The following is a 175271-nucleotide window of genomic DNA, read 5'->3' on the forward strand; positions in this document are numbered from 1 at the left end:
GTGTGGCGGTGTGGCGGTGTGGCGGTGTGGCGGTGTGGCGGTGTGGCGGTGTGGCGGTGTGGCGGTGTGGCGGTGTGGCGGTGTGACGGTGTGACGGTGTGACGGGCGCGGGAGCAGCTCCAGGTGGCCCTGAACCACGGCGTGATAGCGCTGCGGGAGCAGCGGCGCGGGAGCAGCGGGGCGGGCGCGTGCGGGCGTGGTGAGATCAGGGGTGTCGGCTGACCCGTGATCGAAGCGTGCCCGGGCCCGGACGGGACGTCAGGTGTTCTGCTTGATGCGGTTCGTCAGTTCCGCGATCTGGTTGTAGAGCGACCGCCGCTCCGCCATGTGCTGCCGGATCTTGCGGTCCGCGTGCATCACCGTGGTGTGGTCGCGCCCGCCGAAGGCCTGACCGATCCGCGGCAGGGACAGCTCGGTCAGCTCGCGGCACAGATACATCGCCACCTGACGTGCGTTCACCAGCACGCGGGAACGTGAGTGCCCGCGCAGGTCCTCCAGGCTCACGCCGAAGTAGTCCGCCGTGGACACCATGATCTGGTCTGCCGTGATCTCCGGTCCGGCGCCGTCCGGCACGAAGTCGCGCAACACCTCTTCGGCCAGGGAGAGTTGCACCGGCGATCGCGTCAGGCTTGCGAAGGCCGTGACCCGGATGAGCGCGCCTTCCAACTCTCGAATCGAATTGGACACCCGTGAGGCGATGAACTCCAGCACGTCGTCGGGCGCGTACATGCGCTCCTGGGCGGCCTTCTTCTGCAAGATCGCGATCCGCGTCTCAAGGTCCGGCGGCTGGATGTCGGCGAGCAGTCCCCACTCGAACCGGGTGCGCATCCGGTCTTCCAGGGTGGCCAGTTGCCGCGGCGAACGGTCCGACGTGATGACGATCTGCTTGTTCGCGTTGTGCAGGGTGTTGAAGGTGTGGAAGAACTCCTCCTGCGTACGTTCGCGGTTCTCCAGGAACTGGATGTCGTCGATGAGAAGGATGTCGACGTCCCGGTAACGGCGCTGGAACGCCTGCGTCTTGTCGTCACGCAGGCTGTTGATGAAGTCGTTGGTGAACTCCTCGGTCGACACATATCTGACCGAGCGAGCGTGGCCCAGCGTGGTGGCGTAGTGGCCGATGGCGTGCAAGAGATGTGTCTTGCCCAGGCCGGAGCTGCCATAGATGAAGAGCGGGTTGTACGCCTTGGCCGGCGACTCGGCCACGGCGACGGACGCGGCATGGGCGAACCGGTTGGACGAGCCGATGACGAACGTCTCGAACATGTACTTGGGGTTCAGCCGGTTGCCGTCGTTGCTGGTGGACCCACGGTCGTCGCGACCGACGCCGCGCAGATCGACCGGCGCGCGGCCGGGGCCGCTGTCTCCGCCGTGGCCCGCTCGCATCGCGTCGTCGCGGCGGTCGTCGTGGTGCCGCTGGTTCTCCCGCAGGCGTGCCGACTCGGCGGCGATCCGATGACCGCTTTGATCGTTGTGGTCCCGCTTGTCATGGCCGGGCCCGGACTGCACCGGCATCGCGGACGGCGCCTGCGGCGCGGACGTCTGCATCGGCGCGGCGAACAGCGCTTCCTGTCCGTCACGAGCGACCGGAACCTGCCGCGAGTATGCCGTGGTGTGCTGCGCGGAGCCGGTGGGGTAGCCGTCCTGGACGGGGTAGGCGGGCGGCCCGGGCGACACCTGCTGCGGCGGTTGGTAGCGGTTGCCGGCGGCCGGTTCGGCGTAGTGGCCCGGCTGGCCGGGGGCTTCCGGGGGCGGGGGCGGCGTGCCGTAGACGGTTCCGGGCCGGCCGGAGCCGTCCTCCGGCGGTCGCACGGTGACCGCGACCTGAATCGGCCGGTCCAGTCGCCGCGACAACGCGTCGGTTATCGCGGGGCGAAGCCGGGACTCGATCACGTCGCGGGTGAAGGCGTCCGGAACGGACAGCAGCGCGGTGTCCTCGACGATGGCACGTAGGCGGGTAAGCCGAAGGTAGGCACGTTGCTGCGCCGAGACGATCTCGTCCGCGAGCTCGTCCGTCGCCTCCGCCCATACCTGGCTCAGGTCGACCGAATCGGCCACCTCTGCGCCACCCCCATCGCCGCCGGCCATCCGACGCCTTGTTCGGTCTCCACCACTGCCGGTCGTCGTCTTGCGCGGGCGACGACCAGGCCCCCCCAACCCAGAAACCTCCTGCGTGCCGACGTGCACGGTGCCACTACTGTCCACAGGTTATCCACAACCTGTGCACGTGTCGGCGGTCGCTCCCCCGGCCGGATGGTAGGCAGGCTCCGGAAAGCCTGTATGGCGCGGGAAACAGGCTCACCGTGCCGAACGATTAACCGCCTCGTCCGGTTTTGGCCAGCTCGCGGAGGTATGTGAACTGTGCTGGAGACCAGCAAGCGGGCACGCTAACAGCGCTAGGCCCACTGCTTCAACTGCGGTATACCCGGGTGAGCGCTCGGGATGTGTGAAGATTCATGGGACGCGCAGAAAGACGGCCATCCGTGCCGATCTGAGATCATGCCCCGATCGTGAACGACCGTTCCGTCGGTGGGGGTTACGGCGCGTCGCCACCGCATAGTTGACCGGCCCATCGGCCCTGCGTAGGGTCGAGCGGTTGCTCCGGCCCGCTCTGCTAAGGTGGAGCGCGGTGTCGGCTGTCCTGCTGAGCGCATGCACTGCTTGATGTCGTGCACTGCATTCGTGCACCGCTGAGCATGGCTGGACCGGATGCATGCCAACCGCACCACGGACCGCTGTCGGTGCGCGACGGATGACGTTGCGCACCGAATCGCCTTCGAAAACGGAGTTCCTGACGTGAGCAAGCGCACCTATCAGCCGAACAACCGCCGGCGTGCCAAGACCCACGGTTTCCGGCTGCGCATGCGCACCCGCGCCGGCCGAGCGATCCTGGCGTCTCGTCGGTCCAAGGGCCGCGCCAAGCTGTCGGCCTGAGCCGACGGCTGGTCCCGACCCGGATGCTCAGGTAGTCATGCTGGCCGCCGCGCAGCGACTGCGGCGGAGCACCGACTTCGCCGCGGCGATCCGCGGTGGGCGGCGGGTCGGCCGGGGGACCGTCGTCGTGCACCTGTTCGTCCACGAGCCGGCGCAAGCCACCACGGCACGCGCCGGCTTCGTCGTGTCCAAGGCGGTCGGCAACGCCGTGACGCGCAACCGGGTCCGGCGCCGCCTGCGCGAGGTGACGCGCGACCGATTGGCCGGCCTCCCGGCGGAGGCGATGCTTGTGGTGCGCGCGCTGCCCCAGGCCGCCTCGGCGACGTACGACCAGCTCGGCGCGGACCTGGATGCCGCGCTCACCGCCGTCCGCAGACCTCGGCGGCCGCGATGAGCGTCGTTGCCCGAATGCTCCGGGCGGCGGTCGTCGCGTACCGTCGTTATGTGAGCCCGGCATTGCCGGCCCGCTGCCGGTTTTATCCTTCGTGCAGCGCCTACGCCGTCGAGGCGATCGAGCGGCACGGCGCGCTGCGCGGGACCGGATTGGCGGTCTGGCGATTGCTGCGCTGCCATCCTTTCCACCCTGGCGGGTACGACCCGGTGCCTGACCCGATCCGTCACCGTCCTGCCGATGTGACTGGAGCGTGAATTGAGTCTCGACTGGATCTACTCCGCCATTTCGTGGATCCTCCTGCAGTGGCACGGCCTGTGGGATGCCATCGGCGTCCCCGACGGCCGCTTCCTGGGCACCAACTGGGCGTGGGTGCTGGCGATTGTGTGCCTGGTGGTGACGGTTCGCGTCATCCTGTTCCCGGTCTTCGTCAAGCAGATCAAGTCCCAGCGGGCCATGCAGGCACTCCAGCCCAAGGTCAAGGAGCTGCAGGAGAAGCACAAGGGCGACCGGGAAACGCTCCAGAAGGAAATGATGGAGCTGTACCGGACCGAGAAGGCGAACCCGCTGATGGGTTGCCTCCCGATGTTCCTGCAGATCCCGGTCTTCCTGGGTCTGTTCCACGTACTGCGCCGGCTCAGCCCGGACAACGGCGGGAAGACGCTGTACGGATGGACGGTCCAGCAGTTCGAAGACGCCACACACGCGTCGCTGTTCACCGCTCCGCTGCCCGCCAAGTTCGGCTCCACCGCTGAGGAACTGGCCGCCCTCGGGGCGAACGGCACCACGGTGAAGATCATTGCCGGTGTGCTGGTCCTCATCATGATGACCACCACCTACCTGACCAGCCGCCAGATGATCCTCAAGACCGGTTGGGCCGAGGACCCGCAGCAGAAGATGATCCAGCGGCTGATGCTGTACGGCATTCCCCTGTCGCTGCTCGTCTCCGGTTCGCTGTTCCCGATCGGTGTGGTCATCTACTGGGTCACCAACAACCTCTTCACCCTGGGACAGCAGCAGTGGGTGCTGCGTAAGTACCCGCCGCCGCAGATGGCCGGGGCGAAGACCGCCGCCGCTCGTGGTGCGTCGTCCAACGGCAAGGGCGCCCCGGCGAAGCCGTCCGCGAAGGGCGCCCCGGCGAAGCCGGTCAAGGGCGGCCCGGTGCAGCCGTCCCGCACCGGCGGGCTGTTCGGCCGGGGCAAGAGCGCGCCGGAGCCGCAGGGCCCGGTGCTGGACGCCAAGGCCCGCGCGCCCAAGCCGGGTGCCAAGCCGGTGAACCCGAAGAAGGGCGCACGTCCCGCCGGCAAACCCAAGGGTTGATTCCCTGCAGACCTCCCCACGGCCGTGGGACGAGCAATCACTACGGAGATGACACCGTGACCGATACCAGCACTCCTGATTCCTCGGCCGTGGCGGCCGCAGACTCGGCGACGGAGGAGCCGGCAAAGACGGAAACCGCCACCTCGGACGGCGACCTGTTCCGTCAGAGTGAGATTGCCGCGGATTACGTCGAAGGCTTGCTGGACATCCTCGACTACGACGGCGACATCGACGAGCTGGTGTCGGCCGGGCGGCCGATGGTCGAGGTCGTCGGTGGTCGGCTGCAGCCGCTCGTCGGGCAGCGCGGGGCCACCCTGGAAGCGTTGCAGGAGCTGACCCGGCTGGCGATCTTCCGGGCGACCGGGTCGCCGAGCCGGCTCCTGCTCGACATCGGCGGATACCGCGCCAGTCGCCGCAAGGAGCTGGGGGCGGTGGCGCGCAACGCGGTGGAGAAGGTGAAGGAGCACGGTGACGCCGTGCGGCTGGAGCCGATGTCGGCGTTCGAGCGCAAGTGCGTGCACGACGTCGTCAACGCGATCGACGGCGTGGAGAGCGAGTCTGAGGGCGTCGAGCCGAACCGCCGGATCATCGTCCGGCCCGCCGAATGACGCGCGCATGACGGAATCCCGCTCTGGCGGGAGTGGCTGCGGCCCGGACGACCAGTCGTCCGGGCCGCATGCTTCTCCCCCATCCTCGTACGCGTCACCGGATCCGGGTCCGGAACCTCCGGCGGAGTCCGCCGCTGCGGCGTCACGCGTCTTCGGCGACCGTCTCGACCTGGCCGTTCGCTATGCCCGGCTGCTGATGTCCGACGGCGTGGTGCGCGGACTGATCGGGCCGCGGGAGGCTCCGCGGATATGGGAACGCCACCTCATCAACTGCGGCGTCATGTCCGAAATGATCTTTTACGGTGCTTCTGTTATGGATATAGGCTCTGGTGCTGGTTTGCCCGGTATCGTGCTTGCGGTGGCTCGTCCCGATCTCACCATCACTCTGGTCGAGCCGCTAGCACGACGGACCGCGTTCCTGTCCGAAGCGGTGACAGCGCTTGGCCTCGACTCGACCGTGACGGTCGTCCGTGGCCGAGCCGAAGAACTCGTCGGTGGACCCCCCGCCGCCGACGTCGTCACCGCTCGGGCGGTCGCACCACTCGACCGGCTCGCCGGTTGGTGCTTGCCGCTCGCCGCAGTCGGTGGCCGATTGCTCGCCCTCAAGGGTGCCTCGGCCGCGGACGAGGTGCGGGAGCACCGCCAGGCGATCGTGCGGCTCGGTGGTGCGGAACCTGCCGTCGTGCGTTGCGGTCAGGGCGTCATCGAGCCTCCGGCAACGGTCGTGGAGATCGTACGGGAGCGGGCTGTCGCTTCGGCCGTACGGGCATCGGGCCGGTCGCGGTCCGTGTCCGGCTCGGGCTCCGGTGCGCCGGCGTCCGACCGGCGCGGCGGCAAGGGCGGGCGCGGTGGCCGTGGCACAACCGGGCAGAGGAGAACGCGGAGGGGATAGATGGCCAGGCGGAGCGCGCGGAAGCGGACCGGAAGAGTTCCACCGTCGGCGCGCTCCCGCCCGGAGGCCGCCGGTCCCCCACGACGGCCGAGGGCCGCGCCGCCTCCCCGCCCGGCCGCTCCCGTGGAAGCGTCCTGCCCGCCTGCCGGTCTCGACGCCCCGCAGGAATGCGGGACGGGGTGGCCCAGTGAGCAAGCTCCCGTCCATGGGGCTGCCCTTCGGTTGCTGCCGGGATTTATGATCTTTCAAGCGCCGGTGATCGACGGACCGCGGACTCATCAGGCGGACAAGGATGGCAAGGCTCGCCCGGCACCCGTAGGCTGGCCGCGCGTCGATAGTGTGGACCGGTCGGCGGGAGAGTCCGGCGCTTCGCAGCCTCCTGCCAGACCGCACGCATCGCCAGCCGGTGCCACGGTGAGCACTCGCGGTGCCGACCCAATCCGATCAGGCAGGGACGAGACGGTGCATGACTTCGGCAGAGCCCCGGACGATGTTTCACGTGAAACTGACGCCCAACGAGGCGTAGGAGCCGCCGTCGATTTCGACGGCGGAGAGCGCAACGTCCCGCAACCGCGTGCCGGGAGTGGGTACGGCGAGGGGTCACAACCGACCGCCGGACGTGTCTATGGCACGCCCGGCGCGGACGCGTCGGCCACCACGCCTCCGGTGCCACGCACGGAGCAGGCCGTCTCCCCCGCCGCCCCCGATCCGGAGCAGCCGTCGGCGAACTCCGACGAGTATGTTTCACGTGAAACGCCGGGCCGGGATGAGGACGATCCGCCGCTGGCCATGGAAGCGTTGCGTGCTGTGCAGATCCTCAATCCCAGCGGCGAGATCATCATGCCGCGACCCGACCATCCGAGGGTCCTCTGTGTCGCCAACCAGAAGGGTGGCGTCGGCAAGACGACGACGACCGTGAATCTCGCCGTCGCTCTCGCCCTGCACGGCAACCGGGTGCTCGTCGTCGACCTCGACCCGCAGGGCAACGCGTCCACCGGCTTGAACGTGCCGCACCACGCGGGCGTCCCGGACGTCTACGACTGCCTGATCGACAACACGCCCCTCTCCGACATCGCCCAGCCGGTCGAGGGCATACCGAACCTGTTCTGCGTGCCGGCGACCATAGACCTCGCCGGCGCCGAGATCGAACTGGTGTCCGTGGTTGCTCGCGAGTCGCGCCTGGCGCGTGCCATCGCCGCCCACCCCGAGAAGTTCGACTACGTCTTCATCGACTGCCCGCCGTCGCTGGGACTGCTGACGGTCAACGCGTTGTGCGCGGCGCAGGAGGTCCTGATCCCCATCCAGTGCGAGTACTACGCCCTGGAGGGCCTGAACCAGCTCATCAACAACATCAATCTGGTGCGTCAGCACCTGAACCCCACGCTCGACGTGTCGACGATCCTGCTCACCATGTACGACCGGCGGACCCGGCTGGCCGACGCCGTGGAGCAAGACGTGCGGAACCACTTCGGAGGCAAGGTTCTGCAGGCAGTCATTCCGCGAAACGTACGGGTGTCCGAGGCGCCGAGCTACGGCCAATCCGTGATGACCTACGACCCTGGTTCGCGGGGCGCCACGAGCTATTTCGAGGCGGCGCTGGAGATTGCGCTGCGTGGGGTCGATAACGGAGGCGCCGCATGAAAAATCGTCCGCGCGGAGGCCTCGGGCGGGGCCTAGGTGCGCTGATCCCCACCGGGGCCGCGGCGGAGAACGCTGCGGCCGCTTCGGCGTCGGCGCCTCCCGCGCAGTTCTCCGTGGCCACGGAGCCGCCGCTCGGCGCGGCGGCCGAGCCCGAGCAGGCCACCGACTTGAGCCCGGTGCCCGGGGCCAAGTTCGCCGAGCTGTCGGTGACGGACATCGTGCCGAACCCCAAGCAGCCCCGGCAGGTCTTCGACGAGGAGGCCCTGGAGGAGCTGAAGACCTCCATCCAGGAGGTCGGCTTCCTGCAGCCCATCGTCGTCCGTGACCTCGGTGACGGCCACTACGAACTGGTCATGGGCGAACGGCGCTGGCGAGCCGCCCAGGCCGTCGGCAAGGAGACCATCCCGGCCATCGTCCGGGACACCCGCGACGATGACATGCTGCGGGACGCGCTCCTGGAGAACATCCACCGGGCCAACCTGAACCCACTCGAAGAAGCCGCCGCTTACCAGCAGTTGCTGGAGGAGTTCGGGGCCACGCACGAGGAATTGGCGAAGCGCATCGGCCGGAGCCGTCCGCAGATCTCCAATACCATCCGGCTGCTCAATCTGCCGTCGCCGGTGCAGCGACGCGTCGCTGCGGGAGTGCTCTCCGCCGGACACGCACGAGCCCTGCTGTCCCTGGAGGACAACGACTCCCAGGAACAGCTCGCCCTGCGGATCGTCGCCGAGGGGCTTTCCGTACGCGCAACTGAAGAACTCGTCTCGCTCGCGCTCGCCGATGGGCCGGCGAAGAAGGCGGCACCGACCCGGCGTCCTAAGGTGCATGCTCCGGCCCTGAACGATTTGGCGGACCGACTCTCGGACCGATTCGACACGCGGGTGAAGGTCGACATCGGGCGGAACAAGGGAAAGATCACCATCGAGTTCGCGACGGTCGACGACCTGGAACGCATCGTCGGCATGATCGGTGTGGAGGAAGAGGGAGGAGGAGGAGGCTCCTCCTCCTCCGAGGACTGACAGTACCGCCGACGCGTATCGAGGCGCGCGACCCCGTTCCGGGTCGCGCGCCTCGTCTTTGTGGTGGTGCCCGCTCTCGTGGTGGTGCCCGCTTGTGGTGGTGCCCGCGCTTAGTATCGCCGGGCGAGCCCGGCGATCTCGATGGTGGCCGGAAACGCGAGATGATCTTCATTTGATGCGTCAATTACTTCTCTGGAAGCCATTCTCCTGGGATTTCACGTCTCTCCTTTCCGAGCACGTACGACGTTTTGAACGCCCCTTTTCTGGTATTTCCACGGCACCGCAACCCCGCCGGCGTCTCCGTTGGCTTTGCTTCCGTCGGCCTTCCCCGTTCCGAGCCTTCTCGGTCGTAACATGAGCAGGATTCACTTATGAAGGGCGAGCGGCGACCGTCCCTCGGTGGCGTGGCGTATGGACGATGGCGCCTGCGTCCCAAGGTTTGCCGGAACTCGGAACTGACGGTCTCGACGGAGGTCGGCCGTCGTCCGGTCGGCGGTCACCCGGAATTGCCGCAGAGGTCGCCGCCGGTGATACAGCGGATCCCGCCTCGGTGCCTCTCTGCGGCGGGCGATTTTGACGGTCGCTTGAGCGCGATGCTCCGTCGTCTTCACGAGGGATCGGTGACAATCCGGCGCGAGCGTGGCCGGGACGGATGCCGCAGACATCGGCGGTGACGTCGCTGCGTGACCGCTGCGTAGGCATTGGTGTCCTCGCTCTGGTCCAGTCGCGGTGGCGTGCCCGCCCTTCTTCGGTCGCGTTGTCTGCCGCGAACGGCGTTGGCCCGATTCCCCGTTTCACGTGAAACCGGCCGCGATGGATGGCGGCTGGGGCGCACGGCCGAGGACACGGGCGGATTCGCATCCGTTGACCTCGGCGCCGGGCTCTCGTGCGCCGGGGCTGAATCTGCCGAGCTGTGGGACCGCCACGCCGCAGCGGCACCGTGCTGCCGGCCGTGTTCCTCTCGATAGGCGTGGGGCACGGAATGCGGCCGTCTTGGTGGCGAAGGCCATCGGTGCTCCATCTGCAAGCCCCTCGACCGTGCCGCCGATCGTTGGCACGGCAGCATCCCGCTCGGCAAAGTTCTGCGGCCTCGTGACGGCACCGGGTGGCGGTGTCGACCGCGATCTTGATGATCGCAAGGGATGCGGGGACGCGGTTTCACGTGAAACAGCGCCTTGCCCCGCGGCCTCAACCGCGATGATGCGGCGTACCTGGAGTAGCTCGAATCGCGCGATGCGCGGCGAGGTGGGGCTCCCCTACGCGAACGTTCGAGCCGAGTCGTGGTGGCGGTAACGGGCGGCGCACACCGGGCGAAGCCGAGTACCTCGTAGCGCGGTGATGCTTCGCGGCCCAGGGGAATCCCCAGGAGCCTCGGCGGCTGCGAGTCCGTGTCGTCCATAGCGTCGGCTCCGGATGTGGCCGCGTGGCGTCAAGCGGACCGTGCCCGGTCGGCGAATCCACCGTCCTCCGTTTCACGTGAAACGGCGCATGTGGCGGTGCGGTGCGGCAGCGACACCCATGCCCCAGGTGCCGTCGCCACGCTTCATCCTTGGACCCCGCCGCCCTTATCTCCCGCCCTGGGACACCACAGCCGATCCGCCTCAGCACGCGACGGCCAGGCACAAAGGTGGGTCCGGGTGAAGCTGAGCGAAGGGTGGGTTGCCCGGGCGAAGCTGAGTGTGCGAGGCGGCGCCCTTCGCGTGTCATCCCCGTTCGATCGCCGGGCTATGGGCGGTGACCGTCGGCTGGTGGAACCGCCCCGGGGGCAGGCGTCGACCGACCGGACCGGAGCGGATGCCTCGGGCCTGCATGATCGCGGCCTCGCGCATCCTCGCGGCCTCGCGGGCAGCCCTCCCCGCGGACGACGGCCGCGGACGACGGCCGCAGACGAAAGGACGCCGATCGTCCGAGCGACGAGGCGATTGCCGTGCCTGCCCTGGCTGTCGTCGGAAGTTCTGTAGTTCCCGGCAACGCTGAGGGGCGGCCGAGGGATCGTGCGGCCGAGTGGCCGCGGAGCGGGACGGAGGGGCGGGACGGATGGGCGGGATGGAGGGGACGGGACGAGTGGCGGGGACGAGTGGCGGAAGGTCCGGGGGCCGCGGGACGGCGGTCGGTGGGTGAGACCGAGGCATAGGGCAACCGGAACGCGCGAAGCGCGGCGGCGAGGGCGCGTCGAGGCATGGTGAAGCGGGGTCGCTCCCGTTTCACGTGAAACGACGAGGATGGCCCGAGCCGGGTTCTCCGATCGGACGGCGGCCACTCCCCGCCACGGGCAGACGAGCGGATGGCACCAGCCCGACGACGCTTCGGGTCGGATGGCGTAAAGCCCGCGCCGGGGCAGATTGGCCGAAGCGAGTACGCATGTATGCCCAGGCGGCCGAGACGCGTGCGCGAGGGATGAGCGGCGCAGGCCCGGCTGACGGAGGCGGGCCGCCAGCGGAGACCAGCGTCCGTCAGCGGCGGGTCGGCCGTCAGTGGAGGTCCGTCCGTCAGCGGACAGCCGGCTGCCAGTTGAGAGCCGTTGCCGGAGAGGGGTGGACGTCGGAGAAGAAAGAGCCAGAGGGTGAGACCGAGCCGGACGGCCGAAGCGGGAGAGGGTCCGGGATGCCGATCGGAAGGTCGATCGAAACTCAAGCCGAGTGGCGGCATGTTTCACGTGGAACAGCCGTGCCGCCCGGAGACCGTGCCGCCCGGAGACTGCACCGTCTGGGGACTGCACCGCCCCGAAACACCGCCGCCCCGAAACACCGCCGCCCCGAAACACCGCCGCTCCGAAACACCGGCGCCCGGAGACAGCGGCTGTTGGCCGCCATGGGGGATCATCGGGGGCTGCTCGCGGGGCTCATCCACAGGCGCCGAGAACGGTGCGGATCAGTGTCGAGACGGTACGGGTGAGAGTCGTCCGCGCGAGTGGTGACACCGCGTCATGGCCGCCGCGACGCCCTACGGTCCGGGAGCGTGCCGGGCCGAGAGGCCGTTGACCGAGTCGACGAGGGGCACATGCGCGCCCACCTGGGCCCATTACATCGGGGAACCGCGTTATCCACACCCTGTGCGTAAGCCTGTTGAGAACTTTTGTACGGGCCCCGTTTCACGTGAAACGAGCCGTCGTGACGGGGAGTGTCCACGCATATATCCACAGGCTCAGCAGGCCCACGACATGGTGTTTCACGTGAAACTGGGCCGCCTGTGGATAACGCCTGTGGATAACTTCACGCCGTCATGAGCGTCACTGTCCGCAGTACGAGGAGTGTCGTCGCGACTGGCCGATCGGCCGACGTCGGATCACCTGCTTCGCCGGAAATTGACCCGGGACAGTGTGCCGTGACCTCGACTAAGGTCGGTTCGTGCCCGACAACGCCGCCCCCCTGCCGGACTTCACGCGTTGGCCGTCGTTCCCCTTCGAGGGCGACCTTCGCGTCAAGGCGCTCGCCGCGCCGGTCGCCGAGGAGCCCCGCCGCAGCGGTGAAGACGCCACCGACTGCGTTGCCTGCAATACGCCGGACGATGCGTACATCTGGGTCAGTGAGCGGTGGCGCGTACGCGCCATGGACCGACCTACCGGCCTGCCGGTGGTCCTGATCCTTGAGTGTCGATCCCACCTCGACCTCGGAGATCTGCCGAACCTCCTCGCGGCCGAGCTGGGCGTCATGACGGTTCGCCTGGAGCGTGCCATCCGGTCGCTGGACGGTGTCGCGCGCGTCCACGTGAATCGGTGGGGTGACGGGTCGGCGCACATGCACATCTGGTTCCTGGCGCGACCACACGGTCGGCTGCAATTGCGTGGCACGTTCCTCTCCCTGTGGGACGACATTCTGCCGGTCATTCCGGAGCAGCAGTGGCGGGAGAACCTCGCGCTCGTGGCGGCCTGGCTGGCGGACTTCGGCGGGACCGCGAACGCCGAACCGCCGCACATCGCATGGCAGTCGCCGTCCACGATCAGCGACCCGAGCACGGCCGGGGTGCCGGAAACCGACGGGGAGCCGGAAGCCTCCCGGGAGCCGGGCGTCGCCGGGGACACCGGTGCCGGGGAGCCGGCCGTCGTTGCGGAAACCGACGCGACGGAGGTGAGCGGCACCGACAAGACGGCCGGCACCGTCTTCGTGAGTCGCGCGGCTCGGGGAGGAGAGAACGGGACTCCGTCGGACCGGGAAGCCGCCGCCGAGGATCAGGCCGGCACCCAAGCCCTCGCCGAGACCCAAGACCTCAAGGAAGCCGACCCGCCTCAGTCCGACCCGCCTCAGTCCGACCGGCCCCAGTCGGACCCGCCTCAGTCCGACCGGCCCCAGTCGGGTGTGGCCGAGGGGCCGGCACCGGCCGCTGCGATGCCGTCACCGGACGGCGAAACCGCGACCCGTCGATAGAGGAGGCGAACGGCGGCGAGCCCGGACGGCGTACGCGCGGTTTCAGCGACCGGCGGCGTCGGCGCGCGCGGCGGCGCGTTCCGTGAGCGTCGCCCACAGCTTTCCGAACTCCAGCCCGCTCGCCTGCACAGCGAGCGGCAGCAACGACGTCTCGGTCATGCCCGGCGAAACGTTGACCTCCAGGACGTGCGGTGTGCCGTCCTCGTCCACGATGAGATCCACCCGGGACAGGTCGCGCAGGCCCAGCGCCCGATGGGCCGCCACCGCGACCTCGGCGACGTGCGCGGCGACGGCCGGATCCAGCCGTGCCGGCACGTGCCATGTGGTCAGCCCGGCGGTGTATCGAGCGGCATAGTCGTACACGCCGTCCCGTGGCACGATCTCCACCGCCGGCAGCGCCTCCGGGCCGGATCCCTGGTCGACGACCGATACGGCGACGTCCATGCCGTTCACGTACCGCTCGACCAGGGCCGTCGCGTGATAGGCGAAGCAGCCGACCATCGCGGCCGGCAGGTCGGCGGACGACCGCACCACCGTGCCACCCAGGCCGGACCCACCCTGCGCCGGCTTCACCATCAGCGGCAGGTCGAGCCGCGACACGATCCGGTCGAGCACGGCCACCGCGCCCAGCTCGGAGAATCGGTCATGTGGCAGCGCCACCCAATCCGGCGTGGGGATGCCCGACTCGCGCAGCACCGCCTTGGCCGACGGCTTGTCCCATGCCAGCCGTGACGCCCGGGCGTCGCAGCCGACATAGGGAATGCCGCACAGGTCCAGCACACCCCGCAGCGAGCCGTCCTCGCCGGTGGCTCCGTGCAGCGCGATCACTACGGCATCCGGCGGATCCGCCTGCAACAGCGGGAGCAACGCGGCGTCGGCGTCGTGCATCGTCACGTCGATCCCGGAGGCGCGCAGGGCGTCGGCCACCCGGCGCCCGGAGCGCAGCGAGACCTCCCGTTCGTACGACAAGCCGCCGGCCAGCACCAGCACGTGCGGGTCGACGCTCATGCCACATCGGGTCCCGGTGCGTCCGCGGCAGCCGCGCCGCGGCGGTGGTGCGTGCGTCCGGCCGAGCCGAACACCGCCCGCATGGACAGTTCCTGTTCCATCACGCCGGACAATCGCCGTACGCCTTCCCGCAGCCGTTCCGGCGCGGAGAAGGAGAAGTTGAGCCGCATGTGCGCGGTGCCGGACCCGTCCGCGTAGAACCCGGTGCCGGGGACATAGGCCACCCGTGCGGCGATCGCCCGCGGCATCATCGCCTTGGAGTCCAGGCCGTCGGGCAACGTGGCCCAGACGAACAAGCCACCCTCCGGCCGCGTCCAGGTGGTGCCCTCCGGCATCAGGTCGGCCAGCGCGGACAGCAGCGCCTCGCGGCGCTCCCGGTACGTCTCCCGATAAACCTTGATCTGCTCCCGCCACGGCATGGTCGCCAGGTATTGCGTGACGGCGCTCTGTGCGAACGCCGACGGGCACAGGATCGAGGCCTCGGAGGCCATCACCAATTTCTCCCGTACGGCGTGCGGCGCCAGCACCCACCCCACGCGCAGGCCCGGGGCGAACGTCTTGGAGAAGGTGCTCACGTAGAAGACGCCGTCCCGGCGACGCGCTCGCAACGGCCGGGGTGCGCCGCCCTCGAAGCTCAACATCCCGTACGGATCGTCCTCGACGACGAGCAGGCCGTGCGCCGCGCAGATGTCGAGAACCTCCTCGCGGCGGGCGTCGGTGAGCGTGACGCCGGCCGGGTTCTGATAGGTGGGGATGGTGTAGAGGAATTTCGCGCGACGTCCGGACCGGGCGACCGCGTCGAGGGTTTCCGCGAGCGCGGCGGGGATCAGGCCGTCGGAGTCCATCGCCACGTGTGCCACCTGTGCCTGGGCGGCCTGGAACACGCCGAGTGCGCCGACGTAGGTCGGCCCCTCGGCGAGCACCACGTCGCCCGGGTCGAGGAAGACGCGCGCGATGAGGTCCAGCGCCTGCTGGCCGCCCACGGTGACCACCACGTCGTCCGGGGACGCGCCGTCGATGCCGGACATCGACATCACGTCGCAGATGTGTTCCCGCAGCGCGGCCGTGCCCTGCCCGATGCCGTACTGCAGGGTGCTCGTGCCCTGCTCGGCGGCCAGCCGTCCGAGCATCTCGCCCACCGCGTCGAGCGGGAGCGCCGCGATGTACGGCGAGCCACCGGCGAGTGACACCACCTCCGGCCGGTTCGCGACCGAGAACAGCGCGCGGATCTCCGAGGTTGTCATGCCCCGGACCCGCCTCGCATAGCGATCCGTGTAGTCGTCCTGCGTGGTTCCGGACACCTCATCCACCTCATTCGTCACAAGGGTCGGCAACGGAAGGTCATGCTAGCCACCGCGGGCATCCCGCCGCCTGCGGATTGGCGGCCGATCAAGGGGTGAGCGGCGTAGGATGCCTGCGGGGGCGCGGACGAGCACGTGTCAGGACCGTGCTTCGACGTCCGTGAAAGCGCTAGGTGGGGGGGCCGTCGATGTCGCGACGCCTGGTCAACTTGACCCTCGACACCCTCGAGGATCTTCCCCGGCCGTGCCGGGAGTGCGTCTATTGGGAACTCGACCCTGTCTCAGGTGACCGCGCCTGCGCCGCGGGCGACACCGCTTTGGAAAAGGAAGCGTGGGTGTCGCAGACGCTGCTGGAGTGGGGCTCCTGCGGCAAGCTCGTCTACGTCGACGGGATGTCGGCCGGCTTCGTGATGTATGCCCCTCCGGCGTACGTGCCGCGGTCGATGGCCTTCCCGACGTCTCCGGTCTCCCCGGACGCGGTGCTGTTGACGACGGCGCACGTGGTGACCTCATTCGCCGGGGGCGGTCTGGGACGGATGCTCGTGCAGGGCGTCGCCCGCGACCTGACGAAGCGGGGCGTCAAGGCGATCGAGGCGTTCGGCGACGCGAAGTACGGCGAGGCGGACGAGGGCGGCAATATGGCGGGTTGTCTGGTTCCGGTCGACTTTTTCCTGTCGGTCGGTTTCAAGACGGTACGCCCGCATCCGCGCTACCCGAGGCTGCGGCTGGAATTGCGGACGGCGCTGTCCTGGAAGTCCGACGTCGAATACGCGCTGGAAAAGCTGCTCGGGTCGATGACTCCGGAAAACCTGCTGCGTCCGGTACGCCCAGCGGCGGCGACCCGGTCGGCGGACAACTGACCGGGCGCCACCAGAGTGACTGCGGCCTAAGCGTTGCGTGACGCGAGGGCGAGACGGAGTTGGCGCACGTCGATCGAGCCGGTGGGGACGTCGTTCTCCACCGGGTAGTACATGCGCTGCACCGCGGCCAGCACCGCCTCCACCATCTGCTCCCGCACCAGCGGGTCGACCAGGCGTGCCCGGTCCTCCGGCGACGTCAGGTAACCGAGGTCCACCCGTACCGCGGGCATCCGGGTCAGGCGCAGCAGCTCCCACGTCTTGGCATGGATGCGGCAGTCCTGCATGCCGGTGCGCACCACGACCTCGCGTTGCACGAGGTTGGCGAGGCGCTCCCCCACCGTCGAGGTGAGGCCGTTGCCGGTGCCGTAGTGATAGGTCGCGACGCCGGAGGCGGCCTCGTTGGTGTTGCCGTCCAGATGCAATGAGATCAGCAGGTCCGCGTTCAGGCTGTTGGCCAACTGCGCACGCTCGGCGCCGGACATGATCCGCGTCGGCGACGGACCGCGGGTCATGTGGACGCGCATGCCTGCCGCGGCGAGCCGGCCCTCCAGCCGGGCCGCGGTGTCGTAGACCAGGTCCGCCTCGGTCCAGCGCAGCGGACCGTCCGGCACCAGCACGCCGAGATCCTCCGGGCCGCCGTGGCCCGGGTCGATGACGATGGTCTTGCCGACCAGGTTGGGCCCGGACTGGCGGAAGGCCTCGGCCTCGCGCAGCCACTGCGGCCGGCCGCCGACCACCTTGCGGCCGAGTCGGCGCAACGCGTTCATGGTCTGCGGGCCGCACGACCCGTCCGGGGACAGTCCGACCTCCCGCTGGAACTGGGCGACGGCGCGGGCCGTCCGCGGACCGTACATGCCGTCCGCACGCCCGCTGTCGAAGCCCATCTCCAGCAGGCGTTCCTGCAGGGTCCGCACGTCCTCGCCGACGATCAGCGACGGGATGGAGTGGAACAGAGTGCGGGCGCCGAGCTTCCAGCGTGCCCCGTCGAGCGCCTGCCACGTCTCGTCGTCCACCACGCCACCGACGCCGATGCCACGACTTTGTTGGAAGGCCCGCACGGCCGTTTCGCAGGCCTCGTCGAAGTCACCCTCGGGCGACTCGAGAAGTTCGAGACCGACCAGGATCGTCCGGATCTCCAAGACGGCAGGTCCGGTTTCTCCACGGCGGATCGCACGCACGCGCGGCTCCTTGGCATTCGGGGGAAGGGGAACGACTCCCGGAGCGTACTCCTCGACGCACGAGGCGGCCGGACATCGATGGCCGCACCGTGCGTCGCGTCACCGGTACGCCGACGCCCCGCATTCACGTGAATGCGGGGCGTCGGCGGTCGGCGTCAGAAGGCCGATTCGATCAAGTTGATCAAAGCGCCCTTGGGCTTGGCGCCGGCGACGGAGCTGACTGCCTCGCCGCCCTTGAACATCGTCAGCGTCGGCACCGACATGACCCGGTACGCGCGGGCGGTCTCCGGGTTCTCGTCGATGTTGAGTTTCACGATCTGCACCTTGTCGCCCATCTCGTTGGCGATCTCGGCGAGGAGCGGCTCGACCTTGCGGCACGGCGCGCACCATTCCGCCCAGAAGTCCACCAGAACCGGCTTGTCCGACTGCAGGACATCGCTCGCGAACGTGGCGTCCGTGACCGCCTTGGTTGCTCCCACTATGACCCTCCTGGTCTTACAGCTCGACGAATGAGGCGATGAAGCGTTCGGCGTCCAGCGCGGCCGCGCAGCCGGTGCCGGATGCGGTGATGGCCTGGCGGTAGGTGTGGTCCACCAGGTCGCCGGCCGCGAAGACGCCCGGCAGGTTGGTGCGCGTGCTGGGGTGGTCGACCTTGACATACCCGTCCTCGTCCAGATCGACCTGCCCTCGGAGCAGTTCGCTGCGCGGATCGTGGCCGATCGCCACGAAGACGCCGGTGACGTCGAGCACGCGGGTCTCGCCGGTCTGCGTGTCGCGCAACCGGGCGCCCACCACCTTGCCGTCCTCGCCGAGGATCTCGTCGATCACCGAGTTCCAGGCGACCTTGATCTTCGGGTTCGCCAACGCGCGGGCGGCCATGACCTTGCTCGCCCGGAACGAGTCGCGACGGTGCACGATCGTCACCGAGGCGGCGAACCGGGTCAGGAAGGTGGCCTCCTCCATCGCGGAGTCGCCACCGCCGACGACCACGATGTCCTGGTCGCGGAAGAAGAAGCCGTCGCAGGTCGCACAGGACGACACACCGTGGCCGAGCAGTTCCTGCTCGCCGGGCACGCCCAGCGGTCGCCACGCGGACCCGGTGGCCAGAATGACCGCCCGGGCGAAGTATTCCGTCTCGCCGACGAAGACCGTCTTCAGGCCCTCGGTGCCCGGCTCCGTGGGACGCTCGCCCAACTCCACGCGGGTCACGTCGTCGGTGATGAACTCGGCGCCGAAGCGCTCGGCCTGCTTGCGCATGCTGTCCATCAGCTCGGGGCCCATGATCCCGTCCGGGTGGCCCGGGAAGTTCTCCACTTCGGTGGTGGTCATCAGCGCGCCGCCGGACTGCACGCCTTCGATGACGAGCGGCTTGAGGTTCGCCCGGGCGGCGTACAGCGCCGCGGTATAACCGGACGGCCCCGAGCCGATGATGATCAGGTTCCGGACCTCGTCCACTGCCGACTCCTCCATCTGCTCGCGCCGGGGCTACCGGCGACTTTCGCACGCTAGAACCCAGGATAGGAAGTCGCCATTCCCCCACGACACTGTGCCTTCCGACTCACCGGGCCTTCCGACTCACCGGGCCTTCCGACTCACCGGGGGCGGCTCGGCGCCGTGCGGGCGCGGATCAGCGCACCGGCACTTTGGCGAGTTCGGCCGAGCCGGCACCGGGCGCGCCGCAGGTCGGGCTGCTGGCCTGCGCCCAGGTGCCGTTCGCCGCGACGAACCGAACGATCACCGCCGGCGCGCCGCGATAGCGGGCATAGTCCACGGTTCGCACCGTGATCGGCCCGGCGGCGTTGTCCCGCGCGACGGCGTCCAGGCAGGCGAGCAGGGCGGCGCGGGGCCGCAGCGGGTCGAGCGCGGCACTTGTCGCACCCGGCGATGACCGGTCCAGACCGGGCGCGCCCTGGATGCCGGGGTCGGCGGGAGCGGTGAACGGCTGCACCACACCCGTGGCGAGCGTCGTCTCGTCGTAGTCGGTGCCGCTGGTGGTGACCAGATCGGGGGCGGGAACTGCGGCGGCTCCCCCGGCCGCCTCCGCCGATTCCGCCGGCGCGAACATCGGCTCGGCGTGGTCGCTGGCCGCGGTCGACGACGCGGTGCCGGAGGATCGGACGAGCTGACCGACCGCGAAGCCGGCCACTGCGATCACCCCGGCCGCGACGGCAGCAGGCGCGGCCCAGCGCAGGCGGCGCCGCCGGGCCGCGGTGACATCGTTCCCGGCCCCGCTTCCCGGTACGGCGGAGAGGTGGCGCTGTGCGGGCGCGGTCGACGTGGCGGTGGGTACCGGGCGCGGTGCCGGATCCTCGGCGACCGCTCGCGCCGTAGGGGCGAACGCGGCGTCGATCCGGGCGGCGACGTCGTCCGGCATGGGTTCGGGAATCTCGGACAGGGCGCGCAATTGCTCGCCCACGGAAGCCATGCCGGCGGCCAGCGAATCACGCGCGGCACGCCACGCGGCGTCGTCGGCGACCAGCCGCGCGACGACCGGCTCGTCCGGGGTGCCGTCCAGCGCGCCGCCGAGGTAATCGGCCAGCAGGTCGAGATCGACCTCGCGGTGCTCGTGCCCGGTCACCGGCCTCCCCTCCCCTCGCGTGCGGACGTCGTTGGTGAGACGGCACCGGATGGCGTGTGGTTCCCGGAGGAATCGTGATCACCGTCTCCGCCCCGCAGATGTCCGAGCGCGGCGGCCATCCGGGCCCGCCCGCGGGCACAGCGGCTCTTGATCGTTCCCTCGGCGACGTCCAGGATCTCCGCCGCCTCGGCCACGGCGTAGCCCTGCACGTCCACCAGCACGAGGGCGGCACGCTGCTCGGGTGGCAGGGCGGCGAGCGCGGACCGGACGTCCATCGCCGCATCGTGGTCGGGCGCGGGCGCGGCGGGTTCCGGGGCCGCGGGCCGCGACTCCGCGGGCCGGGTGCCGTCGGGCAGCGGCACGGTCGGATGGCTGCGCCGTCGCCGGAGTCGATCCAGGCAGGCGTTCACCACGATGCGGTGCAACCAGGTGGTGACCATGGATTCGCCACGGAAGCGTGGCGCCGCGCGGTGCGCGGACAGCAGCGCGTCCTGCACCGCGTCGGCCGCATCCTCGCGATCGCCGATCGTGCGCACCGCGACCGCCCACAGCCGGTCCCGGTGGCGCCGGACCAGCTCCGCGAACGCCTCCGGATCGCCGTCGACATGGGCGCGCAGAAGCTCGGCATCGGTCGGCCCCGACTCGTCCATGCCGGAGCGATCCGCGGCGAAGCCTTCCGCGCGGGAGTCGTGGGATGCCGGGTCGGCGGAGTTCACGCCAGCAATCTACCGATTCGCGCGGCCGGTCGGCCGAGGCCGTCGCCGCTCGGTCAGTAACCCTCGACGGAGATCTTGTTGATGTCCACCCGGTAGCCGCCCCGACCATCGTCGGCCTCGGGCAGGTCGGTGAGGAAGACCAGAACGTACTGATACTTCTGCGCGTCGTCGAAGACGGTGAAGACCTTCTGCGTGCCGTCCGTCGTCACCGGGTCGCCGAGCTTCTTGTACGTCTTGACGATCTGGTCGTCGCCCTCGGTGTTGTCACCGGGGTCGTCCGGACCCCACATGATCTGCATCGTCACGCCGGGCGCCGACGTCTCCACGCTGAGGTCGGCGATGGTGCGCGGGGTGCCGAGGTTGATCAGCACGCCCATGCCGGCCTTCTGGTTGCCGAAGTTCGACTGCTTGAACCGCTGGGTCTTCCACGCGGTGTCGCCGTCGCCGTCGACGGTGTTCGTCGCCTCGCCGGTGTCGGCACGCGTGCCCTGCGGCGGGTCGACGATGCGCACCATGTCGCCGGTCAGCGGGATGTTCTTGGGTGTGGGCGAGTCGGTGGGCCCGCCGTCCTTCTGCTGCTGCGAGTCACCGGATGTGCCCGCACCAGCCGGTGCGGTGTTGGCCTGCGTGGTCTCGGTCGGCGAGGCCTGGCCCGAGTTGGTGATCGCCCGGATGCCGAACACCAGGCCGACGACCGCGATCACGACGAGCGCACCGACACCCAGCACGATCTTGCGCGTGCTGCGCACCGGCTCGACCGCGTTGCTTTCGGTGAACCGCAGCGGGCCGACGTCTTCGTAGTCGTCCGCCGCGTCCAGGCGGGCCAGCTCGGCCGCGAGCGCGTCCGCCTCCGGCGCCGCCACTCGCTGGTCCAGCAGGTCCATGGTCAGGTCGTCCAGGTAGGCAGGCACGCCGGCGCGCATCTGCCGTGGCGTGGTGAGGTTGCCCGCCGCGTCGCGGTTGGCGTCCGGCAGCGCGGACCGCCCGGCCTCCTGGTGCGGCCAGCGCCCGGTCAGCGCGTAGTAGAGGACACCGCCGACCTTGCGCACGTCGGTCTCGGTGCTGTCCGCCGAGTCGGCGCGGGCGTCGGCCAGCACCACGCGGCCGTCGTCGCCGATCAGCGTGGTGCCCGGATGCACGTTGCCGTGCACCATGCCGGTGGCGTGCACCGCGGCCAGCGCATCGGCCAGCGCCCGCGCGATCGCGGTGGCCCGGGCTGCGTCCATCGGCCCGTCCGTGCCGACCATCTCGCGCAGCGCCACCCCGTCGACCCACTCGCGGACCACGTAGGCCCGGCCGCCCTCGTCGATCGCGTCATAGACGCCGACCAGGTTGGGGTGGATGACGCGGCTCGCGTCGACTGCGGCCTGCAGCATCTCGGTGGCGGAGTCGCCACCGGGACGCCGGAGCACCACGGCCACCGGACGCCGGAGGATGACGTCGGAACCGCGCCAGACCTGACGGCCGGCGCTGTCGTCGTTGACGTGCTCCTCGAGCTGGTAACGCTCGGCCAGGATCTCGCCGACGGTGGGTGTACCGAAGGTCATGACCGGACCGGCCTCATCAGCCTCGGTCTCCCGGCCTTCGCCGACCTGCGTCACCCGTCCTCCCTCGATGCTGCGCCACGGATCCGTGGCTGGCGTCTGCGTCGGCCACGGGTCCGTGGCCGACGTCCACCGTGGGGCTGCCCGCCCGTGGTGGTTCACCGCGGGTCGCGGACCCCCGGCACGATACGGTCGATGGTGCTGGTGCGGTCGTGTCCATAGCGACCATACCCGCCCGCGGCTACGAGGCCACAGGTCATCCCCTGGCGCGGCCTCGCCCCGCGCCTGCCTGCGCACGCACGGATGAGCGGGAAGTCGCAGCTCATCGAGTTTTCCACAGCTTGTGCACAGGGCTCAACGGCCGAGCTTGCGGCGGACCGTCCCGACAACCTGTCCGACCTCACGGACCCGCAACATGGTCGCGGCGACGAGGTAGGTGATCATGATCGCGGCGCCGCCGACCGCGAGTCGCACGAAGGCCTCCGTCCGGTCCGGGGTGTCGCCACCCGGCAGCAGACCCACGATCAGCCAGCCCACCAGCGCGGCGGCCAGCGCGGCGGCGAGCACCTTCGCCAGACCGGCCACCATCGAGCCGAGGTCGAGGCGGCCGATCCGGCGGCGCAACACGGCCAGCGAGATCAGCGCGGACAGCACGTAGGACAAGGCGTTGCCGAAGGTCATTCCGGCGGCCGCGAGGCTCTGCGGCAGCACCACGAAGAACACCAGGTACGCCGCGATCCGCAAGCCCACCACCGGCAGGTTGATCAGGGCGACGGTCTTGTTGCCCTTGAGCGAGTAGAACGCGTACGTGCAGAGATAGCTGATGGACAACGGCATGACCGCGAACGCGGCCACCGCCAGGACGTCGCCCGTCGCGTACGCCGTACGCGGCAGATAGGCGCCGCCCTGGAAGAGGAAGACGGCAATCGGGGTGCCCAGCACGCCGTAGACCACCGCGATCGGGGCGAGCGCCGCCGCGGTGAGCCGGATGCCCCGGCTGAGGTCGGCGCTCACGTCGGCGAATCGGCCCTCGGCCGCCGCCGCGCTCATCTTGGGCAGCAGGGCGGTCATCACCGACACCCCGATGATGCCGTGCGCCATCATGGTCAGCAGGTAGACGTTGTTGAAGGCGAGCACGCTGGCGCCGGTCTTACCGGACACCCGGCTGAGCAGGTTCACCACCACGAAGACGGCGATCTGGTTGGCCGTCACGTAACAGAGCATCCATCCGGCCAGCCGCCCGATCTCGCCAAGGCCGAGGCCGCGCGGATCCCACCACCACTTCCATCGGAATCCCACCCGACGCAGGGCCGGCAGCAGCCCCGCGGCCTGGGTGATCATGCCCAGCAGGGTGCCGCCGCCGATCAGCGCGATCCGGCCGGGTGTCATGTCGGCCGGGTCCAGGCCCTTGGCCGTACCGAAGGTGACGATGAAGATCCCGCAGGTCGCGATGACGACGAGGTTGTTCAGGATCGGTGCCCACATCGGCGCGGCGAAGTGTCCCCGCACGTTGAGCACTGCCGCGATCAGACCGGACAGGCCGGTGAAGAAGATGATCGGCAGCATCAGGTACGCCAGCGCGGTGACCAGGTCCCGATAGTCGCCGGGCGCGTTGCCCGACTGGATCAACGTGATCACCGGGGCGGCGAGCACCACCAGGGCGGTGGCCACGCCCAGGCTGACCACGGCGAAGGTGAGCAGCTTCTGGGTGTACGCCTGGCCGCGGTCCGGCTCCACCTGCCGCCGCCGGACCAGCAACGGGATCAGCACGCTGGACAGGATGCCGCCGAGCAACAGCTCGTAGAGCTGGGACGGAAGGAAATAGGCGCTGGTGTACGCGTCGCCGATGCCGGCGCCCAGGGTCATGCCGATCAGCATGTTGCGGACGAAGCCGATCAACCGGCTGACCATGGTGCCGATCGCCATGATCGCGCTCTGTCCGGTGGTGCCGGAACCCTCGTCCGAGCCGCCCGGCTCGGACGGCGCCGGCGGATCCTGCGGCGGCAACGCCTGGTCCTGTGCGGCGCCGGCGCCGGGCACCGGTTCGTCGTCGATCGAGATCAGCGTCGCGCCGTCACCCGGCGGCGGATCACCGTCGGCCGCGTGCGCGCTCCGGTACAACCCACCGGTCACACCAGCCTCCTGTCGTCCGGCACCGAACGCTCACGATAGTGGCCGCGCCTCACACGTGGCGGCGCAGGAGGGTGCCGGGGACGGCGCCGGCCAGGGTCTCCACCATCCAGCACGCCTCCAGCGGCACCAACGGCTCGCTCAACGCGTCCAGCACCGTCGGATGATCACAGCCCGCTTCGGTCAGCGCGCCCAGCAGGTCTGTGACCGGGCGCAGATCGCCGGTGTCCGCGATGTGCCGGGCCAGCGGACGGGTGCCGGAGTACATCCCGTCATGCGGCACGCGGGACAGTTTGCCGGCGGCCAGGCGCATCAGGTCGGCCAGGCCCTCGTGCGGGAAACGGGAATCCGCACGGACCTCCGGGCCGCCGGAGGCCGGAGCCGCGTACGCCGCGATGGTCGCCTCGTCCAGCACATGGGGTGACGGCACCGGTGGTTGCGGCCACCAGCTCTCCGCGGCGAACAGCGGCAGCGGGGTCTGCTCGGGCAGGCACGGTGGCGGCGGCGTGACGTCGCGCCGCAGCGACCGGTACGCCACCTCGCGCATCGCCGCGATCGCCTGTTCGTCATCCTCGGCACGGGCCGGCGCGTACGCCGAGAGCAACGCCACCACCAGGCCGGGGTGCGGCAGCGTCGGATCCTCCAACGCGATCAGCCGGGCGCACAGATCGAGTTCGTGCCAGCGCAGCGCCGCCGGGTGCGGGCGTCCGGGCACCGTCCAGCCGAGTTGCACCGGCTCGCTGGACGCCGGCTGACGCAGGCCCAGGGACTGTTCGCCGGTGACCGGATCGACGTCCAGCACCAGCGCGTACCCGCCGGTGACCGGAAAGACGGCACGCAGCGGGGCGTGGTCGAGCGCGTCAGCGTCGTCGCTGCGCAGCCGCGCCCAGAATCGCGGGTCCTCGCTGAGGCGGATCAGTGACTCGGTGACGGGCACGCGGTCCATCCTGCCCGCTGCGTTCTCCCGCTGCCACGACCGATATCCTGGTCATCCCATGTCTGTGTTGAATTCCGCTCAGCGCAACGCCGTCGCGGAGCTGTTGCGGGTCTCCCCTGTCTCGGATGAACTCGGGCGGCGATTCGCCGCGGCCGGCCACGAGTTGCACCTGGTCGGCGGCTCCGTGCGCGACGCGTTGCTCGGCCGCCTCGGCGATGATCTGGACTTCTGCACGGACGCGCGGCCGGAGCAGACGCTCGCCGTGGTGAAGGGGTGGGCGGAGGCGATCTGGGAGACCGGCCGCGAGTTCGGCACCATCGGCGTGCAGAAGGCCGGCTTGCGGATCGAGATCACCACGTTCCGGGCGGAGGCGTACGACGGGATCAGCCGCAACCCGGTGGTGGCCTACGGCGACAACCTGCTGGACGATCTGCGGCGCCGCGACTTCACCATCAACGCGATGGCCGTGTCGGTGCCCGGACACGAGTTCACCGACCCGTACGGGGGTCTGCAGGATCTCGCCGCACGAGTGATCCGGACACCGGATTCGCCCGAAATGTCCTTTGGCGACGATCCACTGCGGATGCTGCGCGCCGCACGCTTCGCGGCAAAGCTCCGGTTCGCCCCCGATCCCGCGGTGGTCGCCGCGATGACCGCGATGGCGGCGGACCTCGACCGGATCACCGCCGAGCGGATCCGTGACGAGTTCACCAAGCTGCTCTGCGGCGCCGACCCGGTCACCGGGTTGCGGATGCTCGTGGACACCGGGCTCGCCGACCGGTTCCTGCCCGAGCTGTCCGGCCTGAAACTGGAGATCGACGAGCACGCCCAGCACAAGGACGTCTACGAGCACACGTTGATCGTGGTCGCCAACGCCGTGCGCCTGGAGAACGGCGGCGCGCCGGACTTCACGCTCCGGATGGCCGCGCTGATGCACGACGTGGGGAAGCCGGCCACCAAGGAGGTCGGCCGCGACGGGCGGGTCAGCTTCCACCACCACGAGGTGGTCGGTGCGCGGCTCACCAAGCAGCGCATGAAGGCGCTGCGATACCCCAAGGACGTCACGTCCGATGTGGTCCAGCTTGTCGCGCTGCACCTGCGCTTCTACGGGTACGGGCGCGGCGAGTGGACCGATTCGGCGGTGCGCCGGTACGTGACCGACGCCGGTGACCTGCTTCCCCGCCTGCATAAGCTCACCCGGTCCGACTGCACCACCCGCAACCGGCGCAAGGCGGCGGCGTTGTCGGCGGACTACGACGCGCTGGAGGCGCGGATCGCGCGGCTGCAGGCCGACGAGGATCTCGCCCGGGTACGCCCGGACCTGGACGGCAACGCGATCATGGAGCTTCTCGGCGTACCGCCCGGACCGGTCGTGGGCCGGGCGTGGAAGCACCTGAAGGAGCTGCGGCTGGAGCGCGGCCCGCTGGCCCGTGAGGAGGCCGAGGCGGAGCTGTTGACGTGGGCGCGCGAGCAGGGACACCTGTCCTGAGTTCGGCGGCGCGGTTCTGTCACACCCTCGGGGCATGATGGGCACATGCGGTTGCTGGTGAGCTCCCCGGTCGGCGCTCTCGGCGTGCACGTCGAGGCGGGCACGGTGGTGGGGGTGCGTTTCGGCGCCACCGCCGGGACGTCCGAGCCGCATCCGGTCCGCGACGAGCTGAATGCCTACTTCGCCGGCGCGCTGACGTCGTTCACGACCCCGATGGAGTTTCGCGGCGGGTCCGCATTCGAGCGCGCGGTCTGGGCCGAGATCGCGCAGATCCCCTACGGCGAGACGGTGACCTACGGCCAGATCGCCACGGCGCTCGGCGACCCCGGTGCCGCACGTGCCGTCGGCACCGCCTGCAATCACAATCCGTTGCCGGTGGTCGTCGCCTGTCATCGCGTGGTGGGCGCGGGCGGCAAGATGGTCGGCTTCGGTGGTGGACTGGACCGCAAACGCCGGCTGCTGGAGCTGGAGGCGCGGGTCACCTTCCAGCGCTCCTGGGGATAGTCAGCCGATCTCACGGGCCGCGTCATTCCAGGTGGCAGGGCCCCTCCGGCGGAAGCGGCGCGACGCTCAACACCGGTTTGCCGCCCGCCATGGTGCCCAGCACACAGGCCCCGCCGGTGGACGCCGCGAAATCGCCGCGGGCGCTGATGTCCGGCTTGAACAGCCCGGCCCGCGCCAGCACCGCCCGGACCGCATCGCGGTCCATCGGTTGCCCGGCGGCCTGGCGCAGCGTCAGCTCGGCCTGCAGCGCGATGACGCAGTCGATCGCGCCGTCCGCCGCCTCGTCGGCGATGTCGCCTCGCCGGGGAATGCCGGACCGCTGGGCCTCGATGACGAGCCGGGCGCGCTCGGCCGGATCACCGAGATCGACGACGCCCGTGCCGGCCGACGACGGGCCGATGGGAGCCGGGGCTGGGCGGTTCGGCGCCGGGCGTGCCGGAGCTGGGCGTGCCGGAGCTGGGCGGGTCATACCGGCGCTCGGCCGACGGATGCTGGTGTTCTGCTGCACGCAGCTCGCCACGCCGGGTCTCGGACGAGACGACAGATAGCCCGGCACCGCCCGCAGCGGTGGGGCGACCGAGGCGTCGGGCACGACACGGGCGAAGGCTGAGACGCGGGCCATCGGGCTCGCCGAAAGATGAACCGTCACCGTCCGGCGGCCCGCCGGCTGTCCGGCCGGATCGGTGCCCGGCCGCGCGCACGATCCCACCACGGCGACGGTAAGCACGAGCGCCGTGGCTGCGGATGCCCTGCGGTGCCTCACCCGCGAGAGCCTAGCGTCCACCCTGGCATCGTCCAAGGTCGATGGAGTGGCCGATTGTCGCTCCGCACACGACGCAGGGGTCGAGCCTGCAGGCTCGACCCCTGTGCGTCCGACCGTCGCGTCGTGGTGCGGAACCTCAGCGCTCGACGTCGCCCTTGATGAAGGCCTCCACGGCCGCCTTCGCGTCGTGGTCGCTGTACTGCTCCGGCGGGCTCTTCATGAAGTAGGAGCTGGCGGACAGGATCGGGCCGCCGATCCCCCGGTCCTTGGCGATCTTGGCGGCACGGAGTGCGTCGATGATCACACCCGCGGAGTTCGGCGAGTCCCACACCTCGAGCTTGAGCTCGGCGTTCAGCGGGGTGTCGCCGAACGAGCGGCCCTCCAGCCGGATGTACGCCCACTTGCGGTCGTCCAGCCACGGCACGTGGTCCGACGGACCGATGTGGACGTCGCTCTTCACCATCTCGTGCGGGATCTGGCTGGTCACCGACTGGGTCTTGGAGATCTTCTTGGACACCAGGCGGTTGCGCTCCAGCATGTTCATGAAGTCCATGTTGCCGCCGAAGTTGAGCTGGTAAGTGCGCAGCAACTCGACACCGCGGTCCTCGAACAGCTTGGCCAGGGCGCGGTGCACGATGGTGGCGCCCACCTGGCTCTTGATGTCGTCGCCGACGATCGGCAGGCCGGCGTCGGTGAACTTCTGCGCCCACTCCGGGTCGGAGGCGATGAACACGGGCAGGGCGTTGACGAACGCGCAGCCGGCGTCGATCGCGGCCTGCGCGTAGAACTTGTCGGCCTCGTCGGATCCGACCGGCAGGTAGGACACCACCACGTCGACCTCGGCGTCGCGCAACGCCTGAGCCACGTCGACCGGCTCCTCACCCGACTCCTCGATGATCTCCCGGTAGTACTGGCCGAGACCGTCGAACGTCGGTCCGCGCTGGACGGTGACGCCGGTCGGCGGCACGTCGCAGAGCTTGATGGTGTTGTTCTCGCTGGCGATGATCGCCTCGGTGAGGTCCATGCCGACCTTCTTGGCGTCCACGTCGAACGCCGCGACGAACTTCACATCGTTGACGTGGTAGTCGCCGAAGGTCACGTGCATGAGACCCGGAACCCGGTCGGTCGGGTCGGCATTGCGGTAGTACTCGACGCCCTGGATCAGGGACGAGGCGCAGTTGCCCACACCAACGACGGCGACGCGGATGGAGCCCATCGCGTTTCCTCCTTGTTCATCACGGCCGGTCCTTCGAGGTGGAGCCGGTGTTACGGGGGTCTCCCGTGGCCGGGTCGGCCGGGGAGCAGGGGGTGCGGCCGGATCGCTCATTGGTGATGAGCTCTTCCAGCCATCGAACCTCGCGCTCGCAGGCGTCCAGTCCATGGCGCTGCAGTTCGAGGGTGTACGCGTCGAGCCGGTCACTGGCCCGCGCGATCACGTCGCGCAGCCCTTCCCGGCGTTCTTCCACACGGCGTCGTCGTCCCTCGAGAATCCGCAGCCGCGTCGCCTGGTCAGTCCGGGCAAAAAAGGCGAAGTGCACACCGAAGCCGGCATCGTCGTACGTTTCCGGGCCCGCTTGAGCGAGCAACTCGGCGAACCGTTCCTTGCCTTCGGCGGTGATTTTGTAGACAACGCGCCCGCGCCGACTGGTGAGGGGCGGCACGATCTCTCCGTCGGCGGTGCCCGCCTCGCCGATCAGTCCGCTCGTCTGCAGGCGCTTGAGCGTGGGGTAGAGCGTGCCGTAGCTGATGGCCGCCCGCAGCGTGCCGAGCTTGGTGGCCAGCTCCTTGCGCAGTTCATAGCCGTGCATCGGGGCCTCTTGGAGGAGGCCGAGAATGGCGAGCTCTAACATGGCCACCTCCTCGATGTATCGGCTCGATACATCGCAACAGTAGATCGCTGGTGAACTTGGTGCAAGGTCGGACTGAAGTGCAATCGCCGCGCCACGCTGCGTGATGGCTGTCGCCGTTGCCGAGTGGACCGCGTACTCTCTTCGCCATGCGAACGCAGCGGCAGATCGTCGACTACTCGCTTCAGAAGCGAGCGCTGTTGCGTGACCTGCACAATGGGCGGATCGGGACACTTGAGGTCTGCGATGCGAGTCCCTACCTGCGAAATGCCGCGAGGTTTCACGGGGAGCCCACCGAGCAACGATGCCCGGTCTGCCGTCGTGACAATCTCACCCTGGTGCACTACATCTACGGCGACGAGCTCAAGCAGTCCGCCGGGCAGGCCCGCAAACTCGCGGAGCTGCCGGTCCTGGCGATGACGTTGCGTGAGTTCCAGGTGTTCGTCGTGGAAGTGTGCCAGTCATGCGCCTGGAATCACCTGGCCGAGCAGTACCGTCTCGGCCGGGACGCCCTGCATGCCGACGAACTGGAACGGGGCGAAGCAGTCAATTCGTCCCCCTCGGGCCGCCACCGCGAGACAGGGTCGTCGTCACATCACCGGGAGGGCCGACGGTGACCGCGCGGCCCCTCGCTAACGTGAATACGACCCCGACCGACACGGGCATCCAGCGCCGCACTCGGTCATCGAAGACATCCGACAGGACGGCTGCGCGGAGGCAGCCCACAACGTCCGCTCGTGGCACTGCCCCGGGAAGCCCCTCCAGGGCTCTCCGGACGGGCCACCGCGACCGGTAGGTGTGACCGCATGAACTCGTACGGCGATCAGCAGTCCCCGCGCGCCCGGGCCCGTGTGCCCGGACCGCCCGCTGCCGCGCCCGACGACGAACCGTCCAGTCCCCGCTTCTCGGACGAGGGCCGTCCCGCACCCGACGCGTACCGCCGCCCGGCCGGCGGCCGAGCCACGGTCGGTGGCTCGGCGCCGCGTGGCTCGGCCTCGGTGGGCTCGGCCTCGGTCGGCGGGCGCGCATCCGTGGGCAACGGGCCCGGCCCAGGAGGCGCCGGCCGGGCTCCGGTCGGCGCCGGCAACGCCTCCGTCGGTGGTCGTGCCGCCGTGGGTGGTCGTGCCGCGGTGGGTGCCCCGCCCGCACCACCCGGTTATCCGGGACACGGCGGCACCGGCGGCCGTGCGTCGGTCGCGCGTGCGGCGGTGCGTCCGGTGTCCCCGGCGGTCGGCGGCGGCCCCGGCCTCGACGGCCCCGACGGTCCGGGCAAGCGCGGCAGCGCTGCCAAGATCCTCAACAAGGCGGCCAAGAAGCGCCGCCGGGCGAACATCCTCACCGCGGCCGCCGCTGTCCTGGTGATCCTGCTGGGCGCCGGCGTGGTCGGCGGCACCTATTTCTTCGACGATGTGGCGCTGCCGTCCCCGAAGACCGAGGACCAGTCCAACGTCATCCTCGACGCCAAGGGCAACACGCTCGCCAAGCTCGGTGACCAGAACCGCACCGTGGTGCCGCAGGCGAAGATCAACATGGTCGTACAGCACGCCGTCGCGGCGGCCGAGGACAAGAACTTCTACACCCACAACGGCATCGACATGAAGGGCATCATCCGTGCCGCGTGGAACAACTTCTCCGGTGGTGACACCCAGGGTGCCTCCACGATCACTCAGCAGTACGCCCGGCATGCGGCCGACCTGAAGGACATCAGCTACAACCGGAAGCTGCGCGAGGCGGTCATCGCCCGCAAGCTCGAATCGACGTACTCCAAAAACCAGATCATGGGGTTCTACCTCAACTACATCTATCTGGGTGAGGGGCGTTACGGCATCGAGGCGGCGGCGCAGGGCTACTTCGGCAAGTCCGTGCTCACTCCGGCGGGTAGCAAGAACGCGATCACGCCGTACGAAGCGGCGGTGCTCGCCTCGATCATCAAGCAGCCCGAACCGACCGCGACGCACGGCGGCTTCGACCCCAACTACAACCTGCCGGACGCCAAGGACCGGTGGGAGTACACGCTGTCGAACATGCTGGAGATGAACTGGATCTCCCAGGCGGAATACGATGCACGCAAGTACCCCGAGGTCAAGAAGCCGAGCACGGGCAAGTGCACGACGTGCGCCGCGGGCAAGCCGGTCGGCATGATCATGCGGCATGTCACCGCCGAACTCCGCTCCATGGGCATCACCGAGCAGGAACAGCAGCGTGGCGGCCTGACCATCACCACGACCATCGACCCCGAGGTGCAGAAGGCCGCGGAAGAGGCGGGTTCGCGCAACAGCAAGAAGTCGGCGATGCACGGCCGGCCGAAGACCTACCAGGCTGCGGTGATCGGTATCGATCCGTCGAACGGCCGAGTTCTCGGCTACTACGGCGGGGACGACCCGGACGGGATCGACTACGGCGGTTACCTCAACGGCGAGGGCTCCGGGTTCAGCGGCTCCGGGCAGTCCCCCGGTTCGACGTTCAAGCTCTATACCCTTGCCGCCGGCTTGAAAGAGGACATCTCCTTCAAGACCACGTGGGACGGCACCAAGAAACGTCCGGACGGCACGAAGATCAATAACGCCGGCGCGGATGACAACTCCGTCTGTGATGGGAAGATCAAGTACTGCGACCTGGAGACGGCGACGATCCGGTCGTACAACTTCCCGTTCTTCTGGATCACCCACGAGATCGGCATGCAGAAGGTGATCCAGGCGGCAAAGGACGCGGGCATCGAGCATCTGGTCAACAACGACGGCAAGATGATCAACCTGGACGACACCGACGACGCCACCTGGGAGAAGAACTTCTCCGACGAGGTCGGGTTCGGCCAGTTCCGGATCATCCCGCTGGAGCACGCCGAGGGTGTCGCGACGATCGTCAACGGCGGGGTGCGGCATGAGGCGCACTTCGTCAAGACCGTGAAGCGCGTCGACGAGAAGACCGGCAAGCTTGTCGCCTACAAGAGCGAGAAGCTGGACGGCAAGCGGGTCTTCCCGGCCGACGAGATGTCCAACCTGGACGGTGTGCTGGCGAAATACCCCGCGCACGCCAAGAACACGCTTCGCAACGGACGCCAGGCGATCGCCAAGTCCGGCACCTGGGAGTACGACGACGGCAAGGACAAGCACGTCGGCAGCGGTGACACCTGGTTCGTGGGTGGCATCCCGCAACTCGCTGCCACGGTCTGGGTCGGCGGTGCGAAGAACAAGGTCGAGTTGCGCGAGGCCGGCGGCGGAGACATGTTCGGTTCGGGCACGCCGGCGCAGATCTGGGAAGACTTCCTCAACGCCGTGACCAAGGCGCTGAACATGAAGCAGGAAAGCTTCCCGGACCGCGTGGAGACCGGCGATCCGAACAGCAAGTACGCCAACGGGCAGCCCCCGCCTCCGCCGCCTGCGGATCCGCAGCCGGACCAGCAGAATCCGGGTTGTCAGTTGTTCCCGCGGCTGTGCCAGAACAACGACGGCGGCAACAACAACGGGAATAACAACGGCAACAATAACGGCAATGACAACGGCAACAACAATGGCAACGGTAATAACAACGGCAACAACAATGGCAACGGCAACAACAACGGTGGGGACAACGGCAACAACAACGGTGGGGACAACGGCGGCGACAACAACGGCGGCGTGACGACGTTCCCGACGTTGCCCAACAACCGGGGCAGCGACAGCGGAGGCGGCGGCGGCGAAGCCGTCCAGAGCCCCGGCGGCTGACCGGACCGCGACGACGGCGGCGGTGCGTGCACATCCCGGATTGGGTGTGCACGCGCCGCCGCCGTCGTCATGTCGGGTATCCGAGACGAGGGCCAGCCGCACGGATCGCTGCCGGGACGGTCGCGGTGCCCCGCCGATGCGGCATGATGCCAAGACATGAGCACCGATTCGCCCCCCGAACCAGACCGCCCCGCCACTTCGGACGGATTCGTGCGCGGCCTCTCCGAGGCCATCGGCGGCCCGTTGGGCGGGCACGCCGCCCGTCCGAGGTCCGGCAAGTTCTGGACGGCGGCGCGGATAGTTCTGGCTCTCTGCTGCCTCACGCTCGCCCTGCACTGGGTGCAGAAGTCGCCGTGCCAGACCGGCGACTGGCAGCAGAACATCCAATACACGCGGTTCTGCTACACCGACGTGCTGGCGCTGTACTACGCCGAGGGCCTCAGCGACGGCGACGTGCCCTACCGCGACCACCCGGTCGAATACCCGGTGGTGACCGGATACTTCATGGGTGCCCTGGGCCTTCCGGTGCACGCGCTCGGCGAGCGGTTCCCGGACATCAACCAGGGGCAATGGTTCTACAACGCCAACGCGGTGGTGCTCTGCGCGCTCGCGGTGGCGACCGCGGCGGTGATCCTCGCCCTGCGACGACGACGGCCCTGGGACGCCGCCATCTTCGCGGTGTCCCCCATCCTGTTCATCACCGCCACGGTCAACTGGGACTTCCTCGCCATCGGGCTGGCCGCCTTCGGATTGCTCGCCTGGGCGAGACGACGTCCGGTAGCGGCGGGGGTTCTCCTCGGCCTGGGCGGTGCGGCAAAGCTGTGGCCGTTGTTCGTGCTGGGTCCGCTGCTGGTGCTGGCGTTGCGGTCGGGACGCCTGCGGGCCTGGGCGTACGCGGTCGTCGGGGCGGTGGCGGCATGGGTGGTGGCCAACGCCCCGGTGTTCCTGCTCTACAGGGATAGCTGGAACCGCTTCTTCGAGCTGAACACCACGAGGCCCATCGACTGGGGCACGTTCTGGTACATCGGGCGCTATGTGGACGGCAAATGGAACAGCGGAGCGGCTGGCGATCGCGGCCCGTTCCAATGGCTCAGCGACCACATCCCCACCCTCAACACCCTCACGTACGCGATCTTCCTGCTCTGCTGCGTCGGCATCGCCGCGCTGTGCCTGTTGGCGCCGCGCCGGCCTCGGCTCGCGCAGGTGGCCTTCCTTGTGGTGGCCGCCTTCCTGCTGTTCAGCAAGGTGTGGTCCCAGCAGTACGTGCTCTGGCTGTTGCCGTTGATCGTGCTGGCCCGTCCGCGGTGGGGGGCCATCCTCGCGTGGACCGTCGCCGAGTTCGGATACTTCACCGCGTTCTATGCGGAGTTGCTCGGCGCCGGCGGCAAATCCGTCGTCCCCGAGGGCACCTTCGTGCTGGCCTCCACCCTGCGCCTGATCACCGTCGCCGTGCTGTGTGGTCTGGTGATCCGGGAGATCTGGAGGCCGGAACTGGACGTGGTGCGGCAGTCCTATGCGGACGATCCCGACGGTGGGGTGCTGGACGACGCACCCGACGCGGACTGGGTCGGCCGGCTGCGCGCGAAGTTCTGGCCGGCCGATGCGGCGGGCGGGACCGCCGGGATGGAGCCGGTCCCGGAGTCCTCGGCGACGACCTAGCAAAGCCAGGGGCCAACCCCGACCGGCCGGGGTGCCGACCGGCCGGGGCCGTCACCTCAGGCGGAACAGCACTCCATCGTCGAGATCTTCGCGGCGGATCCCCAGGGCATCCACCGAGACATCGCCCGCGCGTTCCCACGGCGTACCGACCGCGTCGGAGCGCAGCAGCAGAACCGTGCCGATGCCCCGGCCGCGCAGGTAATCGATGCTGGCGCGGTCCGGGAAGGTAGCCACGGCCGCGCGCAGCCGGGCCTGCTGGGCACCGGCGAACCCGCCACCGCCGTTGGCCACTTGCGGGAACGTCGACGTGGTCCACAACTGAACGGTCTGGTCGCTCAACGCGGCGGTGGGCAGCACGAGCAGCGGGCCGGACGCCGTTCGCATGGCGGCTGGCTGGTCCGGAACGGCGGGATGGGGGGTGGCGTTCCAACCCTCCGCGAGCAGGATCAGCATCGGCACCAGCGTGGCCAGGCGCAGCCACGGGCTGGGCCACGGTGGGATGCGGTGCGCCGTCAGGTGTTCCGCCCGTCGCGTCACTTCGGCGACCGCGCCGGCGGCGAGGATCGCCAGCAGGAGCGTCACCCACAGCATGAGCCGGCCGGGTATGCGTTGCTGGAGCGAGGCCGGAAGGTGGCCGAAGACCGGCAGGTAGGTCCATCGGCCGCCGACGAAGCTGGTGCCCATGGTGAAGATCAGCGAGGCGCCGAGGCCGAGCGCCAGGAAGAGCCGCTGGCGCCACGTCCAGATGGAGAAGACCAATCCGGCCAGCGCGAGGGCGTAGAGCACGAAGCCGGGAAGGAGGGTCATCTCGGCCGGCCAGTCCAGCGCGGAACGCGGCACGGCGTGCGGCAGGCCCCAGAGCCGGGATTCGGCCGGCCCGATGAGCAGGCTGCGCCACGGCGGCGAAAAGAAGGAGATCTCCTCGGTGGCGTGGCCGTCGCCCGGAACACGGAAGTAAGGCACCGCGATCAATGCCGCGACGCCGACCAGGATGAGTGCGCCCAGTCCATCGGCGACGATCAGGCCCCAGCCCAGCACCGGACGCCGAGCGGGTCGCCGGAAGCGCCGGATCGTCGCCGACGTCGCGATGGCGAGCAGGACGCCAGCGAGCACGCCGGCGAAGGGGAGCCCGAGGGCGAATCCGAGGCTGATCTGCCACGTGGCGACCAACCATCCGGCCGCCGCCCAGCCGGCCTGCCGTCGGCGGGGACGGAAGCCGCGCCGCATCGACCAGCCGTGACCGCGTGCCAGCATCGCGAGCGCGAGCGGGATGGCGCCTGCCGAGACGATGTCGAGATGCCCGGCCTGGGCCAGGCGCCAGGGTGCGAAGGCGAAGGCGACCGCGGCTGCCCCGGAGCCGGTGCGTCCCACGCCGAGTTGCCGGACCAGCGCGTATGCCCCGAACACCAGGAGCGCGTGCGCCAGGACGAACAAGATGTTGTAACGCAGCACGGCGGCGACCGGTCCGGTGCCGAGCATGCCGGCCGGCGCGTATCCCAGCAGGCTGTCGCCCCAGGCCAGGCTGTGCGGCGTGGGAAAGTAGGCGTTCGCCTGCCAGAGCCGCACGGGATCGCTCGGCAAGATGTGCCCGATCCAGGCGATCTGCCAGGCCTGCCGCGCCGGATCGTAGATGTCCTGCGGAAGCGTGTGCAACGGGTAACGCAGTGTCGGCCAGGTCATCAGCACGGCCAGGACCAGGGACGCGTACGCCGCAAGCGCCCACTCGTGCACCAGCGCGCGGTGGACCCGGCCCAGCACACGGCGGGCCCGCCCAGGTGCGCGATCGGCGATGGTGGCGAACGCGGTCCACGGATCCGGTGGCGCGCCCTCGGGGCGATCGCTGGGCAGTCGCCGTCGGGGGGCAGGTGCGGTCCGCGCGGCTGGCTGCTCCGCGCCGCCGACGGCCGTGCCGGCCGACGGCGACGCGGACGGCGGCTGCTCGCTCGTCATGCTGCTCCCCATACGACTGCTGAAGGTGTGGACGTCTCAGCTTCCGGCCCGGCCGCGCAGCAGGGCGATGTCCGCTGCCTGTCCGTCGGCGCCGCCCGGAGTCTCCACAATGACCGGTGCGCCGGCCGCACGGATGACGGCGATCACCAACTCCGGATCGATCTTGCCACTGCCGATGTTGTCATGCCGGTCGCGACCGGAGTCGAAGCCGTCCTTCGAGTCGTTGGCGTGGATCAGGTCGATCCGTCCGGTGATGGACTTGACCCGGTCGACGATGCCGAGCAGCTCCTCACCGCCGGCGTGCGCGTGACAGGTGTCCAGACAGAACCCGGCTCCGAACTCGCCCACCGCGTCCCACAGCCGGGCCAGATGGTCGAAGGTGCGGGCCATCGCGTTGTCCCCGCCGGCCGTGTTCTCGATCAGGATGGGCAGGGGCAGGCCACCGTCGGACTCGGCGTATTGAAAGGCCTTGCGCCAGTTGGCGAAACCCGCGTCCAGATCGGCTCCCCCGCCGACGTGCCCACCATGCACGATCAGGCCCTGCGCGCCCAGGTCCGCAGCCGCCTTCGCATGCGCCATCATCAGCTTGCGGCTGGGGATGCGGATCCGGTTGTTCAGCGTCGCCACGTTCACGATGTAGGGCGCGTGGATGTAGACCTCCACGTCCGACGCGCGCAGCGCCTCCGCGTCCGGCCGGGGCTGCGGGGTCTTATAACCCTGCGGATCGGTCAGGAAGAACTGCACCGCGTCCGCTTGGCGTGCGGCGGCGCCGGCGAGGGGGTCGACGGGATCGACATGAGCTCCGATGCGCATGGGAACGAGCCTACGACCCGGCTACGACACATCGATCTCGCGTCACCGCGCGGTCACGGATCTCGTTGACCCGTTGATCACACGGACCCGATCGGGGAGACCTCACATGGCGCGGCAAGTCCGGCACCGGCTGACGGCGGTGGCGCTCGGCGGCCTTCTGATGGGCGCTCCGTTGCTCACCAGCGGCACGGCGAACGCGGCCCAGGGCGGCGGCGCGACGGTGGCGTTCACCGGTGACGCGCTCCTTCCTTTCACCTGCAACAGCCAACCGACCGTCGGAGCCATGACGGTGGCCGCCGACTCCACCGTCCGGGTGCTCAACCGGACCGGGCAGGACGCGGAACTGCGTCTGGCCGGCGCGTGGGCCGGCACCGTGCCGGAGGGCGGAACCGCCGCGGTGATCTTTCACCGCACCACCACGCTGCAGCTGAACCCGAGCTGCCCGAGCGCGAAGCAGTCGCCTCCGGTGCTGGTCACCACCACGGATCCGTCGGTCACTCCGCCGCCGTCGGGCACGACCGACGCGCCTACCGGTGCGGCGGGTTCGAGTCCGCCGTCCCAGTCGGGCGGTTCCCCGTCCTCGGACGGACGGCCGAGCGGTTCGCAGCAGCCGTCGTCGAGCCGCCCGGCGACCGGCGGCGTGAACACCGGCACCGGGGGCGCGCGTGGCGGAGTGTCGAGCGGCGGCCACTCCACCACCCGGCGGACACCGGCCGCGCCCGATTCCCGGGTCCCGACTCCGACGGCGGCTGGGTCGAGCGTCGCTGGGGCGACCGGCGGGTCCGCCACGACGCGGAACTCCACCATGAGCGCCACGGGTGGCGGCGCACCGGTCGAAGTTCCCGCCGCTGCGGAAACTTCGACGCCGACCGATGCCGCATCGGCGTCCGCGGGTGGTGCGAATTCCACCGGCCCCGGCTCCCCCGCTCCGGTGGACGCGGGGCCGGAAGGTGCGTCCCTGGCGGAGCCGGTGGCCACCGCGGGTTCGGTCGCGGACAACCGAGCGGGCGGCTTGCTGGCCGCCGTGGCGCTGGTGTGCGTCTTCGGCGTGGCGACAGGGTTGATACGGTCATTCGTGTCGCTTCGCTCTAGAAGCACCTTTAGCCACTAAAATAGGTCATACAAGACTCCGCGGGGTGGTCGTCGCCGTGCTCATCGGTGTGGTCGTTCCTCCCCAGGTCCCACCCAACGAATGCGGACCGACTGCCCCGCGGCCTTACCGGGCCCCGTCCTGCGACGGGACCCTTTTTGCTGCTCCGAGTGTCCGCGGGTATGCTTCATCGGTTCGCAACGGGTGAGCCGCGGCCGTCTTTGACCGCGGCTTCGTTGCGGGAGACACAAGACCTCCTGCCGCGGAGAGACCGCGGCCGTTCAGCCCACAGGAGGTGAGAACGTCTTGCGTCATTACGAACTCATGGTGATCCTCGACCCCAGTCTCGAGGAGCGCACCGTCGGCCCGTCCCTCGACGCGTACATGAACGTGATCCGGACCGCGGGTGGTTCCGTCGAGAAGCTCGACGTGTGGGGCCGTCGCCGGCTCTCTTACGAGATCAACAAGAAGGCCGAAGGCATCTACGCCGTGGTGGACCTGCAGGCCACCCCCGAGGCCGTGGCCGAGCTGGACCGTCAGCTCCGGCTCAACGAGTCCATCCTGCGTACCAAGGTCATCCGGCCCGAGACCCGCTGACCGTCGTTTTTCGTCAGGGGGCTCTGGAAGTCTCCGACACCAACGACGCCAAGCGGCGAGGAGAAGATCATGGCAGGAGAAACCACCATCACCGTCGTCGGCAACCTGACCGACGACCCCGAGCTGCGCTTCACCCCGTCAGGTGCCGCCGTCGCCAAATTCCGTATCGCCTCGACGCCGCGGACTCTGGACCGGCAGTCGGGTGAATGGAAGGACGGCGAGCCGCTCTTCCTGTCCTGCAACATCTGGCGGGATGCGGCCGAGCACGTCGCGGAGTCGCTGCAGCGCGGTGCTCGCGTGATCGTGCAGGGCCGGCTGCGCCAGAGGTCCTACGAGACTCGTGAGGGCGAGAAGCGCACCGTCTACGAGCTCGAGGTCGACGAGATCGGTCCGTCGCTGCGCTACGCCACGGCGAAGGTGCAGAAGATGAGCAGGTCCGGCGGTGGGGGCTTCGGCTCCGGCGGCGGTAGTCGGCAGTCCGGCGGAGGCGGAGGCGGGGGCGGAGGCGGCAACAACTCGTCCTCCTTCGACGACCCCTGGGCGACCGCTGCCCCGGCCGGCGGCGGTGGCCGCTCCAACTCCTCTTTCGACGACGAGCCTCCCTTCTAGGTCTTTCAGTTCAGGAGTAAGCAATGGCGAAGGCTGCGGCACTGCGCAAGCCCAAGAAGAAGGTGAACCCGCTCGACAAGGACGGGATCACCTACATCGACTACAAGGACACCGCGCTGCTGCGGAAGTTCATCTCGGACCGCGGCAAGATCCGTGCGCGCCGGGTCACCGGCGTTACCTCCCAGCAGCAGCGGCAGATCGCCCGCGCGGTGAAGAACGCTCGCGAGATGGCGCTCCTGCCGTACACGGCGACGGCGCGCTGACGGGGGCCACCGATATGAAGATCATCCTCACGCACGAGGTCACCGGCCTCGGCACCCCCGGCGACATCGTCGAGGTCAAGGACGGCTACGGCCGTAACTACCTGCTGCCCCAGGGATTCGCGATCCGTTGGAGCAAGGGCGCGGAGAAGCAGGTCACGGTGATCCGGCGGGCCCGCGAGGCCCGGGAGATCCGCGACCTCGGCCAGGCCAACGAGGTCAAGGAGCAGCTCGCCGGGCTCAAGGTCACACTGTCGGCCCGGTCCGGCAACGGCGGGCGCCTGTTCGGCTCGATCACGTCCGCGGAGATCGTGGACGCCGTGAAGGCCGCAGGAGGGCCGTCGCTGGACCGTCGGCGCCTTGAGCTTCCCGGTCACATCAAGAGCACGGGCTCCTACACGGTGCAGATCAAGCTGCACCCGGAGGTGACCGCCTCGTTCCCGGTGAACGTGGTCGGCGCCAAGTAGTTCAGTTCGCTCCTCCTGCGAGGGCGTGCCGGGCATTCGCCTCGGCGCGCCCTCGCGGCGCATCGGGCGATTGCCGCGCCCACCGCGTGGTCAGACGATCGCCATGTCGACGAAGCGGGACAAATGTAGCTGAGCCGCCACCGTCACGGTGTCGGTCGGGCCGTTACGGTGCTTGGCGATGATGAAGTCGGCCTCACCGGCCCGCGGCGATTCCTTGTCGTAGTAGTCGTCGCGGTGCAACAGCAACACCACGTCGGCGTCCTGCTCGATCGACCCCGACTCACGCAGGTCGGACAACTGCGGGCGCTTGTCGGTGCGCTGTTCGGGTCCGCGGTTTAGTTGGCTGACCGCGATCACCGGGCACTCGATCTCCTTCGCCAGCAGCTTGAGACCACGCGACAGGTCGGCGACCTCTTGCTGACGGCTTTCCGTGCGCTTCGGTGACGTCATGAGCTGCAGGTAGTCGACCACCAGCAGCTTCAGGTTGTGCCGTTGCTTGAGTCGCCGCGCCTTCGCGCGGATCTCCATGAGGTTCATGCTGGGCGTGTCGTCCACGAAGATCGGCGCCTCGCTGATCTCGCCCATCCGGCGTGCCAGCTTGGTCCAGTCGTCATCGGACAGTTGCCCCGAACGCAGCACGTGCAGCGGCACCCGAGCCTCGGCGGACAGAAGGCGCATGACCATCTCGATCTTGCTCATTTCGAGCGAGAAGATGGCACTGGCGCAATTGGACCGGATGGCGGCATTGCGGGCGAAGTCCATCGAGACCGTGGAGTTGTGCGTGGGCACCAGGGTGCGGCCGGCCAGATAGAGCTTGTCGGCGTTGTCCACCGACACGCACTTGACCAGGACTGACGGCACCGGACGCACGTCGACCACAAGGCGGGCCGACGGCACCGCCGATGCGTCGCGGCGCGCTTCCTTGTGCCGCAGGGCCTTGTCAGTCACCCGGAACACGTCGTCGGGGGCGGTGATGTCGACCTGGTGAGCGCCGTCCGGCGTGGCCGTCCGCACACCGCCGTAGCCGAGGCCGGTGGCGAGCTCGTCGAGATGCTCCGCCAGCAGCGGCGATTCGGTGACGAACCGGCACGCACCGTCCACGGTGACCGAACCGGCGGCATCGAGCAGCCCGGCCAGCAGTGCCAGCCGCTGCTCGTGGGAACCGCGCCGGTAGGGCAACGGAATGTGTCGCACGTCGAGCACGCCGAGCCTCGGCAACGCGTCGAGCATGTCGGTCGCCGAGGCGGGTGTCCCGGCCGTCTCCGCGGCTTCGGCCTCCATCTGCAGAAGGATCTCGGGGTCGCCCGAGACACGCGTCGCGTCACCGGCGGCCAGCCAGGCTCCCAGAGCGTACGGCCCCACGGGCAACTGCCGCGGCGGCAGATGCAGCGCGCGGGGGTGCGCCACGGCGTGGTTGAACCGCCCGTCCGGCGCACGCAGCGTCGTGGCCATCTCCCGCGTCGTGTGGACGTGCGGTGCCCGATCCTGACGCGATTGTCCGGGCGTGTGGGTGGCCCACTGGTGTGCGCCGTCGGCGACGATGACCGTGCCGTCGTCGAACTCCACCTCGAAGCACGGCCGACCGACCATCACGTCGCTGGTGGCGATCACCGTCGTCGGGTGCCCATCCGCCCCGATCAGACGGTCGCCGACGGTCACCTCGGCCATCGTGGTCCACCCCAGTGGCGTCGCGAGCACCGTGTCCAGCGCCAGCGCCTTGCCCAGACCGGGACGACCGGCCACCACGATGAGCTGGCCCGCGTGCAAACCGTTGAGCAGGCGATCGAGGTCGGAGAACCCGGTCGGCACCCCGGTCATCACGCCGCCCTGCGCACCGACCGCCTCGATCTCGTCGAGCGTCGGCTGCAGCATGTCGCCGAGGGCGGCGAAATCCTCGCTCACCCGCTTTTCGGTGACGTCGTAGACCGCCTGCTGGGCGAGATCGACGATGTCGTCGACATCTCGGCCGCCGTTGCCGCCGGTGCCGTAGCCGAGCTGCACGATCTTCGTCCCGGCCTCGACCAGGCGGCGCAGCACGGCACGCTCGGAGACGATGCGCGCGTAATAGGACGCGTTCGCGGCGGTCGGCACGCTCTCCATGAGCGTGTGCAGGTAGGGCACGCCGCCCACGCGTTGCAGGCTGCCGGAATCGGCGAGAGCCGCGGCCACCGTGACACCGTCCGCCGGCTCCCCACGCCCGTAGAGATCCAGGATGGTGTCGAAGATGGTGGCGTGCATCGGACGGTAGAAGTCCGGCGTCTTAAGGATCTCCACCACGTCGGCGATGGCGTCCTTGGACAGCAGCATGCCACCGAGCACGCTCTGCTCGGCGGCGATGTCCTGGGGCGGCGACTTGTCGAACTGCGCGTCGCGGGGCGGTCCACCGTCGTCGTGCGGACGGGGACCCGGCCGTGCGTCGTCCGTGATCGACACCACGACCTCCTCCACTCATTCGACGACCGTTGCCGTCGCGGCGAGTCCTGCGACCGTGCCGCCACGACGGTGTGATCAAACCGGTGGGGTACGACACTTTCGGCGGAATAGGTCGTCGCAGCTCACCACCGGAGGCAAAGCCGACGCACACGATACGAACTCGCACGTCGAGGCCCCAACCGGCACGGTGGATGAGCCTTGGGACAACCTGTGGACATCTGGCCCCAAGCTGTGCACAGCCCTGTGCACAGCCTGTGTACAACTCGGACATGTGGTGCGCGATGATGCCCTCTGAGCAGGAAATTCGTGGTCCCCACGGTGTGGAGCAAGAATTTTTCGGCGGTTCACCCCGAACGCGCTACGGCGTGTCGTGCCGGGGCAGCGTGACCAAGCCGTCGCTGGGAGGCGTTGCGGTTCAGTCTCGGAGCGGTCACGCTTTTCGGGTGGACCAACGGGAGTGGGACTACGGTGCCCGCCTGCCGCGAGACAGGCGCGCGTCGGCCGCTCCGGCTAACCCGACAGATCCCGATAATTCCGAAACGCGCCCTGCGTGGGAGTCGATCACCGACACCGGGAGTATGCAACCCAGCCCCGAGGCCATCGCTTGGGCGCGACGTGCCGACGCCTGGGCGGAGCAGTCGGAGGGCGGCGACGGCCAGCGCAGCCGTTGGTCGGAGGTGGCCACCACCGGCCGCCCGGCCTTCCCGCCGGATGGGGTGGGCTGGCGCACCGAGACCGCCGAGTGGCGTGCGACGGAGCAGACGGCGCGCTGGCGGCAGACGACCGAGTGGCGTTCCGCGTCGGGCACCCACGGGTGGCGATCCACCACCGAGGCGTGGCAGACCGGGAACGGCGCCGAGGGCTTCCTGCCCGCCGTCGACGGCGGGCAGGAAGGGCAACAGCTCGCCATCTCCGGCACGGCCTGGCCGACGCCCGACGGTGCCGAGGAGGGGCGGGACGCCTCGGGCGGGACATGGCGCCGGTTCACCGAGCGCGTACCTCCGTGGGAGCAGCCCCCGCAGAGTGCCCCGCCGTGGCAGCAATTCAACGGATCGGCACCCTCCGCGCCGCCGTGGCAGTCATCGGCGATGCCGAACGTGCCGCCGGCGTCCGGTGCTCCCCCGACGTCCAGCGCGCAGGCCTGGCAGCAGTCGGCGCCGGCCTGGCAGCAGTCGATCGAATCGGCGCCGACGACGCCGTACGACGAGCCGCCGCCTGCGGCCGGTGCCGGGTTGTGGCAGAGCCCCGGCTACCGAGAACCCGGCTACGGGGATGCGGGGCGTGCGGACTACGGGCGTGCGGACTACGCGGATCATGGGCGCCGGGAGGCCGCCGGATCCGGACCGTCCTGGCAGCAGACGCCACAGTCCTGGCAGCAGCCAGCCGCACCGGAGGCTTACGGCGCGCCGGCATGGCCGTACGGCGACGACGGCCGGCACCTGGTCCGGGCCGACGATCGCGAACGGTGGCGTCAGGAATCCGCCGCTGGTTCGGCCGGCATCGGGGAACGTACCCGGCCGATCGGACGGCGCCGCGCCCCGGAACCAGACCAGCGTCCACCCGGTGACACCGGGTGGAGCACACGTTCGGAATCCGACGACTGGGCCGGTCATGCCGACACCGGCAGCATTCAACTGTTTCGGGAACCGCCGGGCGGGGACGGGCGAACCTGGGACCGCGACGACCGGACGGACCGGCGGCGGGGGACCGATCCGGCACCCACGTCGGGTGCGTGGGGCCGATCGCCGGAGGACTCCGGCGTCTGGAGCCGCGAGGACGAGTCGTACCGCGGTCGTGACGACGGGCGCGAGGCGTCACCCGGCTGGCGGCGCGACGACGTCGGCCGTACCGGCCGGACCGCCGGCTACGACCGGGACCCGGCCGCGTACCGGCGTGAAATCGAGGCTCCGCCCACGGATCCGTGGGCGGCGGAGGTCTCCGACACCGGCATCATTTCGACGTCCTGGCAGGGTTCCGGAACGGTTGGTGGCGACTGGCGCACCGAGATGCGTCCGCGACCGCATAACCCGAACCGGGTGGGCCGCCGACGTGCTCCCGACCCGGAGGAAGACCGCCGAGGATATGAGGCGGGGCCCCCCGGATACGAGGGCGATCCGGCGGCATACGACGACGGCCGCGGGTATCGGGAACCGCGGGACTACGACAGCCGGGGGTTTGCGGCTCCCGGGTACGAGGCTCCCGGGTACGCGGCTCCCGGATACGCGGCCCAGGCATACGGGAGCCAGGGGTACGAGACTCGCGGATACGCAGACCCCCAGGGATACGCAGACCCGCAGGGACACGCAGACCCGCAGGGATACGACGACCGGTCGACCTACGACGACCGCTCGGGCTACGCCGCGCCGGTGGATCCGCAACTGTGGCGGCGGGAGCCCGGCGACGGCGCCGTGGACGGCGCGAATTGGCCGGTCGACCCCGCTGCGGAACGCAACCGTGAAGCAGGAGATCACGCCGACCTCGGGTGGGACACCGGGGCGGCCCCGTCGGCACCCGTCCGGGGCACCGCCAGCTATCGCGGGAACAGCACCGGCGACTGGCGCCGGGAGCTGGCCGCGGAAACCAGCAGCAACCTGGCGGATGGCGAATCCCGCCGGTTCAGCACCGAAGAGTTCGTGCCGTTCCGCCCGTCCGGCAGCGCGGCGCCGGTGTCGTCGCGTCCCGCACCGGCGGACGCACCCGCCGAGCCGCCCGCGCCGGCTCCCGAGGACCGGGGCTACGCCGCCGACCGAGATCATGCCGCCGACCGGGAGTATGCCGCCGACCGGGAGTATGCCGGGGCCCGGGAGGACGTTGCCGGCCGGGAACAGTTGCTCATGGCCGGCGCGCCCGCCGACCGCTGGCAAGAGGCGGCGGACACGCGATGGCCGCCCCGCGCATCGACCGGATCGTACGAGCGCCGCCCGGTCGGCAGCCTGGCCACCGCCACCGGGCCGGCGGCCGATGATCTCCTCGACGCCGACCAGGACGAGATCGAAGAGAACACCGGCGGTCCACTTGCCGCGGTCGGTTACACCGTCATCTGGTACGGCGTGCCGGTGGTCCTCTTCGTCCTCTACATGCTCGTGCTGAATGGCAGCCAGCAGGCGCACGCGCTCAGCACGCTGGCCGGCGCGGCACCGCAGTTCGGCCTGTCACTGCTGCTCAGCATGCTCGTCGCGGTGGGGCTGCGATGGGCCAGCGGCTCGTGGAAGGCGGCCAGCGTCGGACTCGCCGCCGCCGTCATGGGCGGTGGCCTGGCGACCGTGCTGACGTCCGCGATCACCGGAAACTCGCTGAGCTGAGTGCGTTCCCCGGCCGGGCCGGCCGTCAGTCGAACAACTCGTGCAGGAAGCTCCGGCGGCGCCGGTAGTGGCCGTGGTAGCCGTGCCGGTAGTGGCCGTGGTGCCGGTAGTGGCCGTGGTGGCCGTACCGCGCACCGTGCATGCCGTGCGCGGTCGTCGGGTAGCCGGTCGTCGGGTAGCCGGGTGCGGAATGCCCCGGGGCGGGCGCGCCGTACGCCGGAGGCGGCGGAGGTGTGTAACCGCCCTGATGGCCGGGAGGCGGAGGCGGCGGAGGGGCGTACCCACCGGGCGGCGGGGACGCCGGCCGGGTCGGCGGCGCGGACGCCGGCCGGTTGTCCCAGGTGGCCTCGGCCTCGAAGAGCTTCTCCAATTCTCCGCGGTCCAGAAAGATGCCGCGGCATTCCTTGCATTGATCCACCGTGACGCCGCTGCGCTCGTACACCCGCATGTCGCCGTGGCACTTCGGACAGGTCATCTGCATCTCACAAACGGTACACAGCGGGGTCATCCCGCGGTGTGATCGTGTCCGTGACGCGCGGCGTAAGCGCCCCCGCCCACACCAGCAGGACGGCGGGATAGAGCAGGTAGCCGAACCGGGTGGTGGGCATCAGCAGGATGGCGGCGAGCAGGCCGAGCCCGGCGTAGCGAGCGGCAGACGCGGCCGTGCGCGGCGGACGCCGTACGAGCATCGCCGCGACGACGGCACCGGCCGCCACCAGCAGTCCCGCGGCGACGTACCGGCCGCCCGGCAGCCCGGTGGCGATGAGGTATCCGGGAAAGGGTGATTGGGCGGGACTGGTCACCACGCCGTGCCCGAGGGGAAAGCGGATCACGTTCTCCAGCACCGCGTCCGCGTCCACCAGCAGGGCCGGGATCAGCACCGCGACCGGCAGGCCGAGCGCCCAGGGCAGGTACCGGCGACCCTGGCCGGTGACCACCGCATGCACCGCCAGCACGACGACCATCGGCAGCGCGAACAGCTTCAGCGCGGCGGCGGCGCCGACCGCGACGCCGCAGGCCGCGAACCAGCCCCGCGCGCTCAGCGCCAAGGCCAGCACGCACAGCGCCACCACCGGCAGGTCGTCACCGCCGGTGGCCAAGGTGAGCGCGCAGATCGGCAGCACGGTGACCACCTGCACACCGCGGACCGGGTCCGCGACCGGGCGTGGTGCGGCGACGTTACGTCCGAGCAGCGCCGCGGCGCCGCCCACCGCGGCGACGGTGACGACGGCGAACCAGATCCGCGCATCCGTCCACCACAGATCGCCGAACCAAGCGCGTGGCAGCCCGAAGACCGCCATGCCGGGCTGGTAGGGGTGGTACGCGAGAAGCCGCTCGCCGGGCGGTAGCGCGCGGATCGCATCCGCCCCGAGATACGGCGTGCCGGTGCCGGCCAACCGTTCTCCCATCTGCTCGACGACCAGCACCTCTTCCTGCGCGCGACCGGCGTGACCGGCGGCACGTTGCACCGCCTGGATCACCAGCGGCAGCGCGGTCACCAGCGCCCACACCGCCCATGTCTGCGCGGCGCGTGCCGCCGGCCGGCGCAGCAGGAGCCCGAGGGACACCACGATCAGGGCGATGAGATAACCCCAGAACGCCACGGCGCCCCACGCCCGGTGCGGAAGGAGCGTCGAGGTGATCGCGGTGAGCAGCGCGAAGGCGGCGGAGACCGCGTAGAGCCCGGCGTCGAGGGCGAGTCCTCCGGCGGCCCGGTCGAGCCGCGAGAGCCAGGTCACGCGTGCAAGTGTGGCAGAGACCTGCCGTGCCCGGACGGGCGGCGACGGGACATCCGCACCACGGAGCCCGCCTCGTGCATGGGTTCGGCGAGCGCACCGGACCGTCCGGCGGTGCCGCGTTGCAGGGTTGCGGTGACCCGGTCAGCCCGCATCGGCCGGGCGAACAGATGTCCCTGCCCGGCCACACATCCCAGCTCGAACAACGCCCGCCGTTGGGGTTCGCTCTCCACCCCTTCGGCGACCACGACCAGGCGCAGGCTGCGGGCCAGGTCGACGGTCGACTGGATCAGCGCCGCCGCCTCCGGCGACGTCTCGACGGTCTGCACGAAACCACGGTCGATCTTGAGCTGGTGCACCGGTATCCGGGACAGCACGGACAGCGACGAGACTCCGCTGCCGAAGTAGTCCAGGGCCAGCCCCACCCCGGCGCTTCGGAGATCGTCGAGGGCCCGCCCCACCACGTCGAGCTGGCTGATGGTGAGGGTTTCGGCGAGTTCCAGGGTGAGCCGGTCCGGCGCGACGGCGTGCCGGCTCAGTCGTTCCAGGACGGCGTCCGGGAAGCCGGGATCGAGCAGGCTGCGGGGCGACACGTTGACCGCCACCGGCAGGTCGAATCCCGCCTCGCGCCAGATGCTCACGGCGGACAGGGATTGTTCGAGCACCGCGTCGGCGAACGCGGGTAGTTGGTCGGAGCGTTCCACCGTTTCCAGGAACCGCATGGGCGTGAGACAGCCGTGGTCCGGGTGCTCCCATCGGGCCAGGGCCTCGGCCGACACCACATCGCCGGTGCCCAGGTCGACGATGGGCTGGAAGTCCACCACGAACTCGCCTTCGGCGATCGCCCGGCGCAGTTCCCCGCCCAGCACCAGCCGGTTGACGTCGGCCGGGTCGCGGGAATGCGCGTACGTGGTGATCCGCCGACCGGACCGTTTGGCCTGGTACATCGCCACGTCGGCGCGCCGGAGCACCTCGGTGACGCCGCCGCTGCCGGGAAACAGCGCGATCCCGCCGCACGCCTCCACGGTCAGGCGCATGCCCTCCACCTCGACGCTGCTTTCCAGCTCGCGGAACAGCGTTTCCGCCCGGTGCGTGGCCATCGCGGGGGTCGGCAGGCCGGTGAACAGCACCGCGAACTCGTCGCCGCCGAGGCGGGCCACCAGATCCTGCGGCTGGGCGGCACGCTGCATCCGCGACGCGACCTCGCACAGCACCAGATCGCCGGCTTGATGACCGAGCGTGTCGTTGACCTCCTTGAAGTGATTCAGGTCGATCAGCAGGAGGGCGAGGACACCCTCGTCGCCGCGGCCGGCGTACGCGTCGCCGGCGCGGTCCAGCAGCTCGCGGCGGTTGGCCAGCCCGGTGAGCGGGTCATGCGTGGCGTGGTAGGCATGCTCGTCGGAGACTCGTTCCAGTTCCGCGTACGCGATGGCGTTGCGGATGCTGGTGGCCAGCGCGGACGCGAAGGTCCGCAGCTTGTACTTCTCCGACTGCTCCAGGCTGACCGAGGTGCGGAAACGCAGCCGCAACTCGCCCACCGGACCGGACCCCTCGTGCCCGCCGAGGACGGTGGTGATGGTGCAGCCGCCCCATTCCGGTGCCTGGCCCGGCGGACCGTCGTATGCCGCGCGGATCAGTCGGCCACCGGTGGCGTCGCGCAGTTCGATCTCCGCGTCGTCGGCGGAGAACAACTCCGGCGCCTGGACGACCGCGGATCGCAGCACCGTGGTCAGGTCGGTGTGGTTGAGACGATCGGTGGCTCCGGCGAGGCGCCGCCACGCCTCGTCGTCGGCGCGCCGTCGGATCCTGCTCTTGGTGGCCTGCTGCAGGGCCAGCACGGTCAGCGGCATGGCGACGATGAGCCACAGATCCTTGCGCACCACCAGGGCGATGGTCACCGCCAGGGCGAGGTTGGCCACGCGCACCGCGGCGACGATGTCCCAGTTGCGGCGGGCGGACTGCAGCCACGAGACGCCACTGGCCAACGCGAGGACGGTGTGCCCGAGCAGGTCGTCCACGATGGCGTAACACAGCGCGGCGGCGGCGAGGGCCAGAGAGAGCTGCGCGGGAGACGGGAGACCGGCCGGAGAGGACACCGCGGGCGTCACGCCGAACAGGGGCAGCGCGAGCGACGCGGCGGTGACCGCGAGCACTTCCTTGGCGACGTTGAAGGTGAGCTTCAGGAGGGTGCGCTGGGTCAGAAGCTGGGATGTCAGCATGCCGGCTGCGGCGGCGAGCACCGCCCACGGCCCAGGCAGGATGGCGAGCGATATCAGGACCGCGCCGGAGGTGATGGGGATCAGTCGCAGTTCCGCGCGGAAGCGGATCTGAATGACCGGTCCCGCGGCGGCGGCGGTGATGATCGCGCAGGCCAGCGGATAAATAGCGGTGCTGGCGGCGAGGCTGTCGAGCTCGAACACCGTCCACCCGAGGCACAAAAGGGCCCCAAACGCGACGAGACCGACATACGGCCGAAGCCGCCTGTCGGTCCTCGCGTCGTTCACAGCCGCTGCCTCACGCCTCTATGGTGCCGCGTGACGCCGGGCGAGTGTCAATGCCGAGCTTTCGCGCGGCGCGCCGTCGACGGCGTCTCCGATCTCATCCCCAGCCGGTCTCGCGCATGGCCGTCACCCCTTTGCCGAATGGATTCTTCGTGCTCCGTTGCGAACAACGATAGGAATCCGACGACAAGGATGGAAGCTGCATTTGTCGTTCGTTTCAGGAAATGCGAAGTAAGCCCGCTTCGTACCGAAATTGTGACCGTTCGACGACGCTGCGCACGGTTCTGCGATACGTTTAGGGGATAGCAGGTATGAGGCGGGCCAACCGCACAAAATGCCCGGTGGGCAGCCTCGTTGAACAGGTTTGTAATGTACGTCCGCGTGTGTGCGGACGCCCTTCGCATAACGTTTCTTATGGATCAATTAACGTTTGCGGTCCGTTCGGCCCGAATTTCGCTACGGAAGGCGGACGAGTGCTGACATTGCGTCGCCACATCCGGATTGCAAGCCAGTGTGCGAAGCGTTTTCTGGCCGTTTCACCGCGTTATTCAAACGTACGTTCTATAGGGTGGGCGCTGTGACCGACACGCACAAGCTGACCCATGTCGACGAGACCGGCGCGGCGCGCATGGTGGACGTCAGCGCCAAGACCCCGACCGTGCGCCGTGCCGTCGCCGCCGGCCGCCTCGCCACGACCGCCGATGTGGTCGCGTTGTTACGTGACGGCGAGCTGCCGAAGGGTGACGCGCTGGCGACCGCACGCATCGCCGGCATCATGGGCGCCAAACGCACGCCCGACCTGATTCCGCTGTGCCATCCGATCGCCGTCACCGGGGTGACCGTCGACCTGGAGGTCACCGACACCGGAGTGGAGATCACCGCCACCACGAAGACCACCGATCGCACCGGTGTGGAGATGGAAGCATTGACCGCGGTGGCCGTGGCGGGGCTGACCCTGGTCGACATGGTCAAGGCGGTCGACCCGGCGGCGAGCGTGGAGGCGGTGCGGGTGCTGCACAAGGAAGGCGGCAAGACCGGAGAGTGGGTGCGGCCGTGAAGGCTCGGGTGATCGTGGCGTCCAACCGGGCGGCCAAGGGCGTCTACCGCGACGAGAGCGGGCCGCTGCTGGTGGCGGTGCTCCGTGAGCTCGGGTGCGAGGTGACGGAGCCGCTCGTGGTGCCGGACGGTCCGCCGGTCGCCGAGGCGCTGCGCGCGGCGATCGCGGAAGCGGTCGACGTGGCGGTGACCAGCGGCGGCACCGGCCTCACGCCGACCGACCGGACTCCCGAGATGACTCGTGAGCTGCTCGACTTCGAGATCCCGGGCATCGCCGAGGCGATTCGCGCGTACAGCCGGGAGAAGGTGCCGACCTCCGCGCTGTCCCGCGGGGTGGCCGGGGTCTCCGGGCGCACGCTGATCATCAACCTGCCCGGCTCCACCGGAGGGGCGCGCGACGGGATGGCGGTGCTCGGTCCGATCCTGGCGCACACGGTGGATCAGATCCGCGGTGGCGACCATCCGAAGGCATAGGCTTCGCCGGTGAGCATCGAATGGACCGCGGCGCGGGAGGCCGCCTGGCAAGCGGGGCGTTCGACGGCATGTGCGGCGGAAGTGGTGCCGCTGGCTGAGGCGGACGGCCGCACTCTGGCCGAACCCCTCCTCGCCCTGACCGACCTGCCCGCCTTTCCCACGTCGAGCATCGACGGCTGGGCGGTGCGCGGTGCCGGGCCGTGGCGTCCGGTGGGTCGGGTGCTGGCCGGCGGGACGGCGGAACCACTGTCGGCGGACAACACGTGCGTGGAGATCGCCACCGGCGCGATGGTGCCGGACGGCGCGGACGCGCTGATCCGGGTCGAGGATTCCACCCGCGACGCGTCGGGGCTGGTCAGCGGGCAACCGCGACCGGTGCCCGACTGGCGCATGCCGGGCGAGGAGGCGACCAAGGGCGAGGAACTGCTGCCGGTCGGCACGCCGGTCGACCCGGCGGTTGTCGGGATGGCCGCCACCTGCGGCTACGACGCGGTGCGTGTGACGCCCGCGGTGCGCGCGGCGCTGTTGGTCTTCGGCGACGAGCTGCTCACCTCGGGGGCGCCGGGCGACGGCCGGGTGCGCGATTCGCTGGGCCCCCAGGTGCCGGCCTGGCTGCGCCGGTGCGGCGCGCGGATCACACCGGACGCCGCGGTCGGACCGGTCGAGGACACCCTCGACGCGCACGTGGACGCGATCCGGCAGGCGATGCGCACGGCAGATCTGGTCTGCACCACCGGCGGCACCATGCGCGGACCGGTCGACCACCTGCACCCGGCCATCGCGGCCCTGGGCGGCGAATACGTGATCGACACCGTCGCCGTGCGCCCCGGCTTTCCCATGCTGCTGGCCCGGTTGCCCGGCCCGGACGGGCGGGCGCGTCTGCTGGCCGGCCTGCCGGGCAATCCGCAGTCCGCGGTGATCGCCCTGGTGACGCTGGTGCAGCCGTTCCTGGCCGGGCGGCACGGCCGGAGCCTGCCCCGGCCGGCTCGGGTGACCACCACCGCGGCGGTGCACGGACGGCGTGGCGACACCCATCTGGCGCTGGCCGCGCTGGACCCCGACCGCGGCACGGCCACGCCGGTCGGCCACGTCGGCTCGGCGATGCTGCGCGGATTGGCGAACGCGGACGGCTTCCTTGTCGTGGCGCCACACACCGAGGCGGCGGCCGGTGACGCCCTGCCGTTCCTGCCCCTGCCGCTGCTCGCCGGAGAGCGGCCGGCCCGGCCCGCCGGAGGCGAATGATGACCCTCGTCCAGACTGAGATCTCCGACCAGCCGCTGGACCCGGCCGTGCAGGAGAAGGCGGTGACCGATCACCGGGCCGGGGCGGTCGTCACCTTCCAGGGCGTGGTCCGCGACCACGACCACGGTCGCGGCGTGACCCTGCTGGAATACGAGGGGCACCCCAGCGCCGCGGCGATCCTGCGCACGGTCGCCGACGAGATCGCCGCAGACCCGGACGTGTACGCCGTTGCGGTGGTGCATCGGATCGGCACACTGGCGATCGGCGACGTGGCCCTGGTCGCCGCGGTCTGTACCGCACATCGGTCGGCCGCCTTCGCCGCCTGCGCCAAGCTGGTCGACGAAGCGAAGGCGCGTCTGCCCATCTGGAAACGTCAGGTCTTCTCCGACGGCACCGACGAGTGGGTCAACTGTCCGTAGTGCGGCGCGCCGCCGGAACCATCGGCAGGCGGTTGGGCTTGCTCCACCGGTCGACCGGGAACGCCGGTGCCGCACCCGGGCGATGCGGCAGCGCGTTCACCAGGAGGATCAGGGCCAGCGCGTACGCGTTGACGGTGATCGGTCCGGTGCTGGTCCACATCTCAGCGGTCGCGAACAACAGGAGGGTCGCGACGGCGGCGGCGGACACTCCCCCGCCCGGGAGGCGTCGCCCCCGCACCGGGCGGCGTGTCGCGGTCCGGTGGCGGGCCGCGACGTCGATGAGGATCAACAGTGCCGGGAAGACCCAGATCAACTCATGTATGCCGGTCACCGGGCCGACGATCGCCCCGGTCAAGCCGACCACCGTGAACGCGGCCACCTCGTCGCCCTCGGCGTGCGCCGACCGGGCCCGGATCAGTCCGACCGCGAGCAGCAACATCGCGAACGACGACCACAGCAGCACCGGCGTGGTGGCCGAGTCGTACAGCCGGGCGAGGACCCCGGCGAGCGATTGATTGTCCGGCCGGGCAATGCCACCGGTGCGGTCCAGCCGCCAGAAGACCTCGGCGAACCACGCCGCGGTCTCGTGCGGCGCGGCGACCAGCGCCCCGGCCGCCAGCGTGACGCTGGTGATCAGGGCGGTGATCATCGGTCGCCACTGCCTGGTCAGTCCCAGGTAGACGATGAACAGGCCGGATCCCATGGCGAACACCGTGGCCAGCCCGGTGCCGACGCCTGCCCATGCGCCGTTGGCCCAGCCCCGGCGCAACCGAGTGGCCGGCGCGGTGCCGTCTGCGGTCTGTGCCGCTGTCCGGCCCGGCCACCACGCCTCCCGGCTGCGCACCCACGCGCCCCGGCGCAGCGCCACCACGTCGGCGACCAGCAACCCGAAGACCAGCAGATCGAGGGTGCCAAGCCCGAGCGTGGCACGCACCGGCTCGATCGCTACCGCCATCGCCACGGCGAGCAGCACGGCGATCCACCGCGGCCGGCCGTGCCGGCGTGCCATCGGCGCGGCCAGCGCCACCGCCGCCAGCACCAGCGCGGTGACACCGCACAGCGCGAGCAGCCAACCCGCGACACGCAACGGAACCCACGCCGAGGGCAGCAGGAAGAACGCGGTCGGCGGCGACATCGCGGTGCCGAGGTGGACGACGGGATCGCGGAACGCGTACAGCCCTCCGCCGGACAGCCAACTGGTCAGCGCGCCGCGGTCGACGGCCAGCCCGGCGAAGCCGTACCGGTCCGCGACGGCCCCCAGCACCAGGACGGCGCCAACCATCGCCGCGACGGTCACTGTGGACCGGCGCACCGTCGTGTGTGTGCGCGTGCGTTCCAACACCGGCATGGCGCGACCCCCATGTCGCTCTCGAACGGAGAGCTTAGACAGCCGCGCATGATCATGCGGCCCCGTACGGCCTAACGCGCATGCTTCGGGAAGGTCACCCCGGCAGTTTGCGTCCCGCGGTGGCGGACATCGCGGCAATCTTGGCATCGCGGCGAGCGGTGCGCACCGCACGGCGCACGCTGCGCTGCGACCGGCCGACCGCGTGGCTGGTGCGGTAGCGCAGACCCGGCTTGCCCTGCGTGTCGGCGGCTGCCAACAGCAAGCCGCCCAGCAGACCGAGGTTCTTCAGGAACTGGGTCTGCTGGGCGGCACGTTCGGGTTGCGGCAGCGCCCAGAACGGGTGACCCGCGACGGTGGTGGGGATCAGATTCGCGGCCAGCACGGCCGCCGCCGGCCGGGTGAATCTGCCGCCGGCCAGCATCAACCCGGCCGCCACGTCGACGCCGGCCTTGATCCGCACCAGGCTGCGCGCATCGCTGGGCAGGCGCGGATCGGCCTTCTCGATCAGGGGACCGACCCGGTCGGTGACCCGCTTCGCGGTGTCGACCTTGGCATCCGGGTCGATCAGGTTGCGGGCTCCGCTGATCACGAAGATCGAGGCGAGCATGGCGCGCGCAGCGCTGCGTACGGGCTTCATACCGCTGGTTATACCCGCACCGGCACGGTCATGCGCGGGATCGCGGGGACGGCCGGGCCGAGACGACGAAACCCGGCCTACGGCTGGGTGCGCAGGTACCGGCCGAAATGCGGCACGGTGAACGCCACCGTGCCGCGCTCACCGCTGTAGATGAGCCCCTTCTTGATCAACGCGTCCCGCGCCGGGGAGAGACTCGCCGGCCGGCGGCCGAGCGCGCCCGCGATCTCCGAGGTGAGCACCGCCGCGTCCATGTCGTCGGTGGTCTCGCCGCTCCGTGCGGCCATCGCCCGCATGTACTCGCGTTCCGCCGGGGTGGCGCGCTCGAACCGTGACCCGAAGAAGCCGACGGCAAGTTCCCCCTCCGCCTCCGGGGCGGCCACCCGGACGTCGTCCTCGGTGACCGGGGTCTGCGGAGCGTGGTCCCAGGTGGCCTTCCCGTACGCCTGCACGAAGTACGGGTAACCGCCCGACTTCTCGTAGAGCAGATCCAGGGCACCCGGCTCGTACGCCACGTCCTCGCGCGCCGCCGGAGCGCACAACGCGAGGTCGGCGGCGCCGCGGTCGAGCCGGTCGATCCGTTGGTATCGGAACAGGCGTTCGGAATAGGACTTGGCCGCGGACAGCACCGCCGGCAGGTGCGGCAGCCCCGCTCCGACCACGATCAGCGGCGCGCCGAGCTGGGACAACTCGTGGCACGCGGCGCACAGCGCGGAGACTTCGACCGGACCCAGGTCCTGCATCTCGTCGATGAACAGGGCGATGCCGGTGCCCACGTCGGTGGCCAGGGACGCCGCGTCGGTGAACAGCTCCACCAGGTCGATCTCGATGTCACCGGAGTCCGCCCGGCCGCGCGCGGCCGGCACGTCGATGCCGGGCGCCCACCGGTCGCGCAGCTTGGTGTTCGCGTCGTTGGCGCGCAGCGCGAACGCCTTGAGCACGCCGAGCACTTCGTCCACCCGGTCCGGGTTGCGATGGTGCGGGGTGAGCTCCCGCAACGCCATGTGCAGGGCCGCGCTGACCGGGCGGCGCAGCGGCTGGTCGGGACGGGCCTCGATCTTCCCGGTCCCCCAGAGTCGGCCGATCGCCGCCGACCGCAGCGAGTTGAGCAGGACCGTCTTGCCGACGCCGCGCAGGCCGGTGAGCACCAGGCTGCGCTCCGGGCGGCTGCGCGCCACCCGTTCCAGCACCACGTCGAACGCGTCCAGCTCACGATCGCGCCCGGCCAGCTCCGGTGGTCGCTGGCCGGCGCCGGGAGCGTACGGGTTCCGCACCGGGTCCACGGATAGCACCGTATCGGGCCGTCTAGCCGAATCGCTAGAGTGCCTGATGTTCTCCGGCCGGGCCGACCGCATCGATCGAGCGGCGTATTCGGCCTTCTAGCTCAGATGCTAGAAAGTCTTAGAGAGGGCTACCGGTCGCGGAGGCAGAGCACGAAGTCGAGCTCGTCCAGCTCGCTGTCGTAGAAGTACCACTTCGTGTACCCGTCGACCCCGCGGCACTTGGCCTCGGCGTCCGCCTCACCGGTGGTCTTGCCGTCCACCCGCCGCAGCACCTCGTACGTGCCGGAGGCGCATCCCACGATGGTCATCTCGGGCTCGTCGGCGGTGCCCTCGTTGCGCACGCACTGACCCTCCTCGACGAACCGCGCGTCGGAGCTGCTGCGTGGCTCGGGCGCGGCCACCTCGCTGGTGGTGGCCCCGGCGGTGGGCGTGCTCGCCGGCGCCTCACCGGCCGCGGCGTTGCGGGTGGCGCGGCTGATCAGCACGCCGCTCACCACCAGGCCGCCGCAGACGAGCAGCGTGAGCACCACCACCAAGGCGACCATCGGCGCGTTGCGGCGCGGCCGCGGGGCGGGCGGATCCCATCCCGGCGCGGGGTCCGCGCGGTACGGCGGCGGAGCGTACGGCCCGGAGGAATCCGACATCGGCGGCAACGACGGAGGGTGCCCGCCCCACGCCCCCTCCGGGGAAGCGGCCGCGTCCCGCCAGGGATCGGCCGGTTCTGTGTAGGGCTCGTCGGACCCGTCCGGCCAGGGCTTGCCGGGGTGCGGGCCGTGCTGGCTCATCGAACTTCCTCCACGCGGCGAGTTTCGGGTCAACGGTAGCGTGCCCCCGCCCGCCCGCCCGGCACGAAACCGCGCGGGCTCGCGCCGGTTGTCGGCAACGCGACCGGCGGGCGCCCTCGTTCTGCCGTTACCGTCCACCGTCATGCCGCTGACTCTCGCCGTGGCCGCGGCCGTCTTCGGCGCGGCAGCCGCGGCCTTCCTCCCCCGCATCACCCACCGGCTGGCGGTCCCGCCCGGCACACCGCCGCTCGCGGCGTGCCCGGACTGCGACGCGCCGTTTCCGCGAGGGCCGTCCGGCTGGCTGCGTGCCGGCGCCGGCTGCGCCTGCGCCGGGGCGCCCTGGCGCACCGTGCTGTGCGGCGCGGCGGTCGCCGTGACGCTGGCCGTGGGCTGGGCCCGCTCGCCCGCGCTCCCGGCGCTGCTGGTCGCGGGCGTGCTCGGGCTGCTGCTGGCCGAGGTCGACCGGCGTTGCCTGCGACTCCCCGATCCGCTGGTCGCCGCGCTGGCCGTCGTGGCCGGGTCGGCAGGGCTCGCCGGGTCGGCCGGTCGCGCGCTCGCGGCGGCGGTGCTCACCGGCGGCGGCTATCTGGCCGTGGCGGTGGCATCCGGCGGGCGGCTGGGGCTGGGTGACGTCAAGCTGGCCGCCGTGCTCGGCTGGCTGCTCGGCTCGGTGAGCTGGTCCGCGCTCGGGCTCGGGCTCGGGCTGGCGCACGCGATCAACGGATCCGTCGCGGTCACCGTGCTGACCGCGCGCCGCGCCGGGCGCGACCACCGGCTGCCGCTGGGACCCGCCCTGCTCACCGGCGCGCTGGTCGCCTTGCTGGTGTGCGGGCCCGCCCCGATCAGAGCAGCCTGAGCTGACGCTCCCGGGGACGGGCCGGCGTGGTGTCGCCGAGGCGGTCGAAGAGGCCGCCGTCGATCGCGTCCAGGAACGGCGTCGGCGTGTGCTCCCGCTCGCTGCCGTGCCGGAACCGGCGCGCGGCATGCGTGACATAGAGGCGATCCTGGGCGCGGGTGAGCCCGACGAAGAACAACCGGCGCTCCTCGGCGACCTCGTCGTCGCCCGGCGTCGCCCCGGGCCATCGCAACGGCAGCAGATCCGCCTCGCAGCCGACCAGGAACACCACCGGGAACTCCAGGCCCTTCGCGGCGTGCAGGGTCAGCAGGTGCACCGCCTCGGCGCGCGGATCGAGGGCGTCCACCTCCGCGCCGGTCGCGATCTCCTGCAGGAAGTGGGACACGTCGTCACCCGTGCGCCGGGCCAACGGCATCAGCAGGTCCGCCGCCGCCCACACGTCCTCCGGCGCCATCTGATCGCCGTCCAGCGTCGGCGCCGCGTACCGCTGCGCGAGCACCTGTGCGGCCAGCTTGACGCGCGCCGGGAGCCCGCCTCCGAGGCCCGAGGCGTGCCGCAACTCGCGGGCGATCTCCTGCACCCCGGCGCGGGTGCGCAGCCGGTTGTGCGAACGCTTCTGCACCGGCACGCCGGCCCGCGACAGCGCCTCGACGATCGGGCCGGACTGGGCGTCGGTGCGGTACAACACCGCGATGTCCGAGAACGACAGCGTGCCGGGTGCCACCGCCCGCGAGTCCACCCGGCCGGAGTCCAGCGAACCGTGCGACAACCCGCCGACCAGCTCGTCGACGGTGCGCACCACGAAGTCGGCCTCGTCCGCGACGGACGCCGCGAAATAGCGGCCGACAAGCGGAGATTCCGGATCGAGACGGGCCGGGTCGAGGCGACGTCCGCGGACCAGGGTGGACGGCGCGATGGCCTGCACGGCGGCGGCCAGGATCGGCGCGGATGAGCGGTAATTACGGGTGAGGCGCACCAGCCGCGCGTCGGTGAAGTCGGCGCTGAACCGCAGGAAGTACCGCACGTCGGCACCGCGGAACGAGTAGATCGCCTGGTCCGGGTCGCCGATCGCGCACAGGTTGCCGTCCGCCGGGCTGAGCAGGCGCAGCAACTCGTACTGGACCTCGTCGACGTCCTGGTACTCGTCCACGAAGATCCACTGCCAGCGCTTGCGGTATCGCTCCGCCAGGTCGGGCTCGTCGCGCAGCAGCGCCACCGGAAGCGCGATCAGATCGTCCAGGTCGACCAGGTCCTGCTGGCGCAGGATCTTCGCGTACGCCAGATCATCCGCGCCCGCCTGTTCCCGGGCCGCGGCGCGCTCCGCATCGTCGGCGATGCGCCAGTCGGCGCCCAGCCCGGCCGCCTTGGCGTTCTCACGCAGGATGGTCAAGCCGACCGCGTGGAAGGTGCCGACCGTGATGTCGTCCGCGACGTCGCCCATCAGGGCGGCCAACCGGGTGCGCATCTCCTCCGCGGCCCGCCGGGTGAAGGTGATCGCCAGGCAGCGTTCCGGGAACACGCCCAGTTCGGCGCAGAGGTAGGCGATCCGGTGGGTCAGTGTCCGCGTCTTGCCGGTGCCCGGACCGGCCACGATCAGCAGCGGGCCGCCCGGCGCAGACGCGGCGACGCGCTGCATCGCGTCCAGCCGGTCGAGCAGCCCGGTGCCCACCTCCTCCATGCCGGCCAGCATCGGTTCGAACGGCTCGTGCGGGGACGGCGGTGGCGGGATCGGAGGCGCCTTGGCCGGCGGCTCCTTTCGCGGTGTGGCCTTCGGCGCCGGGGCGCGGCCGACCGCGGGCTCGGTGCGGCGCTGCTGCGGCACCGGTGTCACGTCCGGCATGTCGAACAGCGTCTCTGCCTGTGCCGCACCGGGGCGTTTCACCTCGCCCGGCGCGAAGAGCGTGATCACGCCGTACTCGCCGTCGTAGCCCGGCACCCGGCGCACCTCGCCGCGGCGCAGCCGGGAGACCGCTTCCTGCAGATCCTCGCCGCCGGCCCGCCCGATCTCCGTGAGCGGGACGGTACGCAGGATGGAGAGTTCCGGGCCGAGGGCGGCGACCAGATGGTTGAGCGCACCGGCGACGGTCTTCGACTTGGCGCCCACACCGTTGATCTCGCCCAGGATCTCGTGCAACTGGATGAGGTGCTCCACGCTCTGCCGCCGGGGCTGCGCTCGTTCCCGGTCCGCGAGGTCCGCCACGCGGCTGAGCACACCGACGGTGAGCGGCTTGCCGCATTCCGGGCAGCGGCCACCGTGTTCCCGTGTCCGGGCCGGTTCCCAGTTCACGTTGCAGGCACGATGGCCGTCGGCGTGGTACTTGCCCTCCTCCGGGAAGAACTCGATGGTGCCGGCCAGTGAGCTGCCGGTCCGCATCGCCGAGTAGTCGGGCGTACCGGAGAACAACGTCGCCTCGCGGCCCAGCGCCGCGGGCGAATGCGCGTCCGAATTGGATACCAGATGATATTGGTCCAAGCTGGACACTCGCCAGTTCATCTCCGGGTCCGATGACAACCCGGTCTCCACCGCGGTGATGTGCCCGGCGAGATCCGCGTAACAGTCCGCGATGGCGTCGAAGCCGGACTTCGAGCCGAGCGCGGAGAACCACGGCGTCCAGATGTGCGCCGGGACGAGATAGCTCTCCGGGTCCGACTCCAGCACGATCTCCAGCAGGTCGCGGGAGTCCAAGCCGAGGATGGGCCGACCGTCGGAGGCCAGGTTGCCGATCCGGCCCAGGGCCGTGGTGACCCGCTCGGCAGCCGCGAAATCGGGCACGTAGATCAGGTGATGCACCTTGCGCGTACGGTCGTCGCGCTTGTAGATCGTGGAGATCTCCACGCTGAGCATGAACCGCGCGGCCGGGCTGCCCTGCACCGATCCGGGCAACTGCCGGGTGACCTCCGCTTCGTCGGCGAACCGATAGAGGCCACGCTCCGGCGTTTCCCGCAGGTTCTCCCGGAGATGATCGAACCAGGCCGGGTGGGTGAAGTCCCCGGTGCCCAGCACCGCGATGCCTTTGCGGCGCGCCCACCAGGCGAGGGTGGGCAGCGTCAGGTCACGGCTGCAGGCACGCGAGTATCGGGAGTGGATGTGCAGATCCGCGACGTACGTGTCCGCGGCGACCGAGGACCCTGCGTTGTCCGAGGGCACGCGCTGCATCCTGTCATGTCCGTCCGTCCGCTCGCGCATCGCCACGCGCTGAGCACTCCTATCGATCGTGATTGGTTACCGGGTTCGCAGGTCGACGACGGTCACCTGTGGGGGCACACCCACCCGTACGGGTGGACCCCAGAAGCCCGCGCCGTCGGTGACGTAGACCGGCGTGCCGTCCACCTCGCCCAGGCCGGACACCACCGGCTGCTGCAGCCCGACCAGCAGGTTGAACGGCATCGTCTGGCCGCCGTGCGTGTGCCCGGAGACCTGCAGGTCCACCCCATAGGGCGCGGCCTGCTCCGCGGCCAGCGGCTGGTGGGCCATCAGGATGACCGGCCGGGTGGTGTCCCGGTCGCCGAGGGCGCGCCGGAAGTCCGGCGGGTCGCCGACTTGCGCGCCGCCGAGGTCGTTGACCCCGGCCAGGTCCAGGCCGTCGAGTTCGATGCGTTCGTTGCGCAGCGGCCGTACGCCGAGGCTCGCCACCTCCGTCACCCACTCCTGGTATCCGGAGTAGTACTCGTGGTTGCCGGTGACGAAGTATGCGCCGCGCCGCGACTCGATGCCGGCCAGCGGTTCGGCGAACCGTCCCAGCTCGGCGACGCTGCCGTCGACGAGGTCGCCGACCACGCAGACGATGTCTGCCCCCACCGAGTTGATCACCTCGACGATCCGGCCCGCGTGCCGGGTGCCGGTCAGCGGGCCGAGATGGATGTCGGAGACCACCGCCAGGCGGGTGCCGTCCATCGCGCGGGGAAGCTTCGCGATCGGGATCTGCACGCGATCGATGCGCGGACGGCTGAGCGCGGTCCGTACGCCGTACCCGGTGACGCCGGCGGCGGTCAGCCCGGCGAAGACGGCCGCCCCGCGGGCGAGCACGAGCCGCCGATCGATGCCGGGCGGCGTCGCCGCGCCGGATGACGTGTCCGCAGCGGGCGAGCCGATGGGGCCGGCGGGTCCGGTCGGCGCGTCACCGGAGGCGGGCATGCCGGCGGTGGTCATCGCCGGCGTATCCGCCGAGCGGCGCCCCGCAAGCCGGATCACCAGGCGCGGGACCTCCAGCACCGCCAGGGTCAGGAGCAGGTAGAACGCACAGCCCAGCCAGAGATATCCGGGCCAGGCCAGCCAGGTGGCGTGGCCGGTGCGAGTGCCGATCAGGGTGGCCGGGACCAGCACGGCCAACAGCACGGCGATTCCGGTGCCGATCCGGCGTGCCGGTCCGGGGCGAAGCGTGTCCCGGACCAGCCGCTTCCAGAAGTACAGATGGATCAGGCCGATGACGGCGAAAGCCGTCACCACGACGGCGAGAACCATTCAGCCCCCCGCGAACGGTGGCAGCACGTCCACCGTCGATCCGTCCGGCAGCGCGGCGTGCCGGTCATGGCAGGCCAGCCCGTCGACCAGGAAGCTGGCCGCGTCCAGCACCGTACCGAGACGGCTGCCGTGCCGATCGGCCAGCACCCGCGACAGCTCGGCCAGCGAGGTCGCCGACGCGGCCTCGGTCCAGACGCCACCGGCCGCGGCCCGTGCGCCCGCGAAGTAGCGGACGGTCAATGCGCTCACGCTCAGCCCCCGATCGCCGACATCGGCCGTGCGGGCTGCAGGAACGCAGGGTCGTCGATGCCGTGGCCGGCGCGCTTGCCGAGGGTGGCCACCCGCCAGGCGTCCGCCACCGCGGAGTCCGAGCAGCCCCGGCGGATCAGCCCGCGCAGGTCGGACTCCTCGGTGGCGAACAAGCAGTTGCGCACCTGTCCGTCGGCGGTCAGCCGGGTGCGGTCGCAGTCACCACAGAACGGCCTGGTCACGCTGCCGATCACGCCGACCCGTGCCGGTGACCCGTCGGCACCGCGGTGGCCCGGGACCAGCCAGGTCTCGGCCGGCGCTGTTCCACGTGAAACCGGATCCGGGCGCAGGTCGAAGGCGGCCAGCGAGGTCAGGATCTCCTCCGCGGTCACCATCGCGTGCCGGTCCCATCCGTGCTGGGCGTCCAGCGGCATCTGCTCGATGAAGCGCAGCTCATATCCGTGGTCCAGGGCGAACCGCAGCAGCGCCGGCGCCTCGTCGTCGTTGACCCCGCGCATCAGCACCGCGTTGATCTTCACCGGGGTCAGCCCGGCGTCCGCCGCGGCGCGCATCCCGGAGAGCACGTCGGCATGCCTGTCGCGGCGGGTCAGGTCCTGGAACCGCTGCGGATTCAGGGTGTCCAGGGACACGTTGACCCGGTGCAGCCCCGCCTCGCGCAGCGGCACCGCCATCCGTTGCAGCCCGATGCCGTTGGTGGTGAGCGACACCCGCGGCCGTTGCGGCAGCCCGGCGGTCGCCGCCACGATGTCGACCAGGCCGCGCCGCACCAGCGGTTCGCCGCCGGTGAACCGGACCTCCGTCACGCCGAGGTGCGAGACCGCCACCCGGACCAGCCGCTTCACCTCGTCGTCGGTGAGTTGCTGGGCCCGGGGCATCCAGTCCAGCCCCTCCTCGGGCATGCAGTAGGTGCAGCGCAGATTGCATTTGTCGGTCAGCGAGACACGCAGGTCGGTCGCCACGCGGCCGAATCGGTCCACGAGAGCGCCGCGGTCGGCTCGTTGCTGCACCATGCTCACCGCTCGAACTTAGCCGCTTCGCGTCGCTGTCGCCGCTCGGTGGAGCCGATCACCGCAGCACCGCGTCCGCCGCGGCACGCACCGACGCGCGATAACTCGCGCCGAACGCCGCCGTGTGCACCAGCAGCAGATGCAACTGATGCAGGGGGATCCGCTCCCGCCAGCCGTCCGCGAGAGGCCAGACTTCGCGGTACGCCGAGAGCACCTGATCCAGATGCGGCGCTCCCCCGAAGAGGGCGAGGTTCGCCAGGTCGGTCTCCCGGTGACCGCCGTGCGCGGCCGGGTCGATCAGCCACGCCCGTCCCGAGTTCGCCCACAGCACGTTGCCCGGCCAGAGGTCTCCGTGCGTGCGCGCGGGCGGTTCCTCTGCGGCGTACCGGTCGATCGTCGCGATGATGCGCTCGACCGCCCGCACGTCGTCCGGGTCGAGGGCGCCGCGGTCGGCGGACGTCCGCAGGTAGGGCGCGAGCCGGCGGGCCGCGAACCAGGCCGACCAGGGCTCCGGCGACGGCGTGTTGTCCAGCGGGAGCGGACCGATGAAGCCGGGCCAGTCCGCGCCGAACGCGGACGCCCCGCGGCGATGCAGGGCGGCCAGCTCGCGGCCGAGCCGTCGGGCCGCCGCCGGGCTCGGATCTCCCGGTTCGATCCAGGCGACCGCGAGCAGGTCGTGCGTCACGGACAGCAGTTCGGGCACCGGGGCGCCGGCCTCGGCCAGCCAGCGCAACCCGGCCGCCTCGGCCGCGAAGAAGCCGTCCGGCGCCGACCCGGAGGGCCAGGACTTCGCGAACAGGGACGTGCCGTCGTCCAGCGTCAGCCGGGCGGCGCGACAGACCCCGCCCGGGACCGGAGTCTCCCGGATCCGCTGGTGCGTGAGAAATGTCGGGAGATGCTGCGGGTGCTCGCGGAGGTACGCCAGATCCACCGCCCTATCTTCCGCTTCCGGTTACGGCGGCCGTCAAACGGAGTCAAAATGTCGCCATGAGCCCTCTGCAGGTGCGCGCCTACCGGCCGACCGACCACAGCGCCGGGCGGCGGCTGTACGCCGAGCTGACCCGGGCGCAGCACCGCATGTACGGCGAGGCCGAGCGCGGCGACGGGGCGGAGTTCGAGGAGTTCCTCGCGCGGCTGGACCTGGGTGGTCTGTGGGTCGCCGAGCATGCCGACGATGGAGTGATCGGCCTGGTCGGTCTGATCGTGCGTGGACGCGGCGGCGAGGTCGAGCCGTTGGTGGTCACCGCCTCGCACCGGCACAAGGGCGTCGGGCGCACGTTGCTGGAACACGTCGCCGGGGAGGCCAAGCGCAGGGACATGCAGTCGCTGACCATCTCGCCGTCGTCCCGCAACGTGGAGGCCATCCGCAGCCTGCACGCCGCCGGGTACGACGTGGTCTCCGCCGTCGAGCTGACCCTCGATCTGGACCGCAACGGCGAGTGGCACCGCGACGGTCTGAAGCTTCACGAGCTCCCGTTCCGCTCCTGAGATGAGACCTCCCGTGCGGTGCTGACCTGCGGATCCACCGCACACCCCTGTGGATGAGGGCGTGTCGTCCACAAGCCGCGCAGTTCGGCGCGCCCGCCCCCGCGGCGGCGCGCCACGCTGCACCGCATGACGCCCGAATTCACCATCAAGGCCAGCTCCCCCGCCGACCTCGTGGCCGCCGTGCCGTTCCTGATCGGCTTCCATCCGGCGGACAGCGTCGTCGTGGTCGCCCTGCGCGGCAAGCGCGTCACCTTCACCGCGCGCCATGATCTGCCGCCGCCGGAGCACGGCGCCGCGGCCGCCGCGCATCTCGCCGACGTGGTGGCCCGGCAGGACGTCGGCGCCGTGATGCTGATCGGATACGGCGCGGCCACCGCGGTCACGCCGGCGTTGGTGCGGTCGGCATCCGCGCTGGAGCAGGTCGGCGTGGCGGTGCTCGACCAGCTCCGGGTCACCGAGGGTCGCTGGTGGTCCTACTACTGCACCGACCCGCTCTGCTGCCCGCCGGAGGGCAACCTGTGCCTACCCGACAACTCCCCGCTCGCGGCGGCGGCCACCTACGCCGGGCAGGTCGCGCTGCCCAACCGCGCGGCGTTGCTGGCGCAGGTCGCGCCGGTGACCGGGCCGGAGCTGGAGCGCATGGCAGCGGCCACCGCTCGGGCCCACGAGCGGATGGCCGGTTTGCTGGGGCGCGCGGGCGCCGACGCCGAGCGGACGGTTCGCCGGGCGGGCCGCTCGGCGGTGCGCGACGCCGAGCGGCATCACCGCGCCGGTCGCCGGTTGAGTGACGACGAGGTGGCCTGGCTCGCACTGCTGGTCGCCGCGGACCCGGTGCGGGACTACGCCTGGGATCGCATGCCCGGCCCGGAGTGGCGGATCGAGCTGTGGAGCGACGTGGTGCGCCGGGTCGCTCCGGATCATGTCGCGGTGCCGGCCTGCCTGGTCGGGTTCGGCGCCTGGCTGGCCGGCTCCGGCGCGCTGGCGGTGGCGGCGGTGGACCGCGCCCTCGCGCAGGAGCCCCGGCACCGGGTGGCCCGCATGCTCGGGGAGATTCTGGCGTTGGGCGTGCCGCCGAGCGTGGTGGACCATCCCGGCCTGGCACGCCCGTCCGGGGCCGATCCCGGCCCGGACGGGCGAGGCCGATCTCGTGCCGACCCCACCCCCGGCCGCGCCGGCCGGCGCGGCCGGGGCCGGTCGCGATGACGTCACGGCCGGAGCGTCTCCTGACGCATCGTCGCCGCGCCGCGATCCGCGGCTCCCGGCCGGCCGGCGAGCGAGGCGGCGCCCGGGGTGGGCGTGTCCGCGATCTGATGCAGGCCCGGCACCCGGTCCTCGATGACGAACGTCGCTCGGGTATGCGCCGGGGCGCCCGGACGGGTGACGTAGGGCAGGACACGGAAATCGGCGGTCATCGTCTCCCGGGTGATCCGGGTGCGGACATATCCGCGCTGGTTGTTCCAGAAGCGCAGGTGCGGGTTCCACGCGGCCCAGGGATGTGTCGCCGGGACCGCGTCCGAGCCGTCGCCGGTGGAGGTGATCGACGAGCAGACCAGCTCGGTGCCGACGGTGCGCGAGGTCGGGTCGGCGTAATCGAGTTTCAGCTCGTCGGCCCAGTGGGCGTGCACGTCGCCGGTGAGCACCACCGGGTTGCGCACCCTCGCGTCGACCCAGCCACGCGTGATCCGCTCCCGCGACGCGGCATAGCCGTCCCAGGCGTCCATGCTGGTCACCAGGGCCGGGCCGGAGTCGCTGTCCCGCTGCCCGAAGAAGACCTGCTGGCCCAGGATGTCCCAGTGGGCGGTGGAGCTGCGGAAGCCGTCCAGCAGCCAGGACTCCTGCTCGGCGCCGGTGATCGAGCGGGCCGGGTCGAGCGCGGCGGGACAGTCCTTGTACCCGTCTCCGCAGGCCTGGTCGTCGCGGAACTGTCGGGTGTCCAGCATGTGGAAGGTGGCCAGCCTGCCCCAGCGCAACCTGCGGTACAGCTGCATGTCGATGCCGCGCGGCACGGACGAGCGGCGCAGCGGCATGTTCTCGTAGTACGCCTGGAACGCGGCCGCGCGTCGGGCCAGGAAGTTCGGGTCCGGCTGCTCGGGCACCTCGTCGGCCCAGTTGTTCTCCACCTCGTGGTCGTCGAAGACCACGGCCCAGGGCGCGACCGCGTGCGCCGCCTGCAGATCCGGGTCGGTCTTGTACTGCGCGTGGCGCTGACGATAGTTGGCCAGCGTGACGGTCTCCGGGCCTGCGTGGTCGCGTGGGTTGCCGCCCGGGATGGTGTAGACGCCGGCCCGATACTCGTACTGGTAGTCGCCGAGGTGCAGGACCAGGTCCGGCTCGTCCTCGGCCAGCCGGCGGTACGCGGTGAAATACCCGTGCTCGTACTGCGAGCAGGACACGAACGACATGGCCAGCGTTCCACCGGACACCCACGGCGCCGGGGCGGTGCGGGTGCGGCCGGCCGGGGAGACGTGGCTTTCCGCGCGGAAGCGATAGAAGTAGTCGCGGCCCGGCAGCAGCGCGTGCACCTCGACGTGGACGGTGTGCGCCGCCGCGGCGCGCGCCACGGCGGTGCCCCGCCGGACGATCCGGCGGAACCGTTCGTCGTGCGCGATCTCCCAGTGCACCGGGACGTCACGGGTGGGCATGCCGCCAAGGCCGTCCTCGGCGAGCGGGCGGGGCGCCAGCCGGGTCCAGATGACGAAGCCGTCCGGCTCGGGATCGCCGGAGGCCACGCCGAGGGTGAAGGGATCGGTGCGCAGCGGGCCGCGTCGAGGGGTGGCCGAGGCGGCCAGCGGCCAGATGGTCATGGCACCGGCCGTGCCGGCCGCGGCACCGCCGAGCAGCAGGGAGCGTCTCGAAATAGCCATGCCAGCAGCCTGAGCGGCATGGATGAACGCCGATGGATCCGGGGATTTCCGGGGGGCGTTCAGACGGTGACGCGCCGTGCTTCGGCATAGACATTCATCGACTGTCCGCGCAGGAAGCCGACGAGAGTGAGTCCCGCCTCCTCGGCCAGTTCGACGGCCAGGGTGCTCGGCGCCGACACCGCCGCGAGCATGGGGATGCCGGCCATCCACGCCTTCTGGGTGAGTTCAAACCCGGCCCGTCCGGAGACGAGCAGCACATGCCCGGTGAGCGGCAGCCGGTTCTCCCGCAACGCCCACCCGATCACCTTGTCCACCGCGTTGTGCCGGCCCACGTCCTCGCGCAGCACCAGAAGCTCGCCGTCGCGCGAGAACAGCCCGGCGGCGTGCAGGCCACCGGTGTGGTCGAAGGTGCGCTGCGCGGCGCGTAGTTTCGGCGGCAGGTCCGCCAACATCGCGGCGGGCAGGGTCAGCGGGTCGCCGGAGACGTCGAAACGGGACCGGGTGCGCACCGCGTCGATGCTCGCCTTTCCGCACACGCCGCAGGAACTGGTGGTGGTGAAGGCGCGGGTCGGGTCCACCGCCGGCGCCGGCACGTCCGGGGCGAGCGTCACGTCCACGACGTTGTAGGTGTTCGGCGTCTGGTCGCCGGCGCAGAGCTGAGCGGTGACCACGTCGGCGGCGCCGCCGACGATGCCCTCGGTGAGCAGGAAACCCATGGCCAGATCGAGGTCCCGTCCGGGGGTGCGCATGGTGACCGCGAGCGGCTTGCGAGCGATCCGGATCTCCAACGGCTCCTCCGCCGCCACATGGTCGGGACGCCGGCGCGGGGCCTCGCCGGTCTCCAGATCGATCCGCACCACCGGTCTGCGGTTCATCGTCCTCGCCACGTCACGAGCGTATGCCGGGCCGCCGCAACCCGCTCGGGACCGGGATTGTTCGCGCCGCCGTCGGCCGTCGCCCGATCACAGACACGGCCTCGGCGGGATACGGTACGTACGTGGGGGGATTCGCGGCGGTCGTGCTGGCTGGTGGAGAGGCGCGCCGAATGGGCGGCGCCGACAAACCGACCCTGCCCGTTGGCGGGCAGTCGATGCTGACCCGCGTGCTCGCCGCGGTGGACGACGCCGATCCCCGCATCGTGGTCGGCCGGGTGCCCCCCGACCTCCCGGTCCACGTGCATTCCACCCGTGAGCAGCCACCCGGTGGCGGTCCGGTGGCCGCCGCGGCTGCGGGCCTGGCCATGGTTCCCGAGCAGGTCGCGCTCACCGCGTTGCTCGCCGCCGATCTTCCGTTGCTCACCGGCGAAGCCGTCGACGTGCTGCGCCTGACCGTCGAGTCGGCGCCCATGCAGGGCGCGGTCTACCGAGACGCGGACGGGCGTCGGCAGATGCTGTGCGGCGTCTGGCGCACCCGGGCGCTGCGCGACGCCGTCGAGCAGTTACGCGCCGCCCGCGGAGATCTGCACGGCGCCGCGGTTCGGGAGCTGATGGATCTGCTGCGCGTGGCCGAGGTGTCCTGGCGCCGGTCCGGGCCGCCGCCCTGGTTCGACTGCGACACCGACGACGACTTGCGAGCCGCGCAGGAGTGGGCCCGGTGAACGAGCTGGACCGGTGGGTCGAGGCCGCCACGGCCGCTCTCGGGCTGCCCGCCGACGAGGTGCGTACGCCGATGGTGCTGGACCTCGCCCGTGATGTCGCGCACCAAGTGGTGCGGCCGGGGGCGCCGGTCACCGCCTATCTGCTCGGGCTGGCCGTGGGCCGTGGCGCGGACCCGGCGGAGGCGGCAGCGGTGCTCGGCGCGCTCGCCGCTTCCTGGCCGTCCCGGGCCGGATCGACATTGACGCGCCAGGATCCGCCGACGCCGTGACAGACGCTCGATAGGGTGACGGCAAAGGGGGAGGCGATCATGACTGCGGAGGACCAGCCCGAGGGCATTCTGATGGACGAGTCCAGCACGGCCGACCTGCGTGCCAAGGTGACCGAAGCCTGGCGTGAGTTCGCCGGTGCGATGGCCGATCTGATCCCGGCGCTGGAGCCCGGTTCGCACGTCGACGTCACCCTGGACCCGACCGCGTCGGGCACCGGCACCGCCATCTACTCGGTCAGCATGCGCGTGCTGGACGACGGTGTGGTGGAGGCCTTGGCGGTCGGCAACGCGGAGTTGCCCGAGGGGTTCCGGATGGACCGTTCCGCGGTCGCCGACATGGTGGCCCTCGGCTGGTCGCCGCCCGGCGTGCTGGCCGATTCGGGTGAGTCGTTCGGCCTGCGCACCAGCACCGACCAGGCACGCCGGCTGGCCACCACGGTCTCCCGCACGCTGCGCGACGTCTATGGCGCACCCCATCCGGCGTTCCTCGTCTATCTGGTCCACGATGCCGACGACGAGCCGCTGGACACCGTGCCGCTCGGCACCGCCCGGCACGAGCCCGACCTCGACGCCGCCCGCCTCGACGATCTGGACGATGGCCTGGGCGGCGGGGCGGACGAGGCGCTGCCGCTGGACGACCGGGTGCGCACGGTGGTCGCGACCATGTCGAAGACCACTGTCGACCAGCTACAACAGGACGCGGACGGGGACATCGGCATCCGTGCCGGATCGGCGATGGTGTTCGTCCGGGTCCGGGACAACCCGCCGCTGGTGGACGTGTTCTCGCCGATCCTCACCGAGGTCGAGCCGACCGAGCAGCTCTATGTGCGGCTCTCCGAGCTGACCAATCGCATGCCGATCGGTCGCCTCTACTGCGCGCAGGACACCGTGTGGGCGTCCGTCCCGGTGTTCGGCCGCAACTTCCAGCCCACCCATCTGATGCTTGCCGTCCAGGTGATGACCGGTCTGGCCGACGAGTTGGATGACCGGTTGCACGGGGAGTTCGGCGGGCGGCGGTTCTTCGGCGAGGGCGACAAGCCTCCGGCCGGGCCGGACGATCACCGCCCCGGCATGTATCTCTAGGCCGGACCGCGGGCCGCCGGGCCGTCGCCGGGCTGCGGCAGGATCGGTGTCGGCATCTCCACCAGCCGGGAGAGCACCACCATGCTGCGCGTGGAGGTCACGAACGGCTCCGCGCGCAATCGTTCCAGCGCCTGCTCCAGGTGGCCGATGTTCGCGGCGCGCAGGTGCACCAGGGCGTCCGCCTCCCCGGACACGGTGTAGGCGCCGACCACCTCCGGATGCCTGCGGGTTGCCACCGTGATCTGCGTCGGCGTCGTGCGGCCGGTGCAGAACAGCTCCACGAACGCCTCGGTGGTCCACCCCACCGCCGCCGGTTCCACGATCGTGGTGAATCCCTTGATCACGCCACCCGATCGGAGCCGGTCGACCCGCCTCTTGACCGCGGGAGCGGACAGCGACACCTTCGCACCGATCTCCGCGTACGACGCTCGGGCATCCGCCACGAGAAGCGCAATGATTCGCTGGTCCACGGCGTCCGTCTGCAACGATTCGCCTCCAACGAGCAAGGTTTCGAGCTATTTCGAACGTACCGAGAGTACCTACCCTTTACCTCATGAGCCAGACGGAGCGCATGCCGCGAAAGCGGACATATCTCATGTGTCCCCCGGAGCACTTCGCCATCGAATACGTCATCAACCCGTGGATGGACACCGGCACTGCGGTCGACGCCGGACTCGCGCTCCGGCAGTGGCATTTCCTCCACGACACCCTGGCCGGCCTGGGCCACCGGGTGCATGTGCTGTCCGCCCAAGCCGGGCTACCCGACATGGTCTACGCGGCGAACGGGGCCTTCTCCGTCGACGGGACCGTCTACGGCGCCCGTTTCCGGCACCCGCAGCGAGCCCCGGAGGCCCTGGCACACCAAGGCTTCTACGCCGCCGGAGGGTGGACGTTCGCCGAAGGCAACCACGTGAACGAGGGCGAGGGTGACTTCGCGTACCTGCCCGGCGCGTACGGTGGTCTGATCCTCGCCGGTCATGGTTTCCGCACCGACCCGGCGGCCCACGCGGAGGCGCAGGAGGTCCTCGGCCGGCCGGTGGTCTCGCTCAAGCTCGTGGACTCCTGCTTCTACCACCTGGACACCGCCCTGGCGGCGCTGGACGACCGGCACATCACCTATTTCCCGGGCGCGTTCTCGGCCGCCTCGCAGCGAGTCCTCGCCCAGTTGTTCCCGGACGCGGTGATCGCCGATCAGGCCGATGCCGAGGCGTTCGGCCTGAACCTGGTCAGCGACGGACGCCATGTGGTGCTCAACGCCGAAGCGACCGGCATGGGAGAAAAGGTGCGCGCCGCGGGCTATCAGCCCATCCATGTGGATCTGTCGGAGCTCAAGCGTGGCGGCGGCAGCGTCAAGTGCGCGGTCGCCGAACTGCGGCCGCGCCCGTGAGCAATGATGGAGCGCATGACCGATGAGACCCGTACCGAAGAAAAGCAGGACGACGGCTCGGTGATCGTGGTGGGTCCCGACGGCCGGCCGATGGGCACGGTTGATTCGGACGGCAGCATGAAACCCGAGGAGCCCGGCAACCAGATCGAGCAACCGGCCAAGGTCATGCGCATCGGCAGCATGATCAAACAACTTCTCGAAGAGGTCCGCGCGGCGCCGCTCGACGAGGCGTCCCGCAGCCGGCTGCGGGAGATCCACCAGCGCTCGATCGTCGAGTTGGAAGACGGCCTCGCACCGGAGCTGCGCGAGGAACTGGAGCGGCTGTCATTGCCGTTCGAGGGCGAGACCCCGCCCAGCGAGGCCGAGCTGCGCGTCGCCCAGGCCCAGCTCGTGGGCTGGCTGGAGGGACTGTTCCACGGGATCCAGGCGGCGCTTGTCGCGCAGCAGATGGCGGCCCGGCTGCAGCTTGAACAGATGCGCGGCGGCGGCACCGGCCGGGCGGCGCTGCCGATGGGTCCGAACGGGATGATCCCCGGCATGCCCAACCAGGGCAGCGGGGAAGGCCGCGCCGGTCAATACCTCTAGTCTCGCCGCGTCAGAGCTCGAAGATCCGTTCCAGCGACGCTGCCACGCCGTCCTCGTCGTTCGTGGGCGCCACCTCGTCGGCGACCGCACGGACGGCGGGGTGGGCGTTGCCCATCGCGACGGCGTGCCCCACCCAGGAGAGCAGCGGCACGTCGTTGGGCATGTCGCCAAATCCGATCACGTCGGCCGGTCCCAGCCCTTCGCGCTCACAGAGCCACGCCAGGCCGGCCGCCTTCGTGACGCCGGCCGCGGAGATCTCCACCAGCGCCGACGACGACGAGTGCGTGGTCTCCGCGGTGTCCCCCAGCACCCGGCTGACCAGCTCGTAGAACTCGGCGGGTTCGCTGTCGGCCGAGCGCGCCAGCAATTTCGCCGCCGGGGCCGAGGTCAGCTCCTCCGGCGTGCTGAGCACCCGGACGGCGTGATGCTCGCCGTCCCAGTGCATCGGCCAGGTCGGCTCGTGCAGGAAGTGGCGGCCGTCGTTCACCTCGACGGCGAGCGCCACGTCCGGCACCGCCTCCCGCAACCGCTTGGTGACGTCGAGGAGCAACTCGGCGGACAGCGGCGCGGCCCGCAGGATCTCGTCGGTGTCCGGGTCGTAGACGATGGCACCGTTCGCGCAGATGGCCGGCAGGGGTTCCACCATCTGGTCGTAGAGCTGTCCCAGCCAGCGCACCGGCCGGCCGGTGCAGAGCACGGTGGGCACGCCCGCGGTCAGCAGCCGTTCCAAGGTCTCGGCAGTGCGCCGGCTGAGTGACCCGTCGGCGCGGATCAGCGTCCCGTCGATGTCGGTGGCGACCAACCGGTAGGGCAGGGCCGCGCGGCGTGGATCCGGGGCGGAGGCATGCATCACCTTGACAGTAGCCGGTCCAGGAAGCGAGCCACCCCGTCCTCGTCGTTGGTCTCCGTCACGTCGTCCGCCGCCGCCAGCACGTCCGGGTGCGCGTTCGCGACGGCCACCGTCTGCCAGCCCGCCCATGCGAACATCGGCAGGTCGTTGGGCATGTCGCCGAAGACGAGCACGTCGTCCGGGTCGACGCCGACGGCCTCGGCCACCACGGACAGGCCGGTGGCCTTGTCCACCCCCGGCGGGCAGATCTCGATCACGTCCAGGCCCGCTTGAGTGATCGACGCCATCTGCGCGGGGATGACCCGGCGGGCGATGGCCAGGAGTTCGTCCACGTGGTGACCGGGCGTGCACGCGTACGCCTTGATCACGTCACCGGTCAGGCATTGCGTGCGGGTCCGCTCCTCCACGGTCACTTCGTACGGCCAGCCGGGTGTCATCACACCCCACAGCGGCGCACCGGAGTGCTCCAGCGCTTCCACCATCACCGTCAGCGGGCCCACCTCGGCCTCCAGGTCCGCCAGCCGCTCGGCCAGCACCTGGCCGGGCATCCGCGTGGTGGTGAGGAACCTCCGGTCGGTCTGGTCGAGGACCCAGCCCCCGTGCGCCATCACCAGGAAGTCCGCTGCCGCGATGTCCGCCGTGGTCAGCTCGGTGAGGCGCGGACCCCGCCCGGTGGCGCCGACGATCCGGATACCCGCGGCGCGCACCCGGTCCAGCACCTCGTGGGTGAATGCGGACACCGTGTCGTCACTGCGCACCAGGGTGCCGTCGAGGTCGGTAGCGATCAGCTTGGGGAGACCGGGCCGTGCCATCGAGAACCTCCGTGGGTCGGGGCAGTCCCCCGCGGAGGGCGGAAGGTGAACGTTACACCGGCCCGGCTAGCTGCACCTATGTCTTTCGGTAGCGGGCCGGTGTATGGCCAGTTAGATCTTGTCGTGTCGGTCCCGCTCGTCGTCGCGGTCGGTCGCTCGATCCCGGTCGTCGGCCAGCGAGGTGAACGGAGAAGCCGACGACACGGACAGGTCGAACGGCTCGTCCGCCGGATCCATCTCGTCGTCCGCGTCACCGGTGCGGCGCCACGCCCATGCCGAGGCGTCGGTTTCTGCAGGCTCCACGGTGCCGGCTGCCGGGAAGTGACGTACGGACAGCCACAGCGCCACCATCGCGGCGGCGACTCCGACGAGCGCGCACCAGATGCCCCGCCCCGGCGCGAGGTCGATCTGGTCGGCGTCCAGTTGCAGGGTGACCAGCGCGCCCAAGGCCCGGCTGGTCTCGTCGAGCGTCGGCTCCACCGCGAAGAGCAGGCCGAGCATCACGCCGCCCGCGCTCAGGCCGACCAGCCGGGCGTAGCGGCGACCGGGCGCCGGGCCGAACAACACCAGCACCGTGGCGGTGACCAGAACGAAGACGCCGATCAGGTATCCCGCGGCCCAGGCGCCGAAATCGCCCAGGTCGGTGGGCACCGGTTGGTTGCCGGCCACGGTGGCGCCGAAGACCGTGGTGTCCACGGCGGTGACCTGCCACTCGGAGATCAACGACGCGAACAGGGCGATCGCGGCCAGTGCCGCGGTGACCGGGACCAGACGCCGGTCGGCGAGCAGGCCACGTAGCGTCCCCGACGCGTCCCACCGGCGCCGCGCCGACCGGGGCGCGTCGCCCGGGGGTGCGCCGAAGTCGATCACCGACTCCCCTTCGTCGCGCTGCGAGGCGGCCGGTTGCCGGGGCGGCGGAACCGGGCCGCTCCCGTCGGACGGCGTGATGGCGGACATGACATCCATGATGCGTGGCCCGATGTCCCGGGGCCACCCGATGTCAAGGGGTCCACCCAATCTCTAGGGGCCGATCCAGCCGAGATGAACTAGCGTCGGTGTCATGCCTATTCGCACTGCTAACGCTCGCTGGGAAGGAAACCTCACCGAGGGTTCCGGCACGATCGCCACCGGCAAGGGCGGTTACCAGGGTAACTACTCCTTCAAGTCTCGCTTCGAGGAGGGTGAGGGGACCAATCCGGAGGAGCTGATTGCCGCGGCGCACGCCGGCTGCTACTCGATGGCCTTCTCCAAGGGTCTGGCCGACGCCGGCTTCACCCCGACCTCGGTCGAGACCACCGCGAAGGTGCACCTCGACAAGAACGACACCGGTTTCGGTGTGACGCGGATCGACCTCGACACCGTCGGCGTGGTTCCGGGCATCGACGACGGCCTGTTCCAGAAGATCGCCGAGGGGGCCAAGGAGAACTGCCCCATCTCCAAGCTGCTGGCGCCGGGCGCGCAGATCGGCCTCACGGCCAAGCTGTCCTGATCACCTGACCGAGACGAAAGGCGCTGCCCCGCCGCCTACCGGGACACTCCGGCGACCGCCATGTCCCCGGCGGCGGGGCACAATGGGCTCGTGCCCGTCGACATGAGCCAGGAGCGGTTCGAGGAACTGGTCGGTGAGGCGCTCGACGAAGTGCCCGCCGAGCTGCTCGACGTGATGAACAACGTGGTCATCCTCGTCGAGGACCTGCCCCCGGACGGCGCCGATGACCTGCTCGGCCTCTACGAGGGGCACGCGCTGACCGATCGCGGATGGGACTACTCCGGCGTGCTGCCCGACCGGATCACCATCTATCGGCTGCCCACCTTGAAGGTGTGCGAGACCGAGACCGACGTCATCGACGAGGTCGCCATCACGGTGGTGCACGAGATCGCACACCACTTCGGCATCGACGACCGGCGCCTGCACGAGTTGGGCTGGGGCTGACCGATCCGCCGCCTTCCAGCAGATTCTTGGCGACGCCGCCTACCCTGTGCGTACACGCTCACAGGAGGACATGTTCATGCGCAGCGAACTCTTCTCGGCCGACAACCTGGAGAAGGAGGGCCAGCCCGGCCTTCGTCTGCAGAACTCCAAGTTGCTCAAGGCGGAACTCAACGGGGAATTCATGGCCCGCGTCGGTTCCATGGTCGCCTACCAGGGCCAGGTCAACTTCGAGGCGCTCGGTTCGGGTGGCATCGGGAAGTTCCTCAAGCAGAAGCTCACCGGCGAGGGCGTGCCGTTGATGCGGGTCACCGGCCACGGCGACGTGTTCCTGGCCGAGTCCGCCGCGGACATCCACCTCATCGACATCGAGCCGGGTGACGCCCTGTCCATCAACGGCGCCAACGTGTTGGCGTTCGAGTCGACCCTGCAGTACGACATCAAGATGGTGCAGGGCGTCGGCATGATGTCCAACGCCGGACTGTTCAACTGCGTCTTCTCCGGTCAGGGCCGGATCGCCGTGACCACCAAGGGCACCCCGGTGGTGCTCAGCGTCGACCAGCCGACCTATGTGGACCCGCAGGCCGCGATCTGCTGGTCGGCGAGCCTGCAGACCGGATATCACCGCGCCGACCAGCTCGGCATGGGCACCCTGCTGGGCCGCACGACCGGCGAGCGTTTCACCATGTCGTTCGCGGGCCAGGGCTTCGTGGTAGTGCAGCCGTCCGAGGAGCCGCCGGGTGGCCTGCACGGCGCCGCGCACGGTCAGCAACAGCAGGGCGGCATCCTGGGCAATCTGCTCGGCAACTGAGAACTGCTCGGCAACTGAGAACTGCTCGGCGCCGGGGGAACCGCTCGGCGCTGGGAACCACGACGACGGCCGGGCTCGTTCCGCCAGGGGTGAGCCCGGCCGCTCAGGTGACCCGGCCGTCGCGGATCCGCGTCAGCCACGCCGCCGAGTCGGCGAAGTCGGCATCCGACAGGCCGTCCTGCCCCGGGATGCCTTCGGCGTGCGCGGCCGGCGACCACCGATGCTTGGCGAAACTGCCCAGGAACCGAACCTCGGCGCAGATGCGCCGCAGTCCCTGCAACGCCTCCCCCATCCGCGGCTCGGCCACGTGGCCCGAGCAGTCCAGGAAGAAGACGTACGTGCCGAGCCGCTCGCCGGTCGGGCGGGACTCGATCCGGGTGAGGTTGATGCCGCGGACGGCCAGTTCGGTGAGCACCGCCAGCAGGGCGCCGACCTGGTCGTGGCGGATCGACACGGCCAACGAGGTGAGATCGTCTCCGGTCGGCGGCGCGGGCGGCGCGGGGCGTGTCACAAGCGCGAACCGGGTCACCGCGTCGGTCCGGTCGGCGATCTTGTCGGCCAGCACGACCAGCCCGTTACGCGGCACACCGATCGGCGCGCAGACGGCCGCGTCATGCACGCCCTCAGCGGTGCTGATCGCCGCCGCCGCGTTGGACAGGACGTCGACCACCGCGGCGTCCGGCAGGTTGGCCGCCAGCCATCCGCGGCACTGCGTGGAGGCCTGCGGATGCGCGGCCACCGACCGGATCTCCGTCAGCGGCAGGAGCCGCGGCGCGGCGAGCTGGAACTCGACCGGCAGCACCACCTCGCGGGTGATGACCAGCGGACTGCCGGTCGCCAGCTCGTCCAGGGTCACCGTGACCGCCCCGCCGACCGAGTTCTCCAGCGGAACCAGCGCGGCGTCGGCGTCGCCGTCCCGGACGGAGTCCATGGCCTCCGGGACGCTGCGTGCGGGTGTGCGTATCCCCCGCTCGGCCGCGGGAAGGGTGCGCAGAGCCTGTTCGGCGAAGGTGCCCTCGGGCCCGAGATAGACGAATCGCGTCGGCGGGGTTCCCGGCATGGGCCCAAGCTTAGAGGTCGGGTCGGAGGTGGGCGGTGCTGCGTCAGAAGCCGCAGGCGAGGACCCGGATGCCCGGCGGTGCCTGCTTCTCCACCTGGTCCACGCAGACGTCGCCTCCGGCGGCCACCACGGTGGGCGTGGCGGGCTTGCCGGTCGTCACCACTTGCAGCGGATCGATGTCCTGGCCGACGAGTCCGACCTCGGTGAACTGCCATGAACCCGCGCAGAACGGCCCGTTGACCACGTCGAGCTGCGCATCCGACGGGATGCCTGGCTGACCCTTCAGGGCGGACAGCACCCGTTGTTTGCTGGGCCCGGCGGTGCAGGTGCCGGCGGGCTTGGGGGTGGGCGTCGCCGACGTGGTGGGCACGGTGGCCTGCGGCTGCGTGGTCGCGGTAGGCGGCGTCGGGTACGTCACCGCGCCGCCCGGATAGCTCGGCGGCCCGACCGGAATGCCGGGTGCCGTGGGCACCACGGGCCACGACGGTGGCGGCACGGCACCGGAGGGGATGTTCGCGCTGCCCGACGCCTCGGGCGGCGCGGTGGGGTCCGGGGCGGGTGGCGTGCCGCACGCCGCGAGGAACGCGGCGAGGGTCACCGCGCCGACGATCATGGGGGCGCGCATCGGGCGCGGCCAAGCGGGAGACACGCGCTCATCCTAGGCCCCGGCCGGGGTGATGTGAGTCGATGGAGTCAGCGCGCGATGCGATGCCCGGCGGCGGTCAACGTGTCCATCGCCTCGGTCAGGCGCACGCTGGGCACCAACAGATAGTCGGTGTCGAAGGTGGAGAACGTCACGATGTTGACCCGGGCGTCCGCGAGCGGTCCCACCAGTGACGCCAGCACCCCGGTCATGGCGAGGTCCAGCGGCCCGATCACGCGGAGGCAGCGCCATGGGGTTTCGGCGGTCGCGCCCTCCGGCACCTGGTCGGCGGGGCAGATGATCGACGTCTCGTCGGGCGCCCAGGTCACCGACACCACGCTCGCATCGTCGACGGCCGCGCCGAGCGAGGGAGGAAGCGCCGTTCCGGCGGGGAGCCGGCACACGGCATACTCCTGGGTCAGCAGGTCGAGATCGAGCATGACCGCAGCGTACGTTCTTGATCGACTATGGCCCAATCCCCCGCCGCTGCGGTAATCACCACACCACGGAATGCTAAAGTCGCAGCCCCGGTCGTCACCGCACCGCGGACAGGAACGTCAACGAGGCCCTCACTCGACCGGCATCGATGAGCGGGGTGGCGATGGCGTCCACCGTGACCGGGGCGCCGGAGCCGTCGGTCTGCACGCGCATCAGACCGCGTGCCAGGCGCTCGCTGCGGATGGCGAGTAACGGCGGGATCTTTTCCACTTCGGGGATGTCCAGCTCGCTGCCGCCCTTGGTGAAATCGATCAGACGGAGGACACCGCCGATCAAAGGCTGCCCGAGGACGTCCTCCGGTCGGCCCAGCCCGAGCAGTTCGCTGCCGGATGGCGACACCGCGATGATCCTCATGCCGGCGTCGATGATCAGGCAAGCTTCCTGGGCTTCGGTCACGCTCTCCATCCAGCGCCGCAGGGCGGGGACGAACTCCACCTCAGCCGGCGTGCGCGCCTGCGGCACGAATGCTCCCGAGAGCGAGAGCTCGACGTGTGCCACTAGCACCTCCCTCGTCGTCCGTGCCGTTCAGGAATACGCGCGGCCCGAGCGAGGGGTTCAACCTCGCCGGGCCGGACGCGTACAGTCGGACGGCAAACGGTCACCGAAGGAACGTTACCGGCGGGTCGCGCGCTTGTCAGCGGCCGTTTGTCCGTTGCCGTACCACCGGTAGTCACTACCCGGACGGTAGGGCGCGTTCATCCAGGTCGCGGGGTGCTCGGCCACCGCGGACAGCTTCCTGGCCGTGGCCGGGGAGATGCGGGCGCCACCGGCGATCAGCAGGCGATCGAGTTCCCGGTGCGTCGCCACGAGGCATTCCTTCGGCAGGCCGTGCACGCTGATCACGCCGGAGCCGACGAAGGCGAGCACCGGGGTGACCGGGACGGTCAGCCCGACCGCTGTGGACATCGCGCGCGCGGCACGCTTGGCGTCGCGGCGGGCCTCCGTCACGTACGCGGGGCGCTTGCCGTTGATCTGCACGACGTCACCGGCGATCAGCACCCGGGAGCGGCCATGGTCGGCGACCGTCACGGCGTAGACGCCGCCGGGGCCGATGGCCAGGAAGCCGGCTCGATCGTCGGTGAGATCGGGCTCGTGGTGGGCCATGTCATCGGTGCGTGGCCAGTCGACGATGTGCCAGGCGGGGCCGAGCCGGTCGAGTCGGGTCAGCGCGCGTGCGCCGGCCGCCTCCAGGCGGCGTGCGTCACGCTCGGCGCGTCGACGGCGGGCCCAGCCCATCGGGTTGGAACGGCTCGGCTCCAGCTCCGCGGGTCGTGCAGGCAGTCGACGGTCGACAGGTTCCAGTGCTTGGGAGGGGGCAGACTCGGACGAGCGAGCGGGGAAGACAGTCATGAGCTTATGACCTCCGGCAAAAGGTCTGTGGCTTTCTTACCACTACGTTAAGTGTTGGACCCCCTACAGAGGCAACACCAACCGGCGCATGAAGACGGAGTGAAGGGGGATGAATGCCGTATTCATCCACTTCCTCTTCTTGCGGATGGCGCATGTGCTGTTGTGCCCCCCGACTCTCACAGGTCTCGTCCGCACCAAGTTAGCCTGACCTTACCGAGACTGCACGCCGTGCAGGTGATCTCTGCGAAAAGTCACAGTACGCTCGCCGCGTGGCGCATTACGTCGACAGCGAAGTCAGCCGGCTCACCACGGTGATGCTGCATCGTCCCGGACCGGAGCTTGCCCGGTTGACCCCCCGCAACAACGACTCCCTGCTCTTCGACGGCATCCCGTGGGTGGGCCGTGCGCAGGAGGAGCATGACGGCTTCGCCGCCGCCCTGCGGGAACGCGGCGTCGAGGTGCTCTATCTCGGCGATTTGCTGACCGAGACGCTCGCCGTCGCCTCGGCCCGCGCGGACCTCATCGACGACGCGGTCAACAGTCCCCGCCTGGGTGACGCCCTGCGCACCAGCGTGCGGTCCTACCTTGAGGATCAGGATCCACAACACCTGGCCACGGTGCTGATGGCCGGTCTGGCGCACGAGGAGGTGAAGCCGGATCCGGGCGGCCTGGTGTACCGGATGATGGACACGCACGACTTCGTCATCGATCCACTGCCGAATCTGCTCTTCACCCGCGACTCCTCGGTGTGGATCCGGGATCGGGTGGCGGTGACCAGCCTCGCCATGCCCGCCCGCAGCCGGGAGACCGCGCTCACCCGAGCGATCTACCGGCATCACCCACGCTTCGCCGGCACCGAGTTGATCTACTCCCCCGCCCTGGAGAACGTGGAGGGTGGCGACGTCTTGTTGCTCGCGCCCGGCGTGTTGGCCATCGGCGTCGGTGAGCGCACCACCCCGGCCGGCGCCGAACGCCTGGCCCGCCGGGTCTTCGCCGACGACCTGGCGCACACCGTGCTGGCGGTGCCGATCGCTCAGGAACGCGCCACCATGCACCTGGACACCGTGTGCACCATGGTCGACGTGGACGCGGTGGTGATGTACCCGAACGTGGCCGACTCGCTGCAGGCCTTCACCGTCACGGCCGGCCCGGACCGGCGTCCCCAGGTCGCCGGGCCCACCCCGTTCCTGGCCGCCGCGGCGGACGCGATGGGCATCGAACGGCTCCGCATCATCGACACCGGACTCGATCCGGTGACCGCCGAGCGGGAGCAGTGGGACGACGGCAACAACACCCTCGCCCTGGCGCCCCGGCTGTGCGTGGCCTACGAACGCAACGTGGAGACCAACGCCCAGTTGGAGCGGGCCGGCATCGAGGTGATCGCGATAGGCGGCTCGGAACTCGGCTCCGGGCGGGGCGGCCCGCGCTGCATGTCGTGCCCCATCGAACGGGTGTCCGCCGGAGCGTGAGTGACCGGCCGACGCCTCGTGCGGGGCTCGGCGGCGTCAGCGCAGCGTGAGCTGCCGGCCGATGAGCCCCTGCTTGGCGCGCCGCGCCGCACTGTCCAGCGGCGTGGTGTCGGCCAGCGTGTCCGCGTACCGTTTGGCGAAATCGGCCAGCGGAGCCTCCCAGTCCGACGCCTCCGGTGCCCGGGGCACGTCCCACACCGGCACCAGCAGGCCGTGTGCCCGGAACATGCCGGCGAACCGGGTGTCGTCGCCGAGTCGCAGATCGCCGGCGGCGGACAGCCGGGCCAGCGCGGCGAGGGCGGTGTCCTCCGGCTCGGCGAGCACCCAGCGCACGTGTGACTTCTCCGGCACCCGGCACCAGTACGCCGCGTGGGCGGCCGACATGCGCACGGTCGGATAGATCGAGGCGTTCGCCCGTTCCAGCGATGCGCTCACGTTCGGGTCGCCAGCCTGCTCGGCGTCCAGCCAGTACCCGAAGTCCTCGTGCACCGTGACGTCCAGCGGGCCGTCGTCGAGCACGTCCTGCAACCGTGGTCCGGGACCGGCCAGGGCGGGCACCGCCACCGTGTCGCCGGGCTCGGTGCCCAGCGCCGCCAGGATCGCCGCGGCGAGGTCTCGGGAGACGTCGCCGGACTGCACATGCCGCTGGAGGCCGACGAACGCCGTGCCGTCCTGGCGGACCATCGCGGGCAACGCCATCGGCAGCACCGTGGAGAGCACGATCTCGCGGTCGCCGTGCTCGGCGGCCACCTCCGGCTTGACGCGCAGCGGCGCGGAGGCCGCGGGCACCAGCTCGCGCAACGCGATCCACTGTGCCTCGTCCGCCAGGCCCTCGAAGGGCCGTGCGACGTAGATGTCGCGGATCTTCTCGCGCTTCGGCGCGGTGGCGGACGTACGCGGGCTCTTCCGGCGCTTGCTCATGGCGCATCAGCCTACTGGCATGGCACCGGCTTCAGCCGCGCGGCAGGCGCACCACGGCGACCGTGCCGCCGCCTTCTCGCGGGCGCAACGACACCCAGCCGTTCTGCCGTTCCACGATCCTCCGCACCAGGTAAAGCCCCAGCCCGGCGCCCGGGTGCAGTCGACGGTCGCCCGCCTCCGCCTGCCAGTAACGCTCGAAGACGCGCTCCACGTGTTCCGGCCGCACGCCGATGCCCCGATCGCAGACCCGGAACGTCACGGTGTGCTCGTCCGCCTCGGCGTGCACCTCCACGTCGGTGTCGGCCGGGGAGTATTTCGCGGCGTTGGTGGCCAGCTCGGTCAGGATGGTGGCCAGCGAATCGCGATTCCCGTACGCCTTGGGCAGCTCGCCCGGCAGCCCGTCGAGCATCATCCGGCGGCGCAGGTCCGCGGGCAGCTCGTCGACTGCCGCGCGGAGCGCCTCGACGAGATCGAACGGGCCGGACGGCGTGCCGCCCACCTCGCCGTCGTCGCTTGTCGCCGAGAGCAACCGGTCGACCAGGCGAGCCAGTTCCGCGGCGCGGGCGCCGATGATGCGCACCGCTTCCTGGCGACCGCCCTCGCCGAGCGAGTCCCAGTGGTTGGTGAGCGTGTCCGCGTATCCCTTGATCACGGTGACCGGGGTGCGTAGCTCGTGGCTGGTGACCGCCACCCAGAGGTCGCGGTTCTCCTGCCGCCGCGCCTGCTCGCGCGCGTCGCCGTGCACCGGGAGGCCGTCCCGGATGCCGTAGAGGCGCCCGACGTAGGCCGCGAGCAGTTCCAGCACCGAGTGGTGCGTGGCCGACGGCTCGCCGTCCTCGGGCGCGAAGTAGACGTGCAGCGAGCCGACGATGGCGCCGGACCAGTCGCAGCGGGCACCGAGGATGCGGTGCATCGCGCCGCCGCCATCGAGGTGGCTGGCGTACTCGTCGTTGAGGGAGTCAAGCGGGATCAGCAGGGTGCGCTCGGCGTGCAGTCGCGCGTCCGCGCGTTCCACCCGCCGGCCCAGCGCCGGTGCGCAGGCGCCGGACGCGGCGATCACGCGGCCCTGGCCGGGGCTGTATTCGGCGAAGCCAGCACCACGGCCGCCGAGCGCTTCCTGCGCCAGCCGGACGATCTGTCCCAGCACCGGCAGGCCCGACTCGCCGGCGTTCAGCCGGTCGAGGATCGCGATCTGACCCTGAGTCAGCGCGGTGTAGTCGGGATGCTCCGGCATGTCTGCGAGTCTGCCTCGATTCGGAGATTTTCGGCAGACCGGCCGGCATGGATCTTGGGTGTGGTTAACGAGTCCGTGACAGACATCACATTTTAGTAATGCGATCCATGACGTAGCGCGGCCGGTCCGTGATCACCCCGTCCACCCCCAACTCCAGCACCAGATCCAGGTCACGCCCGTCGTTGACGGTCCACACGTAGATCTGATGACCCGCGCCCCGCAAACTGCGGATCAGCCCCGGTCGCGCCCGGCTCAGGCCGATGCTCGGGCCGCCGATGCGGGCACCGAACGGCAGCTTGCCGCGGCCCACCCCGGGCGGCGGAATCTCCAACAGGTAGACCGTCGGCAGGGCGGGCGCCAGGGCCCGGATGCGGCGCAGGGCCAGCGCCGAGAACGACATCACGGTCACCGCGACGCCGACCTCCGGGGCCGGATCGGTGAGCCCGTGACGGCGCAGCAGGTCCACCAGGCGGCGCTCCACCTCGGCGCCGTAGCGCGACGGGTGCTTGGTCTCGATCAGCAGCCGCACCGGACGCCCGATCTCGCGCAGCGACTCCAACAACCGGTCCAGGGTGAGCAGCCGGGTGAGGTCGGGGTCGGGCGGCTCGTCCGGCGGCGGCTCGGACGCACCCGGATGCCACGAGCCGAAGTCCAGCTCGTCCAGCTCCGCCAGCGTCTTGGCGCTGACCAGGCCACGGCCGTTGCTGGTGCGGTCCAGCCGCCGGTCGTGCACGCACACCAGATGCCCGTCACGGGTCAGGCGTACGTCGCACTCCAGCCCGTCCGCACCGTCCGCGATCGCTCGCAGGTAGGCCGCGAGCGTGTGCTCCGGCAGGGCGTCGGCACCGCCACGATGGGCGAAGACCAGCGGATTCGGGTTCACAGCACCCGGGCCGGTTGCCCGTTCTCGCTGACCATGTCCCGGCCGGCCGCCGCCCAGGCCTGCATCCCACCGCTCAGGTTGCGCACGTTGTCCCACCCGTTGCCGCGCAGGTAGGACGTGACCTGGCCGGAACGCCCGCCGGAGCGGCACACGACGACCACCTCCGAGTCGGCCGGCACCTCCGCCATCCGGGCCGGCACCTCCATCATCGGCACGTGGTGGGCGCCGGGCGCATGGCCGGCCTCCCACTCGTCCGGCTCGCGCACGTCGAGCAGATAGGCGCCGACCTCGACCTCACCGGCGGACACGTGGGGAACTTCGGATCCGAACACGCCCTCCAGCGTAAAGGCCCGTGCCGGTCATCCGCCGGACTGGCCGGACGACGCGGCGTCGTTCGCCGCGATCCACTCGCTCATCTTGTCCGCCGCCATCGCCTGATAGAGCGCGAGCGCCTTCTCCCGGTCGGAGACCACCACGCTCTGCCCGTCGATGTTCTGACTGCCGACGTTCGGGCTGGTGAGGAACGTCAGGTTCGACGAACGCAGGTTGCGGAACTGGACCGCCATGTCGGTCAGCGAGAAGTCCTGGTCGACGGTGACCGCGGCGGTCACCGACTTGAGGAAGTCGTTGAGCTTGCCGGGGTTGGACAGCGTGCCGGTGCTCGCAGCCTTGTCCATCACGGCCTTGAGGAAGTCCTGCTGGTGCTGCATGCGGGCGAAGTCGCCGCGCGGGAACTGCTTGCGCTGCCGGATCCAGTCCAGTGCCTGCGCGCCGTTCATGTGCATGGTGCCCTTGTGGAAGACGCGGTGCGGCTTGTGAATCGACGTGATGGTCTGCTCGACCTTCAGGTCCACGCCGCCGAGGGCGTCGACGACCTCGCGGAAGCCGCCGAAGTCGATCGCCGCCACATGATCGATGTGCACGTCGGTCACGCACTCCACGGTGTGCACCGCGCGGGGCAGGCCACCGAACGCGAAGGCCGCGTTGATCTTCGCGCGGCGCGCCGAGTCGCAAGGCGCGTCGTTCGCCGTCGGGATGGGCACCCACAGGTCCCGCGGGATCGAGACCAGTTGGGCGGACTGGTGATCGGCCGGGATGTGCATGAGGATCAGGGTGTCCGCGCGCCAGGCGTTCTGCGCGTCCTTGGCGGCGTCCGGGTCGCGCGAGTCGCTGCCCACCAGCAGGACGTTCAGCGTGCCGTCCACCTCCTTGGCGGGCCGGCCACCGGTGATCTCGGAGAACGCGTCGGTGCGCTTCAGATCGTCGTCCAGGTTGGAGGCGTATCCGTACAGCGAGATCGCGGCGATCATCCCGATGATGATCACGGCGATGCCGGACACCAGGGCGATCCGGCCCCACCGCGGCTTCGGCTTTCCCCGGTACGGGCGGCCGGGACCGCCACCGTAGCCACCGCCGCCGGGACCGCCGCCACGGGGCGGCACCGACCCGGACCCGGAGGCGCGCGGCGGCCGGCCGTCGGAGGGGTACCGGTCTCCCACGCCCGCCCGCCCGGAGGGGCGGCTAGGCGCGGCGGCGCGGCCCCCGGCGCGGGGCACCGAGGCGCGGCCCCCGGATCCGGGCACCGAGGCACGACCGGACGAATTGCCATAGGGCGACGTGGGCGCAGACATGATCCCAGGTTACGTACACCTGGTCCGACAAATGGGGTAACCGTCGGGGTACGGCACGAAGTGGGGAGGCAATTACTTTGAGTAGCCGAGTGAAGGCTGGTCGGCCGCGAAGTACTCGATCGTCCGGCGCAGCCCCTCCTCCGGGCCGACCTGCGGCTCGTAGCCCAGCCGGGCACGCGCCAGCGTCAGATCGGGGCGGCGGCGCTCCGGATCGTCCGCGCCGCGCTCGACCAGCTCGACGGCGGAGGCGCTGCCGGATAGCCGGACGATCGTCTCGGCCAGCGCGAGCATCGTCATCTCGTGCTCGGTGCCGCAGTTGATCGGCCCGGACTCGGTGGAGTCCAGCAGCAGCAGGATGCCGCGCACCAGATCGTCGACATAGGTGATGGACCGGGTCTGCGCGCCGGTGCCGTGCACGGTGACCGGCGCGCCGCGCAGCGCCTGGGTGATGAAGGTGGGGATGGCCCGACCATCGTCCGGGCGCATCCGTGGCCCGTACGTATTGAAGATCCGGACGATCGCGGTGTCCAAGCCGTGCAGGCGGTGGTAGGCCATCACCGCCGCCTCCGAGAAGCGCTTCGCCTCGTCGTACACCGCGCGGACGCCGACCGGGTTGACGTTGCCCCAGTAGGTCTCCGGCTGGGGATGCACCAGCGGGTCGCCGTAGACCTCCGAGGTGGAGGCCATCAGGAAGCGCGCGGCGTCGGTGACCGCCCGGTCCAGCAGCGCCAGGGTGCCCACCGAACCGACCTTGAGGATCTCGGTGGGCAGCTTGGCGAAGTCGGTGGGGCTGGCCGGCGAGGCCATGTGCAGGATCGCGTCGAACCGGCCGGGCAGGCTCGGCAGGCCCGCGGTGATGTCCGCCTCGATGAGCGTGAAGCGCGGGTTTCCGGCGAGATGCGCGACGTTGCTGCGCGAGCCGGTCACGAAGTTGTCCAGGGCGACGACCTCGCACCCCCGGGCGAGGAGCGCGTCGACGGTGTGCGACGGAACGAAGCCGGCTCCTCCGCTGACCAGAATCCGATGCCCGGCGCCGTATCGCTGCGTCACTGCCATGCCGGTGACTCTACGCAAAGACCGCCGTCGTGCCGGGGATGACCCCAGGGGGCGCCGTCCGCATGGTGTGCGAGCGGCGCCCCGCCGTGACGGACCACGGGTATCAGTGCGCCCCGTGCCCGGTGAGCGCACGCACCTCCAGTTCCGCGTACTTGTCGGCGTCGCTCTCCTTCGAGATCACCGTGCCGATCCAGCCGCACAGGAAGCCGACCGGAATGGAGATGATGCCCGGGTTGGACAGCGGGAACCAGTGCCAGTCGTGGTCGGGGAACATGGCGGTGGCGGAACCGGACACGACCGGCGAGAAGAACACCAGGAAGACCGCGGCGAACAAGCCACCGTAGATCGCCCAGAGCGCGCCGGAGGTGTTGAAACGCCGCCAGAACAGGCTGTACAGGATGGCGGGCAGGTTCGCCGACGCGGCCACCGCGAACGCCAGCGCCACCAGGAACGCCACGTTCAGGCTCTGCGCGAAGATCGACAAGGCGATGGCGATCGCGCCGATGATCAGGGCGGCGATGCGGGCGACCCGCACCTCGTCCCGTTCCGGTGCGGCGCCGCGACGCACCACGTTGGCATAGAAGTCGTGCGCCACGCTCGACGACGAGGCCAAGGTCAGCCCGGCGACCACCGCGAGGATGGTGGCGAAGGCGACCGCCGCGATGACCGCCAGCAGCACCGCCCCTCCGGTGTCGCCGCCGAGATAGTCGATGCCCAACGCCTGCGCCAGTTGTGGCGCGGCGGTGTTGCCCGCCTTGTCCTGGGCGGTGATCTCGTCGCCGCCCACCAGGGCCGCCGCGCCGAAGCCGAGGGCGAGCGTGAACAGGTAGAAGGTGCCGATGATGCCGATCGCCCAGAGCACGCTCTTGCGGGCGATGCGCGCGGTGGGCACGGTGTAGAACCGGGTCAGGATGTGCGGCAGGCCCGCGGTGCCGAGCACCAGGGCGATGCCCAGCGACAGCAGGTCCATCTTGGAATAGAACGTCTCCGCCGCGTCCGCGGTCTCCTTGCCGTACCGCAGACCGGGTTGCAGGAAGGCGTCGCCCTTGCCGGATTGCTGGGCGGCGTCGCCGAGCAGTGACGACAGATTGAACTTGTAGTGTGCGAGCACCAGGATGGTCATCAGCAGGGCGCCGGTCATCAGCAGGAACGCCTTGGTGATCTGGACATAGGTGGTGCCCTTCATGCCACCCACCGTGACATAGATGATCATCAGTGCGCCGACCATGATGATCGTGACGACCTTGGCGGTGTCCGCGTTCATGCCCAGGAACGTGGTGTCCGCGTTGATGCCCAGCAGCAGGCTCACCAGGGCGCCGGCGCCGACCATCTGGGCGATCAGGTAGAACACGGACACCACGATGGTGGACACCGAGGCGGCCGTGCGCACCGGTCGCTGGCGCATCCGGAACGCCAGCACGTCGGCCATCGTGAACCGGCCGGAGTTGCGCAGGAACTCGGCCACCAGCAGCAGCGCCACCAGCCACGCGACCAGGAAGCCGATCGAGTAGAGGAAACCGTCGTAACCGTACAGCGCGATCAGGCCGGCGATGCCGAGAAAGGACGCGGCGGACATGTAGTCGCCGCCGATCGCCATGCCGTTCTGGAAACCGGAGAACGTCCGGCCGCCGGCGTAGAAGTCGGTCGCCGTCCGGGTCTGCCGACTGGCCCAGACGGTGATCGCCAGGGTGATCGCCACGAACACCAGGAAGAGCACGATCGTCAGGGTGCGCGAGGTGGAGGTGCTGGCCTCCGCGGCCAGCACGGTGTGCGGCTCCATCACTTCACCTCGTCGGTCATCAGGTCGTCGTAGATCCGCTCGGCGGCCGGGTCGAACCGACGGGCGGCGAACCGCGCGTAGTACCAAGCGATGAGGAACGTCGACACGAACTGCAGCAGGCCGAACAGCAGCGCGACGTTGATGTTGCCGACCAGCTTGGCCGACATGAATCCGCGGGCGTACGCGGACAGCAGCACATAGAGCAGGTACCAGAGGAAGAACGCGACGGTCATCGGGAAGACGAAGCCGCGCAGCATTTTGCGCAGCCCGGCGAACTCATCGGAACGCTGGACGGCGAGATATCTCTCGGCGGGTGTGGTTTCGGTCGACACGGTTCACCACCTTCATCGGGGGCGGTCTTTCCGGCACCGTACGAAGTGGTAGGTCAACACCGAGGCCGCCGGTCACCGGCTGCGCCGAGCGGTGGATTGAGTGCGCTCAGTGGCGATAGCGCCCGCGGTAGTAGAGCAGCGGCGACGGGTCAGCGCCGAGGGTCATGGTCTCGATGACGCCTTCGGCGAGGATCGCCCACCCGCATGCTCGCCGATCGACCAGCCGGCACCCCGCCCAGGTGTGCGCGTCCCGCGGCACCGGTCCGTACGCCGTGTCGCTCCAGTCACCCTCGGCGAACAGGCCGCCCGGAGCGGGCAGCAGCCCGGCGAACCGATCGGCGGTCTGCTCGTCGCCGGGGCTCAGCGGTGTCACGGCGAACGCCCCGGATGCGGAGGCGGCGTCCCAGAAGTCGCTCTCCTCGTCGATCAGGCCCAGCACCCGGCCCGGTTCCCCGTCGGCGACAAGCATCGAGGAGACGGTGAGCCCGGCCGGGCCGGCGGTGGTCCAGAGCGTGACCGGAGCGGCGAGCCGGCCGCGCAGGCGACGGACCGCGGATTTGTCCGCTTCGGGGGTGGCGAAGGGATCGCTGGCGTGGATGCGGGCGCCGGGCTCGATGGGGTGCACGGATTCATTCTTCCCCGCTTGCGTTCTTGGCACGCGGGGTGTCTTCCCCCGTCCCGCCTGGGCAGGCATGCTGCCGATACCGAATTCCTACCGCGCGGCATGTTTGCCACGCACCGTGCCCGCGCGGGCAGGACCGGCTCGCCCGGGAGGAGGACGCATGGACGAGACGTGGCCGCAACCCGGTGAGATCCTGAAGGTCGGCGCGTCTGCCAGCGTCCAGTTCGCGGGCAACCGCGGGCTGCGGTTCCGCGTCATCCGCATCGACGCCGGACTCACCGCACACACCTATGCGGGCTGGCTCTGGCTGGAGGGATACGTGCTGGACCGGCACGGGCACGCGAGGCAGCGGCGGCTCATCTTCGTTCGGCGCGCCGGCCTGCTCCGGTTGGCTGCCGTGCACCGCTGATCAGCGATTGGGCGTGACCGCGGTCAGCACCTCGGGCATTCGGCGGTCCAGCATCGCCCCGGCCAGCGTGGATCCCGCCCAGAAGGCGGCGGCCCCATAGGCCACGCCGACCGGCAGGCCCAGGACCAACCACACGTCGCCCACCAGGAAATCGGCCAACTGCAACGGGAGCGCACCGACGAACGCGACGACCATCGCGCCCAGCGTCATCAGCCCCTTCGCCATGCCGGCGCCGGAGGAGGTGGCGAACGGATTCGTGGTGTCCGGCAGCGCGTAAGCGCCACGCACCGAGATCGGCAGGGCCACGGCAAGCCCCAGCCCGTACGCGGCGAGCAGCGAGCCCAGCAATGCGGCCGTCCGAGCCTGCTCGCCGGTGATCAGGCTGCCCAGCACGGCTACCACGATCAGCAGCGGGATCACATAGACGGACAATCCGGCCGCCCGCGTCCGCAGCTCCACCCGTCCGGGCACGCCGGCGACGATGTGCGAGGCATAGGCGGCGCCCTCGTAACCGAACTGGTTCGCCAGGCTGATCGCGGCCACCACCCCGACGAACGGCAGCATCGTCACCGCTCCGTTGCCGCTGGACAGCACTATCGGCAGGAAGACGCCGAGCACGGCGAACGTGATCAGGCTGGCTCGCCGGCGGGTGCCCCGCCACCAGTACCGGATCTCCCGCGAGATCAACGCGCCGGACCGGTTCCGCGGCAGCGCGCCGACCAGCAACTGCTCCACCATCGGGCGGGACTGCCCGGCCGTCCGGCCGCGACCGCCGGACACGGCCAGCCCGAGCATGGCCTTCTCCAGGCTGGACGCCCACCACCAGAGCAGCAGGCCGAGCGAGGCCAGGGCGATCACCAGCTTCACCGGCACGGCCCAGGCGCGGCCGTCGACGACGTCCGGGCCCATCGAAAACGCCGCACCCAGCGGCGTCCAGGCGACCACGTCGGCCAGCCGTGCGACGCGATCCCAGTCCGCGCGCTGCGCACCTGCGGCAAGCGCCACCTGCAGCGGCCCGATCATCGCGGCCAGCAGCGCGAACAGCACGGTGGCCATGTCACGCGCCCGGCGCGAGCGCAACGCGGTGGCGAACGCGCTGGTCACCGCGCGGCTCGCGGCAACGCACAGGAACAAGCCCAGCAGCACGCCGAGCATCTGCGTCGCCGCGGCCGGCACGCCTCCGAGTAGCGCCGCCGCGTGCACCATGCCGGCCGTGGCGAGCAGCATGGCCACCGCCGGCACGCCGGTCAGCGCGGCGGCGAACAGCCCGCGCACCAGCACCCGGCGCGGCAGCGGCAACAGCGCGAAACGGGACGGGTCCAGCGACTCGTCGACGCCGAAGAACACCAGCGGCAGCAGCAACCAGCCCAGCACCAACGCGCCGCCGCCGAGGGTGAACAGCGTCGCGGCGGCGCGCGGGTCGTCGAGGAAACCGGGCAACGCGAAGATCAGGTAACCGGCGATCGCGAGGAACAATGCGACGAGCACCCCGAGCACGAAGAGCAGCACGCGGCCGGTGCGCCCGCGCAGACCACCGGCGGTGACGCGCAGCTTGAGCCGGATGAACGTGCCGGGACCGGCGTTCACAGCCATGCCAGCTCGGAGCCGGTGGCGGTGCGCCCGCCGACCACCGAGACGAAGACGTGCTCCAGCGAGTCCTCGCCGCGCACCTCGGCGAGCGTCCCGCTGCGCCGGATCGCCCCCTCGGCCATGATCGCGACGTGGCTGCACAGGCGCTCCACGACCTCCATCACGTGACTGGAGAAGATCACCGTGCCGCCACCGGACACGTACCGCTGCAGGATGTCCCGGATCAGCGAGGCGGACACCGGGTCGACCGCCTCGAACGGCTCGTCCAAGACCAGCAGCCGCGGGCCGTGCAGCAGCGCGCACGCCAGGCCGATCTTCTTCTTCATGCCGGCCGAGTAGTCCACCACCAGGGTGCGGTTGTCGGTGCCCAGCGCGAGCACGTCGAGCAGTTCGGCGGCCCGCTGATCGACCACCCTGGGATCCATGCCGCGCAGCAGCCCGTGATAGGCCAGCAGCTCGCCCCCGCTGAGCCGGTCGAACAGCCGGGCGCCGTCCGGCAGCACCCCGATCAGGCTCTTGGCCCGCACCGGGTCCCGCCACACGTCATGCCCGAGGACGCGGATGTCGCCGCCGTCCGGTCGCAGCAGGCCGACCGCCATGGACAGCGTGGTCGTCTTGCCCGCGCCGTTGGGGCCGAGCAGCCCGAAGAACGAGCCGGCCGGCACGTCAAGATCCACCCCGGCGACGGCGGTCTTAGCCTCGAAACGCTTCACCAGGCCACGCAGTGCCATGGCCGGTACGGGCTCGGGGCCGCGTTGTTCGGGAACGGTCATGCCCCGAAACTAGACCCTGTGTGCTAGCCGGGCCACCCTGTCTCCTCGCGAACGCCGCAGGTCAGAGGCGCAATGACTCGGGTGCGTGCAGGCGCATCATGGTCGCTCCGATGTCCCGTGGCACCCGCCGCCCGGTGCACAGCGAACCGGCGATCATCACCGCGAAGGCGAGCGGCACGGTCCAGGCGGCCGGTTGCTCGATCGCCTGACCGGTCCATCCGGGCAGGTCCGGCCCGAGCACGGTGACCAGCACCGCGGCCATCGCGGCGCCGCCACCGGCCAGCACGCCGGCGGCGGCGCCGACGTCGGTCAGCCGCCGCCACCAGATGCCCAGCACCAGCAGCGGGCAGAAGCTGGACGCGGCGACCGCGAACGCCAGGCCCACCACCTGCGAGATGTCCATGTCCGAGACGAACAGGGCGAGCGTGGTCGGGAGCACCGCGGCCAGCACCGTCGCGATCCGGAAGTCGCGCACCGAACCGCCACGGTCGGCACCCATCATGTCGGTGAACACCACGCCCGCGACGCTGGTGAGCAGCCCCGACGAGGTGGACAGGAACGCGGCGAGCGCGCCCGCGGTGACCAGCGCACCGAGGAGTTGACCGAGGTGGCCGCCGCCGAGTATCGCCTCCGGCAGCAGCAGCACCACCGCGTCGGTCCGTCCCGTCATCAATAGCTGCGGGGTGTAGATCCGGCCGAGGACCCCGTACAGGGTGGGCAACAGATAGAACAGCCCCACCAGGCCGAGCACGACCAGGGTGGTGCGCCGTGCCGACGTACCGTCCGGATTGGTGTAGAAGCGGACCAGCACGTGCGGAAGGCCCATGGTGCCCAGGAACGTGGCGAGGATCAGCGAATACGTCGCGAACAGGCTGCCGTCGCCGCCGGGACGCAGCCAGTCCGCTCCGCGCCGGTCCTCGGTGGTGCTGACCACCGGCACCGGATCGCCGGCCGCGAAGCTGAGCCGGTCACCGCGGTGCACCGAGACGGTTCCGGCCGCGGTGCTGATCGTGGCGTCCTGCCGGATCTGCACCGTGGTGGCGGCCGGGAAAGTGGGGCCGGTCGGGGGCGTCACCGCCGGGCGCCCATCCGCCTGCCACTGCAACACCAGAAAGATCACCGGTACGGCCAGAGCGGTGAGCTTCAGCCAATATTGGAACGCCTGCACGAACGTGATGGCCCGCATGCCGCCGAGCGCCACGTTCGCCGTCACGACCAGCGCGACAAGCAGCGCGCCCCAGGCGTACGAGCCGCCGGTGAGGGTGCCGAAGGTGAGGCCGGCGCCCTGCAGTTGCGGCACCAGATAGAGGCAGCCGATGAAGACCACGAAGACGGTGGCGAGCCGGCGCAGGAACGGCGACCGCAGCCGGACCTGGCAGAAGTCGGGCAACGTGAAGGCGCCCGAGCGGCGTAATGGCGCGGCCACGAAGAGCAACAGAGCGAGGTAACCCGCGGCGAACCCGACCGGGTACCACAGCACGTCGACGCCGTACCGCAGGATCAGGCCGGCGATGCCGAGGAACGAGGCGGCGGACAGGTACTCGCCGCTGATCGCCGCGGCGTTCCAGGCGGGACTGATGGCACGGGACGCGACCAGGAAGTCCGAGGTGGTCCGGGCGAAGCGCAGCCCGTACGCGCCGATCCCGACCGTGACCAGCACGACCACGATCAGGCTGGGGAGCAGGTAGGGGTTCACCGGCACCGCGCCGGCCGGTCGGCCGAGGCCGCGATCATGGGCCCGGCCGCCGGACCACGGACAGGAAGTCCTGCTCGTTGCGTTCCGCCCAGCGTACGTACGCCCATCCGACGGCCACCAGGAACGGGAAGGCGAGCACTCCGAGGAGTAGCCACGGGAGATTGACGCCGAGAACGGTGACGGCGCCGACGGCCGGCGCCACGGCGAACAGCAACGGCAGCGCGCCCAGCCCGGTCACGACTACCAGCGCCAGCCGCAGGGCCAGCGCGAGTTGTGCGCGCACCAGGCCCTTGACCAGCGCCTCGCCGATGGCGGTCTGGGCGGTCAGCTCGGCGCGGGTGCGGTCCGGGGCGGGGCGCCGGGTGGCGACCTCGCCGAGCACAATGCGGGTACGCCGAGGCGACTCCATGCGGGCAGTGTGATCGCGGCGACGTCCCGATTCAAGGGAAAGGCAGACCGTCCGCACTCCACCCTGTGGATAACTCTGTGGATGGAGGAAATGTTCTGTGGATAACGCTGTGGATCAGCGCGTCCAATCGTTCTTCGCCGAGCGAATCAGCTTGTCTTTGAGCTCGCGGGTGTGCCGTCGACTCACCGGCAACTCGGCGCCGTCCACCGCGACCACGTAACCGGAACCGGTCAGTCGCAACTCCGTGATCAGCCGCAACTGCACCAGGTACGAACGGTGGATGCGGACAAACCCGGCGTTCCCCCACCGTTCTGCCAGGGTGGCCAGGGAGACACGGACCAGGTGGGACGCGTCCGCCGTGTGCAGGCGGGCATAGTCCCCCTGCGCCTCCACCCAGCGCACCGACGATCGGGGCAGCATCCGGGTGTTCCCGGCCAGTTCCACCGGAATGGCCGGCTCGTCCTGGGCGGCAATCGGTGCGGTCGCCGCCGGGACTCGGCCCGCGACCCGGCGCAACGACTCGGCCAGCCGCTGCGCCCGCACCGGCTTGCGGACATAGTCCGTGGCGCCCAGGTCAAAAGCGTCCACCGCACCGTCGTCGTAGGCGGTCACGAACACGATGGCAGGCGGATGCGCGAACCGCCGCAGCACGCGTGCCAACTCCATGCCGTCCAAGCCCGGCATCCGTACGTCCAGAAAGACCGCGTCCACCTCGGCGTCGCGCAACACCCGCAGCGCTTCGGTGGCGTCGCCGGCCCGGTGCACATGTGCCACCCGGCCGTCCGCGTCCAACAGGTACGCCAACTCGTCCAGCGCCGGGGGCTCGTCGTCCACGGCCAGCACGACCAGGTTCATGGGTGCACCCCCGGGTGAAACTTCGGCACCCGCATGCTCACCTTCGTCCCGGCGTCCGGTGCGGTCTCCACCACCAGGCCGAAATGGTCGCCGAACACCGAGCGCAACCTCTCGTCCACATTGGATAGGCCGACATGCTGGCCGTCATCGGTCTCCGGACGATCCGGGGCGAACACGGCCGGATCCATCCCCACACCGTCGTCCTCGACCGTGATGTGGCACTCGGCGCCGGCATCACGTGCTTCGATGCTCACCATACCGACGCCGGGCTTGCGCGACAGGCCGTGCCGGACCGCGTTCTCCACCAGCGGCTGCAGGCACAGGAAGGGCAGCCCGACCGGCAGCACCTCGGGCGCGATCTGCAGGCGCACCTGCAACCGGTCACCGAACCGGGCACGTTCGATGGTCAGATAGCGGTCGATCGACCGCAGCTCCTCGGCCAGCGTGGTGAACTCGCCGTGCGCCCGGAACGAGTAGCGGGTGAACTCGGCGAACTCCAGGATCAGCTCCCGGGCGCGCTCCGGATCCGTGCGGACGAAGGACGCGATCGCGGTCAGCGCGTTGTAGATGAAATGCGGGCTGATCTGCGCCCGCAGGGCCCGCACCTCGGCGCGGGCCAGCCGCTCGCGGGAGGACTCCAACTCGGCCAGCGCCAACTGGGCACCCGCCCATCGGGCCACCTCCAACGTCGCCTGCACCAGGCCCGGCGCCGGATGGTCGTCGATCGTCGCCGCCATCGCCGCGCTCGCCTGCCCGTCCGGTTTCGCCAGCGGCGCCACCACCGCGCCGCGGACCGCGCAGTCCACCCGGTCACACGGCAGCTCGGCCGCCGTCAGCACGATGCAACGCCCGCTCTTGAGAGCGCGCCGGGCGGCCGCAGCGAGCTGATCGCCATGGTGGCTGCCGCGGCCGTCGAAGGCCAGGCACCGGTGGTCGTCGGCGATGCTCAGCCCGGTCGCGCCGACAAGCGTGCGCAGATGCCGGGCGGCCTTGCCAGCCGTGGCCGCGTCCAGCCCGCCACGCAGCGGCTCGGCCGCCAGCCCGGCGGTGTGCAGCACCTCGTACGTGGCTCGCTGCATCGCGGTGGCGATGCCCCGGCGCGAGCGCAGCCGCAGCACCGCGATCACCGCGCCGGACAGCGCCGCAACCGCCAGTACCACCGCGCCGGCGGTCTGCACCCCACTGCTCACGCGCTGATCCTGGCCGCTTCGTCCGCGCCCGCCAAGACCGGAGGCGATACGCCCTAATACGCGCCCTTGCGCCGTAGCACGACTCCGATGGTGCGCCAGAGGATCGCCAGGTCGTACGTCAGGGACCAGTTGTCGACGTAGTAGAGGTCCAAGCGCACGGCCTCGTCCCAGGACAGGTCGGAGCGGCCGGAGACCTGCCACAGGCCGGTGATGCCCGGCCGCACCAACAGTCGCCTGCGGACGTCGCCCAGGTAGTCGCCGTCGTCGGCGGGCAGCGGGCGCGGGCCGACGAGCGACATCTCGCCCTTCAACACGTTGATGAGCTGCGGCAGCTCATCCAGGGAGGTGGCCCTCAGTTTCCCGCCGAAGGTGAAGATCCGAGGGTCCTGCTTCATCTTGAAGAGCATCCCGTCGGATTCGTTCAGCTCCTCCAGGGTGGCCTTGCGCTCCTCCGCGTCCACATACATGGTCCGGAACTTCCAGACCCGGAACGTCTTCCCCTCGTGACCGACCCGCGGCTGCCGGAAGAACACCGGACCGGGATCGGACATCCGGATCCCGATCGCCACGGCCAGCAGGACCGGGCTCAGCATCAGCAAGCCCAGGCCGGCGGCCATCCGGTCCATCAGGTTCTTCGCCAGCCAGCCGGGCCCGGACAGGGTGGGTTCCTCGACGTGCAGCAGAGGCAGGCCCTCGATCGGCCGGATGTGCACGCGTGGGCCGGCGATGTCGGTTAGCTGCGGCGCCACCACCAGGTCGACGCCGGTGCCTTCGAGCTGCCACGCCAGCCGGCGCAACTCGCCGGGCTCCGCGCTGGCCGAGCCACACACGGCGATGGTGTCCGCGGCCACCTCGCGGACCAGTTGCAGGACATCCCGGCCGGCGAAGACCGGGACCGGTGTCTCGATGCCACGGGCGGCCGCGTAGCCGTCGGTGATGTGGATGGCGACCGGGATCAGTCCGGCGGCCGGGCTGCGGGTGACCGCGGTGTAGACCTCCAGGGCCTCCGGCAACGTGCCGACCAGGATCATCCGGTGCGCCCCGTGGCCGGTGCGCTTCCGGGCGATGTGCAGCACCTGCCGGGCGAAATAGCGGCAGATCAGGATGAACAGCAAGCCGCTGAGCGAGACGACGGCCACCGTGCCACGCGACAGCGAGGTCACCGTGGCGAACGCGAGCAGCGAGACGCCCGCCACCACGAAGACCGACGCGCGTACGACCCGTTTGAACTCCTCGCTGCCCAGCCCCAGATAGCGGCGGTCGTAGCTGCCGTTGGCCCATAGCGTGATCAGCCAGCCGAGCGGCAGCACGATGTAGGCGAAGAAGAAGAACAGCGACTCGCCGTGCAGGAAGAACAGCGACCGCTCGCGGAAGCCGGACTGCGCCTTCTCCAGGAAGGTCGCGCCGATCCAGCTCGCCAGCAGCGTGGAGCACAGGTCGAGGAAGATCAGGACCAACGTGTACGGCCGGTGCCACCGGGACAGACGACGGCGTTGCCGTGTCCATGCCGACCGGGGAACGCCATTGGTCGGGTGTGGGTCTTGCTGCCACTCGAAGCTGTCGTACGGCACCCGGCTGCGCTTGGTCCCCGGACGGTGGAGGCTGGTGGCCACCTCGCTGACGTCCTCCCGCATCACGAACCCCCGTGGACCATTACGCACCGCCACGGTCGGTGCGGGCCGACGTCGCCGCCGACCCTGCCCCCATCGCAGCGAAGCGTGGGACCGAGCCACTATACCGATGTATCGCACGAGAAGAAGCGGACGTTGCACACGATCTCGCGCAAATACGCTGTGTGATCGGCCGGGTGGTCAGCGGATCAGCTTCGACAGTCGGCGATCGGCGAGCGGTTTGCCGCCGGTCTGACAGGTGGGACAGTACTGCAGGCTTTTGTCGGCAAACGCGACCTCGCGCACGGTATCGCCGCAGACCGGACAGGGCAGGCCGGTGCGCGCATGCACCCGCAGCCCGGCACGCTTCTCCCCCTTGAGCTCGGCGGCCCGCTGCCCCACCGAGCGTGCCACGGCATCCTGCTCCACCCGGCGCATGGCCTCGTACAGCGTGGTGATCTGCTCGTCGGTGAGCCGGCCGGTGAGGGTGAACGGCGACATCTTGGCGGTGTGCAGGATCTCATCGGAGTACGCGTTGCCGATCCCGGCCAGCACCTCCTGATCGGTCAGCACACCCTTCACCTGGCCGTTGCGGCTGCGCAGGCGCGTGGCGAACTCGTCGCGGTCCACGGCGAGCGCGTCCGGGCCGAGCCGCGACACGCCGGGCACCTCAGCCGGGTCGCGGACGAGGTAGGCGGCCAGCGACTTCTGGGTGCCCGCCTCGGTCAGGTCAAACCCAGAACCGTCGTCCAGCCGCACCCGCACGGCGATCGGACCGCTGCCCGGCTTGAGCGGCGCCGCCGACTTGAACGCGTCGCGATAGTGCAGCCAGCCCGCGCGGGCAAGGTGCACGACCAGGTGCAGTTCGTCGCCGAAGCACACGTCGAGGTATTTGCCGTGCCGCCCGGCGCCGGTCAGCGGCAGGCCGGTGACCGCGGTCGGCGGCGGGTCGAACGTCTTCAAGGCGCTGAACGAGGACACCTCGAAGCGCTGGACGAGACGGCCGACCGCGCGCTCGCGCAGGTAGGCGGCGAGCGCCTCGACCTCGGGGAGTTCGGGCACGACGTCAACGGTAGCCCCTCCGGGCACTCGCGCGGCGATTCGCGTACGGCCTAGGCTCACCCGGTGTGAAGGTCGTGATCGCGCACAATCGTTACCGGGAAGCCATCCCGTCCGGCGAGAACGTCATCGTGGACACCGAGATCGCGCAACTGCGCGAGGCCGGCGTCGAAGTGCTGCCGTTCATGCGCAGCTCGGACTCGATCGGCGAGCTGCCCGCCGCGCAGAAGGCCCTGTTGCCGCTGGCTCCGGTGTACGGCCGCGCCGCCCAGCAGGACCTGTCCCGGCTGCTCGCGAAGCACCGGCCGGACGTCCTGCACCTGCACAACCCGTACCCGCTGTTGTCGCCCTGGGTGATCCGGACCGCGCACGCACACGGTGTGCCCGTGGTGCAGACCGTGCACAACTTCCGTCAGGTCTGCGCGTCCGGCCTGTACTTCCGGGACGGGCACAACTGCTTCGAGTGCCGGGGCAAGGCGATCGGCTGGCCGGCGGTGGCGCACCGCTGCTACCGGGGTTCCGCGGCGCAGAGCGCCCTGATGGCCACCACGCTCGCGGTGCACCGGCCGACCTGGCGATCGGTGGACCGGTTCGTCGCGCTGACCGACCGCATCGCGGAGCACCTGTGCGACTACGGCATCCCGGCGGATCGGATCGTGGTCAAGCCCAACGGCCTGCCCGACCCGGGAGAGCCGGCACCGCTCGGCGACGGTTTCCTGTACGCCGCACGACTCTCCCCCGAGAAGGGCCTCGGACTGTTGCTGGAGGCGTGGCGGGCGCATCCCGAGGGCTCGCTCGGGCAACTGCGCATCGCCGGTGACGGCGAGTTGCGGCCGCTGGCCGAGCAGGCGGCCGCCGAGCGGGCCGACGTCACGTACCTCGGCGTGCTGGACCGCGCCGCAATGGCCGCCGCCCGCCGCGCCTGCGCCGTGATGATCGCCGTGCCGACCTGGAGTGATGTGCTCCCCACGGTGGTCCTGGAGGCGATGTCCGAGGGCCGCCCGACGCTCGGCACCGCGGTCGGCGGCATCCCGTACCTGCTGGGCGACGAGGCCGGCTGGCCGGTCGCACCGGAACCGGCCGCGCTGGCCGAGGCGTTGCCGAAGGCCCGGGACCAGGCCGCCGCGACGGCCCCCCGGGCGCGCCGGCGATATGTCCGACTGTTCCATCCGGATGTCCTGGTCAAGCGCCTTATCCAGCTCTACATCTCGCTCTCAGGTAATTCACATCACCTGGCCAGGTAGATCTTGATCGAAATGGGGGATGCTGTGCCGCGTGACAGAATCCCCTACAGCTCCTAAGACGTCCCGCCGTAACGTCCTGCTCGGCGTCGGAGGCGCCGCGATCTGCACCCTGGCGGGGGGCGGCGCGGGTTATGCCATCGCCAACACCGACGGCCGCTCGTCCACCGATGCGGACGACGCCGCGAAGTCCGATGCGCCCCAATACCGTTCCCGCCCCGACCTGCGCGCGATGGCTGACGTCACCATCACCACTCCCGCCAACGGCACGACGCCCGGCGGCATCCTCCTCACCCCGTTCGCCGGTGGCTGGTTGTCCGGCCCGCTCATGGTCGACGAGCAGGGCTCGCCCATCTGGTTCAAGAAGGTGCCCGACCCGGCCACCGTCGCCATCGACTTCAAGGCCCAGCGCTACCGCAACAAGCAGGTGCTGTGCTGGTGGGAAGGGACCATCGGCGGAACCGGTGGTCAGGGCGTCGGCCAGGGCGAGTTCGTGATCGCCGACAACCACTACCACGAGATCACCCGGATCCGGGCGGCCGGCAGCGAGCAGGCCGACCAGCACGACTTCATCATCACCCCGAACGACACCGCGGTCTTCTGGGTCTATGACCCGATCCCGTACGACCTCAGCCCGTACGGCGGACCCGCCGACGGGGTGCTGCACGACGGCGTGATCCAGGAGATCGACATCGCCACCGGGCAGAAGGTGTTCGAGTGGCGGGCGCACGAGCACATCGGGCTGGACGAGTCGCACGCGCCGCTGCCCAAGGGCGACAACGCACACCTGCCCTGGGACTTCTTCCACGCCAACTCGGTGGGTCTCGCCGCGGACGGCAACCTGATCGTGTCCGCGCGACACACCTGGGGCTGCTACAAGATCGACCGCAAGTCCGGGGAGGTCATCTGGCGCCTCGGCGGCAAGAAGTCCGACTTCACCATCGACCCGAAGGCCGCCTTCTTCTGGCAGCATGACTTCCGGCAGCGCCGCGACGGCACGTACAGCGTCTTCGACAACGGCGCCGGCATCGAGAAGAACCGCGACTACTCGCGCGGGCTGGTGATGCAGCTCGACGAGTCGGCCCGGACCGCGAAGTTCGTCACCGAGTTCGTGCACGACGAGAAGCTGTCCGCGCCGACGCAGGGCTGCTGCCGGGAGCTCGCCGACGGCGGCACCTTCATGGGCTGGGGCCAGATGCCCTGGTTCACCGAGTACGCCCCGGACGGCACCGTGCGGCTGGACGGCCACCTGCCGCTGAACAGCCAGTCCTACCGCGCCTACAAGGTGGACTGGTCGGCCGAGCCGCTCGACCAGCCGGCCCTCGGCCTGCACACCGAGGGCGGCAACGTGATCGTCAGCGTGAGCTGGAACGGTGCCACCAAGGTCGCCAAGTGGCGTGCCCGCGCGGGCGGCCAGCCGGGTGAGGCGCTGTCCCCGGCGGTCGAGGCGGACCGCACCGGCTTCGAGACGACCATGAAGATCGACGGCATGGTGGAGTACGTGGTGGTCGATGCCCTGGACCGCTCCGGCAAGGTGATCGGCACGTCGGCGTCCATCCCGGCGCGCGTCTGACAGACCCGCACCCGACCGGCCGCCCGTAACAGCGGCCGGTCGGGTGCACAACCACGCCAGGCGGTAGACACCCCCGCCCCGCCCCGTCGTCACGCCCCGTCCCGTCCCGCCCCGTAGCGCCGCGCCGCCCCCGTCCCGCCGCGTCTCGCCGCGCCCCGTCCCGCCGTGCCGCCCCCGCCGATCTTGAGGTTTAGGTGCCCGACTTGGGGCTCCATACCCGACTTGCCGGACCCGGAAGTCCAAGATCGACGCCGCGGGCGCCGTCATGCGCGCCGATCTTGGACTTCCCGGTCGGACAAGTCGGGTATGGGGTTCGAAGCCGGGCACCAAAACCTCAAGATCGACGTGACGTGACGTGACGTGACGTGACGTGACGTGACGGGGTCGCGGCGCGACGGCGGGACGCGGCGGGACGGGGCGGGACGGGGCGCGACACGAGGGGGCGGGAGGGGGCTCTGTGGAAGGCGGCTCCGTGGGTCGGCGCACCACCGCATACCGCCAGGGGCATCGGGGTCTCCTGACCGTGCCATCGTCCCGTGAGGACCGCGCCCGGCCTCTCCACCGCTCCGCCCGGCCGCCGCGATAGGTCAGCGGCACCTGGCACGCGCCGATCGACGACGAGGGGGCGGCGCCCCGTTCTTGATCTCATGAGGATGCACGTACGGGGGACGAACACAGCGCTCGGCAACAAAGAGCATTTATCGTCCGCATATGGAACTACGTCGTTGCCTGGCGGTCCTTCGTAGGGCGTTCGGCGTGGCCCGGCGCTGGGGCCCGTACGGGCGTCCCGGTGCCGTGACGACCCCACGCCTGGTGATGGACCTGGTCACAGTGGAGCATGCGTACGCGACCTTCCGTTCCGCGCTGCCGGAGGCGCGGGTGCACTATGCCATGAAATGCAACCCTCATCCGGATATCCTGCGGCGACTCCGTCGGGCCGGATGCTCGTTCGAGATCGCCTCGGCGGCGGAACTGGCGGCGTTGCACGCGGTCGGCGTGCGCGGGCGGGACGTGCTGTTCAGCAATCCGGTGAAGGCGGATCTGCACATTCAGGCGGCGCACGCGGCGGGTGTGTGGCGGTTCGCCGCCGATTCGCCGGAGGAGGTGGAGAAGCTGGCCCGGCATGCGCCGGGTGCGGCGGTGTACGCCCGGCTGCGCACCGGCGGCGGCGGGGAAGTGGGCAGCGAGGGCAAGTTCGGGGTGACCGCGCAGGTGGCGGCGGGTCTGCTGCGCCTGGCGCGGGAGCGCGGCCTGCGCCCGTACGGGCTGACGTTTCATGTGGGATCGCAGATGACCGAGCCGCAGGCATGGACGCCGGCGATCGCGGAGTGCGCGGCGGCGATGCGCGAGCTGGAGCGGGACGGGATCACCCTGACCATGGTGGACGTGGGTGGCGGGTTCCCGGCGCGCTACGACGTCGATGTGCCTGATTTGTCGGAGTACGGCAAGGTGATCCGGTCTGCGGTGGAGTCCCTGCCGTACCGGGTGGAGCTGGTGGTGGAGCCGGGCCGGGCGCTGGTCGCGGAGGCGGGCACGATGATGGCGACGGTGATCGGCTTGGCCGAGCGGGACGGTGCCCGATGGGCGCACCTGGACGTGGGCGCGTTCAACGGCCTGATGGAGGCGTTGGAGAGCGGCAATCAGTTGCGCTTCCCGGTGACCGATCCGCGCCCGAGCGGCCCGCGGCGGCGCTACCACCTGACCGGGCCGAGCTGCGACAGCCAGGACACCATCCTGTACGACGTGGAGCTGTCCGCGGACCTGGGCGTGGGCGACGCGGTTCTGATCCACGTCGCGGGCGCGTACACCAGCGCGTACGCGTCGACGTTCAACGGGTTTCCGGTCCCGGCCGTGCGGTGCCGGTGACCTCTCCCGGTCAACCGGACGAGGTCAGCCGAGCAGGGCGAACGTGCGCCAGACGGCGAGCACCAGCAGCGCGGCGACGATCACGGCGAGACCGACGCCTTGCACGACGTTGCGGTTCTTGGTCGGCGCGTACGCGAGAACGGCGGCGGCGACCCCGCCGACGGCCAGGCCGCCGAGGTGTCCGGCGACCGAGATGTTGGCGACCGCGAACGTGAAGATCACGTTGATCACGATGATCGGCAGGATCGGTGCGACGCTCAGATTCAGCCGCCGCAGGATCACGAAGATGGCCGCCATCAGACCGAAGACGGCGGTCGACGCGCCGGCGGTGGGCACGTTGGGCGGAGAGAACAGGTAGGCCGCGACATTGCCGCCGAGGCCGGCGATCAGGTAAAGCCCGGCGAAGCGCAGCCGGCCCAGGACACGTTCCATGTCCCGGCCGAGGATCCACAGCGCGTACATGTTCATCAGCAGGTGCAGCGCGCCGTAGTGCAGGAACATGGCGGTGATCAGCCGGTACCACTCGCCGGCGGCGACGCCGTGCAGGGCCGTGTCGCCGGGACCGTAGGACGCGTACCCGATGACCGATCCCCAGTCGGTGAGCGGCGTGGTGCCGCCGAGCAGGCCGCCCCAGCCGCCACCGGCCACCGCGCCGAGCCCGCCGGTCGCCACCGAAATGATCATGACGGCGACGTTGATGCCGATCAGGGTCCGGGTGACGGTGCCGGTGCCGCCCGCGACGCGGCCGCCGAAGGCGGTGCGGGCCTGTCGCTGCGTGCGGCGCCCCTCATTCACGCATTCGGGGCACTGGTGACCGACCGATGCCGCGTTCATGCAATCGGGGCATATCGGCCGGTCACAGCGCGTACAGCGGACGTACGTCTCCCGTGACGGGTGGCGGTAACAGACCGGAACCGTCTGGGGGACGTCACTCATGGCACAACGTTACCCGCGCTCGATCTCGACCCGCTCGATCACCACGTCCTCGCGGGGCCGGTCACCGGGGCCGGTCGGCGTGGTGGCGATGGCGTCGACCACCTTCGTCGACTGGTCGTCGGCGACCGCACCGAAGATCGTGTGCCGGCGGTTCAGGTGCGGCGTGGGCGCGACGGTGATGAAGAACTGAGAGCCGTTGGTGCCCGGCCCGGCGTTCGCCATGGCCAGCAGGTACGGCCGGTCGAACTGCAGCTCAGGGTGGAATTCGTCGGCGAACTGGAAGCCCGGCCCGCCGCGCCCGGTGCCCGTCGGGTCACCCATCTGAACCATGAAACCGGAGATGACGCGGTGCGAGATGGTTCCGTCGTAGTACGGGCCGTTGCCCTTCTGGCCGGTGCGCGGGTCCACGTAGTCCTTGGTGCCCTCGGCGAGCTCCACGAAGTTGCGCACGGTAGCCGGCGCGTGGTCCGGGAACAGCTGGAGACGAATCTGGCCGTGGTTGGTGTGCAGGGTGGCGTAAAGCTTCTCGGCCACGGGTACTCCTTCTGTCGTCCGACAGTCCTTTTGCCTTCCGGATCCTCCCCCATGTGTCTGATCGGGCGACGCGGGGGTACCTGAGAGGGCAACATGATGAGGGAGCGAACCTCAGGAGGTGGGCACTGGTGCTCGAGACGATGCGCCGCAAGCGCCGCAGCAACAAGATGAAGAGCGAGCTCGGCCAGAGCGTCGATCACTTCCGGCGGGCGGCCGCCATCGCTGCTCAGGAGACCGGCGCCACGGTCGGCCCGAAGTTCAACGCCGCACGTGAGCGTGTGCAGCCGGTGGCGGGCAAGGCCCGCGACGCGGCTGCGAGCGGCTGGGGCAGCACCGTGGCGACGCTGGGACCCATGGTGGCCTCGGCGGCGGGCAACGTACGTCAGGCGAACAAGGAAACCAAGAAGGCGGCCAAGGCGAACCGCAAGGCCGCGGAGAAGAACGCCAAGAAGCTCGAGAAGCGCACCAACAAGGCGCTCGGCCGCAAGCAGCGCGGCCGGAAGACCTCGACGCTGCTAGGGATCGCCCTGGTCGGCGGTGCGGTGGGTGCCGGAGCGGCGTACGCCGTGCGTCGGCGCCGGGCCGCACAGTGGGACGAGTACGACCCGGCGGAGCCGGTCGACACGCCCACGGCCGTGATCGACACCGCGGATGACGCGGCGTTCGAGCCGACGGACCAGACGGAGACGACCGCTCCGGCCGCCGGCGCGGGCCTTGACGCCGCAGTCGCCGAGGACCCGACGCTGCGCACCGGCACGGCGGACCAGACCTCGTCGACGCAGCACAGCCCCGAGGTGGCCCGCATGGCCAGCGGTAAGAACTCCGACTGACCGGAGAGGGAAAGTCGGCGGTCACCAGCCGGGTCGGATGCCTCGCGCATCCGATCCGGCTAGTCCCTTGTCGAAGATCCGGCTAGTCCCTTGTCGAAGCAAGCGGTCTCTGGCCTCCCGCCGGGGGCCGCTGCGGTCAGTCCGACGCGGTGACCGGTCGGCGGGCTCGTTCCGGGTCCAGCGACGGCCCCTGCGGCAGCAGCGAGACCAACTGGGCGGGCACCTCGACCGGTTTGGCGTCGTGGTAGCCCAGCTTGCCGAGCAGGTTGCGGGAGGCGATCGGGTAGCGGACGCCCGTGTCGGTCACGACGCTGACGGTGCCGGCGGTGGCCGGCGCGGTCGGTGAGGCCGCCGAGACGACAAGCGCTCCGTGTCCCCGGGGCACATGCACCAGGTCGGCCTGAACGCCGCCGGGCAGGGCGTCAGCGCGGCGCACCGGTGCGCCGGCCGGTACGGCCGGGTCAATGCGCACCGTGAGGGAGTCGTTCTCCGCCGAGGTCACGCAGACCCGCCGCGCGGAATCGAGCAGCGTCGGCACGGTCGCCGGGAAGCCCGCGGTGGACGCCGCGGCGGTGAGCACGGTGGCCGACCGTGGCAGGTTGCCGTAACGCGTGCGGTCCATGTCCTCCGGTTCGGCGCCCTCCGGGGCGGCACGCATCAACAACGCCTGCACCTCGGTGAGGTCCGCGACTCCGTCCGCCATGACCACGCCCCAGGTGGGCGAGCCGTTCGGGTCGCTGGAGACGCGCAGGAGCTGTCCCACCCGATGGTTCGGCATGGTCGGCGACGGCGCGCCGTGCCGCGGGATGCGCGGCGCCTGCAGGTCGGCGCCCACCGGGACGGCGTTCAGCCAGCCGGTGGCCACCGGAAGCGGTTGTTCGGTCCAGCCGAACCAGGTGCGCGTCTGCTGCACCCGGCTCCCCGGCACGAGGAAGCGCCGGTTGCCGAAGACCAGATAGATCCGGTCCAGCGCGTCGGAGACGAGCAGGGCCTGCGGTTTCCCGCCGGGCGGTGGCGCGGCGAGGGTGTTGCCGCCGGCGATCCGATCGCCGACCAGCAGCAGGCTCCGCGGTTCCGCGATCGGGGAGTCGCCCGCCCGCTGGGAACAGACAGTCCAGTCGTCGGGCAGCAGATGGTCGGCGTCGGGCAGCGAATCCGGGGCGTCCGGGATGCCGAGGGGCTCGCCCAGGCTCATCGTGGCCAGGCGGTCGGACGAGGTGCTGACCACCTTCGGCTCGGACGAGTTGGCGATCAGCAGGCCCGAGCTGTAGTTGATGATCGGATGCAACCGGTCGTCGGTCTTGAGATAGACGAAGCGCGCGCCGGAACCCTTCTCCAGGAAGACCACCGACTCGTCGCGCAACTCGACGGTGTTCGTGCCGGTGAGGATGCCGTAGACCAGGGTGCCGCCCAGCGCCAGCGTGGCGATGACGGCACCGACCAGCACCGTCATGCCGGCTCGCCGCAGCGGCGAGCGGTGCGGGTCGGGATCGTGGGTGACCAGGGCCGCCACCACCCGCTGCAGCGAGTATTGGTAGGAGTGGAGCTGGTCCTGACGCGACGGCACGACCAGCACTCTAGAGGCAGCGGTCGATGACTCACAGCCAGCCGTTGCGGCGGAACGCCCGATAGAGAAGCACGGACACGCCCAGCATCAGCGCGATCACCACCGGATAGCCGTACTGCCAGTGGGTTTCCGGCATGAAGCTGAAGTTCATCCCGTACACGCCGGCGATGGCGGTCCAGGCCGCCGAGATGCCGGCCCACGCGGCGATCTTGCGCATGTCGTTGTTCTGATCGACGGTCACCTGGGCCAGCCGCGCCTGCAGGACCGAATTGAGCAGGTCGTCGTAGGAGGCGACCTGTTCGACCGTACGGGTGAGGTGGTCCTGCACGTCGCGGAAGTACCGCCGGATCTCCTTGGGCACCAGCCGGCTCTGCGACGAGGTGATGGTGGCCAGCGGGCGCTGCAGCGGCATCACCGCGCGGCGGAACTCCACCAGCTCCCGCTTCATCTGGTAGATCTGCTGCACGGTGCTGCCGCCCTCGCGGGAGAACACTCCTTCCTCCAGGATGTCCAGGTCCGCCTCGACCTGCTCGGCGACGGCCACGTAGGCGTCCACCACGCGGTCGGTCACCGCGTACGCCACCGCCCACGGTCCCTGCTCCAGTAGGACGCCGCGCTCCTCCAGGTCGGCCCGCACCGGCGCCAGCCGGGTCGCGTCGCCGTGCCGCACCGTGATCACGAATCGTTCGCCGATGAACAGCATCATCTGACCGGTCTCGACGATCTGCGAGGTCTCGGTGAGCTGGCTGTGCGGCACGTACCGGGCGGTGCGCAGCACCAGCACGTGCACCGCGCTGTACTGCTCCAGCTTGGGCCGCTGCTCCGCCTTGACCGCGTCCTCGACGGCCAGTTCGTGCAGGCCGTACGTGTGCGCGATGGCGGACATCTGCTCCTGGGAGGGCTCGTGCAGCCCCAGCCACACGAAGGCGCCGTCGCGGGAACATGCCTCGCGCAGCGCCTCGTCCGGGCTGAACGTGCCGGGCTCGCGGCGGCCCGCGACATAGACCCCGCAGTCGACCACCGCGCTCTGCTCGCCGAGGTGGCCGGAGCCGTTGGCCTGTCCCTCGGCGGTGCCCAGGATCCGGTTCATGGCGCGCACCGGGGCGGTCCACGCCCGCTGCAGAGACCGGTTGACGGCCACCGACCGGCTGCGGCCGCGAACAGTGTTGTCGGCCATGGAAACCTCCCCCAGTCGCTGGATCCAGCATCCGAGGCTAACCGGCGGGCAGGAACGCCGGGCGGGCCGCGCACACCGTTCGGGGGGAGAACGGCTGCGCACGGCCCGCCGGGCGCGGGGGGTGAGGAAAGAGGATCAACGGTGCCCGCGAGCGAGCGCCGTTGAGCATTGTGATCCGGACGCCACCCGCAAGGGAAACCGAGAATGTGTCGGAAATCCGACACTATGTATCAGGCGGGCAGGAAGTTCCTCAGGCGCGCACCTCATCGATCGCCGCGGCGAGCCGGCGCACACCCTCATCGATCTGATCCACGGTCACCGCGGAGTACGCCAGGCGCACCGAGTGCTCCCCGCCGTCCAGCAGGAAGTCGCTGCCCTTGACGATGGCGACGCCCTTCTTCATGGCCGCCGGGAACAACCGGTCCACCGCCACGTCCTCGGGGAGATCGACCCAGAGGAAGTAGCCGCCGTCCGGCTCGGTGAAGGTGGCGCCGGGGATGTGCGTGCGGATCGCCTCGGCCAGCACCCGGGCGCGCTCGCCGAGGGCGGCGCTCACCGTGGCGACGGACCGCTCGATGTCGCCGGAGACGCAGAACTGGTGCACGATCGCCTCGGACACCATGCCCGGCGAGATGTAGAGGTTGGTGGCCTTCTTGGCGATCGCATCGATCAGCGCGGCCGGGCCGACCAGGTAACCGACCCGGACGCCGGGGCACACCGTCTTGGTGAAGCTGGATGCGTGCACCACCGCGTTGTCCGAGTCCATCGACAGCATCGACGGCAGCGCGTCGCCGCGGAAGCGAATGTCCACGTACGGGTCGTCCTCGAAGATGGTGAACCCGTACTCCACGGCCATGCTCAGCAGGGCGCGGCGCTTCTCCACGGACAGCGTGACGCCGGCCGGGTTCTGATAGTTCGGGATGATGTGTGCCAGCCGGGGCCGCAGGCCGCTCTCCAGCAGCGCACGCAGCTCGTCCACGTCGATGCCGTCCGGCTGGATGGTCACCTGGTGCACCTTGGCGCCCAGGTTCTGCAGGCTCAGCAGCGTCCGGTCGTACGTGGGCTTCTCCACCACCACGTCGTCGCCGGGCTGGATCAGGTGGTTGAACAGGAACGCGTCGGCCTGCAGCGAACCGTTCGTCACGATGACCTGATCGGCGGTGACCCCGTGCTTCTCCGCGATCCACTTGCGCAGCGGGACATAGCCGACGGAGGTGCCGTAGGCCGTCATCCCGGCGGGATCGGCGTCGAAGGCGCGGGCGGCGGCGGCCTTGAGGCCGGCCACGTCGACGATGTCCAGGGACGGCGCACCACGGGCGAACGAGATCAACTGCTCAGCGGTCATAGCCCCAGCTTACGAGGCGGCTCGACATGATTTTTTCATGGCTGCACCCGAACCCCTCCGCGTGGCCGGAGCTCTCGTGGTGCACGACGACGGCCGCATTTTCTTCCAGAAGCGCTCGCCCGCACGGAAACTCTTCCCGGACACCTGGGACATCGTCGGCGGTCACGTGGAACCCGGCGAATCGGTCGAGGAGGCGCTGCGCCGGGAGACGACCGAGGAGACCGGATGGCAGATCTCGGTCGTGCTCGCGGCCCTCGAACCGTGCTCCTGGACCGGTGACGACGGCCTCGCCCGGGTCGAGTCCGACTTCCTGGTCCGGGTCGACGGTGACCTCGAACGCCCTCGACTGGAGCAGGGCAAGCACACCGAGTTCCGCTGGCTGGCCGAGCACGAGCTGGACCTGCTTCAGGAGAACCGCGCTCCCGACGACACGATGCTCCGCCGCATCGTCGAGCAGGGCTTCGCCGCGCTGCGGCTTCTGGGACTCTCCTGACCTGGAGCTGTAGCACATTGGCTATCCTCGGCAGCTCGACACCCTCGCCGGAAGGAAACACCCATGATCGGTCTGGTTCTCGCCGCCGGAGCCGGGCGGCGGCTGCGGCCGTACACCGACACCCTGCCCAAGGCTCTCGTGCCGGTTGACGGCGACACCACGATCATGGACATCTCGCTGCGCAACCTGGCCGCCGCCGGGCTGACCGACGTGACAATCGTCGTCGGCTACTGCGCCGACGCGGTGGTGCAGCGGGTGGACGCCTTCCAGAGCAAGTACGGTGTGAAGATCTCCCTCGTGCACAATGACAAGGCCGAGGAATGGAACAACGCCTACTCCCTGTGGCTCGCACGCGACCACTTCGCCCAGGGTGCGCTGCTCGTCAACGGCGACACCGTGCACCCGGTGAGCGTGGAGCAGACCCTGCTCGCCAACCGCGGGCCGGGGATTCTGCTTGCCATCGACAATGTTAAGAAGCTGGGCGACGAAGAGATGAAGACGATCTTTTCGGAAGATGGCCGGCTCACCAAGATTACGAAGCTGATGGACCCGGCCGACGCGTTCGGCGAATACATCGGCGCGACGATCATCGAGCCGTCCGTCGCCGCGGGCCTCGCCGATGCGTTGAAGACCACGTGGGAACGCGATCCGAACCTCTACTACGAGGACGGCTATCAGGAGCTGGCCGACCGTGGCGGCGAGATCCGGGGGGCGGCCATCGGCGACGTGCCCTGGGTCGAGGTGGACAACCACGAGGATCTGGCCAAGGCACGGGACATCGCATGCCGCTACTAGCGCGCAGCGTCCAAACCCCGCTGCACATCGACGTACGCCGCGGCGCGGTCGCTGACCTGGGCCGCATCCTGGCCGACGGGCGCATCTCGGCGGGCGGTGACGTGGCGGTCGTGGTCGGCCCCGGCCAGGGCGAGCGGATCGCCGAGCTGATCCGCCCGTCGCTGCGCGCGGCGGACGTCTACACCACCGTCGGCGGCACCCTCGACGCGGCCATGGAACTGGCGGACAAGCTGCGGTCCCGGGCCTATGACGCGGTGGTCGGCATCGGCGGCGGCAAGACCGTCGACACCACCAAATACGCGGCCACCCGGTGGGCGCTGCCCATGGTGTCGGTGGCCACCAGCCTGGCCAACGACGGCATCGCGTCTCCGGTGGCCAGCCTGGTCAACGACGGGATCAAGGGGTCCTACGGCTCGCACATCCCGCTGGCCGTCATCGTCGACCTGGACTTCGTGGAGAACGGACCGGAGCGCATCAACCGCTCCGGCATCGGCGACGTGATCAGCAACATCAGCGCCCTCGCCGACTGGGAGCTGGCCCGCCAGGTCCGCGGCGAGCCGGTGGACGGGCTGGCCGCCTCGCTGGCGCGGATGGGTGCCGAAGCGGTGCTCACCATGCCCGGCGACATGAACGACGACGCGTTCGTCACCGTCCTCGCCGAGGCGCTGATCTCCAGCGGGCTCGCCATGGCCGTCTGCGGCAGCAGCCGCCCGGCCAGCGGCGGCTGCCACGAGATCATGCACGCCACCGACACGCTCTTCCCCGGCACCGGCTCCCACGGCGAGCTGGCCGGGCTGGGCGCGCTGTTCTGCACCTTCCTGCGCGAAGACATGACCCGCTTCGCGCAGATGTCCGCATGCCTGGCCCGTCACGGGTTGCCCCGCACACCCTCGGACGTCGGTTTGACCGGCGACCAGTTCGTGGACGTGGTGGCGTTCGCACCCCGCACCCGCCCGGACCGCTACACCATCCTCGAACACCTCGCGATGTCCACCGACGAGATCCGCCGGAAGCTGGCCGACTATGACCGAGCCGTCACCCACCCGTGAGCCCACGGCCGCGGACTTCTATGCGGTCAACCGAGGTGGTGGCCTGTTCAGCGAACTGATCAGCCAGCGCCTCGGCGCGCGGGTCGCGGTGTTCGCCAACCGGCACAAGCTGTCGCCCACCGTGCTGACCGTCGGCAACCTCGGCGTCGGCTGCCTGATCTCGTTCGTGGTCATCGCCACCGCGGGACCGGTCGCCGACGGCCGCGTCTGGGCCTGGGCGATCGGTCTGGTCGCGCTGGTCGGTTGGCAGTTCGCGTACGCGCTGGACTGCGCCGACGGACAACTGGCCCGAGTCACGCACCAGACCAGCCCGGCGGGGGCGCGCGTCGACGTGCTCTGCGATGTGGCGGCACAGGTCGCACTGGTGTCGGCCCTGGCCGCGGTGGCCCACGCGCAGGTGCCGGAGACACCGGCCTGGCTGCTGGGCGCGTTCGCCGGCACCTGGATGGTCAACTTGGTGACGTCGGTGATGCAGGCCGGTCCGCAGGCCGCCAGCATCGTCACCAGCACCTCGTTCCCGGTGCGGGTGGTGAAGCTGGTGCGCGACTACGGCGCCGTGATCGCGCTGGCGGGCGTGGTGCTGATCGCTGCGCCACAGTGGACGGTCTGGGTGGTCTGCCTGTTCACGTTGATCAACGCAGCCTTCCTGGCGGCGAGCATCGCGATGGCGGGGCGCAACTCCCTGCGCCCGCAGCCCTGACCCCAACCCCAACCCCGCGCAGGCATCCGCCAGCCGCGTTCCCGCCGGCCCCCGGCCCCCGGCCGGCCCCCCGGCCCCCCGGCCGCGTCCGCAGCCGGGCCCGCAGCCGGGCCCCGGCCGTCGATCTTGAAGTTTCGGGGCCACTTAACCGTCTCAGAACCCCGCATTCCGGACCACAAAACTTCAAGATCGATCCGACAGTGGGGGAGCGCGGGCGGCGCGTGGCAGGGGACGAGCGGTGCGGCACGGGTGGGTGCGGGTCGGCACGGAGAGGGCACGGGTGGGTGCGGGTGGGTGCGGGGAGGCACGGGTGGGTGCGGGCAGGCCGGGACTTACTCGTTTGGCTGGCGGTTCGCGTCGGCCAGGGCCTCGGACCACTTCTCGGCCACCTCCGTGACGTGCTCTTGGCCGAGCACGTCGTGGTGGGCGCCGGGGACGTTGAGCACGGTCAGCCGGGGTGCCTGACGACGCCAAGCGGCCAGGATGTGGTGGCCCGGCAGGCTCCGGCGCGCACGGAAATAGGTGACCGGTCCGGCGTACCGGCCCGGCGCATGATCGTTGGCGACCGTGGTGGTCTGCACGAAAAGCTGCCGGTCGGCCGGTGCCGAGGCCGGGCGCAGGCGTTCGGCGAGCACATCGCGCAGCGAGACGTTGCGCATCGAGGGGAACAGCAGCGAAACCCGGTCGACCAGCTCGTGCACGAGTCGTTCCGTCGCGGTGAGCATGACGCCCGGCGGGAGCACGTCGACCAGGCCGAGGAAGTCGACGGTGCGTCCGGCGGCGGCGAGTTGCCGGGCCGTCTCGTAGGCGACCAGCCCGCCGAACGAATGCCCGGCCACCCGTACCGGACCGGTCGGCACCACCCGCGCGATCTCGGCCACGTGGTCGGCGGCCAGTTCGCCGATCGGCCGCCGGGCGCCGTCCGGCGCATGCAGGTCGGTGCGCAGCCCGAAGAGCGGCCCGGTGCCGGTGAGGAGTTGGGCCAGCGGCCAGTAGACGTCGATGTCGCCCCAGGCGTCGTGCACGAAGAACATCGGCGGCAGCGCCGGATCGCCGGCCGCCAACCGAACGGCGCGCGGGGCGTCGTCGGCCCGCGGCGCGGCGGTCGCCGCGGCGATCAGACCGGGCAGCGTGGGGTCGGCCAGGAACGCCTCCAGGCCCACGTCGCGGCCCAGCACCTGGCGGACCTGGCGGACCAGGGTCATCGCCTGCCGCGAGGTGCCGCCCAGGTCGGCGAAGGTGTGCCCGCCGTCGGCGGTCGGTCCCAGCGTCTCCCGCCACAGCCGGCCGATGGTGGCCGTCACGTCGTCGACTCCGGCGTCGTCGGCCGCCGCAGCCGCCACCTGGGCCGCCTCCCGCTCGGCGGCGGCCAGCGCGCGGGCGATCCCGTCGATCGAGTCCGGGTTGCGCAGCGCCGTCAGGTTGGCCACCGGCTCGCCGTCGAGCACATAGCGGGCGGCCCGCTCGGACTTCTTGCCGTTGAAGGTGACCGGCAGATCCGGCACCGGCAGGATCAGTGAGGGCACGTGCGCGGCCGAGGCCTGCCGGCGCAGGCTCACCCGGATGGACCGGGCGAGGTCGGCGGACAGACGTACGCCGTCCTCCAGCACCACCAGCAGGGCCAGCCGGGTGGCACCGGGCACGGTGGGGTGCCGCTGCTCCATGGCCATCGCGTCGCGCACGCCGGCGATCTGCCGCAACACGGCATAGATCTCGGTGGGGCCGATCCGCACCCCGTCGACGTTGAGTACGCCGTCCGAGCGGCCGTGCAGCCGGGAAGACCCGTCCGAGTCGAATTCGATGAGGTCGCCGTGGGTCCACATGCCGCGGTTCGCGGCGAAGTAGGCCGCGTGCCGCCGGGCGCCGTCCGGATCACGGCGGAACGCGACCGGACGGGACGGGAAGGGGTTGCGGCAGACCAGTTCGCCCACCTCGCCGACCAGTTCGCGTCCCTGCGCGTCGACGGCGGCGACATCCATGCCCAGGCCACGGGCCTGGATGCGGCCCCGCCGCACGGGCAGCTCCGGGTGGCCCAGCACGAAGGCCCCGATGATGTCGGTGCCGCCGCTGATCGACTGCAGCGGCATCTCGCCCACGGCGTCGGCGACCCAGTCGAACTGCCAGTCGTGCAGCACCGCACCGGAGGACAACACGGCGCGCAGCGCGGACAGATCGGTCGCGTCCCGGGGCCGGTACCCGGCATCCTGACAGAGCTGCAGATAGGCCGGGCTGGTGCCGAGCACCGTCACGCCCAGACCGGCGACCAGCTCCCAGAGGGTTTCCGGGCCGGTCAGCGCGCGGTCGCTGAGCACGATCCGGCAGCCCGCGCCCAGCGCGGACAGTTGGCGGTTCCACACCATCCACGCGGTGGTCGAATGATGCAGGTAGACGTCCCCCGGCGCCAGGTCCAGGTGCAGCCGGTGCTCCTTCAGGTGCTCCAGGAGCGTGCCGCCGATGCCGTGCACCATCGCCTTGGGCGCTCCGGTGGTGCCGGACGTGAACATTACGAACAGTGGCGCGTCGAACGGCAGGCGCGGCCATTCGGCGGGCGGGCCGTCGGTCCCCTCGATCGTCGTGTCCAGCCGATACGCAGAGACCTTCGCCGTGGCCGGCAGCGGCCGGTCGTCATCGTCGAGCACCAGCACGACGCGCACGGCGGGCAGGCCGTCCAGCAAGGTGGCGAGGGTGTCACCGGGGGCGCCCGCCCACTCGCCGGAACCACCGCGGTCGACGACCAGCACGACCGGCTCGACCTGCGCCAACCGGCCGAGCAGCGCGGTGGGGCCCATGTCCGGCATGGCGGTGGACACTGCGGCCCCCAACGCCGCGCCGGCCAGCACGGTCACGACCGTGGCGGCGGTGTTGGGCGCGATGACCACCACCCGGTCGCCGGCGCAGACCCCGGCCGCGGCCAGCCCGGTGGCAGCGGCGGTGACCCGGCGACGCAGCGCCGCGCGGGTGAGATGCTCGGCGCTGCCGTCGTCGTGCACCGACGTCAGGGCGACAGCGTCATCGTCCACCCCCGGCAACGGGCGGAGGAGGTTCTCCGCATAGTTCAGGCGTACGTCCGGGAAGAACCGCGCGGTCTCCACGTCGTCGCCGTCGCAGACCGTCTCGGCCGACCCCTCCCAAGCCAGATCCGCCCAGCGCAGGAACTCGTCCCAGAAATCCCGGAAGTGTTCCACCGACCAGCGATGCAGATTCTGCGGGGTGGTCAGGTCACGCTGGGTCCGGGCCGCGCAGCGGGCGCGGAACTGCGCAAGCTGCGGCACCCGGTGCACCACCCGATCGTCGTCCCGCCGGAGCAGTTCGCTCATCGCTCACCTTCGCGCCCGGCAGACACGCGGCAGCGCACCGGCAGGGGTGCTGCACGGTCCTGAACAGCGAGAACGGCCACCGGATCATGGTAATCACGGGAGCAGGCGCGTGGGGTCGGTGTCCCCCGAGGGTCAGACTGCCGCGTACCCGCCTTGTCGCTTCAGCCACCGGAACGATCTGGAAGGCTGACCTGGCCTCGTGCTGTCGGAAATTGTCGTACCCCCCGACGTACGGTAATTCTGTCCAACAGCCGTGGCAGGCTCCCGAACATCCCCGGGCTATGCGGCCCGACTTTCGCCGTTTCTCCCAGGGAGCCCCGAGGCGGACGCCGACCGGGTTCATACCAGCCTTGGTATCCGTTTTGTCGGCCGTGATGGGGACCGCGCCCTTCAACGGCTCGGCCGTCCAAGGGGCGGGGTGCGCCGGTGCCCGATGGTGAGGTCCGGCCGTAGCTGGTGGCTGTCATCGCTGGTTCGGCCGTCGGTCATGGACGTCATGAGCCCGGCGTGACAGCCCTCTGCTACGGCTGAGCAGGCGGTGACAACCGCCAGCTACGGCCGGGTGCCCAGGGAGGGACCCGGCCACCGAGGGCCCCTCTGGTGTGCCGTCAGGTACGCGGACAGGGCTCCCACCGGGCTACGGGCAGCTCGGTCGCTGTCGCGTATGCGTCGCGGCGATCGAGCCGCAGCCGCTTCTGTCGGCGACAGTTTCTGCTGAGATCGCGCGGGACTGACCCCTCCGACCTCTGGCATACGCCAGACCGGCGTTGGTGTTGTTCAGTGGATCTTTCAGGTGATGGCGGGAGCGGAGGGCGTGGGATTCGAACCCACGAAGAGTTTCCCCTTACCGGTTTTCAAGACCGGCCGCTACAACCCTCTGAACTGCAGGAACGCCGACCGAGCCGACAACTTGGTCACGCCATGGGCGCCGCTGGTCGTGAACCAGGAGTCGCGCGGGTGCGTCTCTCCCAAAGCTCACGCAGTCCGGCCGACGGAACAGTATGCCTACAGGTTTGCCTCCGGGTTGTGTCGCTGCCACCAAGCCGCAAAGAGAGCCGCGAGTTGCTCCTTGGTCTCCTGTGAGATGACGTTCAGTCCGTCTTCCATCAGCGGCCTGGCGGCATGTTTGTAAACCTCTGGATGGTGCTCGACTGATGGGCATGTGAACAGAGCCAGCATCCGGAGCACTCGCAGCGTGTCTTCGCCGATCAGAGGGAAGTGGGCCTCCAGGAGCTTGAAGAGCGCTGCCCAAACCTTGTCTACGACGATGCCAGCGACCACCTGGGCGAGCCGCTTGGAGAGGCCCGTCAGGTTGTCAGTCAGGGCGCGTTCGAGGAATCGCTTACCTTGCTCTGAAAGGAACCTGAAGGCCCGGTTGATCTGCTCAAGACCCTGGACCAGAGCCACCAACAGAGTGCACCACGTGTGGTCAGCGAGTTGCTTCTTGATTTCGCGCGCAGACTGCTCGCCGCCGACACTTTGATCGATCTCGATAGAGATCTCCGGCCAAGTCTCAGCCATGAGAGTCTCAGCGAGTGCCCTCAGCCGGCCAAGGTCGGATGAGTACGTGACCGGATCGGAGAGATCCACTTGTTGCGGCGACGCGCCACTATCTTGAGGCCAGGTCGTCGCCAGGTGATCCGTGATGTCTAGGCGTGCGAGGTCAACAAAAGCCTGACGGTTTCGGCCGTTGAGGCTGAGCGCGCCGGTGCGCTTGTTTTTCTCGACCTTTGCTTCGAGTTGAAGCCGCCGATCGTTGCGCGCGTCCTGCGTGTCGGCAGCGAGGGTCGCCCAGCCCCGCCAGCCGTGCAGTGCGCCCCCGCAACCAGAACAGACACAACCGGGATTCTTGGCGTTCGCGCAGTTCGCTCTGTGACTGTTGCCTGCCATTCGACCGACCACCGTTCACCATCATCGCTCAACGTAGATATTTGATTACGTTAAGTCAGATCAGCGATCGCTCTCAGGTTGACGCTCGTCCCCGACAACCCTGCACTTCGGTCAAATCGGTCGGCCCAGACTGGAAAGCAACCGGTCAGGCACTTCTGGCTCGCGAGGCCAAGGAACCCCTGTCAGATTCCTGGTGGACAAGTCAGGAGGCCGCTGCCTCTCCATGTCTGCCGACGGACTCGCGGGCGGTGCCATCCACGGTCCACGTTCGGCAGGATTCTCCGGAGCCAACACGAGCGGCAGGCGCGAAACGCAGGACGCGAGACTGTCTCGCACTGTTCTCAATGCCCCTAATTCGACACCAGCATCAGGAAGTATTCCTTACATTTGGTTGGCACTCCCGATCGAGTTACATGGTTGGCATTCGATCTGAGAGAAGCGTAAGGTATCAGCGCTTAGATCATGTGTACGACTGTTTTGGCGCGGGGAGTGCTTGTGTACGAGGTAGATTTTCTGCCTGTCGAGAATGACGAACAAGATGGTGGCAAGAGTGGCGATGCGATCGCCATCCGCTTTACAGTCCCGGGACGCGCCACACCCGTCGTAGTCGTTATTGATGGCGGCTTCACGGCGGTCGGCCAGAAGCTTGTAGATCACATCAAGAAGTACTACGAAACTGTCGTTGTCGATCTGATGATCTCGACACACCCCGACGCGGATCATCTGAACGGCTTGTGCACAGTGATCGACCAACTCAGCGTCTCAGAGCTTCTCGTGCATCAGCCGCGGCTCCACAGAACTGATCTAACGGAATTCACCAATCTCGAAGCGCTAGACAATCTAATCAAGACGGCGCGGGCTCGAAACGTCAAGCTAACCGAGCCATTTACGGGGCTTTCGAGATTCAACGGCAGCGTCAAGATCCTCGGTCCAACGGAGAACTACTACGAGGACCTACTTGACGAAAGCCTAGGCTCGATCAAGGCATCAGCATTCACCGAAGCTTTCCGCCGCCACTGGGTTCAGCAAGTCGGCCAACTCCTCGACAAAGCTCTTACTTACCTGCCTGTCGAAACCCTAGCAGATGACGGCGAAACAACAGCGCGTAACAACTCCTCGGTAATTACCTTGGTTTCAGTGGACGGAGAACGCCTCCTCTTCACCGGCGACGCGGGGATTCCAGCCCTAGATACTGGCGCATCGGAGTATGAACGACTATTCGATTCTTTCGACCAGTCCCCGATTTCCTTCTTCCAAGCGCCCCACCACGGAAGCAAAAGGAACGTTGGGCCAACGATCCTTGACCGCATTCTCGGCCCCACGGAAGCCCCGTTCAGTAGCTACGTCTCCTTCATCAGTTCAGCAAAGGCGGCACCCAAGCACCCTTCCCCGAAGGTCGTGAATGCATTGAAGCGTCGCGGTTGCGACGTTCTCGCTACTGAGGGGCAGAGTATTTGCCACAGTGTTCCTGGGGTTAGTCGACCGGGCTGGGTTCCACTTGAGCCACTACCGCCGCTGGCCGAGGACGACGACGAGTGAAGGCTGGTGATCTGTTCGGCGACATGGATGCATACACGAGGAAGGCGCGGATATATCCAGCTCTAATCGCAGCACTTCCGGTTGCCGTGTTTGTTCTCCTGCTTTTGCCGACTAAGCCCCTCATGGCACTAGCGCCCCTGACAGTTTCAGTGGGGCTGATGTTTCTGGTGTCCAACGTCGTGCGACATATGGGTAAACGGCTTGAGAGCAAGCTGGTAGCTTCCTGGGATGGAATGCCAACCACTGAAATGCTTCGACTTGGAAGCAGGACTCCAGCACCAGCCGTTGCGGGGCGAAGGAAGATGCTCGAAACGGTGACAGGCACTCGGTTGCCTAACTGGAAGCTGGAGAGCGACCGCCGGGACGCTGCGGATGAAGTTCTGGTGACCGCGACACGCTCGCTCATATCCATGGTGCGACGCCGCACAGAAGAATTTCCGCTGGTTCAGGCAGAGAACATTGCGTATGGCTATGCACGCAACATGTTGGCGTTGAAGCCAATCGCCTTGATCGCTCTGTCGATCTGCTTGGTCGCTGACTCCTTATATTACTGGCGGAGCGGCGGCTCAATGGAGGTTTGGGTCGTACTCTCGATTCACATCATTGGGATCGCCCTCTGGTCGTCCTTTGTCCGTCGTTGGTGGGTACGTCAGGCAGCCATAGCATATGCCGATCGGCTGTTCGAGGCTCTCGATCAAATAGTCCGACTGCCTGACACCTCAGCCCCTCACCAATCCAAAGGATCTGGCGAGGTTGGCGCACCACCCTGGTCCTGATCTTTCTCAGTGAATAGCGCTTGGGGCCGTCGCTTGCGACGCGAAGCGCCCTTGACTGTGGAGAGGCGGCCCGGACACCATGCGCGCCGCCGTACCCGGAGCTCGACGGCTGTGACACGTCCTGCGGCCCGCACATGGGCAGCTAGTCCGCGTCGCTCAGGCCGTCTGGTCGGCAGCCGGCCAAATCCCTAACTCCTACCTCCGGGGTACTACCTGACGTCGAAGCGGCCCGACCCTGCCCAGCACGCCAGCCGACGGGCGTTCTGAGTGCCCAGGCCAGAGCGCCAGCGACGGCCTGGGTGCGTGCCCAGGCGGCGGCGTGAGCGGCCCGTTTCGGGCCGCCTTGAGAAGAAGTGGAGAAGATTTGAACGGGTTCGGAAGATTGGAGGAGGCCGGATCGGGTCTGCGCCATGCGACCGCATTCGGTGTGGCAGCGGCAAATGCCCCGTGAGTGCTCATTGAGAAACACAGCCCTATGGCGGGATTAGCGTGGTTTGCGTGCGAGTCCGGCGTGCGTGGCGGTGTGGTCGTGCATGAGGTTGGGATCGGGGTGTGGTTCGAGGTGTGGGTGCCAGTCGTTCGTGTACGCAAGGCCGGGTTTTGCGAGGTCGAGGCCGCTGAAGAAGGCGGTGACTTGGTCGCGTGTTCGAGGGTGGAGTGCGCCGTGGTTGCCGCTGGCCGCGAGGTCGCGTAGTCGGTGTGCCTGTGCCGGTGGTAGCGGGTCGAGGGTGGCGTGGGTGAGGGCGAGGTAGCTGCCGGGCGCCAGCTCTTGGACCAAGCGGGCAACGAGTTGGTGGGGGTGGTCGGTGTCGGGGAGGAAGTGGAGAACGGCGATGATCAGCAGGCCGATCGGCTGGGTGAAGTCGAGTCGTTGCGCGGCGTCGTGCAGGATCGTGTCGGGGTCGCGTAGGTCTCCGGTTGTGAAGGTGGTGTGCCCGTCGGGTCCGTCGGTGAGGAGGGCTTCGGCGTGGACGCCGACGAGTGGATCGTTGTCGATGTAGTGCACGCGGGTGTTCGGGTGGATGTGTTGGGCGATGTCGTGGACGTTGGGTGGGTCTGGGAGTCCGACGCCGATGTCGAGGAATTGTCGGATGTCGTGTTCGCTGAGGCAGCGGACGGCGCGGCGCATCCATTTGCGGTTTTCGCGGGCGGCCTGCTTGATGGTGGGGAAGGCGTCTTCGATGGTGTCGGCGGAGTGGCGGTCGGCGGCGAGGTTGTCTTTGCCGCCGAGCCAGGCGTCGTAGCGTCTGGCTGGTGGCACCTGGCCGAATTTGGGAGCGCACGGGACGGCCGGCTGTTCGTGACCCCGGGGTACGGCCAGAGCCAAAGCAAAGTTAGTTGATCTTCGTTTGTGCTGATGACGTGGGGGCCGCGAAACAGGCGCGGCCTTCCTTAGTAGACGATGGCGGTTCTCTACGCCAACCGTCGTCTACCAGAAAGGCCGCTCGTGTCAGTCTCGCACGCGGTCATCGATGTCGTCACGAACGCCGCCGGGCAGGCCGGACTGGGCCGGGTCACCACCCTGGCCACCGTGTTCGAGCAGGTCAAGGACCCGCGAAAGGCGAAAGGTGTCCGGCATCCCCTCGCCGCGGTACTGACGGTCCTGACCATGGCACTGCTGTGCGGGGCACGTGACTTCCGCCAGGCCGCCGACCGCGTCGCGGAACTCCCGCAACCGCTGCTCGCCGCCGCGGGCGCCCGCCGGCACCCGATCCTGGGCATCCGCATCCCACCTCGGCGCGACACCCTGCGCCGGCTGGCCGAGACCGTCGACGCCGCGGTCATGGACCGGCTGATCTGCACCTGGCTCAACACCCTGCTGACGAGCCCGCCGGTACCGGGCTGGCCCTGGACGGCAAGACCGTCCGCAACACCCATGCCGGCACCGGCCTGGACGTCCAACTGTTCTCCGCGATGCGCCACGACACCGCCGTCGTCGTCGCGCAAGTGAAAGTCCCGGACGACACCACCGAGGTCACCCAGATCGCCGCTCTGCTCGACGGACTCGACATCACCGGCATGACGATCACCGCCGACGCTGCGCACCCCAGCCACGACACCGCCCAATACCTGATCAAACAACAGGCGGGCTATGTCTTCACCGTCAAAGGCAACAGGCCCACCCTGCTCACCACGATCACCGAACGGCTCCCCGCCGCGGTCCCGGACACCGCAGCCGCCACCTGCATCGAACACCGCAACGGCCACCGGATCGTCCGCACCGCCTGGACCTCACCCGCAGACGGCACCGACTTTCCCGGCGCCGCACAAGTCTTCCGGATCCGCCGCGACACCTACGCCCCGGACGGTCAACGCGTCAGCAAACACATCCTGCACGGCATCACGAGCCTGACCTGCACCGCATCCAAGATCGCCGCCCACGTACGCCGACACTGGGGAATCGAGAACAAGGTCCACTGGATCCGCGACGTCCTGCTCGGCGAAGACGCCCACCACGCCTACCTCGGCAACACCGCCCACACCATGGCCGCGCTGCGCAACCTCGCCCTGGCACTCATCCGCCTCGCAGGCCACACCCGCATCAAACACATCATGGAACGGCACCACGCCGACAAGATGCTCATCCCCGCGCTACTCAACGCGGCCATCCGATAACTCACCGACTTTGCTTTGGCTCTGGGGGTACGGCGGTGGCCCGGTATCGAAGGAGACGTACGCGCGGGTGTGGAGAGCGGCGCGCGCTACGGCACTCACGCCGGTACAGCAGCGCTCACCGTTGGCCCGGCGACCGTACGATCTGCGGCACGCGGCGGTGTCGCTGTGGTTGAACGAGGGAGTGCCAGCTACCCAGGTCGCAGAGTGGGCAGGTCATAGCGTGCAGGTCTTGCTCAGGGTCTATGCGAAGTGCGTGGACGGTCAGTACGACGTCGCCCTTCGGCGTATAGGCAGGGCGATCAAAGAGTAAGTCAATGTCATGATGTTAAATGATCTCATGGCCTACGAACTTGATCGACCTGAACGGCTCGGCTCCGAGCAATGGGATGCTATCCAGGAGCACCGTGCGACATTAGTCAACGCCGTTGAGGTCGAGGACCGGTCGGCGATAGTTGGCAGCGCGAAAGACTTAATAGAATGCGTTGCGCGTTGCGTGCTGGTCGCCACAAAGAGTTCGATCGGCAATAGAGCGAAATTTCGTCCTGTTATTCGCGAAGCGCAAAAGTCCCTAGGGCGCTCTGCAGGAGATGACATAAGTGGCTCAATAGAGGTAAGAAAGATTGCCCAATCTGTGGAAGATATTGCTAATGGTGTGAATGAGCTCAGGAATAGAGTAGGTACCGGCCACGGCAGGGCCAAGCCGACGAATGTCGACGACGAGATGGCGACTGTTGCGGTAGACGCCGCAATGCTTTGGTGTCGTTGGGCGCTGCGGCGTCTCGGTCATATTCTAGCGGACTATCCAGCGGAACTTCTGAATGCTATCGAGACGCCGGTGCAGCAGATGAAACTCCAGCGGTTATTTAACGAAGTGCACTTGTTGAATCAGCCGGAAGATATCCAACACCGTATCGGTGTGGCTTTCGGACGCAGGGCGGCCGGAGGTTTCGGAAATGCGAAAATAGTCGGGATAGATCCCGTCCGTAAATCGGACAGTATCAGTGAATTTTCGGCTCAGTACCGCTTGGGAGTTGTAGAAGGCCTCATTTTCGACGCATCTGGCAGCATATGCCTAAGCAAATACTTCGTCGAGGACGTCGTTGAGATCGTGAAGCCTGTGCCGAATGGATTGCTGAAAGCCTCCGTCGATCGCCTTGAGGCTACGGCAAGATTCGCGACCTGGGCTGCCGGTCGGGGGTCGAACACGGTTGACCCCGCCGAGGTGGTTGCAAGCCTGCGGCATGTCAGTGGGCGCCTCGACCCTAAGTTAAGAGCTGAGATCGAGCGACTAATTGATTCTGTCAGCCACCTTGAGCAAGTCTGAACTGCTCAAGCCTTTTAATCGGCCCGCCTACCTAGTATATATTCGGATATTCTTCAGGACGGGGCACCGGTATTCGTAATATCCAATGCGCAGGTTTGTAGTGATCACTGGCGGATGGTCGGCCACAATCGCAGGTCCAAGGTTCATCGTCAGCGCCTACCGGTGTTGGAGAGAATCTAAGTTCGACTTCATCTGGCCTTGCAAGACTAAGATCGTTGACATGTAGTCGCATTTCCAAGCCGCCGCGGACGACGTTTCCCCCTACCGGGGAAACTGCAGTCCTTCCACCGCTTTGGTACACGAGGTCCGCATGGACTAGATATGTTCGGGGTTGGGTGATAACTAGCCAAAGGTGGTCCCGGCCCGTGCGGTCATTATGGACGAACTGCCACTTCTTTCCCTTGTCCGTTGGTGCCAGATCTCGATGCTCCCGGTTGAGTTCGGCCTGTGCCATTTTTCCTGCAGATTCTGCAGATGATTTCGCGGCGTCCGCTGATCGATCGGCCGCGTGTTGGGAGCCCTCGGCCGCTTCTGCACTGCGTCGATTGAACGACGCCGTGCGGAGCGCCACAACGAGTGCCGCCGCACTTATGAGGACAGCAAGAACGGCAAGGAAGGTCGCCATGTGCGGAATCGTAGACCGTGGGCCGAGAATTTCCGACTCCACCAGGCCACCTACGCATTAAGGTACCCTCCGTGTTGATTCACTGACTGCCGGTGACCGAGTCTAGGGCCAACGCCGTTCAGTTAGGGTCCGCTGGGAAACAAGCCGTAGCTTGGCGGATTCGGCTTCGTTGATCTGCTATGGCGGTCGGTGGCGAGGTTCTGGGGACGCTGGCGGCGAAGTTTCAGGTGATCATGCCGCATCTGGATGAGCGGCAGCGTCGTCTGCTGCTGGGCGCCGAGGCCCGAGCTTTGGGTCACGGCGGGATCCGGGCGGTGGCGAAAGCGGCCGGGGTTCGCGAGGCCACGGTCTCCGCGGGTGTCGATGAAGTGGAAGCCGGTGCACCACCGCTGGGCCGGGTCCGCCGGCCCGGCGGCGGCCGGAAACGGGCCACCGAACGGGATCCGGGACTGCTGGCCGCGTTGATGGCACTGGTCGAGCCGGATGAACGTGGTGATCCGATGTCGCCGCTGCGGTGGACGACCAAGTCGACCCGCATCCTCGCCGGAGAGTTGTCCAGGCAGGGTCATCGGGTCAGCGCCGACACCGTCGCGGACCTGTTACGAAAGAACGGGTTCAGCCTTCAGGCCAACGCCAAGACCATCGAGGGCCGGCAGCACCCAGACCGGGACGGGCAGTTCCGCTACCTTAATCAACAGGTCAAGGACCATCAGGCCAGCACCGATCCCGTGGTCAGTGTCGACACCAAGAAGAAGGAACTGGTCGGTCCGTTCTCCAATGCTGGCCGGCAATGGCGGCCAGCCGGTGAACCGGTGCGCACCCGCACCCACGACTTCCTCGACGACAGCCTCGGCAAAGCCGTGCCCTACGGCGTCTACGACCTGACCGCCGACACCGGCTGGGTCAACGTCGGCACCGACCACGACACCGCCGCGTTCGCCGTCGAGTCGATCCGCCGCTGGTGGTCCAGCCGAGGCTGTCACGACTACCCGAACGCCCGCCGCCTGCTGATCACCGCGGACGCCGGCGGCTCCAACGGCTACCGCACCCGCGCCTGGAAAGCCGAACTGGCCGCCCTGGCCGGGCAGACCGGCCTGCAGATCACCGTCTGCCACTTCCCGCCCGGCACCTCGAAATGGAACAAGATCGAGCACCGGCTGTTCTCCCATATCACCATGAACTGGCGCGGACGGCCGTTGACCAGCCACGAAGTCATCGTGCAATCGATCGCCGCAACCACCACCCGCACCGGGTTACGCGTGCACGCCGAACTCGACACCAATACCTACGACACCGGCGTGCGCGTCCACGACCGGCAGATCGCCGCGCTCCCGCTGCACCGCCACAACTGGCATCCCGACTGGAACTACACCCTGCAACCCGAGCCGTTTGAGCAGTTCAGCACCTCTCCAGATCCGTTCGACCAGCCCAGCCCCGACCTGGCATGGCTGCACCATCCCGCCCTGACCGGACTACCCGCCGGCGACTGGGAAACGCTGATCACGACCCTGCTCACCCTGCACAAGCGGCAACGCGAGGCCAGCCTGCACCAACGACGCGGACACCGGCCCCGCATGGCCGCACCCGGCACCGGCCGCCGACCCGTCCTCACCCTCGCTGACCGGCTGCTCGCCTTCGCTCTGCACTACCGGCTCGGGCTGCCGCAAGTCGCCGTCGCCACCCTGTTCACCGTCCGCCCTGAAACCATCAACCGCCGGCTCCGCGAGACCCGCCAACTCCTCGACCAGGCCGGATACAACATCCCACCCAGCGTCCACAAGATCGCCACCATCGCAGACCTCTACGCCCACGCAGCCAGCAACGGCATCCCCTCACCCAACATCAAGACAGCAAGTTAAATCTCTGCGCTCCCTTTAACTGAACGGCGTTGAGTCTAGAGCTCGTGGTCGCGCTATGGTCGCGACGAGCGAGATCCAGCCGCTCCGGCTGAGACCAAGTGAGACTCTGGATCAAGCGACCCGGTAAGCGGGAGCGTGGCGTTCGGCCAGCTCAGGACCGGCTTACCAGCGCTTCACGGAGCGGAGGGCGTGGGATTCGAACCCACGAAGAGTTTCCCCTTACCGGTTTTCAAGACCGGCGCCATCGGCCACTAGGCGAGCCCTCCCGTGCGGCACCCAGTCTGCCAGACCGGCCGGTCTCCGCGTGCGGCCCGGTGCGGCGCAGCAACCCACCCGCCGGATGGGCGGCCGTTGTGCCCGTTCAGGCCGCCGAAGATCGCAGGTCGGACAGCGTGTCTAGCACGTCGGCGGGCTCGGCGCCCAAATCGTGCATGCCGAACAGGTAGATGTTGTCGCCGGTGTCGACTTCCAGCAGCGAGGTTGTCATGCCGAAACGCTCGCGGCGGTCCAGGCGCAGCCGTTCCACCTCGGCCCAACCTACGTGCCTCCGCCCGGCATAGCCGGTGACCAGGGTGAGGCCCTCGGCGTCCGCCGCCAAGCGTATCGGCGCGACCAGGTCGCGCAGCGCCCAGATGGCGAGGCCGGCGGAGGCCACGCCGGCGATGCACCACTGCACGATGTCGTGCCGGCCGAAGGCGAAGACCAGCACCAGGACGGCGACCGCGCCGAGGCCCTTGGTGACGGGGATGACCGGCTTGATCTGCCACGGTTGCGCCGACGAATCTGAGGGTGGTTCGGGCTCTGGGGATGGGGACATGACCCAACTATTCCAGGGTGCGGTCCGTGGCTTCACCGCCACGCAAACGCGTACCGTCGGACCATGCGTGATGCGGTGATCGTCGCAGCGGTCCGGACGCCCGTTGGCCGGCGCGGTGGTGCTCTCTCCGGGGTGCATCCGGCCGACTTGTCCGCGCACGTGCTGCGCAGCCTGGCCGAGCGTGCACCGATCGAACCCGGCGATGTCGACGACGTCGTTTGGGGTGTGGTGTCCCAGGTGGGCGAGCAGTCGTGGAACGCCGGCCGCAACGCCGTACTGGCGGCCGGATGGCCCGAAACGGTGCCCGGGACCACCATCGACCGGCAGTGTGGTTCCAGTCAGCAGGCGCTGCATTTCGCCGCGGCCACGGTGACGTCCGGGCAGGCCGACCTGGTGGTGGCCGGCGGTGTGGAGTCGATGAGCCGGGTGCCGATGGGGTCGAGCGCGCAGGATCAAGATCCGTACGGGGAGGCGATCGCCCGGCGTTACGGCTCGACCGGTTTCAGCCAGGGCGTGGGCGCCGAGATGATCGCCGAGCGTTGGGGGTTCGACCGGCGGCAGCTCGACGAGTACGCGCTCCGCAGCCACGAAAAGGCGGCCAAGGCCCAGGACGCCGGCGACTTCGACGCGGAGATCACGGCCATCGGGGACGTACGCCACGACGAGGGCATCCGCCGGGACACGAACATCGAGAAGCTGGCCACGTTGCGCACCCCGTTCCGTTCCGACGGTGTCGTCACGGCCGGTTCCGCCTCGCAGATCTCCGACGGGGCCGCCGCGCTCGCCGTCACCACTTCGGCCTGGGCTGCCGCCCACGGCCTGCGCCCGTGGGCGCGGGTGCACACCGCCGTGGTCGCCGCCGCCGACCCGGTGATCATGCTGACTGCCCCGATCCCGGCTACCGCGAAGGTTCTCGCACGGGCTGGGCTCACCCTGGACGACATCGGGGCGTACGAGGTGAACGAGGCGTTCGCCCCGGTACCCCTGGCGTGGCTGGCGGAGACCGGCGCCGACCCCGCAAGGATGAATCCCCGCGGTGGCGCCATCGCGCTTGGCCATCCGCTCGGCGCGTCCGGAGCCCGGATCACGACCACGTTGCTGCACCATATGCGGCAGAACGGCATCCGCTACGGATTGCAAGCGATGTGTGAGGGCGGCGGAATGGCCAACGCAACGATCTTCGAGCTTCTGTAATCGAATATTCACCGTGTGGTGGCCACGCCTTCCCGCGAGTGACCGCCGTTACATTCGATATGGACGTCTTTTCTCGCACGTTTCTCCGGGCGGCGTCCGAGTCCGGCGTTGCCCTCTCGACCGTCAGCAGGCACATGCCGATCTTCCGGCGGTGCGTGGATCCGGATGATCACACCGTTCTGGTCGCGCTGTGCACGCAGGTGGACCGCCCATTGAGCGGCGATCACCTGCTGTTGCTCACCTCGCGCCGCCTCGTGGTGACGCAGGAATCCCGCGTTCTGCGCCGGCTCCGGCTTTATTTGAACGCCAACCTGCGGCACCTCAGCGGTGTGATGTGGAACCCGGACGTGCGTTCGTCCACCATGGAGTTCGCGGCCACCGCGGTGGACGGGGTGCGCGAACGGTTCCGGATGCGCGCCGTCGAGCCGGAGCACGTCTGGCACGTCAACACGCTTCTCACGCAGACCTTCCACGGTCAGCGACGATCATTGCCGTCGGCGGCCTGATCCCGGCACGTCGCCGCTGACCGAACAGTTCAAATCACGCCGCTGAGGAAGCCGCTGATCGAGCGTCGCAGGCCGGCCGGGTCCAAGCCGTGCAACCGCGCGTGGTCCGCCGGTGTGCCGTAGGCACGCTGTTCGGCCCGGCCCACGCCGAGGTGCAGGGCGCGATGGGGTAGGCCGGCGAGGGCCGCGGACACCCGTGCACTGGAGGTGCCGGCAAGGTACGGCTCGACCATCACCACGTCCCGGCCGACAAGCGATCGCAGACCGGCGGCGTCCAGCGGCCGGGGCGTCGTGGTGACGGCCACCGTGACGTCCATGTCGGCCGCCGCGGCGAGCACCGGGTCGAGCATCGGGCCGACCGCGAGCACCACCGGAGCACCGTCCGTGCCACGTCGCACCACGGTCAGCGCCGGCTCGATCGGGTATGCGCGGTTGTTGTGCTGCTCGGACAACCGCACGTAAACCCGATCGTCGTGACCGGCCGCGGCGCGCAGCAACGCCGGCACCTCGTCCGGGTGGCCCGGAACGTGCACCGTCCAGCCGTCCAGCGTGTCCAGCAACTGCACGTCGCCCGGCGACTGATGCGTGTACCCCTCGGCCGATCCGTCGTAGGAACCGCCGACGCTCACCAGCACCGCCCCCACGTCCTGGTGTCCCAGGTCCAGCTTGATCTGCTCGTACGCGCGATCGACCAGGAACGGCGCGTACGAGTGCAGGAAGGGCCGCATCCCGGTGAGCGCGAGTCCCCCGGCCACGCCGACCATGAGCTGCTCCCGGATGCCGACGTTGATCACCCGGTCGGGGTGGCGGCGCCGGGCCGGCTCGAACGCGGCGGCGGAGATGTCCGCGAGCACCATGGCGGTGCGTGGATCGTCGGCCAGCAGCGCGGTGGCGGACGTCACGAACGTGTCACGCATCGGTCAGTCTCCCTTCCTGGCGACGGCGGCCACGACGACGTGCGGCCGCTCCCGGTCACGGCGGCTCAGCGCGTGCGCCAGTTCGTCGTGGTCTCGTCCGTCTACGATGGAGGCGGTCCATCCGATGAACCGGGCGGCGATGCCGCCGGGCCAGCCGTGCGTGGCCGAGCGGTTGTCGATGACGATCGCGGTGAATGGCAGGCCAACGGCTGCGGCGTACGCGATGGCCTCGTGGTTGGAGCCCTCGTCCAGTTCCGCGTCTCCGAGCAGGACGAACGTGCGCGTGTTCGAGTAACCCTGCGCTCGCAGGCCGAGTGCGACACCGACGGCGAGGCCGAGCCCGTGGCCGAGAGAGCCGGTGCCGATCTCCACGCCGGGCACCAGGACCCGGTCGGGGTGGTGCCCGAGCCGGCTGTGCGGGCCGCCGACGTCGTCGAGCCAGGAGGGCGGGAAGAATCCCTTGGCCGCGAGGACGGCGTAGTACGCGGCCGGGCCGTGGCCCTTGGACAGCAGGAAACGATCCCGGTCGGGCGCTTCGACGGTCTCCGGGCCGATCCGTAGGATCCGGTCGTAGAGAACCCAGAGCACGTCGAGCGTCGAATGCGCGCTCGGTGCGTGCTTCTCGTCGCCGGTGATCCGCAGGAGTAGGGAATGCACGTCGGTGGCTTCCCTCGTGGTGACTGTCATGCCGCCAATCCTGCAAGTTAAAGTCAGGTTTAACTCAATGTCTGCGAGGAGTGGCGTTGGAAACACTCGGCATCGGCGACTTCGCCGCGCGCAGCGGCGTCAGCCGCTCCGCGCTGCGTTTCTATGAGAAAGAGGGCCTGATCCGGGCCGCCCGTACCGGCGGCAACCAGCGCCGGTACGCGCGGGCCGAACTGCGCCGTGTCGCCTTCATCCGCATCGCCCAGCAGGTTGGTGTGTCCCTGGAGGAGATCCGTGCGGCGCTGGCCACTCTCCCCGCCGGCCGCACGCCGACCAAGGCGGACTGGTCCCGGCTGTCCGCGCGCTGGCATACCAGGCTGGAAGAGCGGATTCGCCTGATGGAGCGACTGCGCGACCAACTCGACGGCTGCATCGGATGCGGCTGCCTCTCGTTGCAGCGCTGCCGGCTGATGAACCAGGACGACCGGCTCGCGCAGCACGGTCCCGGCCCGCGGCGGCTGCTCGACGGGTGAACTGAACCTTTCAGGGCCGCGACACGGTCAGCACGATCTTGCCTAGGTGGTCGCCGGCTTCCATCCGGTGATGCGCCCGCTGTGCCTGCGCCAGGGGAATCGACTCGTCGACCACCGGCCGGATGGCGCCCGATTCCACCAGCGGCCAGACCTGTTCGCGGACCTGCCGCACGATGCGTGCCTTGTCCGCCAGCGGGCGGGCGCGCAGCGTGGTGGCCGTGATCGTGCCGCGCTTGGCTGTCAGCGCGCCCAGGTTCAGCTCGGCGGTGCTCCCACCCTGCATGCCGATGATGGCGATGCGGCCGTCCGGGTTCAGCGCGGCGATGTTCCGGGCCAGATACTTCGCGCCGATGATGTCCAGGATGACGTCCGCGCCGCCGACCTCGGACACGAAATCCGCGGTGGTGTAGTCGATCACGCGATCGGCGCCGAGCTCGGTCAGCCGGTCGTGCTTGTGCGCCCGCGCGGTCACCGCCACGGTCGCGCCCAGCGCCTTGCCGAGCTGGATCGCGAACGTCCCGATTCCGCCGCTGCCGCCGTGCACCAGGAAGGTCTCCCCGGCGCGCAACCGTGCCAGATCCACCACGTTCGACCACACCGTGCAGGCCGCCTCGGGCAGGGTCGCCGCCTCGGTCAGGGAGATGCCGGCCGGTACGGGCAACAACTGCCCGGCCGGGACCGCCACCCGTTCGGCGTACCCACCCCCGGCGAGCAGCGCACACACCCGGTCGCCGGGCTGGTGGCCGGTCACCCCGCCGCCGACCGCGCTGATCACCCCGGCGCATTCCAAGCCCGGATAGGCCGGCGCGCCCGGCGGCGGTGGGTAATGGCCCCGCCGTTGCAGGATGTCCGCCCGGTTCAGCGCCGCGGCGCGGACGTCGACGATCACCTCACCGTCGGTCGGCTCCGGGTCGGGCACCTCGTTCCACACGAGCTTCTGGTTCTCGATCTCGATCGCATGCACCGTCCCAGCTTGCGTCATCGAGATCGGATGCGCAGACGGGCAGGTCCGCGGACGGCACTGCGTCCACGGGCCCGCCCGTCACGAGCGGTGCGCGTCGATCAGGCCGGGACGGTCCACTTCTGGTTCGCGCCGCCGCCGCAGGACCAGATCTGCAGCTTCGCCCCGTCCGCGGTGTTGTTGTCAGTGACGTCCAGGCACTTGCCCGAGCCGACGTTCACCAGGTCGTGACCCGACGTGTACGTCCACTGCTGGTTGCCGCCGCCGTAGCAGTCCCACAACTGCACCGGGGATCCGTTGGCGGTCCCGTTGTCCGTGACGTCCAAGCACTTGTCCAGGCCGCGCACCGTACCGTCGGACGCCATGGTCCAGGTCTGGTTGGCGCTGCCCGCGTAGCAGGTCCACATCTGCGGCCGGTTGCCGTTGGCGGTCGAGCCGTCCGTGACGTCCAGGCACTTGCCACCCAAGCCGGTGATCGCACCGGTGGCACCGGTGCCGCCACCTCCGCCACCGCCACCGCCACCGCCACCGCCGGACTGCGTGCCACTCCAGGTGAAGGTCGCCGACGTACGGGTGGGCAGGTTGTAGGTGAACGACTGCCCGCCCCAGTTCACCTTGACCGACTGGGTGCTGCCGCTGGTGTTGTAGGCGATCAGCGCCTTGGACCCGTCCGGGTTCTTCCAGGCCACGTTCTTCACCGTGGAGTTGGCCGTCGAGTCGATGCGCACCGCGCCCGGCCGCACGAACTTCGTCAGGTGCCCCATCGTGTAGTACTCGATCGTGTAGTCCACCTGACCGCTGCGCCCGTCGCCGTTGTGCACCGTGATCAGGCCGGTGCAGGTGCCGCAGCCGCCGTTGTGCGGACCCCGGTTCTGGTCCACCGCGAGACTCCACTTCGTCCACGACCGCGCCCAGTTCCGGGTGTAGTCGATCATGTTGGTCATGTCCTCGGCGTGTTGGTTGCCCACCCAGGTGCCGCCGGAATGCTCGGTGAAGTACTGGTTCATGCCCGGGTACTGGTTGTGCACCGACGTCGCCTTGCTCGGATCACCGCCGTAGCCGTGCCACGCCACCCCGCCGAAGTTCGGATGGTTGCGGATCGCGGCATCGTTGACGAGCGGGGCGCCCCAGGCGTCATAGTCGCTGTAGTTCCAGTCGTGCACCAGCAGTTTGGTGCTCAGTCCCGCGCTCTGCAGGGCGGGCAGCAGGTCGTTCTTGGCGAACGACTGCAACCCGGACAGCGGCCACTGCATGGACGGGTAGCCGGCACAGCAGCCGGGCTCGTTCTGCTCGGTCACATAGTTGACGTGTACGCCCTGCGCCTCGTACCCCTGGATGTACTTCACGAAGTACTGCGCGTACGTCTTGTAGTACTCCGCCTTGAGATAGCCCTGGTCGTACGAGTTGTTGTCCTTCATCCAGTACGGCGCGGACCAGGGCGAGGCGAACACCGACATCTGCGGGTTGAGACCCTTCGCCTGCCTGGTCAGGGCCATCACATCGGCGTCCCGGCTGAGGGAGAAGTCGCCGAGATCGCAACACGTCTCGTCGTACGAATAACTGGACCGCGCCAGATCGGACGAGCCGATCACGTTGCGTACCGCGCTGACGCCGATGCCGGAGGTCGGGCTGAAAAGTTTTGTCATGACATCGTTGCGGGTGGCCGCGCTGAGCGCGCCGCTACCGTTGATCAGCCAGGCGGCGGTGTCGGTGAACGATGCACCGGCACCCTCGAATTGCTGGTACGTGGTGTTCTCGTTGACGGTGATGGTCTGATTCGCGCCCGCACTGCTGGACGAGAAGCTGACCGGAGACTGTTGTTGCAGGCCACGCGTGACCGTGCGACCACCGCCATCGCTGGTGGTGGTGAGATAGATCTGGACCGGCTCGCCGGCGGCGAACGCCGAGGGTGCGGCGACGGCGGCGGCGCCGACCAGCGCGAGCGCGGTCACGCCGACTCCGATGGCACGTTTGGACATAGGTTGGGGACTCCCTTGCCGTGGTGGGGGCCTGGCTCCGGGACCTCGTAATAAACACCTCGATCGATCGCTTGTCAATCGACCCCATGTCGAGTCGATCAACGTTTGCGCAGCTCAGATCCTGTTAAGCAACTTAATAAAAGCCTTGTAGGAACGGTTCCGTCCGCCCCCGCGCCCCTGCCCGGTCCTGCGTCCGCGTGTGGCCAGCCCTCTCCGCGTCGCCCCCAGCCAGGTGCGTCGATCTTGAGCTTGCGGGTCCGATAAACCGGATGTGTCGGGACAATGCGGTCCACCAATGTCCAAGATCGAGGGGGCTGGGGCATCGGTGCGAGCCACTCGACCGCATCCTTCCGGCATTTCGGGTGCCTTCGGGTGCGGTGGGTCGGGGACGGGACCTGGCTGGCCGTGGCGGGGCGTGGCCGGGGCGGGAGCGTGGCTGGGTGGGACGCGGGGCGTGGCCGTGGCGGGAGCGTGGCTGGGTGGGACGCGGAGCGTGGCCGTGGCGGGAGCGTGGCTGGGCGGGACGCGGAGCGTGACCGGGGCCGGGGCGGGAGCGTGGCTGGGCGGGACCGGGAGCGTGGCTGGGTGGGACGCGGAGCGTGGCTGGGTGGGATCGGGAGCGTGGCTGGGCGGGACTGGGAGCGTTGCCGGGCGTGGCCAGGGCGGGACCGGGTGTGGCCGGGGCGGGGCCGGGGGCGGCTGGGCGGGGCTGAGCGTGGTCGGCCGGGTGGGGAATGTCGCGGCGCTGTTCGCATGAACGGGTCCGGCCGTAGCCGGTAGCTGTATGAACGGGTCCGGCCGTAGCCGATGGCTGCCTGAAGGCGCCCGTGGCGGCCGTGCGGCACGGCTGAACCGCGCCAGGCGGCCGTGGGCTACGGCTCGGGTCGTCTGGAGGGCTCGGTTCTGTGGTTGAGCTGCGCGAGGCTAGCCGTGGGCGCCGGCTGCGCGAGGCAGCCGTGGGCGTCGGCTGCGCCGCGGGCGCCGGACGCCGTGCCGCACCAGCGAGGCGACTGGCTGCGGTCGAGCCTGTTCGACCGGGCCGTTGCGTGGCCTGTTCGACCGGCCGTTGCGTGGCTCTCCGTGCCGTCGATAAGCCCTATGAGCTGCTGTTCCAACGAGACCACCGATCCAGCAGCGTAAATCTATTAACACTTGAGAATGGTCGTACCGCAACCTTTTATTGGCAAATTCTGCGCGTCTTTGCATGGGAAAGGGTGTTGGTGTGTTCCGATGTTGGCGGAAATGCTCATGGTGACCGGGTTCTCCCAGTCGTTCTCATCCGAGGGCGGCTAAGGCGTCGCAGGTCAACGCCTTCGGAGGGGATTCGCGCGAGTGCCCCGGTCCGGCAACGGAGGCAGATCTGTTCGTCCCGCCCACCCGTCGTGCATTGACCGCGGGCGCCCTCGCGCTCGCCGTCATCGCGCCGACCGTTGAGCTGTCCGAGCGTCCGGCGGAAGCCGGTGCTTCGGCCATGCCGGCTGTGCCGGACGGTTCGTTCGACCTGCCGGTCTCACTCGCGCAGCGCGATGTGGACCGTGCCTCGCGGTCGGCCGCGCGAACCCCGGCCGCGCGAACCCCGGCCGCAGTGCTGAACGCAGCCAGGCTGTCCGATTCCCCGCCGTCCGTCGCCGAGACCTTCGAGGCCGGGACGTCGGTGGCGGATGCCGGAGAGTTCGCGGTCCGGAGCCTGCAGAGCAGTCTCCGGCTCGTCGCGTCGACGGCGACGGGTCTGGGCACGGCCGCCTATGTGGCCGCACCGCAACTCCTTCGGGAGCGGCAGATCGGCGAGCAATGGCACATGGAGCAGGCGGCACGACGGCGAGCCGAAAAGGCTCGGCGCATCGCGCTGGCACGAGCACGCCGGGAGGCCGCGCAACGCCGGGCGGCACGCCTGCGGGCGGCGCGGGAGGCCGCACAGCGGCGGCAGGCCGAGCAGCGGCGGCAGGCTGAGCAGCGGGATGCGGAGCAGCGGCGTAAGGCGGAGCAGCGGCGTGCCGCGGAGCGCAAGGTCGCGAAAACCGCGGCGAAGCGGCATTCCTCCAGCACGTCGACGACCCGGCACACCCGCACGACGAAGCCCGCGGGCCGGAGCATGTCCGCGGTGATCGGTTACGCCTGGGCGCAGGTCGGCAAGTCGTACCGCAGCGGCGCCGACGGGCCGAACACGTTCGACTGCTCCGGCCTCACCATGCGCGCGTACGCCCAGGTCGGGATCGGCCTTCCGCACTCGTCGTCGGGGCAGGCGGCGATGGCGCGTACCGTCTCCCGGTCCGCGGCCCGCCCGGGTGATCTCGTCGTCGGTCCCGGGCATGTCGGCATCTACATGGGCAACGGGATGATGATCGATGCGGGCAACTCGCGCACCGGTGTCGTCTACCGCAAGATGTACGACGGCCTGCACATCGAGCGACTCTGATCCGTCGCCGCGTGCCCGCATAGGTGCGACAGCAGTCGGCACCCGCCCCAGGGAGGCGGGTGCCGACTTGCTGATCACTCGGTGGTGACCGATCGCCACCGGGCACAGGGATCTCTGCCACATGCACCCGGTCGGATGTATGACATAAGTGTGCCCGGGTAAGCCATCGATGACGCGCACCACATGTGCGTCGCCGCCCTATGGGCGAGATCCACCCTCAGCGGACGTATTCTCTGCTTTCCATCGATCTGCCGGGAAGGACATCTTTCATGAGCCTGGACCGCGCCGTCGCCCCGGACCCGTACGACATCCTGCCCGCCGTGCCGTCGTTCACGGTGACCAGCACCGATGTGGTTGACGGGCAACCCATGGACGACCTGTTCGCCCACCCCAGCGTGGGCGGTAAGAACCTTTCGCCGCAGTTGTCCTGGTCGGGCTTCCCCGACGAGACTCGGGGCTTCGTAGTGACCTGTTTCGACCCTGACGCCCCGACGGGCAGCGGCTTCTGGCACTGGACCGTGGTCAATCTGCCGCGTTCAGTGACCGAATTGGACCGTGGGGTGGATCCGTTGCCGGGCGGGGCCTTCTGCGTCCGTAACGACTACGGCGAGTCCGTGTACGGCGGGGCTGCCCCGCCGCCGGGAGACCGCACGCACCGGTACGTCTTCGCGGTGCACGCCATCGACGTCGACCAACTGGAGGTGGGCGCCCAAGCATCGCCCGCCTACGTCGGCTTCAACCTGGCGTTCCACACCCTCGCCCGGGCCACCATCCGTCCGACGTACCAGGTCAGCGGCTAACCACGTAGCACCGAGACGAGCCCGCCGGAATGGTGCCGGCGGGCTCGTTCGATGCCAAGCGGGATCAGCGCGGGGTGCGCGCCACCACGAACACCGACTGGCCGAACGGCGGGCGCACCACCGTCTCGGCCGCCTTGGTGAGCGGCAGCACCAGGCTGTCGTAGACCTTCACCATCGGCCCCTCCTTCGGAGCCAGCTTGAAGATGCTTGTCGCGCCGTAGTAGCCGATCAGGCCCAGCGCGTTCGCGTAGTGCAGCTTCTCGATCTCCAGACCGGCCTCGGTCATCGCCGCGCGCATGGTCTTCTTGGTGTACCGCCGGATGTGACCGGTCGCGATGTCGACCCGGCTCATCGCGAACATGAACGCCGGCACGATCAGGATCACCCGGCCGCCGGGCCGGACGAGCTCGGCCATGCTCCGCAGCGCGCCGACGTGGTCCTCGATGTGCTCCAGCACGTTGTAGGACACCGCAGCGCTGTAGTTGCCCTCGGTCTCCGTGGCCGGCAGCAGCAGCTCCCGCACGTCGATGCTGGGGTGGTCGGCCAAGCGCTCCTTGAGCTGCACCAGCCGGTCGGGGTCGGCCTCGGTCGCGGTGAAGCGGGGTAGGTGCTCCGCCCATTCCAGGGCGTAGTCGCCGAGCCCGCTGCCCACCTCGATCGGGTTGTCGCCCAGGTACGGGAGAGCCAGCTCGACGAACCAACGACGGTGGTTCACCGCGGTGGCGAGGCCTTCGAGCACCTCGGACTGGATCCGCTGGTCTCCAGTGATGTCTGCCATGAGTACGTTCCCTCGTCTTGCCTATCCGAGCTGACAGCGGGACCGCACGAGTTAACCACCGGTCGCGCGGGTCCGAAAGTCGAGCGGGGGGTTACCGCTCATTGTTTTCCTGATTGAGACGAACCTCGGGGGGTACGCCTCATCATCACACACATCTTAGATATCGGCTCGATCACGCATCGGCCACCCGTCACAACAACGTTACCAACCTCGGTTAGGCTCGCCGCTGCTATGACGATTACCGGCATTGACTCGACCGACCAGTCGGCAGACGGCGATGCGCTGCCGTCACAGGGTTCGACGCGTGCCGACGGTCTCGACGCGCAGTTGCGGACCCTCGATCCCGATGTGGTCCCCGAGCCGATCCCGGCCCTGCCCACCGAGGAACCGGAGCCTGAGCTCGCCGGTCGCGTCCGGTTCTGGCGCACTCTCACCTGGCGGGACACATTAGCGATCGTCAGCTTCGTGGCGATGGCGTTGTTCCTCACCGCGCCGCTCTGGCTCCATCTTGATCATGAACTGCTGGACGATCCGCAAGATCAGACATTCTTCGAGTGGATGCTGGCGCACGGTGCCCGTGTGATTACGGATGGCGTCTATCCATTCTTCTCCGATCGCATGAATTACCCCGATGGTGTGAACATTATGGCCAACACCTCGGTGTTGGCAGTTTCACTGCCGATGACGCCCATCACTGCGATGTTCGGGCCGCATGTGGCGTTCAACGTATTTCTTACTTCGGCGTTGGCGTTCACCGGCATCTCGTGGTATCTAGTGCTTTCCCGGCAGTTCGTGAGCTCGCGGCTGGCCGCCTGGGTCGGCGCGCTCTTCTGCACGTTCGCGCCGAGCATGGTGTCGCACGCGGGCGGGCATCCGAACATCGTCTCGCAGTTCCTCGTCCCGTTGATCATCTGGCGCACTCTCGCGTTGCGCGCGCCCGGCCGCGTCCTGCGCAACGGCCTGATCCTCGCCGGGCTGCTGCTCTGGCAGGCGTTCATCAACCTCGAAATCCTGTTCATGACCGCGGTGGGACTCGGCATTTTCTGCGCGGTCATGGCCATCACGCGTCGCAAGTCGCGTCCCGGCGAGGTGGCCACCTTCCTGCGCGGTCTCGGGGTCGCCGCGGCGGTGACCCTGGCGTTGCTGGCCTACCCGCTTTCGGTGCAGTTCTTCGGCCCGCAGAGCTACCACGGGTTACCCCAGTTCGTCCGCAACTTCGGCGCCGATCTGGCCTCGTTCACCGCGTACGCCACGCGGTCGGTGGCCGGAAACAGCGTCATCGCCGAGCGCCTCGCGCAGAACCCGGCCGAGGAGAACGCGTTCTTCGGCTGGGGTCTGGTCATCCTCTTCTTCGGCCTGGTTGTCTGGATGCGGCGCAACGTCGCGGTGATCACCATGGCCGGCATCGCGCTGCTGTTCGCGGCGATGTCGCTGGGACCGCGGGTCTTCCTCGACGGCATCAAGACCGGCGTGCCGGGCATCTGGGCGGTGTTGCACAGCGTGCCCGTGCTGAACTCCGCGGTGCCCACCCGGTGGGCGATGGCGATCGCCCCGGTGGTCGGCATCGTGCTCGCGCTCGGCTGCCAGCGCGCGACCGACCTGGTGAAGGCGCAGCCGTCCGCCCGTGGCCCGGTCCGGGTGGCGATGATCACCGCCGTCGCGATGGCGCTGGTGCCGCTGGTGCCGACGCCGGTGCGCTCGGCGCCGATGTCGCCAGTGCCGGAATTCGTCACGTCCGGGCAGTGGCGGGAGTATGTCGACGACGAGCATACGGTCGTGGCGCTCCCGCTGCCCGACTCCAGCTACCCCGACCCGCTGCGCTGGTCGGCGTACACCGGCTTGGACATGCGGATCGCCAGCGCGTACGCCCTGCTGCCCAACCAGAACCCGCTGGACCCGACCGACCGGACCGCGCTGTTCTCCCCGCCATGGCGGCCGACCAGTGGTCTGATGGCCTCCATCAAGGAGGGCAACCCGATCCCGGAGATCACCGACACGCGCCGGGAGATGACGCTCGCCGACCTGCGCTACTGGCAGGCCGGAGTGATCGTGCTCACCCCGCAGACGCGGGACGTGGACATGCTGCGTGCCATGAGCGATCTGCTGGGCTTCCGGCCCACCTGGACGGGCGGCGCGTGGATCTGGGATGTGCGCGCCATGGTCGATGACCCCGACGCCGTGCTGACCGGGCCGGACATCAGTTGACGCCTACTTGCTGCCGATGCAGCAGCCCGGGCACACCTTCGGCTGCGGCAGGGTGAAGGCCAGGCAGCAGGTCCTGCGCTGCACCTCGAAGGCGCCGGCCGGGCCGGGCACCATCTCCACGAGGTCGGCCACGCCCAGCACTCGCAGCAGGGTGTCGATGGCCTCCAGCGAGGAACCGGGCAGCGCGTCTGCCGAGCGCAGCACGACATAGGCCACGCCGGAGGCCAGCGAGCCGAGCAGGGTGCGCTTGCCGATGCGGACGCGGTCGTGGATGGCGTCCAGCAGCGGCGTCAGGTGGCTGTCGAGCAGGGACGCCCGGAAGGACTCCAGCAGGGCCGCCTCGTCCGGCACGACGTGGACCTGGGGCAAGCCGCGGTACGCGATCGGGTCGGACGGCAGCACGGCCACCGGGACGTCCGGACGAAGGCCCACGGTGACCATGCCCTCCGGGGCGTCGACGCGCACCAGGACGTCGGAGCCGGTGAGCAGCGGCACGCGGCGGGCCGAGGCCCAGCCGAGCACGGCCGGCAGGGCCAGCCAGTATGCGTAGGCCTTCCAGGCCAGGGCTGCTGCGGCGTGCGGGCTGGCGTGCCAGCGGCGGGCGGCCGATCCGAGCAGAGCGTCCAGATGCGGTGCGCCGGTCAGCGCGGCGGCCGGGATCCAGCCGGTGTCGTCCCGGACCGTCAGGTCGGGGGCCAGGCCGGGCAGCTCCGTGCTGGTGCCGAACATGGCACGCAAGGTCGCGATCACCGGGGCGAGTGGCTGCTCGGCGACGCTCGGGCTGCGGTCGAGGGCGGTGGTCACGGGCGAGTGCCGTCCGGGTGCCGGTTCGGTCGCGGCGTGTGCCGGATCATGCCGTCACCTCACCTCATCTCGTGTCGCTGCATCTCGGTGTTGCCGGGCGTCTCGGTGTTGCTGGGCATCTCGCGCCGGGCGGCCAACGTACCTGATTAAGGCTAGCCTAACCAACTCTGTCGAGTGGCATGTCCCCCTCTCCAACAGGTGTTCTTCCCTCAAATACGCGCAGCAACGGTGACCTCACCAGGCGTTGTGGCGTTGCCGCATTCGTCAAGGTATTTGTCGGCAAAGCGCTACTAGCCCCTTGCGGACACCGGGAGACAGCGACACTGAACTTCCCGTTGCGAAGGGGACATCCGTGATGACCACCTCGCCCGTGGAACGGGCTGCAGACCAGTTCGTGACGGCGCTCGCACAGTGGCGGGTCGAGCGCGGAATGACGAAGAAGCAGCTTGCCGCACGCATGGGCTTCGATCCCTCGTACGTCAGCCACGTCGAGGGGCGCAGGCACAAGCCCACCGAGGACTTCGCCCGTCGGGCCGAGGCGGTCCTCTCGGCAGGCGGTGCCATCTGGCACCGGTTCCAGGAGTACGACGAGCTCCGGCACGCTCGTGGTACCCCGCTGCACCGAGATCCGCCGGTGCCGGTGCAGTGGATGCCGCCCGGCACCGGGCTGATCGTGGAACAGGAGGTGGCCGCCCTCACGTACGACAAGGGCAATTACCGATGCCGGATCCGGCGTGCGCTGTACAACGCCGGTGTCGAACCGGTGACCCGATACCTGGTGAAGATCGCCGTCGACCGGTATCCGAACGATCCGTCCGGCTCCAACCGGCATCACCGGGAGCACCCGTTGACCTTCGAGGAGATGGACCTGGAGGCGTGGGCGGGAGAGGGTGACGCCGTCGAACGCATGGATCAGCGCCTCAAGCTGGACCGGGACGCGGCCAAGGAGGTGTGGCTGCTGTTCGCCAACGAGCATGGGCAGTTCCCGCTCTATCCAGGCGAGCGCACCACCATCGAGTACGCCTACACGGTCGGCGAGGAGAAGTGGGGGCAGTGGTTCCAACGGGCGGTGCGGCTGCCCACCCGCATGCTCACCGTCCGTCTGGACTTCCCCGCGGAGTTCGAGCCGCAGGTCTGGGGCGTCGAGGCTTCCCTGGCCGCCGAGGTGCCGGTCCGGTCGCCGCTGGAACGCCGCGCCGAGAACGATCGCGCCATCTTCGAATGGTCCACCGATGCTCCGCTGCTCAACGCCCGGTACCGGCTCGAATGGCGGTTCCGCGGTGCGGGAGCGCCGCGATACAACGAGGAGCCACCCGGGCCGACCGACCAGCGGCCCTCACAGCGGATGCGGGACATCGGCATCGTGCAGCGCGGATCCGACCTGTTGCGGTGGCGAGCCCGGCACTTCCAGCTACCCCGTGAGGAGAGTCCCGCCGAGGACGCGGTCACGGCATTGCTGGCCGCGCTGGAGCGGGTCGAGGCCGCGCACAACTTCAGCAAGGGCGTGGGCCTCGCCGCACCGCAGATCGGCCTGTCCGTGGCGGCGGCGGTGGTCCGGCCACCCGATCGCGGCGCTGAGCCGGTGGTCCTGATCAATCCGCGCATCGTGGCGGAGTCGGCGGACGCGGACGCGCAGTACGAAGGGTGCCTGTCGTTCTTCGACTACCGGGGACGGGTGTCCCGGCCGTTACGGATCGAGGTGGAGCATGCGCGGCACGACGGTTCCCGGGTGATCACCTCGTTCGAACGGGCAATGGCCCGGCTGGTCAGCCACGAGATCGACCATCTCGACGGCCGGCTGTACGTGGACCGGATGTCCGTCGACGCCGATCTGGTGCCGGTCGCCGACTATCGCCACACCGGCCAGCCGTGGCGATATCAGGCGCCTGCTAACTGAAACTGTCGTACCTCACCCGTATCGACGGCACCTGTAACTCGGCGAGGGTGCGCAGGGTCGCCTTGACCATGCGCCCGGAGCCGGAGACGAAGAAGTCGTGCTCGTTCCATGGGCCGTACCGGGCCACCACGTCGGAGATGTTGCCCCGCTCGCCGGGGAAGGTGGGGTCCTCGCTGCAGGCGGTGACCACGGACAGCCAGGGGTGGCGGGCCGCGAGCCGGTTGAGCTCGGCCAGGTCGTAGAGGTCGTCGCGGTTGCGGGCGCCGAAGAAGACGTGCACCCAGCGCGTCCGGTTGTATCGGGTGAGCTCCTCCAGCAGCGACTTGATCGGTGCCAGGCCGGTGCCGCCCGCCACGAACACCGCGTCGCGGGTGGACCGCCGGTCCAGATTCATGGTGCCCATCGGCGCGGCCAGCTTCACCATGTCGCCGACCTCCAGACGGCGTACCAGGGCGCTGGACACCCAGCCGGCGCCGATCGCCCGGACGTGGAATTCCAGGGAGTTGTCCCGGCGCGGCGCGTTGGCCGGCGAGTAGGTGCGCCACAGCCGCGGCTGGATCCGCGGGCACTCCAGGCTGAAGTACTGCCCGGCGCGGAAGTCGATCGGCTGCATCGGCTCCACGGTGAAGACCGCGATGTCGCGGGAGCGTCGCTCGTGCGCGACCACCTCCGCCCACCAGTACGGCGGGTTGGTGTCCGCCTCGGCGCCGCCGAGCATCTTCGCCGCGATCACCGCGTACGCGTCCGCCCAGGCCTGGTCGTATTCGACGCTCCATTGCTCGCCGGCGTATTCCCGCATCGCCTCGATCAGCGCGCCGCCGACCACCTCGTAGTGTTCGGTCTCCACGTGAAACTTGCGATGATCACGCCCGAGAGCGCGCAGATAATCGTCGAAACGCTCCGGGTCCTCCAGCGTCTGCACGGCGGTGACAATGGCGTTCAGCAGCCGCGACCGCTGCACATCCATGTGCACCGGGAAAAGCTCACGAAGGTCCGGGTACGACAAGAAGATGCGGGCGTAGAAGTAGCCCGCAACCTTGTCCTGGTGCTCCTCGACGAGACTCCAACTCTCCTTGAGTAATCGCGCCAGGTCTCCCATGAATTCATGGTGTTCACGCATGCCCTCGGCGCGACGCACGCCCGGTGCGACGGGCCGGCGAACCGCGAACCCGGTTCTATCGTTATGACGTGTCCGAAGATCTTGACCGCGCGCGCGTCCTCCGCGGCGTGGTGATCGCCGAAGTCGTCATCGTGCTGCTGCTCTCGCTGGGACGGTCGGCGGTCTACGCGGTGGTCGCCATCGTGGCCCGGCTGACCTCCGGGACCCCGCTGTCGCAGCAGACGGCAACCCTGAACCCGTCGCAGTCGCCACGGCCGTACCTCGACCTGACGTACCAGCTTCTCGGCATCGTGTTCGCGCTGGTGCCGGTGCTTCTCGCGATCTACCTGCTCGGCCCGCGGCGGGCCGCGCTCGGCGTCGACGCCCGGCGGCCCGCCTTCGACGTCGGCTGGGGCGCGACGCTGGCGGCGGCCATCGGGATTCCCGGGCTGGCGCTCGTGTGGGCCGCGGCCCAGCTCGGACTGAACGCGCGGATCGTGCCCGCGGCGTTGCAGCCGGTGTGGTGGGCCGTCCCGGTGCTGATCCTGGCCGCGGTGCAGAACGCCGTGCTCGAAGAAGTCATCGTGGTCGGTTACCTGCTCACCCGGCTGCGCAGCCTGCGCTGGCGGGCATGGCAACTGGTCGCCGTCTCGGCCGTACTCCGCGGGTCCTACCACCTGTACCAGGGGTTTGGCGCGTTCGTCGGCAACGCCGTGATGGGCGTCGTCTTCGCGCTGTTCTTCCTGCGGTGCCGTCGGGTGATGCCGCTGATCGTGGCGCACACCCTGCTCGACGTCACCGCCTTCGTCGGCTACACGTTGCTGCCCAAGGACTGGCTGTCCTGGCTGTGAGCCGCGCCGGGCGGCCCGTTGCGGTACAGCATCGTCGCGCGGGCGGCCACCGCCTCCGCCGCTGATCGGCCGCCCAACGTGGCGGCCAGCAGACTGACCCCCGGGAGGAGCCGGTTGGCGATGCGCAAGGCGGTCCACCCGGCGGCGGCCGTCCCGGCCATGCGGCCCAGCCGCCCGGCCGCGCCGGTGACGCCACCGTCCGCGTACGCCGGCTGCTGCGCCACGTGCAGGGCGCGGTCGGCCTCGGCCCGGCTGCCGTGCACCCGCGTCAGCACGAGGAGGTCGGCCGCGCGGTCGTGACTGCGCGGGTCGACGCCGTACGCCGCCGCGATGTGCAACACCAACTGGGCGTGGGTGAGCGCGGACGTGACGGCCAGGGCGATCGGTGCGTACGAGCCGGCGATGGCGGCCAGGCTGCTGCTGAGCCCGCCGAGCCGGGTGAACTGTCGCGTCGCCAGCCGGGCGACCGCGTCCCCGGTGGCGGCCGGGTAGGAATCCCGGACGTGACGGGCCCACTCGTGCGCGCGGGGGCCGATGCTGTGCACCGCGGCCAGCGCCAACAGTTCCGGGGCGTGGCCCGGGTCGGCGACCAGGTGGGACCAGATCTCGGGAGCCCATTCGGTGCGCGGCGGCAACCCCATGCGTACCGGAAGGATCGACGGTGGCGGCGGGTCGGCGGTCGGTTCCGCGGGCGGGGACGCCGGGATCGGCTCGGGTGAGACTTCCGGCGGCGGTGGCGGGGCCTTGACCGGGGCTGCCTTCTTGCTGGGGGCCGTCTTCCTGCTCGGGGCGGCCTTCTTGGCCGAGGCCACTCTCTTCGCCGGGGTCGCGCCCGTGGCCGGCGCTGTCTTCTCGACCGGGGTGGCCTCCTTGGCCGGGGTGGCCCGCTTGGCTGGGGTGGCCTCCTCGGCCGGGTTGGCCCGCTTGGCTGGGCTGGCCTCCTTGGCTGGGGTGGCTTTCTTAGCCGGCGCTGCGCCTGCGGGCGGGTCCGGGTTCGCCGATGGCGGTTTGCGGGCGGGCTCGGCCTCCGCCGCGCTCGGCTCCGGCGGTTGGAAGGTCACCGCCGGTGCGGCCTTGCTCCGGCGCGGGCGCGGGGCCGGATCCGCCTCGGGCTGGTCCTGCTCGGGCGTGCTGAAGGCGGCCCGCGCGCTGCGCGCCCGGGGCGGCCTGCGCCGCGGCGTGGACGGGTTCTCCTCCATGCCGTGGCAGCCTAGCCGGGTGACGGCCATTTATCCCGCCAGAAATCGGGCCGGCAGCCGGCCGGCAGCGGGCCGGACGCCGGGCGACTAGGCGTCGACCGGGCGCATCGTCGCGTCGACCGACATCCTCTTTGCCCGCCGCTGACGAGGTCCGGTATCCTCGACGGTCGGTGGCCCGCGGGCTGCCGGGGGAGACTTCGCCTAGTCCGGTCTATGGCGCCGCACTGCTAATGCGGTTGGGGTTAACCGCCCCTCCCGGGTTCGAATCCCGGAGTCTCCGCTCACCGCCGTTACGGATCGGCCCCTCCCGAGGGGTCGATCCGTTTCTGTCTGAGCATTGGTCGTCGACCGTTGGCCCTTCGATGCTTCCTGCAGAATGCATGCGCGCCACGATCGTGAATGCGACGAAAATTTTTTCCCGCGCCGTCTACCAGGCACCTGCCCGCCGTCCGGCTGCCACACACCGGTACGGATGGGCGACCCACAACGAATGCCTGTCCTTCAAAACGCCTGCCGCGCTGCCTATACAGGAGATGGTGCGTCCATGACGATCTATTTCGGGGAAGTGACTTCATGCTGCGACAGGGGGATCGATCCCTCATGGTCGCCGCGCTCGTCGCGACCGCTTCCGCGATCCTCTGCATCGGGGCGCTGGCCGCGTGGGTCTGGCGGCCCGGCCAGGGCTGCAGCGTGCACTGCACCTCGCCGATCGCGCTGGTCCTGCTGCTGGCGCTGTCCGTCGCCGCCGCGGTCGCGCTCGCCGACGCCGGCGGCGTGACCCGTTGGCCGACACGCATCGTCGGCCTCGTGGTTGCCGCCATCGCCCTGGTCACCATCACCGGGACCGCTCCGGGGCGCGCGCTGTCGGCCTGGCCGTCCGGGCTCGTCGACCGGCCCGACCGAACCGCCACGGCCAGTCAGGCGGTAGCCGTGCTGTTCGTGGCGGTCGGCGTGGTGACCCTGTTCGGCCGCACCGCCCGGGGGGAACGGCGAAGCCTGGCCGTCGGGGCGGCCACCATCATGTTGGGGTGCGCCGCGCTGACCCGGCGCGCGGTGCATCTGACCGCCACCGAGCGCCCTCCCGACCCCTTGGGGAAACCGGGCGCGGCGATAACGATCATGCTCGGCGCGGCGATCATCATCGCGATGTCCGCGTCCGCTCGTCGATTGCTGACCGCGACGCATCCGACACGGACCGGCCACACCGTCCTCACCATGCTGCCGGTCGTCGTCCTGCTGCCGCTGAGCGTGGTCCTGATGTACGCGCTCGGCGGGCCTGGCCGGTATGAGCTCACCCTGCCGCTCTGGGTCGGCGCCATCACGCTGTTCCTGGTTCACCAGGTGTGGGCGGTGGCCACCGACGTGGGGCGCGCCGAGCGGCGTCGTTTCGACCTCATCGAGTCGCTGTCCGACGGCATCGTCTCGGTGCGCGGCAACCGGGTCATCTATGCCAGCGACGTGACGTTGCGCATGCTCGGCATCGCCCCCGGCCCGGACCTGCCCCTCCCGGTGGAGGCCTTCTTCGGCACCCGGCTCACCGAGGTGGTCGACATCGTGCGGCGCCTGCAGGACGTCGACCCGGGCACCGAGACCCTCGTCGACGTCACCCTCGCCGACGGAGACCCACCGCGGGTCCTGATGGTCAGTGGCCGTCCGGCCTTCGCCCTGGCCGACACGTGGATCGTCGTCGTGCGCGACGTCACCGAACGCGTCCTCGCCAAGCGGGAGCTGAAGGCCGCCGCGGCGGCCCTGGAACAACGGATCACCGAGCAGGAGATGCGCTTGCTCCGGTACGGCGCGGTGGTCGAAGCCACCGGCGACGCCATCGTCACGGAAACCCTCGACGGCGCGATCACCGGATGGAACCCCGCGGCCGAGCGGCTCTACGGCTACACCGAGGCCGAGGTGATCGGTCGCGACCTGAGCCTCATCGTGCCGGAAGACCGCCGCGACGAACTGCGCGACATGCTGCGTCGGGTCGGGGAGGGCGAGACGGTTCGGCGGGTGGACACGGTCCGGATGAACCGCCTCGGCGGCCGCGTCGAGGTCGCCTTGACCGCCTTTCCCCTACCTGAGGCGGACGGTGCGATCGTCGGCGCCTCGGTGGTGGCCCACGACCTCACCGCCGAACGGTTGGAGAAGGAACGTTTCCGTGCGGTATTCGAAGCCGCGGGCGCCGGGCTGCTCATCGTCGGCCACGACGGGCTCATCGGCATGGCCAACCGGGAGGCCGAGCGGCTCTTCGGGTACCGCACGGGCGGCCTCATCGGGCAGGCCGCCGAGGACCTGGTGCCGGAGTCCCTGCGTGACGGGCACGCCGGCCACCGAGCATCCTATTTCGACAGACCCGAAGCCCGTCCGATCGGCGACGGCCGCCGGGTGCGTGCACGTCGGCGGGACGGCACCGAGTTCCCGGCCGTCGTCGGGCTCAACCCGATCGGCCGGGAGGGCCGCTCCGCCGTGGTCGTCTCGGTCGTCGACGTCACCATCCTGCAGCACGCCGAGAAGGTTCTGGAACGAAAGAACGCCGATCTGCGCAGGTCCAACCGGGAACTGGAGGAATTCGCCTACGCGGCGTCGCACGACCTGCAGGAACCGCTGCGCATGGTGGTCAGCTATACCCAACTGCTCGCCCAGCGGTACGACGGACGCCTCGATGAGAGGGCGGATACGTACATCCGATTCGCGGTCGACGGAGGTCGGCGCATGCAACGGCTGGTCAAGGATCTGCTGGCCTACTCCCGGGTGGGCACACGCAGCCTGCGGCACCGCCCGGTAAACCTGGGAAAGGTGGTCCGCGCGGTGGTCGACGACCTTCAATCGCTGCTCCGGGGGAGCGACGCCAAGGTCGTGGTCGGCGATCTGCCGGCGGTCACCGCCGACGAGTCCGGACTGTCGCAGGTGTTCCTCAACCTCCTCACCAACGCCATCAAGTTTCACGCGGACCGGCCACCCGTCATCCGCATCGATGGGCGGATCGATGGCGACGACGTCGTGTTCACCGTCGCCGACAACGGCATCGGCATCCCCGCCGCCCAGCTCGCCGACGTGTTCGTCATGTTCCGGCGCCTGCACGACAGGGAGCGATACGCCGGAAGCGGCATCGGCCTGGCCATGGTGCGCCGCGTCGTGGAACGGCACGGAGGCCAGGTCACCTGCGAGTCCACGGTCGGCGAGGGCACCACGTTCTCCGTACGGCTGCCGCGCGTTCCCGTCGACGACGAACCCGGCGGACTCTCCGTCCCGCCCCCGCGCGGGGACGCAGCGGTCCGCCCAGCCGCCGAGGAGCGTCATGCGAGTGCTGCTGGTTGAGGACAACCGCGGGGACGCGGCTCTCATATCGGAAGAACTGATGCGCATGGTCCCGGCCGCGCGCCTGCAGATCGCCCATGACGGGCTGGAAGCCGGCGAGCAGATGCGCTCGGCCGACGGCGAGATCGAGGTCGTCATCCTCGACCTGAACCTGCCCGGCATCGACGGCTGGCGGGTGCTGGCCAACATCCGCCAGGACCCGATGACCACGGTGACCCCGGTGGTCGTCCTGACCAGCTCGGAGGACGAACACGACGTCAACCGTGCCTACCGGCTCGGCGCCAACTGTTATCTGGTCAAACCGATCGAGTTGTCCACCTATCTGACCGTCGTCCGGCAGATCGCCGACTTCTGGCTACGCATGTCGCAGCTACCGTCGGGACCGGCAGACCAATGGGACGGTGACACGTCTTGACCACCGAACTCTCCGAAGACCGCTCCATCCTCCTGGTCGAGGACAACCCCGGCGATGCCGAACTGGTCGCGAACTTCCTCCTGGACGGCCCGGCCGACCGCGAGGAATTCACCGTCACCTCCGCCGCATCGCTTGCCCAAGCCTTGCGGCATCTCGACGACGCCGACTTCGACGCCGTGCTCCTCGACCTCAGTCTTCCCGACGGGCGGGGGGCCGACGTCGTGGCGGCGATCCTCGACGCCGGGCACATCGTGCCGATCGTCGTCCTCACCGGACTGGAGGACGAACAGATGGCCTGGGAGTGCATGACCCGCGGAGCTCAGGACTTCCTGCTCAAGGACGAAATGACTGCGCTGTCGGTGCGTCGTTCCCTCGGCTACGCCATCTATCGCCGTCGGCTCGAACGACAACGGGCCGCCGACGAGACGAGGGCGAGGTACCGCAGCCTGTCCACGCAGACCAGCACGACGGTGGTCACCGCATCCATGGCCGGCGCGGGACCGCTGGCCGAACGCCTACCCGCGGTCTACACCCGTGCCGTGGCCGATTACGTCGACCTGGTGGAGGAATACGTCGATGCCGTATTCAGCAAGAAGGGCAAGCCGCACGATGCCATGCAGGTGCTCGCCACCAGGATCGGAACCCTGGGCGGCGGACCACGCGACCTGCTCGACATTCATCTGGCCGCCGTGGACCGTCTCTGCGCGGTCCGGCCACCGCGCCGCGCACACATCCTCACCTTGGAAGGTCGATTGCTGGGGCTCGAGATGATGGGCCTCCTGGTCGATCACTACCGGGTGGGCAGCAGCCGTTACCACGACTATGGAGTGCCGCGATGACGATGAATCTGCGGCTCTACGTGACCGGCGGCACGCCCGGATCGATGCGTGCCCTGCGCAATCTGCGCGCGATCTGCCACACCCACTTCGACGGACAGGTCGACGTCGAAGTCATCGACGTGCTCGAACAACCCGACCTCGCAGAGGCAGACCGCATTCTCGCCACACCGACGCTGCTCAAACGGTGGCCCACGCCCGCACGGCGGATCATCGGCGACCTGAGCGACCCGGACAGAGTGCTTTCCGGCCTTGACGTCCTGCCGCTCGACCCAGGCGGCCTGACGCACGGCACGGCTACCGACGACGATCTCGGAAACGACAAGGACAGTGATGCTTGACCTGAGCGTGGGTACGCAGCTCCCTCTCGAACCATCGGGAATCGAGGGGCTGGACCAGATCGGCTACGGGGGCCTCCCGAGGGGACGAAGTACCGTGGTCTCCGGCACCGCCGGAAGCGGCAAGACGCTCCTGGCGATGCAGTTCCTCGTGGAAGGCACCTTGCGATACGACCAGGCCGGTGTCTTCTGCACCTTCGAGGAGTTGCCTGACGACCTGATGCACAACGTCGTCTCCTTCGGGTGGGATCTGCCCGCTCTGGTCGCCGACCGTCGGCTGAACTTCGTGGACGCCACCCAGCATCCCGGCGACGATTTCCTGGAGGTCGGCTCCTTCGATCTGTCGGGTCTGCTGGCACGACTGGAGAACGCGGTGCGCAAGGTGGGCGCCAAGCGCGTCGTCCTCGACGCCGTCGGTGGTCTCTTTCCACAGTTCTCCGACGCCAACGTGGTGCGGCGCGAACTCCACCGCATCTACATGGGACTGCGGAGCCTCGACGTCACCACCATCGTCACCATCGAACGCATCGAGGAGGAAGGACCGGTCGGTCGCTTCGGCGTGGAGGAATTCGTCGCGGACAACGTGATCGTGCTGCGGAACCGCCTGGAGATGGAACGTCGCCGGCGCACCGTGGAGATCCTCAAGTTTCGCGGCACCGCACACCAGAAGGGCGAGTTCCCCTTCACCATCGACCCGCGCAGTGGCATGACCATCCTCCCGCTGTCCGCCTTCGAGCTGGTGCAGCGCTCCACCGAAGAACGGGTGTCCTCCGGAAATCCCGAACTCGACGGCATGTGCGGGGGCGGCCTCTACCGCGATGCCATCATCCTGGTCAGCGGCGCCACCGGCACCGGCAAGACGCTCACGGTGTCCAAATACATCGAGGCCGCCGTCAACGCCGGCGAGCGCGCCATCCTCTTCGGCGGTGAGGAGAGCCCGGACCAGATGCGCCGTAACGCCGCCGGATGGGGAATCGACCTGGCCGCAGCCGAGGAGGCCGGCCTGCTGCGCATCGTGTGCCGGTACCCCGAGGAGATGGGTCTGGAAGACCACACCATCCGGATCAAGCGCGAGATCGAAGACTTTCAGCCGACCCGCGTGGCGGTGGACAGCCTCTCCGCCTTCGAACGCGGCACTGCGACCAAACCCTTCCGGGAATTCTTCATCGGACTCTCCGGCCACCTCAAACTCAAGAAGATCACCGGAATGTTCACCACGACGACCGCCATGCTCGGCCCGGGTGAGTCCCCCACCGACACACACATCTCGACCATCACCGACACCATCATCCTGCTGCGCTACGTCGAGCTGAACGGCAACATGCGCCGCGCCCTCACCGTGCTGAAGATGCGCGGCACCCGGCACGACCACAACATCCGGGAGTACTGGATCGACGACAGCGGCATGCACATCGAGGGCCCGTTCGTCGGGGTGCACGGCATCCTCAGCGGCGCGCCCATTTACGATTTCCGCAACGAGCGGGAACGCCTGGACACGATGTTCGAAACCGACCGATTCAACGGACGACCATGAGTGACAACACCTACGAGGGCCAGATCTTTTCGCGCGTCTTCTCCCGCGCCGACACCATCCGGCTGCTGCTCGTCGAGGACAACCCCGGCGATGTTCAGCTCATCGCCGAACATCTCAGCACTATTGCGGAATTCTCCTTCGACCTGCACCGGGTTGGCCGGATGGCGGCCATCGACGCGGCATTCGGGGCGGGCGAATTCGACGCCATCCTGCTCGACCTCAACCTCCCCGACTCCACCGGTATCACCTCACTGCAGACACTGCGTCGTACGCATCCGGAAAAGCCCATCGTCGTGCTCAGCGGCATGGTCGACGACGAGATCCGGCGGCAGGCGTTCGCGGAAGGCGCCTCCGACGTCATCGACAAGAACGACGCCGGGCGCGGTGCCCTCGCTCGCAGCGTTCTTTACGCCATCGCCCGTACGCGAATCCAGCGGCCGGCCGACCCGGATGCGGGGTCGGTGCTGGATGTCGATCCCAGTGCCGTGATCGTCACCGATCTGCAGGGAAAGGTCAGTTTCGCCAACGACGCCGCAGCCAGATTCTTCGGCTGCGATTCGGGTGATCTCGTCGGCTCGGAGCTGGGCATCGCCACCGAAGACGGCGAGACCGTGGAGATCGACGCCATCGCCGACGGGCAGCGCCGCGTCGGCGAGATGCGTTCCGTACGGGTCGGATGGCGTGACGAACAGTCGGTGCTCAACGTGGTGCGGGACGTCACCGAGCAGCGACTCCTGCGGGAGCAGCTCAACGAGGCGCAGAAATTCGAAGCACTCGGCCGCCTCGCCGGCGGGGTAGCGCACAGCTTCAACAACATGCTCGCCGTCCTGATGACCGCCGTCGACCTGCTCTACGACGCGGTGGAAGACTGCGGCCCCGCCGTGCCCATCCTCGGCCAGGTCGAACGCGCCAGCCAGCGCGCCGCCGCGATCACCCGGCAACTCCTCATCTTCAGCCAGAGTTCCCGTGCCAAGCCGGTGCCGGTGCCACTGAACGACCTCGTCCGCGAGGACATCACGCTGCTCGGCCGTCTCATCGGCGCCGACATCGCCATCGAGGCACACCTGGACGACATGGTCGGGTCGGTCTGGGTCGACCCGGTGCAACTCGAACAGGTAATCATGAACCTGGTGCTGAACGCCCGCGACGCCCTGCCCAACGGCGGCACCATCACGCTCGAAACCCGGCCGATCGACCTCGTCGACAAGAATGTGCACGACTTGGCACCGGGCCGCTACGCCAGCATCACCGTGCAGGACGACGGGACCGGCATGAGCGAAAAGGTCAAGGCCCACGTCTTCGAGCCGTTCTTCACCACCAAGACCCCGGAAGCCGGCGCCGGCCTCGGGCTGTCCACCGCGTACGGGATCGTCAGCCAGGCCAGCGGAGCCATCGCGGTCGCCAGCGAACTCGGCGAGGGAACCACGTTCACCATCCTGCTGCCCGCCGACGCCCCCGAAGTCGAGGACGAGCCGGCCGACACGGACCACCGGGTCGCCCTGCCCAGCGGCAGCGGCACCGTGATGGTGGTCGAGGACGAGGCGGACCTGCGCCACATCATCTGCCACTCGCTCATGGGCGCCGGTTACGACGTGGTGGAAGCCGCCGACGGCCTGGAGGCCCTGCGCGTGGTCGCCACCGGCGAAACCCCCATCGACCTGTTGCTCACCGACGTGGTGATGCCCGGCCTCGGCGGCTACCGCCTCGCCGAACGCATGGACAAGCGCCACCCCGGCCTCAGGGTGATATTCATGTCCGGGTACGCCGATGTGACCGCACACGTGCCCAAACTGACCGGGCCGAACGCGTTCCTCGACAAGCCGTTCGGGCAGCGGGCGCTGCTCGGTCTGATCCGGGACGTGATGAGTCTCTCGTCCGGAGCTACCTGAGCCCATGCCCCGTGGCCTGGGGTTTCGGCGGCTGCCGTCAGCACGGTCTGTGCCAGGTCCCCGCCGCACATACCGCGGCGCGGCCCCGGAACAGACCGTGCTAGAGTCGACGCCTAGTTGGCCTGGGAGCACCATTTCGGCGCACCTGGCGATCAAGCGCCCGTAGCTCAATGGATAGAGCATCTGACTACGGATCAGAAGGTTAGGGGTTCGAGTCCCTTCGGGCGCGCCACACGATCACGGTCATGACCTGCGGTAACGGCGGTCATGGCCGTTTTTCGTTTCCGCCGGTGGGATGGTTTGTCTCGGCTGGTGCTCCGGTGGTGCTCGGGTGCCGGCGTCATGGCTGGTGAGCGCTGTTCCGGGCCGGTTCGCGGCGTGCCGCCGGGTCCGGGATGACGGCGGGGCCAGGCTTCAGGCGCGAAGGCCGTCCTGGGTGCCAGTAGCGCCATGCCCCGGTGGTCGGAGCACATTGCTCCTCCCGGTTCTGGGGTGCTGCGTTAGTGCTGGGCGAGCCGGGTGAGGTTGTTGCCGTCGACGCGGTAGAGGGTCTTGTCCGGGTTGGTGGCGGCTCCGAGCTGTGCGTAGAACGTGTCGGCGGCCGGGTTGTATTTGTCGGTGGTCCATTCGACTCGGCTGTAGCCGTTGTCGGCGGCGAGGGCTCAGCTCTGTTTCAGGAGTCGGGTGCCGATGCCGTGGCGGCGGTAGCCGTCTTGGACGTAGAGCTCTTTGAGGTAGAGGGAGGCGGTGACTCCTTCGGCCGGCCACGACTTATGAAACACGCCCGGTCCGACCCGTAGCAGTCGCGAGGTTGTGGCGTGTCGTTAGCTGGCGAGTGAGCGGTGTTGGTGGTGGGCCAGTGGGAGGAAGACCAGGGTGAGTACGGCGGGCCACATCGCGGCCAGTGGTACCGCGTGCTCCGCGGCCCAGGTGTGGGTGGCCCAGGTCGGATTGCCGAACAGGTCACGGATGGCTGTGGCGGTCGATGAGAGCGGGTTCCAGGTGGCGATCTCGCCTAGCCAGGTGGGCATGGTGTCCGGGGAGACGAAGGTACTGGAGAGGAACCCGATAGGCCATACCAGCACCTGTACGGACACGGCTGACTCGGGTGTCTTGAGGAGAAGTCCGAGGTAGATGCCGACCCAGGTGAAGGCGGACCGCAGCCACAGCAGCAGGCCCAGGGCGGCCAGCGTGGAGACGAGACCGTGCTGGGGTCGCCATCCCAGGACCAGGCCGGCGGTCACCATGACGGCCAGGCCGGCGACGCCGTTGAGAAGGTCGGCCCAGCCGCGGCCGGCCAGTACGGCGTTGCCGCTGACCGGCATCGCGCGGATCCGCTCGGTGACGCCCTTGGCGGCGTCCGTGGTGACGGCCAGGGCCACGGACTCCAGGCCGAAGAGCATGGTCATGGCGAGCATGCCGGGGATGAGGTAGTCGGTGTAGGTCCCGTCCGGCACAGGCATGGCGCCGCCGAACAGGTACCGGAACATCAGCACGATCAGGACCGGGAACAGCAGCGTGAGCGCGATGGAGACCGGGCGCTGCTTCCAGTGCAGGAGGATCCGTCGGGTCAGGTTGGCGGCGTCGCGAGCCCACGAGCCGGATCTGGATACCGCGGTGGCGGTTGGCGTGCTCATCGTGTCGCCTCCCCGGCTGCTTGGTGCGGCGTCGTCGGGGCGTGGCCGGTGAGATGGAGGAACACCTCGTCTAGGGTCGGCTTGCGGGTCACCGTTTCGACCCGGTCGGGTCCGACCCTGGCTTTGAGTTCATCCGGGGTGCCTTCGGCGACGATCTGGCCAGCGTCCATGACCGCGATCTGATCGGCCAGTTGGTCAGCCTCATCGAGGTACTGAGTGGTCAGCAGAACCGTGGTTCCGGTACCGACCAGTGCGCGGATATGGGCCCAGACGTCGATGCGGGCGGCCGGATCAAGCCCGGTGGTGGGTTCGTCCAGGAAGAGCACCGCCGGTGCGAGGACCAGGCTCGTCGCCAGGTCCAGTCGGCGTCGCATCCCTCCCGAGTACTGCGCGGCGGACCGGTCGGCCGCCTCGGCCAGACCAAACCGCTCCAGCAGCTCACCAGCCCGTGTCCGCGCCACGCGGGCGGTCAGGTGACCGAGCCTGCCGAATAGCTCCAGGTTCTGCCGCCCAGTCAAAACCTCGTCCACCGACGCGTTCTGACCGACCAGGCCGATCCGGTAGCGCACCTGCCTCGGCTGGCGGACCACGTCCCAGCCGGCGACAGACGCCTGGCCGTCGTCCGGACGCAGGAGTGTCGCGAGAATCCGTACCGCGGTGGTCTTTCCAGCGCCGTTCGGCCCGAGCAACCCGCACACCGTCCCGGGTCGCACCTGGAGGCTGAACCCGTCCAGTGCGGCGTGGTCGCCGTATCGCTTGCGCAGGTTCCGCGCCGTGATTCCCGCCGATGAGTGGCCCCACCACTCTTCTTCGTATGCCATACGGAGAAGGTAGCACAGATCTCCGTACGGGATACGGAGTAAAGCGACTATGCTGAGGCCGTGACGACGGACAGCAGCAGCGCCGATCCCGCGCGGACGATCGCGCTGCTTTGGGGCACCCAGCGACTGCCCCAACGCGGCCCACGACACGCGCTAACCAGCGCTCAGATCGTCGCCGCGGCGATCGGGATCGCCGACGCCGAGAAGGACCTGTCCTCACTGTCGATGCGGCGCGTGGCCGAGTCGCTTGGCGTGGGAACCATGTCGCTGTACACCTACGTCGCCTCCCGCGCCGAGTTGGTCGAGGCCATGCTGGACTCGGTCTACGGCGAGGCCGTCACGCAGCTCGAAAAGATCAGCCCCAGCGACTGGCGTAACGGTCTGCGCCACGTCGCAGCCGCGAACTGGGAGATGTACCTGCAGCATCCGTGGACGCTGCAAGTCTTCACCGGCCGACCCCCGCTGGGACCCAACGCGATCGCCAAGTACGATCTGGAACTACGCGTCGTGGATGGCATCGGACTTACCGACATCGAAATGGACGCCGCCATCACCCTCGTTCACACTCATGTCGAAGGCCTAGCCCGCCGCAAACTTGAGGCTGAACGCGCCCGGCAACACTCAGGCATCGCCGACATCCAATGGTGGCAGGTGGCCGGCCCGGCGCTGGCCAAAGTGCTCGACCCCAGTCGCTTCCCCATCGCCGGCCGAGTCGGCACGGCCGCGGGACAAGTACACCAGGCCGCATACAACCTCGAACACGAATACGTCTTCGGCCTGGACCGCCTGATCGAAGGCATCGCAGCCCTGATCCACAGGCCCGACGCGCGATAACACCAGCGGCCTACGGATCAGAAGGTTAGGGGGTTCGAGTCCCTTCGGGCGCGCCACACGACAACGGTCATGACTTGCGGTAACGGTGGTCATGGCCGTTTGTCGTTTCCGCCGGTTGGGATGGTTTGTCCCGGCTGGTGCTCCGGTGGTGCTCGGGTGTCGGCGTCATGGCTGGTGAGCGTTGTTCCGGGTCGGCTCGCGGCGTGCCGCCGGGTCCGGATAGCAGCGGGGCCAGGCTTCAGGCGCGAAGGCCATCCTGGGTGCCAGTAGCGCCATGCCCCGGTGGTCGGAGCACGTTGCTCCTCCCGGTTCTGGGGGGGTGTCCCTATGGATTTCGTCAAGCGGCGAGGGCGTGTTCTGTGGTTCGGTTTTGGTAGGGCGTCTGGTCACGGAGCATGGCGAACAGGACGTCGACCCGGCGGCGGGCGAGGCAGATGAGGGCGGCGTTGTGTCGTTTGCCTTGGCCCCGTTTGCGGTCGTAGTAGGCCCGTGAGGGCGGGTGTGACAGGGACGCGAACGCGGCGAGGAAGAACGCGCGTTTGAGCTGTTTGTTGCCGCCCTTGGGTAGGTGTTCGCCGCGGATGCTGGTGCCGGAGCGGCGGGTGACGGGGGCCAGGCCGGCGTAGGCGGCTAGGTGGCCTGGGGTTTGAAGGCGGTGCCATCGCCGACCTCAAGCAGGATCCGGGCTGTGGTCCTGACCCCGATGCCGGGCATCAAGACCTCCGATCTTGCTAACCGTCAAGCGGCTGCCGCCTGTGGAGGCTCTCCAGAGAGGCCGAAGGATTTGATCGGGTCGTAGGCCTGGCCGGTTTGCAGGCAATGATGGAGCTGGCCGAGCATGCGGTTGAAGCGGTTGAACAGGTGGCGCAAAGCCGCTGCGTGTCGATCGCCTTGATCGCGTCGGTGCTGGTAGTGCTGCTTCGCAGGTTCGGCGTGAGTCGCGGCAACGAAGGCCCAGATGTAGCCGACAGCGGCGAGCCGGTCGTTCTTGACCCGGCGGTGGGTGACCAAGATGCTGCGTCCGGAGGCGCGGGTGACGGGAGCGGAACCGGCGTAGGCCTTCAGCGCTCGCGCGTCGGCGAACCGGCTGCGATCGTCACCGATCTCGGCCAGCACGCGGCACGATGACGTGGTCGGGGTGCTGGCGGAAGGCTTCGCCGGCTGCTTCGGCAAGGCCGTCGACGCTGGCGCACTCGGCGTCGAGTGTCGCAAGCAGCGCGAGAGCCTGGATGCCCATCGCCTTCTCGACTGCGGGCGGCTGACGCAACTGCGGCCGGCGCAACGCATCATGCAACTCGTCGGCCAGGTCCTCGATCCCGCGTTTCCGACCACCGCGCCGTAGGCGGCCTCCGGGTCCGGGACAGCTTCGCCGCAGCCGCAGGGGTCGGTGCGGTCGCCAGCACGGCGCGTGCATCCGTGCTGGTCAGATTCCCCGGCGTCCGACGAAGGTGTCCAGGAACGCGGGATAGAACTCGCGCAGCAGCGAACGCAGTTCGTTCGAGGCACGGGTGCGCCGCCAGGTGGCGTCCTGATGAGCGCGGGCGAGCACGGCGATAGCCCGGACCAGTTCGCTGTCCTGCGGCAATGCCCGATGGACGTGGGCGTCGGTGCGCAAGATGTTGGCCAGCACCATCGCGTCTACGTGGTCGGACTTCTTACGCGACACCGTCAGCCGTTCGCGGTAGCGGGCCACCGCCATCGGGTTGATCGAGTAGACCCGACGCCCCGTCGAGCGCAACACGGCTACCAGCAATCCGCGGGGCGTCTCGATCACGACCGGCATCGGATCGGTCGCGCTGTCGCCTACGGCCGCCAGCAGCTCCACGAGCTCGGCGAAGCCCGTCAGGTCGTCACCGATGCGCCGTTTGGCGACCAGTTTCCCTGCTCGTCGACCACCGCGACGTCGTGGTGCCGTTCCGCCCAGTCGATGCCGCAAAACACTGTCGAACCACGTTCCTCCCCAGGTCAGTCAGCCCGTGACGAAACCGCGCGGCGCCCTAATGACGAACCTCTGTGGCCTACCCTCCGATGAGCCGTTCGCGATCCCACCGGCCCGCACGGATCCTGTCTTCGCAGGTCAGAGCTCGGCGGCTCCCGGTACGCGAGATGTGTGCCGTGCGGGCTGCAATCACGATCAAGATGCTTGCCCAGCGACGGCCCACCGCAGCCATGGGTGCCGACCTTTTTGGAGACCTCAAGGCCAGGTAACGGGAAGGCATCCTCGTCGGTTGCGGCGGGCTGTTCGGGACTCATTAGGTAACGGGGAGTGCGGGATCGGAGCCGCGCAGCGAGGAGAGATCCGACCGTCCCAGTCTTGCTTGGGACGAGCTTGGCGGTCATCGGAGACCGGCCGTGCCGGCGGGCCCTCAATCGAGCCACGATTCCGGGCACGGGTGCCAGGCCAGGCGGGCCGAGCGTGGTGCCCTGTCGGCTACGAGAACATCCGGCCGATGCAGTCGCCGAGGATGCGGGCGGCGGAGTCGGCCATGATGGCCGCGAACGGACCGTCCGCCAGTTCGACGAGCATATAGCGCATGGACCGTAGGTGTGTCGCGATTCCGATGTGGTCGACGGGGGTACGCGCTGCTGCGACTTCGGCCCGTGCCGTCGCCGCCAGGAGCTCGGCGCGCTGTGCTTCGGTCAGTCGAAGCAAAGTGATCGCCTCCCGCACGGCACGGCAAAGCTTCAGTACATCGTCCGCGCGGTGCGCGACGGAGTCGTCGTCCACCGGTTCAGGAAACATGGTCGAGGTCCGGGCGCGCAAACGTGTGGTGAGGGAACCTCGTAGCGTGGCGCACGGCACGTCCTGGACGTCGCCGCCGTTCACCGGGGTTCTTCCGATCAGGCTTACCGTGCGGCTTCGCCTGGGGGTAGGCCCGCGAGTTCTTCCAAAAGCTCGTCGTAGTCCAGTAGGCGACGCTGAGCGATCAGTCTGCGGAAGGTCTGCATGGGTGCCCATTTCCTGCCCCGGCGTCGCGGCAGGTCGACGAGTGTTTCCATGGCCTGTTCCAGGGCCGGCAGGTCCAGGTGGTAGATGCAGTCGACGGACCCGGAGCCGTCGCCGAGGATCTTGAGCATGGAGGGCCGAGGCTCCATGGTCACGACGGCGAAGTGGGGCATGCGGCCGCGGCGCTGGGCGACGAGTTTGGCACCTTGGGAAACGCAGTCCTGGGCTCGGTCGGTCCTCAGCGACCACTTCGAGGACAGGGCGATATGGAGCCGGGAAGGGCTTCCGGGTCTTAGATCTGCGACGGTGACGTCGATGTTGAGAAGGGCCTCTTCGGGCATCTGCAGCAGAAGCTCGAGGGAGAGGTCGTCTTGAGCCCGCAGCCGCTGCGAGGCCTCTTCCAGGAGCCGTTGCAGGTTCTCCCGGTTGTTCGACGGGCTCATCGCGGCCACGGCGGCGGCGACCGGCGCGAGGTGCGCGGCGGTGTCGCTGCGGTCGCGGCGGAACCGGGGGAAGACGGTGAGGTGGCGATACTGTTCGAACTCTGCGGCCGAGGGGCTGTCTTGTATGCGCAGATCGGGTCGTAGTGAGTGGAGGTGCCGGCGGATGCCGGCCTCCATCTCGGTTCCCACGTCGGAGGGGCCGACCTGGTTCGGCGGGACGCCGATCGCCTCGAACAGGGCGTGGCCGAGTTCCTTGGACAGGGCGTCGCTGTTGTCGGAGGTGTTCGGGTTGCCTCCCGTGCGATAGCCGCAGAGTCGTTTGACGAAGGGGGCCGGCATCAGGTCAGCCTTGCACGGGGGCTGGTTGCGCCGTGTGCCCTGTATCGCATGCCGGTGGTCCCGCCCGGCCGGGTCATTCCACCGACTGGACCGGCAGCGCCGGTGCCGGGACGATCGGGTCGGAGGTCCGGGCTCGGCGCCACCGTCCTCCTTCGACCTCGACGTACGGCTCCGGGTCGCCCGGCTGCCAGGGCGCCAGGCGTGTGCTGACGAACCGGCCGAGGGTCGGCGCCGGCAGACCCAGGCGGTGGGCCATTGCCGGGTGCGGGGCGTAGTGGCCGAAGATGACGATGCCCTCCGGCTTGAGGTGCTTGCGCGCGTCGCGGACCCTCTTGGCGCTGTCTACCTGTTGCGCCGCGGTGAGCACGGTCGCCCGGTTGACCAGTTCCCCGGTGAGGTGACGGAACAGGTTGGTGACCGCGGTCTGGCCGCGGGTGGCGTAGGCGATGAGGTCGAGCTTCTGGGGGTCTTGGACGTGGAGCAGGGTGTTCTTCACCAGGTCGGCCCCGGGCTGGATCCAGAGGATGTGGTCGCGGCCACGGTCGTTGAGGCGGCGTTTGCCGTCACGTTGTCTGCCCATGGGCCGCAGCACGGCCTCACTGATCCGGATCAGTCCGGTGGCGAAGCGGGCGGTGTAGTCGTTGGCCCACACCACGAGGGCGATCTTGTCGCCGCGGGTGTACATCTCCTGGGGGATCTCCCAGTCGTACAGGTTGAGTGACCACTTGCAGTCGACGTCGACGCCGGCGACGCGGTAGTCGAGGTCTTCGCCGTCGAGGAGTCCGAGTTCACGCTGCAGCCAGATCTCGACCAGGGTCCCCACGTGCGTCTTCTCGGTCTTGTGCAGCTGCGTGTATTCCCACCGCCCGGTCCGCTGCCCGTCGTAGATCTGATCCAGCGCCTCGCGGATCGCGTATCCCGTGCGCACACCCGTGGGGTCGAGCCGTTCGATCTCGGCGCGGACCGACCACAGTTGCGGGTCCTCGGCCGGGGTGGGCGGCCGGGCGTCCGTCTTCGGCGCCACCGGTCCTTCGGAGTGCCGCGGGCGGTCCTTGGGCTTGGGCCGAGGCGGCAGGACGCGGCTGCGCGTGACGCGCAGGATGGCGGGCTCGGAGCGAGACGACGCCTCGTCCTCGAAGAGACCACGTTGGGTGTAGGACACGCAGCGGAGAGTGCCGGCACGGGCGGTTCAGGGTCAAATACCCGAGCCGTCGACGCGTTCGTCGGCCGTCTCGACACCCGTTCTGCCGGGTCGCCGGCGCACCGGCCCGGACGTGCGTCGAGACGGTCGGCGGCTGCGGTGAAGTCCGCCGGTCGCCTCGCGCGGGCCGCCGCGGGTCAGTTCAGGTGATTCCTGACGTGGCGGGCGACGGCCGCCGCCAGCCCCGACGGGACGGCGTTGCCGATCTGCTTGGCGATCTCGGTCTTGGACCCGCACCAGACGAAGTCCTTGGGGAAGTCCTGCAACAGTGAGGCCTCGTAGTGGGTGATCACCCGGTTCACCCGCCGGTTCGGGTCGTGGGGATCCCATTGCGGGTGCAGGTACTGCCCCTTCTCAGGCTTGAAGAACTCGGTGCGGATGGTCAGCGAGGGCGCGTCCCAGCGCATCCGGCCCATGACGTCGGTCGTGCCGGTCTTCTTCTCGCGCCAGCACCGTGAGAGCAGGCGGTCGGGCAGGTTGAACCGGCCGCCGCCGGGAGGGACGTGGTCGTAGCGTTCCAGCGACAGCGGGGTAGGTTGCCGACCGAAATGAATGTCGCGGCCTTTGAACTGTCCTCGGAAGCGTCGACCGAAGAAATCGGTCCACATGTCCGGCAACTCCGTGCTCGCGGGTCGTTCGTCGAGTCCCGCGATGCGGCTGCGCACCGTCTCCCACGGCTTGAGGCCCGCGGCGGGTACCTTCGCGTGTGTCGGGGTCGGCAGGGAGATCTTGCCGATGCGCGAGCCGATGACGATGGTTCGGGGCCGGCGCTGCGCGACGCCGTAGTCGGCGGCCAGCAGCACGCCGGGGGTGAGTTCGTAGTCCTTGATCATGCCGTGGTCGGCCTCCTCCATCAGCAGCTGGAACTCGCTGCTGCGGGAGAATCGGTCCACGTTCTCGATGACGAAAACCTGCGGCCTGGCGACCTGCACGAAGCGCAGGTACTGCTTCCACAACTGGTTGCGGGGGTCGTCGACGTTCTTGCTGCCGAGGTTGGAGAAGCCCTGGCACGGCGGACCGCCGATGATCACGTCCGCGGACGGGATCGCGTCGTTCTCGATCGTGGCGATGTCGACGGGATGGGTGTGCTCCTCGCCGAAGTTCGCGGCGTAGGTCGCCGCGGCGGCCGGATCGTGCTCCACGGCCATGAGCGGTTGGAAACCCTCGCGGCGGAACCCGACGGTCATTCCGCCGCACCCGGCGAACAGGTCGATCAAGCTCGGCTCACTCACGTGGAGCATGGTAGATGCCTTTCCGCTGGACATCGCCCCGGCGCGCCGTGGAGTAGAACACATGTCTGACGAATCGTGGGCCTCGTCACCCGGAGTGCGTAGATCCATGCAAGCCAACACGGGTCGTGACACCAAACCGGAGTTGGCGTTGCGTCGCACGGTTCATGCCCTCGGGTTGCGGTACTACGTGAACCGGCGGCCGATCAAGGCCGTACGCCGGACCGCCGATCTGGTGTTCCCCCGCGCACGGGTGGCGGTGTTCCTGGACGGGTGTTTCTGGCACGGGTGCCCGACGCATCACACCGTGGCCAAGACCAACGCGCAGTTCTGGGCGACGAAGGTGGCGACCAACCGTCGACGCGACGCGGAGACCAACGCTCGCCTCGCCGACGCGGGGTGGACGGTGATCAGGGTCTGGGAGCACGAACCGGTCGACGAGGCGGCGACACGCGTGAAGGACGCCGTCGCCCGTGCGCGGCCGGCGGCGGGCCGGGTGGACGACCGTCGCCGACGGTCGACGGGGCGGTGACATCGTTTTTTCGAACGGAACGCGGCAGTGATACCGCGCCGACGGCACGTTTCAAGTCGGACGCCCGCCGGGGACGCGCCGTAGGGCCGAACCTGCGCCGGCCCTACGGCGCCGGTCACTCGAGGGGGACGACGGCGTCTCCGCGGGCCGCTTCGCGGCGTACCGACCATTGGATGACCGACCTGCCGTGTGGGGTGGCGGTGACCGGGGCCGCCAGGGAGATGAGGGTGGCGATGTCGGCCGGGTCCGGTTCTTGCGGCAGATCCGCGGCAGGGCTCGGACCGTCGCCTCTGTCGCGGATGTCCGCGGCCAAATAGATCAGTGCTGCGGCCCGCCTGCCGTCGCCGTCGCGCAGGGCGGCGGCCTGTGGATCGACGTCCGCGAGGTCCGCGCCGGCGATCCCGGTGGGCGTGGCGCGGTGTTTGGCGTCACTGCCGACGAACTCGCGGCGAGGAGGCATGCGCCGCTTCCTCGTCACGATCTGGGCGCCCGGCAGTCCGGGAAGGTCACGTTCGATGACTCGGCGGGTCAACTGCGGCCACAGCAGGACGACGTCCTCCAGACGGCCGTCTTCGATGAGCCCACGGTAGAAGCGGATCATCGGACGCAGGCGGTTCTCCCACTCGTCCAGCTCCCAGGCCAGCTTCTCGAGGACGTCGACGAACTCGGTCGCCTTCACGGTTCCGGTGCGGGCTTCGAAGGTCGACGGCGGGTCTTCCGGCTTGCGTCGTGCGGCGACGAACGTCCGCGTGTCGGTGAGCGCCGTGAGCATCGGCCGCACCAGGCGGTAGTTGTTCCTCTTGCCCTGCACGTCGTCGCGGGAGGTCAGGCCGTACAGGTCCCGCAACTTGCCCGCGTCGCCGGAGCTGTCGACGTAGGCGTTGAACATCTTGTTCCGTGCCGTCGGGCGTAGGTAGGGCAGGTGTTGGCTGACCAGGGGCGGAACCTGCCACGGCTCGACGATCGGGTGCCCCTCGTCGTCGAAGCCCTCGTACTCCTTGAGCTGTTCGCGCATGGCCACCTCGTCGCGCATGAGCCCTTCGAAAGCCTCGTACAGGTCCACGCGGTGGGGCCCGTCGGGGTCGCGGCGGATGAACAGGCGGACCAGGTCCTTGAAGCCCCTGCGGTAGCCGAACCAGCGTCCGGCCTGCATGAGGGTGTCCGCCTGGAGCGCCTTGCGGGTGTAGAAGGAGATGGTCAGCCCTTCGACGGTGAAGCCGCGGGAGAGTTTCGCGCCGCCGACGAGGACCCGCCAGACGTCGTTGCGGTCGAAGTCGAGATCCTGCTGATGCTTCTGCACGTCCTGGTCGCTGTTGACGACCAGGACCGGATCGCCGACCTCCTCGATGCGTCGGCGTGCCTCGCCCAGCGCGTCCACCAGGGCGTCGAAGGAGGCAGGGACGGGGAATCCGTCGGCGCGGGCCCGGCACACCGGCCCGTAGTCCTCGTCCCACAACCGGCGGAGCCGACGGGCGGCTTCCGGCCGGTCGTAGCGGGCCGTCTTCCACACTTGGCGTACCAGAGCGGCCTGCTCGCTGTGCTTGTCGGTGCCGGTGGACTCGTGCACCAGCATGGTGTGATGCCGGTAGGGCGGCTGACCGTTGTCCTCCCGGTAGACCTTGACCGCGCCGGCGAGGACGAACGAGTCCAACGCCGTCAACATCTCGGCCTCACGTTGCCCCCGGTCCGCGGGCTCCTCCGAATCCGGCGGCGGTCCGACCGGGCGTACGAACGCCCGCTCGTTGGAGGTGGCCGGATCGTCCTTGTCGTCCTCGGTGTTCCACCCGACGTCGTGGAACTCCTGCACGCCCATGTAGTCCGGCGGCGGGTCCAGCGTGACGATGAAGTTCTTGGGGAAGATGTCGTCGGCGTCCGGGTCCACGAAGAAGTTGGCGAACGGGGTAGCCGTGTACATCACCAGCTGACCGCGCTGTAGGTGTCGGAGCAGGTCGGTGATGCCTTTGTTGATTCTCGTCCGTTCGCCGGGTTTCTTGACCGGGTTCTTGGTGTTGATGGAGGCCAGGTCGGACTCGTCGTCGATGATCAGGGCCGGGATCTCTTTGAGCTTGTCCCGCAGGGGCTTCAGATCCTGGATCAGCTTCTGCAGCGCGTTGCGCTCCTTCTTGACCACGAAGAGCTGGACGTCGGCCGGGAGCAGGTTCTCGGGGTCGTAGAAGGGCAGCTCGGGGCGGCGCAGATGCAGGCGTAGGCGGCTGCGTCCATGCTGGAGTCGCATGTAGTCGCGGTGCAGCAGGGTCATGCGTTCGATGCCCGGGTAGCCGCGGGTGGAGAAGTCGGGGCCGTGGCTGACGAACTTGCCGTCGAGCCAGTCCTTGTCGTCGGCGTAGTCGAACTCCTCCGCCGCGCCGCCGTCGGCCAGACCGCGGGTGAGGTTCTCCCGACCCACCAGCTCGCGGTCGAGGCGGCGCTGGGTTTGCGAGCGCAGCAGTTCGATGGTGCCGGTGAGTATGATGACCAGCCGGTATCCGGCGTCGACGGCCTTGGCGATGACACCGGTGAAGTTGGCGGTCTTGCCGCTCTGCACGTGTCCGACGACCAGCCCCTTGGACTGGTAGCTGTCTTGGGCGCTGGGATCGGACAGCCGTTGGACGACCTCGGTAGTGGCCAGGTCGAGCGCGGTGACGGACTCGGCGTTCCAGCCCTTCTGCTCCAGCAGGTACGACTTGTAGTGCGGCCAGTAGAACGCCATGTCGTACTGGCGCTGCCGGGTGTACCAGGGCTCCCACCGCAGGCCGACGGTGGTGTGCCGGATCGTGGCCACCGCGGCCGACGCCGTCATCGCCTCGGCGACGTCGTTCGAGACCCTCAAGAGGCGGTACACCAGGTCGCGGCGTTCGACCGTGCGCGGCTGCGTGCGACGGCCGGCGTCCCAGGACGGGTCCTGCGCGTAGTCCCAGTCGGCCAACGCCAGCGCCAACGCCCGCACGGCGGCGTTCTGCCGCTGGTCGTGTGTCCGTAACAGATGCACCAGGTCGTCGTCGGTGACCACTTCGTCGTCCTCGCGGTCGATGTTGACCCGCTTGAGCAGGTCCGCGGGAGCCTTGGCCTGCAACGCGGCGACGGCGGCGCTCAGATCGTCCTGCCAGTCCTCGACGGGTTTGGGCACGCTCGTCAGCCTCCCTTCACGAATCGGTCCGCCGGGGCCGGCGGTGTGTCAGGGGTCAGTGAGGTGACGTCGATCGTGTAGTCCACGTCGACGATCAGTTCGGGACGGACACAGGCGCGGGCCACGACGGCACGGTCGATCACGGGGAAGCCGTCGTCGACTCGATAGGCGGTGGGGATCGACCGTGTCACGAGCGGGTCGGGGTAGAGGCTGCGTTCGGCGTCACGCCATCCCGCCTGCGTCAGCCCGGCGTCCAGACGTCCTCGGGCGCCGCCGGCGGCGGCACGGACGACGTCGATCAGATCACCGAGTGTGCGGCCGGTCGCCGTGGACGCCGAGGTCACTTGCACCGAGACCAGCCATAGCGGTGTCTGAGGTAACGGCGTCAGCTGCTCCAGGCCGCCGATGCGATGCCGCCGCCGTTCCGTACGCGTCGTCTTGATCTCGAAGCAGCCGGTCGGGAAGACGAAGTCGTGCTCGTTGCCCTCGAAGCCCTTCCAGGCGTCCACGACGCTCCCGGCCGCTCCGGCCGCCATGCACGACCGCAGGAACAACAGCTCGCCGAAGAGCCCAGTCTGCCGCTCGGCCGACAGACCGCCCCCGGTGGACACCAGATCACGGAACGTGTCCAGGGCTGACCGGACCGCGTCCGCGATCGGGAGCCTGCCGACCTGGATCATGTCGGCGATGTCGGTCAACAGCAGGTAGGCCTCCGGCCCACGGTCGGCGTAGTCGACGGTCACCTCCGACCAGGCGCGCCCCCCGTCGATCACAATGGCCGCCTCGACTCGACGGTAGGCGGACAACTCGGGCAATTCGTCGGCCGACCGCGGTGTTCGCAACGACATCGACCGCCTCGGCGGATCGAACACGATCCGGCACTCGGGTTCACCGGCCACCCGGATCACCGAGGGCTTCGCGCCGAGATACTCCTCGAGCGCCGAACCCGTCAGATGCCGACCCGGCTCCGCCGAGGGGCTCACACCTGATCCCGGTAGCCGTATTCGGCCTGGACCGCGGCTCCCAGCACCGCGTCCCAGATCTCGATCAGATCCTTGTCACGAGGACCCCAGTGGTGGCCGCGGAAGTGTTCCTCGGTCAACAGGAACACCAACGTCTTCACCAGGGGCGCGTCACTCAGCCCCGTACGCCCCCCGGTGAGCATCGGCCGGTAGAACTGGTTGAGGAACACCGTGCGTTCCTCACGATCCAACTCCAGGAACCTGTCGGCGGGCATGCGCCGCCAGCGGATCTCGATCGGGTCCTCGTCCGTGCGCAGGGGCACCTCCGCAGAGATCACCCGCCGCACGTCCTTATGCAGGCCACGAGACGGTTCGATCACTGGACGGCGGGTGCTGCGCCGCTTCCGCGACTCCGCCAGAACCTCCTCGGCACGCTTCACATACCGCTCGAAGGTCACCCCGTCCTCGTCGACGGCCGAGGCGCCGGCCACAGCCAGACTCAGCTCGTGCGAGAAGACGATCCCGCTCTTCTCCGGGTTCATCCGGATGTGCGGGGCCACGGCCGCCCAGTCGTCGATCATCACCCGCGCCAACGCCCGTGTCTTGTCAACGGTGATCACGTCGTTCCAGCCGCCTACCTGCAACAGCCGGTCGTTGCGGTAGATGTAGAAGCCCTGGAACTCCCTGCCGTCGCGCCCGTACAACCGAAACGACGGACCGCTCGACTTGGGCGGCACCACGTGACATTCCAATCGGAGCGGCCGCTCGGCGCCCGCCACCGTCGCCACCAACTCCCGGGGATAGCCGGCCACCGCGGTGGCGGCGAAACCCAGCGGGTCCACCGGCGCCACCCGCTCGGGCGGGCCGGCCTCCTCAACGTCCCGGTCGTACACCTCGACCTCCACCCGCAGCCGGCCGTCGGCCAGCATCCGGTGATAGAGCAGACCCAGGTGCATGCGAAGCCGAGACCGCGACTCGGCCAACCAATCCCGCTCGTCCAGGTCGTTGATGCGAGGAAAACGCGTGTCCGACCACCGCACACAGGTCCCCCGACACGCGTCCACCCGCCGCAGACCGCCCGCCAACTCGCCCTCGACCACCGCCGGGTCCAGCACGTCACAGCTATAATCGCGCTGAACCTCCGCCTTGCGCAGACGCCGGCCGTGGAACGCCCCGTCGCCCGGCGAGGTGTACACCGCCAACGTGTCCGCGTGGCTGAACGAGGCCGCCTTCAGCCCGATTCCGAAGTGCCCCTGATCACTCGAGGCGTAGTCACGCTGACGACCGAGCCGCATCGCCTCATCCGCCTGATGCTCGTCCATGCCACGACCGTCGTCCACGACCGTCAGGGCAACCGGCTGACCGCCTTCGACCTCGAACCGGACCACCACCCGCGCCGCCCCGGCGTCGACACTGTTGTCGACCAGATCCGCGACCGCCGACTCCAACGTGTGATGCATCCCCAGGCTCTTGACCAGACCCGGATCCGGCTCCAGGACTCGACGTTCCACAACACCCGAAAGATCACTCACAGCACCCACGTGCACACCATACTGACGATCACGGACGGCAACACCGGAACCGTTCAGCCCATCGGCCGGCATCCACCGGACAGGTGGCGGACTCCATCGACCCCCTCGGTCCCAACGAGGTCATCGGACGGGTTCACGCGCCGTTCTGAACTCGGGCGGCACTGGAACATCGGGTCCACGGCTCGCTCCAGGAGCCGCGACCCTCACTCCTTGCCCTGCTCCGGCAACCTCGGTGCACGCTCGACGCGGTCGTTGCCGTCGGCGATTCGCCACCGCTCTCCATCGATCACGGTGTAACGCCCGGCGTCGGGGCTGTACCTGAAAAGGTGTTTCTGGCCCGATTCGCCGGACTTGAGAACCGGCGGGATGGGCACAGTGAGTAATGACGTCAGAGATCGTGGAGACACCGAAGAAGAGAAGGCGTGTCGGGCGGCAGCTGTCGCCGGAGCAGGCCGCGGCGGCGGCGATGGTCGCCGAGGCGAAGGCTCGTGGGCTGGAGCTGACCGGGCCTGGCGGCTTGCTGAAGTTGTTCACCAAGAACGTCCTCGAGACCGCGTTGAACGAGGAGGTGACCGAGCATCTCGGTCACGAGAAGAATCGGGCTGAAGCGGGCCGTGAGTCGGCCAACGTGCGGAACGGCACCCGGCCGAAGACGGTGACCTCGGACGCCGCCGGCGAAGTGCACATTGACGTTCCCCGCGACCGTGAAGGCACATTCGAACCGAAGATCGTGAAGAAACGGCAGCGGCGCTTGTCTGGAGTGGACGAGGTCGTGTTGTCACTGTACGCGAAAGGGTTAACCACTGGGGAGAGTGCGCCGTGAGGCGCTGTTGGATTGTGTGGAGGTGAGAGACCTTTACCGCTGTTCTGTCGCAGCAGAGCGGTGAAGCTGGGGGCAGCCTGATCCGGGAGGTGCCGGGGAGGGTGGCAAGCGGCCCTGACAACGCCGGGACGTGTCAGTACTGCCAGATGGTGCGGGTCCGGCTAGCGAATCGGAAAAAGGCATACGCGAGGAACCGGCGTTTACGTCTCCTAAGTGGTCACCGGCTCGAACCTGGTGGATCTGGGCCGGTCGCGGTGCGCACCCGTTCTTCATGACGGGCGGGGAACTCCTGGGCGGGGATTTTCACCTCCGTAGGGAGGCCATGGTGAAGGTCTGCGGCGTAGTCGTGGCGATGCCGCGGGGACAAAGTCGGGTGCCTCCTTCGATGAGCGATCCAGCAGTGAACACGGGAACCACCCGGCGACGGTTCCCGGCCATGGGCAGCCAGCCTGATGGCCGGGATAGGTGCACCGTCTGCTGAACGCGCCGGGTGGGGCGGAGCCGTCGTAGTACTCCGAGGTCGGGAGAGCCGATCACATGGGGAAGGACGGCAGCGGTTTGAAGAAGGAGAGGATGCTGTCATGCCGAAAGACGCGCTGCCGAATGGCAGTGCCTCGCTCGGACCGGTCCGGGAGGACGTGTTCGGGCGGGTATCGGGGATGCAGACCAAACTTCACCGTTGGGCTGCGGCCGATGCGGGCCGCAGGTTCGACGACCTGTTCAACCTCGTGCACGACCCGGCGACGCTGATCGTGGCGTTTGAACGGGTCGCGGGTAACACCGGGGCGCGCACTGCCGGTTCGGATGGCCTGACGGTCGCCCGAATCGAAAGGGAAATCGGCGTCCCGGCGTTTCTGGACGGCATCAGATCGGCGGTCAAGGACGGATCGTTTCGTCCGCAACCGGTGCGGGAACGCAAGATCCCTAAGCCGGGCGGGTCGGGCAAGGTTCGCAAGCTGGGCATCCCGACCGTCGCCGACCGGGTCGTGCAGGCCGCCCTGAAGCTTGTCCTGGAACCTATTTTCGAGGCCGACTTCGAGCCGGTCTCGTTCGGGTTCCGGCCTAATACTCCAGCCGGGGATCGTGATCACGGTTCGATGAGGGCTTGTCGGGCGTAGTGGCTGTTCATGGCTCTGGCTTGGT

General features: G+C 69.4%; 153 protein-coding genes, 4 tRNA genes and 4 pseudogenes. 73 read left to right on the forward strand and 88 right to left on the reverse strand.

Translation table 11 applies throughout. The annotated features are described in order from the left end of the window. Window positions 1-258 precede the first annotated feature (258 nt). The gene (dnaA, locus tag IEY73_RS14455; RefSeq protein ID WP_189079720.1) at window positions 259-2085 is read right to left on the reverse strand and encodes a chromosomal replication initiator protein DnaA; all 1827 of its coding nucleotides are present in this window, start codon (window positions 2083-2085) and stop codon (window positions 259-261) included. Between the two features lie 708 nt (window positions 2086-2793). On the opposite strand from dnaA, the gene rpmH reads away from it, so the two are divergent. The 9 genes from rpmH to IEY73_RS33545 all read left to right on the forward strand — a co-directional run bounded on the left by rpmH (window position 2794) and on the right by IEY73_RS33545 (window position 13166). After that, on the forward strand, window positions 2794-2931 hold the full coding sequence (gene rpmH, locus IEY73_RS14460; protein ID WP_189079721.1) for a 50S ribosomal protein L34: 138 nt from the start codon (window positions 2794-2796) through the stop codon (window positions 2929-2931). Between the two features lie 37 nt (window positions 2932-2968). After that, complete coding sequence (gene rnpA / locus IEY73_RS14465; RefSeq protein ID WP_189079722.1) at window positions 2969-3325, forward strand: ribonuclease P protein component; 357 nt, start codon at window positions 2969-2971, stop codon at window positions 3323-3325. Then, window positions 3322-3579 (forward strand): membrane protein insertion efficiency factor YidD, encoded by a 258-nt coding sequence (gene yidD / locus IEY73_RS14470; protein WP_189079723.1) that lies wholly within the window; start codon window positions 3322-3324, stop codon window positions 3577-3579. The genes rnpA and yidD overlap by 4 nt, the downstream gene beginning before the upstream one ends. A 1-nt stretch (window position 3580) precedes the next feature. Next, complete coding sequence (gene yidC, locus IEY73_RS14475; RefSeq protein WP_189079724.1) at window positions 3581-4642, forward strand: membrane protein insertase YidC; 1062 nt, start codon at window positions 3581-3583, stop codon at window positions 4640-4642. An 89-nt stretch (window positions 4643-4731) separates the two neighbouring features. Then, a complete protein-coding gene (locus IEY73_RS14480; protein ID WP_229715852.1) occupies window positions 4732-5250 on the forward strand; it encodes a Jag family protein in 519 nt (172 codons plus the stop codon). 7 nt (window positions 5251-5257) lie between these two features. Next, a complete protein-coding gene (rsmG, locus tag IEY73_RS14485; protein WP_189079726.1) occupies window positions 5258-6142 on the forward strand; it encodes a 16S rRNA (guanine(527)-N(7))-methyltransferase RsmG in 885 nt (294 codons plus the stop codon). Window positions 6143-6481: 339 nt separating this feature from the next. Next, a complete protein-coding gene (locus tag IEY73_RS14490) occupies window positions 6482-7783 on the forward strand; it encodes a ParA family protein (protein WP_373292795.1) in 1302 nt (433 codons plus the stop codon). Continuing rightward, complete coding sequence (locus IEY73_RS14495; RefSeq protein ID WP_189079727.1) at window positions 7780-8802, forward strand: ParB/RepB/Spo0J family partition protein; 1023 nt, start codon at window positions 7780-7782, stop codon at window positions 8800-8802. Before IEY73_RS14490 ends, IEY73_RS14495 begins: the two co-directional genes overlap by 4 nt. 3347 nt (window positions 8803-12149) lie before the next feature. Continuing rightward, complete coding sequence (locus IEY73_RS33545; protein WP_444543375.1) at window positions 12150-13166, forward strand: hypothetical protein; 1017 nt, start codon at window positions 12150-12152, stop codon at window positions 13164-13166. Window positions 13167-13208: 42 nt separating this feature from the next. On the opposite strand, the gene IEY73_RS14505 is transcribed toward IEY73_RS33545, so the two are convergent. Both IEY73_RS14505 and IEY73_RS14510 read right to left on the reverse strand, forming a co-directional pair. Continuing rightward, window positions 13209-14174 (reverse strand): D-alanine--D-alanine ligase family protein, encoded by a 966-nt coding sequence (locus tag IEY73_RS14505; protein ID WP_189079728.1) that lies wholly within the window; start codon window positions 14172-14174, stop codon window positions 13209-13211. Continuing rightward, a complete protein-coding gene (locus IEY73_RS14510; RefSeq protein WP_189079729.1) occupies window positions 14171-15475 on the reverse strand; it encodes an aminotransferase-like domain-containing protein in 1305 nt (434 codons plus the stop codon). Before IEY73_RS14510 ends, IEY73_RS14505 begins: the two co-directional genes overlap by 4 nt. Before the next feature lie 188 nt (window positions 15476-15663). Here IEY73_RS14510 and IEY73_RS14515 point away from each other — a divergent pair, with 188 nt between their 5' ends. Beyond that, on the forward strand, window positions 15664-16335 hold the full coding sequence (locus IEY73_RS14515; protein ID WP_189079730.1) for a GNAT family N-acetyltransferase: 672 nt from the start codon (window positions 15664-15666) through the stop codon (window positions 16333-16335). 26 nt (window positions 16336-16361) lie between these two features. Here the strand turns inward: IEY73_RS14515 and IEY73_RS14520 are convergent, their stop codons facing one another. The 8 genes from IEY73_RS14520 to IEY73_RS14555 all read right to left on the reverse strand — a co-directional run bounded on the left by IEY73_RS14520 (window position 16362) and on the right by IEY73_RS14555 (window position 25427). Continuing rightward, window positions 16362-17513: an N-acetylmuramoyl-L-alanine amidase gene (locus IEY73_RS14520; RefSeq protein WP_189079731.1), complete on the reverse strand. Its 1152-nt coding sequence runs from the start codon at window positions 17511-17513 to the stop codon at window positions 16362-16364. A 155-nt stretch (window positions 17514-17668) separates the two neighbouring features. Beyond that, a complete protein-coding gene (gene trxA, locus IEY73_RS14525; RefSeq protein ID WP_189079732.1) occupies window positions 17669-17992 on the reverse strand; it encodes a thioredoxin in 324 nt (107 codons plus the stop codon). Between the two features lie 16 nt (window positions 17993-18008). After that, on the reverse strand, window positions 18009-18968 hold the full coding sequence (gene trxB, locus IEY73_RS14530) for a thioredoxin-disulfide reductase (RefSeq protein ID WP_189079733.1): 960 nt from the start codon (window positions 18966-18968) through the stop codon (window positions 18009-18011). Between the two features lie 172 nt (window positions 18969-19140). Next, window positions 19141-20091 (reverse strand): RsmA family anti-sigma factor, encoded by a 951-nt coding sequence (locus tag IEY73_RS14535; protein ID WP_189079734.1) that lies wholly within the window; start codon window positions 20089-20091, stop codon window positions 19141-19143. Further along, on the reverse strand, window positions 20088-20741 hold the full coding sequence (sigM, locus tag IEY73_RS14540) for an RNA polymerase sigma factor SigM (protein ID WP_189079858.1): 654 nt from the start codon (window positions 20739-20741) through the stop codon (window positions 20088-20090). Before sigM ends, IEY73_RS14535 begins: the two co-directional genes overlap by 4 nt. A 119-nt stretch (window positions 20742-20860) precedes the next feature. Further along, on the reverse strand, window positions 20861-22408 hold the full coding sequence (locus IEY73_RS14545; RefSeq protein WP_189079735.1) for a protein kinase family protein: 1548 nt from the start codon (window positions 22406-22408) through the stop codon (window positions 20861-20863). A 297-nt stretch (window positions 22409-22705) separates the two neighbouring features. Further along, window positions 22706-24484, reverse strand: coding sequence for a murein biosynthesis integral membrane protein MurJ (gene murJ / locus IEY73_RS14550; protein ID WP_189079736.1), 1779 nt, complete (start codon window positions 24482-24484; stop codon window positions 22706-22708). 49 nt (window positions 24485-24533) lie between these two features. Then, window positions 24534-25427 carry a hypothetical protein gene (locus IEY73_RS14555; RefSeq protein WP_189079737.1) on the reverse strand — a complete coding sequence of 298 codons (894 nt, stop codon included), beginning with the start codon at window positions 25425-25427 and terminating at the stop codon, window positions 24534-24536. 49 nt (window positions 25428-25476) lie between these two features. Between IEY73_RS14555 and IEY73_RS14560 the strand changes: the two genes are divergently transcribed. Then, window positions 25477-26907 carry a CCA tRNA nucleotidyltransferase gene (locus tag IEY73_RS14560; RefSeq protein ID WP_189079738.1) on the forward strand — a complete coding sequence of 477 codons (1431 nt, stop codon included), beginning with the start codon at window positions 25477-25479 and terminating at the stop codon, window positions 26905-26907. Window positions 26908-26952: 45 nt separating this feature from the next. Further along, window positions 26953-27411, forward strand: coding sequence for a methylated-DNA--[protein]-cysteine S-methyltransferase (locus IEY73_RS14565; protein ID WP_189079739.1), 459 nt, complete (start codon window positions 26953-26955; stop codon window positions 27409-27411). Window positions 27412-27433: 22 nt separating this feature from the next. On the opposite strand, the gene IEY73_RS14570 is transcribed toward IEY73_RS14565, so the two are convergent. The 3 genes from IEY73_RS14570 to IEY73_RS14580 form a co-directional block, all read right to left on the reverse strand. Then, entirely contained in the window at window positions 27434-28033 is a 600-nt protein-coding gene (locus tag IEY73_RS14570; RefSeq protein ID WP_189079740.1) for a hypothetical protein, read from the reverse strand. A 277-nt stretch (window positions 28034-28310) separates the two neighbouring features. Continuing rightward, entirely contained in the window at window positions 28311-29390 is a 1080-nt protein-coding gene (locus IEY73_RS14575) for an inositol-3-phosphate synthase (protein ID WP_189079741.1), read from the reverse strand. Window positions 29391-29409: 19 nt separating this feature from the next. Then, complete coding sequence (locus IEY73_RS14580) at window positions 29410-30024, reverse strand: PadR family transcriptional regulator (protein WP_189079742.1); 615 nt, start codon at window positions 30022-30024, stop codon at window positions 29410-29412. Window positions 30025-30170: 146 nt separating this feature from the next. Between IEY73_RS14580 and IEY73_RS14585 the strand changes: the two genes are divergently transcribed. From IEY73_RS14585 to IEY73_RS14595, 3 genes are all read left to right on the forward strand, one after another. Then, window positions 30171-30638, forward strand: coding sequence for a DUF5318 domain-containing protein (locus IEY73_RS14585; protein ID WP_189079743.1), 468 nt, complete (start codon window positions 30171-30173; stop codon window positions 30636-30638). Between the two features lie 189 nt (window positions 30639-30827). Beyond that, on the forward strand, window positions 30828-33725 hold the full coding sequence (locus IEY73_RS14590; protein ID WP_189079744.1) for a transglycosylase domain-containing protein: 2898 nt from the start codon (window positions 30828-30830) through the stop codon (window positions 33723-33725). A gap of 156 nt (window positions 33726-33881) precedes the next feature. Continuing rightward, window positions 33882-35384, forward strand: coding sequence for a glycosyltransferase family 87 protein (locus tag IEY73_RS14595; RefSeq protein WP_189079745.1), 1503 nt, complete (start codon window positions 33882-33884; stop codon window positions 35382-35384). 51 nt (window positions 35385-35435) lie between these two features. Here the strand turns inward: IEY73_RS14595 and IEY73_RS14600 are convergent, their stop codons facing one another. After that, a complete protein-coding gene (locus IEY73_RS14600; protein ID WP_189079746.1) occupies window positions 35436-37334 on the reverse strand; it encodes a hypothetical protein in 1899 nt (632 codons plus the stop codon). A gap of 36 nt (window positions 37335-37370) precedes the next feature. Then, a complete protein-coding gene (locus IEY73_RS14605; RefSeq protein ID WP_189079747.1) occupies window positions 37371-38147 on the reverse strand; it encodes a deoxyribonuclease IV in 777 nt (258 codons plus the stop codon). 106 nt (window positions 38148-38253) lie between these two features. On the opposite strand from IEY73_RS14605, the gene IEY73_RS14610 reads away from it, so the two are divergent. From IEY73_RS14610 to rplI, 5 genes are all read left to right on the forward strand, one after another. After that, window positions 38254-39258, forward strand: coding sequence for a hypothetical protein (locus IEY73_RS14610; RefSeq protein ID WP_189079748.1), 1005 nt, complete (start codon window positions 38254-38256; stop codon window positions 39256-39258). Window positions 39259-39543: 285 nt separating this feature from the next. After that, complete coding sequence (gene rpsF, locus IEY73_RS14615; RefSeq protein ID WP_189079749.1) at window positions 39544-39834, forward strand: 30S ribosomal protein S6; 291 nt, start codon at window positions 39544-39546, stop codon at window positions 39832-39834. A 69-nt stretch (window positions 39835-39903) separates the two neighbouring features. After that, window positions 39904-40443, forward strand: coding sequence for a single-stranded DNA-binding protein (locus IEY73_RS14620; RefSeq protein WP_189079750.1), 540 nt, complete (start codon window positions 39904-39906; stop codon window positions 40441-40443). Between the two features lie 23 nt (window positions 40444-40466). Further along, complete coding sequence (gene rpsR, locus IEY73_RS14625) at window positions 40467-40706, forward strand: 30S ribosomal protein S18 (RefSeq protein WP_007073789.1); 240 nt, start codon at window positions 40467-40469, stop codon at window positions 40704-40706. A gap of 14 nt (window positions 40707-40720) precedes the next feature. Continuing rightward, complete coding sequence (rplI, locus tag IEY73_RS14630) at window positions 40721-41170, forward strand: 50S ribosomal protein L9 (protein ID WP_189079751.1); 450 nt, start codon at window positions 40721-40723, stop codon at window positions 41168-41170. A gap of 90 nt (window positions 41171-41260) precedes the next feature. Here rplI and dnaB read toward each other — a convergent pair whose 3' ends face one another. Further along, on the reverse strand, window positions 41261-43618 hold the full coding sequence (gene dnaB, locus IEY73_RS14635; RefSeq protein ID WP_373292787.1) for a replicative DNA helicase: 2358 nt from the start codon (window positions 43616-43618) through the stop codon (window positions 41261-41263). A 563-nt stretch (window positions 43619-44181) separates the two neighbouring features. Here dnaB and IEY73_RS14640 point away from each other — a divergent pair. Next, window positions 44182-46905 carry a hypothetical protein gene (locus tag IEY73_RS14640; RefSeq protein ID WP_189079752.1) on the forward strand — a complete coding sequence of 908 codons (2724 nt, stop codon included), beginning with the start codon at window positions 44182-44184 and terminating at the stop codon, window positions 46903-46905. 25 nt (window positions 46906-46930) lie between these two features. On the opposite strand, the gene IEY73_RS14645 is transcribed toward IEY73_RS14640, so the two are convergent. The 3 genes from IEY73_RS14645 to IEY73_RS14655 are packed head-to-tail and all read right to left on the reverse strand — an operon-like array spanning window position 46931 to window position 51061. Next, on the reverse strand, window positions 46931-47386 hold the full coding sequence (locus IEY73_RS14645; RefSeq protein WP_189079753.1) for a TFIIB-type zinc ribbon-containing protein: 456 nt from the start codon (window positions 47384-47386) through the stop codon (window positions 46931-46933). Between the two features lies 1 nt (window position 47387). After that, window positions 47388-48644, reverse strand: a complete 1257-nt coding sequence (locus IEY73_RS14650) for a glycosyltransferase 87 family protein (protein WP_189079754.1) — start codon at window positions 48642-48644, stop codon at window positions 47388-47390. Next, the gene (locus IEY73_RS14655) at window positions 48641-51061 is read right to left on the reverse strand and encodes a putative bifunctional diguanylate cyclase/phosphodiesterase (protein ID WP_229715836.1); all 2421 of its coding nucleotides are present in this window, start codon (window positions 51059-51061) and stop codon (window positions 48641-48643) included. The genes IEY73_RS14650 and IEY73_RS14655 overlap by 4 nt, the downstream gene beginning before the upstream one ends. 658 nt (window positions 51062-51719) lie before the next feature. Between IEY73_RS14655 and moaC the strand changes: the two genes are divergently transcribed. From moaC to IEY73_RS14675, 4 genes are read left to right on the forward strand one after another with little or no spacing between them, the layout of a single operon-like run. Next, window positions 51720-52199: a cyclic pyranopterin monophosphate synthase MoaC gene (gene moaC / locus IEY73_RS14660; RefSeq protein ID WP_189079756.1), complete on the forward strand. Its 480-nt coding sequence runs from the start codon at window positions 51720-51722 to the stop codon at window positions 52197-52199. Then, on the forward strand, window positions 52196-52672 hold the full coding sequence (locus IEY73_RS14665) for a MogA/MoaB family molybdenum cofactor biosynthesis protein (protein ID WP_229715837.1): 477 nt from the start codon (window positions 52196-52198) through the stop codon (window positions 52670-52672). Before moaC ends, IEY73_RS14665 begins: the two co-directional genes overlap by 4 nt. Window positions 52673-52681: 9 nt before the next feature. Further along, a complete protein-coding gene (locus IEY73_RS14670) occupies window positions 52682-53914 on the forward strand; it encodes a molybdopterin molybdotransferase MoeA (protein WP_189079758.1) in 1233 nt (410 codons plus the stop codon). Next, window positions 53911-54333: a molybdenum cofactor biosynthesis protein MoaE gene (locus IEY73_RS14675; protein WP_229715838.1), complete on the forward strand. Its 423-nt coding sequence runs from the start codon at window positions 53911-53913 to the stop codon at window positions 54331-54333. Before IEY73_RS14670 ends, IEY73_RS14675 begins: the two co-directional genes overlap by 4 nt. Here IEY73_RS14675 and IEY73_RS14680 read toward each other — a convergent pair. The 4 genes from IEY73_RS14680 to IEY73_RS14695 form a co-directional block, all read right to left on the reverse strand. Continuing rightward, on the reverse strand, window positions 54320-55681 hold the full coding sequence (locus tag IEY73_RS14680) for a glycosyltransferase 87 family protein (protein ID WP_189079760.1): 1362 nt from the start codon (window positions 55679-55681) through the stop codon (window positions 54320-54322). The two genes, IEY73_RS14675 and IEY73_RS14680, sit on opposite strands and share 14 nt — an antisense overlap. A gap of 94 nt (window positions 55682-55775) precedes the next feature. Continuing rightward, window positions 55776-56318 (reverse strand): DoxX family protein, encoded by a 543-nt coding sequence (locus tag IEY73_RS14685; protein ID WP_189079761.1) that lies wholly within the window; start codon window positions 56316-56318, stop codon window positions 55776-55778. 77 nt (window positions 56319-56395) lie between these two features. After that, on the reverse strand, window positions 56396-57598 hold the full coding sequence (locus IEY73_RS14690; protein WP_189079762.1) for an ATP-binding protein: 1203 nt from the start codon (window positions 57596-57598) through the stop codon (window positions 56396-56398). Window positions 57599-57726: 128 nt separating this feature from the next. After that, window positions 57727-58383, reverse strand: coding sequence for an LppU/SCO3897 family protein (locus tag IEY73_RS14695; protein WP_229715839.1), 657 nt, complete (start codon window positions 58381-58383; stop codon window positions 57727-57729). A 142-nt stretch (window positions 58384-58525) separates the two neighbouring features. Here IEY73_RS14695 and IEY73_RS14700 point away from each other — a divergent pair, with 142 nt between their 5' ends. Then, on the forward strand, window positions 58526-59239 hold the full coding sequence (locus IEY73_RS14700; RefSeq protein ID WP_189079763.1) for an A24 family peptidase: 714 nt from the start codon (window positions 58526-58528) through the stop codon (window positions 59237-59239). Here the strand turns inward: IEY73_RS14700 and IEY73_RS14705 are convergent. The 5 genes from IEY73_RS14705 to IEY73_RS14725 form a co-directional block, all read right to left on the reverse strand. Then, complete coding sequence (locus tag IEY73_RS14705; RefSeq protein ID WP_373292789.1) at window positions 59226-62387, reverse strand: UvrD-helicase domain-containing protein; 3162 nt, start codon at window positions 62385-62387, stop codon at window positions 59226-59228. The genes IEY73_RS14700 and IEY73_RS14705 overlap by 14 nt on opposite strands. A gap of 75 nt (window positions 62388-62462) precedes the next feature. Continuing rightward, on the reverse strand, window positions 62463-63701 hold the full coding sequence (locus IEY73_RS14710; protein ID WP_189079765.1) for a metallophosphoesterase: 1239 nt from the start codon (window positions 63699-63701) through the stop codon (window positions 62463-62465). After that, window positions 63702-63950, reverse strand: a complete 249-nt coding sequence (locus IEY73_RS14715; protein WP_189079766.1) for a MoaD/ThiS family protein — start codon at window positions 63948-63950, stop codon at window positions 63702-63704. Window positions 63951-63952: 2 nt separating this feature from the next. Continuing rightward, on the reverse strand, window positions 63953-64981 hold the full coding sequence (gene moaA / locus IEY73_RS14720) for a GTP 3',8-cyclase MoaA (protein ID WP_189079861.1): 1029 nt from the start codon (window positions 64979-64981) through the stop codon (window positions 63953-63955). A 55-nt stretch (window positions 64982-65036) separates the two neighbouring features. Beyond that, window positions 65037-65909 carry a fructosamine kinase family protein gene (locus IEY73_RS14725; protein WP_189079767.1) on the reverse strand — a complete coding sequence of 291 codons (873 nt, stop codon included), beginning with the start codon at window positions 65907-65909 and terminating at the stop codon, window positions 65037-65039. Window positions 65910-65965: 56 nt separating this feature from the next. Between IEY73_RS14725 and IEY73_RS14730 the strand changes: the two genes are divergently transcribed. Beyond that, window positions 65966-66466, forward strand: coding sequence for a GNAT family N-acetyltransferase (locus tag IEY73_RS14730; protein WP_189079768.1), 501 nt, complete (start codon window positions 65966-65968; stop codon window positions 66464-66466). Between the two features lie 126 nt (window positions 66467-66592). Further along, window positions 66593-67669, forward strand: coding sequence for a DUF4192 domain-containing protein (locus IEY73_RS14735; RefSeq protein WP_189079769.1), 1077 nt, complete (start codon window positions 66593-66595; stop codon window positions 67667-67669). Between the two features lie 2 nt (window positions 67670-67671). On the opposite strand, the gene IEY73_RS14740 is transcribed toward IEY73_RS14735, so the two are convergent. Both IEY73_RS14740 and fdhD read right to left on the reverse strand, forming a co-directional pair. Next, window positions 67672-69330, reverse strand: a complete 1659-nt coding sequence (locus IEY73_RS14740) for an alkaline phosphatase D family protein (RefSeq protein WP_189079770.1) — start codon at window positions 69328-69330, stop codon at window positions 67672-67674. Window positions 69331-69389: 59 nt separating this feature from the next. Then, complete coding sequence (fdhD, locus tag IEY73_RS14745) at window positions 69390-70205, reverse strand: formate dehydrogenase accessory sulfurtransferase FdhD (protein WP_373292796.1); 816 nt, start codon at window positions 70203-70205, stop codon at window positions 69390-69392. A 122-nt stretch (window positions 70206-70327) separates the two neighbouring features. Here fdhD and mobA point away from each other — a divergent pair, with 122 nt between their 5' ends. The 3 genes from mobA to IEY73_RS14760 are packed head-to-tail and all read left to right on the forward strand — an operon-like array spanning window position 70328 to window position 72279. Next, complete coding sequence (mobA, locus tag IEY73_RS14750; protein WP_229715840.1) at window positions 70328-70927, forward strand: molybdenum cofactor guanylyltransferase; 600 nt, start codon at window positions 70328-70330, stop codon at window positions 70925-70927. After that, window positions 70924-71196 (forward strand): DUF6457 domain-containing protein, encoded by a 273-nt coding sequence (locus IEY73_RS14755; RefSeq protein ID WP_189079773.1) that lies wholly within the window; start codon window positions 70924-70926, stop codon window positions 71194-71196. Before mobA ends, IEY73_RS14755 begins: the two co-directional genes overlap by 4 nt. A gap of 39 nt (window positions 71197-71235) precedes the next feature. Continuing rightward, the gene (locus tag IEY73_RS14760) at window positions 71236-72279 is read left to right on the forward strand and encodes a T3SS (YopN, CesT) and YbjN peptide-binding chaperone 1 (RefSeq protein ID WP_189079774.1); all 1044 of its coding nucleotides are present in this window, start codon (window positions 71236-71238) and stop codon (window positions 72277-72279) included. Here the strand turns inward: IEY73_RS14760 and IEY73_RS14765 are convergent. Beyond that, the gene (locus IEY73_RS14765) at window positions 72276-72764 is read right to left on the reverse strand and encodes an Lrp/AsnC family transcriptional regulator (RefSeq protein ID WP_189079775.1); all 489 of its coding nucleotides are present in this window, start codon (window positions 72762-72764) and stop codon (window positions 72276-72278) included. The genes IEY73_RS14760 and IEY73_RS14765 overlap by 4 nt on opposite strands. A 68-nt stretch (window positions 72765-72832) precedes the next feature. On the opposite strand from IEY73_RS14765, the gene ddaH reads away from it, so the two are divergent. Both ddaH and IEY73_RS14775 read left to right on the forward strand, forming a co-directional pair. Next, entirely contained in the window at window positions 72833-73666 is an 834-nt protein-coding gene (gene ddaH, locus IEY73_RS14770) for a dimethylargininase (protein ID WP_189079776.1), read from the forward strand. 15 nt (window positions 73667-73681) lie between these two features. Beyond that, window positions 73682-74251 (forward strand): bacterial proteasome activator family protein, encoded by a 570-nt coding sequence (locus IEY73_RS14775; RefSeq protein ID WP_189079862.1) that lies wholly within the window; start codon window positions 73682-73684, stop codon window positions 74249-74251. A gap of 10 nt (window positions 74252-74261) precedes the next feature. Here the strand turns inward: IEY73_RS14775 and IEY73_RS14780 are convergent, their stop codons facing one another. The 3 genes from IEY73_RS14780 to IEY73_RS14790 form a co-directional block, all read right to left on the reverse strand. Next, complete coding sequence (locus IEY73_RS14780) at window positions 74262-75101, reverse strand: HAD family hydrolase (RefSeq protein ID WP_189079777.1); 840 nt, start codon at window positions 75099-75101, stop codon at window positions 74262-74264. After that, on the reverse strand, window positions 75101-75913 hold the full coding sequence (locus tag IEY73_RS14785; RefSeq protein WP_189079778.1) for an HAD family hydrolase: 813 nt from the start codon (window positions 75911-75913) through the stop codon (window positions 75101-75103). The genes IEY73_RS14780 and IEY73_RS14785 overlap by 1 nt, the downstream gene beginning before the upstream one ends. A gap of 111 nt (window positions 75914-76024) precedes the next feature. Further along, window positions 76025-76870 (reverse strand): hypothetical protein, encoded by an 846-nt coding sequence (locus IEY73_RS14790; RefSeq protein ID WP_189079779.1) that lies wholly within the window; start codon window positions 76868-76870, stop codon window positions 76025-76027. Between the two features lie 103 nt (window positions 76871-76973). Here IEY73_RS14790 and IEY73_RS14795 point away from each other — a divergent pair, with 103 nt between their 5' ends. From IEY73_RS14795 to IEY73_RS14805, 3 genes are all read left to right on the forward strand, one after another. After that, the gene (locus IEY73_RS14795; RefSeq protein WP_189079780.1) at window positions 76974-77402 is read left to right on the forward strand and encodes an OsmC family protein; all 429 of its coding nucleotides are present in this window, start codon (window positions 76974-76976) and stop codon (window positions 77400-77402) included. A 102-nt stretch (window positions 77403-77504) separates the two neighbouring features. After that, on the forward strand, window positions 77505-77846 hold the full coding sequence (locus tag IEY73_RS14800; protein ID WP_189079863.1) for a metallopeptidase family protein: 342 nt from the start codon (window positions 77505-77507) through the stop codon (window positions 77844-77846). A gap of 76 nt (window positions 77847-77922) precedes the next feature. After that, window positions 77923-78654 (forward strand): AIM24 family protein, encoded by a 732-nt coding sequence (locus IEY73_RS14805; protein WP_189079781.1) that lies wholly within the window; start codon window positions 77923-77925, stop codon window positions 78652-78654. A gap of 103 nt (window positions 78655-78757) precedes the next feature. On the opposite strand, the gene pheA is transcribed toward IEY73_RS14805, so the two are convergent. From pheA to IEY73_RS14830, 5 genes are all read right to left on the reverse strand, one after another. Beyond that, window positions 78758-79714: a prephenate dehydratase gene (pheA, locus tag IEY73_RS14810; protein WP_189079782.1), complete on the reverse strand. Its 957-nt coding sequence runs from the start codon at window positions 79712-79714 to the stop codon at window positions 78758-78760. A 43-nt stretch (window positions 79715-79757) separates the two neighbouring features. After that, window positions 79758-80363 carry a hypothetical protein gene (locus IEY73_RS14815; protein WP_189079783.1) on the reverse strand — a complete coding sequence of 202 codons (606 nt, stop codon included), beginning with the start codon at window positions 80361-80363 and terminating at the stop codon, window positions 79758-79760. Window positions 80364-80407: 44 nt separating this feature from the next. Further along, complete coding sequence (locus tag IEY73_RS14820; protein WP_189079784.1) at window positions 80408-80797, reverse strand: ACT domain-containing protein; 390 nt, start codon at window positions 80795-80797, stop codon at window positions 80408-80410. 94 nt (window positions 80798-80891) lie between these two features. Continuing rightward, window positions 80892-81353 (reverse strand): PAS domain-containing protein, encoded by a 462-nt coding sequence (locus IEY73_RS14825; protein WP_189079785.1) that lies wholly within the window; start codon window positions 81351-81353, stop codon window positions 80892-80894. A gap of 114 nt (window positions 81354-81467) precedes the next feature. Continuing rightward, a complete protein-coding gene (locus tag IEY73_RS14830; protein WP_189079786.1) occupies window positions 81468-82205 on the reverse strand; it encodes a hypothetical protein in 738 nt (245 codons plus the stop codon). Window positions 82206-82474: 269 nt separating this feature from the next. Here IEY73_RS14830 and IEY73_RS14835 point away from each other — a divergent pair, with 269 nt between their 5' ends. Next, the gene (locus IEY73_RS14835; RefSeq protein WP_189079787.1) at window positions 82475-83674 is read left to right on the forward strand and encodes an arginine deiminase; all 1200 of its coding nucleotides are present in this window, start codon (window positions 82475-82477) and stop codon (window positions 83672-83674) included. 36 nt (window positions 83675-83710) lie between these two features. On the opposite strand, the gene IEY73_RS14840 is transcribed toward IEY73_RS14835, so the two are convergent. From IEY73_RS14840 to IEY73_RS14880, 9 genes are all read right to left on the reverse strand, one after another. Next, a complete protein-coding gene (locus IEY73_RS14840; RefSeq protein WP_189079788.1) occupies window positions 83711-84595 on the reverse strand; it encodes a DUF5926 family protein in 885 nt (294 codons plus the stop codon). 31 nt (window positions 84596-84626) lie between these two features. After that, window positions 84627-85829, reverse strand: coding sequence for a sensor histidine kinase (locus IEY73_RS14845; protein ID WP_189079789.1), 1203 nt, complete (start codon window positions 85827-85829; stop codon window positions 84627-84629). 85 nt (window positions 85830-85914) lie between these two features. Continuing rightward, entirely contained in the window at window positions 85915-86712 is a 798-nt protein-coding gene (locus tag IEY73_RS14850) for a glycerophosphodiester phosphodiesterase (protein WP_189079790.1), read from the reverse strand. Continuing rightward, the gene (locus IEY73_RS14855) at window positions 86709-87044 is read right to left on the reverse strand and encodes a rhodanese-like domain-containing protein (RefSeq protein WP_189079791.1); all 336 of its coding nucleotides are present in this window, start codon (window positions 87042-87044) and stop codon (window positions 86709-86711) included. The genes IEY73_RS14850 and IEY73_RS14855 overlap by 4 nt, the downstream gene beginning before the upstream one ends. Before the next feature lie 27 nt (window positions 87045-87071). After that, complete coding sequence (locus IEY73_RS14860) at window positions 87072-88343, reverse strand: LCP family protein (protein WP_189079792.1); 1272 nt, start codon at window positions 88341-88343, stop codon at window positions 87072-87074. A gap of 72 nt (window positions 88344-88415) precedes the next feature. Continuing rightward, window positions 88416-89399, reverse strand: a complete 984-nt coding sequence (locus tag IEY73_RS14865) for an NAD-dependent epimerase/dehydratase family protein (RefSeq protein WP_189079793.1) — start codon at window positions 89397-89399, stop codon at window positions 88416-88418. A gap of 103 nt (window positions 89400-89502) precedes the next feature. Further along, the gene (locus IEY73_RS14870) at window positions 89503-91179 is read right to left on the reverse strand and encodes a monocarboxylic acid transporter (protein WP_189079794.1); all 1677 of its coding nucleotides are present in this window, start codon (window positions 91177-91179) and stop codon (window positions 89503-89505) included. Continuing rightward, entirely contained in the window at window positions 91179-91511 is a 333-nt protein-coding gene (locus tag IEY73_RS14875) for a DUF485 domain-containing protein (protein WP_189079795.1), read from the reverse strand. Before IEY73_RS14875 ends, IEY73_RS14870 begins: the two co-directional genes overlap by 1 nt. A 106-nt stretch (window positions 91512-91617) precedes the next feature. Beyond that, the gene (locus tag IEY73_RS14880; RefSeq protein ID WP_229715841.1) at window positions 91618-92136 is read right to left on the reverse strand and encodes a flavin reductase family protein; all 519 of its coding nucleotides are present in this window, start codon (window positions 92134-92136) and stop codon (window positions 91618-91620) included. A 157-nt stretch (window positions 92137-92293) separates the two neighbouring features. Between IEY73_RS14880 and IEY73_RS14885 the strand changes: the two genes are divergently transcribed. Then, a complete protein-coding gene (locus tag IEY73_RS14885) occupies window positions 92294-92542 on the forward strand; it encodes a hypothetical protein (RefSeq protein WP_189079797.1) in 249 nt (82 codons plus the stop codon). On the opposite strand, the gene IEY73_RS14890 is transcribed toward IEY73_RS14885, so the two are convergent. The 8 genes from IEY73_RS14890 to IEY73_RS14925 form a co-directional block, all read right to left on the reverse strand. Continuing rightward, window positions 92543-94135: an ABC transporter permease gene (locus tag IEY73_RS14890; protein WP_189079798.1), complete on the reverse strand. Its 1593-nt coding sequence runs from the start codon at window positions 94133-94135 to the stop codon at window positions 92543-92545. After that, window positions 94126-94905: an ABC transporter ATP-binding protein gene (locus IEY73_RS14895; protein WP_189079799.1), complete on the reverse strand. Its 780-nt coding sequence runs from the start codon at window positions 94903-94905 to the stop codon at window positions 94126-94128. Before IEY73_RS14895 ends, IEY73_RS14890 begins: the two co-directional genes overlap by 10 nt. A 61-nt stretch (window positions 94906-94966) precedes the next feature. Further along, window positions 94967-96601: a sodium/solute symporter gene (locus IEY73_RS14900; protein ID WP_189079800.1), complete on the reverse strand. Its 1635-nt coding sequence runs from the start codon at window positions 96599-96601 to the stop codon at window positions 94967-94969. Window positions 96602-96635: 34 nt separating this feature from the next. Continuing rightward, window positions 96636-97010: a DUF485 domain-containing protein gene (locus IEY73_RS14905; protein WP_189079801.1), complete on the reverse strand. Its 375-nt coding sequence runs from the start codon at window positions 97008-97010 to the stop codon at window positions 96636-96638. A gap of 114 nt (window positions 97011-97124) precedes the next feature. Next, on the reverse strand, window positions 97125-97865 hold the full coding sequence (locus IEY73_RS14910) for a LytR/AlgR family response regulator transcription factor (protein WP_189079802.1): 741 nt from the start codon (window positions 97863-97865) through the stop codon (window positions 97125-97127). After that, entirely contained in the window at window positions 97862-99055 is a 1194-nt protein-coding gene (locus IEY73_RS14915; protein WP_189079803.1) for a sensor histidine kinase, read from the reverse strand. Before IEY73_RS14915 ends, IEY73_RS14910 begins: the two co-directional genes overlap by 4 nt. Before the next feature lie 53 nt (window positions 99056-99108). Beyond that, window positions 99109-100689, reverse strand: a complete 1581-nt coding sequence (locus IEY73_RS14920) for a sugar transferase (protein ID WP_189079804.1) — start codon at window positions 100687-100689, stop codon at window positions 99109-99111. A 177-nt stretch (window positions 100690-100866) separates the two neighbouring features. Continuing rightward, window positions 100867-101727, reverse strand: coding sequence for an Fpg/Nei family DNA glycosylase (locus IEY73_RS14925; RefSeq protein WP_189079805.1), 861 nt, complete (start codon window positions 101725-101727; stop codon window positions 100867-100869). A gap of 65 nt (window positions 101728-101792) precedes the next feature. Between IEY73_RS14925 and IEY73_RS14930 the strand changes: the two genes are divergently transcribed. The 3 genes from IEY73_RS14930 to IEY73_RS14940 all read left to right on the forward strand — a co-directional run bounded on the left by IEY73_RS14930 (window position 101793) and on the right by IEY73_RS14940 (window position 106404). Next, a complete protein-coding gene (locus tag IEY73_RS14930) occupies window positions 101793-102968 on the forward strand; it encodes a glycosyltransferase family 4 protein (RefSeq protein WP_189079806.1) in 1176 nt (391 codons plus the stop codon). Window positions 102969-102999: 31 nt separating this feature from the next. Beyond that, the gene (locus IEY73_RS14935; protein ID WP_229715842.1) at window positions 103000-104538 is read left to right on the forward strand and encodes an arylsulfotransferase family protein; all 1539 of its coding nucleotides are present in this window, start codon (window positions 103000-103002) and stop codon (window positions 104536-104538) included. A 711-nt stretch (window positions 104539-105249) separates the two neighbouring features. After that, a complete protein-coding gene (locus IEY73_RS14940) occupies window positions 105250-106404 on the forward strand; it encodes a type III PLP-dependent enzyme (protein ID WP_189079808.1) in 1155 nt (384 codons plus the stop codon). A 24-nt stretch (window positions 106405-106428) separates the two neighbouring features. Here IEY73_RS14940 and IEY73_RS14945 read toward each other — a convergent pair whose 3' ends face one another. Then, complete coding sequence (locus IEY73_RS14945) at window positions 106429-107340, reverse strand: rhomboid family intramembrane serine protease (protein ID WP_189079809.1); 912 nt, start codon at window positions 107338-107340, stop codon at window positions 106429-106431. A 9-nt stretch (window positions 107341-107349) separates the two neighbouring features. Continuing rightward, on the reverse strand, window positions 107350-107874 hold the full coding sequence (locus IEY73_RS14950; RefSeq protein ID WP_189079810.1) for a peptidylprolyl isomerase: 525 nt from the start codon (window positions 107872-107874) through the stop codon (window positions 107350-107352). A 128-nt stretch (window positions 107875-108002) separates the two neighbouring features. On the opposite strand from IEY73_RS14950, the gene IEY73_RS14955 reads away from it, so the two are divergent. Next, window positions 108003-108704, forward strand: a complete 702-nt coding sequence (locus IEY73_RS14955) for a hypothetical protein (RefSeq protein ID WP_229715843.1) — start codon at window positions 108003-108005, stop codon at window positions 108702-108704. 136 nt (window positions 108705-108840) lie between these two features. Here the strand turns inward: IEY73_RS14955 and eccB are convergent, their stop codons facing one another. From eccB to IEY73_RS14970, 3 genes are all read right to left on the reverse strand, one after another. After that, a complete protein-coding gene (gene eccB / locus IEY73_RS14960; protein ID WP_189079811.1) occupies window positions 108841-110271 on the reverse strand; it encodes a type VII secretion protein EccB in 1431 nt (476 codons plus the stop codon). A 31-nt stretch (window positions 110272-110302) separates the two neighbouring features. Continuing rightward, window positions 110303-111448: a magnesium/cobalt transporter CorA gene (gene corA / locus IEY73_RS14965; RefSeq protein ID WP_189079812.1), complete on the reverse strand. Its 1146-nt coding sequence runs from the start codon at window positions 111446-111448 to the stop codon at window positions 110303-110305. A gap of 250 nt (window positions 111449-111698) precedes the next feature. Continuing rightward, window positions 111699-112793 (reverse strand): aminotransferase-like domain-containing protein, encoded by a 1095-nt coding sequence (locus IEY73_RS14970; protein WP_189079813.1) that lies wholly within the window; start codon window positions 112791-112793, stop codon window positions 111699-111701. Window positions 112794-112830: 37 nt separating this feature from the next. Between IEY73_RS14970 and IEY73_RS14975 the strand changes: the two genes are divergently transcribed. The 4 genes from IEY73_RS14975 (at window position 112831) to IEY73_RS14990 (ending at window position 115830) form a co-directional block, all read left to right on the forward strand. Next, window positions 112831-113286, forward strand: a complete 456-nt coding sequence (locus tag IEY73_RS14975) for an NUDIX hydrolase (protein ID WP_189079814.1) — start codon at window positions 112831-112833, stop codon at window positions 113284-113286. Between the two features lie 63 nt (window positions 113287-113349). Further along, window positions 113350-114081 carry a phosphocholine cytidylyltransferase family protein gene (locus tag IEY73_RS14980; RefSeq protein WP_189079815.1) on the forward strand — a complete coding sequence of 244 codons (732 nt, stop codon included), beginning with the start codon at window positions 113350-113352 and terminating at the stop codon, window positions 114079-114081. After that, window positions 114069-115130, forward strand: coding sequence for an iron-containing alcohol dehydrogenase family protein (locus IEY73_RS14985; protein WP_189079816.1), 1062 nt, complete (start codon window positions 114069-114071; stop codon window positions 115128-115130). Before IEY73_RS14980 ends, IEY73_RS14985 begins: the two co-directional genes overlap by 13 nt. Further along, on the forward strand, window positions 115105-115830 hold the full coding sequence (locus tag IEY73_RS14990) for a CDP-alcohol phosphatidyltransferase family protein (RefSeq protein ID WP_189079817.1): 726 nt from the start codon (window positions 115105-115107) through the stop codon (window positions 115828-115830). Before IEY73_RS14985 ends, IEY73_RS14990 begins: the two co-directional genes overlap by 26 nt. Window positions 115831-116162: 332 nt before the next feature. On the opposite strand, the gene IEY73_RS14995 is transcribed toward IEY73_RS14990, so the two are convergent. The 3 genes from IEY73_RS14995 to IEY73_RS15005 form a co-directional block, all read right to left on the reverse strand. Next, the gene (locus IEY73_RS14995; protein ID WP_189079818.1) at window positions 116163-119147 is read right to left on the reverse strand and encodes an acetoacetate--CoA ligase; all 2985 of its coding nucleotides are present in this window, start codon (window positions 119145-119147) and stop codon (window positions 116163-116165) included. 806 nt (window positions 119148-119953) lie between these two features. Further along, window positions 119954-120025, reverse strand: a tRNA-OTHER gene (locus IEY73_RS15000). Between the two features lie 127 nt (window positions 120026-120152). Beyond that, window positions 120153-121037: a hypothetical protein gene (locus IEY73_RS15005; protein ID WP_189079819.1), complete on the reverse strand. Its 885-nt coding sequence runs from the start codon at window positions 121035-121037 to the stop codon at window positions 120153-120155. A gap of 495 nt (window positions 121038-121532) precedes the next feature. Between IEY73_RS15005 and IEY73_RS15010 the strand changes: the two genes are divergently transcribed. Together IEY73_RS15010 and IEY73_RS15015 are read left to right on the forward strand one after the other, a co-directional pair. Further along, entirely contained in the window at window positions 121533-122576 is a 1044-nt protein-coding gene (locus IEY73_RS15010; protein WP_189079820.1) for a ComEC/Rec2 family competence protein, read from the forward strand. Further along, the gene (locus IEY73_RS15015; RefSeq protein WP_189079821.1) at window positions 122573-123352 is read left to right on the forward strand and encodes a hypothetical protein; all 780 of its coding nucleotides are present in this window, start codon (window positions 122573-122575) and stop codon (window positions 123350-123352) included. The genes IEY73_RS15010 and IEY73_RS15015 overlap by 4 nt, the downstream gene beginning before the upstream one ends. Before the next feature lie 484 nt (window positions 123353-123836). Here the strand turns inward: IEY73_RS15015 and IEY73_RS15020 are convergent, their stop codons facing one another. Then, complete coding sequence (locus IEY73_RS15020; RefSeq protein ID WP_189079822.1) at window positions 123837-124613, reverse strand: SAM-dependent methyltransferase; 777 nt, start codon at window positions 124611-124613, stop codon at window positions 123837-123839. 186 nt (window positions 124614-124799) lie between these two features. Between IEY73_RS15020 and IEY73_RS15025 the strand changes: the two genes are divergently transcribed. The 5 genes and pseudogenes from IEY73_RS15025 to IEY73_RS15040 all read left to right on the forward strand — a co-directional run bounded on the left by IEY73_RS15025 (window position 124800) and on the right by IEY73_RS15040 (window position 129776). Beyond that, window positions 124800-125303 carry a transposase family protein gene (locus IEY73_RS15025; RefSeq protein WP_189079823.1) on the forward strand — a complete coding sequence of 168 codons (504 nt, stop codon included), beginning with the start codon at window positions 124800-124802 and terminating at the stop codon, window positions 125301-125303. After that, window positions 125243-125968, forward strand: coding sequence for an ISAs1 family transposase (locus IEY73_RS15030; RefSeq protein ID WP_229715856.1), 726 nt, complete (start codon window positions 125243-125245; stop codon window positions 125966-125968). The genes IEY73_RS15025 and IEY73_RS15030 overlap by 61 nt, the downstream gene beginning before the upstream one ends. Before the next feature lie 55 nt (window positions 125969-126023). Further along, window positions 126024-126278, forward strand: a pseudogene (locus IEY73_RS33550) (integrase); the annotation flags it as partial. A gap of 27 nt (window positions 126279-126305) precedes the next feature. Continuing rightward, window positions 126306-127292 carry an abortive infection family protein gene (locus IEY73_RS15035; protein WP_189079825.1) on the forward strand — a complete coding sequence of 329 codons (987 nt, stop codon included), beginning with the start codon at window positions 126306-126308 and terminating at the stop codon, window positions 127290-127292. Window positions 127293-128096: 804 nt separating this feature from the next. Continuing rightward, window positions 128097-129776 carry an ISAzo13 family transposase gene (locus IEY73_RS15040; RefSeq protein ID WP_189079826.1) on the forward strand — a complete coding sequence of 560 codons (1680 nt, stop codon included), beginning with the start codon at window positions 128097-128099 and terminating at the stop codon, window positions 129774-129776. A 181-nt stretch (window positions 129777-129957) separates the two neighbouring features. On the opposite strand, the gene IEY73_RS15045 is transcribed toward IEY73_RS15040, so the two are convergent. Both IEY73_RS15045 and IEY73_RS15050 read right to left on the reverse strand, forming a co-directional pair. Then, window positions 129958-130042, reverse strand: a tRNA-Ser gene (locus IEY73_RS15045). Between the two features lie 95 nt (window positions 130043-130137). Next, the gene (locus IEY73_RS15050; RefSeq protein WP_189079827.1) at window positions 130138-130593 is read right to left on the reverse strand and encodes a PH domain-containing protein; all 456 of its coding nucleotides are present in this window, start codon (window positions 130591-130593) and stop codon (window positions 130138-130140) included. Window positions 130594-130656: 63 nt separating this feature from the next. Here IEY73_RS15050 and IEY73_RS15055 point away from each other — a divergent pair, with 63 nt between their 5' ends. Both IEY73_RS15055 and IEY73_RS15060 read left to right on the forward strand, forming a co-directional pair. Beyond that, the gene (locus IEY73_RS15055; protein ID WP_189079828.1) at window positions 130657-131787 is read left to right on the forward strand and encodes a thiolase family protein; all 1131 of its coding nucleotides are present in this window, start codon (window positions 130657-130659) and stop codon (window positions 131785-131787) included. 134 nt (window positions 131788-131921) lie between these two features. Continuing rightward, window positions 131922-132293 (forward strand): hypothetical protein, encoded by a 372-nt coding sequence (locus IEY73_RS15060; RefSeq protein ID WP_229715844.1) that lies wholly within the window; start codon window positions 131922-131924, stop codon window positions 132291-132293. A 29-nt stretch (window positions 132294-132322) separates the two neighbouring features. Here the strand turns inward: IEY73_RS15060 and IEY73_RS15065 are convergent, their stop codons facing one another. Continuing rightward, a complete protein-coding gene (locus IEY73_RS15065; protein ID WP_189079830.1) occupies window positions 132323-133210 on the reverse strand; it encodes a transketolase family protein in 888 nt (295 codons plus the stop codon). Between the two features lie 3 nt (window positions 133211-133213). Next, window positions 133214-133897, reverse strand: coding sequence for a thiamine pyrophosphate-binding protein (locus tag IEY73_RS15070; protein WP_189079831.1), 684 nt, complete (start codon window positions 133895-133897; stop codon window positions 133214-133216). A 56-nt stretch (window positions 133898-133953) separates the two neighbouring features. Here IEY73_RS15070 and soxR point away from each other — a divergent pair, with 56 nt between their 5' ends. Next, the gene (gene soxR, locus IEY73_RS15075; protein ID WP_373292791.1) at window positions 133954-134388 is read left to right on the forward strand and encodes a redox-sensitive transcriptional activator SoxR; all 435 of its coding nucleotides are present in this window, start codon (window positions 133954-133956) and stop codon (window positions 134386-134388) included. A 10-nt stretch (window positions 134389-134398) separates the two neighbouring features. Here soxR and IEY73_RS15080 read toward each other — a convergent pair whose 3' ends face one another. Together IEY73_RS15080 and IEY73_RS15085 are read right to left on the reverse strand one after the other, a co-directional pair. Then, complete coding sequence (locus IEY73_RS15080; RefSeq protein WP_189079833.1) at window positions 134399-135352, reverse strand: NAD(P)H-quinone oxidoreductase; 954 nt, start codon at window positions 135350-135352, stop codon at window positions 134399-134401. A 98-nt stretch (window positions 135353-135450) separates the two neighbouring features. Then, window positions 135451-137328, reverse strand: coding sequence for a ricin-type beta-trefoil lectin domain protein (locus tag IEY73_RS15085; protein ID WP_189079834.1), 1878 nt, complete (start codon window positions 137326-137328; stop codon window positions 135451-135453). A gap of 1471 nt (window positions 137329-138799) precedes the next feature. Here IEY73_RS15085 and IEY73_RS33555 point away from each other — a divergent pair. After that, the gene (locus IEY73_RS33555; RefSeq protein WP_229715845.1) at window positions 138800-139744 is read left to right on the forward strand and encodes a C40 family peptidase; all 945 of its coding nucleotides are present in this window, start codon (window positions 138800-138802) and stop codon (window positions 139742-139744) included. Window positions 139745-140013: 269 nt separating this feature from the next. Beyond that, a complete protein-coding gene (locus IEY73_RS15095; protein WP_189079835.1) occupies window positions 140014-140544 on the forward strand; it encodes a YbhB/YbcL family Raf kinase inhibitor-like protein in 531 nt (176 codons plus the stop codon). A 64-nt stretch (window positions 140545-140608) separates the two neighbouring features. Here the strand turns inward: IEY73_RS15095 and IEY73_RS15100 are convergent, their stop codons facing one another. Next, complete coding sequence (locus IEY73_RS15100) at window positions 140609-141322, reverse strand: class I SAM-dependent methyltransferase (protein WP_189079836.1); 714 nt, start codon at window positions 141320-141322, stop codon at window positions 140609-140611. Window positions 141323-141553: 231 nt separating this feature from the next. On the opposite strand from IEY73_RS15100, the gene IEY73_RS15105 reads away from it, so the two are divergent. After that, the gene (locus IEY73_RS15105) at window positions 141554-143527 is read left to right on the forward strand and encodes a DUF6311 domain-containing protein (protein ID WP_189079837.1); all 1974 of its coding nucleotides are present in this window, start codon (window positions 141554-141556) and stop codon (window positions 143525-143527) included. A gap of 3 nt (window positions 143528-143530) precedes the next feature. On the opposite strand, the gene IEY73_RS15110 is transcribed toward IEY73_RS15105, so the two are convergent. Then, entirely contained in the window at window positions 143531-144256 is a 726-nt protein-coding gene (locus IEY73_RS15110) for an IucA/IucC family C-terminal-domain containing protein (RefSeq protein ID WP_189079866.1), read from the reverse strand. A gap of 430 nt (window positions 144257-144686) precedes the next feature. On the opposite strand from IEY73_RS15110, the gene IEY73_RS15115 reads away from it, so the two are divergent. Then, window positions 144687-146228 carry a peptide deformylase gene (locus tag IEY73_RS15115; protein WP_189079838.1) on the forward strand — a complete coding sequence of 514 codons (1542 nt, stop codon included), beginning with the start codon at window positions 144687-144689 and terminating at the stop codon, window positions 146226-146228. Here the strand turns inward: IEY73_RS15115 and IEY73_RS15120 are convergent. Then, complete coding sequence (locus tag IEY73_RS15120) at window positions 146221-147327, reverse strand: globin domain-containing protein (protein ID WP_189079839.1); 1107 nt, start codon at window positions 147325-147327, stop codon at window positions 146221-146223. The genes IEY73_RS15115 and IEY73_RS15120 overlap by 8 nt on opposite strands. Window positions 147328-147416: 89 nt before the next feature. Here IEY73_RS15120 and IEY73_RS15125 point away from each other — a divergent pair, with 89 nt between their 5' ends. After that, complete coding sequence (locus tag IEY73_RS15125; RefSeq protein WP_229715846.1) at window positions 147417-148178, forward strand: CPBP family intramembrane glutamic endopeptidase; 762 nt, start codon at window positions 147417-147419, stop codon at window positions 148176-148178. Here the strand turns inward: IEY73_RS15125 and IEY73_RS34115 are convergent. After that, on the reverse strand, window positions 148139-149377 hold the full coding sequence (locus tag IEY73_RS34115; protein WP_189079840.1) for a hypothetical protein: 1239 nt from the start codon (window positions 149375-149377) through the stop codon (window positions 148139-148141). The two genes, IEY73_RS15125 and IEY73_RS34115, sit on opposite strands and share 40 nt — an antisense overlap. A 190-nt stretch (window positions 149378-149567) precedes the next feature. Here IEY73_RS34115 and IEY73_RS15135 point away from each other — a divergent pair. The 8 genes from IEY73_RS15135 to IEY73_RS15170 all read left to right on the forward strand — a co-directional run bounded on the left by IEY73_RS15135 (window position 149568) and on the right by IEY73_RS15170 (window position 157933). Then, a tRNA-Ser gene (locus IEY73_RS15135) sits at window positions 149568-149657 on the forward strand. Window positions 149658-149950: 293 nt separating this feature from the next. Continuing rightward, a complete protein-coding gene (locus IEY73_RS15140) occupies window positions 149951-152689 on the forward strand; it encodes a sensor histidine kinase (protein ID WP_229715847.1) in 2739 nt (912 codons plus the stop codon). After that, window positions 152670-153104, forward strand: coding sequence for a response regulator (locus IEY73_RS15145; RefSeq protein ID WP_189079842.1), 435 nt, complete (start codon window positions 152670-152672; stop codon window positions 153102-153104). Before IEY73_RS15140 ends, IEY73_RS15145 begins: the two co-directional genes overlap by 20 nt. Next, window positions 153101-153943 (forward strand): response regulator, encoded by an 843-nt coding sequence (locus IEY73_RS15150; RefSeq protein ID WP_189079843.1) that lies wholly within the window; start codon window positions 153101-153103, stop codon window positions 153941-153943. Before IEY73_RS15145 ends, IEY73_RS15150 begins: the two co-directional genes overlap by 4 nt. Then, complete coding sequence (locus IEY73_RS15155; RefSeq protein ID WP_189079844.1) at window positions 153940-154281, forward strand: circadian clock KaiB family protein; 342 nt, start codon at window positions 153940-153942, stop codon at window positions 154279-154281. The genes IEY73_RS15150 and IEY73_RS15155 overlap by 4 nt, the downstream gene beginning before the upstream one ends. Next, window positions 154274-155812, forward strand: a complete 1539-nt coding sequence (gene kaiC / locus IEY73_RS15160) for a circadian clock protein KaiC (protein ID WP_189079845.1) — start codon at window positions 154274-154276, stop codon at window positions 155810-155812. Before IEY73_RS15155 ends, kaiC begins: the two co-directional genes overlap by 8 nt. Further along, window positions 155809-157701, forward strand: coding sequence for an ATP-binding response regulator (locus IEY73_RS15165; protein WP_189079846.1), 1893 nt, complete (start codon window positions 155809-155811; stop codon window positions 157699-157701). The genes kaiC and IEY73_RS15165 overlap by 4 nt, the downstream gene beginning before the upstream one ends. 156 nt (window positions 157702-157857) lie before the next feature. Beyond that, window positions 157858-157933: transfer RNA gene (locus IEY73_RS15170), tRNA-Arg, on the forward strand. Window positions 157934-158363: 430 nt separating this feature from the next. Here IEY73_RS15170 and IEY73_RS34385 read toward each other — a convergent pair. The 3 genes from IEY73_RS34385 to IEY73_RS15180 are packed head-to-tail and all read right to left on the reverse strand — an operon-like array spanning window position 158364 to window position 160159. Continuing rightward, the gene (locus tag IEY73_RS34385) at window positions 158364-158483 is read right to left on the reverse strand and encodes a GNAT family N-acetyltransferase (protein WP_373292793.1); all 120 of its coding nucleotides are present in this window, start codon (window positions 158481-158483) and stop codon (window positions 158364-158366) included. Between the two features lie 42 nt (window positions 158484-158525). Beyond that, the gene (locus IEY73_RS15175) at window positions 158526-159338 is read right to left on the reverse strand and encodes an ABC transporter permease (RefSeq protein WP_189079847.1); all 813 of its coding nucleotides are present in this window, start codon (window positions 159336-159338) and stop codon (window positions 158526-158528) included. Beyond that, window positions 159335-160159, reverse strand: coding sequence for an ABC transporter ATP-binding protein (locus IEY73_RS15180; RefSeq protein ID WP_189079848.1), 825 nt, complete (start codon window positions 160157-160159; stop codon window positions 159335-159337). The genes IEY73_RS15175 and IEY73_RS15180 overlap by 4 nt, the downstream gene beginning before the upstream one ends. 60 nt (window positions 160160-160219) lie before the next feature. Between IEY73_RS15180 and IEY73_RS15185 the strand changes: the two genes are divergently transcribed. Then, entirely contained in the window at window positions 160220-160993 is a 774-nt protein-coding gene (locus tag IEY73_RS15185; RefSeq protein WP_189079849.1) for a TetR/AcrR family transcriptional regulator C-terminal domain-containing protein, read from the forward strand. A 337-nt stretch (window positions 160994-161330) separates the two neighbouring features. Here the strand turns inward: IEY73_RS15185 and IEY73_RS15190 are convergent. From IEY73_RS15190 to IEY73_RS15215, 6 genes and pseudogenes are all read right to left on the reverse strand, one after another. Next, window positions 161331-161707 (reverse strand): annotated as a pseudogene (locus IEY73_RS15190) (transposase); the annotation flags it as partial. A gap of 24 nt (window positions 161708-161731) precedes the next feature. Then, a pseudogene (locus IEY73_RS15195) lies at window positions 161732-162934 on the reverse strand (IS110 family RNA-guided transposase). 490 nt (window positions 162935-163424) lie between these two features. Then, a complete protein-coding gene (locus IEY73_RS15200) occupies window positions 163425-163820 on the reverse strand; it encodes a hypothetical protein (protein WP_229715848.1) in 396 nt (131 codons plus the stop codon). A 20-nt stretch (window positions 163821-163840) separates the two neighbouring features. Beyond that, entirely contained in the window at window positions 163841-164722 is an 882-nt protein-coding gene (locus IEY73_RS15205) for an NgoMIV family type II restriction endonuclease (protein ID WP_189079851.1), read from the reverse strand. A gap of 73 nt (window positions 164723-164795) precedes the next feature. Then, window positions 164796-165884, reverse strand: a complete 1089-nt coding sequence (locus IEY73_RS15210) for a NaeI family type II restriction endonuclease (RefSeq protein ID WP_189079852.1) — start codon at window positions 165882-165884, stop codon at window positions 164796-164798. Window positions 165885-166060: 176 nt separating this feature from the next. Beyond that, entirely contained in the window at window positions 166061-167155 is a 1095-nt protein-coding gene (locus IEY73_RS15215) for a DNA cytosine methyltransferase (protein ID WP_373292794.1), read from the reverse strand. Window positions 167156-167216: 61 nt separating this feature from the next. Between IEY73_RS15215 and IEY73_RS15220 the strand changes: the two genes are divergently transcribed. Then, the gene (locus tag IEY73_RS15220; RefSeq protein WP_189079853.1) at window positions 167217-167684 is read left to right on the forward strand and encodes a very short patch repair endonuclease; all 468 of its coding nucleotides are present in this window, start codon (window positions 167217-167219) and stop codon (window positions 167682-167684) included. Between the two features lie 115 nt (window positions 167685-167799). Here the strand turns inward: IEY73_RS15220 and IEY73_RS15225 are convergent, their stop codons facing one another. The 3 genes from IEY73_RS15225 to IEY73_RS15235 are packed head-to-tail and all read right to left on the reverse strand — an operon-like array spanning window position 167800 to window position 173314. Next, entirely contained in the window at window positions 167800-170811 is a 3012-nt protein-coding gene (locus IEY73_RS15225) for a Z1 domain-containing protein (RefSeq protein WP_189079854.1), read from the reverse strand. A 5-nt stretch (window positions 170812-170816) separates the two neighbouring features. After that, the gene (locus tag IEY73_RS15230) at window positions 170817-171794 is read right to left on the reverse strand and encodes a PD-(D/E)XK motif protein (protein ID WP_189079855.1); all 978 of its coding nucleotides are present in this window, start codon (window positions 171792-171794) and stop codon (window positions 170817-170819) included. Continuing rightward, window positions 171791-173314: an ATP-binding protein gene (locus IEY73_RS15235; protein WP_189079856.1), complete on the reverse strand. Its 1524-nt coding sequence runs from the start codon at window positions 173312-173314 to the stop codon at window positions 171791-171793. Before IEY73_RS15235 ends, IEY73_RS15230 begins: the two co-directional genes overlap by 4 nt. A 457-nt stretch (window positions 173315-173771) precedes the next feature. On the opposite strand from IEY73_RS15235, the pseudogene IEY73_RS15240 reads away from it, so the two are divergent. Both IEY73_RS15240 and IEY73_RS15245 read left to right on the forward strand, forming a co-directional pair. Then, a pseudogene (locus IEY73_RS15240) lies at window positions 173772-174116 on the forward strand (transposase); the annotation flags it as partial. A 593-nt stretch (window positions 174117-174709) separates the two neighbouring features. Continuing rightward, window positions 174710-175246 (forward strand): reverse transcriptase family protein, encoded by a 537-nt coding sequence (locus tag IEY73_RS15245; protein WP_229715850.1) that lies wholly within the window; start codon window positions 174710-174712, stop codon window positions 175244-175246. Window positions 175247-175271: the final 25 nt, after the last annotated feature.

Origin of the sequence: Mangrovihabitans endophyticus (genome assembly GCF_014646155.1) — a bacterium.
In the GTDB taxonomy this organism is placed as follows: Bacteria; Actinomycetota; Actinomycetes; order Mycobacteriales; family Micromonosporaceae; genus Actinoplanes; species Actinoplanes endophyticus.

Bases quoted from the DNA above. Each gene is read 5' to 3' on its own strand.
- dnaA (WP_189079720.1), bottom strand. From the start codon at position 2,085: ATGGCCGGCGGCGATGGGGGTGGCGCAGAGGTGGCCGATTCGGTCGAC.
- rnpA (WP_189079722.1), top strand. From the start codon at position 2,969: ATGCTGGCCGCCGCGCAGCGACTGCGGCGGAGCACCGACTTCGCCGCG.
- yidD (WP_189079723.1), top strand. From the start codon at position 3,322: ATGAGCGTCGTTGCCCGAATGCTCCGGGCGGCGGTCGTCGCGTACCGT.
- rsmG (WP_189079726.1), top strand. From the start codon at position 5,258: ATGACGGAATCCCGCTCTGGCGGGAGTGGCTGCGGCCCGGACGACCAG.
- IEY73_RS14495 (WP_189079727.1), top strand. From the start codon at position 7,780: ATGAAAAATCGTCCGCGCGGAGGCCTCGGGCGGGGCCTAGGTGCGCTG.
- IEY73_RS14505 (WP_189079728.1), bottom strand. From the start codon at position 14,174: ATGAGCGTCGACCCGCACGTGCTGGTGCTGGCCGGCGGCTTGTCGTAC.
- IEY73_RS14515 (WP_189079730.1), top strand. From the start codon at position 15,664: ATGTCGCGACGCCTGGTCAACTTGACCCTCGACACCCTCGAGGATCTT.
- sigM (WP_189079858.1), bottom strand. From the start codon at position 20,741: ATGGACGAGTCGGGGCCGACCGATGCCGAGCTTCTGCGCGCCCATGTC.
- IEY73_RS14555 (WP_189079737.1), bottom strand. From the start codon at position 25,427: ATGGACCGCGTGCCCGTCACCGAGTCACTGATCCGCCTCAGCGAGGAC.
- IEY73_RS14560 (WP_189079738.1), top strand. From the start codon at position 25,477: ATGTCTGTGTTGAATTCCGCTCAGCGCAACGCCGTCGCGGAGCTGTTG.
- IEY73_RS14565 (WP_189079739.1), top strand. From the start codon at position 26,953: ATGCGGTTGCTGGTGAGCTCCCCGGTCGGCGCTCTCGGCGTGCACGTC.
- IEY73_RS14570 (WP_189079740.1), bottom strand. From the start codon at position 28,033: ATGGCCCGCGTCTCAGCCTTCGCCCGTGTCGTGCCCGACGCCTCGGTC.
- IEY73_RS14575 (WP_189079741.1), bottom strand. From the start codon at position 29,390: ATGGGCTCCATCCGCGTCGCCGTCGTTGGTGTGGGCAACTGCGCCTCG.
- IEY73_RS14580 (WP_189079742.1), bottom strand. From the start codon at position 30,024: ATGTTAGAGCTCGCCATTCTCGGCCTCCTCCAAGAGGCCCCGATGCAC.
- IEY73_RS14585 (WP_189079743.1), top strand. From the start codon at position 30,171: ATGCGAACGCAGCGGCAGATCGTCGACTACTCGCTTCAGAAGCGAGCG.
- IEY73_RS14590 (WP_189079744.1), top strand. From the start codon at position 30,828: ATGAACTCGTACGGCGATCAGCAGTCCCCGCGCGCCCGGGCCCGTGTG.
- IEY73_RS14595 (WP_189079745.1), top strand. From the start codon at position 33,882: ATGAGCACCGATTCGCCCCCCGAACCAGACCGCCCCGCCACTTCGGAC.
- IEY73_RS14600 (WP_189079746.1), bottom strand. From the start codon at position 37,334: ATGACGAGCGAGCAGCCGCCGTCCGCGTCGCCGTCGGCCGGCACGGCC.
- IEY73_RS14605 (WP_189079747.1), bottom strand. From the start codon at position 38,147: ATGCGCATCGGAGCTCATGTCGATCCCGTCGACCCCCTCGCCGGCGCC.
- IEY73_RS14610 (WP_189079748.1), top strand. From the start codon at position 38,254: ATGGCGCGGCAAGTCCGGCACCGGCTGACGGCGGTGGCGCTCGGCGGC.
- IEY73_RS14620 (WP_189079750.1), top strand. From the start codon at position 39,904: ATGGCAGGAGAAACCACCATCACCGTCGTCGGCAACCTGACCGACGAC.
- rpsR (WP_007073789.1), top strand. From the start codon at position 40,467: ATGGCGAAGGCTGCGGCACTGCGCAAGCCCAAGAAGAAGGTGAACCCG.
- rplI (WP_189079751.1), top strand. From the start codon at position 40,721: ATGAAGATCATCCTCACGCACGAGGTCACCGGCCTCGGCACCCCCGGC.
- IEY73_RS14640 (WP_189079752.1), top strand. From the start codon at position 44,182: ATGCAACCCAGCCCCGAGGCCATCGCTTGGGCGCGACGTGCCGACGCC.
- IEY73_RS14645 (WP_189079753.1), bottom strand. From the start codon at position 47,386: ATGCAGATGACCTGTCCGAAGTGCCACGGCGACATGCGGGTGTACGAG.
- IEY73_RS14675 (WP_229715838.1), top strand. From the start codon at position 53,911: ATGATGACCCTCGTCCAGACTGAGATCTCCGACCAGCCGCTGGACCCG.
- IEY73_RS14680 (WP_189079760.1), bottom strand. From the start codon at position 55,681: ATGCCGGTGTTGGAACGCACGCGCACACACACGACGGTGCGCCGGTCC.
- IEY73_RS14685 (WP_189079761.1), bottom strand. From the start codon at position 56,318: ATGAAGCCCGTACGCAGCGCTGCGCGCGCCATGCTCGCCTCGATCTTC.
- IEY73_RS14695 (WP_229715839.1), bottom strand. From the start codon at position 58,383: ATGAGCCAGCACGGCCCGCACCCCGGCAAGCCCTGGCCGGACGGGTCC.
- IEY73_RS14700 (WP_189079763.1), top strand. From the start codon at position 58,526: ATGCCGCTGACTCTCGCCGTGGCCGCGGCCGTCTTCGGCGCGGCAGCC.
- IEY73_RS14710 (WP_189079765.1), bottom strand. From the start codon at position 63,701: ATGGTTCTCGCCGTCGTGGTGACGGCTTTCGCCGTCATCGGCCTGATC.
- moaA (WP_189079861.1), bottom strand. From the start codon at position 64,981: ATGGTGCAGCAACGAGCCGACCGCGGCGCTCTCGTGGACCGATTCGGC.
- IEY73_RS14730 (WP_189079768.1), top strand. From the start codon at position 65,966: ATGAGCCCTCTGCAGGTGCGCGCCTACCGGCCGACCGACCACAGCGCC.
- IEY73_RS14735 (WP_189079769.1), top strand. From the start codon at position 66,593: ATGACGCCCGAATTCACCATCAAGGCCAGCTCCCCCGCCGACCTCGTG.
- IEY73_RS14740 (WP_189079770.1), bottom strand. From the start codon at position 69,330: ATGGCTATTTCGAGACGCTCCCTGCTGCTCGGCGGTGCCGCGGCCGGC.
- fdhD (WP_373292796.1), bottom strand. From the start codon at position 70,205: ATGAACCGCAGACCGGTGGTGCGGATCGATCTGGAGACCGGCGAGGCC.
- IEY73_RS14760 (WP_189079774.1), top strand. From the start codon at position 71,236: ATGACTGCGGAGGACCAGCCCGAGGGCATTCTGATGGACGAGTCCAGC.
- ddaH (WP_189079776.1), top strand. From the start codon at position 72,833: ATGAGCCAGACGGAGCGCATGCCGCGAAAGCGGACATATCTCATGTGT.
- IEY73_RS14775 (WP_189079862.1), top strand. From the start codon at position 73,682: ATGACCGATGAGACCCGTACCGAAGAAAAGCAGGACGACGGCTCGGTG.
- IEY73_RS14780 (WP_189079777.1), bottom strand. From the start codon at position 75,101: ATGCATGCCTCCGCCCCGGATCCACGCCGCGCGGCCCTGCCCTACCGG.
- IEY73_RS14785 (WP_189079778.1), bottom strand. From the start codon at position 75,913: ATGGCACGGCCCGGTCTCCCCAAGCTGATCGCTACCGACCTCGACGGC.
- IEY73_RS14790 (WP_189079779.1), bottom strand. From the start codon at position 76,870: ATGTCCGCCATCACGCCGTCCGACGGGAGCGGCCCGGTTCCGCCGCCC.
- IEY73_RS14795 (WP_189079780.1), top strand. From the start codon at position 76,974: ATGCCTATTCGCACTGCTAACGCTCGCTGGGAAGGAAACCTCACCGAG.
- IEY73_RS14800 (WP_189079863.1), top strand. From the start codon at position 77,505: ATGAGCCAGGAGCGGTTCGAGGAACTGGTCGGTGAGGCGCTCGACGAA.
- IEY73_RS14805 (WP_189079781.1), top strand. From the start codon at position 77,923: ATGCGCAGCGAACTCTTCTCGGCCGACAACCTGGAGAAGGAGGGCCAG.
- pheA (WP_189079782.1), bottom strand. From the start codon at position 79,714: ATGCCGGGAACCCCGCCGACGCGATTCGTCTATCTCGGGCCCGAGGGC.
- IEY73_RS14820 (WP_189079784.1), bottom strand. From the start codon at position 80,797: ATGCTCGATCTCGACCTGCTGACCCAGGAGTATGCCGTGTGCCGGCTC.
- IEY73_RS14830 (WP_189079786.1), bottom strand. From the start codon at position 82,205: ATGACTGTCTTCCCCGCTCGCTCGTCCGAGTCTGCCCCCTCCCAAGCA.
- IEY73_RS14840 (WP_189079788.1), bottom strand. From the start codon at position 84,595: ATGAGCAAGCGCCGGAAGAGCCCGCGTACGTCCGCCACCGCGCCGAAG.
- IEY73_RS14845 (WP_189079789.1), bottom strand. From the start codon at position 85,829: ATGCCGGAGCATCCCGACTACACCGCGCTGACTCAGGGTCAGATCGCG.
- IEY73_RS14860 (WP_189079792.1), bottom strand. From the start codon at position 88,343: ATGTCTGCGCCCACGTCGCCCTATGGCAATTCGTCCGGTCGTGCCTCG.
- IEY73_RS14865 (WP_189079793.1), bottom strand. From the start codon at position 89,399: ATGGCAGTGACGCAGCGATACGGCGCCGGGCATCGGATTCTGGTCAGC.
- IEY73_RS14870 (WP_189079794.1), bottom strand. From the start codon at position 91,179: ATGGAGCCGCACACCGTGCTGGCCGCGGAGGCCAGCACCTCCACCTCG.
- IEY73_RS14885 (WP_189079797.1), top strand. From the start codon at position 92,294: ATGGACGAGACGTGGCCGCAACCCGGTGAGATCCTGAAGGTCGGCGCG.
- IEY73_RS14890 (WP_189079798.1), bottom strand. From the start codon at position 94,135: ATGGCTGTGAACGCCGGTCCCGGCACGTTCATCCGGCTCAAGCTGCGC.
- IEY73_RS14895 (WP_189079799.1), bottom strand. From the start codon at position 94,905: ATGACCGTTCCCGAACAACGCGGCCCCGAGCCCGTACCGGCCATGGCA.
- IEY73_RS14905 (WP_189079801.1), bottom strand. From the start codon at position 97,010: ATGGAGTCGCCTCGGCGTACCCGCATTGTGCTCGGCGAGGTCGCCACC.
- IEY73_RS14910 (WP_189079802.1), bottom strand. From the start codon at position 97,865: ATGAACCTGGTCGTGCTGGCCGTGGACGACGAGCCCCCGGCGCTGGAC.
- IEY73_RS14920 (WP_189079804.1), bottom strand. From the start codon at position 100,689: ATGCGGGAGGACGTCAGCGAGGTGGCCACCAGCCTCCACCGTCCGGGG.
- IEY73_RS14940 (WP_189079808.1), top strand. From the start codon at position 105,250: ATGGAACTACGTCGTTGCCTGGCGGTCCTTCGTAGGGCGTTCGGCGTG.
- IEY73_RS14945 (WP_189079809.1), bottom strand. From the start codon at position 107,340: ATGAGTGACGTCCCCCAGACGGTTCCGGTCTGTTACCGCCACCCGTCA.
- corA (WP_189079812.1), bottom strand. From the start codon at position 111,448: ATGGCCGACAACACTGTTCGCGGCCGCAGCCGGTCGGTGGCCGTCAAC.
- IEY73_RS14970 (WP_189079813.1), bottom strand. From the start codon at position 112,793: ATGACCGCTGAGCAGTTGATCTCGTTCGCCCGTGGTGCGCCGTCCCTG.
- IEY73_RS14975 (WP_189079814.1), top strand. From the start codon at position 112,831: ATGGCTGCACCCGAACCCCTCCGCGTGGCCGGAGCTCTCGTGGTGCAC.
- IEY73_RS14980 (WP_189079815.1), top strand. From the start codon at position 113,350: ATGATCGGTCTGGTTCTCGCCGCCGGAGCCGGGCGGCGGCTGCGGCCG.
- IEY73_RS14985 (WP_189079816.1), top strand. From the start codon at position 114,069: ATGCCGCTACTAGCGCGCAGCGTCCAAACCCCGCTGCACATCGACGTA.
- IEY73_RS14990 (WP_189079817.1), top strand. From the start codon at position 115,105: ATGACCGAGCCGTCACCCACCCGTGAGCCCACGGCCGCGGACTTCTAT.
- IEY73_RS14995 (WP_189079818.1), bottom strand. From the start codon at position 119,147: ATGAGCGAACTGCTCCGGCGGGACGACGATCGGGTGGTGCACCGGGTG.
- IEY73_RS15005 (WP_189079819.1), bottom strand. From the start codon at position 121,037: ATGGCAGGCAACAGTCACAGAGCGAACTGCGCGAACGCCAAGAATCCC.
- IEY73_RS15035 (WP_189079825.1), top strand. From the start codon at position 126,306: ATGGCCTACGAACTTGATCGACCTGAACGGCTCGGCTCCGAGCAATGG.
- IEY73_RS15040 (WP_189079826.1), top strand. From the start codon at position 128,097: ATGGCGGTCGGTGGCGAGGTTCTGGGGACGCTGGCGGCGAAGTTTCAG.
- IEY73_RS15050 (WP_189079827.1), bottom strand. From the start codon at position 130,593: ATGTCCCCATCCCCAGAGCCCGAACCACCCTCAGATTCGTCGGCGCAA.
- IEY73_RS15055 (WP_189079828.1), top strand. From the start codon at position 130,657: ATGCGTGATGCGGTGATCGTCGCAGCGGTCCGGACGCCCGTTGGCCGG.
- IEY73_RS15060 (WP_229715844.1), top strand. From the start codon at position 131,922: ATGCCGATCTTCCGGCGGTGCGTGGATCCGGATGATCACACCGTTCTG.
- IEY73_RS15065 (WP_189079830.1), bottom strand. From the start codon at position 133,210: ATGCGTGACACGTTCGTGACGTCCGCCACCGCGCTGCTGGCCGACGAT.
- IEY73_RS15070 (WP_189079831.1), bottom strand. From the start codon at position 133,897: ATGACAGTCACCACGAGGGAAGCCACCGACGTGCATTCCCTACTCCTG.
- IEY73_RS15085 (WP_189079834.1), bottom strand. From the start codon at position 137,328: ATGTCCAAACGTGCCATCGGAGTCGGCGTGACCGCGCTCGCGCTGGTC.
- IEY73_RS33555 (WP_229715845.1), top strand. From the start codon at position 138,800: ATGCCGGCTGTGCCGGACGGTTCGTTCGACCTGCCGGTCTCACTCGCG.
- IEY73_RS15095 (WP_189079835.1), top strand. From the start codon at position 140,014: ATGAGCCTGGACCGCGCCGTCGCCCCGGACCCGTACGACATCCTGCCC.
- IEY73_RS15100 (WP_189079836.1), bottom strand. From the start codon at position 141,322: ATGGCAGACATCACTGGAGACCAGCGGATCCAGTCCGAGGTGCTCGAA.
- IEY73_RS15105 (WP_189079837.1), top strand. From the start codon at position 141,554: ATGACGATTACCGGCATTGACTCGACCGACCAGTCGGCAGACGGCGAT.
- IEY73_RS15110 (WP_189079866.1), bottom strand. From the start codon at position 144,256: ATGTTCGGCACCAGCACGGAGCTGCCCGGCCTGGCCCCCGACCTGACG.
- IEY73_RS15115 (WP_189079838.1), top strand. From the start codon at position 144,687: ATGACCACCTCGCCCGTGGAACGGGCTGCAGACCAGTTCGTGACGGCG.
- IEY73_RS15120 (WP_189079839.1), bottom strand. From the start codon at position 147,327: ATGGGAGACCTGGCGCGATTACTCAAGGAGAGTTGGAGTCTCGTCGAG.
- IEY73_RS34115 (WP_189079840.1), bottom strand. From the start codon at position 149,377: ATGGAGGAGAACCCGTCCACGCCGCGGCGCAGGCCGCCCCGGGCGCGC.
- IEY73_RS15140 (WP_229715847.1), top strand. From the start codon at position 149,951: ATGCTGCGACAGGGGGATCGATCCCTCATGGTCGCCGCGCTCGTCGCG.
- IEY73_RS15145 (WP_189079842.1), top strand. From the start codon at position 152,670: ATGCGAGTGCTGCTGGTTGAGGACAACCGCGGGGACGCGGCTCTCATA.
- IEY73_RS15155 (WP_189079844.1), top strand. From the start codon at position 153,940: ATGACGATGAATCTGCGGCTCTACGTGACCGGCGGCACGCCCGGATCG.
- kaiC (WP_189079845.1), top strand. From the start codon at position 154,274: ATGCTTGACCTGAGCGTGGGTACGCAGCTCCCTCTCGAACCATCGGGA.
- IEY73_RS15165 (WP_189079846.1), top strand. From the start codon at position 155,809: ATGAGTGACAACACCTACGAGGGCCAGATCTTTTCGCGCGTCTTCTCC.
- IEY73_RS15175 (WP_189079847.1), bottom strand. From the start codon at position 159,338: ATGAGCACGCCAACCGCCACCGCGGTATCCAGATCCGGCTCGTGGGCT.
- IEY73_RS15180 (WP_189079848.1), bottom strand. From the start codon at position 160,159: ATGGCATACGAAGAAGAGTGGTGGGGCCACTCATCGGCGGGAATCACG.
- IEY73_RS15205 (WP_189079851.1), bottom strand. From the start codon at position 164,722: ATGCCGGCCCCCTTCGTCAAACGACTCTGCGGCTATCGCACGGGAGGC.
- IEY73_RS15220 (WP_189079853.1), top strand. From the start codon at position 167,217: ATGTCTGACGAATCGTGGGCCTCGTCACCCGGAGTGCGTAGATCCATG.
- IEY73_RS15245 (WP_229715850.1), top strand. From the start codon at position 174,710: ATGCCGAAAGACGCGCTGCCGAATGGCAGTGCCTCGCTCGGACCGGTC.